This window comes from Curtobacterium sp. NPDC089689 (genome assembly GCF_044749145.1).
GTDB lineage: Bacteria > Actinomycetota > Actinomycetes > Actinomycetales > Microbacteriaceae > Curtobacterium.
Map to the genome: position 1 here is coordinate 1,386,688 of NZ_JBIVHJ010000001.1, position 229,180 is coordinate 1,615,867.

General features: G+C 71.4%; 220 protein-coding genes and 1 riboswitch (2 of these 221 running past the window's edge). Of the genes, 146 read left to right on the forward strand and 74 right to left on the reverse strand.

Translation table 11 applies throughout. From position 1 onward, the window contains the following. From folP to ACIPYW_RS06805, 4 genes are all read left to right on the forward strand, one after another. Positions 1–52, forward strand: partial view of a dihydropteroate synthase gene (gene folP, locus ACIPYW_RS06790; RefSeq protein ID WP_400412034.1) — the 3' end only. 887 nt of this gene lie to the left of the window's left edge; 52 of the gene's 939 nt are visible here — the last part of the coding sequence; its start codon lies off the left edge, out of view; the stop codon is at positions 50–52. Beyond that, positions 49–801: a pyrimidine reductase family protein gene (locus ACIPYW_RS06795; protein WP_400412036.1), complete on the forward strand. Its 753-nt coding sequence runs from the start codon at positions 49–51 to the stop codon at positions 799–801. The genes folP and ACIPYW_RS06795 overlap by 4 nt, the downstream gene beginning before the upstream one ends. 71 nt (positions 802–872) lie before the next feature. Further along, the gene (locus ACIPYW_RS06800) at positions 873–1,526 is read left to right on the forward strand and encodes an HAD-IA family hydrolase (RefSeq protein WP_400412039.1); all 654 of its coding nucleotides are present in this window, start codon (positions 873–875) and stop codon (positions 1,524–1,526) included. 90 nt (positions 1,527–1,616) lie between these two features. Then, positions 1,617–2,162, forward strand: coding sequence for a type 1 glutamine amidotransferase domain-containing protein (locus tag ACIPYW_RS06805; RefSeq protein ID WP_400412041.1), 546 nt, complete (start codon positions 1,617–1,619; stop codon positions 2,160–2,162). 26 nt (positions 2,163–2,188) lie between these two features. On the opposite strand, the gene ACIPYW_RS06810 is transcribed toward ACIPYW_RS06805, so the two are convergent. Continuing rightward, positions 2,189–2,770: a molybdenum cofactor biosysynthesis protein gene (locus tag ACIPYW_RS06810; protein WP_400412043.1), complete on the reverse strand. Its 582-nt coding sequence runs from the start codon at positions 2,768–2,770 to the stop codon at positions 2,189–2,191. A gap of 88 nt (positions 2,771–2,858) precedes the next feature. On the opposite strand from ACIPYW_RS06810, the gene ACIPYW_RS06815 reads away from it, so the two are divergent. The 5 genes from ACIPYW_RS06815 to ACIPYW_RS06835 all read left to right on the forward strand — a co-directional run bounded on the left by ACIPYW_RS06815 (position 2,859) and on the right by ACIPYW_RS06835 (position 8,544). Next, complete coding sequence (locus tag ACIPYW_RS06815) at positions 2,859–4,412, forward strand: AlkA N-terminal domain-containing protein (protein WP_400412046.1); 1,554 nt, start codon at positions 2,859–2,861, stop codon at positions 4,410–4,412. After that, complete coding sequence (locus ACIPYW_RS06820) at positions 4,409–4,921, forward strand: methylated-DNA--[protein]-cysteine S-methyltransferase (protein ID WP_400412048.1); 513 nt, start codon at positions 4,409–4,411, stop codon at positions 4,919–4,921. Before ACIPYW_RS06815 ends, ACIPYW_RS06820 begins: the two co-directional genes overlap by 4 nt. Before the next feature lie 61 nt (positions 4,922–4,982). Beyond that, entirely contained in the window at positions 4,983–5,951 is a 969-nt protein-coding gene (locus tag ACIPYW_RS06825) for an alpha/beta fold hydrolase (protein WP_400412051.1), read from the forward strand. Next, entirely contained in the window at positions 5,948–6,820 is an 873-nt protein-coding gene (locus ACIPYW_RS06830) for a hypothetical protein (protein WP_400412053.1), read from the forward strand. The genes ACIPYW_RS06825 and ACIPYW_RS06830 overlap by 4 nt, the downstream gene beginning before the upstream one ends. A 248-nt stretch (positions 6,821–7,068) precedes the next feature. Next, positions 7,069–8,544, forward strand: a complete 1,476-nt coding sequence (locus ACIPYW_RS06835) for an APC family permease (protein ID WP_400412055.1) — start codon at positions 7,069–7,071, stop codon at positions 8,542–8,544. Positions 8,545–8,647: 103 nt separating this feature from the next. Here ACIPYW_RS06835 and ACIPYW_RS06840 read toward each other — a convergent pair whose 3' ends face one another. Then, entirely contained in the window at positions 8,648–9,448 is an 801-nt protein-coding gene (locus ACIPYW_RS06840) for a LysE/ArgO family amino acid transporter (protein ID WP_400412057.1), read from the reverse strand. 70 nt (positions 9,449–9,518) lie between these two features. On the opposite strand from ACIPYW_RS06840, the gene ACIPYW_RS06845 reads away from it, so the two are divergent. Both ACIPYW_RS06845 and ACIPYW_RS06850 read left to right on the forward strand, forming a co-directional pair. Then, positions 9,519–10,439: a LysR family transcriptional regulator ArgP gene (locus ACIPYW_RS06845; protein WP_400412059.1), complete on the forward strand. Its 921-nt coding sequence runs from the start codon at positions 9,519–9,521 to the stop codon at positions 10,437–10,439. Between the two features lie 530 nt (positions 10,440–10,969). Then, positions 10,970–11,464, forward strand: coding sequence for a hypothetical protein (locus tag ACIPYW_RS06850; RefSeq protein ID WP_400412061.1), 495 nt, complete (start codon positions 10,970–10,972; stop codon positions 11,462–11,464). A 12-nt stretch (positions 11,465–11,476) separates the two neighbouring features. On the opposite strand, the gene ACIPYW_RS06855 is transcribed toward ACIPYW_RS06850, so the two are convergent. Both ACIPYW_RS06855 and ACIPYW_RS06860 read right to left on the reverse strand, forming a co-directional pair. After that, positions 11,477–12,256 carry a DNA-formamidopyrimidine glycosylase family protein gene (locus tag ACIPYW_RS06855; RefSeq protein ID WP_400412063.1) on the reverse strand — a complete coding sequence of 260 codons (780 nt, stop codon included), beginning with the start codon at positions 12,254–12,256 and terminating at the stop codon, positions 11,477–11,479. Continuing rightward, positions 12,249–17,051 (reverse strand): DNA glycosylase AlkZ-like family protein, encoded by a 4,803-nt coding sequence (locus ACIPYW_RS06860; RefSeq protein WP_400412065.1) that lies wholly within the window; start codon positions 17,049–17,051, stop codon positions 12,249–12,251. Before ACIPYW_RS06860 ends, ACIPYW_RS06855 begins: the two co-directional genes overlap by 8 nt. Positions 17,052–17,212: 161 nt before the next feature. On the opposite strand from ACIPYW_RS06860, the gene ACIPYW_RS06865 reads away from it, so the two are divergent. Continuing rightward, a complete protein-coding gene (locus tag ACIPYW_RS06865) occupies positions 17,213–17,857 on the forward strand; it encodes a PadR family transcriptional regulator (protein WP_400412066.1) in 645 nt (214 codons plus the stop codon). Positions 17,858–18,034: 177 nt separating this feature from the next. Here ACIPYW_RS06865 and ACIPYW_RS06870 read toward each other — a convergent pair whose 3' ends face one another. Then, entirely contained in the window at positions 18,035–18,658 is a 624-nt protein-coding gene (locus ACIPYW_RS06870; RefSeq protein ID WP_400412069.1) for an alpha/beta hydrolase, read from the reverse strand. Positions 18,659–18,718: 60 nt separating this feature from the next. Between ACIPYW_RS06870 and ACIPYW_RS06875 the strand changes: the two genes are divergently transcribed. Then, positions 18,719–19,261, forward strand: a complete 543-nt coding sequence (locus ACIPYW_RS06875; protein WP_290133519.1) for an NUDIX hydrolase family protein — start codon at positions 18,719–18,721, stop codon at positions 19,259–19,261. A 230-nt stretch (positions 19,262–19,491) separates the two neighbouring features. On the opposite strand, the gene ACIPYW_RS06880 is transcribed toward ACIPYW_RS06875, so the two are convergent. Then, positions 19,492–19,692, reverse strand: a complete 201-nt coding sequence (locus tag ACIPYW_RS06880; protein ID WP_400412071.1) for a CsbD family protein — start codon at positions 19,690–19,692, stop codon at positions 19,492–19,494. 124 nt (positions 19,693–19,816) lie between these two features. Next, on the reverse strand, positions 19,817–21,454 hold the full coding sequence (locus ACIPYW_RS06885) for a DEAD/DEAH box helicase (protein ID WP_400412073.1): 1,638 nt from the start codon (positions 21,452–21,454) through the stop codon (positions 19,817–19,819). A 275-nt stretch (positions 21,455–21,729) separates the two neighbouring features. Here ACIPYW_RS06885 and ACIPYW_RS06890 point away from each other — a divergent pair, with 275 nt between their 5' ends. Continuing rightward, positions 21,730–22,554, forward strand: coding sequence for an endo alpha-1,4 polygalactosaminidase (locus ACIPYW_RS06890; RefSeq protein ID WP_400412075.1), 825 nt, complete (start codon positions 21,730–21,732; stop codon positions 22,552–22,554). 68 nt (positions 22,555–22,622) lie between these two features. On the opposite strand, the gene ACIPYW_RS06895 is transcribed toward ACIPYW_RS06890, so the two are convergent. The 4 genes from ACIPYW_RS06895 to ACIPYW_RS06910 all read right to left on the reverse strand — a co-directional run bounded on the left by ACIPYW_RS06895 (position 22,623) and on the right by ACIPYW_RS06910 (position 24,904). Then, complete coding sequence (locus tag ACIPYW_RS06895) at positions 22,623–22,982, reverse strand: GntR family transcriptional regulator (protein ID WP_290133523.1); 360 nt, start codon at positions 22,980–22,982, stop codon at positions 22,623–22,625. A 10-nt stretch (positions 22,983–22,992) separates the two neighbouring features. Next, positions 22,993–23,562 (reverse strand): DUF1684 domain-containing protein, encoded by a 570-nt coding sequence (locus tag ACIPYW_RS06900; protein ID WP_400412531.1) that lies wholly within the window; start codon positions 23,560–23,562, stop codon positions 22,993–22,995. 169 nt (positions 23,563–23,731) lie between these two features. Beyond that, complete coding sequence (locus ACIPYW_RS06905) at positions 23,732–24,211, reverse strand: hypothetical protein (protein ID WP_400412078.1); 480 nt, start codon at positions 24,209–24,211, stop codon at positions 23,732–23,734. 60 nt (positions 24,212–24,271) lie between these two features. Next, positions 24,272–24,904 carry a GNAT family N-acetyltransferase gene (locus ACIPYW_RS06910; protein ID WP_290133525.1) on the reverse strand — a complete coding sequence of 211 codons (633 nt, stop codon included), beginning with the start codon at positions 24,902–24,904 and terminating at the stop codon, positions 24,272–24,274. Between the two features lie 96 nt (positions 24,905–25,000). On the opposite strand from ACIPYW_RS06910, the gene ACIPYW_RS06915 reads away from it, so the two are divergent. Next, on the forward strand, positions 25,001–25,579 hold the full coding sequence (locus ACIPYW_RS06915) for a 2-phosphosulfolactate phosphatase (RefSeq protein ID WP_400412081.1): 579 nt from the start codon (positions 25,001–25,003) through the stop codon (positions 25,577–25,579). A gap of 37 nt (positions 25,580–25,616) precedes the next feature. After that, positions 25,617–25,919, forward strand: a complete 303-nt coding sequence (locus ACIPYW_RS06920; protein WP_400412084.1) for a DUF427 domain-containing protein — start codon at positions 25,617–25,619, stop codon at positions 25,917–25,919. 74 nt (positions 25,920–25,993) lie between these two features. Here the strand turns inward: ACIPYW_RS06920 and ACIPYW_RS06925 are convergent, their stop codons facing one another. The 14 genes from ACIPYW_RS06925 to ACIPYW_RS06990 all read right to left on the reverse strand — a co-directional run bounded on the left by ACIPYW_RS06925 (position 25,994) and on the right by ACIPYW_RS06990 (position 42,613). After that, entirely contained in the window at positions 25,994–27,244 is a 1,251-nt protein-coding gene (locus ACIPYW_RS06925; protein WP_400412086.1) for an Nramp family divalent metal transporter, read from the reverse strand. Positions 27,245–27,355: 111 nt separating this feature from the next. Beyond that, entirely contained in the window at positions 27,356–28,294 is a 939-nt protein-coding gene (locus ACIPYW_RS06930) for a hypothetical protein (protein WP_400412089.1), read from the reverse strand. Between the two features lie 61 nt (positions 28,295–28,355). Continuing rightward, positions 28,356–29,321 carry a hypothetical protein gene (locus ACIPYW_RS06935; protein WP_400412092.1) on the reverse strand — a complete coding sequence of 322 codons (966 nt, stop codon included), beginning with the start codon at positions 29,319–29,321 and terminating at the stop codon, positions 28,356–28,358. Further along, positions 29,318–32,707 carry a hypothetical protein gene (locus tag ACIPYW_RS06940; protein WP_400412095.1) on the reverse strand — a complete coding sequence of 1,130 codons (3,390 nt, stop codon included), beginning with the start codon at positions 32,705–32,707 and terminating at the stop codon, positions 29,318–29,320. Before ACIPYW_RS06940 ends, ACIPYW_RS06935 begins: the two co-directional genes overlap by 4 nt. After that, positions 32,704–33,015, reverse strand: a complete 312-nt coding sequence (locus ACIPYW_RS06945; RefSeq protein ID WP_400412097.1) for a hypothetical protein — start codon at positions 33,013–33,015, stop codon at positions 32,704–32,706. The genes ACIPYW_RS06940 and ACIPYW_RS06945 overlap by 4 nt, the downstream gene beginning before the upstream one ends. Next, positions 33,012–33,422, reverse strand: coding sequence for a WXG100 family type VII secretion target (locus ACIPYW_RS06950; protein WP_400412099.1), 411 nt, complete (start codon positions 33,420–33,422; stop codon positions 33,012–33,014). Before ACIPYW_RS06950 ends, ACIPYW_RS06945 begins: the two co-directional genes overlap by 4 nt. A gap of 65 nt (positions 33,423–33,487) precedes the next feature. Continuing rightward, the gene (locus ACIPYW_RS06955; protein WP_400412102.1) at positions 33,488–33,778 is read right to left on the reverse strand and encodes a WXG100 family type VII secretion target; all 291 of its coding nucleotides are present in this window, start codon (positions 33,776–33,778) and stop codon (positions 33,488–33,490) included. A gap of 225 nt (positions 33,779–34,003) precedes the next feature. Beyond that, positions 34,004–34,798, reverse strand: coding sequence for a hypothetical protein (locus ACIPYW_RS06960; RefSeq protein WP_400412105.1), 795 nt, complete (start codon positions 34,796–34,798; stop codon positions 34,004–34,006). A gap of 10 nt (positions 34,799–34,808) precedes the next feature. After that, complete coding sequence (locus tag ACIPYW_RS06965) at positions 34,809–35,135, reverse strand: hypothetical protein (protein ID WP_400412107.1); 327 nt, start codon at positions 35,133–35,135, stop codon at positions 34,809–34,811. 301 nt (positions 35,136–35,436) lie between these two features. After that, the gene (locus ACIPYW_RS06970; RefSeq protein ID WP_400412109.1) at positions 35,437–36,198 is read right to left on the reverse strand and encodes a hypothetical protein; all 762 of its coding nucleotides are present in this window, start codon (positions 36,196–36,198) and stop codon (positions 35,437–35,439) included. A gap of 39 nt (positions 36,199–36,237) precedes the next feature. Next, positions 36,238–36,363, reverse strand: coding sequence for a hypothetical protein (locus tag ACIPYW_RS06975; protein WP_400412112.1), 126 nt, complete (start codon positions 36,361–36,363; stop codon positions 36,238–36,240). After that, positions 36,360–36,920 carry an FHA domain-containing protein gene (locus ACIPYW_RS06980; RefSeq protein ID WP_400412114.1) on the reverse strand — a complete coding sequence of 187 codons (561 nt, stop codon included), beginning with the start codon at positions 36,918–36,920 and terminating at the stop codon, positions 36,360–36,362. Before ACIPYW_RS06980 ends, ACIPYW_RS06975 begins: the two co-directional genes overlap by 4 nt. Before the next feature lie 60 nt (positions 36,921–36,980). Next, positions 36,981–41,381: an FtsK/SpoIIIE domain-containing protein gene (locus ACIPYW_RS06985; RefSeq protein ID WP_400412117.1), complete on the reverse strand. Its 4,401-nt coding sequence runs from the start codon at positions 41,379–41,381 to the stop codon at positions 36,981–36,983. After that, positions 41,378–42,613 carry an Ig-like domain-containing protein gene (locus ACIPYW_RS06990; protein WP_400412119.1) on the reverse strand — a complete coding sequence of 412 codons (1,236 nt, stop codon included), beginning with the start codon at positions 42,611–42,613 and terminating at the stop codon, positions 41,378–41,380. The genes ACIPYW_RS06985 and ACIPYW_RS06990 overlap by 4 nt, the downstream gene beginning before the upstream one ends. Positions 42,614–42,657: 44 nt before the next feature. On the opposite strand from ACIPYW_RS06990, the gene ACIPYW_RS06995 reads away from it, so the two are divergent. Together ACIPYW_RS06995 and ACIPYW_RS07000 are read left to right on the forward strand one after the other, a co-directional pair. Next, a complete protein-coding gene (locus ACIPYW_RS06995) occupies positions 42,658–43,296 on the forward strand; it encodes a hypothetical protein (RefSeq protein WP_290133543.1) in 639 nt (212 codons plus the stop codon). Further along, positions 43,286–44,107, forward strand: coding sequence for a hypothetical protein (locus ACIPYW_RS07000; RefSeq protein WP_400412122.1), 822 nt, complete (start codon positions 43,286–43,288; stop codon positions 44,105–44,107). The genes ACIPYW_RS06995 and ACIPYW_RS07000 overlap by 11 nt, the downstream gene beginning before the upstream one ends. Before the next feature lie 109 nt (positions 44,108–44,216). Here ACIPYW_RS07000 and ACIPYW_RS07005 read toward each other — a convergent pair whose 3' ends face one another. From ACIPYW_RS07005 to ACIPYW_RS07025, 5 genes are all read right to left on the reverse strand, one after another. After that, positions 44,217–44,912, reverse strand: coding sequence for a CGNR zinc finger domain-containing protein (locus ACIPYW_RS07005; RefSeq protein WP_290133545.1), 696 nt, complete (start codon positions 44,910–44,912; stop codon positions 44,217–44,219). Positions 44,913–44,921: 9 nt separating this feature from the next. Then, positions 44,922–45,407 (reverse strand): SprT-like domain-containing protein, encoded by a 486-nt coding sequence (locus ACIPYW_RS07010; protein ID WP_400412126.1) that lies wholly within the window; start codon positions 45,405–45,407, stop codon positions 44,922–44,924. Then, the gene (locus tag ACIPYW_RS07015) at positions 45,404–46,249 is read right to left on the reverse strand and encodes a hypothetical protein (RefSeq protein ID WP_290133547.1); all 846 of its coding nucleotides are present in this window, start codon (positions 46,247–46,249) and stop codon (positions 45,404–45,406) included. The genes ACIPYW_RS07010 and ACIPYW_RS07015 overlap by 4 nt, the downstream gene beginning before the upstream one ends. Before the next feature lie 117 nt (positions 46,250–46,366). Further along, a complete protein-coding gene (locus ACIPYW_RS07020) occupies positions 46,367–47,167 on the reverse strand; it encodes a hypothetical protein (protein ID WP_400412129.1) in 801 nt (266 codons plus the stop codon). 110 nt (positions 47,168–47,277) lie between these two features. Beyond that, positions 47,278–48,120 carry a spermidine synthase gene (locus ACIPYW_RS07025; protein ID WP_400412131.1) on the reverse strand — a complete coding sequence of 281 codons (843 nt, stop codon included), beginning with the start codon at positions 48,118–48,120 and terminating at the stop codon, positions 47,278–47,280. 161 nt (positions 48,121–48,281) lie between these two features. On the opposite strand from ACIPYW_RS07025, the gene ACIPYW_RS07030 reads away from it, so the two are divergent. From ACIPYW_RS07030 to ACIPYW_RS07060, 7 genes are all read left to right on the forward strand, one after another. Next, entirely contained in the window at positions 48,282–48,794 is a 513-nt protein-coding gene (locus ACIPYW_RS07030) for a hypothetical protein (RefSeq protein ID WP_400412133.1), read from the forward strand. Positions 48,795–48,796: 2 nt separating this feature from the next. Next, positions 48,797–49,969: a sensor histidine kinase gene (locus tag ACIPYW_RS07035; protein ID WP_400412532.1), complete on the forward strand. Its 1,173-nt coding sequence runs from the start codon at positions 48,797–48,799 to the stop codon at positions 49,967–49,969. Then, positions 49,966–50,616, forward strand: a complete 651-nt coding sequence (locus ACIPYW_RS07040) for a response regulator (protein ID WP_400412135.1) — start codon at positions 49,966–49,968, stop codon at positions 50,614–50,616. The genes ACIPYW_RS07035 and ACIPYW_RS07040 overlap by 4 nt, the downstream gene beginning before the upstream one ends. A 284-nt stretch (positions 50,617–50,900) precedes the next feature. After that, complete coding sequence (locus ACIPYW_RS07045) at positions 50,901–51,428, forward strand: hypothetical protein (protein WP_400412138.1); 528 nt, start codon at positions 50,901–50,903, stop codon at positions 51,426–51,428. A 351-nt stretch (positions 51,429–51,779) separates the two neighbouring features. Continuing rightward, positions 51,780–55,268, forward strand: a complete 3,489-nt coding sequence (rpoB, locus tag ACIPYW_RS07050) for a DNA-directed RNA polymerase subunit beta (RefSeq protein WP_290133553.1) — start codon at positions 51,780–51,782, stop codon at positions 55,266–55,268. 42 nt (positions 55,269–55,310) lie between these two features. Beyond that, positions 55,311–59,192 (forward strand): DNA-directed RNA polymerase subunit beta', encoded by a 3,882-nt coding sequence (gene rpoC / locus ACIPYW_RS07055; RefSeq protein ID WP_290133554.1) that lies wholly within the window; start codon positions 55,311–55,313, stop codon positions 59,190–59,192. 158 nt (positions 59,193–59,350) lie between these two features. Then, positions 59,351–59,614: a hypothetical protein gene (locus ACIPYW_RS07060; RefSeq protein WP_400412140.1), complete on the forward strand. Its 264-nt coding sequence runs from the start codon at positions 59,351–59,353 to the stop codon at positions 59,612–59,614. A 3-nt stretch (positions 59,615–59,617) separates the two neighbouring features. On the opposite strand, the gene ACIPYW_RS07065 is transcribed toward ACIPYW_RS07060, so the two are convergent. After that, positions 59,618–59,983 carry a VOC family protein gene (locus ACIPYW_RS07065; protein ID WP_022904460.1) on the reverse strand — a complete coding sequence of 122 codons (366 nt, stop codon included), beginning with the start codon at positions 59,981–59,983 and terminating at the stop codon, positions 59,618–59,620. 66 nt (positions 59,984–60,049) lie between these two features. Between ACIPYW_RS07065 and ACIPYW_RS07070 the strand changes: the two genes are divergently transcribed. The 46 genes from ACIPYW_RS07070 (at position 60,050) to map (ending at position 105,481) form a co-directional block, all read left to right on the forward strand. After that, positions 60,050–61,072, forward strand: coding sequence for a GNAT family N-acetyltransferase (locus ACIPYW_RS07070; RefSeq protein ID WP_400412142.1), 1,023 nt, complete (start codon positions 60,050–60,052; stop codon positions 61,070–61,072). Between the two features lie 181 nt (positions 61,073–61,253). Further along, positions 61,254–62,924 carry a GspE/PulE family protein gene (locus tag ACIPYW_RS07075; RefSeq protein ID WP_400412144.1) on the forward strand — a complete coding sequence of 557 codons (1,671 nt, stop codon included), beginning with the start codon at positions 61,254–61,256 and terminating at the stop codon, positions 62,922–62,924. Between the two features lie 16 nt (positions 62,925–62,940). After that, positions 62,941–64,689 carry a type IV pilus twitching motility protein PilT gene (locus ACIPYW_RS07080; protein ID WP_400412147.1) on the forward strand — a complete coding sequence of 583 codons (1,749 nt, stop codon included), beginning with the start codon at positions 62,941–62,943 and terminating at the stop codon, positions 64,687–64,689. Then, on the forward strand, positions 64,689–65,921 hold the full coding sequence (locus tag ACIPYW_RS07085; protein ID WP_400412149.1) for a type II secretion system F family protein: 1,233 nt from the start codon (positions 64,689–64,691) through the stop codon (positions 65,919–65,921). The genes ACIPYW_RS07080 and ACIPYW_RS07085 overlap by 1 nt, the downstream gene beginning before the upstream one ends. Positions 65,922–66,106: 185 nt before the next feature. Then, positions 66,107–66,538: a type IV pilin protein gene (locus tag ACIPYW_RS07090; RefSeq protein WP_400412152.1), complete on the forward strand. Its 432-nt coding sequence runs from the start codon at positions 66,107–66,109 to the stop codon at positions 66,536–66,538. Positions 66,539–66,621: 83 nt separating this feature from the next. Continuing rightward, complete coding sequence (locus tag ACIPYW_RS07095; protein ID WP_400412155.1) at positions 66,622–67,968, forward strand: carboxypeptidase-like regulatory domain-containing protein; 1,347 nt, start codon at positions 66,622–66,624, stop codon at positions 67,966–67,968. Continuing rightward, positions 67,968–68,621 carry a type II secretion system protein J gene (locus tag ACIPYW_RS07100; RefSeq protein ID WP_400412157.1) on the forward strand — a complete coding sequence of 218 codons (654 nt, stop codon included), beginning with the start codon at positions 67,968–67,970 and terminating at the stop codon, positions 68,619–68,621. Before ACIPYW_RS07095 ends, ACIPYW_RS07100 begins: the two co-directional genes overlap by 1 nt. Then, the gene (locus ACIPYW_RS07105) at positions 68,618–70,483 is read left to right on the forward strand and encodes a hypothetical protein (RefSeq protein WP_400412160.1); all 1,866 of its coding nucleotides are present in this window, start codon (positions 68,618–68,620) and stop codon (positions 70,481–70,483) included. Before ACIPYW_RS07100 ends, ACIPYW_RS07105 begins: the two co-directional genes overlap by 4 nt. A 1-nt stretch (position 70,484) precedes the next feature. Then, complete coding sequence (locus tag ACIPYW_RS07110; protein WP_400412163.1) at positions 70,485–71,336, forward strand: prepilin peptidase; 852 nt, start codon at positions 70,485–70,487, stop codon at positions 71,334–71,336. 46 nt (positions 71,337–71,382) lie between these two features. Continuing rightward, the gene (gene pilM, locus ACIPYW_RS07115) at positions 71,383–72,435 is read left to right on the forward strand and encodes a type IV pilus assembly protein PilM (protein ID WP_400412165.1); all 1,053 of its coding nucleotides are present in this window, start codon (positions 71,383–71,385) and stop codon (positions 72,433–72,435) included. Further along, a complete protein-coding gene (locus tag ACIPYW_RS07120; protein WP_400412167.1) occupies positions 72,432–73,199 on the forward strand; it encodes a hypothetical protein in 768 nt (255 codons plus the stop codon). Before pilM ends, ACIPYW_RS07120 begins: the two co-directional genes overlap by 4 nt. 1 nt (position 73,200) lies before the next feature. Then, positions 73,201–73,938 carry a hypothetical protein gene (locus tag ACIPYW_RS07125; protein ID WP_400412169.1) on the forward strand — a complete coding sequence of 246 codons (738 nt, stop codon included), beginning with the start codon at positions 73,201–73,203 and terminating at the stop codon, positions 73,936–73,938. Positions 73,939–74,110: 172 nt separating this feature from the next. Further along, a complete protein-coding gene (locus tag ACIPYW_RS07130; RefSeq protein ID WP_400412172.1) occupies positions 74,111–74,731 on the forward strand; it encodes a hypothetical protein in 621 nt (206 codons plus the stop codon). A gap of 73 nt (positions 74,732–74,804) precedes the next feature. Further along, a complete protein-coding gene (locus ACIPYW_RS07135) occupies positions 74,805–75,332 on the forward strand; it encodes a DUF6121 family protein (protein ID WP_400412174.1) in 528 nt (175 codons plus the stop codon). A 69-nt stretch (positions 75,333–75,401) separates the two neighbouring features. Continuing rightward, complete coding sequence (locus ACIPYW_RS07140; RefSeq protein WP_400412177.1) at positions 75,402–76,511, forward strand: hypothetical protein; 1,110 nt, start codon at positions 75,402–75,404, stop codon at positions 76,509–76,511. Positions 76,512–76,853: 342 nt separating this feature from the next. Next, positions 76,854–77,222, forward strand: coding sequence for a 30S ribosomal protein S12 (gene rpsL, locus ACIPYW_RS07145; RefSeq protein WP_017885540.1), 369 nt, complete (start codon positions 76,854–76,856; stop codon positions 77,220–77,222). Positions 77,223–77,226: 4 nt separating this feature from the next. Beyond that, a complete protein-coding gene (gene rpsG / locus ACIPYW_RS07150) occupies positions 77,227–77,697 on the forward strand; it encodes a 30S ribosomal protein S7 (RefSeq protein WP_022903294.1) in 471 nt (156 codons plus the stop codon). Between the two features lie 91 nt (positions 77,698–77,788). Continuing rightward, complete coding sequence (gene fusA / locus ACIPYW_RS07155) at positions 77,789–79,903, forward strand: elongation factor G (RefSeq protein ID WP_400412180.1); 2,115 nt, start codon at positions 77,789–77,791, stop codon at positions 79,901–79,903. A 135-nt stretch (positions 79,904–80,038) separates the two neighbouring features. Further along, complete coding sequence (tuf, locus tag ACIPYW_RS07160; RefSeq protein WP_290133571.1) at positions 80,039–81,226, forward strand: elongation factor Tu; 1,188 nt, start codon at positions 80,039–80,041, stop codon at positions 81,224–81,226. A 193-nt stretch (positions 81,227–81,419) separates the two neighbouring features. Further along, on the forward strand, positions 81,420–81,698 hold the full coding sequence (locus ACIPYW_RS07165; protein ID WP_400412183.1) for a hypothetical protein: 279 nt from the start codon (positions 81,420–81,422) through the stop codon (positions 81,696–81,698). Positions 81,699–81,994: 296 nt separating this feature from the next. Beyond that, positions 81,995–90,562, forward strand: a complete 8,568-nt coding sequence (locus tag ACIPYW_RS07170) for a hypothetical protein (protein ID WP_400412185.1) — start codon at positions 81,995–81,997, stop codon at positions 90,560–90,562. An 85-nt stretch (positions 90,563–90,647) separates the two neighbouring features. Continuing rightward, positions 90,648–91,625, forward strand: coding sequence for a DNA topoisomerase IB (locus ACIPYW_RS07175; RefSeq protein ID WP_400412188.1), 978 nt, complete (start codon positions 90,648–90,650; stop codon positions 91,623–91,625). Between the two features lie 80 nt (positions 91,626–91,705). Continuing rightward, positions 91,706–92,518: a DarT ssDNA thymidine ADP-ribosyltransferase family protein gene (locus ACIPYW_RS07180; protein ID WP_400412190.1), complete on the forward strand. Its 813-nt coding sequence runs from the start codon at positions 91,706–91,708 to the stop codon at positions 92,516–92,518. A 548-nt stretch (positions 92,519–93,066) separates the two neighbouring features. Next, a complete protein-coding gene (gene rpsJ / locus ACIPYW_RS07185) occupies positions 93,067–93,375 on the forward strand; it encodes a 30S ribosomal protein S10 (RefSeq protein ID WP_022903286.1) in 309 nt (102 codons plus the stop codon). 12 nt (positions 93,376–93,387) lie between these two features. After that, positions 93,388–94,041: a 50S ribosomal protein L3 gene (rplC, locus tag ACIPYW_RS07190; protein ID WP_058725377.1), complete on the forward strand. Its 654-nt coding sequence runs from the start codon at positions 93,388–93,390 to the stop codon at positions 94,039–94,041. 2 nt (positions 94,042–94,043) lie between these two features. After that, entirely contained in the window at positions 94,044–94,703 is a 660-nt protein-coding gene (gene rplD, locus ACIPYW_RS07195) for a 50S ribosomal protein L4 (protein ID WP_290133576.1), read from the forward strand. After that, entirely contained in the window at positions 94,700–94,999 is a 300-nt protein-coding gene (gene rplW / locus ACIPYW_RS07200) for a 50S ribosomal protein L23 (protein ID WP_022903283.1), read from the forward strand. Before rplD ends, rplW begins: the two co-directional genes overlap by 4 nt. An 18-nt stretch (positions 95,000–95,017) precedes the next feature. Beyond that, on the forward strand, positions 95,018–95,857 hold the full coding sequence (gene rplB, locus ACIPYW_RS07205; protein ID WP_022903282.1) for a 50S ribosomal protein L2: 840 nt from the start codon (positions 95,018–95,020) through the stop codon (positions 95,855–95,857). A gap of 11 nt (positions 95,858–95,868) precedes the next feature. Continuing rightward, the gene (rpsS, locus tag ACIPYW_RS07210; protein ID WP_017885529.1) at positions 95,869–96,150 is read left to right on the forward strand and encodes a 30S ribosomal protein S19; all 282 of its coding nucleotides are present in this window, start codon (positions 95,869–95,871) and stop codon (positions 96,148–96,150) included. Positions 96,151–96,175: 25 nt separating this feature from the next. After that, on the forward strand, positions 96,176–96,568 hold the full coding sequence (gene rplV, locus ACIPYW_RS07215) for a 50S ribosomal protein L22 (protein ID WP_058725380.1): 393 nt from the start codon (positions 96,176–96,178) through the stop codon (positions 96,566–96,568). After that, positions 96,568–97,365, forward strand: a complete 798-nt coding sequence (gene rpsC, locus ACIPYW_RS07220; protein WP_022903280.1) for a 30S ribosomal protein S3 — start codon at positions 96,568–96,570, stop codon at positions 97,363–97,365. Before rplV ends, rpsC begins: the two co-directional genes overlap by 1 nt. Before the next feature lie 2 nt (positions 97,366–97,367). Beyond that, a complete protein-coding gene (rplP, locus tag ACIPYW_RS07225; protein ID WP_022903279.1) occupies positions 97,368–97,787 on the forward strand; it encodes a 50S ribosomal protein L16 in 420 nt (139 codons plus the stop codon). Further along, on the forward strand, positions 97,787–98,107 hold the full coding sequence (gene rpmC / locus ACIPYW_RS07230) for a 50S ribosomal protein L29 (protein ID WP_290133577.1): 321 nt from the start codon (positions 97,787–97,789) through the stop codon (positions 98,105–98,107). Before rplP ends, rpmC begins: the two co-directional genes overlap by 1 nt. Beyond that, entirely contained in the window at positions 98,107–98,391 is a 285-nt protein-coding gene (rpsQ, locus tag ACIPYW_RS07235; protein WP_022903277.1) for a 30S ribosomal protein S17, read from the forward strand. Before rpmC ends, rpsQ begins: the two co-directional genes overlap by 1 nt. Before the next feature lie 31 nt (positions 98,392–98,422). Further along, complete coding sequence (gene rplN / locus ACIPYW_RS07240; protein WP_017885523.1) at positions 98,423–98,791, forward strand: 50S ribosomal protein L14; 369 nt, start codon at positions 98,423–98,425, stop codon at positions 98,789–98,791. Between the two features lie 3 nt (positions 98,792–98,794). Then, complete coding sequence (gene rplX / locus ACIPYW_RS07245) at positions 98,795–99,154, forward strand: 50S ribosomal protein L24 (RefSeq protein WP_058725382.1); 360 nt, start codon at positions 98,795–98,797, stop codon at positions 99,152–99,154. Then, positions 99,154–99,744 carry a 50S ribosomal protein L5 gene (gene rplE / locus ACIPYW_RS07250; protein WP_058725383.1) on the forward strand — a complete coding sequence of 197 codons (591 nt, stop codon included), beginning with the start codon at positions 99,154–99,156 and terminating at the stop codon, positions 99,742–99,744. The genes rplX and rplE overlap by 1 nt, the downstream gene beginning before the upstream one ends. Before the next feature lie 150 nt (positions 99,745–99,894). Further along, the gene (gene rpsH, locus ACIPYW_RS07255; protein WP_058725384.1) at positions 99,895–100,293 is read left to right on the forward strand and encodes a 30S ribosomal protein S8; all 399 of its coding nucleotides are present in this window, start codon (positions 99,895–99,897) and stop codon (positions 100,291–100,293) included. Between the two features lie 6 nt (positions 100,294–100,299). Next, positions 100,300–100,836, forward strand: a complete 537-nt coding sequence (rplF, locus tag ACIPYW_RS07260; protein WP_058725385.1) for a 50S ribosomal protein L6 — start codon at positions 100,300–100,302, stop codon at positions 100,834–100,836. Between the two features lie 2 nt (positions 100,837–100,838). Next, positions 100,839–101,210 carry a 50S ribosomal protein L18 gene (gene rplR, locus ACIPYW_RS07265; RefSeq protein WP_058725386.1) on the forward strand — a complete coding sequence of 124 codons (372 nt, stop codon included), beginning with the start codon at positions 100,839–100,841 and terminating at the stop codon, positions 101,208–101,210. Then, the gene (gene rpsE / locus ACIPYW_RS07270; RefSeq protein ID WP_058725387.1) at positions 101,207–101,938 is read left to right on the forward strand and encodes a 30S ribosomal protein S5; all 732 of its coding nucleotides are present in this window, start codon (positions 101,207–101,209) and stop codon (positions 101,936–101,938) included. The genes rplR and rpsE overlap by 4 nt, the downstream gene beginning before the upstream one ends. Next, on the forward strand, positions 101,938–102,123 hold the full coding sequence (gene rpmD, locus ACIPYW_RS07275; RefSeq protein ID WP_083513518.1) for a 50S ribosomal protein L30: 186 nt from the start codon (positions 101,938–101,940) through the stop codon (positions 102,121–102,123). Before rpsE ends, rpmD begins: the two co-directional genes overlap by 1 nt. Then, on the forward strand, positions 102,120–102,584 hold the full coding sequence (gene rplO, locus ACIPYW_RS07280) for a 50S ribosomal protein L15 (protein WP_031273239.1): 465 nt from the start codon (positions 102,120–102,122) through the stop codon (positions 102,582–102,584). Before rpmD ends, rplO begins: the two co-directional genes overlap by 4 nt. 147 nt (positions 102,585–102,731) lie before the next feature. After that, positions 102,732–104,054: a preprotein translocase subunit SecY gene (gene secY / locus ACIPYW_RS07285; RefSeq protein WP_290133578.1), complete on the forward strand. Its 1,323-nt coding sequence runs from the start codon at positions 102,732–102,734 to the stop codon at positions 104,052–104,054. Beyond that, on the forward strand, positions 104,051–104,641 hold the full coding sequence (locus ACIPYW_RS07290; protein ID WP_400412200.1) for an adenylate kinase: 591 nt from the start codon (positions 104,051–104,053) through the stop codon (positions 104,639–104,641). Before secY ends, ACIPYW_RS07290 begins: the two co-directional genes overlap by 4 nt. 6 nt (positions 104,642–104,647) lie before the next feature. Beyond that, the gene (map, locus tag ACIPYW_RS07295; RefSeq protein ID WP_400412203.1) at positions 104,648–105,481 is read left to right on the forward strand and encodes a type I methionyl aminopeptidase; all 834 of its coding nucleotides are present in this window, start codon (positions 104,648–104,650) and stop codon (positions 105,479–105,481) included. Positions 105,482–105,589: 108 nt separating this feature from the next. Here map and ACIPYW_RS07300 read toward each other — a convergent pair whose 3' ends face one another. Next, entirely contained in the window at positions 105,590–106,897 is a 1,308-nt protein-coding gene (locus ACIPYW_RS07300) for an LCP family protein (protein WP_400412206.1), read from the reverse strand. 264 nt (positions 106,898–107,161) lie between these two features. Here ACIPYW_RS07300 and infA point away from each other — a divergent pair, with 264 nt between their 5' ends. The 8 genes from infA to ACIPYW_RS07340 all read left to right on the forward strand — a co-directional run bounded on the left by infA (position 107,162) and on the right by ACIPYW_RS07340 (position 114,949). Further along, the gene (infA, locus tag ACIPYW_RS07305) at positions 107,162–107,383 is read left to right on the forward strand and encodes a translation initiation factor IF-1 (protein ID WP_017885509.1); all 222 of its coding nucleotides are present in this window, start codon (positions 107,162–107,164) and stop codon (positions 107,381–107,383) included. A gap of 70 nt (positions 107,384–107,453) precedes the next feature. Then, complete coding sequence (rpmJ, locus tag ACIPYW_RS07310; RefSeq protein ID WP_022903266.1) at positions 107,454–107,570, forward strand: 50S ribosomal protein L36; 117 nt, start codon at positions 107,454–107,456, stop codon at positions 107,568–107,570. A gap of 139 nt (positions 107,571–107,709) precedes the next feature. After that, entirely contained in the window at positions 107,710–108,084 is a 375-nt protein-coding gene (gene rpsM, locus ACIPYW_RS07315) for a 30S ribosomal protein S13 (protein WP_058725393.1), read from the forward strand. A 9-nt stretch (positions 108,085–108,093) separates the two neighbouring features. Further along, on the forward strand, positions 108,094–108,492 hold the full coding sequence (gene rpsK / locus ACIPYW_RS07320; protein WP_017885507.1) for a 30S ribosomal protein S11: 399 nt from the start codon (positions 108,094–108,096) through the stop codon (positions 108,490–108,492). A gap of 205 nt (positions 108,493–108,697) precedes the next feature. Next, positions 108,698–109,693, forward strand: a complete 996-nt coding sequence (locus ACIPYW_RS07325) for a DNA-directed RNA polymerase subunit alpha (protein ID WP_400412208.1) — start codon at positions 108,698–108,700, stop codon at positions 109,691–109,693. Between the two features lie 63 nt (positions 109,694–109,756). Then, complete coding sequence (rplQ, locus tag ACIPYW_RS07330; RefSeq protein ID WP_400412211.1) at positions 109,757–110,347, forward strand: 50S ribosomal protein L17; 591 nt, start codon at positions 109,757–109,759, stop codon at positions 110,345–110,347. A gap of 233 nt (positions 110,348–110,580) precedes the next feature. Beyond that, positions 110,581–111,702 carry an aromatic acid exporter family protein gene (locus ACIPYW_RS07335; RefSeq protein WP_400412213.1) on the forward strand — a complete coding sequence of 374 codons (1,122 nt, stop codon included), beginning with the start codon at positions 110,581–110,583 and terminating at the stop codon, positions 111,700–111,702. Between the two features lie 25 nt (positions 111,703–111,727). Beyond that, entirely contained in the window at positions 111,728–114,949 is a 3,222-nt protein-coding gene (locus ACIPYW_RS07340) for a BTAD domain-containing putative transcriptional regulator (protein WP_400412216.1), read from the forward strand. Here the strand turns inward: ACIPYW_RS07340 and ACIPYW_RS07345 are convergent. After that, positions 114,931–115,761 carry an ABC transporter permease gene (locus ACIPYW_RS07345; RefSeq protein ID WP_400412218.1) on the reverse strand — a complete coding sequence of 277 codons (831 nt, stop codon included), beginning with the start codon at positions 115,759–115,761 and terminating at the stop codon, positions 114,931–114,933. The genes ACIPYW_RS07340 and ACIPYW_RS07345 overlap by 19 nt on opposite strands. Next, positions 115,758–116,753, reverse strand: a complete 996-nt coding sequence (locus ACIPYW_RS07350) for an ATP-binding cassette domain-containing protein (protein WP_400412221.1) — start codon at positions 116,751–116,753, stop codon at positions 115,758–115,760. Before ACIPYW_RS07350 ends, ACIPYW_RS07345 begins: the two co-directional genes overlap by 4 nt. A gap of 90 nt (positions 116,754–116,843) precedes the next feature. Between ACIPYW_RS07350 and ACIPYW_RS07355 the strand changes: the two genes are divergently transcribed. The 7 genes from ACIPYW_RS07355 to glmM all read left to right on the forward strand — a co-directional run bounded on the left by ACIPYW_RS07355 (position 116,844) and on the right by glmM (position 123,935). Beyond that, on the forward strand, positions 116,844–117,749 hold the full coding sequence (locus ACIPYW_RS07355) for a tRNA pseudouridine synthase A (RefSeq protein WP_400412224.1): 906 nt from the start codon (positions 116,844–116,846) through the stop codon (positions 117,747–117,749). Then, positions 117,746–118,297 carry an MBL fold metallo-hydrolase gene (locus tag ACIPYW_RS07360; RefSeq protein ID WP_400412226.1) on the forward strand — a complete coding sequence of 184 codons (552 nt, stop codon included), beginning with the start codon at positions 117,746–117,748 and terminating at the stop codon, positions 118,295–118,297. Before ACIPYW_RS07355 ends, ACIPYW_RS07360 begins: the two co-directional genes overlap by 4 nt. A gap of 55 nt (positions 118,298–118,352) precedes the next feature. After that, complete coding sequence (locus tag ACIPYW_RS07365) at positions 118,353–118,493, forward strand: hypothetical protein (protein ID WP_400412229.1); 141 nt, start codon at positions 118,353–118,355, stop codon at positions 118,491–118,493. Positions 118,494–118,626: 133 nt separating this feature from the next. Continuing rightward, positions 118,627–121,326 (forward strand): ExeM/NucH family extracellular endonuclease, encoded by a 2,700-nt coding sequence (locus tag ACIPYW_RS07370; RefSeq protein WP_400412231.1) that lies wholly within the window; start codon positions 118,627–118,629, stop codon positions 121,324–121,326. 241 nt (positions 121,327–121,567) lie between these two features. Continuing rightward, positions 121,568–122,014: a 50S ribosomal protein L13 gene (gene rplM, locus ACIPYW_RS07375; RefSeq protein WP_022904636.1), complete on the forward strand. Its 447-nt coding sequence runs from the start codon at positions 121,568–121,570 to the stop codon at positions 122,012–122,014. 36 nt (positions 122,015–122,050) lie between these two features. Next, the gene (gene rpsI / locus ACIPYW_RS07380; RefSeq protein WP_175328271.1) at positions 122,051–122,536 is read left to right on the forward strand and encodes a 30S ribosomal protein S9; all 486 of its coding nucleotides are present in this window, start codon (positions 122,051–122,053) and stop codon (positions 122,534–122,536) included. Positions 122,537–122,558: 22 nt separating this feature from the next. After that, positions 122,559–123,935 (forward strand): phosphoglucosamine mutase, encoded by a 1,377-nt coding sequence (gene glmM, locus ACIPYW_RS07385; RefSeq protein ID WP_290133592.1) that lies wholly within the window; start codon positions 122,559–122,561, stop codon positions 123,933–123,935. 178 nt (positions 123,936–124,113) lie between these two features. Here the strand turns inward: glmM and coaA are convergent, their stop codons facing one another. The 3 genes from coaA to ACIPYW_RS07400 form a co-directional block, all read right to left on the reverse strand. Next, on the reverse strand, positions 124,114–125,058 hold the full coding sequence (gene coaA, locus ACIPYW_RS07390) for a type I pantothenate kinase (protein WP_400412234.1): 945 nt from the start codon (positions 125,056–125,058) through the stop codon (positions 124,114–124,116). 170 nt (positions 125,059–125,228) lie between these two features. Then, positions 125,229–125,714 carry a glutathione peroxidase gene (locus ACIPYW_RS07395; protein ID WP_400412237.1) on the reverse strand — a complete coding sequence of 162 codons (486 nt, stop codon included), beginning with the start codon at positions 125,712–125,714 and terminating at the stop codon, positions 125,229–125,231. A 10-nt stretch (positions 125,715–125,724) separates the two neighbouring features. After that, entirely contained in the window at positions 125,725–126,912 is a 1,188-nt protein-coding gene (locus ACIPYW_RS07400; protein WP_400412239.1) for an ATP-binding protein, read from the reverse strand. A 124-nt stretch (positions 126,913–127,036) separates the two neighbouring features. Between ACIPYW_RS07400 and glmS the strand changes: the two genes are divergently transcribed. The 5 genes from glmS (at position 127,037) to tsaE (ending at position 132,108) form a co-directional block, all read left to right on the forward strand. Continuing rightward, positions 127,037–128,884, forward strand: a complete 1,848-nt coding sequence (glmS, locus tag ACIPYW_RS07405) for a glutamine--fructose-6-phosphate transaminase (isomerizing) (RefSeq protein ID WP_400412240.1) — start codon at positions 127,037–127,039, stop codon at positions 128,882–128,884. A gap of 6 nt (positions 128,885–128,890) precedes the next feature. Continuing rightward, positions 128,891–129,265 (forward strand): holo-ACP synthase, encoded by a 375-nt coding sequence (locus tag ACIPYW_RS07410; RefSeq protein WP_400412241.1) that lies wholly within the window; start codon positions 128,891–128,893, stop codon positions 129,263–129,265. 73 nt (positions 129,266–129,338) lie between these two features. Then, positions 129,339–130,442 (forward strand): alanine racemase, encoded by a 1,104-nt coding sequence (gene alr / locus ACIPYW_RS07415; RefSeq protein ID WP_400412242.1) that lies wholly within the window; start codon positions 129,339–129,341, stop codon positions 130,440–130,442. Beyond that, positions 130,439–131,599 (forward strand): alanine racemase, encoded by a 1,161-nt coding sequence (alr, locus tag ACIPYW_RS07420; protein WP_400412244.1) that lies wholly within the window; start codon positions 130,439–130,441, stop codon positions 131,597–131,599. Before alr (ACIPYW_RS07415) ends, alr (ACIPYW_RS07420) begins: the two co-directional genes overlap by 4 nt. Next, positions 131,596–132,108 carry a tRNA (adenosine(37)-N6)-threonylcarbamoyltransferase complex ATPase subunit type 1 TsaE gene (tsaE, locus tag ACIPYW_RS07425; protein ID WP_290133600.1) on the forward strand — a complete coding sequence of 171 codons (513 nt, stop codon included), beginning with the start codon at positions 131,596–131,598 and terminating at the stop codon, positions 132,106–132,108. Before alr (ACIPYW_RS07420) ends, tsaE begins: the two co-directional genes overlap by 4 nt. Before the next feature lie 5 nt (positions 132,109–132,113). Here the strand turns inward: tsaE and ACIPYW_RS07430 are convergent, their stop codons facing one another. After that, positions 132,114–132,818, reverse strand: a complete 705-nt coding sequence (locus tag ACIPYW_RS07430) for an alpha/beta hydrolase (protein WP_400412245.1) — start codon at positions 132,816–132,818, stop codon at positions 132,114–132,116. Positions 132,819–132,907: 89 nt separating this feature from the next. Between ACIPYW_RS07430 and tsaB the strand changes: the two genes are divergently transcribed. The 4 genes from tsaB to ACIPYW_RS07450 all read left to right on the forward strand — a co-directional run bounded on the left by tsaB (position 132,908) and on the right by ACIPYW_RS07450 (position 136,015). Next, complete coding sequence (tsaB, locus tag ACIPYW_RS07435; RefSeq protein WP_400412247.1) at positions 132,908–133,549, forward strand: tRNA (adenosine(37)-N6)-threonylcarbamoyltransferase complex dimerization subunit type 1 TsaB; 642 nt, start codon at positions 132,908–132,910, stop codon at positions 133,547–133,549. After that, positions 133,546–134,088 carry a ribosomal protein S18-alanine N-acetyltransferase gene (gene rimI, locus ACIPYW_RS07440; RefSeq protein WP_400412248.1) on the forward strand — a complete coding sequence of 181 codons (543 nt, stop codon included), beginning with the start codon at positions 133,546–133,548 and terminating at the stop codon, positions 134,086–134,088. The genes tsaB and rimI overlap by 4 nt, the downstream gene beginning before the upstream one ends. Further along, complete coding sequence (gene tsaD, locus ACIPYW_RS07445; protein ID WP_400412250.1) at positions 134,075–135,130, forward strand: tRNA (adenosine(37)-N6)-threonylcarbamoyltransferase complex transferase subunit TsaD; 1,056 nt, start codon at positions 134,075–134,077, stop codon at positions 135,128–135,130. The genes rimI and tsaD overlap by 14 nt, the downstream gene beginning before the upstream one ends. A 63-nt stretch (positions 135,131–135,193) precedes the next feature. Next, positions 135,194–136,015 (forward strand): DUF4190 domain-containing protein, encoded by an 822-nt coding sequence (locus tag ACIPYW_RS07450; protein WP_400412252.1) that lies wholly within the window; start codon positions 135,194–135,196, stop codon positions 136,013–136,015. 79 nt (positions 136,016–136,094) lie between these two features. Here ACIPYW_RS07450 and ACIPYW_RS07455 read toward each other — a convergent pair whose 3' ends face one another. After that, positions 136,095–137,297 (reverse strand): SAM-dependent methyltransferase, encoded by a 1,203-nt coding sequence (locus ACIPYW_RS07455; RefSeq protein ID WP_400412253.1) that lies wholly within the window; start codon positions 137,295–137,297, stop codon positions 136,095–136,097. Positions 137,298–137,455: 158 nt separating this feature from the next. Here ACIPYW_RS07455 and groES point away from each other — a divergent pair, with 158 nt between their 5' ends. Together groES and rarD are read left to right on the forward strand one after the other, a co-directional pair. After that, the gene (groES, locus tag ACIPYW_RS07460; RefSeq protein ID WP_022904625.1) at positions 137,456–137,752 is read left to right on the forward strand and encodes a co-chaperone GroES; all 297 of its coding nucleotides are present in this window, start codon (positions 137,456–137,458) and stop codon (positions 137,750–137,752) included. A gap of 210 nt (positions 137,753–137,962) precedes the next feature. Further along, complete coding sequence (rarD, locus tag ACIPYW_RS07465) at positions 137,963–138,925, forward strand: EamA family transporter RarD (RefSeq protein ID WP_400412254.1); 963 nt, start codon at positions 137,963–137,965, stop codon at positions 138,923–138,925. A gap of 146 nt (positions 138,926–139,071) precedes the next feature. On the opposite strand, the gene ACIPYW_RS07470 is transcribed toward rarD, so the two are convergent. After that, positions 139,072–140,406, reverse strand: coding sequence for an ABC transporter substrate-binding protein (locus ACIPYW_RS07470; RefSeq protein ID WP_400412255.1), 1,335 nt, complete (start codon positions 140,404–140,406; stop codon positions 139,072–139,074). Positions 140,407–140,651: 245 nt separating this feature from the next. Next, complete coding sequence (guaB, locus tag ACIPYW_RS07475; RefSeq protein ID WP_400412256.1) at positions 140,652–142,154, reverse strand: IMP dehydrogenase; 1,503 nt, start codon at positions 142,152–142,154, stop codon at positions 140,652–140,654. A gap of 448 nt (positions 142,155–142,602) precedes the next feature. Between guaB and ACIPYW_RS07480 the strand changes: the two genes are divergently transcribed. The 10 genes from ACIPYW_RS07480 (at position 142,603) to ACIPYW_RS07525 (ending at position 152,900) form a co-directional block, all read left to right on the forward strand. Continuing rightward, on the forward strand, positions 142,603–143,814 hold the full coding sequence (locus ACIPYW_RS07480) for a branched-chain amino acid ABC transporter permease (protein WP_290133609.1): 1,212 nt from the start codon (positions 142,603–142,605) through the stop codon (positions 143,812–143,814). A gap of 11 nt (positions 143,815–143,825) precedes the next feature. Then, positions 143,826–144,812: a branched-chain amino acid ABC transporter permease gene (locus ACIPYW_RS07485; protein WP_290133610.1), complete on the forward strand. Its 987-nt coding sequence runs from the start codon at positions 143,826–143,828 to the stop codon at positions 144,810–144,812. After that, positions 144,805–145,689, forward strand: a complete 885-nt coding sequence (locus ACIPYW_RS07490) for an ABC transporter ATP-binding protein (RefSeq protein ID WP_058725420.1) — start codon at positions 144,805–144,807, stop codon at positions 145,687–145,689. Before ACIPYW_RS07485 ends, ACIPYW_RS07490 begins: the two co-directional genes overlap by 8 nt. Beyond that, a complete protein-coding gene (locus tag ACIPYW_RS07495) occupies positions 145,686–146,522 on the forward strand; it encodes an ABC transporter ATP-binding protein (protein WP_400412258.1) in 837 nt (278 codons plus the stop codon). Before ACIPYW_RS07490 ends, ACIPYW_RS07495 begins: the two co-directional genes overlap by 4 nt. Before the next feature lie 196 nt (positions 146,523–146,718). Then, positions 146,719–146,898, forward strand: coding sequence for a hypothetical protein (locus ACIPYW_RS07500; protein ID WP_400412260.1), 180 nt, complete (start codon positions 146,719–146,721; stop codon positions 146,896–146,898). A gap of 79 nt (positions 146,899–146,977) precedes the next feature. Beyond that, positions 146,978–147,658, forward strand: a complete 681-nt coding sequence (locus ACIPYW_RS07505; protein WP_400412262.1) for a M15 family metallopeptidase — start codon at positions 146,978–146,980, stop codon at positions 147,656–147,658. Beyond that, on the forward strand, positions 147,655–148,815 hold the full coding sequence (gene alr / locus ACIPYW_RS07510) for an alanine racemase (RefSeq protein ID WP_400412264.1): 1,161 nt from the start codon (positions 147,655–147,657) through the stop codon (positions 148,813–148,815). Before ACIPYW_RS07505 ends, alr (ACIPYW_RS07510) begins: the two co-directional genes overlap by 4 nt. After that, positions 148,812–149,864, forward strand: coding sequence for a D-alanine--D-alanine ligase (locus tag ACIPYW_RS07515; RefSeq protein WP_400412267.1), 1,053 nt, complete (start codon positions 148,812–148,814; stop codon positions 149,862–149,864). The genes alr (ACIPYW_RS07510) and ACIPYW_RS07515 overlap by 4 nt, the downstream gene beginning before the upstream one ends. 9 nt (positions 149,865–149,873) lie before the next feature. After that, a complete protein-coding gene (locus tag ACIPYW_RS07520; protein WP_400412269.1) occupies positions 149,874–150,995 on the forward strand; it encodes a GuaB3 family IMP dehydrogenase-related protein in 1,122 nt (373 codons plus the stop codon). 33 nt (positions 150,996–151,028) lie between these two features. Next, positions 151,029–152,900 carry a glycerol-3-phosphate dehydrogenase/oxidase gene (locus ACIPYW_RS07525; RefSeq protein ID WP_400412271.1) on the forward strand — a complete coding sequence of 624 codons (1,872 nt, stop codon included), beginning with the start codon at positions 151,029–151,031 and terminating at the stop codon, positions 152,898–152,900. A 63-nt stretch (positions 152,901–152,963) separates the two neighbouring features. On the opposite strand, the gene ACIPYW_RS07530 is transcribed toward ACIPYW_RS07525, so the two are convergent. Beyond that, positions 152,964–153,461 carry a hypothetical protein gene (locus ACIPYW_RS07530; RefSeq protein WP_400412274.1) on the reverse strand — a complete coding sequence of 166 codons (498 nt, stop codon included), beginning with the start codon at positions 153,459–153,461 and terminating at the stop codon, positions 152,964–152,966. Between the two features lie 121 nt (positions 153,462–153,582). Here ACIPYW_RS07530 and ACIPYW_RS07535 point away from each other — a divergent pair, with 121 nt between their 5' ends. Genes ACIPYW_RS07535 through guaA form a run of 5 tightly spaced genes read left to right on the forward strand, consistent with a single transcriptional unit; the run spans position 153,583 to position 158,426 of the window. Then, positions 153,583–154,113: a cation:proton antiporter regulatory subunit gene (locus tag ACIPYW_RS07535; RefSeq protein ID WP_400412277.1), complete on the forward strand. Its 531-nt coding sequence runs from the start codon at positions 153,583–153,585 to the stop codon at positions 154,111–154,113. 3 nt (positions 154,114–154,116) lie between these two features. Then, positions 154,117–155,607, forward strand: coding sequence for a cation:proton antiporter (locus ACIPYW_RS07540; RefSeq protein WP_290133620.1), 1,491 nt, complete (start codon positions 154,117–154,119; stop codon positions 155,605–155,607). Positions 155,608–155,612: 5 nt separating this feature from the next. Beyond that, the gene (locus tag ACIPYW_RS07545; protein WP_400412278.1) at positions 155,613–156,392 is read left to right on the forward strand and encodes an SURF1 family cytochrome oxidase biogenesis protein; all 780 of its coding nucleotides are present in this window, start codon (positions 155,613–155,615) and stop codon (positions 156,390–156,392) included. A gap of 10 nt (positions 156,393–156,402) precedes the next feature. Further along, positions 156,403–156,849, forward strand: coding sequence for a DUF3817 domain-containing protein (locus ACIPYW_RS07550; protein ID WP_400412281.1), 447 nt, complete (start codon positions 156,403–156,405; stop codon positions 156,847–156,849). Continuing rightward, complete coding sequence (guaA, locus tag ACIPYW_RS07555) at positions 156,846–158,426, forward strand: glutamine-hydrolyzing GMP synthase (protein ID WP_400412283.1); 1,581 nt, start codon at positions 156,846–156,848, stop codon at positions 158,424–158,426. The genes ACIPYW_RS07550 and guaA overlap by 4 nt, the downstream gene beginning before the upstream one ends. Before the next feature lie 366 nt (positions 158,427–158,792). Here guaA and ACIPYW_RS07560 read toward each other — a convergent pair whose 3' ends face one another. Then, positions 158,793–159,650 (reverse strand): Bax inhibitor-1/YccA family protein, encoded by an 858-nt coding sequence (locus tag ACIPYW_RS07560; protein WP_400412286.1) that lies wholly within the window; start codon positions 159,648–159,650, stop codon positions 158,793–158,795. A 215-nt stretch (positions 159,651–159,865) separates the two neighbouring features. Between ACIPYW_RS07560 and ACIPYW_RS07565 the strand changes: the two genes are divergently transcribed. Both ACIPYW_RS07565 and ACIPYW_RS07570 read left to right on the forward strand, forming a co-directional pair. Then, positions 159,866–160,894: a glycerophosphodiester phosphodiesterase family protein gene (locus tag ACIPYW_RS07565; protein WP_400412288.1), complete on the forward strand. Its 1,029-nt coding sequence runs from the start codon at positions 159,866–159,868 to the stop codon at positions 160,892–160,894. A 12-nt stretch (positions 160,895–160,906) separates the two neighbouring features. Beyond that, a complete protein-coding gene (locus ACIPYW_RS07570; protein WP_400412290.1) occupies positions 160,907–163,363 on the forward strand; it encodes an ATP-dependent helicase in 2,457 nt (818 codons plus the stop codon). Positions 163,364–163,717: 354 nt separating this feature from the next. Here the strand turns inward: ACIPYW_RS07570 and ACIPYW_RS07575 are convergent, their stop codons facing one another. The 7 genes from ACIPYW_RS07575 to ACIPYW_RS07605 form a co-directional block, all read right to left on the reverse strand. Continuing rightward, a complete protein-coding gene (locus tag ACIPYW_RS07575; protein ID WP_400412293.1) occupies positions 163,718–164,353 on the reverse strand; it encodes a pyridoxal 5'-phosphate synthase in 636 nt (211 codons plus the stop codon). Positions 164,354–164,371: 18 nt separating this feature from the next. Beyond that, entirely contained in the window at positions 164,372–165,025 is a 654-nt protein-coding gene (locus tag ACIPYW_RS07580; RefSeq protein WP_400412295.1) for an NUDIX domain-containing protein, read from the reverse strand. Further along, positions 165,022–166,593, reverse strand: a complete 1,572-nt coding sequence (locus ACIPYW_RS07585) for a nicotinate phosphoribosyltransferase (RefSeq protein ID WP_400412298.1) — start codon at positions 166,591–166,593, stop codon at positions 165,022–165,024. The genes ACIPYW_RS07580 and ACIPYW_RS07585 overlap by 4 nt, the downstream gene beginning before the upstream one ends. Continuing rightward, entirely contained in the window at positions 166,590–167,420 is an 831-nt protein-coding gene (locus tag ACIPYW_RS07590; protein ID WP_400412301.1) for a ribose-phosphate pyrophosphokinase, read from the reverse strand. Before ACIPYW_RS07590 ends, ACIPYW_RS07585 begins: the two co-directional genes overlap by 4 nt. Before the next feature lie 47 nt (positions 167,421–167,467). After that, positions 167,468–171,841, reverse strand: a complete 4,374-nt coding sequence (locus ACIPYW_RS07595; protein WP_400412304.1) for an FtsK/SpoIIIE domain-containing protein — start codon at positions 171,839–171,841, stop codon at positions 167,468–167,470. Positions 171,842–172,068: 227 nt separating this feature from the next. Continuing rightward, the gene (locus ACIPYW_RS07600) at positions 172,069–172,416 is read right to left on the reverse strand and encodes a hypothetical protein (RefSeq protein ID WP_400412307.1); all 348 of its coding nucleotides are present in this window, start codon (positions 172,414–172,416) and stop codon (positions 172,069–172,071) included. Positions 172,417–172,521: 105 nt separating this feature from the next. Beyond that, the gene (locus tag ACIPYW_RS07605) at positions 172,522–172,815 is read right to left on the reverse strand and encodes a WXG100 family type VII secretion target (protein WP_290133637.1); all 294 of its coding nucleotides are present in this window, start codon (positions 172,813–172,815) and stop codon (positions 172,522–172,524) included. Positions 172,816–172,933: 118 nt separating this feature from the next. Between ACIPYW_RS07605 and ACIPYW_RS07610 the strand changes: the two genes are divergently transcribed. Further along, on the forward strand, positions 172,934–173,443 hold the full coding sequence (locus ACIPYW_RS07610) for an FHA domain-containing protein (RefSeq protein WP_400412310.1): 510 nt from the start codon (positions 172,934–172,936) through the stop codon (positions 173,441–173,443). Here ACIPYW_RS07610 and ACIPYW_RS07615 read toward each other — a convergent pair. The 5 genes from ACIPYW_RS07615 to ACIPYW_RS07635 all read right to left on the reverse strand — a co-directional run bounded on the left by ACIPYW_RS07615 (position 173,416) and on the right by ACIPYW_RS07635 (position 177,388). Then, entirely contained in the window at positions 173,416–174,279 is an 864-nt protein-coding gene (locus tag ACIPYW_RS07615) for an oxygenase MpaB family protein (RefSeq protein WP_400412312.1), read from the reverse strand. The two genes, ACIPYW_RS07610 and ACIPYW_RS07615, sit on opposite strands and share 28 nt — an antisense overlap. Next, positions 174,269–174,676, reverse strand: a complete 408-nt coding sequence (locus ACIPYW_RS07620) for a hypothetical protein (protein WP_400412314.1) — start codon at positions 174,674–174,676, stop codon at positions 174,269–174,271. Before ACIPYW_RS07620 ends, ACIPYW_RS07615 begins: the two co-directional genes overlap by 11 nt. 25 nt (positions 174,677–174,701) lie before the next feature. Beyond that, complete coding sequence (locus ACIPYW_RS07625) at positions 174,702–174,995, reverse strand: hypothetical protein (protein WP_400412317.1); 294 nt, start codon at positions 174,993–174,995, stop codon at positions 174,702–174,704. Positions 174,996–175,037: 42 nt separating this feature from the next. Next, on the reverse strand, positions 175,038–175,487 hold the full coding sequence (locus ACIPYW_RS07630) for an ester cyclase (protein ID WP_400412319.1): 450 nt from the start codon (positions 175,485–175,487) through the stop codon (positions 175,038–175,040). A 275-nt stretch (positions 175,488–175,762) separates the two neighbouring features. Then, entirely contained in the window at positions 175,763–177,388 is a 1,626-nt protein-coding gene (locus ACIPYW_RS07635) for a RecQ family ATP-dependent DNA helicase (RefSeq protein ID WP_400412322.1), read from the reverse strand. Positions 177,389–177,649: 261 nt separating this feature from the next. Here ACIPYW_RS07635 and sucC point away from each other — a divergent pair, with 261 nt between their 5' ends. Together sucC and sucD are read left to right on the forward strand one after the other, a co-directional pair. Beyond that, a complete protein-coding gene (sucC, locus tag ACIPYW_RS07640; RefSeq protein ID WP_400412325.1) occupies positions 177,650–178,819 on the forward strand; it encodes an ADP-forming succinate--CoA ligase subunit beta in 1,170 nt (389 codons plus the stop codon). Positions 178,820–178,834: 15 nt separating this feature from the next. Continuing rightward, positions 178,835–179,728 (forward strand): succinate--CoA ligase subunit alpha, encoded by an 894-nt coding sequence (gene sucD / locus ACIPYW_RS07645; protein WP_400412328.1) that lies wholly within the window; start codon positions 178,835–178,837, stop codon positions 179,726–179,728. A 71-nt stretch (positions 179,729–179,799) separates the two neighbouring features. Here sucD and ACIPYW_RS07650 read toward each other — a convergent pair whose 3' ends face one another. Continuing rightward, a complete protein-coding gene (locus ACIPYW_RS07650; RefSeq protein ID WP_400412330.1) occupies positions 179,800–180,639 on the reverse strand; it encodes a hypothetical protein in 840 nt (279 codons plus the stop codon). Positions 180,640–180,741: 102 nt separating this feature from the next. On the opposite strand from ACIPYW_RS07650, the gene ACIPYW_RS07655 reads away from it, so the two are divergent. From ACIPYW_RS07655 to ACIPYW_RS07695, 9 genes are all read left to right on the forward strand, one after another. Continuing rightward, positions 180,742–182,727, forward strand: a complete 1,986-nt coding sequence (locus ACIPYW_RS07655; RefSeq protein WP_400412332.1) for a DUF6350 family protein — start codon at positions 180,742–180,744, stop codon at positions 182,725–182,727. 31 nt (positions 182,728–182,758) lie between these two features. Then, positions 182,759–183,352: a phosphoribosylglycinamide formyltransferase gene (gene purN, locus ACIPYW_RS07660; RefSeq protein ID WP_400412334.1), complete on the forward strand. Its 594-nt coding sequence runs from the start codon at positions 182,759–182,761 to the stop codon at positions 183,350–183,352. Next, positions 183,349–184,977: a bifunctional phosphoribosylaminoimidazolecarboxamide formyltransferase/IMP cyclohydrolase gene (gene purH / locus ACIPYW_RS07665; protein ID WP_400412337.1), complete on the forward strand. Its 1,629-nt coding sequence runs from the start codon at positions 183,349–183,351 to the stop codon at positions 184,975–184,977. Before purN ends, purH begins: the two co-directional genes overlap by 4 nt. Positions 184,978–185,149: 172 nt before the next feature. Continuing rightward, on the forward strand, positions 185,150–185,308 hold the full coding sequence (locus ACIPYW_RS07670; protein ID WP_400412339.1) for a hypothetical protein: 159 nt from the start codon (positions 185,150–185,152) through the stop codon (positions 185,306–185,308). A gap of 356 nt (positions 185,309–185,664) precedes the next feature. Then, positions 185,665–187,488, forward strand: coding sequence for an ABC transporter ATP-binding protein (locus tag ACIPYW_RS07675; RefSeq protein WP_400412341.1), 1,824 nt, complete (start codon positions 185,665–185,667; stop codon positions 187,486–187,488). A gap of 92 nt (positions 187,489–187,580) precedes the next feature. Beyond that, positions 187,581–189,389, forward strand: coding sequence for an ABC transporter ATP-binding protein (locus ACIPYW_RS07680; protein WP_400412533.1), 1,809 nt, complete (start codon positions 187,581–187,583; stop codon positions 189,387–189,389). Between the two features lie 125 nt (positions 189,390–189,514). Beyond that, the gene (locus ACIPYW_RS07685; protein ID WP_400412343.1) at positions 189,515–191,605 is read left to right on the forward strand and encodes an acyltransferase family protein; all 2,091 of its coding nucleotides are present in this window, start codon (positions 189,515–189,517) and stop codon (positions 191,603–191,605) included. 37 nt (positions 191,606–191,642) lie between these two features. After that, complete coding sequence (locus ACIPYW_RS07690) at positions 191,643–192,068, forward strand: DUF805 domain-containing protein (RefSeq protein ID WP_400412346.1); 426 nt, start codon at positions 191,643–191,645, stop codon at positions 192,066–192,068. A gap of 76 nt (positions 192,069–192,144) precedes the next feature. Continuing rightward, positions 192,145–192,840, forward strand: coding sequence for an acyltransferase (locus ACIPYW_RS07695; RefSeq protein ID WP_400412348.1), 696 nt, complete (start codon positions 192,145–192,147; stop codon positions 192,838–192,840). Here the strand turns inward: ACIPYW_RS07695 and ACIPYW_RS07700 are convergent. Together ACIPYW_RS07700 and ACIPYW_RS07705 are read right to left on the reverse strand one after the other, a co-directional pair. Then, positions 192,798–193,247, reverse strand: coding sequence for an MGMT family protein (locus tag ACIPYW_RS07700; RefSeq protein ID WP_400412351.1), 450 nt, complete (start codon positions 193,245–193,247; stop codon positions 192,798–192,800). The two genes, ACIPYW_RS07695 and ACIPYW_RS07700, sit on opposite strands and share 43 nt — an antisense overlap. A gap of 32 nt (positions 193,248–193,279) precedes the next feature. Beyond that, positions 193,280–193,738 carry a GNAT family N-acetyltransferase gene (locus ACIPYW_RS07705; RefSeq protein WP_290133656.1) on the reverse strand — a complete coding sequence of 153 codons (459 nt, stop codon included), beginning with the start codon at positions 193,736–193,738 and terminating at the stop codon, positions 193,280–193,282. Between the two features lie 109 nt (positions 193,739–193,847). Between ACIPYW_RS07705 and ACIPYW_RS07710 the strand changes: the two genes are divergently transcribed. From ACIPYW_RS07710 to ACIPYW_RS07735, 6 genes are all read left to right on the forward strand, one after another. Then, complete coding sequence (locus ACIPYW_RS07710) at positions 193,848–195,089, forward strand: ROK family protein (protein ID WP_400412354.1); 1,242 nt, start codon at positions 193,848–193,850, stop codon at positions 195,087–195,089. Between the two features lie 37 nt (positions 195,090–195,126). Beyond that, positions 195,127–195,966 carry a PhzF family phenazine biosynthesis protein gene (locus ACIPYW_RS07715; protein WP_400412357.1) on the forward strand — a complete coding sequence of 280 codons (840 nt, stop codon included), beginning with the start codon at positions 195,127–195,129 and terminating at the stop codon, positions 195,964–195,966. Positions 195,967–196,078: 112 nt separating this feature from the next. After that, positions 196,079–197,440, forward strand: a complete 1,362-nt coding sequence (locus ACIPYW_RS07720; RefSeq protein ID WP_290133659.1) for an extracellular solute-binding protein — start codon at positions 196,079–196,081, stop codon at positions 197,438–197,440. 144 nt (positions 197,441–197,584) lie between these two features. After that, complete coding sequence (locus ACIPYW_RS07725; RefSeq protein ID WP_400412360.1) at positions 197,585–198,535, forward strand: carbohydrate ABC transporter permease; 951 nt, start codon at positions 197,585–197,587, stop codon at positions 198,533–198,535. A gap of 2 nt (positions 198,536–198,537) precedes the next feature. Then, positions 198,538–199,437 (forward strand): carbohydrate ABC transporter permease, encoded by a 900-nt coding sequence (locus ACIPYW_RS07730; protein WP_290133660.1) that lies wholly within the window; start codon positions 198,538–198,540, stop codon positions 199,435–199,437. 19 nt (positions 199,438–199,456) lie between these two features. Next, the gene (locus ACIPYW_RS07735; protein ID WP_400412362.1) at positions 199,457–202,582 is read left to right on the forward strand and encodes an alpha-mannosidase; all 3,126 of its coding nucleotides are present in this window, start codon (positions 199,457–199,459) and stop codon (positions 202,580–202,582) included. Here the strand turns inward: ACIPYW_RS07735 and ACIPYW_RS07740 are convergent. Further along, complete coding sequence (locus ACIPYW_RS07740; RefSeq protein ID WP_400412364.1) at positions 202,557–203,105, reverse strand: FAD-dependent oxidoreductase; 549 nt, start codon at positions 203,103–203,105, stop codon at positions 202,557–202,559. The genes ACIPYW_RS07735 and ACIPYW_RS07740 overlap by 26 nt on opposite strands. 132 nt (positions 203,106–203,237) lie before the next feature. Here ACIPYW_RS07740 and ACIPYW_RS07745 point away from each other — a divergent pair, with 132 nt between their 5' ends. Beyond that, positions 203,238–203,978: a histidine phosphatase family protein gene (locus tag ACIPYW_RS07745; RefSeq protein ID WP_400412366.1), complete on the forward strand. Its 741-nt coding sequence runs from the start codon at positions 203,238–203,240 to the stop codon at positions 203,976–203,978. After that, positions 203,968–204,831: an NAD(P)H-hydrate dehydratase gene (locus ACIPYW_RS07750; protein WP_400412369.1), complete on the forward strand. Its 864-nt coding sequence runs from the start codon at positions 203,968–203,970 to the stop codon at positions 204,829–204,831. Before ACIPYW_RS07745 ends, ACIPYW_RS07750 begins: the two co-directional genes overlap by 11 nt. Positions 204,832–204,975: 144 nt before the next feature. On the opposite strand, the gene ACIPYW_RS07755 is transcribed toward ACIPYW_RS07750, so the two are convergent. Then, positions 204,976–205,413, reverse strand: a complete 438-nt coding sequence (locus tag ACIPYW_RS07755; RefSeq protein ID WP_400412372.1) for a YdeI/OmpD-associated family protein — start codon at positions 205,411–205,413, stop codon at positions 204,976–204,978. A gap of 172 nt (positions 205,414–205,585) precedes the next feature. Here ACIPYW_RS07755 and ACIPYW_RS07760 point away from each other — a divergent pair, with 172 nt between their 5' ends. From ACIPYW_RS07760 to ACIPYW_RS07775, 4 genes are all read left to right on the forward strand, one after another. Beyond that, the gene (locus tag ACIPYW_RS07760) at positions 205,586–206,725 is read left to right on the forward strand and encodes an ABC transporter substrate-binding protein (RefSeq protein WP_400412374.1); all 1,140 of its coding nucleotides are present in this window, start codon (positions 205,586–205,588) and stop codon (positions 206,723–206,725) included. Between the two features lie 5 nt (positions 206,726–206,730). Continuing rightward, positions 206,731–207,744 (forward strand): ABC transporter permease, encoded by a 1,014-nt coding sequence (locus ACIPYW_RS07765; protein ID WP_400412376.1) that lies wholly within the window; start codon positions 206,731–206,733, stop codon positions 207,742–207,744. Between the two features lie 158 nt (positions 207,745–207,902). Next, a complete protein-coding gene (locus ACIPYW_RS07770) occupies positions 207,903–208,661 on the forward strand; it encodes an ABC transporter permease (RefSeq protein ID WP_400412378.1) in 759 nt (252 codons plus the stop codon). Further along, on the forward strand, positions 208,658–209,749 hold the full coding sequence (locus tag ACIPYW_RS07775) for an ABC transporter ATP-binding protein (RefSeq protein ID WP_400412380.1): 1,092 nt from the start codon (positions 208,658–208,660) through the stop codon (positions 209,747–209,749). The genes ACIPYW_RS07770 and ACIPYW_RS07775 overlap by 4 nt, the downstream gene beginning before the upstream one ends. Before the next feature lie 52 nt (positions 209,750–209,801). On the opposite strand, the gene ACIPYW_RS07780 is transcribed toward ACIPYW_RS07775, so the two are convergent. After that, positions 209,802–210,281, reverse strand: a complete 480-nt coding sequence (locus tag ACIPYW_RS07780) for an NUDIX hydrolase (protein ID WP_400412382.1) — start codon at positions 210,279–210,281, stop codon at positions 209,802–209,804. A gap of 57 nt (positions 210,282–210,338) precedes the next feature. On the opposite strand from ACIPYW_RS07780, the gene nagB reads away from it, so the two are divergent. Further along, positions 210,339–211,124, forward strand: coding sequence for a glucosamine-6-phosphate deaminase (nagB, locus tag ACIPYW_RS07785; protein WP_058726124.1), 786 nt, complete (start codon positions 210,339–210,341; stop codon positions 211,122–211,124). 9 nt (positions 211,125–211,133) lie between these two features. Here the strand turns inward: nagB and ACIPYW_RS07790 are convergent, their stop codons facing one another. Continuing rightward, positions 211,134–212,309 carry a MalY/PatB family protein gene (locus ACIPYW_RS07790; RefSeq protein WP_400412384.1) on the reverse strand — a complete coding sequence of 392 codons (1,176 nt, stop codon included), beginning with the start codon at positions 212,307–212,309 and terminating at the stop codon, positions 211,134–211,136. Positions 212,310–212,402: 93 nt separating this feature from the next. Between ACIPYW_RS07790 and ACIPYW_RS07795 the strand changes: the two genes are divergently transcribed. Beyond that, positions 212,403–214,013, forward strand: a complete 1,611-nt coding sequence (locus ACIPYW_RS07795; protein ID WP_400412386.1) for an MFS transporter — start codon at positions 212,403–212,405, stop codon at positions 214,011–214,013. A gap of 3 nt (positions 214,014–214,016) precedes the next feature. Here ACIPYW_RS07795 and ACIPYW_RS07800 read toward each other — a convergent pair whose 3' ends face one another. The 8 genes from ACIPYW_RS07800 to ACIPYW_RS07835 all read right to left on the reverse strand — a co-directional run bounded on the left by ACIPYW_RS07800 (position 214,017) and on the right by ACIPYW_RS07835 (position 220,494). Continuing rightward, on the reverse strand, positions 214,017–214,688 hold the full coding sequence (locus tag ACIPYW_RS07800) for a DUF4166 domain-containing protein (RefSeq protein ID WP_400412387.1): 672 nt from the start codon (positions 214,686–214,688) through the stop codon (positions 214,017–214,019). After that, positions 214,685–215,314 (reverse strand): SRPBCC family protein, encoded by a 630-nt coding sequence (locus ACIPYW_RS07805; protein ID WP_400412389.1) that lies wholly within the window; start codon positions 215,312–215,314, stop codon positions 214,685–214,687. The genes ACIPYW_RS07800 and ACIPYW_RS07805 overlap by 4 nt, the downstream gene beginning before the upstream one ends. Positions 215,315–215,352: 38 nt before the next feature. Then, complete coding sequence (nagA, locus tag ACIPYW_RS07810) at positions 215,353–216,492, reverse strand: N-acetylglucosamine-6-phosphate deacetylase (RefSeq protein WP_400412535.1); 1,140 nt, start codon at positions 216,490–216,492, stop codon at positions 215,353–215,355. 68 nt (positions 216,493–216,560) lie between these two features. Next, positions 216,561–216,959, reverse strand: coding sequence for a YrdB family protein (locus ACIPYW_RS07815; RefSeq protein ID WP_400412391.1), 399 nt, complete (start codon positions 216,957–216,959; stop codon positions 216,561–216,563). 5 nt (positions 216,960–216,964) lie between these two features. After that, a complete protein-coding gene (gene purU, locus ACIPYW_RS07820; RefSeq protein WP_400412393.1) occupies positions 216,965–217,846 on the reverse strand; it encodes a formyltetrahydrofolate deformylase in 882 nt (293 codons plus the stop codon). A gap of 311 nt (positions 217,847–218,157) precedes the next feature. After that, positions 218,158–219,570: an MFS transporter gene (locus tag ACIPYW_RS07825; protein ID WP_400412394.1), complete on the reverse strand. Its 1,413-nt coding sequence runs from the start codon at positions 219,568–219,570 to the stop codon at positions 218,158–218,160. Beyond that, a complete protein-coding gene (locus tag ACIPYW_RS07830) occupies positions 219,567–219,992 on the reverse strand; it encodes a MarR family winged helix-turn-helix transcriptional regulator (protein WP_400412397.1) in 426 nt (141 codons plus the stop codon). Before ACIPYW_RS07830 ends, ACIPYW_RS07825 begins: the two co-directional genes overlap by 4 nt. 49 nt (positions 219,993–220,041) lie before the next feature. Then, positions 220,042–220,494: a MarR family winged helix-turn-helix transcriptional regulator gene (locus tag ACIPYW_RS07835; RefSeq protein WP_400412399.1), complete on the reverse strand. Its 453-nt coding sequence runs from the start codon at positions 220,492–220,494 to the stop codon at positions 220,042–220,044. A gap of 56 nt (positions 220,495–220,550) precedes the next feature. Here ACIPYW_RS07835 and ACIPYW_RS07840 point away from each other — a divergent pair, with 56 nt between their 5' ends. Beyond that, positions 220,551–221,450, forward strand: a complete 900-nt coding sequence (locus ACIPYW_RS07840; RefSeq protein ID WP_400412400.1) for an NmrA family NAD(P)-binding protein — start codon at positions 220,551–220,553, stop codon at positions 221,448–221,450. Between the two features lie 3 nt (positions 221,451–221,453). Here the strand turns inward: ACIPYW_RS07840 and ACIPYW_RS07845 are convergent, their stop codons facing one another. Then, positions 221,454–221,927, reverse strand: a complete 474-nt coding sequence (locus ACIPYW_RS07845; protein WP_400412403.1) for a DUF2017 family protein — start codon at positions 221,925–221,927, stop codon at positions 221,454–221,456. Beyond that, a complete protein-coding gene (gene clpS, locus ACIPYW_RS07850; protein WP_290133689.1) occupies positions 221,924–222,211 on the reverse strand; it encodes an ATP-dependent Clp protease adapter ClpS in 288 nt (95 codons plus the stop codon). Before clpS ends, ACIPYW_RS07845 begins: the two co-directional genes overlap by 4 nt. 37 nt (positions 222,212–222,248) lie before the next feature. Next, a riboswitch (ZMP/ZTP riboswitch) is annotated at positions 222,249–222,334 on the forward strand. 53 nt (positions 222,335–222,387) lie between these two features. Here clpS and glyA point away from each other — a divergent pair. The 3 genes from glyA to ACIPYW_RS07865 all read left to right on the forward strand — a co-directional run bounded on the left by glyA (position 222,388) and on the right by ACIPYW_RS07865 (position 225,228). Continuing rightward, the gene (glyA, locus tag ACIPYW_RS07855; protein WP_400412405.1) at positions 222,388–223,677 is read left to right on the forward strand and encodes a serine hydroxymethyltransferase; all 1,290 of its coding nucleotides are present in this window, start codon (positions 222,388–222,390) and stop codon (positions 223,675–223,677) included. After that, positions 223,674–224,606 (forward strand): tetrahydrofolate dehydrogenase/cyclohydrolase catalytic domain-containing protein, encoded by a 933-nt coding sequence (locus ACIPYW_RS07860; RefSeq protein ID WP_400412407.1) that lies wholly within the window; start codon positions 223,674–223,676, stop codon positions 224,604–224,606. Before glyA ends, ACIPYW_RS07860 begins: the two co-directional genes overlap by 4 nt. Before the next feature lie 172 nt (positions 224,607–224,778). Next, complete coding sequence (locus tag ACIPYW_RS07865) at positions 224,779–225,228, forward strand: hypothetical protein (RefSeq protein ID WP_400412408.1); 450 nt, start codon at positions 224,779–224,781, stop codon at positions 225,226–225,228. 110 nt (positions 225,229–225,338) lie between these two features. On the opposite strand, the gene galK is transcribed toward ACIPYW_RS07865, so the two are convergent. Continuing rightward, positions 225,339–226,475 carry a galactokinase gene (gene galK, locus ACIPYW_RS07870; RefSeq protein ID WP_400412409.1) on the reverse strand — a complete coding sequence of 379 codons (1,137 nt, stop codon included), beginning with the start codon at positions 226,473–226,475 and terminating at the stop codon, positions 225,339–225,341. Beyond that, positions 226,472–227,581, reverse strand: coding sequence for a galactose-1-phosphate uridylyltransferase (galT, locus tag ACIPYW_RS07875; protein WP_400412410.1), 1,110 nt, complete (start codon positions 227,579–227,581; stop codon positions 226,472–226,474). Before galT ends, galK begins: the two co-directional genes overlap by 4 nt. Before the next feature lie 63 nt (positions 227,582–227,644). Here galT and ACIPYW_RS07880 point away from each other — a divergent pair, with 63 nt between their 5' ends. After that, the gene (locus ACIPYW_RS07880) at positions 227,645–228,460 is read left to right on the forward strand and encodes a DeoR/GlpR family DNA-binding transcription regulator (protein ID WP_400412411.1); all 816 of its coding nucleotides are present in this window, start codon (positions 227,645–227,647) and stop codon (positions 228,458–228,460) included. 50 nt (positions 228,461–228,510) lie between these two features. Further along, positions 228,511–229,180 carry the 5' portion of an aldose 1-epimerase family protein gene (locus tag ACIPYW_RS07885; protein WP_400412412.1) on the forward strand. It continues 266 nt past the right edge of the window, so the window shows 670 of its 936 coding nt (coding positions 1–670); it begins with the start codon at positions 228,511–228,513; its stop codon lies beyond the right edge, outside the window.

The window sequence follows — 229,180 nt, forward strand, 5'->3', positions numbered from 1 at the left end:
CGAGGCGGTCCTCGGCTGGCGCGAACCCGTGGAAGCGAGGCACAACACGTGACCGTCCTGCCCCCGTCCATCGCCGACCACTCCGACGAGGACCTGCTCGCGCTCTACGCCGACGGTGTCCCCGACGGCACCTGGCTCCGCGTGAACTTCGTCACGACGCTCGACGGGTCGGCCTCGGCCGGCGGTCGGACGGCCGACCTCGGCGGCCACGACGACCTCCGCGTGTTCGACCTCCTGCGCCGCACGGCCGACGTGGTCCTCGTCGCCGCCGGCACCGTCCGCGACGAGGAGTACGGCCCGATGGTCCTGCACGACGCCGACGTCGACTGGCGTCGTGCGCACGGGATGCCGGACCACCCGGTGTTCGCGATCGTCACGGGCTCGGCGGGCCTCGACCCGACGTCGCGGGTGTTCACCGAGGCGCCGGTGCGCCCGATCGTGCTGACCTCGGCGTCCGGCGCGGCGTCGGAGCGGGGTCGGGCGCTCGCGGAGGTCGCGGACGTCGTGGCGTGCGGGAACGACTCCGTGGACGTCGCCGCCGTCGTGCGGGCGCTGGGCGACCGTGGACTCGAACGCATCCACTGCGAGGGCGGGCCGTCGTTCTTCGGGGCGCTCATCGCGGCGGACCTCGTGGACGAGCTGACCCTGACGGTGGACCCGACGCTCGAGGGCGGGGAGGGGCAGCGGATCGCCACGGCGCCGTCCGGGTCGTCGGCCGCGGCGGGGCTGCGGCGCATGCGTCCCGCGCACGTCCTCCTCGGCGCCGACGGGGTGCTCCTGACGCGGTACGTGCGCGCCTGACGCCGCGCCGCGTGTTGCCGAGTCTCGTGCGGCCTGCCGCGTCCCGGGGCTGCGCCGGTAGGGTCGGACGTGTGATCGACGTCGTGGTGTCCGGGGTCCTGTTCGACATGGACGGGACGCTCGTCGACTCGACCGCGGTCGTCGAGGCAGCGTGGACCCGGTTCGGCGAGGAGCACGGGCTCGACCCGGTCGAGATCCTCGGCTTCTCGCACGGCCGCCAGACGATCGACACGATCCAGCGCTTCCTGCCCGACCTGCCCCGGGACGAACAGCAGGTGATCGTCGACACGATGATCGCCGCGGAGATCGACTACGTCCACGGGATCATCGAGGTCCCCGGCGCCGGCGCGTTCGTCCGGCGCCTCCAGGACCTCGGCGTGCCGGTCGCCCTCGTGACGAGCGCCCCGCGCGAGCTCGCGGTCAAGCGCATGATCGCAGCCGACGTCCCCGTCCCCGACGCCCTCGTGCCGTCGGAGGACGCCGAGCGCAGCAAGCCGCACCCCGAGGGCTACCTCCGCGGCGCCGAGCTGCTGGGGGTGCCGGCCGAGGAGTGCCTCGCGTTCGAGGACGCCCCCGCCGGAGTCGAGGCCGCGCTCGCCTCCGGGGCGACGACGGTCGTCGTGGGCACCCTCGAGGCCGCCGTCACCGCAGGCCTGCCGCGCATCGCCGGGTACGACGGACTGACCGTCGAGCCCGAGGGGTCCGGTTTCCGCATCCGCGGCTGAGCGGAGCCTGCCGACTGCGAGCACGTCCAGCGCCGTCCGACGACCGTGGACCCCGGCGGCCGGAACCACCGGGCCGCGGAAGGAGTGACCATGGCAGCCCTCGACGGCAAGAAGATCCTCGTCATCGCGACGAACTACGGCGTGGAGCAGGACGAGATCGTCGTCCCCACCGAGCAGCTCCGGGAACGCGGCGCGGACGTGACCGTGGCGGCGCAGGAGTCCGGCTCGATCGAGACCCTCGTCGGCGACAAGGACCCGGGGAAGTCGGTGTCCTCCGACACCACCATCGGCAGTGTCAGCGGAGCCGGGGACTACGACGCACTGGTCGTCCCGGGCGGCACGATCAACGCGGACACCATCCGCCAGGACGCCGACGCGGTCGCGCTGGTGCAGGCGTTCGCCGAAGCAGGCAAGCCCGTCGCGGCGATCTGCCACGGCCCGTGGACCCTCATCGAGGCCGGCGTCGTCTCGGGGAAGACCATCACGTCGTTCCCGTCGCTGCAGACCGACGTCCGGAACGCCGGCGGCGATTGGGTCGACCAGGAGGTCCAGGTCGACGGTGGCCTCATCACGTCCCGCAACCCGGACGACCTGCCGGCGTTCGTCGACGCCATCGAGCACGCCCTCACGGCGTAGGCCGGCTGCGGTCCGCCCCCGTCGCCTCACAGCAGGGGCGCGACCCCCAGCGGGACGGGCGCGGCGGTCCACAGCGTCGCGAGTCCGACGGAGAGCACCCCGTCGGACTCCGGGTCGCACCGGACCCCCGCCCGACCCCGCATCGCCCGGAACGCCCCCGGCGCCACCTCGTGGTCCATCCACGCGCACGGGTTCGCCGGCCGGTACCCGCGGAACCGCACGACCCCCTGGCCGGAGTCGAGCGCGAACGGCCGTCCGCGGAGCGCCTCGACGTCGGCACCGCGGAGGAACACGTTCCGCCGGGTCGCCACCGGGTCGACGTCGGCGCCGAGGGAACGCGCCACGTCCTCCAGGCCCTCGAGCCCCACCACGGTGACGCTCGCGTGCACGTGGGCCCGCGCGGCGAAGTAGCGGTCGCCGACGATGCCGAGCCCCGCCCGCAGCTCGACGCGGTCCCGCAGCTCGGGCGTCGACGGGTCGGCCGGCAGCGCGCCGTCGGCCGGACGCCCCTCGTACCGGTGCCGGGGTGACGCGAGCAGCAGCGCGACCACGACGTCGGTCCGGCAGGGCAGCCCGTCGGGCGCGACCAGGTCGTCGGCGGATGTCATGCGGCCGACGCTAGCCGTGCCTCCTGGCCGTCACTGCTGTGTCCGATTCCCGCCAGTCGATGTCGGTGAGCCGTGCGACGCTGGACCCATGTCCACCACCGCAGCCGACACGCTGCACGCCGAGCGGTACCGCGCCGTCGCCTCGCGCGACGCGCGGTTCGACGGCCAGTTCGTCACCGCCGTGCACTCCACCGGCATCTACTGCCGCCCGTCGTGCCCCGCGCGCACCCCACGCGAGACCGGCGTCACGTTCTTCCGGACCAGCGCCGCCGCACACCTCGCGGGCTTCCGCGCCTGCAAGCGCTGCCTACCCGAGGCGACCCCCGGCAGCCCAGAGTGGAACCTCCGCGAGGACGTCGCCGGCCGAGCCATGCGCCTCGTCCTCGACGGCGTCGTCGAGCGCGAGGGCGTGCCCGGCCTCGCGGCCCGCGTCGGCTACTCGGAGCGGCAGCTCGGCCGCATCATGACCGCCGAGCTCGGCGCCGGGCCGAAGGCGCTCAGCCGCGCGCACCGGGCGCAGACCGCCCGGACGCTCCTCACCTCGTCGGACCTCCCGATCGCCGACGTCGCGTTCGCAGCAGGCTTCGCGAGCGTCCGCCAGTTCAACGACACCGTGCGCGAGGTCTTCGCCGTCACACCGTCCGAGCTCCGCGCCCGGCGCACCCTCCGACCGGTCGCCGACGGCACGCTGCACGTCCACCTGCCGGCCCGCGCGCCGTTCGACGTGCAGGGACTCCTCGAGTGGCACGCGCTGCACGCGCTGCCCGGCACCGAGCAGGTGGACGTCGACCCCGACGGTCGGGTCACCGCGTACGGGCGGCTGGTCACACTGCCGGGAGGCACGGGCTGGTTCCGCGCGACGGCCGCCGCCGGGCGGGCGGTCGGCATCGACCTGCAGGTGCGGGTCGAGGACCTGTCGGACCTCCCCACGCTGGTCGCGCGCGTGCGCGCACTGTTCGACCTCGACGCCGACCCCACCGCGGTCGACTCGGTCCTCGCCACCCTCCCCGAGCTCGCGCCGGCGGTGGAACGGGTACCCGGCATCCGACTCCCCGGCACCGTGGACGCGCACGAGGTCCTGATCCGCACGCTCATCGGGCAGCAGGTCTCGGTCGCGGCGGCACGCACGGCGCAGACCCGGCTGGTCGCTGCCCTCGGAGAACCGGCGCCGGAGTCGGTGCTCCCCGGCGGGCGGCTCTTCCCCACGGCGGACGTGGTCGCCGAGCGGGGCGGGACGGTGCTCCGCGGCCCCGGTGCTCGCGTGCAGACGATCCTCCGCGTCGCCGCCGCGCTCGCCGACGGGTCGCTCGTGGTCGACGCCGGGCAGTCGGTGCACGAACTGCGCGCCGGACTCCTCGCCGTGAAGGGCATCGGGCCGTGGACGGCGGACTACGTGGCACTCCGCGTGCGCCACCACCCCGACGTGTTCCTGCACAGCGACCTCGCGGTGCGGAACGGTGCACAGGAACTCGGGTTGCCCGGTGCCGTGCGCGAGCTCTCCCTACGGTCGGAGCAGGTGGCGCCGTGGCGGAGCTACCTGACGATGCACTGCTGGCGACCGATCGTCGACCGCGCGATGGCGACGGCCGGCGTCAGCCACATGACGACTGCGGCTGCTGCCGCCCGGAAGGACGAACGATGAGCGACGCGACCATCCAGACGCTGGACACCCCAGACGGCCCCTTCACCGTGCTCGAGGACCCCGAGGGGCGGGTCCTCGCCTCGGGCTGGACCGACTCCGTCGAGCGGATCCTCGGCCGACTCGCCGAGCGGAACCGGCCCGAGCGGGTGGTCGACGGGCGGGTCGCCTCCGCGGAGGCCGTCGACGCGTTCTACGCGGGCGAGGTCGAGCACGCGATGCAGGTGCCGGTCCGGCAGTCCGGTACCGAGCTCTTCACCGAGGGGTGGCGGCAGCTCCGGCACATCCCGGCCGGCGTCGTCCTGACCTACCGGGAGTTCGCCGCGGCGATGGGGCGGCCCGATGCCGTGCGCGCCGCCGCGAGCGTCTGCGCGCGGAACGCCCCGGCGCTCTTCGTGCCGTGCCACCGGGTGCTCCGGAGCGACGGGACCCTCGGCGGGTTCGCGTGGGGGCTCGACGTCAAGCGGTCCCTGCTCGAGCGCGAGTCCGTCGGGACGACGGCGCTCGTCTGAGGGCTGCACCGCGCCGTCCTCCCCCTGGTTGCGGGTGTTGGCGCGCGCTCGCGGCCCTGCCATGCTCGACAGGACCTCACGCACGGTCCGTCCCGAGGACCCGGCGAACCGCCGTCGCACGACCCTCGAGGACCGCATGCACCCACACGCTCCCCCGCCCGCCGTCGACCGCACGGTCCGCTCCGCCGACGGCACCGAGCTCGCCGTGACCGAGACCGGCACCGGGCCCGCGCTCGTGGTGGTCGGCGGTGCGTTCGACCACCGGGGCACGCCCTACCTCGAACGACTCGTCGCGGCGCTCGCCGACCGGTACCGCGTCGTCACCTACGACCGCCGCGGCCGGGGCGCTTCGGGGGACACCGAGCCGTGGGCGATCGAACGCGAAGTCGATGACCTGTCCGCCGTCGTGGAGTCGGTGTCCGGTCCCGTCGCGGCCTTCGGCGCCTGCGTGGGCGCGGGGGTGCTGCTGCACGGGCTCGCGGCCGGTGTCCCGATCACCCGCGCGGTCCTCTTCGAACCGCCGTTCCGGGCGAGCATCGAGCACCACGTGGACGACGTCGTGTTCGCGGACCTGCTCGACGAGCACGTCGCGGTGGGTCGGCGGTCCCAGACGGTCCGGGCGTTCCTCGCACACGTCCTCGGCGTCCCCATGGGGCAGGTCGCACTGCTCCGGCTCCGACCGGCGGTGTGGTCGGCGCTGCTCGGCGACGCCCACGTGCTGCCGCGCGACGTCCGGGTGCTCAACGGCCTCGTCATCCCCGAGCGCGTCGCCGCGGCGGTCGGGGTGCCGGTGCTCGTCGCGTCCGGGGACGCCGGGCCGGAGTTCATGGGGCAGGCAGCCCGAGCGCTCGCCGAGGCGATCCCGGGGGCGGTGCACGTCCAGCTCGCCGGGCAGTGGCACCGGCCGGAGCCCGCGGTGGTCCGGCGGACGGTCGACCGGTTCGTGGGGAGTGCGCAGGCTGCGAAGATGGACGGGCGACCGCACCCCGTCCTCCGGGGGTCCAGTACTCCTGCGAAGATGGACGGGTGACCGCACCCCGTCTCGGACTCCTGCTCGACGTCGACGGCCCCGTCGCCAGCCCGGTGACCCGGACCATCGCGATCCCGAGCATCGTCGAGGACCTCGTCGCCCTCGCCGCCGAGGGCATCCCGATCGTCTTCAACACCGGCCGGAGCGACGCCTTCATCCGCGCCGAGGTCGTGGCGCCGCTGCTCGCCGGCGGCCTGACCGAGGACACCCGCGTGCACGCCGTCTGCGAGAAGGGCGCCGTCTGGTGCTCGATCGGCCCGCAGTACGAGGGCGGGATGGGCGAGCTCACGGTGGCCGACGACCTCGCGCTGCCGAGCGACTACGCGGACGAGATGCGCGAGCTGGTCCGGACCGAGTACGCCGACCTGGTCTTCTTCGACGAGACGAAGCGCGCGATGGTGTCGATCGAGCAGCGCGTCGAGGTGCCGAACGCCACGTACCTCGCGCGCCAGGCCGAGTTCGACGCGAAGGCGATGGCCGCGCTCGTGCGCCGCGGGCTCGGCGTCCGTCGGCTCGGCGACGTCCGACCGGCGGCGGACGGCAGCGTCGCGTGGCGGGTCGACCCGACGATCATCTCGACCGACGTCGAGTCGGACCGGAGCGGCAAGGACCTCGGTGCCGAGCGCTCCCTGGAGCTCCTCGCGGCCGACGGCGAGCTGCCGATCGCGTGGCGGACGATGGGCGACTCCCGGAGTGACTACGCGATGGCGGACTGGCTGCACGCGAACGGCCACGACGTCGCGCACGTGGACGTCCGTCCGGCCGACGGGGTGCCGGCGACGCCGTACCCGGTGCTCACCGCTCCCGACGGCGTCATCCACGACGAGGCCGGCGCCCGCTTCCTGCGCGACTGGACCCGCGCGGCCTGACCGGACCCGCGCCGCCTGACCAGACCCGCGCCGCCTGAACGGACCGCCGCCGGCCGGTGGCTGCGTGCCGGAGCCGACCCGTGCCTCCCGGCTGTCATCGCGACCGCCGCGACGCGAGCCGCCGCGAGCCCGCCGGCCCGAACCCGTTCCGCCACGGAAGGACCGTCCGGACAGACGCTTTGCGTGCCGGGGTGGTACACCAGTACCCTCACGGGGTCCGCCGCCCAGCCGATGACGGGAACCACCCCATGGCAACACCGCTCCGTGTCAAGTCGATCGAGGCCTCCCTCGCCGACTCCGAAGAGCAGGGACGCTCGCTGAAGCGGTCCCTCAAGACGTTCGACATCGCCGCGATGGGCATCGCGGTCGCGGTCGGCGCCGGCATCTTCTCGGTGGGCGCGAACGCCGCCGCGAACTTCGCCGGGCCGAGCGTCATCGTGTCGTTCATCCTCGCCGCCGTCACGTGTGGTCTGGCGATCATGTGCTACGCCGAGTTCGCCTCGACGATCCCCGTCGCCGGCTCCGCGTACACGTTCACCTACGCCACGATGGGCGAGCTGCTCGCCTGGATCGTCGGGTGGGACCTCATCCTCGAGACCCTGACGGCCAGCGCGGTGATCGCGAAGTACTGGGGCATCTACCTCAGCACCGCGTTCGAGGTCTTCGGGGTGCAGCTGCCCGACTCGATCGCCATCGGTCCGATCGGCTTCGCGTGGGGGCCGGTCCTCATCGTCGCGGTGTTCACCGTGCTGCTTGCCTTCGGCACGCGGCTGTCGTCGCGCGTCTCCGCTGTCATCACGATCGTCAAGGTCGCCATCGTGGTGTTCGTCATCGTCGCGGGCGCCTTCTTCGTCAAGGCCGCCAACTTCACGCCGTTCGTCCCGCCGGCCGCGCCGTCGAAGGGTGCCGACGGCAGCTTCTGGACGCAGTCCCTCGTGTCCTGGGCGACCGGCTCGGCCCCGGCGCAGTACGGCGTCTTCGGCCTGCTCGCCGCGGCGTCCCTCGTGTTCTTCGCGTTCATCGGCTTCGACGTCGTCGCCACGAGCGCCGAGGAGACCGAGAACCCGCAGAAGACCCTGCCCCGCGGCATCTTCCTCGGGCTCGGCATCGTGACCGTGCTGTACGTCGCCGTGTCCGTCGTCATCACCGGCATGGTGTCCTACCAGCGGCTCGCGCAGGAGGACTCGCCGTCGCTCGCCTCGGCGTTCTCGATCGTCGGGCTGCCCTGGGCCGCGGGGATCATCGCGATCGGCTCGCTCGTCGGCCTGACAACGGTCGTGATGGTGCTGCTCCTCGGCCTGTCCCGCATCGTGTTCTCGATGAGCCGCGACGGCCTGCTCCCGCGCTGGTTCTCGCAGACGAACCCGAAGACGCAGACCCCGGTCCGCGTCCAGGTGGTCGCCGGTGTCGTCGTCGCGGTGCTCGCCGGCTTCTTCCCGGTCGAGAAGCTCGAGGGCATGATCAACATCGGCACGCTGTCGGCGTTCGTCCTCGTGTCGATCGGCATCGTCGTGCTGCGTCGGTCGCGGCCGGACGCACCCCGTGCCTTCCGGGTGCCGTGGTCGCCGGTGCTGCCGATCCTGTCCGCGGTGCTGTGCTTCTGGCTGATGCTCAACCTCGAGGTCGAGACCTGGCTGCGCTTCGTGATCTGGCTGGCGATCGGCTTCGCGATCTACTTCGGGTACAGCCGCCGCCACAGCCGGGTCGGACAGCGTCTGCAGTAACGCGCTCCCTCCCGAACCACGGAAGCGACATCGAACCACTCCGCCGGAGTGGTTCGATGTCGCTTCCTCGGTTCCGAGCGGCTCGCGGCAGGGTCGCGCCGGGCTACGCGCCGACGACGAGCGCGATGCCGAAGCCGAGCATCACGACGGCGACCAGGCCGTCGAACACCCGCCACGTGAGCGGCTTCGCGAACAACGGTCGGAGCAGCCGTCCGCCGAACCCCACCGCGGCGAACCACACGCAGCTCGCGAGGACCGCCCCCAGCGTCCACGGCCACCGCTCGACGGCGCCCTGCTGGTTCGCCACGGACCCGAGGAACACCAGCGTGTCCAGGTACACGTGCGGGTTCGCCCACGTGAAGACGAGCATGGTCGCCACCGCCCCGCGCACGGTCGGGACCCGGCCTGGAGGCACGGTGCGCGTCGTCCGCGCCGCCAGCGCGGGTGCGCCGGTCGCCTCCACGGCCACCGCGCCGTCGCGCCCGTCCGTGGACTCGGCGCTCCGGCGTGGCGCGGCGCGGAGTCTCCGGGACGGCGCGACCTCGGCGACGTCCGGTGCGGGCACCGCGACGCCGTCGTCCGCTGCCGCGTCGTCGAGCCGCAGGGCGTCGCCCGAGGGGCGGAGGGCGCGACGCGCCGCGAGCACGCCGTAGGTCACGAGGAACGCCGCCCCGACGAAGCGTACGACGACGAGCGCGACCGGGAACCGCTCCACGACCGCGCCGACCCCGAGCACCCCCGCCACGATGAGGACGGCATCGGACAGGGCGCAGACGACCACGGCGGCGGTCACCACCCGGAGGCCCGCGGACACCGCGAGGCGCAGCAGGTACGTGTTCTGCACGCCGATCGCCACGATCAGCGCGAGTCCGGTGCCGAGGCCGGCGAACAGGGGGAGGAGCACGTCTCCGACCGTAGGACAGACGGCGGATGAAGCCCAGTTCACGTTCCTGCTGCACCGTAAGCTCTGCTGCATGGCACGGTTCCAGCGCGAGCACCTCGAGACCCTGCTGGCCGTCGTCGACCACGGCACCCTCGACGCCGCCGCCCGCGCGCTGTCGATCACGCCGTCGGCGGTGTCGCAGCGTCTCAGGGCGATGGAGCAGCAGGCGGGCCGGGTCCTCGTGCGCCGGACCGTCCCGGTGGTGCCGACCGCCGCCGGCGAGGTCGTCCTCCGGCACGCTCGCCAGGCCAGACTGCTCGACGAGGAGACCGCGCGCGCCCTCGACGGGGACACCGGCTCCGTGCCGTCGATCCCGCTCGCCGTCAACGCCGACTCCCTCGGCACCTGGTTCCTCGACGCGCTCGCACGGGTCCGTGCTGACACCGAGGTGGTGTTCGACCTGCACCGCGAGGACCAGGACCGGACGGCGGAACTGCTGCGTGCGGGCACCGTCATGGCCGCGGTGACCGCCGAGGCCGATCCCGTACAGGGGTGCTCGTCGGTCGCCCTGGGCATCGACCGGTACCGCGCCGTCGCCGCGCCCGCGTTCGTCGAGCGGTACCTCGCCGACCTCGACCTGCGGGCCGCGAGCGAGCGGCGGGTGCTCGACCGCCTCGACGGGGTGCCGCTCGTCGACTACGACCGCGACGACGACCTGCAGCAGGGCTACCTCCGCACGGTGCTCGGGCACGCGCCGCACGGCCCACGGCACTTCGTCCCGACGTCGGCCGACTTCGCCCGGGCGGTCGGCCTCGGCTTCGGGTGGGGGCTCCTCCCCGAGGCGCAGTGCACGGCGCTCATGGCCCGCGGCGAGCTCGTCGAACTCGTCCCAGGGCGGCACGCGGACGTCGCGCTCTGGTGGCAGCGGTGGAACCTGGCGTCGCCGCTGCTCGAACGCGTGACGGCAGCGGTCCGGGCGACCGCGGCCGAACGGCTGCACCCGCCCCGCTGACGGCCGCTGCGGGGGAGTGCCCGACCGCGCGTCGTGCCTACTCCGTGATCCGTTCCGCGCGGCGGCGGCCACTGCGCGAACGCGCAACCATCCCGCGCACCGGCGGAACGGACGAGCGGCAAGCCGCAATCCCGCCCTGAATCGACGCAAGTTCACCTTCTGGACACCTGGTGCGCGGCGCGCCTCCGTAGGCTCGACCCACCTCGACGGTCACCCGCTGCCGAGGTGCTCGCCCCGCCGGCCACCCACCGGCCGGAGTGCTCCGCCGGGCTGCCACGTGCCTCCCGGACGAGCGCCGACGGACGCTGTCCGGCGGCCGAGCGCACCATCACCACGAGAACACCGAACACCCGCGGCCCACCCAGCCGCACGCACCACCCGGGTCGCCGACGTCGTCGACACCACCCCACGCGTCGGCGCCCGAAGCCGACGCGCGGGGTGACCGGGCCCGCGGCTGCCGCAGGAGGGCGGCCGCGCTCTCCGGACGGTCCTGGCGCTGCCCGGAGGCGCCCCGGCGCACCGTCGAGGGCATGTCGAGCAGATCCAGGACCGCCGCCGCGACGATCGTGGCCGCCACCCTCGCCGTGCTCCTCGCCGGGTGCACCGGCGCCGGTGCCCAGAACGGCAACCCGGTCGGCAAGGGACCGGCGAGCGACGACCCGGCGCGGACGACCTGCCCGGTCGCGGCGAAGGAAGCCGTCGACGTGATCGACGAAGCCGTCGGAGCCCACGACGACACCGACTTCGCGAGCGTCCGGGAGGGTGACGGCGGCTGGTACCTCGGGGCGTCGATCGCTCCGGCGGAGACGGACGACCCGAACGACGACGACGTGACCGTCTGGGCGACCTCGTCCGACCCGACGTCGGAGGACTTCGACGGACCCCTGTGGCCGGTCAACCGTGCCGCGAAGGACGCCGCGGGTGACCACGACGGTGCTGCGTCGGCGGCGCCCTCGGCGTTCACCGACGACTCAGACGCTGCGCGCTCGGTCCAGCAGTGCGTGGTGAACGCCGCGAACCGCTGATCCGTCGGCCGGTCAGGTCTGGCAGCGCGGGCACCAGTAGGTGTCCCGCAGTGTGAGCTCGGACTCACCGAGCTCCCCGCGCCGCACCGGGGTCCCGCAGCGCAGGCACGGCTTGCCCGCACGCCCGTAGACCCACAGTCGGCGGCCGGGCCGGTCGACCCCGGTCGTGATCCGGGCGTTGCGGTCCCGGTTCGCGGTGATGAGCCGCGACGCCAGCGCGATGACCCGCGCCGGGTCCGGCACCTGCCCGACCGGACGTGTCGGGAGCACGCCCCGGAGGAAGCAGAGCTCGGCGCGGTAGACGTTGCCGAGGCCCGCGAGGACGCGCTGGTCGAGCAGGGCGAGCCCGATCGGACGCTCCGGGTCGCGCGTGAGGTTCGCGAGCGCCAGGTCGGCGTCCCAGTCCTCGCCGAGGAGGTCCGGCCCGAGGTACCCGACGATCTCGGGCTCCTGCTCGCGCGGCACCACCTCGAGGATGCCGAGCGTGAACCCCACCGTCGAGACGTCGGCCGCGTCGAGCACGACACGCGCCTGGTGTGTCGGACGGCGCCACCGCTCACCGGGGGCGTACACGTCCCACCTGCCCTCCATCTTGAGATGCGAGTGGACGGTGAGGTCCCCGATGCGGTGCAGCAGGTGCTTCCCGCGTGGGACGACCTCGTCCACGGTGCGGCCCACGAGGTCGAGCGTCGCGAAGGCGGGCACGCGGAAGTCGCTTCGGGTGAGTTCCTTGCCGGCGAGGGCGGCGTGCAGCCGGTGTGCGGCTCGGTAGACGGTGTCGCCCTCAGGCACGGAGGCGCACCCCCTGCGGCGTCGCGGTGAAGCCTGCGTCGCGCAGCGCCTGCCCGAGCGGGGACTCGAGCACGAACGCACCGTCGACCCGCTCCACCGAGAGCTTCCCGAGCCCGCGTCGGACGGTGGCGGCGATGGACACCGCGGCGGCCGCGAGGTCCCCGGCGTCGTCGGTGAAGGTCAGGACCGACTTGCCGCCGCGCTCGACGTAGACCGTCAGCGCGCCGTCGACGAGCACCACGAGCGCGCCGGCCTTCCGCCCGGGACGGTGTCCGCGGGCAGACTGCTTGCCTCCCGTTGCCCCGCCCACGGTCGAGCCGCCCGCTGTCGCGTTCCTGCTCGTCGCGTTCTCGGCCGCTGCGGGCTCGCCGGGGCCACCGCCCCCGTCCGCGTCGTCGCCCGTGACAGCGCCGTCGTTCGGCCACGCCAGCGCCGCCCCGTACGGGTTCGCCGGGTCGGTCGCCGCGAGGGTGATCGCCTGGCGGGTCCGCTCCGGGTCGCTCCGTTCGTCGTCGTCGAGGTCCCGCGCGAACGTCCGCAGCCGGTCCACCGTCGGGCCGGTGGCGAACTGCGCTGCGCCGAGCCCCTCGACGAAGTACCCGCGCCGGGCCCGGCCGGTCTCCTCGAACCGCGCGAGCACCCGGTACACGCCCGCGAACCCGCCGCGGACCCCCTCGACCTGGACGGCCCCGCGGGTGACGACGCCGTAGCGCTCGAGCAGCTGCTCCGCCGTCGCTGCGGCCCGCACCGTGGCGTCCGACTGCGCGAGCGGCAGGATCGACCAGCGCCCGCCGACCGTCGGCGGCCCGGACTGCGTCGGCAGCGTCGGGCGACGACGTCCGCGGTACGCCCGGGCCCGCGGGGTGCTGGCGCTCTTCGCTCTGCCGCCGAGCATCGCCCGCAGCGGCGCGAGGGTGTCGTTGGTGATCTGCCCTGCCCACACGAGGTCCCACAGCGCCGTGGTGAGTGCGGCGTCGTCCGTGCTGCCGACGGCCTGGGCGAGCTGGCGGAAGAAGTACGCGCCGCCACCGGCGAGGGCACCGAGGACGTCCCGTTGCAGCTCGGTCGTCTCACCGCCGTCCGGCTCCACCAGGGTCGTGTCCGCGGTCTCGGCGAGGTGGAACCGCACCCACCCGTCGTTGCCCGGCAAGGTGCCACCACCGGACCACAGCACCTCGCCCGTGGCCGTCAGCTCGTCGAGCATGCTCGGCTGGTAGTCGGTGACGCGGGACGGCAGCACGAGGGACTCCCAGGCGCTCGCGGGCAGGGCCACGCCGGCCAACTGGTCGAGCACCTGCAGCACGCCGTCGATGCCGCGCAGACCACCGCGTGTACCCGGGGTGTGGACGTGCTGCCACGCCGGGAGGAACCGCGCGAGGGTGTCCGGCGACACCGGCTCGACCTCGTGCCGGAGCGCCGCGAGCGACTTCGTGCGGATGCGGCGCAGCACCTCGGCGTCGCACCACTCGGCACCCTGGCGGTCGGGTCGGAACTCGCCCTCGACCACCCGACGGTCGGCGGCGAGGCGTCGCAGCGTGTCCTGCACCACCGCGATGCCGAGGCCGAGTCGGGCAGCCGCCTCCTGCGCGGAGAAGGGGCCGTGCGACCGGGCGTACCGGCCGACCAGGTCACCGAGCGGATCCGCGACCGGCTCGACGAACGCCGTCGGCACGCCGATCGGCAGCGGGACGCCGAGGGCGTCACGGAGCCGCGAGGCGTCCTCGATCACGGCGTACCGGGTCTGCCCGGCGTGCGAGAACGACAGGACACGGCGGTCGCGCTCGAGCGCCTGCAGCGCGGTGGCGACCGGCGCGGTGTCGCCCTCGGCGGTGGCCCAGCTCCGCGCGGTGAGTTCGGCGAGGTCGAGCGCCCCCACGAGTCGCAGGACGTCCACGAGCCCCTCTCCGTCGCGCGCCCGGCGGTCGGGGGAGAGCCGCTGGAGGTCCTGCTCGACCGAGGCGATCACGGCCGGGTCGAGCAACTCCCGGAGCTCCGCGCGGCCGAGGAGCTCGCCGAGCAGGGTCGAGTCGAGTGACAGCGCCGCCGCCCGCCGCTCGGCGAGGGGCGAGTCGCCCTCGTACATGAACGCGGCGACGTACCCGAACAGCAGCGTCCGTGCGAACGGCGACGGCTGCTCGGTCTCCGTCTCGACGAGCTTGATCCGCCGCCCGGCGATGTCGTCGGCGATGGACAGCAGCGACGGCACGTCGTAGACGTCCTGCAGGACCTCGCGCACGGTCTCGAGGACGATCGGGAACGTCGGGTACTTCTGCGCGACCTCGAGCAGCTGGGACGCCCGCTGCCGCTGCTGCCAGAGCGGCGACCGCTGCCCGGGGTTCCGGCGGGGCAGGAGCAGGGCTCGGGCCGCACACTCCCGGAACCGGGCCGCGAACAGCGCGGAGCCGCCGACCTCGTCGGTCACGAGGACCTCGAGCTCGTCGCGGTCGAACACGAAGAGGTCGGCGCCGGGTGGTTCCGCGTCGGTCTCGGGGATGCGCACCACGATGCCGTCGTCGGCCGCCATCGCGTCGCCGTCGATGCCGTGTCGCTCCCGCAGCCGCGCACCGACCGCGAGGGCCCACGGCGCGTGCACCTGCATGCCGTACGGCGAGTGCATGATCATGCGCCAGTCGCCGAGCTCGTCGCGGAAGCGCTCGACCACGAGGGTCGTGTCGTTGGGCACGTACCCGGTCGCGGCGCGTTGGTCGCGGAGGAACGTCAGCAGGTTGGTGACGGCGCGTTCGTCGAGACCGCCGGAGGACACCCGGGCGCGGGCGTCGTCGTCGGAGGCCGACTCGACCTCGCGCACGAACGCGCCGGTGGCCCGGCCGAGCTCCGCGGGACGACCGAGTCCGTCGCCCTTCCAGAACGGCACCCGCCCGGGCTGCCCGAACGCCGGGCTCACGAGCACCCGGTCGTGGGTGATCTCCTCGATCCGCCAGCTCGTCGCACCGAGCGCGAACACGTCGCCGACGCGGGACTCGTAGACCATCTCCTCGTCGAGCTCACCGACGCGCGACGCCCGCTCACCGACCATGAAGACGCCGAACATCCCGCGGTCGGGGATCGTGCCACCGCTGGTCACCGCGAGCCGCTGCGCGCCCGGACGGCCCGTCAGGGTGCCGTGCACGCGGTCCCAGACCAGCCGGGGCCGCAGCTCGGCGAACTCGTCGCTCGGGTATCGCCCGGTCACGAGGTCGAGCGTCGCCTCGAACGCCGACCGCGGCAGGCTGCTGAACGGTGCGCTCCGGCGGACGAGCTCGAACCAGTGCTCGACGTCGACGGTGTCCACCGCTCCGGCGGCGACGGTGTGCTGGGCGAGCACGTCGAGCGGGTTCGCCGGGACGCCGATCGACTCGATCTCGCCCGCGACCATGCGCTCGACCGTCACCGCGCTGTTCACGAGGTCCGCGCGGTGCTTCGGGAACAGCACGCCGCGCGAGATCTCGCCCACCTGGTGCCCGGCGCGGCCGACGCGCTGCAGACCGCTCGCGACCGACGGCGGCGCCTCGACCTGCACGACGAGGTCGACCTCGCCCATGTCGATGCCGAGTTCGAGGGAGCTCGTCGCGACCACGCACCGGAGTCGTCCGGACTTGAGGTCGTCCTCGATGATGGCGCGCTGGTCCTTCGACACCGAGCCGTGGTGGGCACGGGCGAGCACCGGCACGCTGGCGTCGGACCCCCCGCCGCCGGTCTGTCCGGACGCACCGACGACGTCGGCCGGCGGTCGCTTCGGCTGCGCGACGGGCGCATGGGCCGAGGCGCGCGCGGGGGACTGCCCGCGCGGCCGGGTCGGCGCGACCGGCAGTCCGTCGTCGGCCGGGGAGGTACCGGCGGGGACGAGCACGCCGTCACCAGCGGCGGCGAGCACCCGCTCCTCGTGGATCTCGTTCAACCGCGCGGTCAACCGCTCCGCCAGCCGTCGGGAGTTCGCGAACACGATCGTCGAGCGGTGCTCTTCGATCAGGTCGACGACACGCTCCTCGACGTGCGGCCAGATCGACCCGTTCGTCGGTGACTCGGTCGCGTCCGCACCGACCGGCGGAGCGCCGAGCTCGGTCATGTCGTCCACGGGGACGACCACCCGCAGGTCGAACGTCTTCTGCGCCGGCGGCGCGACGATCGTCACCGGGGCCCGGCCGCCGAGGAAGCGCGCGACCTCTTCCGGGGGCCGCACGGTCGCCGAGAGCCCGATGCGCTGGACGGGCTTCTCGAGCAGGTCGTCGAGGCGTTCGAGCGACACCGCGAGGTGCGCACCGCGCTTGGTCGACGCGACCGCGTGCACCTCGTCGACGATCACGGTGTCGACGTTGACCAGGGTCTCTCGAGCGCTCGACGTGAGCATGAGGTACAGCGACTCGGGCGTCGTGATGAGGATGTCCGGTGGCTGGCGCAGGAGTCGCTGTCGATCGGACGACGGGGTGTCACCGCTCCGCACGCCGACCGTGACGTCGGGTGGCTCGAGACCGAGCCGCCTGGCGGTCTGGGTGATGCCGACGAGCGGGCTGCGGAGGTTCCGCTCCACGTCGACACCGAGCGCCTTGAGCGGCGAGACGTAGAGGACCCGCGTCCGTTGCTTGGCGGGCGGCTGGTCGGTCGCGCTGATGAGCCGGTCGATCGACCAGAGGAACGACGCGAGGGTCTTGCCGGACCCGGTCGGAGCGATCACGAGTGCGTGCTGGCCGGTCGAGACGGCGTCCCACGCGCCGGCCTGCGCAGCGGTCGGGGCCGGGAACGCGCCGCGGAACCACTCCGCTGTGGCGGGGGAGAAGCGCTCGAAGACGTCCGTCATGGTCCGTCCCATCCTGCCCGCGGCCACCGACAACGGGCCGAGGGAAGAACGTGCTTGACACAGCGATAGTTACCGATCTATCGTTACTACATCACGATACGACGAAGGCCGATCGGTCAGACCGGATCGCGAGCCGACTCAGCACGACGAAAGGACACCTCATGCGCTTCGACGACATGAACCCCCAGCAGCACCAGCACCCGCGTGGCCCCCGCTTCGGCGGCCCGCGACACCACCACGGCGCCGGCTTCCCCGGCCGTGACCGCGGTGACCACCAGCGCGGCGGCTTCGGCCCCGGGCGTGGCTTCGGTCCCGGCTTCGGCCCGGGCTTCGGCCCCGGGTTCGGCGGTCCGGGCTTCGGCGGCCGCGAACGCCGTCGCCGCGGCGACGTCCGTCTCGCGATCCTCGGCCTCCTCGCCGAGGGGCCGCAGAACGGCTACGCCGTGATCAAGACCATCGCCGAGCGCACCGGCGGCGCCTGGAAGCCGAGCCCCGGCTCGGTGTACCCGACGCTCCAGCAGCTCGTCGACGAGGACCTCGTCGTCTCGACGGGCGACGGCCGCAAGACGCTCTTCGAGCTCACCGACGCCGGCAAGGCCGAGGCCGAGTCCAAGGCGGACGAGATCGCGGCGGCGTTCGAGGCGCCCGGCATGCCGGACGCGCAGCGCGCCTTCGTCGAGTCGCTCCGGAAGACCATGGGCGTCCTGCACATGTACCGGACGACCGCGACGGACGAGCAGATCGCGGCGGCGACCGACAAGGTCGACCAGCTCCGCAAGGACCTCCTGCAGATCCTCGCGGACTGACCGCGCGACCCCACGACGGACGGGAGGCCCGGTGCCAGCTGGCACCGGGCCTCCCGTCCGTCTGTCGGCCGCCATCACCCCGAGACTCGGCCTGAGCGACCGATCTCGCGTCTCCGAGCGCGAGATCGGTCGCTCACCACGAGTCTCGGCGGCGCGGCGCGGCGCGGCGCGACCGCGCTACGCGCCGTCGCCGACGAACGCCGCCACGTCCGCCAGCTCCGCTGCGGACACCGCGTGCGGCAGCCCCGAGTACTCCCGGTCGGTCACGTCCGTGTTCGCGGCGGCCCACGCCTGCGTCCGCGCGGTGGCCTCGGCCGGGATCACCGGGTCGAGGTCGCCGTGCCCGAGGAACACCCGCGGCCGGACCGCCGCGACGGCCTCGTCCCGCGAGTCCGTGACCCCCGGCACGACGAACCCGGACAGCGACACCGCGAACGCGAAGCCCGCCGGCCGGGCGCGGAGGAGCTGCAGCGCCATCGAGCCGCCCTGGGAGAAGCCGAGCAACCCGATGCGCGGGTGGTCGGCGGCGACCGAGTCCACCCATTCGAGGACCTCGGCCACGGCGACGTCGACGAGCTCCGGCGACGGCGACCCCGGCGTGCCGAGCGGGTACCAGGAGAAGCCCGGGCCCCACTCCATCGGCGCCCGCAGCGAGGCGACCGTCCAGGCGGGTGGCAGCGCGGGCGCGAGGCCGAGCAGGTCGCGCTCGTTCGACCCCACCCCGTGCATCGCGACCACGAGCGGGGTGCCCGGACGCTCGGACGGGTCGCGGGTCCACTGCACCAGGTCGCTGTCGATCATGCGGCCAACGCTAGCCGTGGCGTCCGCCGAACTCGCTGCCGTGCCTGGTAGACACGGTGCATGGCCTCGCTGCGCACCCCCGACCCCGACTCCGGCTGGCTGTCCGACGAGGAACTCGCGAACATCCGCCGTCGCCTGCCGATCTGCTACGTCGAGGCGATCCCGGTCCGCACGGACGGCCTCGGCGTCGTCACGGAGGTCGGCGTGCTGCTCCGCGTGGCACCGAGCGGCTCGATCGCCCGCACGCTCGTCTCCGGCCGGGTGATGTACGGCGAGTCGATCCGCACGGCGCTGTTCCGGCACCTCGAGAAGGACCTCGGGCCGATGGCGTTCCCGCAGCTGCCCGCGAGCCCGACGCCCTTCACGGTCGCCGAGTACTTCCCGCTGCCCGGCGCCTCGGTCTACACCGACGAGCGGCAGCACGCGATCTCCCTCGCGTACGTCGTCCCGGTGACGGGGACGTGCGAGCCGCGCCAGGACGCCCTCGAGCTCACGTGGATGAGCCCGATCGAGGCCGCGTCCGACGCCGTCGCCGACGAGATGGAGGGCGGCCGCGGCGCGCTGCTCCGCGCCGGCCTCGCCTCCGTCGGCGCCCTGCACTAGCCGGGACGCTCGGCCGCACGCCCGCCTGCAGGCGACCACGGCGGTCCCGATCGCCTGCGCACAACCAAAGTCGCTCCGCACCGCGCGAAACCGTGGTGCGGAGCGACTTTGGTTGTGCGGCCCTCAGACCGAGGCCCGGACGCCCCCGACGCGCGAACCACCACGCACACGACGAAGCCCCCGGGACCACGTGGTCCCGGGGGCTTCGCAGCTCGGTCGTGCGACCGGCTTCAGTGCTTCTCGTTGCGGAGGCTGTCCGCGACGCCGTGCGCCGCGTCCTTGACGTCATCGAGGCCCTGCTTGGCCGACGCCTTGGCCTGGTCGGTCTGACCCTCGGCCTTGAGCTTGTCGTTGCCGGTGAGGTTGCCGATGCCCTCCTTGACCTTGCCGACGAGCTTCTCGCCGGTGTGGTTCTCTTCGCTGCCAGCCATACGGTCTCCTTCCAACGACGGACGTTTCCCCGTCAGCCGCTCGCGCGGCATCCGGTGCAGGAGAACCTACGCCCGACGCCCGGTCACGTTCGGAGGAGACGTCGAGGTTCGGGGACGACGAGCCTCAGTGGCGGTCGGCAGCACCCGCCGGACGGGAGGCACGGCGCGAGCCACGACGACGTCCAGCGCCCGACTCGGAGCCGGCTCCACGACCCGCCGCGTAGCCGCCCTCCGACGACCACACCGGCGCGGACCCGCCCCGGACGACGTCGCTCGACGCACGACGGCTCCCGCCACGGCGCTGGCCGCCGGAGGCCGCCGCGTCCGAGCCGCGGCCGCCGCGACGACCGCCGGTCGCCTGGCCGCCACGACCGCCCTCGGCGTCCGCCGGACGCCCACCACGGCGGTTGCCGGAGCCGGCCGACCCGCCAGCCGGGGCTGCCTGTGCGGCCTGACCCGTGCCTCCCGAGCGTCCACCGCGACCACGACGACGACCGCCGCCCGCGCTGTCGGACTCGGCCGTGCGCTGCTTCGGCGCGCGCTGCTGCTGCACCGGCTGCTCCGGTGCCACGTGGCGGATCGGAGCGACCTCGCCGACGAGCTCGGTGACGGCGGGCGAGGTCGACGTGACCTGCTGCGGGGTGACCTTGATCGCGGCAGCGCGCATCATCTGCGCGACGTCGCGACGCTCGGCCGGCATCGTGACGGTGACGACGTCACCGGACGAACCGGCGCGGGCGGTGCGGCCCGAGCGGTGCAGGTACGCCTTGTGCTCGGTCGGCGGGTCGACGTGCACGACGAGCTCGACGTGGTCGACGTGCACCCCGCGCGCGGCGACGTCGGTGGCGACGAGGACGAGGGCCTCGCCGGAGGAGAACTTGGCGAGGTTGCGCTCGCGGGCGCCCTGCGACAGGTTGCCCTGCAGGTCGACGGCCGGGATGCCCTGGCTCGTGAGCTGCTTGGCGAGACGCTTCGCGTGGTGCTTCGTGCGCATGAAGAGGATGCGGCGACCGGCGCCCGAGGCGAGCGTCCGGACGAGGGCCTTCTTCGCGTCGGCGTCCGGAACCTCGAACAGGTGGTGGGTCATCGCCTCGACGGGGCTGGTCTCGTCGTCGACCGAGTGCAGGACCGGGTCGTGGAGGAACCGCTTGACGAGCTTGTCCACGCCGTTGTCGAGCGTGGCCGAGAACAGCAGTCGCTGCCCCTGCTCGGGCGTCGCCTGCATGATCTTGGTCACGCCGGGGAGGAAGCCCATGTCGGCCATGTGGTCGGCCTCGTCGAGGACGGTGACCTCGATGTCACCGAGGGACACGTGGCCCTGCTGCATGAGGTCCGCGAGACGACCGGGGCAGGCGACGACGACGTCGACGCCACCGCGGAGCGCGTCGACCTGCCGGCCCTGCGACACCCCGCCGAACACGGTCGTGGTCTTCAGGCCCATGGCCTCGGCGAGCGGGGCGAGGGTCGCGTCGATCTGCGTCGCGAGCTCGCGGGTCGGGGCGAGCACGAGCGCGCGGGGACGGCCGGCGCGGCGCTTCCGCGGGTTCGCTGCGAGGCGCGCCGCCAGCGGGATCGCGAACGCGATGGTCTTGCCGGAGCCCGTGCGGCCGCGGCCGAGGACGTCCTTGCCGCGGAGGGAGTCGGGGAGCGTGTCCGCCTGGATCGGGAAGGCGGTCTCCTTGCCCTGGCGGGCGAGGACGTCGGCCATCGGCGCGGGGACGCCGAGGTCGGCGAAGCGGATGTCGGTGGTGGTGGCGGTCATCGTGACCTTTCCAGCCGGTTCGACCGGCTGTGGGCGCGCTCGTGTGCAGCGCGCGGGCGGGATGCGCACCAGCACGGGTGGCTGGCGCAGTCGCCGCAGCAGAGAGCCTGGGCACCTTCGGGAGGTGCTCGATCATCGACCAACGGGTGGTCGGGAGTCGGGGGCGTCCGTACGACGCACGAGGCGATCGGCGCCTCGAGTACCCCCAGCATAGCGGGTGCACCCCCGCGGACCGGGGGTGGGGCCGTTCGCCCTGCGCGTGCGAGGATGCCCGGGTGCGCGCCAGGACCCTGACCATGACCGTCGCGACGACCCTGGTGGCCGTGCTCGGCACCGCCGCCTGCGCCACCGCGACCCCGGCGTCCTCGTACCGGAACCTGCCGACCTCCGGCGTCCCCGACTACCAGCTCGGAGGCTCGTACACGCCTCCGGCAGGCGTCACGATCGTCGAACGGGACAGTACCGAGCGACCCGCGAAGGGCAAGTACTCGATCTGCTACGTCAACGGTTTCCAGACGCAGCCCGAGGACGCCACGACGTGGAAGCGGGACCACCCGACCGCGATCCTCCGCGATGCGAAGGGCAAGCCCGTGTCCGATCCGGGCTGGCCGGACGAGATGCTCCTCGACACCACGACCGCGGCCAAGCGCGCCACGATCGTCCGGGTGCTGACGAAGTCCGTCGCCCGGTGCGCCGACCGGGGCTTCGCCGCCGTCGAGTTCGACAACCTCGACTCGTGGACGCGCTCGAAGGGGAAGCTCACACGCTCCGGGAACCTCGCGCTCGCCGCGGCGCTCGTCCGGGTCGGTCACGGCAAGGGCCTCGCCGTCGGGCAGAAGAACACCCCGCAGCTCGGGGCGTCGGGACGGAAGCAGACCGGGTTCGACTTCGTGGTCGCCGAGGAGTGCTTCGTCTACCAGGAGTGCGGCGCGTACACGAAGGCGTACGGCAAGCGCGTCATCGACATCGAGTACACCGACAACAGCAAGCGCCCGTGGTCGTCCGTGTGCGCGTCGACGAAGCGGCCGGCGATGACGATCCTCAGGGACCGCGACCTGGTGCCGGCGGGCGACGACGCCTACGTGTTCGAGCACTGCTGACACGGACCGCGTCGCGTGCGCGACCATCCTGCCTGGAGGCGCGGGTCCTGCCCGCCGCGCCCGTCGCGTCAGGCGGGCCAGGCCTCGTGCAGTGCCGTGGCGGCCTGGTCGGCGGACAGTCCGGCACTCCGCGCGGCGACGGCCAGCGCGTGCGCTGCCTCGGCGACCTCCGGCGGGACGTCGGCAGGACGGACCACCCGGGTGCCGGCACCGCGTGCGGTGTGCACGAGCCCGGACTCCTCGAGCAGCTGGTACGCCTTCGCGACCGTGCCCGCGGCCAGCCCGAGCTCGTCCGCCAGCCCCCGGACGCTCGGCAGCCGTGCACCGTCGACGAGGTAGCCCGCCTGGATCTGTGCGGCGATCTGCGCGCGGACCTGCTCGAACGGCGGGACGCTGCCGCCGCGGTCGAGTGCCACCAGACCGTTCATCTGCACCTCGCTAGAAGTCGTACTGCTCGCCGACGGGGATCGGGACGGGGACGGTGTTGCCGGGCGGTGCGAGCGGGCACGCCCACGCGGGGTCGTACGCGCACGAGGGGTTGTACGCGAAGTTGAAGTCGAGCACGAGCTCGTCGTCCTCACCGCCGAGGTCCGCGCCCTTGATCGTGTCCAGCAGGTAGCGGCCGCCGCCGTAGGTACCGCGGGCCTTGCCGGCGCTCGCGTCCTTCACCGGCACGAAGACCCCGCCCGCGTAGCCACCGTGCGACCACACGTCGAGCGTTCCGATGCCGGGTAGCCGCACCACGCCGAGCCGGTCGAAGTGCACGATGCCGTCGGTCCCGGTCTCGACGTCCATCGCCTGGGGCTCCGCGGGCTCGATCCGGGCGTGGAACCGCCAGTCCGGGTCGTAGGTCGGGACGGGCAGCGACTCGAAGTCGGCCGCGTCCTCGGCCAGCAGTGGCGACGCGGGGTGGTCGGCGAACATCGCGTCCCGGGTCTCCCGCCAGAACGCGTGCGCGGTCTCCGGGTCGGGGGTCGCACGCACCCGGCGGTACAGGTCGAACGTCATCCGCCGCCAGTCGACGGTCGCGAGCGTGCTCGCGACGGTCGCGTCGGTGCTCGGCACGGTGGCCGCGTCGTCGGTCCGGGGCTCGTCTCCTGCTCGCAGGTCGCTCACCCGTACAGGCTACGCCCGGGCCGCTCGCGGGAGCGAGCACGGGACCGCGGGTCGGCCGGCGTCACGCGGGGCGGCGCCACGTGGGTGCGAGCTGCCGCATCCGCAGCCCGCGCCACTGCCAGATGACCCACATCCCCGGCCAGAGCAGCACCCCGAGGACCGGTGGCCGCATCCGGTAGGTCAGCCGGTCGAGCAGCAGTGTCGTGCCGTCGCCGAGGTCGACCGTGGCCATCCGGTGCGCCATCGTCATCCGGCCGAAGAGCCCCGACACCCCGCCACCGTTGTCGCGTTGCACCGGGACGCCCTCGACCTCGTACCGGTCGATGTCCACGTGGGTGTCGCCGCTCGGGAACACCCCGAACGCATCGGCGGCGATCGGGTGCGGCTGGCCGAGCGTCCACCGCTCCGGGAACCCCTCGGGGGAGCGCGACCGGTACCGGAGGAACGGCTTCGTGACCGCCACCATCACCGACGGTGACAGGAGCGCGTCGCGGACCGTGTCGACCGGAGCGTCGAGGACGGTGCGGAGACCCACGTGCATGCGCCCGACGCTACGCGGACCGACTGTGACGGGGTGCGTTCCCCGGAGGCACCGGTGTGTTCAGGCGTGCCGGGCGGACCTGCGGCGCGAACCCTCGGCGCGGTCGTGCCGACGGAGCCGCTCGGCCAGGGACATCCGCACGGTCGGCCACTCGGACGCGGTGATCGAGAAGACGACGGTGTCGCGGAGCGTGCCGTCACGACCGATCTGGTGGTTCCGGAGCACGCCGTCCTGCTTCGCTCCGAGCGCCGCGATCGCCGCGCGGGACTGCATGTTGTGGAAGTGCGTCCGGAACTCGACCGCGATGCACTGCCACGACTCGAACGCGTGCGAGAGCTGCAGGAGCTTCGCCTCGGTGTTGATGCCCGTGCGCTGCGCCGACCGGGCGAGGAACGTCGACCCGACCTCGACCCGGCGGTTCGCCTGGTCGACGTTCATGAACGTGGTCGAGCCCACCACGCGGCCCGTCGGGCGGTCGCGCACCGCGAACGGCACCATCCGACCCGCCTCGTGCTCGGCGAGTCGCCGCTCGATCTCGGCGTCGACCTGCGCCGGAGCCGGGATCGACGTGTACCAGGTGCGCCACAGATCGCCGTCCGTGACCGCCGCCCGCAGGTCGTCCGCGTGCTCCGCCCCGAGGGGTTCGAGCGTCACGCGGTCGCCGGTCAGGGTGGGAACGGGGGCGATCTCCATGACACGGAATCCTACGGTCACCGACCGTCACCGGACCTCCGGACGAGACCGACCTGTGGAGACGGACAGGGGCCGGCGGGCGACTACCCTGTGCTCGTGGCAGCACGCACGCAGCAGCAGTACCAGGTCCGTTTCGCGTGGGGCGTCGCCGGCGCCGGACGGATCGCGCACGACACCCACCTGCTCGTCTGGGTCGACGTCCTCCCTGCCCCGCGGGACCACGACGACGCACTCCGCCGCACCGTCGCGGCCCTGCCGGACGGCCCGGAGGTCGTGCTCGGCCACCTCGGCAACGCGAGCACGGTCGCGGAACGCGTGACGCGCCTCCAGGCCGAACGCGGTGACCGGTGCGTCGTCGCGATCGTCGCCGCCGGAGCCGACCACGCTGCCCGCTCGGACGCGGCGGACGCCGCCGGTGAGGCGTGGGACGTCCCCGGATCGCCGGACTTCGCGGTCGAGGACCTCCTCGCCGCGGGGGCCGTCCTCGACGCGCTCGCCGTGGTCGGGATCGACCACACGTCGCCGGAGGCCGCTGCCGCCTGCGCGGCGTACACGGGCCTCCGACGGGCCACGAAGCACCTCGTCTCGGCGTCCGAGGGGGCGCGGGAGCTCGACCGGGCCGACGTGCAGGCGGCGCTGGCCCGCGGTGGGGAACTCGTCACCCTGCGGGCGTAGCGTCCGGAGGGTCAACGGACCCGAGAAGGAGCACGTCATGAAGGCAGTCGTCGGCGACACCGTGATCGCGGAGAGCGACAAGGGCGACCTCATCCAGATCGAGGGCAACTGGTACTTCCCGCCGTCGAGCGTGAAGACCGAGCTGCTGACCGAGAGCCCGACGCAGTACCACTGCCCGTGGAAGGGCGACACGCAGTACTACACCGTGCACGTCGACGGGCAGGAGCTGCCGGACCGCGCGTGGTCGTACCCGACGCCGATCCCGTCGTCGTTCGACCGAGTGGGCAAGGACTACTCGGGCTACGTCGCGTTCTGGAAGGACGTCGAGGTCGTCGAGTAGACCCGGCTGGGCACCAGTGGGCGGGGCGCCGGCGCGTGGGCGCGGCCGTGCCCGCGAGCCCGCGGCGCCGCGCGTCAGCCCGCCAGCGTCAGCCAGACCAGCGCGACGTTGAGCGCCACGATCACCAGCGCGATGACCCCCGCGACCACGCGGGTGGTCATCGCGTTGACGTCGTCCGCCATCACGCTCCGCCGCGAGGTGTAGACCACCAGCGGCACGATCGCGAACGCGATCCCGAAGCTCAGCACGACCTGGCTGACCACGAGCAGCATCGTCGCGTCCACGTTCACCGCGAGCAGCACGATCGCCGGCACGAGGGTCACGAGCCGCCGCACGACCACCGGGATCCGCACGTGCAGGAGCCCCTTCATGATCTCGGCACCGGCCATGCAGCCCACCGAGGTCGACGCCAACCCCGACGCCAGCAGCCCCACCGCGAACAGCACGCCCACGACCGGGCCGACGTTCGCCGCGATGGCCGCCTGCGCCCCCGGGATGGTGTCGGTCCCCTCCACCCCCGGCAGCGTCGCCGCGGCGAGGACGAGCATGCAGATGTTCACGCCGCCCGCGACGACGAGTGCGAGGGCCACGTCCCACCGCGTCGCGACGAGGACCCGTCGGCGCTCCGGCCCCGCGGGGACGTCACCGTGGCGGTCCCGCGCGAGGGCCGAGTGCAGGTACACGGCGTGCGGCATCACCGTCGCGCCGAGCATCGACGCCGCGAGCAGCACCGAGCCGGAGCCCTCGAAGCGCGGGACCAGACCGGCGACGAGTTCCCCCGGAGACACCTGCGCGAAGAGCAGCCCCGCGCAGAAGCCGACCGTCAGGATCGCGAGCATCGCCGTGACGACCGCCTCGAACGCCCGGGTGCCCCGTCGGTTCTGCAGCAGCAGGATCGCCATCGACACCACGCCCGTGATCACCCCGCCGGCGACCAGCGGCAGCCCGAAGAGCAGGTGCAGCGCCAGTGCCCCACCGATGACCTCGGCGATGTCGGTGGCGGCCGCGACGACCTCGGCCTGCGCCCAGAAGAGCAGCCGGGGTGTGCGCCGCATCCGGAGGCCGAGGTGCTCCGGGAGGGACTTGCCCGTGACGACCCCGAGCTTCGCCGAGAGGTACTGCACCACGACGGCACTCGCGTTGGCGGCGACGAGGACCCAGAGCAGCAGGTAGCCGTACTTCGCACCCGCCGTGAGGTTGGCGGCGACGTTGCCGGGGTCGACGTAGGCGATGGCGGCGACGAAGGCGGGGCCGAGGAGCGTCAGACCGGCGGCGCGCTTCCGAGGGGTGGTCGCCTCGGCGGGGCGGGTCGCGGTGTCGGTCATGGGGACCAGTGTGCCAGAGGATTCGGCATGCCGAATCCTTGTTTTCGAGATGTGCGCAACGGTGCGGCGGCCGCGGACGCACGTCGGACGAAGAGTGAGGAGGGGCGGCGCTCAGGCCGCGCCGGGCCAGCCGGGGACCCGCGTCTGCCGCACCTCGGCGTGCTCCACGGCATCGAGCGGCAGAGCTGCCTCGTACCAGTCCGCATCGAGCTTCGTGAGTCGGAGACCTTCGTTGAGCCGGTGATCGTGCTGCAAGGAGATCGCCACGGTCGCACCCGCACCCGACTCCGTTCGGACCTGGTCGGCGAGCCGGAGCTCGAGACCGTTCCACCGGACCCGGCAGTCCAGCTCGTAGTAGTCCTCCACCTCGGCGGTGGGCACGACCGTGCTCCACACACCGGGGCTCGACTGCGTGAACCCAGCCGCCTCCGCACCGGGGTCCTGGCGGATGAGTGCGGTGTGCGAGCCGTCGTCGAGACGGTCCGCGACGTACTGCACTCCCCGGTGCACGGCGACACCGCCCGAGAAGACCGAGACCTGCCGAGGCCGCACACTGCGGTGTTGCTCGAGCTCCTCGCGGTACACCCAGCCGACGTGCGCGCCCGCGTAGCGAGCCATGAAGACCACCTGGCCCGTCGGCTCGTACCGCCACATCTCCGTGCCGTACGGCGGCCGGTGCGAGGGCATCCACGAGAGCGGCACGACGGCGTCGGTCGTCGTCGCGACGAATCCGTTGCCCGTGAACGGCGGGTGGTCCACCCACCACCGGCCGAGCGCGGCCGCGGTCCGTTCGTCGTTGCCGCCCCGAGCGGTCTCCACGAAGAGTTCCGGCGTGACGGGGAAGCGCACGACGTCGATCGCGGCATCAGGGTCGAACGGGGAACCCGGGTAGGCCAGACCGTGCACGTCGATCAGGTCCCGGGGTCCCTGTGCGCCGTCGACCGCAGCCACCGGTACGACGTACCCGGCGATCCGGTCGGCACGGCCGCTCGCGAACGCCGCGCTGAGTTGCGGCGTCAGTGCCTTCTGCGCGATCACCCTGTCGGCCATGGCAGCCCTCCTGTCGTGGACTCCCAGCGTAGTGAGACGCGCGGGGTCGGCATCATCGTGGTCACGCCGGTCCCGTCGAGAGGTCCGCGAGGTCGGTCACGGCGACGGCGACGGCCCATCGGTCCCCGACCGGCGGCAGCACCTGCAACGGTGCGGTCCCGAGGCCACGGCTGTCGGGCCGCTGTCCCGTCCCGAGCGCGACCGCGCGGCCGCGGTCGCGCCACACCAGGTAGGGCTGTGCCAGCTCGACCGGCAGGCCGTTCCACGTCGCGGTCGTCTTGACGTCGACGAACGGACCGCACTCGTCGGAGGGCACCTCGATGACCGTCGTGGTGAGCTGGCGAGCCCCCGCAGCGAACGCAGCAGCGAGATCGGCAGGGCTGCGCAGGAGCAGGCCGGTGGCTCCCGGTGTCACGACGAACGGCGGCGGCATCGACCCGACCGAACGGTTCTCGAAGCCTGGTGCGAGCCCGTAGTCCCGACCACGCCACGTGGTCGACGACCCCGCGGGCAGCACCGTCGGGCCGTCACCACTCCACTCGGACCACATCGTCCCGACGGTCTGCAGGTCAGCGCGTGGACGGACCCGTACCCCGCCGCGTGGCGATCCGATGAGCACGTCATCGATGGCGTCGAGCCCGTTCGGCGTCGCGAGGGAGTCGTCGCCGCGCTTGCCCAGGACCTCCCAAGCCGCGCCGGCCGCGTCCACCGCGCGCAGCGTCCGGAACGTCACCGATCCGGTTCGGCTCTCCGTCACGGACGGTTCCTCGGCGGTCCCCGGGCTGGCGGGTGCGAGCGTGCTCGTGCGCGTCGTCCGCGACCGCACCAGGCCGGGATCGTCGAGCTCGAGCCGGAACGCTCCCGCCTGGTCGGTGACGGAGATCCCGAACGGTCTGAGGGTCGACGCATCCGCGTTGCCCCGGACGACGGTCGCGCCGCCTTCCTCGGTGACCCGGACCGGCACGGTTCCCAGGAACGCGCGGACGTCGACCTCGCGCTCCGCTGCGCCGGCGCTGCCGTCGGTCACTTGGTGTCGAGGACGACCCAGTGGCCGTTGTCCATGACTGCGACGACGTCCTGCGTGCCGTCGGCGTTGTATCGCCACATCTCCGCGCCGTCCGGCAGCTGCCACAGCCGCAGCGTCGATTCCGGCACCGCGAGGGTGCCTTCGCCCGCCCAGCCGTTGCCGCGGTAGGGATTGCTCGGGTCGGCGGCTGCGAGGTAGCGGTCTCCGTCGTTGATCTGCAGGCCGCGATCGATCATCCAATCGCGACGCTCCGCCGGGGTCGCCGCGTCCCAGGCGGCGCCGCCGTCGGCGCTGCCGACCCCGAAGCGGTTCGACAGGTCCGTCGCGATGTCGTTCTCGACGTGCAGACCGGAGACGCCGGCCTGGTCGAGCTGGGCGCGCACGGCGAAGACCGGCTCCGACCCGCTCCGCGAGAACATGGTGCCGTCGTAGCCGAGACCGAGGTTGCCGTACAGGTCGTCGTGGCCGAGGTGGGCCACGTCGTCGAACCGGGCGACGAACCCGCCCATGACCTGGACGGGGCCGTACCGGTTGAAGTCCGGGTCGTTCGGCTGGACACCGTCGAACACGTCGCCGAGGTCGTCGCCGGCGAGGTGCCGGAACTCAGCGGGGAACGTGCCCATCACGTCGCCGGGGTTGATGACCTTCTGGAACGCCTCGCCCGGCTGGAACGCCGGGGCGGCGTCGCGGATGGAGACCGCGGTGTGGAGTTCCGATGCACTGAGCTCGTCGAGCGGGCGCGAGACGAGGTGGTCGTAGTCGGCCCGGGTGATGCCGTGCTGGGCGAGCACCTGGTCGGTCGACGGGCTGAGCGGGACGGTCTGGCTCGGACGCGCGGAGCCGGGCGGGTACTGCGGTTCCCACGGACGACCGTTCGTCGCTTCCCAGTCCGTTCGGAACTGGGAGCCCGGCGTGGTGGGAGCCACGGGAGTGTGTGCGACCGCGGCGGCTCCGGCACCCGCGGCCGCGGTGCTCGCGTCGGCGGGCACGTGCGTGGTGCTCGCGTCGGCGGTCACGTGCGCGGTGCCGGTGGCAACCGGGTTGTCAGTGCCGGTCTGCACGGTCTCGACCGGGGCGGCGTCTGCGCGCGCGGGGTCGGCGACGGTGTGCCCTGTGCCCGCGTCCGCGGCGCCGACGTGCGCCGAGTCGGCGGCGGCGTGAGCACCCTGACCGGTGCCGGGATCGGTCGGGGACGGTCGATCGGCCTGGATGTGCGTCTCGGTCGCCGCGATGTCAGCCGCGGACGGCGGGGTCCCGTCGGCGGCGCCGTGCTGCGTCGTCGACGGGTCGAGCGCGGTGGCACCGGTTGGCTGCGCGGCTTCCGCGGCCGGGGTGTGTCCGGTGGTCGTCGCAGACTCGTGGGACGACCCCGCGTCGGCGGTCGCCTCGGGCGAGGCGGGGGACGTGGCCGGGTCGGGGAGCGATGTCGTGTCCACCGGAGTGCTCGACCCGTGATCGGCCGGGGCAGCGTCGTTCACGACGGGGGTCTGGGAGGGGTCGATGTGCGGGCGGTCGCCGCCGGCGTGCTGCGTGGGTGCGGCCTGTGCGGCGTCGTTCACGACGGGGGTCTGGGAGGCGTCGATGTGCGGGCGGTCGCCGCCGGCGTGCTGCGTGGGTGCGGCCTGTGCGGTGTCGTTCACGACGGGCGTCTGGGCGTTCGACACGTCGACGTGGCCACCCGTCGACGCCGGCGCCGGTGCGCCGGCGTCCGCCATCGTCGGGGCGTGCGCGGAGGCGCCGGAGTTCCCGTGGTCGATCGTCGGCACTTGCGCCGAGGTGCTGGTGTTCCCGTGGTCGATGGTCGGGGCGTGCGCCGAGGTGCTGGTGTTCCCGTGGTCGATGGTCGGGGCGTGCCCCGATGCGTCACCACCCACACCGGTCGACTCCGCGCTGACGCCGCCGTCCGGCAGCGTGACGGGGGAGCCGGTCGAGGACGAGGTCGAGGTCGTCGCCCCGTCGCCGCCGGCACCGGGAACGTGCGTCCGGCCGGAACTCGTCACGGCATTCCACCCGGACGACAGTGCATGGCCCCCGGCGCCGGTGACCCCACCGCCCGCCGTGCCGAAGACGGTGCCGTTCGCGAGGGACTGCAGGACGTTGAAGTGGTGGTGCTCCGGATCGAGCGCTGCAGCCGTGGCGTCCGTCGCGACGTTGCCGGCGGCACCGCCTGCTGCGCCGCTGGCCGCACCCTTCGCGCCCTCGACCGCGGTTGCCCGCCAGAACGTGGGAGCCACACCACCGGCCGCGTCCGCTGCAGCGTTCCGCCCGACCCGGCTCATCGCAGCGCCGCTGCCGAAGCCGAACGCGCCACCGACGACCGACCCGACAGCGTTCGAGATGATGTCGTCCATGGACGTGCCCTTGCCGTGCACGGCGTTCACGATGATGGGCGCTGCCGTACCGGTGATCGTGCCCTTGACCGTCTCGTACGTGAAACGCGTCACGAACGAACCGTGCTCGAGCTTCCGCAGCATGTTGGCAGCCTTGAGGAACTGCTCCGCGTGGATCTTGTTGAGGAACGCGAGTTTCCGGATGACGCCCGCGATGCGGGTGGCCCAGGTGACGACGATACGAGCACCGTTCGCTGCACCGGCCAGCGCGCCCAGCCCGAAGGTGACGAAGGACAACGCGATGCTGATGCCCACGTCGAGCGCGAGCTCCGCGAGCAGCTGCTCGATCATGCTGCGGATCTCCTCCGCGGCCTGGTCGTAGTTCGCCTTGATCTGCTTCAGGGAACCCGCCGCCCCGGTCGCCGCATCGGCAGCGGTCGAGATGTGGCCGGACATCGTGCTCTTCGCCGCGAGGATCGTCGCCTTCTGCGGGATGTCGGCGGCGTCGACCTGGGTCAGGCCGCCGCTGAGCTTGCTCGACGCTGCACGGAGCGACGCCTCGTAGGATTCCCACGACGACGCGGCGGAGGACAGCTTGTCCGGGTCGCCCTGCGGGAGCTGCACGCCGATGGCACGGAGTGCGTCCTGGAGGACGTCCTCCACCTTGCCCCACCCACCGGGCCAGCCGGCGCCGAGCGAGGACGGCAGATCGGTCGCGACGGCGTAGTCCGACGCGGGCACCGCGATGCCGGAGCCGTCCTGCTGGCCGGCACTGGCGAGCTCGGCGTCCTTGTACGCCGAGCCCGTCCCGGCGAGGAGGGTCTCGAACGCGGCGAGCATGCCGACGAGGTTCTTCGCGCTCGTGGCAGCGCTGCGCGCCTGGTCGTCGTACACGCCCGCGAACTGCTCGGCGCTCTCGTCGTCGCCGGCCATGCCCGCGGTCCCGCTGAGCGCGGAGTGCAGGCTCGACCACGCGGTCGAGATGTCGTGTGCGACGCTCGCGACGTCGTCGCCGTCGGTCGCGATGCCGAAGGCGTTGAGCCGGACCATGGTCATCCGCTGATCTCCCCCTGGAACTTCGACCACGACGTGTCCAGTGCGTCGATCGTCGCCTGGTAGGTCGCCTCGATGGCGGTCGCACGCTCGTGCAGGTCGGCGGCGGTGGTCGTCAGCGCACCTCCGCCGGCGTTCCACTGCTCGAAGGACGTCACGAACGCGCTCATCGCCGGTCCCTGCCACTCGTTCGGCAGGATGTACGCGAACGTCGTCGCTCCTTGCTGCAACAGGGCGCAGTAGTCGTGGAGACGCTGCATGCTGTCCACCAGGTGGTGGAGGCTCTCCATGTCCGCCTGCTGGTCACTCATGCTCGGTCCTCCTCGAGGTCCGTCCAGACCTCGCCGGCCTGCTGCTCGGCTGCGGTCTCGCGGCCGGAGAGCCCCGGGCGGTCGGTCGACCCTGCCGGACCGAGCTGGCTCCGGGTGTCGGCGAACGCTCCCCCGAGCGCGGTCTCGTTGCCGTGGTACGCGGACTCAGCAGCCACGAGCCGGACGGCGAGGCTCTCCAGGACTCCGCGCAGCAGCACGGCGTCGGCCTGGAAGTCGGTCCAGGTGGTGTCGAACGCGGTGGCGTCCTCGCCCTTCCACGCCGTGTCGATCACCGCTCGGACGGCGGCGTCGGTGTCGGCGAGGTGCCCGTCGAACGTCGCGACGACGGTCCGGAGCATCTGGGCGACCTCGCCCAGGCTCTCCGGACGGACCCGGTACTGCACCATGTCGTTCCCCCTGGTGGAGCGGTGGGGCACCCGCAACCGGGTGCCCCACCGTCAGTGGTCGTCGATCAGCGGAAGGTGCCGGAGATCGAGTTCTCGGACTCCTCGTACGACAGGGCCGCGCGCGAGAGCAGCTGGCTGATGCCGGCAAGGGACTCCTTCAGCTGGATGGCCGACTGGTCCCACTGCTGGTAGAGGTCCTGGAACGACGACGACGCTGCGCCGGACCAGTCACCCCCGACGAGACCGTCGACGAGCGACTTCAGGTTCTGCAGCTGCGACTCGATCGACTGCGAGCCGGACTGGAGCTGGTTCGAGACGCCGGAGAGCGACTCCGAAGTGACGCGGATGTCCGCCATGGTTCCTCCAAGAAACACACGTGTGTCCTGGGGCGATCGGTTGACCCACCCCCCGATTGGTCCCACCCCTTTTCGAGGGGCAGTGGAAGCAACATGGTCGATGCTGCGTTCCGCAACGGATCGTACGCGATCCTCACGTCCGAGGTCGAGTTCCCATGCGCACGTATGCACGGCGCCCGCACCGACGACGCGCGAGACGGCGCCTGCGAGGACGCGACGTGCCGATCAGGGCACGAAGGGGTTGCCCGTGACGCCGGTGGGCTTCGGTGGCACGACGCCGTCGACGGTGACACCGCTGAGCATGCTCGCGTACTCGGCGAAGTCGGAGGCTCCCGAGGACTCGACCGCGTGGATGCCACGTGCCTGCGCCTGGACCAGGACCGCCGCCGTGATCCGGTCCGTGTCCTGTGGTGAGAGGACCGTGTCGAGGTCGAGGATGTACTGGGCGAACTGCGGGCCGTTCGCGTTCGGCAACGTGTCGAAGCCCTTTGCCCAGCGCTGGTCGACGACGCGGGACCGCAGGGCGGGAGCGTCCTCGAGCAGGAACCACAGGTGCCGTGCGGCCTTCCCGTTGCCGGCAGCCCACTGCTCGGACGCACCCGCGATGGTCCGCTGGGCCCGACGCTGGGCCATCCGCGCTGACTCGTCCACCGCGAACACCGCTCGCACGTCGGACCAGTCGATGAGCGGCACCAGCGGCGTGTGGAGTCCGAGGTTGGACACGCCGAGCAGCAGACCGGGCTGCCCCCCGGCGGGACGGAGCAGGGCGAGGCGACGGCGCAGGAGCACGGCCCCGAGGATCCCACCCACGAGGAACAACAGGGAGGCGAGGATGATCGGTCCGACCCGTCCCCAGGCGACGGCGCCCGCGAGGACGGCCGTGACGGCGACGAGCAGCAGCACGCCCTCGCGGAGGTTCTTCGCGGCGATGCGACGGAATCGTCCCTCGTCGTAGTGGACGTCGAACCGTCCGTCCTGCGCGAAGAAGGTCTGCCAGCTCTGCCGGGTGGCGTCGTCCACGGTCATCTCCTCACCAACCTGGGTGTCCTGCACACGCGTTCGCGAGCACGCTGAGTCCGGCACGGGGGTCCGAGAAGGCGGCCCAGACCCGGTCACGATCGCCCTGTTCGGCGCCGAGGACGATCTCGCCGAGGACGGCCGGAGCTGAGCCCGCCCAGGCATCGAACGCCTCGTCGCCCGTCGGCCCGGAACCCTCGACCACCCGCAGGATCTCGTTGGCGCGTTCTGCGACCTCGGCGAACCGGATCGCACTCACCTGGCTCCCCATGACCGCCTGCATCAGTGCGATCACCGGACCTGCGAGCACCCCGCACCGCTCTCCGAGTGCATCACCCACGATCGTCCCCCGTCCCAGTTCGGCGCCAGCCTACTTGTCCGGCGAACACCCGTCGAAGACCGCGATCCATGAGTCTGTCTGGAGCAGTTCGCCACCGTGACCGTTTCCGCCACCGGACCCGTCGCCGGACCAGGATCGACCGAGGAGTGGCTGGCCCGTGGTGAAGATCACCTACGGGAGGGCGCCGACCGGCGCGGCGGATGCGCGCCGTGCCTCCTTGCCGGGGTTGCGATCGGCCCGGTGCTGGCAGGCGGCGGGACGGCCGCGGCGGCAGAGGTCGGAGACGTCGACGTCGGTCACCTCAGAGCCCCGTCTTGCCGTCGAACACCGCGATACCGGAGTTCGTCCGGAAGAACTCGCCCTGGTCGAGCATGGTCGCCGAGCGGGAGTTCGGCAGCCCTCGCCGCGTGGCCTGCGCCCGGAGCGCCCGGTCCAGCCGGTCGGCGTCGGCGTCCGAGTAGTAGACGTCCCCGATGATCTGGATCGCTCCGAAGTCCGGCGCACCGCTGCGTGCCCAGAGCTTCACCCAGCGACGGAACTGCCGCGGTCGTGCCCGCTGCCGCATCGCCGGGCCGTCCTGGAGCGCGATCGTGAGGTAGTGGTTCGCCGACCCGACCGCCTGTGTCCACCGCTCGGCGAAGCCCTTGACACCACCGGACTGCGCGTACCGGTCGGCACGTGCCTGGTCGTACACGGTGTAGACCGCGGGGATGTCGTCCCAGCTGATCAGCCCGAGCAGCGGGACCTCGATGCCCGCGTCGGAGACCGTGATCCCGCGGTCCGGGTCGCCCAGGGTCTGCGCCAGGCGGTTGCGCCGGAACCGCAGGACGGCGAAGAAGTAGAACGCCGCGACGAGCGTGATGCCGTGCGCGACGACGATCGGCCCGAGCCGGCCGAGCAGGCTCGTGATGACCTCGAGCGCGACGACGACCACCACGGTGCCGACGAGGGTCAGCCGTTCGTGTTGCACGACGGACGCCCAGCGCGCCGGGTCTGGCTTCACGGTCAAGGGGTCGAGCCCCGTCGCTGGCCCGTGCGGGTCCATCGGCTGGTTCGAGTTCATCGGATCGCTGCCCCTCGTCGTCGGAATCCGCGCAGCAGGCTACATCCGGGCATGCGCGGAGCCGGCCACGCTGCTGAACATGCTCGCGTGCTCTGCGAAGTCGGCAGCGCCGGACGACTCGACGGCGTGGATGCCGCGGGCCTGGACCAGGACTGCTGCTGTCACCGGACCCGCGCTCCCACCGACCCGAACCACAGCTCGTCACCCGGCACGAGCTCGACGGCGAGCCCCTCCGGGCACCGGTCCTCCCGGTCGCCACGGCGCAGCACGGTGCCGTTCCCGGACCCCCGGTCAACGATGCGCAGCCCTCCCGTGCCGAACTGCACGGTCGCGTGCACGCGCGACATCGAACGGTCCGGGTCGTCGACGGTGAAGGCACGGGCTCCCTCACGCGCGGCGATCTCGTCGGGCCGTCGCCCGACCAGGATCGTGCCCTCCTCGACGAGGAGCGTCTGGCCCGTGGTGAACACCAACTGCGGGAGGGCGCCGGAGGGCTGCGGCGTGGCGGGCGCGCGCTGCGCCTCCAGGCCGGTGGTCGGGACCGGCCCCGGACGGGCCGGCGGCGGCGGGACGGACGCGGAGGGTCGCGACGGGACGTCCGCGGTGTCGCCGAGGGCGACCGGCGTGGATCGTCGACCACCCGTCGCGAGCTGTCCGCACGCCAGGCAGAACATGCTGTTGGGGCGCAGCTCGGCCCCGCAGTACGAGCAGCGTGCAGCCATGCGGACCACCCTACGTGGCCCGGGAGGCAAGGATCACCGCGCGCTCCCGGCGACCGTCCGTCACGCGGCCGGGTCGGGGACCTGCACCTGCGTCCACTCGCCGCGACGGTGCAGCGCGCCGCCGCCGGCGGGCTGGCGCCCGACCATCCACTTCGGCACCTTCTGTCCGAACAGCTGCGTCCCCATCAGGGCGCTCGTCGGGGAGAGCAGCATGCCCTCCTGGGTGCGTCGGACCTCGCCGTACGGGCCGGAGAAGGTCTTCGCGGCGGCGTCCGGGTTCGTCGCGACGACGAACACGAACCGCGCCTTCTCGCCCATGAGCGAGTTCTCGAGCGGGGTGTTCGACACGAGTTCGGCGTCGTCGACGAGCACGGTGACGGGCACGGACGGGTCGTCGTACCGGCCGAGCGCCGGGGCGAGGTCCATGAACCCCGTCGGGTCGGTGAGGAGCGGCACGCCGACCTCGCGCGCCCAGGTCGTGAAGACGGAGTCCTTCGTGGCGACGGCGATCACCGGCCTGCCGGTCCACACGAGCTGGTGCGCGATCGCGGTGAGCGTCGTCGACCGGCCCGTGCCGCGTTCACCGACGACCTGGAACCCGCCCGCGGCCGGCCAGTCCAGGGTGATGCGCGCGAGCTCGTCGCCGCCGACGCCGATCGTCGGACCGTCGGGGGTCGAGCGTGCCGCGACGGGGAGGTCTTGCGAGTCGGCGAGCGAGATGCGGGACGGCAGGGCGTCGACGCGGAACGGGCGAGGGCCGGCGACGCCACGGGCGTCCGTGGTGCCCGAAGCGTCGGTCTGCTCCGTCCAGCGCAGCCGCGCGGTCTCGACCGCCCCGCGCAGCGCGGCTGCCTGGGTCTCGGCGGAGGCGTCCTGGCCGAGCACGGCGAGCTGCGCCTCGCGCACGGTCGGGCCGAAGAAGACCCGGCCGGGCGGCACGCTCTCGGGCAGCTCACGGACCATGACACCCGCGCCGCGGTAGTCGTTGGTGTCGCGCATCGGCAGGACGTACTGCTCGCTGATGAAGCCCGCGATCTTGTCGGCGGACACGGTCCGGTCGCCGGTGACGGCCACGCGGATGCCGGCTGCCGGCCCCTCACGGAGGACCCGGGTCATCTGGTCGCGGATCGGCAGGAGGTCCTCGGGCTGCATCGAGCTCGTGGCACGGTCCCAGCCGTCCACCCCGACGACGATGTAGGGCAGCCGCTCGGCGTCGGACGCGGCCGCGCGACGCTGCTCGACGATGGTGCCGACAGCAGCCTGGGACAGCACCGACTGGCGGCGTGCGAGTTCGGCGACGAGGCGGTCCATGAGCCGGGGCAGGCGGGACGGCTCGAGCGGGGTCACGACGGCGCCGGTGTGGGGCGCCTGCGCGAGCGGGAGCAGCCCGCCGTTGCCGTGGTCGATGACGTAGAGGTGCAGGTCGGCCGGGCTCATCCGCTCGACGGCCTGCGCGAGCACGGTCCGGAGCGCGGTGGTGCGGCCGGAGAGCGCCGCTCCGAGGAAGAGCAGGTGCGTGCCGGCCTCGAGGTCCCAGACGAGGGGGCGCTGCGTCTGCTGGCCGGGGACGTCCTCGATGCCGAGCGTGATCGTGGTCGGCGCCCCGGTGCCGCCGGCGACCTGTGCCAGGGGGAGCAGCGCGGGCAGCGGCATGAGCCACGGCGAGGCGTTCTTCGGGATGCTCATCGCCTCGGTGGCGCGGGTGACGACGTCCACCAGTGCACGGAGGTCGGTGTCGTCGTGGTCGACCGGTGCCGCCGCGTGCCGCTTCACGGGGAACCGCGGGGGGTAGGCGAGCCCCTCCCAGTCGACGGAGGCGACCTTCGGCAGCTGGCGCTGGACCCGCTGGACGCCCTGCCGGATGCCGGCGACGCGTGCGGTCTGGAAGCCGCTCGGGAGCGCACCGAGCCCGGCGCGGACGAACCCGCGGCCGGGCGTCGACTGGCTGATGAGCGCGGCCTCGGGGGAGCCGAGCACGTCGGTGGAGTCGGCGCGGTCGGTGACGCGCAGCGCGACGCGGAGGTTGATGTTCGACTGCATCTCGGGCGTGATGACACCGCTCGGACGCTGGGTGGCGAGGACGAGGTGCACGCCCAGCGACCGGCCGACGCGCGCGATGCGGACGAGGCCGTCGATGAAGTCGGGGTGCTCGGTCTTCAGCTCGGCGAACTCGTCGATCACGATCATGAGCCGTGCGAGACCGTTCCGCGCCGCGGCGTCGGGGTCCTTCGCCCACGCGGCGTCGACGTCCTTCACGTTCAGCTCGGGGATCCGCAGCGCGGTCTCCCGGCGCTTCAGTTCGGCGTCGAGCGACGTCAGGGCGCGCTCGGTCTCGCGGGCGTCGAGGTTCGTCACCATGCCGACGGTGTGCGGCAGGCGGGAGCAGTCCGCGAAGGCCGACGCGCCCTTGTAGTCGACGAGCACGAAGTTCAGCGCATCCGGTCGGTTCGCCATCGCGAGCGACACGACGAGCGCCTGCAGGAACTCCGACTTGCCGGACCCCGTGGTCCCCGCGACGAGGGCGTGCGGGCCGTCCGCGGCGATGTCGATCGCGAACTCGCCGTCTGCGCTCGCGCCCACGACGACGTGCGTCCGGCGGGGCGACCGCTCCCACCGGGCGACGATCGGCGCGGGGTCCTCGAGGTCCACGCCGAGCAGGTCGACGTAGCGGACGCTCGTCGGGAGCATGCCCTCGTCGCCGACGCCCGAGACGTGGCGGATGGAGCACAGGCTGCGCGCGATGCGCTCGGCGGTCGGGACCGACAGGCCGTCGAGCAGGACGGAGGAGTGGTACGCCGCGTCGGACTCCAGCCGGGCGAGCGACCGGTCGTCGGGGTCGACGGCGAGCACCGTCCGGGACTCCTCGGGCAGTCGGGCGCGGTCGGTGTCGAGCGCGATGACGTGCACGCCGACGCGGGCGCCCTGCTCGAGGACCTGCACCATGCCCGGCAGGGTCCGGTACTCGCGCGCCCCGTCGACCACGACGACGACGTCGGTGTCGAAGTCGCCGGCGCTCACGGACGACCCGGCGCGGGTGCGGACCTGCACGAGTGCGGCGAGGTCGCGCAGTCGCTCCCGCCGAGAGTCGTCCGTGTTGCCGATGAGCGTGAGCGCACCGTCCTCGGCCTGCTGCGTGTGCGGGAGCCACTGCGTCCACGCCCACTCCGGGGCCGCGTCGTCACCGCAGACCACGACGACGGCGGTGTCGCGCGGGGACCGCAGCGTGGCGACGGCGGCGAGCGCCGACCGGACGACCGCGCGCGTCACGTCCGTGGGTCCGGCGATCCCGACGACCCCGGCGCCGAGGTCGATCGACACCGGCGCCGGAGCGACGCCGACGTGGTGCGCACCGGTGTGCTTCGACACTCCGCCCTGGAAGTTCGCGGCGAGCGGCACCTCGGCGACGCCGACGCGCACGTGGAGGGCGTCGGCGTCGCGCTTCCGTCGCTCCCACAGCCGCGCGAGCGGCCGCGTGGCGATGTCACGCACCACCACCGGGTCGACGCTGCGGTACCAGGAGTCGAGGCGCTGCTCCTTCACGAGCCCGGCGATCCGCACCCGGGTGTCGGCGATGTCCTGCCGCCACTCCTCGAACGTCTTGATCCCCTTCTTCTTCGCCCGCGACCGCTGCGTGAGGAAGGTCCCGACGACCATCACGGGCGACGCGGCCGCCATCATGAGCATGATCGGGCGGGCGAAGACGATCGCCATCGTGACACCGAGGACGACCGGGATCACCGCGGACAGCCACGGCATCGGGGTCTTGTCGACGTCGTCCGGCTGGTCGCCCGGGAGCACCACGGTCGGCGGCACGGCGGGCGGCATGATCCGTGACGTCCTGTTGAAACCGCGCATCCCGACCTCGTCCGGCGCGAGGTCCGCGTCCGCGAACGGCTCGATCCCGATGCGGAACACCGAGCTGCCGATCTGGACGACGTCGGCGGGCACGATGTCCGTGCTGCCGGTGACGTCGCGGCCGTTCACGGCGACCCCGGGCGCGTCGTCGATGACGGTGAGGACGGCGCGGAGGGGCCCCGCGCCGACCGGCGCGATCCCGGTGGGCGTCGAGGCCGGTGCTCCCTGGTCGACCGAGACCGTGGCGTGGTGCGGTCGGAGGTACGGGTCGGCGACGCACAGCTCCGTGTCGCCCGAGCTGCCGATGCGCAGCGGGCCGTCGAGCGGCAGCGGCACGGTCTCGCCCGCGAACGGGCCGCCGACGACCTCGAGCCGCGGGCGCCCGGGGGGCAGGTCGCTCGGTGTCCGCGCGGGCAGGGTCGAGCCGTTGAGGATGCCCGCCTCGGCCAGCGACGCCGACGGTCCCGCACCGGGTGCGACCGCGGCGGGGTCGACGCCGAGCCCGGCCGCCACCTCGCCGACGCTCGTCACGTCGGTCGCGTCCACGACGAAGGTCGTGTCGGCGCCGCGGCGCGTCGGGTCCTGCAGGCTGAGGCGGAGCGTCATCGGCTGCCTTCCGTGATGCGGTCGAGGTCGGTCAGGAGCGGGGTGAGGAGGCCGGTCTGCCCGCGGTCGGCGGCGTCGTCCTCGGACGGCAGGGTCGCCACGACGCTCCGGGTGCTCCGGGTGCCGAGGCCGGTCTGGAGGCCCGTGGCCGGGTACCGCGCGCCGGTCGCGGTCGTCTCGCCCTCCGCCGGCGCGAGGGTGCCGGTCGCGGTTGCCGCCGTGCGGCTCCCGGAGCGTGGCAGCACCGTGACGCTGCCGGTCGCCTGGTCGCCCGAGGCGGTGCGGACGTGGAACGAGAACTGGTCGGCGCGGGTCATGGTGCCCGAGGGGCGGTAGGTCGCGACGCCCCGGTCGGAGCAGACGACCGTGCCCGTGACCGCGGAACCGCAGTCCGAGAACAGCACCCGTCCCTTCCGGGCCGAGGCGAGGGAGGACAGGTCGATGCGGAGCGTGCCGTCCGCACCGAGGCGCCGCACGGTGTCCTGCGCGGCGAGGTCGCTGCGGCCGGCCTCGACGAACACGAGCCGGACGGTCGCGGAGCCGCTGCCGCCCTGGTCGTCGGTCGCGCGCAGCCGGACGGACGCCGTGCCGGTCCACTCAGCCGGCGGACGGACCACGAGGCCGGTGCTCGTCACGGTGGCGACGACCCCGGCGGGCTCCGCGGAGACGACCTGCATCGCCGGACCGGCTGCACAGCCGTCGCACCGGATCCCGAGGTCGCTGTACGGCACGGTCGCCGTCGTGCCCTGCTCGAACGGGTGGTCGTACGTCTGCTTCGCCAGGGTCGGCGCCGTCGGGGGCTCCAGCGACACCAGGTACGTGACGTCGAGGTCGATCGCTCCGTTGCGTTCGGGCACGGTCATCGTCACCGTTCCGAAGTCTGCCCGGAACCCCTTCGAGGTCAGGCTGAGGGAGTCCGACGAGCACGCCGCGGTGAGGCCCGTCGGCACGTTCACGCGGCCGCAGTCCGACACCGACCAGCCGTCACCGAGGGACACCTCGGCCTTCCCGACGTACGGGACCGCGATCCGGACCGGGTCGTCGGCGCCCTGGCCCGACCCGGAGTCCTGGTCCGGACCGGCCGCCTGCCGGGCGGAGGCGGCGACGGCGGGGGAGGACGTGCCTCCCGGCAGGGTCTGCGGCAGCACCAGTGCCAGCGCGACCAGCACGACCGAGCCGGCCACGACGCGGCGCCGCACCCGACCGCCTGCTTCCTGCTGCCCCCGGAACACGCCCTTATGATAGGCGGCGCACCGTCCACGGGGAGGATCGCCGCATGAGCACGACGTCGTCGCGTCCCGGCGTGCCGGACGTCCCCGTCATCCCGCCCGTGCCGTCGGCTCCGTCGCCCGAGCACCGTCGGGAGCGTTCCTCGGGTGCCCGGCTCGGCTGGGACCCCGGCCAGCCCACCCTCTACGAGCAGTGGGGTGTCCCCGCTCCGGCGCCGAAGCGCTCGATGGGATCGGACATCGGGGTGCTCCCCGAACTCGAGCAGACCGAGACGACCCGGCGGCCGCTGTGGAAGCACCCCGCGTTCATCGTCTCGGCCGTGCTGGCCCTCGTCGCCGTCGCGATGGCGGTCGTGATGATCGTCCACGCCGTGACCGCGGAGGGGCCTCCGAAGGTGCGGGACCTCGCGATCGAGTCCGGTTCCGGCAACGTCCACGTCTCGTGGAGCGGGCCGGACGTGGCGTGGTCGGTCTACGTCGTCGAACCGGGCACGAAGCCGGTGGACGTGACCGCGCAGGCACGGGGCACCGAGCTGTGGTTGCCGACCTCGGGCGGGCTGTACGACGCCGACTCCTGCTTCGTCGTCCGTGCCACCGCCGCGAACCAGGGGAAGGCCGTCCCGACCGACGCCGGGACCCGGTCGTCGCAGGGAGCGGACCAGGTCTGCCTGGGCGATGCGGGCTGACCGCGGACGGTCCATCGGCGTGCGGCCGCGCGGTGGGACCGTCGCGCTCGTCGGGACGGCGCTCGCCGCGGTCCTCGCCTTGACCGCCTGCTCGGGTGCGGATCCCGCGAACGTCGCGGTCACCCCGACCGCGACCGGCTTCGGCGGCCAGGCGCCGGTCGACGGCAGCCGCAACGGCATCGAGACCGTCGACGGCCCGACCGCGCTGCGGGAGGTCCTGCGGGCCGCCCGGTCGTCGTCCGTCGTCGCGACCGGCACCGTCACGGAACTCGTCCCGGACCCCGACGCACGGGAGGGCTCCGGTGACACCGTCCCCGGACGCACGGTGCGCTTCACCTACCGTGGTGTGCCCGACGACTCCTCGCTGCAGCTCAGCGTCGGCGGGGTCACCCTCGATGCCCGACGCCGTGGGGACGATGTGTACGTGCGCGGCAACGCGGCGTTCGCCGAACGGACCGGACTCGACGAGGCGACCGCCGGCAGGGTGTGCGTCCCGGCGGGGTCGGCGACCCTCCGGACCTTCGCGCCCTTCACCGAACCCGACGACCTGCTCCGCACCGTCCTCGGGGCGGACGGTGACGTGACGCTGCACCCCGGCGCGGTGAGCGGCACCGGGGAGGACGCCCGGGCACAGGTCGTCGTCGCGAGCGGATCGTCACCGGTCGGCGCACTCGAGGTGTCGGCGGTGGGGGAGCCGGTCCCCTACACGCTCAGTGCCGCGGACGGGACGGGCTCGGTGTCGATGTCCTTCCGATCATGGGGAGCCGACCTCGAGCTGCCGGACCCGGACGACGTCGTCCGAGCCTGCTGACCTGAGTCGGCTGACCGGGCGCGGCGCGGCGCGGCGTGGCAGCGACAGCTCAGTGCGCCCCTGCGCGGTGCTGCGGATGCGGCGGCCGTCGCCTCTCCGCCGCCGCGCGTCAGCCCGCCGCGCGTCGCGCCCGGTGCGCCCGGACCTTCGCCCGGTTGCCGCACCGCTGCATCGAGCACCACCGACGGGTGCCCCCGCGGGACGAGTCGTAGAACACGAGCCCGCAGTCCTCGGCCGAGCACCGGCTCAGCCGTGTCGGTCGTCCGTCGGCCTCGGCGTCGTCGAACCCGACCTCGGTGAGGAGCGCGACGGCGTCCCGCGCGACGCTCGACAGCGCCTGCGCCAAGCGGACCCGGTTCGCCCCGGCGCGACGGCGACCACCCGGGAGGCTCGGCGGCACGTCCGGCAGCGCCGCGAACAGGTTCACCGTGTCGATGTCGTCGGGAGCCGGCCGGGTCCGCCCGGTCCCGGCGCGGAGTCCCGCTGCCACCGCGGTCCGCTCGGCGGCCGTCGAGGCAGGAGCCGGGGCAGCGGCCACCGCGAGCCGGGCGATCGCCGCCCGCAGTGCTCGGGCGTCCTGCAGCTCGCGTGCCGTCGCGCCGACGTCGATCGGCTCGGTGTGGTCACCGAGCCACTCGTCGAGGTCGGCCGGCGTCGCGAGGAGCTCACCGAGCTGCGAGCGCGGTCGGCGTCCGTCCGGGTCGTCCGCGAAGCCCCCGGTGTGCGCGAAGTCGAGGGCGATCCGTCCGGCGTCGAAGAACCAGGACGATCCGGCGTCCGTGCGGATGTGCTGCCCCGTGTGCATCCGCCCAGGCTAACGGGTTACCGCCTCCGCACCAGCGGGAGCCGTCGACCGCCGTTGCCAGGTGATGACGTTCCGGGCGTCGAACCGCCGGGAGCACTTCGCGCACGCCAACGGCCGGGTGGGCGTCCGGTACCGGACGTGTTCGTGCCCGGCCGGGCACGCACCGACCCACGGCGCGAGCTCGGTCGCCACGGGGCCGTCGTAGAGCCGCGAACCCGTGTACCCGATCGCCGCGGCAGTCCGCCGCCACACCGGACCGTGGGCGGCCCGTGCCCCGGCGAGCGCGTGGGCGATCTCGTGCAGCAGCACCTGGTCGGCGTCCTCGTCCGAGAACCGCGCGGCCAGGTGCCGGCTCACCGTGATGCGCCGTTTCGTGAAGTCGCACTGCCCGGCCCGCGTCTTCGCGTGGTCGAACGCGAACGTCCAGGTCGGGTCGAGGTGCTCCGCCATGAGCCCGGCGGCGCGTTGACGGACGGCGTCGAGCCGCTCCGTCATCGTTCCGGGCGCGGGTCCGCCTGGCCCTTCCGCGCGGCACGCGCCGCGATGCGTCCCCAGATGTCGTCCGCCTCGGTGCGGGCCGCGTCCGGCGCACCCAGCACCCGACGTCGGACCCGCGGCTCCTGCTCCGCGACCTGCGGTTCCGGACGGGAGGCCCGTGGCGCCGCCTCGACGTCGTCCTCCGCCCGACGGGCGGCCACGTCGCGGGCCGTGCGCGGCTTCTCCGGCTGGTCATCGGTGGTCGAGATGGCGGCGCGCATCGCTGCCTCGACCGCGGTGCGCAGGGCATCGGTGCGCTCCGACGGCGCCCCGGCCTGGCGGAACGCCTGGTAGGCGCGGGACAGGGCCGAGCGGGCCTCCTCGAAGCGGCCGCTCTCGAAGAGCGACCAGCCCTCGAGCTCGGCGGCGGCGCCCTCGAGCTCCGGCCACTCCTCGGTGCGTGCGGTGTCCCGCGCGAGGGCGGCCTCGGTGGCGGCGCGCTCGTGACGACCGAGGTCGTGCAGCACGTGCGCGCGACGGATCCGGGCGGCGACCTTGTCCTGGCGCTCCCCGGTGAACATCGTCAGGCGGAAGACCTCTTCCGCGACGACGAGCGACTCGTCCAACCGACCGAGCAGGCGCAGGAGTTCGGCCCGTTCCGCGAGGGCCTCGGTGCTGCGGCTCTGCCCGAGGTCACGGAGGCGCTGCTGCACGGCCTCGGCGTCGACCGCGGGGCGCAGGCTGATCGGCGCGAACGTCGAACCCGGGCTCACCCCGGCGGTGACGGGCGCCGCGTGGCGGCCGTCACGGGCGCGGTCGGTCCGGTCGTGCGGCTGCGGGTTCTCGGGCGGGAGGGACATCGGTTCGAGGGTAACCGCGCTCCGCCGAGAGCGAGCGGTGCCACGCGCACGGGGGTCACCCGGACGCGGAACGGCCCGCCGTGCCGGAGCACGACGGGCCGTCGACGATGTCGACCGTCAGGGGGCGAAGCCGGAGTTCGCGGCGGCGGCTCCCGCGACCACGGCGTAGACGACGATGAGGACGATCGGTCCGAGCACCGCCAGGATCAGGCCGAACACGCCGAACCCGCGCCCGCGCTTCGTGACGATGGCGATGATGCCCTGCACGATCGCCCAGACGCCGAGCACCGTGCCGAGGAGCGAGAGCACGCCGGAGACGACGATGGCCGGCGAGCTCGCCAGGTCGCTGTACTGCGAGGGATCGGGCGTCGACGAACCGCCGTTCCGCAGGATCTCGTCGAAGGCGCTGCTGGAGACGATCGCGGTGCCGAAGAAGTACCCGGCGATGCCACCGATGACGAGCGCGATGAGCCCGAGGAAGAACGCGACCACGCCGACGGTCTTCTTCTTCGCGGGCTTCGGCTCGTCGTACTGCTGCCACGAGGGTCCGCCGTGGTTCGTCGCTGCCGCGGCGGCGTAGGGCTGCTGCTGGTGGTCGTGGTTCCACGCGGGTGCGCCCGACCGGTCGTCGTGCTGGCCCTGCCCGTACTGCGACTGGCCGTACTGCCCCTGCTGCTCGCGGTACTGCTCGCTGCCGTACTGCGGCGCGGCCGTCTGCTCGCCGTACCGCGGCGCGTCGCCCTGCTCCCCGTACTGCGGCGCGGACGCGGGTTCGGCGCGCTCGCCGTACCGCGGGGTGGTGTCGCCCTGTTCGCCGTACCGCGGGGCGTCAGCGGAGGAGGCGTCCGGCGCGGACCCCCAGCTCGGCGCCTGGCCGTCGGCCGGCCGGTCCTCGTTGCTCCGGTCGTCGTTCGTCATGGCGTGCGGTCCCTTCGCTCGGTCGTGCCCTGCACGGTCGTTCAGCCCATCCTGCCCGTCCTGTCCGCTGACCGCCCGACAACGCCACCGGGGGGTGCACCGTCCCGGCGTCAGCCGCCGAACACGCTCCGGTTCGGCTCGGGCGACGCCACCGCCGTCTGGTCGGTGACGATCGGCGCCCCGGCCACGAACGCCCGCAGCTCCGCGCCGTGCACGACCTTCGCCGGCATCGGGTCCGAGGAGTACCGCCGCGGCATGTCCGCCACGGGCAGGTCCGTCGGGGAGCCGAGCAGCACGATGTTCCCGAACCGACGGCCCTTGAGCATCCCGGTGTCCGCGACGGCCGCGACCGACGGCAGCACGGACTGCAGCGTCGACGCCTGCCCCCGCGCGAAGGCGAGACCCGCGCCGTCCGCGACGTTCACGGCGACGATCCCCGTCGGCGAGAGGAACGCCGCCACCTCGCGGTAGAACTCGACGCTCGTCACGTGCGCGGGGATCTGCGAGCCGCCGAACACGTCCACCACGACGAGGTCGACCGAACCCCGCAGACCAGCGGGCAGCTTCGAGAGGACCTCGCGCGCATCGCCGTACCGCACCCGGATGGAGGCGCCGCGGGGGAACGGCAGCACGGCCCGGACCTGGTCGACGAGGTCCCGCTCCAGCTCGATCACCTGCTGCCGCGAGCCCGGCCGGGTCACCGCGACGTACCGGGGGAGCGTCAACGCCCCCGCCCCGAGGTGCAGCGCCGTGATCGGGCCGGCCGGCAGCAGGTCGATCGCGTGCCCGATCCGCCGGATGTACTCGAACGCCAGGTGCGTGGGGTCCTCGAGGTCGACGTGCGACTGCGGCGTCCCGTCGACCACGAGCGTGTAGGACCCGGGCCGGTGCTTGTCCGGCTCCACGACCGCGTACCCCGCACCGATCCGGAACCCGTCGAACGCATCAGCCATGCCCCAATCGAACACCACCGCGGATCCCCACCCGCACCCCCACCCCTGGTTGGTGTGCCCGCGGACGCCCGCGAACGAGGCTGGGGACACCCCGACGGGAACCCCGCCGGACGCCGACGGAACCCCCCCCCCGCCGGACCCCGAACGGAAAGGTCCACCCGATGTCCGCCCAGCTCGTCGTCAACGTCCTCCTCGGTCTCGCCCTCGTCGGCTTCCTCGCCTACCGGCAGGCCACCTGGCAGTACCTCGACCCGACCCGCATCTGGCGCACGCCGCTCGTCATGGGCGTCGTCGGCGTGGTGGTCCTCGCGAACTCCGGCGTCACCGTCACCACGACCGACGTGGTCTTCCTCGCGATCGAGGCCCTCGTCACGATCGGCGTCGGCCTGACCACGGGGAGCATCACCCGGTTCCGTACCGTGTCCACCCCGGACAGCAAGGGCCGCACGCTCCAGTCCCGCACCGGGTGGACCGGCGCCGCGCTCTGGGTCGTCCTCATCGTCGTGCGCATCGGCCTCGACGTCCTCGGCGGCCACCTCGGCGCCCACCTGCTCACCTCGACCGGCACGATCCTGCTCGTCCTCGCCCTGAACCGTGCCGCCCGGGCCGTCGTCGTCGACCAGCGGATCCCCGGCGGCAGCGCCCGTCGCACGAGCGGCATGATGGTCCGGTGACCATGCTGGCCGAGCCCGAGCGGGCCGACCTCCCCCGCGGTGCCGGGGGCGGCCGGCCCCGTTCCGGTGTCGCGTGGGGGCTCAACGCGCTCGGGGTCGTCGTCGTCGGCTTCTGGTTCGTGAAGAACGGCACCGGCCTCCACCACCCCGCGTGGGTGTGGGTCGTCGGGGGCGTGGCGCTCGCCGCCTGGGTCCTCCGCGAGTTCGGCCGCTCCACCCGCACGGTCCTCGCTGCCGGCGCGCTCATGGTCCTCGCGGGGTCCGTCGTGGTCGTGCCGACCGACTCGCTCCTCATCGTGCCGGTCATCGTCGGCATCGTCCTGCTCGGCGCCACCCTCACCGTCCCGGTCTGGGTCGGTGCCGTCGCGGCCGTGGTGTCCCTCGCCGTGATCGCCGTGTCCGCCACGGTGCTGCACGCGTCCGTCCAGTTCGTCCTCGGCACGAGCGCCGGCCTCCTCCTCGGCGTCCTCATCGGATTCAGCCGCCGGCAGTTCCGGGTGGCCGAGCAGCGCTCCCGCGAGGCCGTCGCCGAGCAGCAGCGCGCCGCCCTCCTCGCCGACCGCTCCCGAGCCGCGCGGGACATCCACGACGTCCTCGCGCACTCCCTCGGCGGGCTCGTGCTCCAACTCGACGCGGTCGAGGCCCTCCTCGAGGCCGGCCGGGTCGACGAGGCCGCCCGCCGCGCGGGCGAGGCGCGGACACTCGCCGCGGACGGCCTCGCCGAGGCCCGCCGGGCCGTGCACGCCCTCCGCGACGACGCGGACACCGAGCCGCACGCCGACGTCGAGACGCCGAGCCGCGCCTCCCGGCTGGGGACGCTGCTCGAGGACCACCGGTCGTTCGGCGGCACGGTCCACGCGCAGGGGGACGAGACGCTCGCCGACCTCGACGCGGCGCACCGCGCCGCCGTGGTCCAGGTCTGCCGGGAGGCCCTCAGCAACGCCCGCAGGCACGCCCCGGGCCGCCCCGTCGCCCTGTCGGTGGTCCGGGACGGCTCCGCCGTGTCCGTCACGGTCACGAACCCGCTCGGCTCCGACGGCCACGGGATCACGGGCATGCGGGAGCGCCTCGCGGAGCTGGGCGACGACTCGACGGTCGACGCCGGGATCCGCGACGGGGCGTTCGTCGTCGCGGTGCGCGTGCCCGTCGAGGACCGGGCGGGGGAGTCGTCGTGACGATCCGGGTGCTCGTCGTGGACGACCAGGCGATCGTCCGCGACGGGCTGGTGACGGTGCTGTCGCTCGTGCCCGACCTCGAGGTCGTGGGCGAGGCCGCCGACGGTGCCGAGGCCGTGGAGGCCGTCGGACGCGACCGCCCGGACGTCGTGCTGATGGACCTCCGCATGCCCGGGGTCGACGGCCCGACCGCGACCGCACGCATCACGGCGGCGCACCCGGAGGTCGGCGTGCTCGTGCTCACCACCTTCGCCGACGACGACTCGATCGTGACGGCGCTCCGGGCCGGAGCCCGCGGGTACCTGACGAAGGACGCGGGTCGGACCGAGATCGCCACCGCCATCCGGGCGGTCGCGTCCGGCCAGGCCACGTTCGACGCCTCGGTCGGGGCGCGGCTCGTCGCGCAGCTGGGAGGCCCTCCGTCAGCATCGGCGGCGCCGTCGTCGGGCGTGCGCGACCGCTTCCCGGACCTGACCCCGCGTGAGGCGGACGTCCTCGAGCGGATCGCCGCGGGCCGGTCGAACCCGGAGATCGCCGCAGAGCTGTTCCTGACGGTCCCGACCGTGAAGTCCTACGTGAACCAGGTGTTCGCGAAGCTCGGGGTCCGCAGTCGTGCGGAGGCCGTCGCCCTCGTGCTGCGCTCCTGAGGCTGCACCGCGCTCCCCGGCCACCGTCGCCGTCCGCCCAGCCCGCGCCAAGGGACGTCACGTACCGTCCACCCGGTCGTCACCCGGACCGTGTCGATGCCAGCGGCCCCACACCGCCCGCGTCCACCCTCCGCCGTGACCGCGACGAGCCCGCCCGGCCGACCCACCGACCGGTGCCCGCACGTCGTCGGCGCGTCGCTGCGCCGCCGTCCGGTGCGCCCTGCGTGCCGGGCCGCCCGCCGCGTGCGCAGAGCACGCCGTCCCGTGCCAGCAGGAGCCCCCGCATGACCGACACCCTGAGCGTCCCGACCCTGGGACTGACCACCGCGACCCGACCCCGTTCGGCGACCCGTGCCTCCCGGCCGGTCCACGGTGACCACGACGTCGCACCCGCCTGGATGCGCGCGACCGGTGCGGTCCTGCTGCTCGGCGGTCTCGCGCTGTCGAGCGCGGTGCTGGCCTGGCCCGGTGACGCACCCGAGGCCGCGCTCCTCGTCCCGGGGGTCGTGGCGGTCGTCACCGGCTTCCTGCTCGTGCTCGCCCGGACCGGCGTCACCGTGACCGACGACCGCGTGGTGCTGCGCTTCCGTCCGTTGCCCGCACGGCGGATCGACCGCTCCCGGATCGTGGACGTGCGTCTCGTCGAGGCGGACGCGTCGACGTTCGGCGGCATCGGGCTGCGCCGCGCGCACGGCGTGCGCGCCCTGCTCCTGACGCCGGGGCTGGGCGTCGAGATCACCGACGACCGCGGCCGCGTGACGTACGTCCGGACCGCGCGCCCCGAGGCGACGTACCGCGCGCTCGCGGCCTGACCACGGCGGAATGAACGACCGGTCCACCGGCTTATACACGTCATCGACGAAGAAGGTCAAGCCAGGACTGGACACCGGGGGACAAGCCGACCTATGATGACAGTTCGCGCTCCCTGGCTCGTCGTGTCGTCATATTGCGGTCGACCGTCGGTTCACATCGAACCCGCCTGGTGACGCCGGACCCGTATATGGCGGCGGGTCCCGCTCACTTCGATCATCGCACAGGTCGCATCCCACGGATGCGCACCGTTCCCCGTGTGTTGGTCACCAGGTCGCGCTGAAGCGTCAATCCACCCACCAACGTGCTGCTCGTCAGTACCGGCCCGACGGGGCCTACCGGAGGTCACACCCTTGGCTGCTGCGCCCAACGCATCCACCAACCCCAAGAACGGTCGCAACCACTCGCGACTCTCGTTCGCCAAGATCACGGACACCCTCACGGTTCCTGATCTGCTCGCCCTCCAGACGGAGAGCTTCGACTGGCTCGTCGGCAACGACGTGTGGAAGGCCCGACTCGCAGAGGGGCAGGAGCAGGGTCGCACCGACCTCGCGCTGCACTCCGGGCTCGAGGAGATCTTCGAGGAGATCTCCCCGATCGAGGACCTCGGCGAGACCATGCAGCTCGGCTTCACGTCGCCCGAGCTCGAGGACCCGAAGTACTCGATCGACGAGTGCAAGGAGCGTGGCAAGACCTACGCTGCGCCGCTCTACGTCAACGCCGAGTTCATGAACCACATGACCGGTGAGATCAAGACGCAGACCGTCTTCATGGGCGACTTCCCGCTCATGACCGAGCGCGGCACGTTCATCATCAACGGCACCGAGCGCGTCGTCGTCTCGCAGCTCGTCCGTTCCCCGGGCGTGTACTTCGAGCGCGCGCAGGAGAAGACCTCCGACAAGGACATCTACTCCGCCCGCGTCATCCCGTCGCGCGGTGCCTGGCTCGAGTTCGAGATCGACAAGCGCGACCAGGTGGGCGTGCGCATCGACCGCAAGCGCAAGCAGTCCGTCACGGTCTTCCTCAAGGCCCTCGGCCTGACGAGCGAGGAGATCCTCGACGAGTTCCAGGGCTTCGCCTCGATCGAGTCGACCCTCGAGAAGGACGCCATCCTCACCAAGGAAGAGGCGCTCAAGGACATCTACCGCAAGCTCCGTCCGGGCGAGCAGGTGGCGGCCGAGGCGGCGCGTGCGCTCCTCGACAACTTCTACTTCAACCCGAAGCGCTACGACCTGGCGAAGGTGGGTCGGTACAAGCTCAACCGCAAGCTCGGCATCGACGCGCCGCTGAGCGACTCGGTGCTGACCGTCAAGGACATCGTCGCGACGATCAAGTACCTCGTCTCGCTGCACGCCGAGCGCACCACCATCGACGGTGTCCGCGACGGCGAGCCGGTGCAGCTCCGCCTCGACGTGGACGACATCGACCACTTCGGCAACCGTCGCATCCGTGCCGTCGGTGAGCTCATCCAGAACCAGGTCCGCACCGGTCTGTCCCGCATGGAGCGCGTCGTCCGCGAGCGCATGACCACGCAGGACATCGAGGCGATCACGCCGCAGACCCTGATCAACGTGCGCCCCGTCGTCGCCGCGATCAAGGAGTTCTTCGGGACGTCCCAGCTGTCGCAGTTCATGGACCAGAACAACCCGCTGGCGGGCCTGACGCACAAGCGTCGTCTCTCCGCCCTCGGCCCGGGTGGTCTGTCCCGTGAGCGTGCCGGCGTCGAGGTCCGCGACGTCCACCCGTCGCACTACGGCCGCATGTGCCCGATCGAGACCCCGGAAGGACCGAACATCGGTCTGATCGGCTCGCTCGCGTCGTTCGGTCGGATCAACTCCTTCGGCTTCATCGAGACCCCGTACCGTCGCGTCGTCGACGGCCAGGTCACGACGCAGATCGACTACCTGACCGCGTCCGAGGAAGACGACTTCGTCGTCGCCCAGGCCAACGCGCCGCTCACCGACTCCTTCCACTTCCAGGACGACAAGGTGCTCGTCCGGAAGAAGGGCGGCGAGGTCGAGCTCGTCGGCAAGGACGAGGTCGACTACATGGACGTCTCCCCGCGCCAGATGGTGTCGGTCGCGACGTCGCTCATCCCGTTCCTCGAGCACGACGACGCGAACCGCGCCCTCATGGGTGCGAACATGCAGCGCCAGGCCGTGCCGCTGCTCCGTTCCGAGTCGCCGCTCGTCGGCACCGGCATGGAGGGCTACACCGCGATCGACGCCGGTGACGTCGTCACCGCGGACAAGGCCGGTGTGGTCTCCGAGGTCTCGGCCGACGCCGTGACCCTGCAGCTCGACGAGGGCGGCACGCAGACCTACTACCTGCGCAAGTTCGACCGCTCGAACCAGGGCACGAGCTACAACCACCGCGTCATCGTCTCCGCAGGCGAGCGCGTGGAGCAGGGCGAGGTCATCGCCGACGGCCCCGCGACGGAGAACGGCGAGCTCGCGCTCGGCAAGAACCTCCTCGTCGCGTTCATGCCGTGGGAGGGCTACAACTACGAGGACGCGATGATCCTGTCGCAGAACCTCGTGAAGGACGACACGCTCTCCTCGATCCACATCGAGGAGTACGAGGTCGACGCCCGCGACACCAAGCTCGGCAAGGAAGAGATCACCCGCGACCTCCCGAACGTCAGCCCGGACCTCCTGGCCGACCTCGACGAGCGCGGCATCATCCGCATCGGTGCCGAGGTCCGCCCCGGCGACATCCTGGTCGGCAAGGTCACGCCGAAGGGCGAGACCGAGCTCTCCGCCGAGGAGCGCCTGCTCCGCGCGATCTTCAACGAGAAGTCGCGCGAGGTGCGCGACACCTCGCTGAAGGTGCCCCACGGTGAAGAGGGAACGATCATCGGCGTCAAGGTGTTCGACGCGCAGGACGGCGACGACGAGCTCGGCTCCGGCGTCAACCAGCGCGTGGTCGTCTACATCGCCCAGAAGCGCAAGATCACCGCGGGTGACAAGCTCGCCGGTCGTCACGGCAACAAGGGCGTCATCTCGACGATCCTGCCGGTCGAGGACATGCCGTTCCTCGCGGACGGCACCCCGGTCGACATCGTCCTGAACCCGCTCGGCGTCCCCGGCCGCATGAACTTCGGCCAGGTCCTCGAGATCCACCTCGGGTGGCTCGCGAAGCAGGGCTGGAACGTCGAGGGCATCCAGGAGTGGGCCGAGGCCCTCCCCGAGGCCGCCCGCCACGCGGAGCCCGGCACGAAGGTCGCCACCCCGGTGTTCGACGGTGCGTACGAGCGTGAGATCGAGGGCCTCCTCGACAGCACCCTCCCGAACCGCGACGGTGAGCGCCTGATCGGTTCGTCCGGCAAGGCGCAGCTCTTCGACGGCCGCTCCGGCGAGCCGTTCCCGGAGCCCGTCTCGGTCGGCTACATGTACATCCTCAAGCTGCACCACCTGGTCGACGACAAGATCCACGCGCGTTCGACCGGTCCGTACTCGATGATCACGCAGCAGCCGCTGGGTGGTAAGGCGCAGTTCGGTGGACAGCGCTTCGGTGAGATGGAGGTGTGGGCGCTCGAGGCGTACGGCGCCGCCTACGCCCTCCAGGAGCTCCTGACGATCAAGTCCGACGACATCCTCGGCCGCGTGAAGGTCTACGAGGCGATCGTCAAGGGCGAGAACATCCAGGAGCCCGGCATCCCGGAGTCGTTCAAGGTCCTCATGAAGGAGATGCAGTCGCTCTGCCTGAACGTCGAGGTCCTCTCGGCCGACGGCCAGGCGGTCAGCCTCCGGGACACGGACGACGAGGTCTTCCGTGCCGCCGAAGAGCTCGGCATCAACATCTCCTCGCGGTTCGAGTCGTCGTCCGTCGACGACATCTGATCCCGCCCGTACTCGTAACGAATCCAGCTAGAGAGAAGAACATTGCTCGAAGCAACTTCATTTGACGCACTGCGGATCGGTCTCGCCACGGCCGAGGACATCCGCCAGTGGTCGTACGGCGAGGTCAAGAAGCCGGAGACCATCAACTACCGCACTCTCAAGCCCGAGAAGGACGGTCTGTTCGGCGAGCAGATCTTCGGTCCGTCCCGCGACTGGGAGTGCGCCTGCGGCAAGTACAAGCGCGTCCGGTTCAAGGGCATCGTCTGCGAGCGCTGCGGCGTCGAGGTCACCAAGTCCTCGGTCCGCCGCGAGCGCATGGGCCACATCGAGCTCGCCGCTCCCGTCACGCACATCTGGTACTTCAAGGGCGTCCCGTCGCGCCTCGGGTACCTCCTCGACATGGCGCCGAAGGACCTCGAGAAGGTCATCTACTTCGCCGCGTACATGATCATCGACATCGATGAAGAGGGCCGTCACGCCGACCTCCCGGGGCTCGAGAACGAGATGCGTCTCGAGATCAAGACCCTCGAGGGCCAGCGCGACTCGATCATCGCCGACCGCCTCAAGAAGCTCGAGGACGACCTCGCAGCGCTCGAGGAGGAGGGCGCCAAGGCCGACGTCAAGCGCCGTACCAAGGACACCGCCGAGAAGGAGATGTCCCAGGTCCGCAAGTCGTTCGACGAGGACATCACCCGCCTCGAGCGCGTGTGGGAGGACTTCCGCAACCTCAAGGTGGGCGACCTCAAGCCCGAGGACGCCGTCTTCCACGAGCTGCAGGACCGCTTCGGCATCTACTTCGACGCCTACATGGGCGCCGAGGCGATCAAGCTCCGTCTCGAGGCCTTCGACCTGGCCGCCGAGGCCGAGTCGCTGCGCCTGCAGATCGCCGAGGGCAAGGGCCAGAAGAAGATCCGCGCGATCAAGCGTCTGCGCGTGGTCTCCTCCTTCCTCGCCACCGGCAACTCGCCGGCCGCGATGGTGCTCGACGTCGTCCCGGTCATCCCGCCGGAGCTCCGCCCGATGGTGCAGCTCGACGGTGGCCGCTTCGCCACGTCGGACCTCAACGACCTCTACCGTCGTGTGATCAACCGCAACAACCGTCTCCGCCGCCTGCTCGACCTCGGTGCCCCCGAGATCATCGTGAACAACGAGAAGCGCATGCTGCAGGAGGCCGTCGACGCGCTGTTCGACAACGGTCGTCGTGGTCGTCCGGTCACGGGTACCGGCAACCGCGCCCTCAAGTCCCTGAGCGACATGCTCAAGGGCAAGCAGGGTCGCTTCCGCCAGAACCTGCTCGGCAAGCGTGTCGACTACTCGGGCCGTTCGGTCATCATCGTCGGCCCGCAGCTCAAGCTCCACCAGTGCGGTCTGCCGAAGCAGATGGCCCTCGAGCTGTTCAAGCCGTTCGTCATCAAGCGCCTCATCGACCTGTCGCACGCGCAGAACATCAAGTCGGCCAAGCGCATGGTCGAGCGTTCGCGCCCGCAGGTGTGGGACGTCCTCGAGGAGATCATCCGCGAGCGCCCCGTGCTGCTGAACCGTGCGCCGACGCTGCACCGTCTGGGCATCCAGGCGTTCGAGCCGCAGCTCGTCGAGGGCAAGGCCATCCAGCTCCACCCGCTCGTGTGTGCTGCGTTCAACGCGGACTTCGACGGTGACCAGATGGCCGTGCACCTGCCGCTCTCGGTGGAGGCCCAGGCCGAGGCCCGCATCCTCATGCTCGCCTCGAACAACATCCTCAAGCCGTCCGACGGCCGCCCGGTGACCCTGCCCGCACAGGACATGATCATCGGTCTGCACCACCTCACGACCGTCCGCGAGGGTGCCGTGGGTGAGGGCCGTGCGTTCTCGTCCGTCGCCGAGGCGATCCTCGCGAAGGACCAGGGCACGCTGCACCTCAACGCGCTCGTCAAGATCCGCATGTCCGACGTGTACTTCGCCGAGGGCGAGGCGCCGGAGGGCTACGTGCAGGGCGAGCCGGTGCTGCTCGAGACCACCCTCGGCCGTGCGCTCTTCAACGAGACCCTCCCGGCGAACTACCCGTTCGTCCAGAAGGTCACCGACAAGGGCGTGCTCTCCGCGATCGTCAACGACCTCGCCGAGCGCTACTCCAAGACCGAGACGGCCGCCGCGCTCGACCGGATCAAGGACGCCGGCTTCTACTGGGGCACCCGCTCCGGTGTGACCGTCGCGCTCTCGGACGTCGTGACGCCTCCTCGCAAGAAGGAGATCATCGCGGGCTACGAGGTCCAGGCCGCCAAGGTCCAGGGTGAGTTCGACAAGGGTCTGATCACCGACGCGGAGCGCCGCGCCGACCTGATCAAGATCTGGACCGAGGCCACGAACGAGATCGCGCAGGAGATGCGCGACAACTTCCCGGTCGACAACACCATCAACCGCATGGTCTCGTCGGGTGCTCGTGGTAACTGGCTGCAGGTGCGCAACATCGCCGGTATGCGTGGTCTGGTGAACAACCCGAAGGGTGAGATCATCGCCCGCCCGATCATCAACTCGTACCGCGAGGGCCTGACCGTGGCGGAGTACTTCATCGCCACGCACGGTGCCCGCAAGGGTCTGGCGGACACGGCTCTCCGTACCGCCGACTCGGGCTACCTGACCCGTCGTCTCGTGGACGTCTCGCAGGACGTCATCATCCGCGAGGACGACTGCGGCACGACCCGTGGTCTCGAGCTGCCGATCGCGACGAAGGGTGCCGACGGCGCCCTCGTCCGCGACCCGCGCGTCGAGAACACCGTGTACTCGCGCACCCTGGCCACCCCGGCCGTGGACGCGCAGGGCACGGTCGTCGCCGAGGCCGGTGAGGACGTCGGTGACGTCCTGATCGACAAGCTCATCGCGGCCGGTGTCGAGAGCATCAAGGTGCGCTCGGTCCTGACCTGTGAGTCGGCCATCGGTGTCTGCGCGAAGTGCTACGGCCGTTCGCTCGCCACGGGCAACCTCGTCGACATCGGCGAGGCGGTCGGCATCATCGCCGCCCAGTCCATCGGTGAGCCCGGTACCCAGCTGACGATGCGTACCTTCCACACGGGTGGTTCGGCGTCGGCCGACGACATCACGCAGGGTCTGCCCCGCGTGACCGAGCTCTTCGAGGCCCGCACCCCGAAGGGCGCGTCCCCGATCGCCGAGGCCCCCGGCCGCGTCGTGATCGAGGACACGGACAAGGGTCGTCGGATCATCCTCACGCCGGACAACGGCGACGAGCCGTTCATCTACCCGGTGCTCAAGCGTGCGACGCTCCTCATCGAGGACAACCAGCACGTCGAGCTCGGCGAGCAGTTCATCGCCGGCACCGTCGACCCGAAGGAAGTTCTTCGCGTCAAGGGTGTCCGTGAGGTCCAGAAGCACCTCGTCAACGGTGTGCAGGACGTGTACGGCTCGCAGGGCGTGCCGATCCACGACAAGCACATCGAGGTCATCGTGCGCCAGATGCTCCGCAAGGTCACCGTCGTCGACCACGGCGACACCGACCTGCTCCCGGGCGAGCTCGTGGACCGTTCGCGGTACAACGAGCTCAACCGTGCGGCGCTGCAGGAGGGTCGCAAGACCGCTTCCGCTCGCCAGGAGGTCATGGGCATCACCAAGGCGTCCCTCGCGACCGAGTCGTGGCTGTCCGCCGCGTCCTTCCAGGAGACCACCCGCGTCCTCACGCAGGCGGCCATGGAGGGCAAGCAGGACCACCTCGTCGGCCTCAAGGAGAACGTCATCATCGGTAAGCTCATCCCCGCCGGGACGGGCCTCAGCCGGTACCGCGACGTGGATGTGAACGCGACCGAGGAAGCGAAGGCCGAGCGGTACCCCAACCGCATCTTCGCGGACGACTCGTCGTTCTCGGACGCCGACCTGAGCTTCGTCGACTTCGACAGCTTCTCGTCGGACGACTTCACCCCGGGTACCTACAACTGAGTCTGAAGTGATTCACGAAGGGCCCCGCATCCGTCAGGATGCGGGGCCCTTCGCCGTTGCGGGTCGCGTTCGCGATCACGGGTCGGCCTGGAGGCGCGGGGCGGGCCCGCCACTGGCCTCCAGTCCGTCTCGTCACTGGTACGCGATATGTTGGTCGGGTGGGATCCGGAACAGAGCAGTTGAGTCGGCGGCGGCGTCGCGCCGCCCTGGCGGTCGGGGTCGCGTCGGTGGGACTGGCGGTGACGTCGCTGATCCTGGTGCTGGCCGGCGGACCGCTCGCAGTGGCAGCTGGTGGCGGTGCGGTCCTCCTGTCCGGGACGATCGACCGGATCGACCGGGACGGTGGCCGAGCGCCGAACACGTTCCTGATCGTGGTCGGTGTGCTGGCCGTCGCCGTGGTCGCGTGGGTCGTCCGCTCCTGAGCGTCAGGCGGTGCGGCCCTTCTCGTCGACGAGTGAGTACAAGCTGAGCACGTTGCCGTCGGGGTCGCGGACGTCGAACCAGTTCGTGGCGCCGTCGATGCACTCGACGGGGCCGATGTCGATGCCGAGGGCACCGATGCGGCTGTGCTGGGCGGTGACGTCGTCGACGCCGAACCGGACGGTGACGGGGTTCTCCTCGGCGTGCTCGTCCTCGTAGAGCTGGATCCAGATGCCGCCGACCTCGTACTCGGCGACGCCGTCCTCGGGTTCGAGGTCCGGCTCGGTGCGCTCGAAGACCGCGCCGTACCAGAGGCAGGACGCCTCGATGTCGGTGACGGGCAGCCCCACGGTCACGCTCGTGATGTCCATGACTCATCATGGCCCGACGGGGTCGGGCGCGTCGAGCGTTTCCTGGTGTGCTGGCAGGCTGGGGACATGGCGACACTGCGCGAACGGATCACGGCACCGGCCCACCTCGAGCCGCCGGTCCCGACCGCGGGGCTGACCTTCCGGCCGGCGACCACGGACGACACCGCCGGGATCCTCGCCGTGGCGGTCGCCGCTGCGGCGGTGGACGACCCGCGCAGCCGTCCCTCCACAGCGGACGTCGAGCGGACTCTGTCCACGGAGCGGCTCGACGTCGCTCGGGACACCCTCGTGGGCGTCGATGCTGAGGGACATGTGCAGGCCTACGGCATCGTCATCGACATCCCGTCCCGGGTCACCGCGGCCCGGGCGGTGCTCGAGAGTGCGGTCCACCCCGAGTTCCGCGGGCGCGGCATCGGTCGGAAGCTCCTTGCGTGGCAGGTCGGTCGGGCACGGCAGCGGCTGGCGCAGCTCGACGTCGACCTCCCGGGGACCCTCGACGTCGGCGGACCGGAGGGCTCCTCGGTCCTGCGGCTGGCGGCGCACTCCGGGTTCGAGCCCGTGCGGACCTGGCTCGACATGGAGCTGGTGTTCGACGACGATCCCGGCGAGGCCGCCCCGGTGCTGCCGGAGGGGTTCGTGGTCCGACCCGCGACCGACGACGACATCGAGCCGCTGCGTGCGGCCAAGAACGACGCCTTCCGCGACCACTGGGGCTCGCAGCCGATGGTGGCGTCCGACTGGCGCGGCTTCCTCACCTCGGCCAAGAGCCGGCTCGACCTGTCCCGCGTGGTCGTCGACGACTCCGGCGCCGTGCTCGCCTTCGCGATCGTCGAGGTGGAGCCGTCGGCGTTCGAGGCACGCGGCCACCCCTTCGGGTACGTGCACTGGGTCGGCGTCGTCCGTGCTGCGCGGGGCCGGGGCCTGGCGCCGCTCGTGCTGGGCGCCGCCCTCGACGCGATGCGGACCGACGGTCTCGCGGCCGCGGTGCTCGACGTCGACGCGGAGAACCCCAGCGGTGCCGGCCGCATCTACGAGCGCCTCGGCTTCGTCGCGGGTGCCGTGCACGTCACGGCGTCTGTGTCCCTCTGACGCGGGCCATCCGGGCGGCACGCACGGGTCGACACCCTCGCACTGGGGACACCCGATGCCCGTCCGCCCCCTCCTTCTGGGACTGCGGCGGCCCTCCTGCGCGACCGTAGCGTGGTCGAGCGTCGTTCCCCGCACGGCGCCACTCCCGATCCGCGCGCGAACCGAAGGAGGCTCGGAGCCCATGGCCACGCTGTCCGAGATCCTCATCCTCAACGGCGCCCTGCCGATCGAGCACCTCGACTCGATGACCGGCGACGAAGACGTCGACGACCGGTCCATCCGAGCGCTCGTCGACCAGGGCATCGTGAGCGAGGCACAGTACATCACCGCTCGTGCCGCCTCGAGCAACTCCCGCACGGTGCCGCTGACCGACTACCCGGTCGACGGCACGGCGGTGTCGATGCTGCCGGCTGCGCTCTGCCGACGCCACGGCGTGCTCGGCATCGGGTTCGAGGGCGACGTGCTCGTCCTCGCGATGGTGAACCCGACGAACGTCCTCGCGATCGACGACGCACGCACCGCGTCCGGCCGGAGCGTCAAGCCGCTCCAGGTCGAGGAACGCGACCTCGCCGCGGCGCTCGACCGCTACCTGCGCGCCGACGACGAGCTCAACGACCTCACGTCGTCCCTCGAGGAAGAAGCCTCGCAGCACACCCAGCAGCAGGCCGACCTGACCGACGGCTCGCTCGACGACGTGCCGATCGTCCGGTTCGTGAACCTCCTCGTCTCGCAGGCGATCCAGGACCACGCGTCCGACATCCACATCGAGCCCGGCGAGCACGAGGTCCGTGTCCGCTACCGCATCGACGGGGTCCTGCACGAGATGGCCCCGGCGCCGAAGAACATCCAGAACGGCGTCGTCAGCCGTCTCAAGATCATGAGCGACATCGACATCGCCGAGCGTCGGAAGCCGCAGGACGGCCGCATGTCGGTCCGGCACGGTGGACGGCAGATCGACCTCCGCGTCGCGACGCTGCCGACCGTGTGGGGTGAGAAGGTCGTCATGCGGATCCTCGACAACACGAACACGTCGATGTCCCTCAAGGACCTCAACCTCCTCGAGCACAACTTCCGGGCGTACCAGCGCTCCTACTCGAAGCCCTACGGCATGATCCTCGTCACCGGACCCACCGGCTCCGGCAAGTCGACCACGCTGTACACGACGCTCAACGCGGTCGCGAAGCCCGAGATCAACGTCATCACCGTCGAAGACCCGGTCGAGTACCGGATGGCCGGCATCAACCAGGTGCAGGTCAACCCCAAGGCCGGGCTGACGTTCGCGTCCGCGCTCCGGTCGATCCTCCGCTCCGACCCGGACGTCGTCCTGCTCGGCGAGATCCGTGACCACGAGACCGCGCAGATCGCCATCGAGGCCTCCCTCACCGGCCACCTGGTGCTCTCGACGCTGCACACCAACGACGCCCCCTCCGCGGTGACCCGGCTCACCGAGATGGACATCGAGCCGTTCCTCGTCGGGTCCGCGCTCGACTCCGTGGTCGCGCAGCGTCTCGCCCGGCGCCTCTGCGACCGCTGCAAGGCCCCGGCCGTCTACGAGGCCGAGCAGCTCCACGCCCTCGGGTTCCTGCCCAGCCCGGACGCACCCGTACCCGAGTTCTCCGCCCCGATCGGCTGCTCGGTGTGCTCGAACACCGGCTACCGCGGCCGGATCGCGCTGCACGAGGTCATGACCGTGACCGAGGAGATCGAGCGGCTCGCCGTCGCCCGTGCATCGAGCGCGGAGATCAGCCGCGTCGCCCAGGAGCAGGGCATGCTCACCCTCCGGCAGGACGGGTGGGAGAAGGTCAAGCTCGGCATGACGAGCGTCGACGAGATCCTGCGCGTGGTCGCGTAGGCCCGGGAGCACAACGATGACCGATTCCGTCTACGACATCACGCCCGCGGACGACCCCGTCCACGGCTGGCACCCCGGAGCGCCCGGCAACGAGGTCGGCGGAGGACGCCGAGCAGCGCGCCTGGCAGCTGCCGCGGCGGCCGCCGCGTCCCACCCGACGTCCCCGGACGTCGCGGGCGCCGTCGTGCCGCCGCCCGCCGCGTCACCGGTCTACGACCTCACCGACGAGGCCGCCTGGGCCGCACCCGTTGCGCCGGCTCCGACGCCCACGTGGGACGCGCCCCTCGCTGCCGCCGCCCCGGCACCGGCCTGGGACGCACCCGTCGCCGCCGCCGCTCCTGTTCCCGCCTGGGAGGTGCCCGCCGACGCCGCCCCCGGGGCGACCCCCGCGTGGCCCGCCCCGTCGGGCGACCCCGTCGCCGTGCCGGTCGCACAGCCGCAGGCTGCGCCCGCGACGCCACCCGCAGCCGTGCCGTCGTCGACCGCGTCCTACGGGTACGCCGACGAGGCGACCCGACAGCTGCCGGTCGTGTCCGGCGGGGTCCCCACGGGCCTCCCGGCCGGCCCGTCTGCCGACGGGAGCGAGGTGATCAACTTCACGCGTCACGCGCGCGAGGTCGCCGATCCCGACCTCATCACCGCGCTCGCGCAGGTCGTCTACCAGGGCGCGTCCGACCTGCACGTCACCGCCGACGCACCACCGACCGTGCGCGTCGACGGATCGCTGCGACCCGCCGTGCCGGGAGGCCCGTGGTCGCGTGCCAAGGTCATCGCGGCACTCAAGACGATGCTGTCCGTCGAACAGGCAGGACAATTCGACCACGAGCAGGAACTCGACTTCGCCTACTCGCTCTCGCCCGACTTCCGGTTCCGCGTGAACTACTACCAGCAACGTGGCAACTGGGGCGCCGCGTTCCGCATCATCCCGACGAAGATCAAGACGCTCAAGCAGCTCGGCATCCCCGAGCACGTCGGCGAGTTCGCCAAGCTCCCGCGCGGGCTCGTCCTCGTCACCGGTCCCACCGGCTCCGGCAAGTCGACCACCCTCGCCGCCCTCATCGACCTCGTCAACGAGACCCGGGCCGACCACATCGTCACGGTCGAGGACCCGATCGAGTTCATGCACGAGCACAAGAAGGCGATCATCAACCAGCGCGAGGTCGGTGCCGACACGCACTCCTTCGCCGCCGCGCTCAAGCACGTGCTGCGGCAGGACCCCGACGTCATCCTCATCGGCGAGCTCCGCGACCTCGAGACCATCTCCGTCGCGCTCACCGCCGCCGAGACCGGCCACCTCGTCTTCGCGACCCTCCACACCCAGAGCGCACCCGGCACCATCGACCGTGTCATCGACGTGTTCCCGCCGCACCAGCAGGGCCAGATCCGAACCCAGCTCGCGTCGACCCTCGAAGGGGTCGTCTGCCAGACCCTCGTGCCGAAGGCCAACGGCGCCGGCCGTGTCGTCGCCACCGAGATCATGAAGACCACCCCCGCGATCGGGAACCTCATCCGCGAAGGCAAGACCTACCAGATCACCTCGGCGATGCAGGCCGGCCGCGATGCCGGCATGCACACCATGGACCAGGACCTCGCCGAGCTCGTCAACGTCGGCACCATCACCCGCCGTGCCGCGATGGAGAAGGTCCACGACCACGACGGCTTCGACCGGCTCGTGCAGCGCGTCGAGTCGCCCTCCGACTCCTCCGCTGCCGCCATCGCCGCGTCCGAGATCGACTTCGGCGACAAGTACTCGGGAGGCCACTGATGTCGCTCGCCTTCGACTACCGCGGCCGCGACGGCAGCGGCAAGCTCGTGAAGGGGCGGCTCGACGCCGCGTCCGAAGGGGCCGTCGTCCAGCGCCTCCGCGGCATGGGCGTCTCGCCGATCGCCATCACGGAGGCGAAGCCCGGCACCGGTCTGCAGACCGAGATCAAGATCCCCGGGTTCGAGAAGGGCGTCGGGCTGAAGGACCTCGCGATCATGTCGCGGCAGGCCTCCACCATGCTCACGTCCGGGCTCTCCCTGCTCCGCGCGCTCACGATCCTCGCGGACCAGACGGAGAACAAGAAGCTCAAGGACATCCTCGGCAAGGTCCGGGACGACGTCGAGCGGGGCGTCTCGTTCTCGGACGCGGTCGCGAAGTACCCGGTGGACTTCCCGCCGATCATGATCAACATGATCCGGGCGGGGGAGACGGGCGGCTTCCTCGACCAGGCCATGGACTCGGTGGCGACGAACTTCGAGAAGGAGCACAAGCTCCGTTCGACGATCAAGTCGGCGATGACGTACCCGGTGGTGGTGCTCGTCATGTCGCTCCTGGCCGTCGCGATCATGCTGATCTTCATCGTGCCGATCTTCCAGGACATGTTCTCGTCGCTCGGCGGCAAGCTCCCGCTCCCGACGATGATGCTCGTGTACCTCTCCCACGCGATGCGGTACATCGCGATCCCGTTGGCGATCGCGATCCTGGTGTTCTGGCTCTGGTGGCGAGTGAACAAGAACACCGAGCGAGTGCGAGCGGTCGTCGATCCACTGGTGCTGCGTCTCCCGGTGTTCGGACCCTTGCAGAAGAAGATCGTCATCGCGCGGTTCTCCCGCAACTTCTCGAACATGATCGGCGCGGGCGTCCCGATTCTCCAGGCATTGCGGATCGTCGGGGAAGTGTCGAACAACATCGTCGTGAAACGTGCTCTCGACAATGTCGCGGAATCGGTGCGGAAAGGCGAGTCGATCGCTGACCCACTGCAACGCGAGAATGTCTTCCCGGCAATGGTGACGCAGATGGTCGCGGTGGGTGAAGATGCCGGATCCCTTGAGACGATGCTCGAGAAGATCGCGGTGTTCTACGACGCCGAGGTCGAAGCGACCACGGATGCCCTCACTTCCCTGATCGAGCCGCTCCTCATCGCGTTCCTGGGGGTGGTGGTCGGCGGGATGATCATCGCGCTCTACATGCCGATCTTCCAGATCACGAACGTCGTCCAGAACGCCTCCTGACCATCCACCCCCAGAGCGAGGGTGTTCCGCAATTGCTGCGCCCCTCGCACTGGGGGTGAGTTGTACCCGGATTGCCCCCCGTTCTCGGGATTACTCCTCGGAAACGCCGCGAATACGCTGATCAGCGGCGGCCGAGCAAGCCCCGAAATTCAATCCCACGCATTCTTTCGAAGAACGGAAACAATATGTACTTCGCTCTCATGGGCAAGCTCGACGCTCGCCGCAAGGGTCTCCTCGCCGACAAGGAGAAGGGCTTCACGCTCATCGAGCTCCTCGTCGTCGTGATCATCATCGGCATCCTCGCGGCGATCGCGATCCCCGTGTACATCGGGGTGCAGAACAACGCGAAGGACTCGTCCGCCAAGTCCGACCTCGCGAACGTCAAGACCGCGATCGTGAGCGTCGCGTCGCAGACCGATGGCTCTTTCCCCGCCACCCTCACGCAGGCGCAGCTGACGAGCGGTGATTACGCGAGTGCGGGCTCGACCAAGGGCGCCAGCACGACTGCGCTTTCCTACACCAAGACGGACACTGGATTCTGCATCCAGGCGACCAGCTCGACGACGAAGACGTTCAAGGCGACCCAGACTGACGGTGTCACGACAGGTACCTGCTGATAGGAGCCGCTGTTCGTGGGCACCGCCTTGGTGAGGCGGTGCCCACGTCTGCACGATCACCAGGACGTCGGAGGAGGGACGCCATGATCTCGCGCATCGCCGAGCGACTGCGTTCCGCCCGTGATTCCGACGAGGGGTTCACGATCATCGAGGTGATGGTCGCGATGACGATCTTCGCCCTGATCGCGGCCGGGATCGCCGCCGGCATCACGTCCTCCCTCGTCCTCGCCAAGGACACCCGCGCCCGCGAGGTCGCCGCCACCGTCGCCATGGAGGACATCGACACCCTGCGCGACACCTCGAGCATCTTCGACGTGAAGTCCGGGACCGCCCAGCGGCAGGTCGGCGGGCGCACCTACGACCTCAAGCGCACCGTGACGTGGACGAAGTCCTCCGGTGCCTCGAACGCCTGCGGAACCGGCGACGGCACGCTGTCGTACAAAGCGGTGACGGTCACGGTGAGCTGGGCGACCACCGCCTCCTCGTCCGGCTCGCAGCGCTTCACGATGTCGAGCGCGATCGCACCCCTCACCAACATCAACTCCGACTCCACCGGCTCGATCCTCGTCGGGGTCACGAACGCGAACGGCGTCGGCGTCGCCGGCATCGTCCCGACCGTGAGCGGCGGCCCGGCGGGTGTCACCTTCCCGGCGACCGACTCCGAGGGCTGCACCTACGTCTCAGGCGTCGCGCCGGGTACGTACACGGTGTCCGTGGCCCGTTCCGGCTACGTGGACTCCACCCAACAGGTCAGTCCCTCGCAGCAGTCCGTCAAGGTGTCGGCCGGCTCGTCCGGGGCCGCTGCTTTCGCGTTCGACCAGGCCGCCACCTACAGCTACCAGTACGCGACCACCCCCGACTCCGGCGCGGTCCTCCCCACGAACCTCCAGCTGTCCGTCACGAACGCCGTGTCCGGGACGAAGGTCTACGACCGATCGCCCACCTCCGTCTCCCTGTTCCCGTTCCCGAGTGGCTACCAGGCCGTCGCCGGCAGCTACGCGGCGGACGACTCCGCCGACGCGGCCTCGACCTGTCTGAGCCCTGAGCCGGGGACCTGGACGATCCCGAACGCGAACGGCAAGAAGGGGACGGCGACGGAGTCCCGGGACAACTCGCAGCAGCCGCGACGTGTCGAGATGGGCGCGGTCACGCTCTCGGGTCTCGACACCTCGAAGTTCGTGACGGCGAAGACCACGACGCCGGGCAACGGCGATCCGGGGTGTGCGAAGGGCATGACGTTGACCTTCCCGAAGCCGACGTCCGGCAAGATGACCATCGCCCTGCCGTGGGGGACGTGGAAGATCTACAGCGGCACCACGTCGGGCGCGATCTCGACCGTGCTCGGTCTCACGAGCTCGACCGTCGCGATGGTCACGAACGGCAGGGTCTCGGACGGAGCCGTCGTCGTCGACCCGAGGCCGGCGAGCTGATGCGCGCGCTCCTGCGCCGGCTGCACGCCGAGGAACGCGGCATCACGCTCGTCGAACTCATCGTGGCGATGCTCGTCACCTCGCTCCTGCTCACGCTCGTCGGGAGCTTCTTCGTCTCCATGACGAAAGCGCAGCAGACCGTCTCCGGTCTGGACGCCAGCACGCGGCAGGGCACGACGTCGATGACACAGCTGAGCCGGTACCTCCGTGAGGCGAGCCGCCTACCGGTGTCCCGGACCGTCACGCAGCCGGCGTTCTCCACCGCGACGGCGGGTGCGCTCGCGTTCACCTCGAGCGTCGACACGAGCACCTCGGCGGCGGGCATGACGAAGGTCACGGTCGACGTCGTGGCGGGCAAGCTCCTCATGCAGTTGCAGCGAGGCGACTGCTCGACGGGCTACTGCTCCTTCCCGAGCTCGAACCCGGTCCGGAGCACCGTGCTCGCGGACGTCGTGCGCGGCCGGGCACTCTTCACCTACTCCAACGCGAACGGCACCGTGTTCACGCCGACCTCCTCGACCGTCGACACCATCAGGTCCGTCCGGATCACGCTGACCACCGGCTCGACGGGGAGCACCGCGGCGAACGACACGACCTTCGCGGCCACCATCAACCTGCGCAACCTCGACTACGGCGCAGCGACGGAGTCATGATGCTCACCCGGATGATCCGCGCCCTCCGCGCCCGCGACGACGAGCGCGGCGTGGCCCTCGCTGCCGTGATCGGCATCGGCGCAGTGCTCCTCATCGTGCTGTCGCTCGTCGTGGCGACCGCCACCAGTGGTGCCGCGAAGGCGACGAACGACACGAACTACACCAAGGCGATGGCGGCCGCGTACGCCGGGCTCTCCGAGTACCAAGGACGCCTCGCCGCGGACAACGCGTACGTGAAGTACGGCGTACGCACGGCGTTCTCCGCCACCAGCACGTACACGGCGGACCCGTCGAACAAGGCGTTCGGTGTGTCGAAGGACGGCACCTGGGCGACCGTGGTCGGCAGCAGCGACCAGTTCTACCGGTACGAGGTCGACAACTCGGCGTACCCGACGACCGGCAAGGTGCGTCTCCGGGTCACCGGGAAGGCCGGTTCGACCACCCGGACGATCGTCGTCGACCTCCGCGGGGACGGCTTCGTCAACTACCTGTACTTCACCAACTACGAGTCGCAGGACCCGTCGCTCACCGGGGTCGGATGCACGTCCAAGCACCGCAACGAGGCCGACTGGAGCGCCTCGAGCTGCGAGCCGGTCGTCTTCGCGAGTGGTGACACCCTCGACGGGCCCGTCCGCACGAACGACGTCGTCACCGCCTGCGGTGCGTGGTTCAAGTCGACCGTGCAGGACACCGGCGCTGCCGGCTTCTTCTACACGAGCAAGAGCACCCAGATCGACTCGGCGTGCAAGTCCTCCACCACGTTCGACGGTGGTGACATCAAGACGGTCGGCACCCTGCCGATGCCGAGCACGAACGCGAACATGAAGCAGGAGGCGCGGACGGACATCCCGGACAAGGTCGCCAAGCCCGGCTGCCTGTACACCGGCCCGACCTCGATCACCTTCCTCTCCGGGGGCAAGATGCGGGTCGTCTCGCCCTGGACGAGAGCCACGCAGGTCCAGGGGGACGCGAGCGGCAACGCGATCGCGGCGGGCCCCGGCAACGACGCGCTCTGTGGGTCGACAGCAGCCCTCAGCGGCTCGGGCGCGACGATCCCGGTGCTGCCGGCCAACCTGGTCTACGTGCAGAGCGTGCCGTCGACCTCGACGGACCCGAACTACTGGGGGCCGAGCGCGACGCCCACCGGGACGGTGAACGGCACGGTCACCGCGGGGTCCCGTGTGTTCTGTCAGCAGAACGTGAAGTCGGGCAACACGGTCACCTCCGACTACGGCAACGGACTCGGCTACCCGCTCGCGGGCGAGTTCACCGGCACCAGGGGGGATGCCGGGTTCTACGGATGCCGGAACGGTGACGCCTTCGTCTCCGGTTCCTTCGGCGGTCAGATGACCGTCGCGGCGGAGAACTTCCTCTACGTCACGGGGAACATCGTCTACCAGAACGGACGGACCTCGGACGACATGCTCGGCCTGGTCGGGCAGAAGGCCGTGTCGATCTACAACCCCGTCTCGTGCGAGAGCTACTCCAACCTCCAGCGGACGGCGTGCAACACGGGCAGGACGAGCTACTCGACGAACCTCGCCGCGACGACCAACATCGAGGTCGACGCCGCCATCGCGAGCAACCTCGGCACCTTCAACGTGCAGAACTACCAGTACGGCGCGGGTCTCGGGAAGCTGACCATCTACGGCTCGATCGCCCAGCAGTTCCGCGGCGCCGTCCGCTCGCAGTACTCGACCGGACTGCTGACCGCGTACGCGAAGGCGTACGGCTACGACGCCCGCCTCCGGACGTCGGCGCCGCCGAAGTTCCTGCAGCCCGTGTCCACCACCTACGGCGTGACGACCGAGACGGAGTCCGCCACGGCGTTCCGGGCCGACGGAAGCCCCACCGGGAAGTGACGTGACCGTCGTGCTGCCCTTCGTCCTCACGCTCGTCGCGGTCCTCGGCCTCGCCGTGGGCTCGTTCCTCAACGTCGTCGTGCACCGGGTCCCCGCCGGGCTCTCGGTGTCGCACCCGGCGAGCGCCTGCCCGCGGTGCGACCACCCGATCCGGGCGGTCGACAACGTCCCGGTGGTGTCCTGGCTCGTCCTGCGCGGCCGCTGCCGCGACTGCTCGGCCCCCATCTCGGTCCGCTACCCGACCGTGGAGGCCGCGACGTGCCTCCTGGCCGTCCTGGTGACCGCGTTCCTCGCCACCGCGCCGTGGAGCCCGCTGGCCGGGGCGGGGTCGAGCGTCGCGACGACCGCGCGCGGCGTCATCGTGCTCGTGGCGTTGCTGTACCTCATGGCGATCAGCGTCGCGCTCACCCTGATCGACCTGGAGACCCACACCCTCCCGAACCGCATCGTGCTCCCGGCCGCTGTCGTCCTTCCCGTCCTGCTCGGCGTCGCCGCGGTCACGGTCGGCGACTGGGGGGCGATCCTCCGTGGTCTGACCGGCTGCGTGGGCCTCGGCGCCGTGTACCTGTGCCTGGCGCTCGCCGTCCCCGGAGGGATGGGCTTCGGGGACGTCAAGCTCGCTGGTGTGCTCGGCTTCGTGCTCGCGTACCTCGGATGGGGACCCCTCGCAGTGGGTTCTTTCGGCGCGTTCCTGCTCGGGGGTAGCTTCGCGATCGTCCTGGTGCTCGTGCGTCGGGCCAGCCGAGGCAGCGGGATTCCGTTCGGTCCCTGGATGCTCGGCGGCGCCTGGGTCGGGATCGTGTTCGGCGAGCCGGTCTGGCGCGGCTACCTCGGCCTCCTCGGCCTCGCCTGACCCCGCGACCCGACGGCACACACATCTCTCTCCGGAAGGACCCGCAATGGCCAAGAGCATCGTCGGCGTCGACATCGGCTCCGCCGCCATCCGAGCGGTCGAGGTGCAGGACGCGAACCGTCCGAAGCCCACCATCGTCCGCTTCGCCGAGGTCCCGGTCCCGGAGGGAGCGACCCGGCAGGGCGAGGTCGTCGAACCCAACACCGTCGCGGGAGCGCTCCGGCAGCTCTGGTCGATCGGACGGTTCCGATCGAAGGACGTGGTGCTCGGGATCGGCAACCAGCGTGTGCTCTCACGCGACCTGACCGTGCCGCGGGCGTCGCTCGCACAGATCCGGGAATCGCTCCCGTTCCAGGTCCAGGACATGCTGCCGGTACCCGTGGGTGACGCCATCCTCGACTTCTACCCGACCTCCGAGGGGGTGGGTGAGAGCGGACCCACCGTGAGCGGCCTGCTGATCGCTGCGGTCAAGGACGCGGTGCTCGCCAACGTCCGAGCCGTGCAGGCAGCCGGACTCAACCCGGTCGGCGTCGACCTCATCCCGTTCGCGCTCGCCCGCGTCCTCGCCCCGGCGGACCAGCGCGGTACCGTCGTGATTGTCGAGTACGGCGGCAACACGACGACCGTCGTCGTGGTCACCGACGGCGTCCCGAAGTTCGTCCGCATCATCCCGACCGGCGGCGACGACGTCACCCGTCTCCTCGCCGGACGCCTCGGCGTCGCGGAGAGCGCGGCGGAAGCGGTCAAGCGTCACCTCGGCATGGACCTGGGTGCAGCCCGCACGAGCGACGATGCGGCAGCCGTGTCCCTCGTACGCGAAACGGTGGGCGAGCTCCTCGCGAGCCTCCGGAACACGATCAGCTACTTCGTGAACACCCACCCGGAGGAACCGGTCGACGCCGTCCTGCTCGGCGGTGCCGGTGCCGCTCTGCCCGGGCTGGCCGAAGCGCTCCGCGAGTCGACCCGTCTCCCGGTACGGTACGGGGCGCCGTTCGCCAACGTGGCCCTGGCCAAGACCGTCCGGGTCGAGGACCTGCACGCGCACGGTCCCTCGATCGCGGTCGCTTGGAGCCTCGCAGCCGGAGGGAAGGCAGCATGAGCCAGACGACCAGGGCGGGGGCCACACGACCCGGCCGCCGCCGCAGCCAAGGAGCAACGGAGACCGCTGGTCGTGGCTCCACCGAGCAGCGCCAGGGCGCGAACCGGCGTTCCTCCGGCGACCTCGTCATCGGAGGACGCCCGCGCGTCGACCTCCTCCCCACCGAGGTGCTCACAGCACGCCGCAGTCAGCGGACGGTCCGCCGGGTGTGGGCCGGCGTGGTCCTCGTCGCCGCTGTCGTGGGCATCGGTGTCGGCGCCGCCTCGATGGTGGCCGCCGAGGCACACGACGATCTCACGGCTGCCCAGGATCAGACGTTGTCCCTCCTGCAACAGCAGGCCCAGTACAAGGACGTCCGTGCGGCAGAGTCCGGCACGACGCTCCGCGAGGCCGCTCGAGCCGTCGGGGGGTCCACCGAGATCGCCTGGAAGTCGTACCTCGGCTCCGTCCAGTCGTCGCTCCCGAGCGGTACGCGGATCACCGGCGTCACCGTCGACTCGGCGTCGCCGTTCGAGAGCTACGTGCAGTCCGATGCACCGCTGCAAGGCCAGCGCATCGCCACGCTCACCATCGCCGCCGAGAGCCCGACCCTGCCGTCCGTCCCGCAGTGGCTCGACTCGCTCAAGGGTCTCAAGGGCTTCGTCGATGCGACCGCGAACTCGGTGACCCTCGACGAGACGACCGGCGCGTACACGGTCAACATGACGATCCACGTCGACGACGAGGCTTTCGACCGGAAGTACGACCTGGAAGAGGAGAAGTGAGATGACCCGCAACCGCCTCAGCATGCTCCTCGCCGTCGCCTCCATGGTGATCGTCGCGCTCGCCGGCTTCTTCTTCGGCGTCCAGCCGCAGCTCGCGCAGGCCGCCGCCGACCGGGAGCAGCAGGTCGGCGTGGACGCGACGAACCGCACGACGGCCTCGGAGCTCGCTCGACTCAAGGAGCGGGCGAAGAGCCTCCCGAAGCTCGAAGCCGAACTCGCCACCCTCACCGACTCCGTCCCGGCCAGCGCCTCGATGTCGAAGTTCTACGCATCGGTGGACGCCGTCGCAGCGCGCAGCGGCGTGAAGGTGTCCGCCATCACGACGGCCGACGCCCTGGCGTACACCCAGCCGACATCCACCACCGCCACGGCACCGGGAACCGACTCGACGGCTTCTCCGGAGGCGTCCGCGACGGCGACCCCCGATGCGGAGGCGACCGGGGGTGCGTCGCCGAGCCCGACGGCGTCGACGGTCACGGACCCGCGGATCACACCCGCCAACTTCTCCGCGATCCCGGTGACCGTGTCCGTCGACGGCTCGTTCGACCAAGCCCTGGCATTCGTCGGAGGCATGCAGGACGGACCCCGGCTGTTCCTCGTGAACGCCGTCTCGTCGACGGCCGCGCAGTCCACCACCGGTGGCTCCGACAGTGGCTCGAGCGACGCGACGACGTGGACCTTCGGTGGGTACGTGTACGTGCTCTCCGACGAGGACTCGACCGCCGCCGACAAGGGCTGACCGCCCCTCCGCAGGACCCCCGCAGACTGGGGCGTGACGCGCCACGCCACACCCTCTTCCGTCGGGGGTCCTCGTCTGCGTACGATGCTCCCGACGCCGCGCTCGTGGCTGCTCATCCCCCTCTCGAACGGCCCCGCTCGTGGGCTGTTCCTCGTCGTGCCCGGAGTCGCGCGTGTTGAACGGAATCGTGGAGTTCCTCGGCTGGTTCGGAGCCGTAACCGTCCTGGCTGGTTACATCCTGTTCTCGACCGGCAAGCTACCGAACGGGCCGGTCTACCAGCTGCTCAACCTCGTCGGCGGCCTCGCGATCGCCGTCAACGTCGGAGCACACCACGCGATCCCGTCGCTCATCGTCAACGGCATCTGGGCGATCGTCGCCGTGGTGGTCCTGACGAAGATGCTGCGCACGCGACGGGCGGCCAGGCGCGGCGAGCCGGTGGCGGCGACGACGGGTCCGATCCTCGTCGAGCCCCCGACCACGACAGTGGTCCTGCCGGTCGTCGGCCCGGCCCTCCGCGACCACGACGACACGACCGACCACGACGACACGACCGAGCCGGACACCGGAGCGCACGTCCGCACCGAGGCGTACGAGGAGGCCCGCGTCCACACCGCGGGCGAGGCACCCACGGCCCCGGCCCCCATGACCGAGACCGTCCCGGTGATCACCGCGACGATCGCCCTCGCCCTGGTCGCGGCAGCACAGCGGGAGCAGCAGGACCACGAGCGCCAGCAGCAGGACCACGAGTGCCAGCAGCAGGACCGCGTGCCCGAGCAGCCCGAACTGGCCTGACGGCTGACACCCGAGCCGAGCCGAACCCCGCGGGACCCGCCCGTGCCGCCGACCCCGGCGATACGATCGCTCCATGTCCCGGTGGCTGATCGCGACGATGACGTCCGTGCTCTTCATCGCGCTCGTCGTCGCGGTGTCCGGCTTCGAGGCGCTCCTCGCCGACGTCGAACCGATCACCCAGCCCGACGCGACCCCGTACCTCGGCCCCGCGATGGTGGTCTCGGTCGCGATCGTGGTGTTCCTCGCGACCGCCGCCGGAGCCCGTGAGGGCAACCCCGGCGTCACGGGCCTGGTCGCCGCAGCAACCTCGTACCTGGTGATGCTCGGTGTCGGAGCCGTCGGGTACGCACTGCTCCGGGGTGACGCCACGGAGCTCCTCGTCTTCCCGGCGGGCTCCGCGCTCGGGCCCTTCGTGGTCGGGACCGTCGTGGTCGCCCTGGTCTGCGTCGTCGGGGGGATCGCCGTCGTCCGACACCAGGCGCGAGCGACGGGGGCGGCCTCGGAAGGCTCCGGCAGCGGCCCCGGCCCGGTCTCGGGAGGCCCTGGCCGCACGTCCGCACCGGCCCCGGACGCCCGGGGGAGTGACGGCGGTCCGCGGTAGGATCGCCCCGCACGACGCGACACCGCGAGCCGCGCCGTGCGACGACCACGCACGGCGACCGGGGGCACGATGACCGACCACGACCACGGCTGGGGAGCGGTCCCGCCCGTCGACTCCATCCGCGGCACCCGGGTCCCGGATCCCGCACGTCCCCGTCGGCGTCTGCGGCGCGGCGCGCTCATCGGGATCCTCGCGGGCGCGGCTGCGCTCGTCCTCCTCGTGGTGGGCGGCGGCATCGGATACGCGAACGGCATGAGCACGCACACGGCCGACCGGCCGGTCCGTGCCTTCCTCGACGACCTCGTGGCCGGCAAGGCCGAGGCAGCGCTCGACTCCGCCGGCATCGAGCGCGAGGAGGGGGACGCCCTGCTGACCGACGCCGCCTACGCGAAGGCGGAGCGGACGATCAGCGGCTACCGCGTCACCGCGGTCCGGACGAGCGGTGACAGCGCCGCCGTCACGACCGCACTCCGCCAGGGCGGCCAGGACGTCCCGGCGACGTTCGAGCTGAGCCGGACCGGCACCGACTGGGGTGTGTTCCCGGTCTGGCAGCTGCAGCCGCCCCGGCTCGGCGCCGTCGACGTGTCGGTCCGCGGCCCGGCCCGCACCCCGCTCGAGGTCGCGGGTAGGTCCGTCACGACCTCGAAGGACGGCACGGCGACGCTCACCGCCCTCCCCGGCAGCTACGACGTCGCGATCAGGGGCGGCAAGTGGGTCGAGTCCGGCAGCGAGACCGCCACGGTCAGCGGGTTCGGCGGCACCGCGTCGAGCCCCGTCGCGATGACGGCCACCCTCACGTCGGCGGGCAGGAGCGCGGCGACGAAGGCAGTGGACGCCTGGGTCGACGGGTGCATCGCGTCGCACGACCCGGCGCCGTCCGGGTGCAGCTTCTACGCCTACGGCGAGGACCCGTCCTACACGTACACCAACGAGCGCTGGACGCTCGGCACCCGCCCGGTCGTCTCGGTCGGCGAGTGGTCGTCCGGCGGATGGCTCGTCACGACGACAACCTACGGTCGCGCGACCTTCACCGCGGACATCTCCGGTCCGGGTGGCGTCGGCACGGCCTCCGCCGGCCCCATGAACGTCAATGCGAGCGGGTACATCACGGGGTTCGACGGTGACGGGGCGACCTTCCGTTCCGCGGTCGCCCCGTCGTCGTCCGAGTCGGGTTCCTGACGCGCGGCGTCCGGCCTGGAGGCACGGGTCGCCCCGACCGGGCTGCCCACGTCGGACGCGGCCCCGCCGGCCGCGGGAGGACCCACCGGACCGGCGTTCGCCCAGGGCGGTTCCCACGGGCCTCCAGGGCGACGCGCCCGGATTGATTTCGCGTGGTGCCGCGGGTAGGCTCTACCGGGTGTGCGCCCTCGGGCGCGCCCGAAAGTCCGGACGGCCGACGGCCGCATCCGGGCCACTCCGTCCCCCACCGAACCATCCGCCGACAGGCGGTCCTCGGTGTGGGACGAGGAAGCCGGCGGTCCGCGCCGGCCGGAGAGCACGAGCGAAGAACCAGGAGAACAGTTGCCTACTATCCAGCAGCTGGTTCGCAAGGGTCGTACGCCGAAGGTCACCAAGACCAAGGCGCCCGCCCTGAAGGCGAACCCCCAGCAGCGTGGTGTGTGCACCCGCGTCTACACCACCACCCCCAAGAAGCCGAACTCGGCACTGCGCAAGGTCGCTCGTGTCAAGCTCTCGAACGGCACCGAGGTCACGGCCTACATCCCCGGTGAGGGCCACAACCTCCAGGAGCACTCGATGGTGCTCGTCCGTGGCGGTCGTGTGAAGGACCTGCCCGGTGTCCGCTACAAGATCATCCGCGGTGCGCTCGACACGCAGGCCGTGAAGAACCGTAAGCAGGCGCGTAGCCGCTACGGCGCGAAGAAGGGTTGAGTCAATGCCTCGTAAGGGTCCCGCTCCCAAGCGTCCCGTCGTCGCAGACCCGGTCTACGGCGCGCCGATCGTCTCGCAGCTCGTGAACAAGATCCTGCTGGACGGCAAGAAGGGCCTCGCCGAGCGCATCGTCTACGGTGCACTCGAGGGCGTTTCCGCCAAGAACCAGCAGGACGCCGTCGCGACGCTCAAGAAGGCGCTCGACAACGTTCGTCCGACCCTCGAGGTCCGCAGCCGCCGCGTCGGTGGCTCGACCTACCAGGTCCCGGTCGAGGTCAAGCCGCACCGCGCGAACACCCTCGCGCTCCGCTGGCTGACCTCGTACGCCAAGGCCCGTCGCGAGAAGACGATGACCGAGCGTCTCATGAACGAGATCCTCGACGCGTCGAACGGTCTCGGTGCCGCGGTCAAGCGCCGTGAGGACACGCACAAGATGGCCGAGTCGAACAAGGCCTTCGCCCACTACCGCTGGTAGTCCCGGCACCGTTCCGGGGCGTCGGCGGTCAAGAACCCCGGCGCCCCGGAACGGACGCCCATCTCTCCTACAACTCTTCCGGAGGAACCCTGTGGCACAGGACGTGCTCACCGACCTGAACAAGGTCCGCAACATCGGCATCATGGCGCACATCGATGCCGGCAAGACCACGACGACCGAGCGCATCCTGTTCTACACGGGCATCACGCACAAGATCGGTGAGGTCCACGACGGCGCTGCGACGATGGACTGGATGGCGCAGGAGCAGGAGCGCGGCATCACGATCACGTCGGCCGCGACGACCTGCTTCTGGGACAACAACCAGATCAACATCATCGACACCCCCGGTCACGTGGACTTCACGGTCGAGGTGGAGCGCTCGCTCCGCGTCCTCGACGGCGCGGTCGCCGTCTTCGACGGCAAGGAGGGCGTCGAGCCCCAGTCCGAGACCGTGTGGCGTCAGGCCGACAAGTACGACGTCCCGCGCATCTGCTTCGTCAACAAGATGGACAAGCTCGGCGCTGACTTCTACTTCACCGTCGACACGATCGTGAACCGCCTCGGTGCGGAGCCGCTCGTGCTCCAGCTCCCGATCGGTGCCGAGAACGACTTCGTCGGTGTCGTCGACCTCATCGAGATGCACGCCAAGGTCTGGCCGGGCGACGCCAAGGGTGATGTCACCATGGGTGCCCAGTACGAGGTCCAGGAGATCCCCGCGGACCTCCAGGCCCGTGCCGAGGAGTACCGCGCGAAGCTGATCGAGCGCGTCGCCGAGTCCGACGACGCCCTGCTCGAGAAGTTCTTCGACGGCCAGGAGCTCACCAAGGACGAGATCCGCGCTGGCATCCGCAAGCTCACGATCGCGTCCGAGGTCTACCCGGTCCTCTGCGGCTCGGCGTTCAAGAACCGCGGTGTCCAGCCGATGCTCGACGCCGTCATCTCGTACCTCCCGTCGCCGCTCGACGTCCCGCCGATGATCGGCCACGACGTCAAGGACGAGGAGAAGGAGATCATCCGCAAGCCCGACGCCTCCGAGCCGTTCTCGGCCCTGGCGTTCAAGGTCGCGGTGCACCCCTTCTTCGGTCGCCTGACCTACGTCCGCGTCTACTCGGGCTCGATCGAGTCGGGTGCCCAGGTCATCAACTCGACCAAGGGCAAGAAGGAGCGCATCGGGAAGATCTTCCAGATGCACTCCAACAAGGAGAACCCGGTCGACAACGTCACCGCCGGTCACATCTACGCGGTCATCGGCCTGAAGGACACCACCACCGGTGACACCCTCTGTGACCCGAGCAACCAGGTCGTCCTCGAGTCGATGACGTTCCCGGAGCCGGTCATCGAGGTCGCCATCGAGCCGAACACGAAGGCCGACCAGGAGAAGCTCTCCACGGCCATCCAGAAGCTCGCGGAAGAGGACCCGACGTTCCGCGTCGAGCTCAACGCCGAGACCGGTCAGACCACGATCAAGGGCATGGGCGAGCTCCACCTCGACATCCTGGTCGACCGCATGAAGCGTGAGTTCAAGGTCGAGGCGTCCGTCGGCAAGCCGCAGGTGGCCTACCGCGAGACCCTGACCAAGCCGGTCGAGCGCTACGACTACACCCACAAGAAGCAGACCGGTGGTTCCGGTCAGTTCGCGAAGGTGCAGATCGCGCTCGAGCCCATGGAGGTCACGGCGGAGAAGGTCTACGAGTTCGAGAACGCCGTCACCGGTGGCCGCGTCCCGCGTGAGTACATCCCGTCGGTCGACGCCGGTATCCAGGACGCCATGCAGGTCGGCATCCTCGCCGGGTACCCGACGGTCGGCGTGAAGGCCATCCTCAAGGACGGTCAGTCGCACGACGTCGACTCCTCCGAGATGGCGTTCAAGATCGCCGGTTCGATGGCCTACAAGGAAGCCGCCCGCAAGGCCGGCCCGGTCATCCTCGAGCCGATCATGGCCGTCGAGGTCCGTACGCCCGAGGAGTACATGGGCGACGTGATCGGTGACCTGAACTCCCGTCGTGGCCAGATCGCCTCGATGGAGGACGCTTCGGGCGTCAAGGTGGTCCGCGCGAGCGTGCCGCTGTCCGAGATGTTCGGCTACGTCGGCGACCTCCGGTCGAAGACCTCTGGTCGCGCCGTCTACTCGATGACCTTCGAGACCTACGCACAGGTCCCGGCCAAGGTCGCCGAGGAGATCGTCGCGAAGAGCAAGGGGGAGTAGCGCTCCAGCGCTGCTCCACAGGCGAGGGTGCCCGGCGACGGGCCCCTCGTCACCAAGTACAGTAAAGACACACACCCTGCAGGCCAACGGTCCACGACCGGGGGCATGCGATCCGAGTCCTGAGGAGGACCCACAGTGGCCAAGGCCAAGTTCGAGCGCACCAAGCCGCACGTCAACATCGGAACCATCGGTCACGTCGACCACGGCAAGACCACGCTCACGGCGGCGATCACCAAGGTTCTGCACGACCAGTACCCGGACCTCAACGAGGCTCGCGACTTCGCGCAGATCGACAACGCTCCCGAGGAGCGCCAGCGCGGCATCACGATCAACATCTCGCACGTCGAGTACCAGACCGAGAAGCGTCACTACGCGCACGTCGACGCCCCCGGTCACGCCGACTACGTGAAGAACATGATCACGGGTGCGGCGCAGATGGACGGCGCGATCCTCGTGGTCGCCGCCACCGACGGCCCGATGCCCCAGACGCGTGAGCACGTCCTGCTCGCCCGCCAGGTCGGCGTCCCCTACATCGTCGTCGCGCTGAACAAGTCCGACATGGTGGACGACGAGGAGATCCTGGAGCTCGTCGAGCTCGAGGTCCGCGAGCTCCTCGGCTCGCAGGAGTTCGACGAGGACGCCCCGGTCGTGCAGGTCTCGGCCGTCGGCGCGCTCGAGGGCAACGAGAAGTGGGTCAAGTCCGTCCAGGACCTGATGGCCGCTGTCGACGAGAACGTCCCGGACCCGGTGCGCGCCACCGACCAGCCGTTCCTCATGCCGATCGAGGACGTCTTCACGATCACCGGTCGTGGCACCGTCATCACCGGCCGTGTCGAGCGCGGTCAGCTCAACGTCAACGCTGAGGTCGAGATCGTCGGCATCCGCCCGACGCAGAAGACCACCGTCACGGGCATCGAGATGTTCCGCAAGCTGCTCGACTCGGCTGAGGCCGGCGACAACGCGGGTCTGCTCCTCCGTGGCCTCAAGCGTGAGGACGTGGAGCGCGGCCAGGTCGTCGTCAAGCCGGGTACGGTCACGCCGCACACGAACTTCGAGGCGAACGCGTACATCCTGACCAAGGACGAGGGTGGGCGTCACAACCCGTTCTACGCGAACTACCGCCCGCAGTTCTACTTCCGCACCACCGACGTCACGGGTGTCATCACCCTGGACGAGGGCACCGAGATGGTCATGCCCGGTGACACCGTGCACATGTCGGTCGAGCTGATCCAGCCGATCGCCATGGAGGAGGGCCTCCGCTTCGCCATCCGTGAGGGTGGTCGTACGGTCGGCGCCGGTACGGTCGAGAAGATCATCAAGTAACTCCGGTTACCTGCTGCAGCGGGGTCGGGCCTTCGGGCCCGGCCCCGCTGTCGTCGTTCGGACGTGGTGTTCAACCGCCGTTCTCCCGCGCAGACGGGACAGGACGTGAGGTTTCGTGCACCATGTACGGCAAGCGGCCGGAGGGACCGGCCACCGAGCGGTCGGCCTGTGCCGGCCGGACAGGGAGGGCACCATGGCCGGCTTCGACGACGTCCAGAAGAACGTCTCCGCCAAGGCGGAGGAGGTCACCGACAAGGCGAAGGCCTTCGTGGACGAGAACCGCGACAAGATCGAGGAAGCGCTGAAGAGCGACAAGGCCGAGGAGGTCTCGGACAAGATCATCCACGGTCTCGCGCACGGCCTGAAGAAGGTGACCGGCGGTCGCTTCGACGAGCAGATCGACAAGACCGCCGAGAACCTCGACGACAAGATCGGGAACAACGGGAACAACGGGGACAACGCGGGCGCGTAGCGCCCCACCCACGCGACCACCCACCGGACGGGAGGCACGGCTCACCAGGTGAGCGGTGCCTCCCGTCCGTCGTGTGGCCGGCCTGGGACTTGACTTGTCCCCACAAGGTGGGACCTCGTGTACCCCGCACGGGGTGTTGTTGCGGTTTGCCGCAACTCGATACCGTCGAGTCGCGGGGCCGATCCGGCTCCGTGTGGTGACCCGAACACCCGCCTTCCCCGGTGCAGGACCCTGCCTGCCCGGCGCTGTCGTGCGCTGCCTTCGTGTTGCTGGACGCCGACCCGAAGGCACCCTCGATGCGCCCCACCCTGCTCTCCGTCCGTCCCCGCGCGCTCGCGATGCTGGTGGTGACGGCACTCTTCGCGGGGCTGCTCGCGGTCGTTGCGTTCGCGCAGCCCGTCGCGGCTGCCGCATCGGCGATGACGGTCGCGGTCAAGGCCGACGGGTCGGTGCTCAACGGCGAGCAGGCGTCAGTGACGATCACGGCGAAGAACCCGGCAGATGCGCAGTCGCTGTACAACCTCGGGTACACCTACACGCTTCCGGTCGGGGTCTCCTACGTCGGGGCGAGCGCCGGCACCGCGGTCGGTGAACCCGTGATCAGTGACGTGACGGACGTCAACGGAGCGGTCGTCGGGACCCTGCTCACCTGGGCGAACGTTTCGGACCTGGTCTCCGGCGATGCCAAGGCGATCACGTTCAAGGTGCAGTCGTCGGACGCGGAGTTCCCGGTGGGGAGCGCGTTCACCGGCACGGCGCAGGTCGCCGCCAACTCGAACGCCCGCACGGTGCCGACGTTCGGCGCGGACGGGGCACCGGCCGACGGGTTCACGGACAGCGCGAAGAGCGAGCTCGCCTCGACCGACGTCTCCGCGCTGAAGATCGTGAAGTCGGAGCCCAGCTCGGAGCACGAGCTCGTGCGCGGCGTGCACGCGCAGCCGACGACCTACACGCTCACGGTCACGAACACGAAGCAGGCGGCGACGACCGGCGTCACGGTGACGGACTACCTGCCCGCCGGACTCGAGTTCCTGCAGTGTGGCGACGTCGAGCACACGACCTCGGGCGTGGAGTACGACGGCGCGCAGCCGCTCGGTACGGCGACGAGACTCGCCAGCTGCACGGACCCGGTCAGCGTCGACACCGTCCTCGGTGCGCCCGGGGAGGACGACACGAAGGTCTTCACGAAGGTCGTGTGGAACCTGGGCGACTTCGCTGCCGGTGCCACCCAGACCATCGCGTACCGCGCCGCCGTCCCGCTCCACGAGAACACCATGGACTTCTCCGGGCAGCCGGGCAAGGACGCCACCGCGACCGAGCCGACGGCGGAGTCGCTCGGACAGGGCGCGAACCTCGACAACAACAACGGTGCGTCCACGCGTCAGGACACCGCTGACGAGGAGTCGAACGGCAAGGCGCAGAAGAACGTCGCCATCGCATCCGGCTCCTACCAGGGGCGCGACGCGGCCGGGCAGACCGGGAGCGTCCAGACCGCGCAGGACTCCCTGACCGTCGAGGCGATGGACCTCGCCGTGGCCAAGGCGGTCGAACCGACGACCTTCACGGCCGGCGACCTCGCCGCCTACACGCTCACCATCCGTACCGGTGAGTACGAGCGCGCCGAGGGCATCTCGTTCACCGACGAGATCCCGAACGGCATCTGCCCCGCGGTGCCAGCGGACACGGTCCTCAAGGTCGACGGCAACGGGTCCTACCCCGCCGACTGCGACCCGCGGACGAACTCCACCCTGAACAAGGCAGTCAACGGAGCCACGGTCGACTCGGTCACCTACAACCCGGGAACGGGCGGCTTCACGATGGCGATGACGCTCGCCGCCACCGACGCGTCCGACTCGTCCGCGACACCGCACGCCGCCGCGATGCCGACGAACGCCACCGAGACGATCACCTACGCGGGTCTGATGCGTTCGAGCTACTCGGCGTCGAACCAGCAGGGTCCCACCGCCGTCGGTGACGACTACACGAACACCGTGCAGATGACCGGCACGTCCGACGGGGTCGCGGGCGACACCGGCGAGCAGCGGGTCGTCGACGACTCACGGGCGACCATCACGTCGAGCGGTCCGAGCATCTCGAAGCAGGTCCTCTCCCGTGACGCGATGACGGGTGTGACGACGGCCGCCCAGTGTGCCGCGCAGACCGCCGGGTACTCGGTGAAGGACGCCGGCGGGTTCACCCTGGGCGACACCGTGTGCTTCCGGCTTGAGGTGGACTTCGGCGCCGGTGCCCAGACCCGCAACGCCACGGTGACCGACCTCCTGCCGAACGGCACTGCGACGGGAGCCGATTGGACGGAGGGCACCGACTGGGCGCTCGGCGGTTCCTCGTCGGGCAACACCGTCGCGGCGGAGGACGTCGAGAAGTCGGGCGAGACGACGGCGACCACCGCGACGTTCGCGATCGGACACTCCGTGGACGGGGCCTCAGGCACCTACCTGCCGCAGACCGGCGACACGACCACGCTCGTGCTCTTCGTCGCGGCGAAGATCGGCGCTCCCGGGTCGAGCACGACGAAGGCCGACCTGACGCAGAACCTGATGAAGTACGCCCAACAGGACACCAAGGGCGGCGTCACGTCCCTCCGGACGATGGCGAACTACACGGTGACCGGTGCCCCGACCGCGACGCTCGAGAAGCACATCGTTCGGACCGGTCCGAGCCCTTCGGAGCTCACCGCGGACGTCGACCCGAAGACGACGACCGAAGGCCGTTCGCTGCAGTACCAGCTGACGGTCGGCAACGATCCGGCTGACGGCTCGGACCTGTCGATCGCGGGAGTCACCGTGTGGGACGCGCTCCCCGCCGGCATCACCTGCGACGACGTCGAGCAGGGGTCGATCACCGACACTGTCGGCGGCCAGACGGTCTCGGTCTCCTGCTTGGACGCGCCCACCGGCGCAGCAGCGACGTACCAGGACCGCCAGTTCATCATCTGGTCAGGCCTCCCGGCCATCGCCCCCAACGGTACGGTCGACCTGACGTACGTGATCAACGTGCCGGACCAGGCGTACGTCGGGACGACCTACCGGAACGACGCCTCCGTGACCCGGTTCACCACCCGGACGAACACCGGCGACGAGAGCGTCACCTGGATCCCGGCCACCGGCGACGACAGCGTCTTCAGCGGATCAGCCGGGGACGGTGAAGGCACCGCCGCGAACGCGGACGCCCACACGGCCGTCGCGGTCCCGTCCGCCGCCGTCCAGAAGACCGTCGACAAGGCCGACGCCGTCCCGGGAGAGGCGGTCTCCTACACCTACGACGTGACGATCCCGGCCGGGACGACCGTCGGCAAGGGCACGCTCGTCGACCCGCTCAGCGAAGTCAGTGGTCTCCGGACCTCGGACGCCACGACGTGGACGCTGACGCTGCCCGGCGGCGCGAGTGTCAGTGCGCGTCGGGGCGACGCGCAGGCCGGCACGGTCACGTACTCGCCCACCGGACAGGACTTCACGCTCACGACGGACGGCACGGTGGAGTTCCCGGACCCGTTCGACAACGACGGCACCGACCCGCTGACGTTCTCGGTGACCGTGACCGGCCTCACGGTCTCCCGCGACACCGGTGTGCACACCTCGACCGTTCCTCCCAGCACCGTCCGCAACGTCGCGACGTTCACTTCGGAGGATCCCGCGGGGCACGCGACGATGGCGACCGACGACGCGACCACGGCCATCACGGCGCCGAACGTCACGATCAGGAAGACCGATGACCTCGGCGGTCGCCCGGTCGCGGGCAACGAGACCATCACGTACACCCTCACGGCGACGAACGACTCGTCGACGACCGAGGCACGCTCTTTGATCGTCGCGGACTGCTTCCCGAGCTCGCTCGAGTTCGGGACGACCACCGGCGGGACCATCGACGATGCCAGCAGCGCCGACTTCGCCGACCGCGCCGACTGCGCCGACGGCACCACCCTGCACGCCTGGTCCGTCGGCACCGACGGTGTCCTCGCACCCGGGGCCAGCGCGGTCGTGACGGTGACGGGCAAGCTCACGACGGACGCGCCCGCAGGCCGCCGGTACGTGAACACCGCCCGCGCGATCTCGTCCAGCCTCGACACCGACTACAGCGACACGACGGCATCGTTCGTCCAGGTGGCGTCCGACGACGACACCGTCTCGGTCGCCTCGCCCACGATCACGAAGTCGCTGACCGCCAACGCCTGGAACGCGGACGGCACCGCGAACGGGACCACCTCGACCGATCCGTCGAACACGAAGTCCGTCACGGTGCGCCCGGGCGACTCGGCGACCTACACGATCGTCGTCACCGTGCCGGCGAAGGTCGCGATGTACGCGCCCCGGGTGCAGGACTCGCTGCCCGTCGGGATGACGACGAACCCCGGCGCGGTGACGGCGACCTGGGCGGACGGGTCGAACGCCACGGTCGCCAGCGATGCGGACACCGAACAGGCCATCGACCTGACCTTCCAGGACATCACGAGCTCGGACGACGTGCGGACCCTGACGATCACGGTGCCGGTCACACTCACCAAGGCCCCGGCGTCCACGACACTGTCGAACACCGCGACCCTGACGTGGGACCGGAACACTCCCGGGTCCGATGGCTCGGACGTGACCTCGACGAAGCCTGCGAACCCGGCGAACGCCGTCGTCGTGCAGCCGAAGCTCGCCATCACGAAGGACGCACGGGTCGGGAGCACCACTGTCACGACGGTCGAGCCCGGGACGTCCTTCGGGTACCGCGTCGCCGTGAAGAACTCCGGCACCGCCCCGGCCTACGGCGTCGCTGTCACTGACTGCGTCCCCCTGGGCGTCGAGGTGATCTCGACGGACCAGACGTCGACCATCACGCCCCAGGGCGGCTCCTGCGCCGGCACCCAGGTCGTCTGGGCGGCGCGGACCATCCCCGCAGGGGCGACCTCCACGCTCACGTACTCGGCGCGGTTCGCGTCCGATGAGCAGCTCACCGGCGCCGCGCTCCGGAACACGGTCACCACGAGCAGCTACTCGTCGCTCCCCGTCGGTTCCGACGGAGCCGTCTACGACGCGGTCTCGACATCGGCGAGCGTCACCCCGTCCTTCCCGAAGGTCGACGTGAACAAGGGGGCGTCGTCCGATCTCGCCTACGTCGGACAGGACACCACCTTCACCGTCACCTTCAAGAACACCGGTGGCAGCGCGAAGACCGTCGCAGCCGTCGACACCCTCCCCGCCAACTGGACGTACACGTCGGCCAGCGCAGTGGTCTCGATCAACGGCACCGCGAAGCAGGTGGAACCCGCGGTGGACGGGGCGACGCTGACCTGGGCGAACCTCGGCGCGATGCCGGCGAAGGGCACGATCGTGCTCACGTACCGCGCCGCGCCGTCCGCCGCCGCCACGGACGACCCGGGCAACGGGTTCACCGTCAAGCACACGAACAGCGTGACGAGCACGGTGACCGACAAAGCCGGAGGCACCTCGTACAACGGTGGCGCAGGCCGGTTCGTCACCTACGAGGGCTCGACCACGAAGACGGCCGCGACCGCCGCGACCGCGATCGGCGCCGCAGACCTCGCCGTGACCAAGAAGGCGACCGACGCCCGAGTCGTCGCCGGGGCCACCACGCCGAAGGCCTGGACGATCACTGTCACGAACACCGGTCCGGACGCCGCGCACGGCACCACCGTGATCGACACCCCGAAGGACCTGCCGGAGGGCGCGGCGCTCGCGTTCAGCACCGCTGACACGAAGGCGACGCAGTGGCAGTGCACGCCGGAGGACAGCACCTGGGCCTGCGTGAACGGCGCCGTCGTGGCGAAGGGGGACGCCTTCCCCGAGCTCGACGTGGCCCTCACGCTGCCGGCCGACGCCGATCTCGGCACGATCACGAACACCGCGGAGATCGCCCAGGGGCCGGGACAGACGTTCGACCCGAACAGCGCGAACGACTCCGACTCGGCCAGCCTGACGCCGATCGCACAGGCCGACCTCGCCATCACGAAGACGAGCAACACGGACCAGGCCAAGGCGGGTCAGCAGATCTCGTGGACGCTGACCGTGCAGAACGTCCGCGACACCGCCGCGGGCAACGTCTCCGACGCCCGTGGCCCGATCACCGTGCACGACGACCTACCCGACACCGTGACCACCACCTCGGCGTCCGGCGTCGGCTGGACCTGCTCGGTGCAGGACGACGCGGTCGACTGCACGCGGACCGGGTTGGCCAACGGTGCCTCCTCGGTGATTACCGTCGTCGCGACCGTCCACTCCGACGTCACGGCCGACCGGACGATCGAGAACACCGCCTCGGTGTCGGTCGAGCCGGACCGGACGACCGACCCGACGCCCGGGAACGACACCAGCAACGAGGTGTCGACGCCCGTCGACGACTCGACCACACTGACGGTCGCGAAGGCCTTCGACGGAGTCCTCGTCGCGGGTGAGGACGCGACGTGGAAGATCACTGTCGAGAACGTCGGGACGGCGGACGCCCGGGGTGTCCGGGTCACCGACCAGCTGACGGACGGAACCCGGCTGGCCGGCGACGGACCCCAGACCGACGGCGCGTGGACGTGCGACGCCCAGGACGACCGGACCGCCGTGACGTGCACGCTCGACGGCACCCTCGCCGCGGGCGAGGAGACGACGGTCACGTTCCGCGTCTCGACGCCGTCCTCCTTGAGCGGGGCGCTCGTCAACGAGGCAGCGGTCCGGGCGACGAACGCTCCGCCGGCTTCGGCCGTTGGGCGCAGTGACGCGACGCAGACGGCTGGACTCGTGGTCGAGAAGACCGCCGACGTCGCCTCGGTCGACGCTGGCCGTGAGGTCACGTACACGATCACCGTCTCCAACCCGGACGGTCCGAGCGACCTGCCTGCTGGCGCCCCGGAGCGGCCGAGCATCCGCGTCCAGGACCGCCTGCCGGAAGGCGTCGCGTTCCTCGGGCTCTCCCAGGAGACGAAGGACCACTGGACGCTCGAGTCGAACGACGGCGGGCTCCTCACGCTCACGAGCGCAGCGGGCATCGCGGTCGGTGCGGTCGACCCCGACACGATCGTCCTGACGGTACGGGTGCCCGCCTCGACGACCGTGCCGTCGATCAGCAACCGGGTGACCGCGCAACCGGTGACCGCGAAGGGCGAGACCGCGTTCGACGAGGTCTCGGTCGACGTCACCACCCACGCCGACCTCTCCGTCGTCAAGGAGCGGACGAGCGCCCCCACCGCCGATGCCGGCACCGACGTGACCTACGACGTCACGGTCCACAACGACGGCCCGTCGGACGCGCAGCACGCCGTGTGGAGCGACACCACTCCGTCCGGCATGACCGTGACGAAGGTGACCTCCGACGACGACTCGTGGGAGCAGGGCGCGGACGTCACGACCTGGTCGACGGACACGTTCGCGGCCGGAGACACCGCGGTGTTCCACGTGACCGCGGCGATCGCGTCCGGGACCCCGGCCGGAACGCTCCGCAACGTGGCCGCGGTGTCGAGCGCCACGAGCGACCCGGGCACTGACGACGACCGGTCCGGTGCCGACGTCGAGGTCACGACGCACGCGTCGCTCGGCCTGACGAAGACGCCGGTCGCAGCGGTGGGGAAGCGCACCGCGGTGAAGACCGTCACCGCCGGCACCGACCAGGTCTGGCTGCTGCAGGTGCACAACGCCGGTCCGTCCAACGCGCAGCCGACGACCGTCGTCACCGACGACCTGCCGGCCGGCCTGACGTTCCGCAGTGCGACGGGCACGGCGTGGTCGTGCGACGCGACGACGACACCGGGAGCGGTCGTCTGCGACCTGTCGTCGACGGTCGTCGCCGGTGCGGACGCCCCGGCACTCTGGCTGACCACCGCGGTGGCGTCCGGGTACACGTCGGACGCGCTCGTCAACACGGCACGCGTCACGGGGTCCGGCACGCCGTCCACCTCGGGGTCGAACGGCAGCGCCGAGAGCCCCATCACCGTCGGTCGGACGGCCAACGTCGCCGTCGCGATCGGCCACGCCGGGACGGCCGTCATCGGGAAGGACCTCCCCGAGACCATCCAGGTCCGGAACGACGGCTCGTCCGACGCCGCCGCGGTCACCGCCACCTACACGCTCCCGAAGGGCCTGACGTACGTGTCCACGGAGGCGGACCCGCGGTGGACGGTCGCGTCGGTCGAGGAGCACGCGGACGGCACCACGACGGTGACGTTCATGCTCGACGGCCCCCTCGTCGCAGGCACGCTCGCCCCCGCGATCACGGTGCACCAGACCGTGACGGTGGACGCCTACCCCGGCGTCGAGCCGACGGCGACCGTGGCCACCACGACGCCGGAGACCTCGACCGAGGACAACGCCGACGCGGACGAGACCGCCGTGGCACCGGCCTCGGCACTGTCGGTGACGAAGACCCACACGGGAGCGGTCGTGCGCGGGAAGACCGTCGGCTACACGGTGACGGTCCGCAACGACGGTCTCACCGAGGACCCGGGTCCCGTCGTCGTGGCGGACCGCCTGCCGGCCGGCCTGAGCCTGGTCAGCGTCGACGACGGTGGCGCGGCGACGTGCACGGACGGTCGGACGGTGTCGTGCACGCTGACGGAGGCGCTGCCGGTCGACTCCGCCGTCGCGTTCCAGATCACGGTGCGGGTCGCGGACGACGCACCGGACCGGATCACGAACACCGCGAGCGTCTCGACACCGACGCTGCAGTCCGAGTCCTCCGCGCAGGTGGTCCGTCCGGGCGACCCGAAGCGGGTGAGCGACCCGGCGACGGTCAGCGGGCAGCCACGAGGTGACCTGGCCTTCACGGGCGCGGCCGGTCTCGGGATCGGTGCGCTGCTCGCGCTGCTCGCGATGGCCACCGGCGGGGTCCTGCTGGTCCTGCGACGACGCCGCCGCGCGTAGCCGGCGCCAGGACGGACGGGAGGCACGGATCACCGCGATCCGTGCCTCCCGTCCGTCACAGGGTCGGGTGGGCATGCTCGGAGGGGTGACCCGTCTCCGACGCTCCGCGACCGGCGGTCGCGGCTACCACCGCGTCCGCTCCGGTCGCGGCTTCTCGTACCGCGACCCCGACGGGAAGACCGTCACCGACCCGGCGGTCCGCCAGCGCTTCGAGGACCTCGTCATCCCGCCGGCGTGGGACGACGTCTGGATCTCGCCGTACGACAACGGACACATCCTCGCCACCGGCATCGACGGGGCCGGACGACGGCAGTACATGTACCACCCCGGCTGGCGCGAACGCATGGACCGGATCAAGTACGACCGTGCGCTCGCCCTCGCCGAGTCCCTGCCGTCAGCACGACGGATGGTGACGCAGGACCTGCGTCGCCCGGAGCCGGACCGACAGCGCGCGCTCGCCGCGGCGTTCCGGATGCTCGACCAGGGATCGCTCCGCGTCGGGTCCGAGCGGTACGCGACCGAGCACGGCAGCCGCGGGCTCTCGACGCTGCTCTGCGCGCACGCCCACGTCTCCGGCGACGACATCGAGCTCGACTTCCCGGGCAAGAGCGGACAGGAGTGGTCGTCGTCGATCCACGACCCCGACCTCGCGACGGTGATCGCCGGCATGAAGCGTCGCGGACCGAACGCCCGACTGCTCTCGTTCCGCGAGCGCCGCGGGGCAGAGTGGGAGCCGCTCTCCGCCGAGGACATCAACGCCTACGTCAAGGAGCGCGCCGGGGACGAGTTCACCGCGAAGGACTTCCGGACGCTGCACGGCACCGTCGCCGCCGCCGTGGACCTCGCGAGGACCGGACCCCAGTCGAGCCAGGCGAAGCGCAAGAAGGCGGTCTCGCACGCGGTGAAGGCCGCGAGCGACGAGCTCGGGAACACCCCGACCGTGTGTCGGCAGAGCTACATCGACCCCCGGCTCCTGGACGCGTACGACCACGGCGAGACGATCGACCCCGGGCGCCTGCACGCCGCCGAGTCCGAGGTCCGTGCACTGCTCTACCGGCAGTGACCGCGGAGCGCGTCGGATGACGTACCGTTGACCACCGTGCCGCCCACCCCACACCCGGCACGGAAGGACCCCCGACAGTCGTGACCGACGAGTGCATCCACGGTTTCCCCACCGAGCTCTGCGACATCTGTTCCCCCCGCCAGCGGGAGACCCCCGCTGGACCCACCGCCCCGGCACCACGCCGGACCCGCATCACCACCGACCTCCGCTCCACGCCCGCTCCCGCGCGCGTTCCCGGCGGGCCGCTCCGCTCGGCCGTCCCGGACCTGCCCGAACCCCGCGTCTTCGCCTCGCTGCGGGCGCATCACGCGACCCACATCGACAACCTGCCGGGCATCGTGTCGGACGGCGCGATCGTCGCCGCGACCGACGCGACGCCCGCCGTCGACGTCAGCTCGACGGACACCCGTGCCGCGCGCTCCGAGGCCGCGGCGCCGGACGGGTCGCCCGTCGCCGCCCACGTCACGTTCTCGCTGTCGCCCGACGCCACGCGCTGGGACGAGCTCCGCCGCGGTGCCGAGGGGGAGCGGTGGTCCGACGCCGCCCGCCGGACCCGCGCGACCGACTACGTCGTGCTCGTCGTACCGGTGTCCGCGTTCGGCGCCTCGGTGATCGTGGCCGACCAGGACGCCGAGGCCGAGGACGTCCGGTTCGCCGTGGGCCCGGAGGCGGCGACGAACCTCATCCGCCGCACCGACTTCACCGACCCGGAGATGCACGGCCTCGAGCTGCTCGCCGGGCCGAGCGTGCCGTTTTCGTCCGTCGCGGTGATCGGCGTCCCGAACGACCGCGCGCGGCAGCAGGTGAAGGCGATCCTCGCCGAGCACGGCGGCCACGCGCCCCGGGTCGCCGTCTTCCCGCCGTGGTTCGTGCCCCCGGTGACCGCCGAGTAGGACTCGCGTCGCGAGTCGGCCGGGCGTTCTCCAGGCCGCGTTCGTCGTGCCCTCCCGACCACGTCGGGAGGGCACGCTGCGTGGCGGGGGCGGGTCGTGCCTCCAGGCCGGCCGATCCCCGCCGTTCCGGGGAAGTGCGCCGATCCCGACACGCCCGCGATCCGCGACACGCCCGGGTTGCACGGATGCCGTGCCTATGGGAGACTTGTCCGGTTCCGAATTCCGCAGGGCGTCCGCGCCCGCAGGATCACTGCTCTGGCAGTGCACAACCCCCTTGTTCAGCAGGGCTGGGTTGGGCCGCAGGCAGCAGAACACGATCGAATCCCCCGCGAAGCACGACGAGCACTGCTGTGCCCGGAGTGTGGGGGAAGCGACATGCCCACGCTGGACGGCCCAGGTCGCCCGCGCGGTTGACAGGAGAACAGCGGTCATCCCCAGTGGATGCGGCCGGTTGGTTCAGGTAAACGGCCTGGCCCGCAGGAATGCGGAGTGCAGGCGGCGTCAGGCGGCCCGAGAGGGTGCGCGGCGCAGAGAGGACAAAGAGACACATGGCGGGACAGAAGATCCGCATCCGGCTCAAGTCGTACGACCACGAGGTCATCGACACGTCGGCCCGGAAGATCGTCGACACGGTGACCCGTGCCGGTGCGACCGTGGTCGGCCCGGTGCCGCTCCCCACCGAGAAGAACGTGGTCACCGTGATCCGTTCTCCCCACAAGTACAAGGACTCGCGCGAGCACTTCGAGAAGCGCACGCACAAGCGGGTCATCGACATCGTCGACCCGACGCCGAAGGCCGTCGACTCGCTCATGCGACTCGACCTCCCGGCCGACGTCAACATCGAGATCAAGCTGTAAGGGGGCTGACCAATGGCGAACTCCACCAAGACCGTCAAGGGCCTCCTCGGCAAGAAGCTCGGGATGACCCAGGTGTGGGATGAGAACAACAAGTTCATCCCCGTGACCGTGATCGAGGTCGGCCCGAACGTGGTCACCCAGATCCGCAACGTCGAGCGCGACGGCTACGAGGCGATCCAGATCGCCGCCGGCGCCATCGACCCGCGCAAGGTCAACAAGCCGACCGCCGGCCACTTCGAGGCCGCAGGCGTGACCCCGCGTCGCACCCTCACCGAGATCCGTACCAACGACTCCGCTGAGTACACGCTCGGCCAGGAGCTCACCGTCGACACGTTCGAGGCGGGCCAGAAGGTCGACGTCGTCGGTACCTCCAAGGGCAAGGGCTTCGCCGGTGTCATGAAGCGCCACGGCTTCGCCGGCGTCTCCGCATCGCACGGTGCGCACCGCAACCACCGCAAGCCCGGTTCGATCGGCGCCTCGTCGACCCCGTCGCGTGTCTTCAAGGGCATGCGCATGGCCGGTCGCATGGGTGGCGAGCGCGTGACCGTCCTCAACCTCACGGTGCACGCCGTCGACGCCGAGAAGGGTCTGCTGCTCGTCAAGGGCGCCGTCCCCGGTGCTCGTGGCCGCTCCGTCTTCGTCCGCACCGCCGTGAAGGGTAAGTGATCATGGCCACCGAGACCGCAACCACGATCGACGTCCTCGACGCGACCGGGGCCGTCGCCGGCAGCATCGAGCTGCCCGCCGCGCTCTTCGACGTCGAGACCAACGTCCCGCTGATCCACCAGGTCGTCACCGCGCAGCTCGCCGCCGCGCGTCAGGGCACCCACAAGACCAAGAACCGCGGCGAGGTCCGCGGTGCCGGTCGCAAGCCGTTCAAGCAGAAGGGCACCGGCCGCTCCCGTCAGGGTTCGGTCCGCGCTCCGGAGCACACCGGCGGTGGCGTCGTCCACGGACCGACCCCGCGCGACTACTCGCAGCGCACCCCGAAGAAGATGATCGCCGCTGCTCTGCTCGGCTCGCTCTCGGACCGCGCCCGCGGTGGCCGCATCTCCGCGGTGGAGTCCTTCGTCCCGGCCGAGGTGCCGTCGACCAAGACCGCCCGCACGCTCCTCGAGAAGGTCGCGCCCGTCAAGAACGTGCTCGTCGTGCTCGAGCAGGACGACGAGCTCACGCTCAAGTCGATCCGCAACCTGCCGGGTGTCCACGCACTCTCGTACGGCCAGCTCAACGCCTACGACGTGCTCAAGTCCGACGCCCTCGTCTTCAGCAAGAGCGCACTCGACGCCTTCATCGCGTCGAAGTCCGCGAAGGAGGTCTCCGCATGAGCGGCTTCAACAAGGACCCGCGCGACATCATCATCTCGCCGGTCGTCTCGGAGAAGAGCTACGGCCTGATCGACCAGGGCAAGTACACGTTCATCGTGGACCCCCGTTCGAACAAGACCGAGATCAAGCTCGCCATCGAGAAGATCTTCGACGTCAAGGTCGCGAGCATCAACACGCTGAACCGTCCGGGCAAGACCCGTCGCACGCGTTTCGGCATGGGCAAGCGCAAGGACACCAAGCGCGCCATCGTGACGCTCAAGTCCGGTTCGATCGACATCTTCACGGCTGTCGGCTGAGGACCAGAGGGATAAATCATGGCTATTCGTAACTACAAGCCGACGACCCCCGGTCGTCGCGGCTCGTCGGTCGCCGACTTCGCCGAGATCACCCGTTCGACGCCGGAGAAGTCGCTGCTTCGTCCGCTGCCGAAGACCGGTGGGCGCAACAGCTCCGGCCGCATCACGACCCGTCACATCGGTGGTGGCCACAAGCGCCAGTACCGCGTGATCGACTTCCGTCGTCACGACAAGGACGGCGTCGACGCCAAGGTCGCACACATCGAGTACGACCCGAACCGCACCGCGCGCATCGCGCTCCTGCACTACGTGGACGGCACGAAGCGGTACATCATCGCGCCGAACAAGCTCAAGCAGGGCGACGTCGTCGAGCAGGGCCCGGGCGCCGACATCAAGCCCGGCAACAACCTGCCGCTGCGCAACATCCCCGTCGGTACCGTGATCCACGCGATCGAGCTCCGCCCCGGTGGCGGCGCGAAGATGGCCCGTTCCGCCGGTGCCTCGGTGCGTCTCGTCGCCAAGGACGGCCCCTACGCGCAGCTCCGCCTGCCGTCGGGCGAGGTCCGCAACGTCGACGCCCGCTGCCGCGCCACCATCGGCGAGGTCGGCAACGCCGAGCAGTCCAACATCAACTGGGGCAAGGCCGGCCGCATGCGCTGGAAGGGCGTCCGCCCGACCGTGCGTGGTGTCGCCATGAACCCGGTCGACCACCCGCACGGTGGTGGTGAGGGCAAGACCTCCGGTGGTCGTCACCCGGTCAGCCCGTGGGGTCAGGCCGAGGGCCGGACGCGCAAGCCGAACAAGCCGAGCGACAAGCTCATCGTCCGTCGCCGTAACGCCGGCAAGAAGCGCAAGTAGGAGTTCAGAAGATGCCACGCAGTCTGAAGAAGGGCCCCTTCGTCGACGAGCACCTGCTCCGCAAGGTCGTCACGCAGAACGAGGCCAACACCAAGAACGTGATCCGCACCTGGTCGCGTCGCTCGATGATCGTCCCGAACATGCTCGGGCACACGATCGCCGTGCACGACGGCCGCAAGCACATCCCGGTGTTCGTCACCGAGTCGATGGTCGGTCACAAGCTCGGCGAGTTCGCGCCGACCCGCACCTTCCGTGGTCACGTGAAGGACGACAAGAAGGGCCGTCGCCGCTAACGCGGGGACGCAGAGGAGGAACGAAATGGTGGAGTCGATCGCACGCGTGCGACACATCCGCGTCACGCCTCAGAAGGCCCGTCGCGTCATCGAGCTGATCCGCGGCAAGCAGGCCCACGAGGCGCTCGCCATCCTGAAGTTCGCGCCGCAGGCCGCTTCGGAGCCCGTGTACAAGCTGGTCGCCTCGGCGATCGCGAACGCCCGGGTGAAGGCGGACTCGACGAACAGCTTCCTCGACGAGCGCGACCTCTACGTGAGCCGCGTCTTCGTCGACGAGGGCACGACCCTGAAGCGGTTCCAGCCGCGTGCCCAGGGCCGCGCCTTCCGCATCAACAAGCGCACCAGCCACATCACGGTCGTCCTCGCGACGCCGGAAGAGGCTGAGGCCGCCGCGACGAGCAAGAAGGCGAGCAAGTAATGGGCCAGAAGGTCAACCCGTACGGCTTCCGTCTCGGGATCACGACGGACCACGTCTCGCACTGGTTCACCGACAGCACCAAGGCCGGTCAGCGCTACGCCGACTACGTGGCCGAGGACATCAAGGTGCGCGAGTACCTGAAGAAGACCCTCGACCGTGCCGGCGTCGCCCGCATCGAGCTCGAGCGCACCCGTGACCGTGTCCGCGTGGACATCCACACGGCGCGTCCGGGCATCGTCATCGGTCGTCGCGGCGCCGAGGCCGAGCGCGTCCGCGGTGAGCTCGAGAAGCTCACCAAGAAGCAGATCCAGCTCAACATCCTCGAGGTCAAGAACCCCGAGACCGAGGCCCAGCTCGTCGCGCAGGGCATCGCCGAGCAGCTCTCCGCCCGTGTCGCGTTCCGCCGCGCCATGCGCAAGGGCCTGCAGGGTGCACAGCGCGCCGGCGCCAAGGGTGTCCGCATCCAGGTGTCGGGTCGTCTCGGCGGCGCCGAGATGTCGCGCTCGGAGTTCTACCGCGAGGGCCGCGTGCCCCTGCACACGCTCCGCGCGAACATCGACTACGGCTTCTACGAGGCCCGGACCACGTTCGGCCGCATCGGCGTGAAGGTCTGGATCTACAAGGGCGACATCACGAACAAGGAGCTCGCTCGCGAGCAGGCGAACCAGCGTTCGTCGCGCCCGGAGCGTCGTGGCGGCCCCCGTGGCGAGCGCGGCGACCGTCGTGGCGGCGACCGTGGCGGCCGTCAGCAGCAGGCCCCGCAGGACGCGCCGGCCGGCGCAGGAGTTGAGGCGTAACCATGCTTATCCCCCGTCGAGTCAAGCACCGCAAGCAGCACCACCCGAAGCGTTCGGGTCAGGCGACCGGTGGCACCAAGGTCAGCTTCGGCGACTTCGGTATCCAGGCGCTCACCCCGGCGTACGTGACCAACCGGCAGATCGAGTCCGCTCGTATCGCCATGACCCGTCACATCAAGCGTGGCGGCAAGGTCTGGATCAACATCTACCCGGACCGTCCGCTCACGAAGAAGCCGGCCGAGACCCGCATGGGTTCCGGTAAGGGTTCCCCCGAGTGGTGGGTCGCCAACGTCAAGCCGGGTCGTGTGCTCTTCGAGCTCTCCGGCGTCAACGAGGACATCGCCCGCGAGGCGTTGACCCGTGCAATCCACAAGCTGCCCCTCAAGGCACGCATCATCAAGCGCGAGGAGGGCGACGCATAATGGCGATCGGTTCCAAGGAGCTCCGTCCGACTGAGCTCGACACGTTCGAGAACGAGCGGCTCGCCGACGAGCTGAAGAAGGCCAAGGAGGAGCTGTTCAACCTCCGCTTCCAGTCGGCCACCGGCCAGCTGGAGAGCCACGGCCGTCTTCGTGCCGTCAAGCGCGACATCGCCCGCATCTACACCGTCCTCCGCGAGCGCGAGCTCGGCATCCGTGCCACCCCCGCGCCCGTCGAGACCGCCCCGAAGGCCAAGAAGTCGACGAAGAAGGCTGACAAGCCCGCCGAGTCGACCGAGGCCGAGACCGCCGAGGAGAACTGATGGCGAACGAAGAGAACACCTCCGCCGCCTCGACCCGCGGCTACCGCAAGACGCGCCGCGGCTACGTGACGAGCGACAAGATGGACAAGACCATCGTGGTCGAGGTCGAGGACCGCGTGAAGCACGCGCTCTACGGCAAGATCATCCGCCGCACGTCCAAGGTGAAGGCCCACGACGAGCTCGGCACCGCTGGTGTCGGCGACCTCGTCGTGATCAGCGAGACCCGTCCCCTCAGCGCCTCCAAGCGCTGGCGCCTGGTCGAGATCCTCGAGAAGGCCAAGTAGGCCCCCGCCTGCTTCGGAACAGGAGACAACAGTGATTCAGCAGGAATCCCGCCTGAAGGTCGCCGACAACACGGGTGCCAAGGAGATCTTGACCATCCGCGTGCTCGGCGGCTCGGGCCGTCGCTACGCCGGTCTCGGTGACGTCATCGTCGCCACGGTGAAGGACGCCATCCCCGGCGGCAACGTGAAGAAGGGTGACGTCGTCAAGGCGGTCATCGTTCGCACCAAGAAGGAGACCCGTCGTCAGGACGGCTCCTACATCAAGTTCGACGAGAACGCGGCAGTGATCCTCAAGGCTGACGGCGACCCGCGCGGCACGCGCATCTTCGGTCCGGTCGGTCGTGAGCTCCGTGACAAGAAGTTCATGAAGATCATCTCGCTCGCGCCGGAGGTGCTGTAAGCCATGGCGAACATCAAGAAGGGTGACCTCGTCGAGGTCATCACGGGCGCCACGCAGGAGCGTGGCGGCGACCGCGGCAAGCAGGGCAAGGTCATCGAGGTGCTCGTTGACTCGGAGCGCGTCGTCGTCGAGGGCGTGAACTTCGTCACGAAGCACGTCCGCGTCGGCCAGACCCAGCGCGGTTCGAAGACCGGTGGCATCGAGCAGCACGAGGCTCCGATCCACGTCTCGAACGTCGCCATCGTCGACCCGAAGACCAAGAAGCCGACCCGCGTCGGCTTCCGTACCGAAGAGGTGGAGAAGGACGGCGTCAAGAAGACCGTCCGCGTCCGCTACGCCAAGAAGTCGGGTGAGAAGCTCTGATGACCGACACGACTGCCGCGCCGGCGACCAAGGTCGAGCCGCGCCTCAAGCAGAAGTACAAGAACGAGATCAAGGCTGCCCTCACCGAGCAGTTCGGGTACGCGAACGTCAACCAGGTCCCCGGCCTGGTCAAGGTCGTCGTGAACACCGGCGTCGGCGAGGCTGCTCGTGACTCGAAGATCATCGAGGGGGCCATCAAGGACCTCACGGCGATCACGGGTCAGAAGCCCCAGGTCAACATCGCTCGCAAGTCCATCGCGCAGTTCAAGCTGCGCGAGGGTCAGGCGATCGGTGCGCACGTCACCCTCCGCGGTGACCGCGCCTGGGAGTTCCTCGACCGCCTGATCTCCCTCGCCCTGCCCCGCATCCGCGACTTCCGCGGCCTCAGCGACAAGCAGTTCGACGGGAACGGCAACTACACGTTCGGTCTCACGGAGCAGTCCGTGTTCCACGAGATCGACCAGGACCGCATCGACCGCGTGCGTGGCTTCGACATCACCGTCGTGACCACCGCGAAGTCGGACGACGAGGGCCGCGCGCTGCTCAAGCAGCTCGGGTTCCCGTTCCGTTCTGCCGAGCAGACGGTCTAAGATACTTCGGGCGGTGCGGGCCGGAGGATTCACGTCCTCCGGCCCGCACGCACGAACACACAGGTCTCCGGGAGCCGCCCGGGGACCCCGATCGCTCAGGTCGGCATTCGTGGAACGGGTGTCGAAACCAGGCGAGAATGGATACGCATCATGACGATGACCGATCCGGTCGCAGACATGCTGACCAGATTGCGGAACGCGAACTCGGCGCACCACGACGCCGTCTCGCTTCCCAGCTCCAAGCTGAAGAAGAACATCGCTGAGATCCTCAAGCGCGAGGGTTACATCAGCGAGTGGAAGATCGAGGACGCCCGCGTCGGGCAGACCCTCACGATCGACCTGAAGTACGGCCCCGAGCGCGAGCGCTCGATCGCCGGCATCAAGCGCGTCTCGAAGCCGGGCCTCCGGGTCTACGCGAAGTCGACGGAGATCCCCCAGGTCCTCGGTGGCCTCGGCGTGGCGATCCTCTCGACGTCGTCCGGCCTCCTGACCGACCGCGAAGCCGAGCAGAAGGGCGTGGGTGGGGAAGTCCTCGCCTACGTGTGGTGATCGACAATGTCTCGAATCGGACGTCTTCCCATCGACATCCCCGCCGGCGTGACCGTCTCCATCGACGGCCAGAACGTGGCGGTCAAGGGCCCGAAGGGCGAGCTCGCGCTCGTCGTCGCTGAGCCCATCCAGGCCAAGGTCGAGGAGAACCAGGTCCTCGTCACCCGTCCGGACGACGAGCGCTCCTCGCGTTCGCTCCACGGCCTGACCCGCACCCTGATCGCGAACAACATCGTCGGTGTCACCCAGGGCTACTCCAAGGGCCTCGAGGTCGTCGGCACCGGTTACCGCGTGCAGGCGAAGGGCACCAGCGTCGAGTTCGCGCTGGGCTACTCCCACCCGATCACGGTCGAGGCGCCCGCGGGCATCTCGTTCGCCGTCGAGGGCAACAACAAGCTCACCGTGACCGGCATCGACAAGCAGGCCGTCGGCGAGGTGGCCGCCAACATCCGCAAGCTGCGCAAGCCCGAGCCCTACAAGGGCAAGGGTGTCCGCTACGCCGGCGAGATCGTGCGCCGCAAGGCCGGAAAGTCAGGTAAGTGATCATGGCTCTCGGTATCCGAGGAAAGAGCAAGTCGGCCGCCAAGGCGCGCCGTCACAACCGACTCCGCAAGAAGATCACCGGCACCGAGGCGCGCCCGCGTCTGGCCGTCACGCGTTCGTCGCGTCACGTGTTCGTGCAGGTCATCGACGACGCGAAGGGTCACACCCTCGCCAGCGCATCGACGATGGAGGCCGACCTCCGCTCGTTCGACGGCGACAAGACCGCCAAGGCCCGTCGCGTCGGTGAGCTCCTCGCCGAGCGCGCGAAGGCCGCCGGCGTCGAGGCCGTGGTCTTCGACCGTGGTGGCAGCAAGTACGCCGGTCGCGTCGCCGCGATCGCCGATGGCGCCCGTGAAGGAGGGCTGAACCTGTGAGCGACACCGCGAACACCACCAGCAACACCGCCAAGGAGACGACGACCGAGGCCGCGGCCACGGCCGAGCGTCCGGTCGAGACCGCCGCTGGCTCCGCGTCGAACAACCGCGACTCCGCCGACCAGCGCGGCCGTCGTGGCGGCGGGCGTGACCGTCAGCAGGGCCGCGACCGCAACAACCGCGGTGGCGACAGCCAGTTCCTCGAGCGCGTGGTGACCATCAACCGCGTCTCGAAGGTCGTCAAGGGTGGTCGTCGCTTCAGCTTCACGGCGCTCGTCGTCGTGGGTGACGGCAACGGCCTCGTGGGCGTCGGCTACGGCAAGGCCAAGGAGGTCCCGACGGCGATCTCCAAGGGCGTCGAAGAGGCGAAGAAGAACTTCTTCCGCGTCCCGCGCGTCGGCAACACCATCCCGCACCCGGTGCAGGGTGAGGCCGCTGCCGGTGTCGTGCTCCTGCGTCCGGCCGCTGCCGGTACCGGTGTCATCGCCGGTGGTCCGGTCCGCGCCGTGCTCGAGTGCGCCGGCATCCACGACGTCCTGAGCAAGTCGCTCGGCTCGTCGAACACCATCAACATCGTGCACGCGACCGTCGAGGCGCTGCAGCAGCTCGAGGAGCCCCGCGCGGTCGCAGTCCGCCGTGGCCTCGACGTCGACGCGGTCGTCCCGGCCCGTCTGCTGCGTGCCGAGGCCGCCGCAGCGCGTGCCGCGTCCGAGAAGGCAGGTGCGTGATGGCGACGCTGAAGATCACGCAGACGAAGTCCGTTATCAGCGAGAAGCAGTACCAGCGCGACACGCTCCGCAGCCTGGGTCTCAAGCGCATCGGCCAGACGGTCGAGCGTGAGGACAACTCCCAGAACCGCGGGTACGTCGCGACGGTCGCGCACCTCGTGAAGGTCGAGGAGGTCGACGCATGAGCGACGAGAAGAACGAGCGCGTGCAGGTCCTGAAGCTGCACCACCTCCGCCCGGCCACCGGTGCGAAGAAGGACCGCACCCGTGTGGGTCGCGGTGAGGGCTCGAAGGGCAAGACCGCCGGCCGCGGTACCAAGGGTCAGAAGGCTCGGTACCAGGTCAAGGTCGGCTTCGAGGGTGGGCAGATGCCGCTGCACATGCGCACCCCGAAGCTCCGCGGGTTCAAGAACCCGTTCCGTGTCGAGTACCAGGTCGTGAACCTGGACAAGATCGCGGAGCTCTACCCGAACGGTGGCGACGTCACCGTCGCGGACCTGGTCGCCAAGGGCGCCGTCCGCAAGAACGAGAAGGTCAAGGTTCTCGGTCAGGGCGACATCAACGTGAAGCTCACGGTCTCGGTCGACAAGGTCTCGGCGTCCGCCGCCGAGAAGATCGCGGCTGCTGGCGGCACCGTCTCCCAGTAACCTCCGTCGGCGGCCCGTGCGTTTGCGCACGGGCCGCCGTTACGGTTTCCTTGACAGTGGCCGACGTCCGTCGGCCTGGTCGGCCCTGCCGACCGACACCGGAACGGTCGCGTTCGACGGCCCCGGTCCCAGAAGTTCGGAGTCCTCGTGTTCAGAGCGGTCGCGCGCATCATGCGCACCCCAGACCTTCGCAAGAAGATCGGCTTCACCCTCGCGATCATCGCGCTCTTCCGCCTGGGGTCGTACATCCCCGCCCCGTTCGTCGACTACGCGTCCGTGCAGAGCTGCCTCGCCAGCGCGTCCTCGCAGCAGGGTCTCTACGACCTGATCAACCTCTTCTCCGGCGGCGCGCTGCTGAAGCTCTCCGTCTTCGCGCTCGGCATCATGCCGTACATCACGTCGTCGATCATCGTGCAGCTCCTGCGCGTGGTCATCCCGCACTTCGACGCCCTCTACAAGGAGGGCCAGTCCGGTCAGGCCAAGCTGACGCAGTACACGCGCTACCTCACCATCGCGCTCGGTGTCCTGCAGTCCACCACCCTGATCACCGTCGCCCGCTCGGGTGCCCTGTTCGGCACGAACGCGTCGGCCTCCTGCTCGTCGATCATCTCGAACGACAGCTGGTACGCGATCATGCTGATGGTCATCACCCTGACCGCCGGCACCGGCCTCATCATGTGGATGGGCGAGCTCGTCACCGAGCGCGGCATCGGCAACGGCATGTCGCTGCTCATCTTCACGTCGATCGCAGCGCAGTTCCCGTCGGCGCTCTGGGCGATCGAGCAGTCGAACGGCTTCGAGCTGTTCCTGTTCGTGATCCTCGTCGGCCTGGTCATCATGATGGCCGTCGTCTTCGTGGAGCAGTCGCAGCGGCGCATCCCGGTCCAGTACGCCAAGCGCATGGTCGGGCGTCGGACGTTCGGCGGCAACAACACCTACATCCCGATCAAGGTGAACATGGCCGGCGTCGTGCCCGTCATCTTCGCCTCGTCCCTGCTGTACCTGCCGGCCCTCGTCGCGCAGTTCAACCAGCCCTCGGACGGCTCCGCGCCGGCCGCGTGGGTGACCTGGATCCAGAGCAACCTGACCTCGGGTGACAACTGGTTCTACATGGTCCTGTACTTCCTGCTCATCGTCGGGTTCACCTACTTCTACGTCGCGATCACCTTCAACCCCGAAGAGGTCGCCGACAACATGAAGAAGTACGGCGGCTTCATCCCGGGCATCCGTGCCGGACGCCCCACCGCCGAGTACCTCGACTACGTCCTGACCCGGGTGACGTTGCCCGGTTCGCTCTACCTCGGTCTGATCGCACTCATCCCGCTGGGCGCCCTCGCGTTCTTCGGTGCGAACCAGAACTTCCCGTTCGGTGGCGCCAGCATCCTCATCATCGTGGGTGTCGGCCTCGAGACCGTGAAGCAGATCGACTCCCAGCTCCAGCAACGTCACTACGAAGGGCTTCTCCGTTGAGCGCACGTCTCATCATCGTCGGACCTCCCGGAGCCGGGAAGGGCACGCAGGCCGGCCGCATCGCCGAGGCCTTCGGTGTCCCGGCGATCTCGACAGGCGACATCTTCCGCAAGAACGTCGCCGAGGGCACTCCGCTCGGCATCGAGGCGAAGAAGCTGATGGACGCCGGCGAGTACGTGCCGGACGAGCTGACGAACGAACTCGTGAAGTCGCGGCTGGCCGAGTCGGACGCCGAGCACGGTTTCCTGCTCGACGGCTACCCCCGCACGCTGAACCAGGTCGCGTACCTCGACGCGCTGCTGACCGAGCAGGGCACCCAGCTCGACGCCGTCGTGCAGCTCGTCGCGGACCAGGACGAACTTGTCGGTCGGCTCCTCAAGCGCGCGGAGGACCAGGGCCGCAGCGACGACAACGAGGAGACGATCCGTCGTCGGCAGGAGGTCTACGTCGAGCAGACCGCCCCGATCGTCGGCGCCTACGCCGAGCGTGGGCTCGTGCTCGACGTCGACGGCCTCGGTGGCATCGACGAGGTCGGCGACCGCATCCAGTCGGCGCTCGCGTCGCGCGGGCTGACCGCGGGCGTCTGACCCGAAGTGGTCCGCTTCCGCAAGCCCTCCGTCTACAAGACGCCGGAGGAGCTCCGCGCGATGGTGCGTCCGGGGCTGCTCACGGCCCAGGCGCTCGACGCGGTACGCGCCGCGATCCGCCCCGGCATCACGACCGGTGAACTCGACGCGATCGCCGAGCGGACCATCCGCGACGGTGGTGGCGTGCCGAACTTCCAGCTCGTCCCTGGCTACCGGCACACCCTGTGCGTCTCCGTGAACGACGAGGTCGTCCACGGCATCCCGGGTGACCGGTTGGTGCAGCCCGGCGACATCGTGTCGGTGGACGCGGGTGCCGAGGTCGACGGGTGGAACGGCGACAGCGCCTTCACGATCGTCGTCCCCGGCGGCGACGCTGCGCTGTCCGAGGCGCGGCAGAAGCTCTGCGACACGACCGAACGGTCGTTGTGGCACGGGATCGCCGCCCTCGCCTCGGCGAAGCACCTCAACGAGGTCGGCGCCGCAGTCGAGGACGCGATCGAGGACACCGGCGCCTGGGGCATCGTCGAGGACTACACGGGGCACGGCATCGGACGGTCCATGCACGAGGACCCACCGGTCTTCAACTACCGGGTACGCGGCGCTGGTCCGGCGGTGAAGCCCGGCCTGGTCGTCGCGATCGAGCCGATGGTGACCGCGGGGACGATCGACAGCTCGACCGACGACGACGACTGGACGGTTCGGACGCTGGACGGTTCGGACGCCGCGCACTGGGAGCACAGCGTCGCGGTGCACGCCGACGGCATCTGGGTCACCACCGCCGCCGACGGCGGCGCTGCGGGCCTGGCCCCGCTGGGCGTGACGCCGGTCCCGATCCCGTAGGACGGGCCTCCAGGCGGTACCGCCTGTCAGCGGGTCGCGACGGTGCCGCCCGTCAGCGGGTCGCGACGAGACCGGTCTGGAGGCGCGGCTCGTCCCCGCCCCGTCGGTTCAGTTGCCGACGGAGCAGGTCTGTTCGTCGGCGTTCTGTCCGGTGATCGAGGACGGCAGCGGCGTCGCGGTGGCCGTCGGCGTCGCCGACGACGTGGCCGCCGCGGACGGCGTTCCGCCGGAGGAGGACGTCCCGCCGGAGGACGACGCTCCGCTCGAGGACGACGACGTCCCCGGCGACGCGCTGCCCGTCGATCCCGAGGAGCCGCCCGACGACTTCCCCGCACTCGACGACTCCTCGGACGCGCGTCCGGTGGTCGAGTCGGAGAGCGACGTCCGCTGATCGGTCTGCAGCGCGACGTTGAGGACGTGTGCTGCTTCCTGCGACACGATCACCCGAGCGGTGTCCGCGGGGTCGTCCACGACCGGGTACTGCACGAAGAGCATGTTCGACGTGCTCATGCCTCGGAGGGTGGTGGCGAGACCGACGAGGCTCCGGGCCTTCGCGAGGCCGTCGGAGAGCGTCATGTTCTGCAGGGCCGCCGTCGCGAGGCGGTAGAGCGTGACCGGGTCGGACAGGGTGTCGCCCGAGGTGATCTTCCGGAGCAGCGCCGAGAGGAACACCTGCTGCGAGCTGATGCGGGCGAGGTCGCTGCCGTCACCGACGCCGTGGCGGGTGCGGAGGAACGCGAGCGCGTCGGAGCCCTGGAGCGTGTGCTCGCCGGCCGTGAGGTGCAGCCCGGTGTAGGTGTCGTTGATCGGCTGGGCCACGCAGACGTCGACGCCGCCGAGCGCGTTGGACATCGAGATGACGCCGTCGAAGGTGATGAGTCCGGCGTAGGGGATGCGGAGTCCGGTGAGGTTCTCCACGGTGTCGACGACGCAGGAGACCCCGCCGTTGCCGAGTGCGGTGTTGAACTGCGCCGAGGTCGATGCCGGGTACGTCGTCCCGGTGGCGGGGTTGCTGCACGCCGGGATCGGCACCATGAGGTCGCGCGGGAAGCTCACGGCGGTCAACTGCTGGTGGTCCTGCGAGATGTGCACGAGGATCGTGACGTCGTTCCGGGCGCCCTGCACGTCCTCGTCCGAGTCGAACTGGCCGACGCGGGTGTCGCTGCCGATGAGCAGGATGTTCGCGCCACCGGGCATCGCGGTGATGTCGGCGGTGTCCGCGACCTGCTGGTCGTCCTTGCTGAGCGCGACGGTCTTCGGCTTCGTGGCGAGTGTCCCACCGGCGATCGCGGCGACGCTGGTGCCGCTGACGAGGGCGACCGCCAGGACGGAGGCGACGATGCCGAGGGCCGACGCCCAGGCGCGACGACGGGGCAGGCGTCCGTGGCGGGCCAGGGGGCCGCGGGTCTTCGGCACGGTTCTCTCCGTTCGGTGGGCTGCCGTGACACGGTACGGCCGGTGCACTCGAGACGGCCCAGAACGGGCCAGGCAACCACTGTGGAACGTTCAGGCTCGGTCCGGGAAGCCCCAGGTCGAGGGGCCGGGGCCGCGCGCACTTGGCAATCCGGCGTCGAACACGTAGGATCGATCTTTGGTGTGTCATGCCCTCCGGGCGTGGCGCCCGACCCGCAGACCGGCTCGGGGATCACACCGGTAATCCAACCAAGCGACAGTGAGGCTATGGCCAAGAAAGACGGCGTCATCGAGATCGAGGGCTCGGTGCTCGAAGCTCTGCCCAACGCGATGTTCCGCGTTGAGCTGACCAACGGACACAAGGTCCTCGCGCACATCTCCGGGAAGATGCGCCAGCACTACATCCGCATCCTCCCCGAGGACCGCGTGATCGTGGAGCTGAGCCCGTACGACCTGACCCGCGGCCGGATCGTCTACCGCTACAAGTGATCCGCGAGCTGGAAAGGAACGGCCCGGCGAACCCGCCGAGCACGAAGCCAGCGAGCACGAGGAACCAACCATGAAGGTCAACCCCAGCGTCAAGCCCATCTGCGAGCACTGCCGAGTGATCCGCCGGAAGGGTCGCGTCATGGTGATCTGCAAGAGCAACCCGCGCCACAAGCAGCGCCAGGGCTGAGCTCCCAGCAGGACCCACAACTCAACACCGAACACGCAGTACCAGAACCCGCGGCTCCGGCAGCGGGGGACACCTCGGGGCGGAGGCCCGGGCACCGGTACTGCGCCACACCTCCACCAACCACAGGAGCAGCCAGCACATGGCACGTCTAGCAGGCGTCGACATCCCGCGCGAGAAGCGCGTGGAGATCGCACTCACGTACATCTACGGCGTCGGCCGTACCCGGTCCGTCCAGGCCCTGGCCGAGACCGGCATCTCCGGCGACATCCGCGTCAAGGACCTCACCGACGACCAGCTCGTCGCCCTCCGCGACTACATCGAGGGCAACTTCAAGGTGGAGGGTGACCTCCGCCGCGAGGTCGCCGCCGACATCCGCCGCAAGGTCGAGATCGGTAGCTACGAGGGTCTCCGCCACCGTCGTGGTCTCCCGGTGCGCGGTCAGCGCACCAAGACCAACGCGCGTACCCGCAAGGGACCGAAGCGCACCGTGGCAGGCAAGAAGAAGGCCCGATAGGAGATCATCATGGCTACCCCCAAGACTGCCGCGCGCAAGCCGCGTCGCAAGGAGAAGAAGAACGTCGCCGTGGGCCAGGCCCACATCAAGAGCACGTTCAACAACACGATCGTCAGCATCACCGACCCGTCGGGTGCCGTCCTCAGCTGGGCGTCCTCGGGTGCCGTCGGCTTCAAGGGTTCGCGCAAGTCGACGCCGTTCGCGGCGCAGCTCGCCGCCGAGTCCGCCGCGCGTCAGGCGCAGGAGCACGGCGTCAAGAAGGTCGACGTCTTCGTGAAGGGTCCGGGTTCGGGCCGCGAGACCGCGATCCGTTCCCTCCAGGCCGCCGGCCTCGAGGTCGGTTCGATCAACGACGTCACGCCGCAGGCGCACAACGGGTGCCGCCCGCCGAAGCGTCGCCGCGTCTGACGCGAGGAGCAACCGGCCGTTCCCCGCTCGTTCCCTGACCGGGGCGAGCGGGGCCGGCCATTCCTGGTCGTTCGATCGCGCACGACGAGCCGTTCGCGGCCGTCGGTGCGCGTGATCACAACTCAACAGACCCGTCGGGGCCCGGTCGGCCCCGTCGTACCGCCGAGTGTCATATAGCGGACACTCCGCCGAAAGGAATCCCACAGTGCTCATTGCACAGCGCCCCACCCTGACCGAGGAGTCGATCTCCGAGCACCGCTCGCGCTTCGTCATCGAGCCGCTCGAGCCGGGCTTCGGTTACACCCTCGGCAACTCGCTGCGCCGCACGCTCCTCTCCTCGATCCCCGGCGCGGCCGTCACCAGCATCCGCATCGACGGCGTCCTCCACGAGTTCAGCACCGTGCCCGGTGTCAAGGAAGACGTCACCGAGATCATCCTCAACATCAAGAGCCTCGTCGTCTCCAGCGAGCACGACGAGCCGATCACCGCGTACCTGCGCAAGCAGGGTGCCGGTCAGGTCACCGCGGCGGACATCTCCGCCCCGGCCGGCGTCGAGATCCACAACCCGGACCTCGTCATCGCGACCCTGAACGACACCGCGCGGTTCGAGCTCGAGCTCACGATCGAGCGTGGCCGCGGCTACGTGTCGGCGACGCAGAACCGCTCGGAGTTCTCCGAGGCCGGTCAGATCCCGATCGACTCGATCTACTCGCCGGTCCTCAAGGTCACCTACCGCGTCGAGGCGACGCGTGCCGGTGAGCGCACGGACTTCGACCGCCTGGTCGTCGACGTCGAGACGAAGCCGGCGATCTCGCCGCGCGACGCCATCGCCTCGGCCGGCCGCACCCTGGTCGAGCTGTTCGGTCTCGCCCGCGAGCTGAACACGGCGGCCGAGGGCATCGAGATCGGCCCCGCGCCGGTCGACGCGGTGCTCTCGAACGAGCTGCAGACCCCCATCGAGGACCTCGACCTGTCGGTCCGCAGCTACAACTGCCTCAAGCGGGAGGGCATCAACACGGTGTCCGAGCTCGTCGCCCTCTCGGAGACGCAGCTCATGAACATCCGCAACTTCGGTCAGAAGTCGGTGGACGAGGTCAAGGACAAGCTCACCGAGCTCGGCCTGTCCCTCAAGGACACCGTCCCCGGATTCGACGGCGCCCACTTCTACAGCGGGTACGACGAGGACGAGTCCAGCAACTGACCTCGCGCGCGAGCGCACGCGTGCTGAGTCAGCACGCACCACCATCACCACTGGAGAACTGACATGCCGAAGCCCACCAAGGGCCCCCGCCTCGGTGGCGGTCCCGCCCACGAGCGCCTGCTCCTGAGCAACCTCGCCAACGCCCTCTTCACGCACGGCCGCATCACCACGACCGAGACGAAGGCCAAGCGCCTCCGCCCGGTCGCCGAGCGGCTCATCACGTTCGCGAAGCGCGGCGACCTGCACGCCCGTCGTCGCGTTATCAGCATCCTGCGCGACAAGTCCGTCGTGCACACGCTGTTCACCGAGATCGCCCCGCAGGTCGAGGACCGTCAGGGCGGCTACACCCGCATCACGAAGCTCGGTTTCCGCAAGGGCGACAACGCTCCCCTCGCGTCGATCGAGCTCGTCCTCGAGCCGGTGTCGGGCAAGCCCGCCCCGGTGAAGCGCGACGCGGCTCCGGCCGCCGCCGCCCCGGTCGAGGAGCCGGCCGCTGACGAGACCACCGAAGAGGGCCCGGTCGAGGCGACCGAGACCACCGAGGAGTCCGCGCCGGTCGAGGCCGAGGCCGAGACCGAGACCGAAGCCGCCGCCGAGGTCGAGGACGACGCTGCCGCCAAGGCGGACGACACGAAGGCCGACGACGCCAAGTAGTCACCAGCACCACACGAGGAAGCCCCCGCGACGCACGTCGCGGGGGCTTCCTCGTGTCCGGCCTCCTCGCGCCCGGTCCCCTCGTGTCCGGTGCCGGGCAGCGGGTCGGGACGCGACCGCGCGACGGACGGGAGGCGCGGTGCCGGCCCGCCACGGGCCTCCCGGCCGTCGCCGCGCACGACGGACCGGACGGCCACGGCTCACAGGCGCACCCACGTAACCTCACCGACGCCATGGCACGAGCAGAACGCATCACCGGCGCCGGACGGCGCATCTGGCGCTGGAGCCGCGACTCCGGCACCCAGCCGCGCCTGCTGCTCGCCGCGAAGGCGGCCCTGGCCGCGACCATCGCGTGGGTCCTCGCCAAGTACGCCCCGGGCGTCGCCGCCGAGTACCCCTACTACGCGCCGCTCGGCGCGATCGTCGCCATGCGGACGACCGTGTTCGCCGGCATCCGTTCGGGCGTGCAGACGCTCGTGGGCATCACGCTCGGGATCGTCATCGCCTGGGTGACCATGCTCGTCGGCGACCCCGGCGTGATCGCGGTCGCCCTCGTGGTCGGCATCGGTGTCCTCGTGAGCGGGTTCCGGATCCTCGGCGAGGGGTACTCCTGGGTGCCGATGGCCGCGCTCTTCGTGCTGCTCGTGGGCGGCGGCAACGCGGAGGGCTACTCGTTCGCGTACATCGTGCAGATGGCCATCGGGATCACGATCGGCCTCGCCGTGAACTTCGCGGTGTTCCCGCCGCTGCACTTCTGGGACGCGGAGCGCCGCATCGACCAGGTGAACGCGGTGCTCGCGCAGCAGCTCGACGACCTGGCGGACGTGCTCGTGGACGGTGAGCCCGACACCGCCGCGTGGGACCGGCAGCAGGAGCGGCTCGACAAGGCCATCGCGGACGTGCGGGACCGGGTCGCCACCGCACAGGAGAGCCGGCGGATGAACCCGCGTGGTGCGCTCCGTGGTTCCCGGGCGCGCCTGCAGTCGGACGGTGCCCGGTTCCGTGCGGTCGAACGTGCTGCCTGGTACACGACGGACCTCACCGAGCTCGTCGCGCGCTCGGGTCCGGTCGCCGACAACATCGGACGCCCCGACCCCGCGTTCGCCGAGCCGTTCGCTGCCGCGTTGCGCCAGGTGGCGTGCGTGGTCCGCGGCGACTGCCCGGCCGAGGAGGGGGACGAGGCCGTGGTGACCCTCGAGGCGGCGCTCGACGCGAGCCGCTCGAACCCGTCGCAGGTGACGGTCACGGCGAGTGCCATCGTGGCGCTGCGCGGGGTGATCGAGTCGGAGAAGCGGGCCACGGAGGACGTCGACACCCAGACCGGACCGTTCGGGAAGAAGCAGACCGGGCGGTGAGCGGGTCGCTCCGTAGACTCGCGGGGTGACCGTGCGTCCCCGACTCGCCGTCCTCGGACCCGTGCAGGTCGAGGGGCCGTCCGGCGAGCCGACCGCGGTCACGGGAGCACTCGCCCGGTCGTTCCTGACCGCCCTGGTCCTCGCGCCGGGGCTGTCCCTGTCGACCGGCTCGCTGATCGACGACCTGTGGCCGGACGACCGTCCGCGCGACGCGCGCGCCGCCCTCCAGACGATGGTGTCCCGCCTGCGCCGCAGCGCCGCCGAGGGATTCGTCCGGTCCACCGCCACCGGGTACGCACTCGGGTGCGAGCCGGACGACGTCGACCTGCTCCGAGCGGAGCGGGCTGCTGCCGCGTCGGACGTCGACGTCCTGCGGTCCGCGCTCGCGCTCTGGCGCGGGACGCCGGGCGAGGACGTCGACGGCGACCTCGGCGACGCGCTGGGTGAGCGTGCGGCCGCTGCCCACCGCGCGCTCCAGCGGTCCCTCGGCAGCGCCCTGCTCGACGCCGAGCGGGCCGACGAAGCCGCCGAGGTGTGGTCCGCCGAGGCCGACGCCAACCCGTTCGACGAGGTCGCCGTCGCCGGGGCCATGCGGGCCCTCGACGCAGCCGGACGCACGGCCGAGGCCGTGGCCGTCTTCGCGTCCCACCGGGACCGGCTCGCCGAGGGACTCGGCGCCGACCCCTCCGGCGACCTCGTCCGCCTGAACGCGGACCTGCTGCGCCGGTCCGCGGCACGCACCGGGCAGGCTCGACGCGTCGGACTGCGCGCCGCGCCCAACACGCTGGTCGGACGGGAGGCCGACCTCGCCGCCGTCACGGACCTCCTGTCCCGCAACCGGCTGGTCACGGTCCTCGGCGCGGGCGGGCTCGGCAAGACCCGGCTCGCGCAGGCGGTCGCGGCCGACCTGCCGACGGACACCGCGGTCGTGATCGTGGAACTCGCGCCGCTCGCGGTGGCCGAGGACCTCGTGCCTGCCCTCGGAGCGGTGCTCGGGATCGCCGAGGTGCGGTCGGCGAGGTCCCTGCGCGACACCGTGGTGACGGACCTCTGGGCACGCGTCGTCCGGTCGCTCACCGACGGTCCCACCGTCCTCGTGCTGGACAACTGCGAACACCTCATCGGACCGGTCGCCGCGCTCACCGCCGAGCTGCTCGCCGCGGCTCCGGAACTCCGGGTGCTCGCCACGTCGCGTGCGCCCCTCGCGATCGCGAGCGAGGCCGTGGCACCGCTCGCGCCCCTGCCGGTCGAGGCCGACGGCGCCGCGGTCCGGCTGTTCACCGAGCGCGCCCGTGCAGCACGGCCCGGCGCGGTGCTCCCCGTCGACGCCGTCCGGCGCATCTGCACGCGGCTGGACGGTTCGCCGCTCGCCATCGAGCTCGCCGCTGCCCGGATCCGTGGCATGGCCGTCGAGGAGATCGAGCGCCGGCTCGACGACCGGTTCGCCCTGCTGCGCGGCGGGGACCGGAGCGCCCCCGAGCGGCACCGCACCCTGCTCGCGGTCATCGAGTGGAGCTGGCGGCTGCTCGGGTCCGGGGCACGCGACCTCCTCCCGCGACTGGCACTGTTCCCGGACGGTCTCACGGTCGACGCGGTGGAGGCGGTCGCCGCCGGTACCGGTCCCGCCGAGCAGCCGCGCGAGGTCCTCGACGTCCTCGACGACCTCGCCGAACTCGTCGAGCAGTCGCTCGTGCAGCTCGTCGAGCACGAGGACGGCCCCGTCCGGTACCGCCTGCTCGAGACCGTCCGGGAGTTCGGTGCCGCTCGCCTCGCCGAACGCGGCAGCACCGCGGCGGTCCGGCGGGCGATGGTCGACTGGGGGCGGGCGTTCAGCGCCGACCGCAACCTGTTCACGATCACCGGGGCGGACCAGCTCGAACGGTTCCACGAGGTGCGTCGTGAGGCCGACAACCTCGTCCTGCTGCTGCGCTGGGCACTCCGCGACGAGGACGCACCGTCGGCCGCGCAGCTCTTCGCCGCGCTCGGTGCCCACTGGACGCTGCGTGGGACCCAGGGCGAGATCACCTCGGTCGCACCGGACCTCGTCGCGGTCCTGCGCTCCCGACCGCCCGGACCGACGGACCGCGCCGCCGCGCACGTCTCCCTCGTCGTCGCGGGCGCTGCGTCGGCCTTCGACGACCGCCGGACCACCGCGTGGGCGATGTCCGCGCTCCGGCGGTGGCGGCGGACGGCGACGACCGGACAGCCCGTGGTGGACGCGGTCGCCGCGCTGTTCCTGACCCTGGGCCGTCCGGACGAGGGCACGGCGCTCCTCGACCGGCTCCGCGACGACGCGGACGACGGCGTCGCGTGCATCGCGAACCTGCTGAGCGCGCCGCTCGCGGAGAACGGCGGGGAGCCGGCGGCGGCACTCCGGTACGCCGAGCAGGCACGGGTGCTCGCCGACCGGACCGAGGACGCCTGGACGACCGGGACGTCCGCGGTCACGATGACCCAGCTCCTGGCGCAGACCGGCCGCTACGAGGAGGCCCTCGCGACGGCCGAGCGCGCGCGCGAGCGTCTGGAGCGCTTCGCCGCCGACGACGACCTGTACGAGATCGGCTGGTCCGTCGGCCTGTGCTCCGCAGCGACCGGCGACGTGGACCGGGCACGGGCGGTGGCCCGGGAGCTCCAGCACCGACCCGCCGGCGGCCGCGGGCCCGAGGCGGACGGCTCACAGGTCGCGGTGATCGCCCTCGCCATCGAGGCCGAGTGCCGACGGGCGGAGGGCGACCTCGTCGCGGCGGCCGAGCAGTACACCGCGGCGTGGGAGGTCGCCTCCGAGCGTCGTGGGCCCGCGCCGAACTGGCGGCTCATGGCCGGAGCCGCCCGCATCGCCGCGGTCGACGAGAGCGCGGGCGGTCTCGACGGGCTCCGGCCGGCCGAGCGGGCGGTCGCGCGACGGATGCGGAACGCGACACTCGCCCTGCTCCGGGTCCGGCCGTGGTGGACCGACCTGCCCGTGGTCGGGACGACCCTCGCCGGACTGGCGCTCGCCGCCGCCCGCGAGGGATCCCTCGACGCGGCTGCGCGGTGCTGGGCACTCGCCGTGCGCTTCGGCACGCGGCAGGACTTCGCGGTGCTCTCGCACGAGCGGCTCCGGCCCGTGATCGCCGCGGCGGTCGGCGCCGACGTGCTCCGCGACGCCGAGACGGCCTCGACCCGGTGGGACCGGGACGAGGCCGTGGCGGCGACGCGCGCGGTGCTCGAGGACCTGCGGGCGGGGGCTCAGGCCTTCCGCATGTAGGTCCGCACGGTGAGTGGGGCGAAGACCGCGACGACGACCGCCGCGCCGAGCAGGCTGATCCAGAGGTCACCCGTCACCGCGCCGTGGTTCACGAGTTCACGGACCGCCGTGATGAGGTGCGAGATCGGGTTGACCTCGGTGAACCAGCGCAGCCAGCTCGGCAGGGTGTCGACGGGGACGAACGCGTTGGACAGGAACGTCAGCGGGAACAGCACGAGGTTCGCGATGCCGGAGACACTCGACGCCGTGCGCGCGACCACGCCGAAGTACGCGAAGATCCAGCTGATCGCCCACGCGACGACGATCACGAGGAGCCCGGCGAGCACGACGGCCGCAGGACCGCCCTCGGGCCGCAGCCCCATGATGATCCCGACCGTGAAGGTGATCGTGGTCGCGATGGCGTACCGGACGGTGTCGGCGAGCAGGGCTCCCGCGAGGGGTGCGATGCGCGCGATCGGGAGCGACTTGAAGCGGTCGAACACCCCCTTGTCCATGTCCTCGCGGAGCTGGACGCCGGTGACGATCGACGACGTGATGTTGGTCTGCACGAGGATGCCGGGGATGATCACGGGCAGGTAGCTGCCGATGTCGCCGGAGATCGCGCCGCCGAAGATGTACGTGAACATCACGGTGAAGACGATCGGCATGAGCGTGACGTCGAAGAGCTGCTCGGGCGTCCGGCGGATCTTCACGAGTCCGCGGTAGGCCATCGTGAACGACTGTCGGACGGTCGCGGCGAGTCCGGTGCTGCCGACGCCGGCGCGCGGCGTGACGCGGGGCGTCGAGGTCGGGGTGGGGGCGATGGTGGTCATGCGATGCTCCCTTCGAGCTCGCGGTCGGCACCGTCGGTCGCGTCGGCGTCCGTCGGTCTGCCGGTGATGGTCAGGAAGACCTCGTCGAGGGTCGGCTTCTGCACGCTCATCTCGGCGAGGGAGATGCCCGACTCGCGGAACGACACGAGCAGGTCGGTCACCCGGTCAGGGTCGGTCATCGGTGCGGTCAGTCGGGAGCCCTCGGGGCTCGCGACCGCGTCGACGCCGAGCGTGGTGCGCACGATCGTCCGCGCCGCGTCCAGCCGGAGCCCGTCGGTCAGCCGGAGCTGCAGCGACGAGGTGCCGATCGAGGCCTTGAGCTCGTCACCCGTGCCCTCGGCGACGACGCGGCCGTGGTCGATGACGGCGATGCGGTCGGCGAGCTGGTCGGCCTCGTCGAGGTACTGCGTGGTGAGGAGCACCGTCGACCCGGTCGCGACGAGCTCCCGGATGGTGTCCCACATCTGCGCCCGGGTCCGCGGGTCCAGCCCGGTGGTGGGTTCGTCGAGGAAGATGAGCGGCGGCTGCGCGATCAGGCTCGCCGCGAGGTCGAGCCGACGACGCATGCCGCCCGAGAACGCCTTGAGCGGTCGGGACGCCGCCTCGGTCAGGCCGAAGCGGTCGAGCAGCTCGGACGACTTCGCCTTCGCGTCGCGACGGGAGAGCCCGAGCAGCCGCGAGAAGATGACGAGGTTCTCGGTCGCGCTGAGCGTCTCGTCGACGCTCGCGTACTGTCCGGTCACGCCGATGAGCGAGCGGACCGTCTGGGCCTCACGCCGGACGTCGTGCCCGAACACGCGGGCCTCGCCGGCGTCCGCCGCGAGCAGGGTCGCCAGCATCGAGATCGTGGTCGTCTTGCCGGCGCCGTTCGGGCCGAGCACGCCGTACACCGTGCCGGCCTCCACGCGGAGGTCGACACCGTCCACGGCGCGGTTCGTCCCGAAGGTCTTCACGAGGCCGGATGCCTCCACCGCGAGGGGTGTCGTGGTCATCGCAGGTTCCTTTCGTCGATGTCGGGGTCGATCGTGCAGCCGCCCGCTCACACGCCACTGACGCGCCACTGACACCGCTACCGTGGGGGCGTGAGCGACACCGAGACCCCCGACGGCGTGCGGCTCCGGCTCGACATCGCGTACGACGGAGCAGCCTTCTCCGGCTGGGCCCGCCAGCCGGGCCTCCGCACCGTGCAGGGCGCGCTCGAGTCGGCGCTCGCCACGGTCTTCACCCGGTGGGGCGAGCCGCCCGTCCTCACCGTCGCGGGCCGCACGGACGCCGGCGTGCACGCCACCGGACAGGTCGCCCACCTCGACCTCTCGCCCGAACAGTGGGGGGCGTTGCGGGCCAAGCGCGGCACCACCGGGCGCTCGCCGCTGGACGGTCTCGTGAAGCGGGTGAACGGCATCGCGGCGCCCGAGGGCGACGTCGTGGTCACGCGCGCCTCGATCGCCCCGGACGGGTTCGACGCCCGGTTCTCCCCCCTCTGGCGTCGCTACCAGTACCGGGTCGCGGACGCCGACACACCCCGCGACCCACGTCGTCGCGGACACACCACCTGGCACCCGACGCGTCTCGACCCCGCGGCGATGGAGCGCGGTGCGCTGGTGCTGCTCGGGCTGCACGACTTCGCGACCTTCTGCAAGCCGCGCGAGGGGGCGACCACGATCCGGACGCTCCAGGAGTTCCGCTGGGACCGCGAGCCGGACGGCACACTGGTGGCGAGCCTCCAGGCCGACGCGTTCTGCCACTCCATGGTGCGCGCGATGGTCGGGGCGACCATCGCCGTCGGCGAGGGCCGCTTCGGCCCGGAGCGCCTCGAGGCGCTGCGGCGCGCGCAGCAGCGCACCAGCGAGTTCAAGGTGGCGCCGGCCCGCGGGCTCACCCTGACCGAGGTCGGCTACCCGGCCGACGACGCGCTCGCGGCGCGGGCCGACCAGACCCGTGCGCGCCGGACGGTGGACGGACCCGCCACCGGTACGGTCGGGGGATGAGCTCCCGCACCGCCCGGTCCGTCGTCTCCGTCGCGCCCGGTGTGGTGTTCGTCGAGGGACCGGTGTCGAACTGGGTCGTCCTCGCCGAGGAGGACGGGGTCGCGCTGATCGACGCCGGGTACCCCGCGGACACGGACCTCGTGCTCGACACCGTGCGCTGGGCGGGCCACGACCTCGACGACCTCCGCCGCGTGTACGTCACCCACGGGCACGTCGACCACGTCGGCGGCATCCCCGGGATCCTCGAACGATTCCCGCGCGTCGAGGTGCTCGCCCACGCGGACGAGGTCGACAACGTCCGCGGTCCCGGGCGGCAGCAGGTCACCCCCGCGGAGATCGGCGGGCGGCTCGCGGCACCACGGGTGCTCCGGTGGCTCGCCCGGGCGATCGCGTCCGACGCGCTCCGACCGACGACCGTCCCGACCGTCCGCGCCTTCACCGCCGCGGACTTCGACGGCCGCGCGATCACCCCCCTTCCCGGCCGACGGCCACACCGCCGGGTCGACGGCGTACCTCCTCCCGGCCGCGGACGCGATCGTCACGGGTGACGCGGTGGTGTCGCGGCACGACACGCAGCCGGCGTCCTGGTCGCCGCGCCCCCGGATGATCACGCCGTTCTTCACGGCCGACCCGGAACGGGCACTCGAGTCGGCGCGAGCGCTGCCGATGCCGGGCATCCTGCTCCCCGGTCACGGCCCGGCGGTGCACCGCGTCGGGTCGGAGTGGCTGCCCGTCCCGCACTGAGTGGTCCCGGGACGTTCGTACCGGGAAGCAATCATTTACCTGTCCGCAACCTGAGCGACCGTCCAGACAGGTAGGTTCCGAGGGTCGTTGCCCCCCGACCGGGGGGAGCCAACCCACGAACGCGAAGGTCCTCATGCTCCGAACCGAACGCTCGGCGGGGGTGACGAGCCGCACGCTGGTGTGCGCCGTCACCGCCGCAGCACTCGTCGCCGCCCCGCTCGTCGCCGCCGCCCCGGCGTCGGCGAACCCGGACGGCACCGGCCTCGTCATCGAGGAGGCCTACCTCAAGGGCGGCAGCGCGAACCAGCCGTTCACGAACAAGTTCGTCGAGCTCGGCAACCCGACCGACGCCCCGATCAGCGTGGACGGGTGGTCGCTCCAGTACCGCGCCGCGACCAGCACGGGTGCGCCGTCGGTCGGCAGGCTCGCCGGCTCGGTGCCCGCGCACGGCACGTACCTCGTGCAGATGGGGTCCAACGGGTCGACCGGTCAGGCGCTGCCCGAGGCCGACGCCGTCACGGGGCTCAACCCGTCGGGGTCGACGGGCACGCTCGTCCTCGCCGACCGGGCGAGTGCGCTGACCCTCCCCGCCGGTGCCGTCACGACCGGGACGCCCGGCGTCGTCGACCTGCTCGGTTACGGCACGTCGAACACCTTCGAGACCGCGGTGGCGAAGGCCGGCACGGCCAACTCGGTGCCCGACGCGCTGACCCGGACGGGCACGACCGACACGGACTCGAACGCGGCGGACTTCTCGCTGACGAGCACGGTCACCCCGGAGAACGCGGCCGGCGAGACCACCCAGCCGACGGACCCGACCGACCCCACCGACCCGACCGACCCGGGCACGCCCGCGACACCGGCCGAGCAGGTCACCATCGCGCAGCTGCAGGGGTCGACGGACACCTCGCCGTACGTCGGCAAGACCGTGCGCACCGACGGCGTCGTCACCGCCGTGTACGCCACGGGCGGGTTCAACGGCTACACGATCCAGACCGCCGGAACCGGTGGAGCGCTCGACCTGGCGACGCACACGGCCTCCGACGCGGTCTTCGTGTACTCGTCGGCCACCGCGACGAAGGTCGCGATCGGCGACGTCGTGCGCCTCACGGGCACGGTCTCCGAGTTCAACGGCCTGACCGAGCTCACCGTCCCGACCGCCGCGGGGCTCGAGCAGCTGCCGAAGGACGGCGTGGCGAAGCCTGTCCCCGCGACGCTCACCCTCCCGCGCACCGATGCACAGCGCGAGTCGCTCGAGAGCATGCTCGTCGCGCCGCAGGGGGACTACACGGTCGCCGACAACTACACGACGAACCAGTACGGCGAGGTCGTGCTCGCGAGCGGGAAGCAGCGGTTGCTCCAGCCGACCGAGGTCGCCCGTCCGGGCAGCGCCGCAGCCGCCGCCGTCGTCGCCGACAACGCGGCGCGCAAGGTCGTGCTCGACGACGGCGCGAGCACGAACTTCCTCAGTGCCGCGAACCAGTCGATCCCGGTCTCCTGGCTCACCCAGGGCCCGGTCACGGTCGGCGCCGCCGCGACCTTCGACGAGCCCGTCGTCCTCGACTTCCGGAACGACGCGTGGAAGTTCCAGCCGACCTCGCCGATCACCGGGGCCACCCCGGCAGCGGACCTGCCGGTGTCGTTCTCGAACGTCCGCACCGCAGCGCCGGAGAACGTCGGCGGGGACGTCACGCTCGCCGGGTTCAACGTCCTGAACTACTTCCCGACGACCGGCGACCAGCTCACCGGGTGCACGTACTACACGGACCGTGACGGCGACCCCGTGACCGTCAAGGGCGGCTGCGACGCCCGTGGTGCGGCGAACGCGGACGACCTCGCGCGCCAGCAGGTGAAGATCGTCAAGGCGATCAACGGTCTCGGTGCCGACGTCGTCTCGCTCGAGGAGATCGAGAACTCGGCCCGGTTCGGTCAGGACCGCGACGCGGCCGTGGCCACCCTCGTCGCAGCCCTGAACGCGGCGACCGGCAAGGACACCTGGGCCTACGCGAAGTCGCCGGCGAAGGTCCCTGCCAGCGAGGACGTCATCCGCCTCGCGCTGATCTACAAGCAGGACCGCGTGCAGCCGGTCGGCGGGTCGACGATCCTCGACGACGCCGCCTTCGCGAACGCACGACAGCCGCTCGCGCAGGCCTTCGCCCCGGTCGTGAGCAAGCCCGGCAAGGGCAAGGGCGTCGAGAAGCCGAAGCAGGCGGACACGTTCCTCGTCATCGCGAACCACTTCAAGTCGAAGGGCTCCGGGACGGGCGCGGACGCCGACCAGGGCGACGGACAGGGTGCCTCCAACGCCTCCCGTGTCGCGCAGTCGAAGGCGCTCGTGGCGTTCTCGACGACGATGCAGAAGACCGCCGGCACCGACAAGGTGTTCATGCTCGGCGACTTCAACGCCTACAGCCAGGAGGACCCGGTCACGGTGCTCGACGACGCCGGCTACACGGATCTCGGCCCGTCCGAGGACCCGACCGAGTGGTCGTACGTCTTCAGCGGGCTGAGCGGGTCGCTCGACCACGTGTTCGCGTCGAAGGCCGCGCTGAAGACCGTGACGGGCGTGGACATCTGGAACATCAACTCGGTCGAGTCGGTCGGTCTCGAGTACTCGCGCCACGACTACAACGTCACGGACCTGTACCGCGACGACGTCTACCGCGCGAGCGACCACGACCCGATCGTGGTCGGCATCGACCTGCCCGGCGTGGGCCAGCCCGGCAAGCCCGGCGACGGACCCGGCAAGCCCGGCCACGGCCACGCGGGCAGCGGCCCCGTCGCCGCTGCGATCGCAGCGCTGATCGCATGGTTGCGCGGCCTCTTCGGCTGACGGCCGGAACCACCTGACGGACTGGAGGCGCGGTGCCAGCGGGCACCGTGCCTCCAGTCCGTTGCTGGGTGCGTTCGACAACGCGAGTCGCGTCGGGTAGGCTCTCTCCTTGGTCTGTGCGCCCCGTGCGCCGGACAGTCAGATGAGCCCTCCACCGGGCAGTTCCACGTGCATCGCGCGGGGAACACCCACCGGAGCGGGATTCACGGACTCCTCACCTCGACACGAAAGCAGCACACCTGTGACTCGTACGTTCTCCCCGAAGCCGGCAGACGTCCAGCACGACTGGATCGTCATCGATGCGACCGACGTCGTCCTCGGCCGCCTCGCCACCCACGCGGCTGCGCTCCTGCGCGGCAAGCACAAGGCCACCTTCGCCCAGCACATGGACATGGGTGACTACGTCATCATCATCAACGCGGACAAGGTCGCCCTCACCGGCTCCAAGCTCGCCAAGAAGGTCTACTACCGTCACTCGGGCTACCCGGGCGGCCTCACGGCGACCTCCTACCCGGAGATGCTCGAGAAGCACCCCACCCGCGCCGTCGAGAAGGCGATCCGCGGCATGCTGCCGAAGAACACCCTCGGCCGTGAGCAGCTCAAGAAGCTGAAGGTCTACGCCGGCGCGGAGCACCCGCACGCCGCGCAGCAGCCCAAGGCGTACACCTTCGACCAGGTCGCGCAGTAACGACGGCCACGACGACTTCAAGGACTGATACAACTCATGGCACAGATCGCTGACTCCCTCGACCAGACCCCGGAGAGCTTCACCACGGAGAGCGCACCCGCCGCTGCCGAGGCTGCTCCCCGCCAGATCCTCAACGTCTCGGGCGGTGCCGTCGGGCGCCGCAAGGAGGCCATCGCCCGCGTCCGCCTCGTCCCCGGTGGCGGCGCGTTCACGGTCAACGGCCGCACGCTCGAGGACTACTTCCCGAACAAGCTGCACCAGCAGCTGATCAACGACCCGTTCAAGGTGCTCGAACTCCTCGGCGCCTACGACGTCACCGCCCGCATCACCGGTGGTGGCCCCTCGGGTCAGGCCGGTGCGCTCCGCCTCGCCATCGCGCGTGCGCTGAACGAGATCGACCGCGAGAACAACCGCCCGGCGCTCAAGAAGGCCGGCTTCCTCACCCGTGACGCCCGCGTCATCGAGCGCAAGAAGGCCGGTCTCAAGAAGGCCCGCAAGGCGTCGCAGTTCTCGAAGCGCTAGTCGCTCACCGAACCCGATCGCAATGCCGCGTCTGTTCGGTACCGACGGTGTTCGTGGTCTCGCCAACGGCGAGCTAACGGCCGCGCTGGCTCTGGGTCTCGCCCAGGCCAGCGCGGCCGTGCTCACACACGGACACCATGCGGACGCCCGTCGGGCGTCCGGTCGACCGCGCCCCCGCGCGGTCCTGGCGCGCGACCCGCGCGTCTCCGGTGAGTTCCTCGGCGCGGCCGTCGCCGCCGGGCTCGCCTCCGCCGGCGTCGACGTGCTCGACGCCGGGGTCATCCCCACCCCCGCTGCCGCGTTCCTCGTCGCGGACATCGACGCCGACTTCGGCGTGATGATCTCCGCGTCGCACAACCCGGCCCCCGACAACGGGATCAAGTTCTTCGCCGCCGGCGGCCGCAAGCTGCCGGACGAGGTCGAGGACCGCATCGAGGCGGCCATGCACGACCACTCGGCGCCCACCCCGACCGGCGGCGACGTCGGACGGATCACGCGGTTCGCCGACGCCGAGGACCGCTACGTCGTGCACCTGCTCGGCACGCTCCCGGCGCGGCTCGACGGTATCCACGTGGTGCTCGACTGCGCCAACGGTGCGGCCTCGGCCGTCTCGCCCGAGGTCTTCGTCAACGCCGGTGCCCGCGTCACCCTGATCGGCGCCGACCCCGACGGCGTGAACATCAACGACGGTGTCGGCTCGACCCACATCGACAACCTGGCGCGGGCCGTGCTCGAGGCGGGGGCCGACGTCGGCATCGCGCACGACGGCGACGCCGACCGCTGCCTCGCGGTGGACGCCGCGGGCAACGCCGTCGACGGTGACCAGATCATGGCGATCCTCGCGCTGTCGCTGAAGGAGCGCGGGCAGCTGGCGTCGGACACCCTCGTGGCGACCGTCATGTCGAACCTCGGGCTCTTCCGGGCCATGTCGGACGCCGGCATCTCGGTCGAGCAGACCGCCGTGGGGGACCGCTACGTGCTCGAGCGCATGAACGAGGGCGGGTTCTCCCTCGGCGGCGAGCAGTCCGGCCACGTCATCTTCCACGAGTACGCCACCACGGGCGACGGCATCCTCACGGGGCTGCACCTCGTCGCGGAGATGGCGCGAACGGGCAAGTCGCTCGCGCAGCTCGCGGAGTGCATGACGGTGTTCCCGCAGGTCCTGCTCAACGTCCGGGGCGTCGACCGCACCGGCCTCGACGACCAGGGCGTGCAGGAGGCCGTCGCGGCGCACACCGCTGCGCTCGGGGACTCCGGGCGCGTGCTGTTGCGGCCGTCCGGGACCGAGCCCGTCGTGCGGGTCATGGTCGAGGCGGCGTCGCAGGCCGATGCCGAGCGCATCGCCGAGGACCTCGCGGACGTCGTGCGCGCGCGGCTCGCGATCGAGGACGCTGCGTAGGGTCCGCTCGCCGAACCCTGCTGCTGCGGCTGGCGCGAAATGCCGCCGCACAACCAAAGGCCCTCGGAACCACGTCATCGCGTGGTTCCGAGGGCCTTTGGTTGTGCGAGCGCGATCCGCTGGTCGTGCGAGCGCGATCCGCGCCGCGGACGCGTGCTCCCCGTGACGCCCGCCCGCGTCAGATCTTGCGGAGCAGCACCGAGTTGACCTTGTGGTTCGCGCCCTTCTTGAGCACGAGGGTCGCCCGGGAGCGCGTCGGAAGCACGTTCTCGACGAGGTTCGGCTCGTTGATCGCCCGCCACACCTCCGTCGCCGTGCGCACCGCGTCCTCGCGCGAGAGCGAGGCGAAGCGGTGGAAGAAGGAGTCCGGGCTGGAGAACGCCTCTTCCTGCAGGGCGAGGAACCGGTCGACGTACCAGGACTCGATGTCCTTCGTCTTCGCATCGACGTAGATCGTGAAGTCGAAGAGGTCGGACAGTGCCAGGCGCCCGTTGGTCGGCGCCGCGAGCACGTTCAGTCCCTCGACGATGAGGATGTCCGGCTGCCGGACGACCACCTCGGCGTCGGGGACGATGTCGTAGACGAGGTGCGAGTAGAACGGTGCACGGACCTCCGCCGCGCCGCTCTTCACCTGGCTGACGAACCGCAGCAGGGACCGACGGTCGTACGACTCCGGGAAGCCCTTGCGGTCCATGATCCCGCGGCGCTCGAGTTCGGCGTTCGGGTACAGGAACCCGTCGGTCGTCACGAGTTCGACGCGGGGTGTGTCCGGCCACCGTTTCGTCAGTTCGCGCAGCAGTCGCGCGACGGTGGACTTGCCGACCGCGACGGAGCCTGCGACGCCGATGACGAACGGCGTCCGGCTCGCGCGCTCCCCGAGGAAGGCGGAGGTCGACGCGTGCAGGTTGCGGGCGCCGGCCGCGTACAGCGTCAGGAGGCGTGACAGCGGCAGGTAGACCTCCTGGACCTCCTGCATGTCCAACCGGTCGCCGAGCCCGCGCAGCTGCACGATCTCGGTCTCGGTGAGGGACAGGTGCTCCCTCGGCGCGAGCTGCGCCCACTCGTCGCGGGGGATCTCCACGAAGGGGGTCGGGTGCGCGACGGTGGTGTCCGTGATCGGCATGGGGACGAGCGTACCGACGGGAGGCCCGGATCACGTGAGCAGGCGCGCTCACGTGATCCTCCCCATCGGGCACGGCCGGCCCGCCGCTGGCGCGTCGGTCCGGAACCGGCCGACGTGGCCCCGCCTCCCGTCCGGTGCGCCGGAGCGCGTCTGCCGGATGCGGCTGCCCGTCAGGCGGGCAGGGCCGCCTCGATGGCGGCGACGACCTCGGGGGCGTCCGGCTTGGTGGTCGGACGGAACCGCGTCACGGTGCCGTCCGGCGCGACGAGGAACTTCTCGAAGTTCCAGCTCACCCGGCCGGCCTTGCCCGCGCTGTCCGGCGTCTCCTTGAGTGCCTGGTAGAGCGGGTGAGCGCCCTTGCCGTTGACCTTGACCTTCTCGGACATCGGGAACGTGACGCCCCAGGTCGTCGAGCAGTACTCCTCGATCGCCTCGGACGAGCCGAGTTCCTGCAGGAACTGGTTGCTCGGGAACCCGAGGACCGTGAAGCCGCGCGGGCCGTACGCCTTCTGGAGTTCCTCGAGCTGCTCGTACTGCGGCGCCAGGCCGCACCGCGAGGCAACGTTCACCACGAGCACGGCCTTGTCGGAGAACTGCCCGAACGTGGTGTGCTCACCGTGCAGCGTCGTGATCTCGATGTGGTCGAACCGTCCCATGTGACGGACGTTAGTCCACCAGGTCGAGATCAGCCTGTCGCCGGACGAACGCCCGCATGTGCGGCACCGTGTAAGCGATCCGCCCTCGCTGCGGCGCGAACACGATGCCCTTGCCGATGAGTGCCTGACGCGCCTGGCTGGTGGCCTTCGCGGGGACGCCCAGGCGGCTCGCGACCTCGCCGGTCGAGGACTCACCCTCAGGGTCGTCGGACATCGCGACGAGGTACTGGCGCTCAGCGGGCGTCGCACTCGCCCAGCGCCCGGGGAAGAACCCGCTGTCCAACTCGGCGTTCCCGCGTTCGATGGCTCCGTCGGCGTCCGCTCGGGTGATCCGCTTGTCCGCCGCCAGGTCCCACGCGGCAGATCCGTACGTCTGCAGGAAGTACGGGTAGCCGCCCGCCGCGTCGACGATGGTGTCGAGCGCGTCCGGATCGAACGTGACCCCGGACCGCTGCGCCGGCAGGACGAGCGCGTCCGCAGCGGCCCCGGAGGGGAGCGAGCCGATCTCGCGGTAGTCGAACAGGCGCTCCGCGTACGACTTCGCCGTGGTGAGCGCCCCGGGCACACTCGGCAGCCCGGCTCCGACCACGACGAACGGCCACTCGCGCTGGCCCGCCCGGTGCTGCACGGAGATCAACGCGGCGAGCAGCGCGGGTTCGAGGTCCTGGAGTTCGTCGACGAACAGCGCGAGCACCCGCTGCTGTTCGCGGAGTGCGGGCGCGAGGTCCTCGACGAGCTCTTCGAGGTCGATCTCGATCACGCCGGTGTCTGCGCGCCCGACCGAGGCCTCGACGTCGACGGAGAACCCCATGCCCCCGAACTGCACGCTGAACGCCTTCACCGTGGCCAGCGCGTCCCGCACTGCGGAGGTCAGCGCCCTTCCTCGGTGCAGACGGCGTGCTGCGAGGGCGATCTCACGGGCGAGTCGCCGACGGGTGGTCTGCTGCCCCGAGTCCGACGTCTGCCCTTCCACGTCGACCACGAGCCAGCCGGCCGAGTCGGCCTGCGCCCGGAACTGGTTCAGCAGGACGGTCTTGCCGACTCCCCGGAGCCCGTGCAGGACGAGGCTGCGCGAGGTCTGGCCGCGACGGGACCGCGCGACCAGGAGGTCGAACGCGTCGACCTCGGGCTGGCGTCCGACGAGTTCCGGCGGCCGCAAGCCGGCACCGGGGGCGTACGGGTTCAGTTCGGCGCGCATCTCTCACAATCTGATCCGGTCTGTGGTGAACATCAGACTACGGCAGAAACCGTCAGATGACGAGACGGCATCGATCCGGCCGCTTGGCAGGGTCACCGCCCAGGCAGACCGTAGGATCGACGCCATGTGTGGAATCGTCGGCTACGTCGGCAGCAACAGCAGTCAGGACGTGCTCCTGGGAGGACTCCGTCGGCTCGAGTACCGCGGCTACGACTCGGCGGGCATCGCCGTCGTCGACCGTCCGGGCGACCTCGTCTCGGCCAAGAAGGCCGGCAAGCTCCAGGCGCTCGTCGACGAACTCGAGTCGCACCCCATCGCGGACGGCGGCACCGGCATCGGTCACACCCGCTGGGCCACGCACGGCGGGCCGACCGACGGCAACGCCCACCCGCACCTCGCGGACGGCGGCAAGCTCGCCCTCATCCACAACGGCATCATCGAGAACTTCGCCGAGCTCCGCGCCGAGCTGCAGGCCGAGGGCGTCGAGTTCACCAGCGAGACCGACTCCGAGGTCGCGGCGCACCTCGTCGCGCGGTCGTTCCGCGAGACCGGGGACCTGACGGACGCCATGCAGCAGGCCGTGCAGCGGCTCGAGGGCGCGTTCACGCTCCTCGTCGTGCACGCCGACCAGCCCGGCGTCGTCGTCGGTGCCCGGCGGAACTCCCCGCTCGTGGTCGGCCTCGGCGACGGCGAGAACTTCATGGGCTCCGACGTCGCCGCGTTCGTGGCGTACACGCAGCGGGCCCTCGCGATCGGACAGGACGAGATCGCCACGATCCGCCCCGACGGCGTCGACGTGATCCACTTCGACGGCACCCCGGCGTCGCCGAGCGAGTTCGAGGTCAACTGGGACGCCTCGGCCGCCGACAAGGGCGGTTGGTCGTCCTTCATGGCGAAGGAGATCAGCGAGGAGCCCGAGGCCGTCGCGAAGACGATCCTCGGCCGCGTCCACGACGGCGCCGTCACCCTGACGGACCTCGACCCGATCGCCGAGCGCCTCGCGACCGTCGAGCGTGTCATCGTCATCGCGTGCGGGACCGCCGCCTACGCCGGCATCCTCGGCAAGTACGCGATCGAGCAGTGGGCCCGTGTCCCCGTCGAGGTCGAGCTCGCGCACGAGTTCCGGTACCGCGACCCCGTGCTCGACGAGCGCACGCTCGTCGTCTCGATCAGCCAGTCCGGCGAGACCATGGACACGCTCATGGCCGTCAAGTACGCCCGTGAGCAGGGGGCGCAGGTCCTCTCCGTCTGCAACACCCAGGGCGCGACGATCCCGCGCGAGTCCGACGCGGTCATCTACACGCACGCCGGACCCGAGGTCGCCGTGGCCTCGACGAAGGCGTTCATCGCGCAGGGCGTCGCGCTGTACCTGCTCGGGCTGCACCTCGCGACCCTGCGCGGGACGTTGACGGCCGAGCAGATCGCCGAGCAGGTCGCCGAGCTCGAGGGCCTCGCTCCGAAGCTGCAGCAGACCATCGACGACGCGTCCGGCATCAAGGACCTCGCCCGCTGGATGGCGGACACCCGGAGCGTCCTGTTCCTCGGCCGCCACGTCGGGTACCCCATCGCGCTCGAGGGGGCGCTCAAGCTCAAGGAGCTCGCGTACATCCACGCCGAGGGCTTCGCCGCCGGTGAGCTGAAGCACGGTCCGATCGCCCTGATCGAGCCCGGGCAGATCGTCTTCGTCATCGTGCCGTCGCCGCGCGACAGCCGCTCGCTGCACCCGAAGGTGGTGTCGAACATCCAGGAGATCCGCGCCCGCGGCGCCCGGGTGATCGCCATCGCGGAAGAGGGCGACGCCGCCGTGCTGCCCTTCGCCGACGAGGTCCTGCGCATCCCGCTCGCGACGCCGCTGTTCGAGCCGCTGCTCGCGGTCGCGCCGCTGCACATGTTCGGCATGGAGCTCGCCGCGGCCAAGGGCCTCGACGTCGACCAGCCGCGCAACCTCGCGAAGTCGGTCACCGTCGAGTAGTCGCTCGTGATCATCGGCATCGGGGTGGACGTCGTCGACCTGGAACGCTTCCGGGGTGTGCTCGAGCGCACCCCGGCGCTCCGGACGCGCCTGTTCACGCCGGCCGAGCTCGTCCGCGACGGGGAGCCCCGGCCCGCCGCGTCGCTCGCCGCCCGGTTCGCCGCGAAGGAGGCGCTCATCAAGGCCTTCGGCACGAGCGCGGGCCTGAGCTGGCAGGAGCTCGAGGTCGTCGCGGACGACCAGCGGAACCCGTCGCTGACCCTCCACGAGGGTGCTCGGCAGGTGGCGGAGCAGCGTGGCGTGACGAGCGTGCACCTGTCGCTGTCGCACGATGGAGGGATCGCGACGGCGTTCGTGATCATCGAAGGGAAGTCGGATTGACCAGCCACTCTCGGTTGCCGCGCCGGTCGGCGCGGCTGCACCCGCGCCTCCAGGCCGGAGGGGGTGACGCGCGGTGAGCGCGTTCACCGGGATCACCGTCGACCGGGAGGCGTTGATCGCCAACTACGCGACCGTCGCCGAACAGGTGGCACCGTCCGGCGTCATCGCGGTCGTCAAGGCGAACGCGTACGGGCACGGCGCGGCCGACGCCGCGCGGGCCTTCGTGGACGCCGGGGCGGAGTGGCTCGGCGTCGCGGACATCGACGAGGGGATCGCCCTGCGCGAGGTCGGCATCGACGAGGGGATCCGCATCCTCGCGTGGCTGCACGCCCCCGACGAGGACTTCCGTCGCGCCGCGCAGTACGGCATCACACCGGCGGTCTCCAGTGTCTCGCAGCTGTCGGCAGCGGCCGACTCCGAGGTGCCCGCCGTGCACGTGTGCGTCGACACCGGGCTGAGCCGCAACGGCGCCGTCGAGTCCGAGTGGGCCGAGCTCTTCGAGACCGCCGGTCGACTCGTCCGCAGCGGCTCCCGCACCCGTGTCGAGGGGCTCATGTCGCACCTGGCGAACGCCTCGCGGTCGGACGACCTCGACCAGGACGCCGCGCTCCAGCGTGCCCTCGACGGCCTCGCGGCGAACGGCATCGTGCCGGACATGGTGCACCTCGCGGCCAGCGCCGCGAGCATCGCCGTGCCGGAGACCCGCCGGGACATCGCGCGCGTCGGTGTCGCGCTCTACGGGCTGAGCCCCTTCGCGGACCGCACCTCGGCCGACCTCGGCCTCCGTCCCGCGATGCGCGTCACCGCGGCGGTGCTCCGGACCGTCCCGGTCCGCGCGGGCGAGGGCGCCAGCTACGGGTTCACCTGGCGTGCCGAGCACGACACCCGCCTCGCGGTCATCGGCCTCGGGTACGCGGACGGCTTCGACCGAGCACTCGGCAACCACGTCTCGGTCCGCATCGGCGACCGTCGCTTCCCCGTGGTGGGGCGCGTCGCCATGAACGCCATGCACATCGACGTCGGCGACGCCGCGGTGCAGGTCGGCGACGAGGTCGTCCTCTGGGGCGACCCTGCCGACGGCGACCCCGCGGTCGAGGAGTGGGCAGACGCGATCGGCACCATCAACTACGAGGTCGTCGCCCGCATCGGCCGCAGCGTCGAGCGGAGGACCACGTGAGCGCACCACTGCGACAGGCATCGGTCGACCTCGACGCCTACCGGGCGAACCTCGACCTGGTGCGCGAGTGGATGGAACCCGTCGAGCTCATGGCGATCATGAAGGCCGACGCGTACGGCCACGGGCTGGAGCCGATCGCGCTCGCCGCGGTGGACGCCGGGGTGCGGTGGATCGGCGTGCTGACCGTCCCGGCAGCCCTCCGGCTCCGGGCCATCGGCGTCGACGAGGACGTCCGCGTGTTCACGTGGCAGCACGCCCCGGACCTCGACTTCCGCGACGCGATCGACTCCGCGGTCGACCTCGGGGTCTCGAACGTGCCCGAGCTGCAGCGGATCGTCGACGCCGTCGACCACCGACCCGCGCGCGTGCACCTCGGCTTCGACTCCGGCCTCCACCGTGACGGCGCGACGCCGGAGGACTGGCCGGCCCTCGTCGCCGCAGCACTCGACGCCCAGCGCGCCGGTCGGATCGAGGTCGTCGCCGCGTACACGCACCTCGCGGAGTCGTCGGACGACGAGGACACCGCCGCGGTCGCCGCGTTCGACGAGGCCGTCGAGCAGGCCGAGGACGCCGGGCTCGACCTCCCGGTGCGGCACGTCGCCGCATCGCTGGCGGGGCTCGAACGCAAGGAGTTCCGGAAGGACATGGTCCGGATGGGGGCGAACCTGTTCGGCATCCCGGGCGCGGACGGCGTCTCCGCAGCCGACCTCGGTCTGGAGGCCGTGATGACGCTGCGTGCCTCCGTCGCGAAGACGAAGCGCGTGCCCGTCGACACGGGGGTCTCGTACGACTACACGTACCGCACGACCGCGGAGACGACCCTCGCGCTCGTCCCGGTCGGGTACGCGGACGGTGTGCCGCGACTCGCGCAGGGACGGGTGCAGGTCGCGATCAACGGGAAGCGGTACCCGATCGCGGGCCGGGTCGCGATGGACCAGTTCCTCGTGGACGTCGGCGACGACGAGGTCCGGATCGGGGACACCGTGACGCTGTTCGGCACGGGGGAGCACGGGGAGATGACGGTCCTCGAGTGGGGCGAGGCGCTCGACACCATCGGCGAGGAGATCGTCTGCCGCATCGGTGAGCGCGTGCCCCGCGTGTACGAGGGGCACGAGGCCGAGGGGCACGTGGCCGAGTACCTCCGGGGCGAGCGATGACCGAACCGCGCGTCCTCCTCGACACCACCGTCGCCACGACGGAGGAGATGGGCGACCTCGGTGCACGGCTCGCGGGCGTCCTGCGCGCCGGCGACCTCGTCGTGCTCACCGGTCCCCTCGGCGCCGGCAAGACGACGCTCACGCGGGGCCTCGGTGCCGCACTCGGTGCCCGGGGGCAGGTCTCCAGCCCGACGTTCGTGCTCGCCCGGACCCACCCGACGACGAGCGGGCCGGACCTCGTGCACGTCGATGCCTACCGCCTGTCGGACCCGCTGGAGCTCGACGACCTGGACCTCGACTGGGACGGCTCGATCGTGGTGGTCGAGTGGGGTCGCGGCTTCGTCGACGGCATCACCGACGACGTGCTCGACGTCGAGATCGTCCGGGCGACGGGCAGCGCCGGTGACCGGGCAGCCGACGAGGACCTCGACCCGGACGACGTGCCCGACGAACCCCGGCGGGTCATCGTGACCGGTACCGGTGGCCGCTGGGCCGGCGTCCGGCTCTAGGCCCGTCACCGCAGCGCGAGCACCTGCTCCGCCACGAGGTCCGGTCGGGTGACGAACGGGTGGTGTCCCGTGGGGACGTCCACCGACCGCGTCGCCCGCGCTGCGTGGGAGCGCTGGAGGCCGACGGTGGTGCTCCGGTCCTCCGTGCACACCACGTAGGTCGAGTCGACGCCCTGCCATCCCGCACCGGTCGTCGGCGTGACGAAGGCGGTGGCGTCCTGCGCCGTCACCCGCTCCCAGCCCGCCCGCTGCGTGTCCGGGTCGGCGTCCTGCAGGAACCGCGCCCCGAACGACGCGGCGTCGTACCCGCTGACCGCGAGCCGCCCCTCGCCCCCGTCACCGATCGACACCGGGTCCGGTTCGTCGGCCATGATCGTGCCCTGGGCGGTGCCGACGTCCGGGAGGTACGAGGAGACGAACAGCAGCCGAGCGACCGCCCGGTGGCGGCCCGCCTCGGCGATCACGGTCCCGCCGTAGGAGTGTCCGACGACGACCGCGCCGTCGGGGTCGTCGACGTCGTCGAGCGCTGCACGGAGCGCGGCCGCATCGGCCACGAGGCCGGACGTCCCGTCCGCCGCCGGTGCTTCGCCGCAGCTCGGGAGGGCGACCGAACGGCTCCGGACGCCAGCGCGGTCGAGCAGTGCTGCCGTGGGCGACCACCACCAGTCGCCGTCGCGGACGAGGGCGCCGTGCACGAAGAGCAGTTCCATGTCGGTGACGCTACGTCGTGGGGAGGTCACCGTTCCGGCGTTCCGCTCACAGCGATGGAGCAACCGTCGGGGACGCCTACGATGGACGGGTGCTGCTCGCGATCGACACCTCCGCCGGGACGTCCGTCGCCGTCGTCGACCCGTCGACCGGCCAGCAGCTCGCCAGCCGCAGCACCGAGGACTCCCGCCGTCACGCCGAGGTCGTCGGACCCTTCCTCGCCGAGGTCCTGGCGGAGGCCGGGGTCACCCCGGCGGAGATCACCGGCGTCGTCGCCGGCATGGGCCCCGGCCCCTTCACCGGCCTCCGCGTCGGCATCGCCGCCGCCCGCACCTTCGCCGCGGCGCGCGGCGTCCCCTTCCTCCCACTAGTGAGTCACGACGCCGTCGCGGCCGACCAGCCCCAGACCGATCAGCCGCGGCCCGGTCCGTTCGTCGTCCTGACGGACGCCCGGCGCCGCGAGGTCTACTGGTCCGCGTACGACGCCCACGGCGTCCGCGTCGCCGGCCCGGGACTCGCCAAGCCGGCGGACCTCGACGAGGCGATCCGCGCCTCCCGTCCGGAAGCGGTCACCTGGGAGCGCATCACCGCCGTCGCGATCCCGGCCTGGAGGCTCGGCGCGCTCGCCGCGGATCGTCTCGCCTCCGGCGCTCCCTTCGCCGACGACACCCCGCTCTACCTGCGCGACCCCGACGTGACGATGCCGGGAGCCCCGAAGCGGGTCGTCCGGTGACGGGCCTCCCCGACGGGCTGCGGCTCCGACCGGCCCACCCGCAGGACCTCGACGACATCATGTGGCTCGAGCACGTGTCGTTCCCCACGGACGCCTGGTCGGCGTCGCAGATGTCCGGCGAGCTGTACTCGCCGCACGGGTACTACGTCGTGGTCGAGACCGTGGCCGAGGGCACGGCGCCGACGGTCGTGGGGTACGCCGGACTGTCCTCGCTCGCGGGCAACCCGGTCGCCGACGTGCAGACCATCGCGGTCGCCGCCGAGCAGCGCGGGCGCGGCATCGGCAGGGTGCTCTTCACGGAGCTCCTCGACGAAGCGCGTCGTCGCGGCGTGCACGAGGTCTTCCTCGAGGTGCGGGCGGACAACCCGGTGGCGCAGGCGATGTACACCGCGTTCGGCTTCGAGCACATCGCCACGCGGCCCCGCTACTACCAGCCGGACGGCGTCGACGCGTGGGTGATGCGCGCGGAGCTGCCCGCGGCACCCGGCACCGGTTCCGTCGGGCCGATCGGACAGGAGGCGCTCGATGAGCACCGCTGAACCACTCGTGCTCGGCATCGAGACGAGTTGCGACGAGACGGGCGTGGGCATCGTCCGGGGGAACACCCTGCTCGCGAACGTCATCGCGTCGAGCATGGACGAGCACGCCCGGTACGGCGGCGTCGTGCCCGAGGTCGCCGCACGGGCGCACCTCGAGGCCATGACGCCGACGCTGCACGAAGCGCTCGACCGCGCCGGTGTCACCCTCGACGAGCTCGACGCCGTCGCGGTCACCGCCGGACCCGGGCTCGCCGGTGCGCTCATGGTCGGGGTCGGGGCTGCGAAGGCGCTCGCGGTCGCGACGGGCAAGCCGCTGTACGGGGTGAACCACCTCGTCGGGCACGTCGGCGCCGACGTGCTGCGCTCGGACGGCTCCGAGATCGAACTGCCCACGGTCGCGCTGCTCGTCTCCGGCGGGCACACCTCGCTCCTGCTCGTGCGGGACCTCGTGGGTGACGTCGAGCTCCTCGGCGAGACGATCGACGACGCCGCGGGCGAGGCGTTCGACAAGGTCGCGCGGCTGCTCGGCCTGCCGTACCCGGGCGGCCCGCAGATCGACCGGGCTGCCGCGGACGGCGACCCGACCGCGATCCGGTTCCCCCGCGGCCTGACGCTGCCGAAGGACATGGCGGCGCACCGGTACGACTTCTCGTTCTCCGGGCTGAAGACCGCCGTCGCCCGCTGGGTCGAGAAGTGCCGCGACGAGGGCCGCGAGGTCCCCGTCGCCGACGTCGCGGCGTCCTTCCGCGAGGCCGTGGTCGACGTGCTCCTCACGAAGGCCCTGAACGCGTGCCGCGACACCGGGGTCGACCGGCTCCTGCTCGGCGGCGGGGTGGTGGCGAACGCCCGCCTGCGTGCCGTCGCGACCGAACGCTGCGCAGCCGCCGGTGTCGCGCTCCGCATCCCGCCGTTCGACCTCTGCACCGACAACGGCGCGATGATCGCCGCAGTCGGTGCACGGCTCGTCGCCGAGGGGCACGCGCCGAGCGACCTCGGGATCGCCGCCGACTCGACGCTGCCGGTCACGACCGTCCAGGTCTGAGGCCCGGCGGCACCGCTCGGCGTCCTGCACGGGCTCGGGCTCCGTGTGGAACGATGGGGGCCGGTGTCCGACGAGTGGGTGCCGGGAGGGGTGGACGCGGTGTCCGATCAGAACCAGTGGCCGAGACCCGGCCAGTCCGACGAGCAGGCGAGCAGCGGGTACTCCGGCGCCCCGCAGCCCGACGGCAGCCGTGCGTCCGACCCGACGTCGACCCCGGCACCCGGTGAAGCACCGAGCGCGCCGCAACCGCCGAGCGCCCCGCAGCCGCCCGAGAACCCGTACGGCCAGAACCCGTACGGCGCGCAGCAGACCGGCTCGCAGCAGAACCCGTACGCGACGCCCGGGCAGGAGAACCCGTACGCCGCGCCGGGCCAGCAGCCGGGGTACGGGGCGCCGCAGCACCCGTACGCCGCGCCGAGCAACCCGTACGCCGCGCCGAGCAACCCGTACGCTGCGCCGAACCAGCAGCAGTACGGGCAGCCGCAGTACGGAGGCCAGCAGCAGTACGGCAGCCAGCAGCAGTACGGCCAGCAGCAGTACGGCGGCCAGTACGCCGCGGCGGGCTACCAGCCCTACGCGCAGCGCCCGAAGACGAACACCCTCTCGATCCTCTCGATCGTGTTCGCCTTCGCCGGCATCCTGATCTGGCCGATCATCATCCTCACGAGCCCGGCCGGCGCGATCATGGGCCACGTCGCCCTCGGCAAGATCAAGCAGAACGGGGAGAGCGGCCGCGGACTCGCGCTCGCCGGCATCATCGGTGGCTGGGCGCTGACGGGTCTCTGGATCCTCATCATCGGACTCCTGATCGCGCTCTCCATCGCTGCCCGCAGCGGGTCGGGCTACTCCGACGACCTCGGCTCGACGGGCGCGTTCATCCTCTGAACCCGACGCACGACCCGCACACGACGCACCCACGACGACGGCCCCCGCACCCGCGGGGGCCGTCGCGGCGTCCGGGGGACTAGCCGGCCACCTCGCCCAGCCGCTCGCACAGGATCGCGGTGTGCCGTCCCTCCAGGCGGGTGAGCACGAGCGTCACTGCGCGCCGCCCCCGGAGCCGCAACCGCTTCCGGAACTGCGCGGGGTCGACGTCGACTCCGCGCTTCTTGATCTCGACCGTCCCGACGTCGTCCGCGGCCAACCGTGCCGCGAGCTGCTTCACGTCGAGCGGCAGGGTGTCGACGACCCGGAACCCCTGCGCGAACGGCGTCGTGACGGCCTGGTCCGACGTGACGTAGGCGATGCCGTCGGAGAGCATGCGACCGTCGATCGAGCGGGCGAGGTCCCCGATGAGCCGTGCGCGGATCACGGCTCCGTCGGGCTCGTAGAGGTAGGTACCCAGGGCACCGACGGAGACGTCCGGGGCATCGGCGGCCCCGGTCAGCTCGGCGACCCCGTGCGCCCCGATCACGGTCGCGGCGCGCCGGACCCCGTCACGGGCCAGCGGGCCGAACCAGAGGGCCAGCTCGACGACCTCGCGGTCGACGGACACCCACTGCGCCTCGGCGGTGTCTGGGATGAGGTCGCGGTCGATGCCCGGGCCGAGCTTCACGCCGGTCGGGGTGGTCGTCGCGGCGGCGAACACGGTGTCGAGCGACGGCGACCAGTCGTCCGGGTCGGCCAGGCGCCGGGTGTTCCCGTGTCCGGCGGTGCGGCGGGCGGGATCCATCCACACGCCGTCGACGCGGGAGAGGTCGAACGCTGCGGCGTCGCCGAGCTCCACGCGGGCGCCCGGCCACGGCGCGAGGTTGTGCGTCGCGACCGCCGCGGTGACCTCGTCGCGGTCCACCGCGGTGACGTCGAGGTCGAGCGCGGCCATCGCCATCGCGTCGCCGCCGATCCCGCACCCGAGGTCGGCGACCCGCGAGAGTCCGGCGGCGGCGAACCGGCCGGCGTGCTGCGCGGCGACCTGCAGCCGGGTGGCCTGCTCGAGTCCGGCTTCGGTGAAGAGCATGCGCGAGGCGAACGGACCGAACTTCGCGCCCGCCCTCTGTCGGAGCTTCGCCTGGGTCAGGACGGCGGCGACGAGTCCGGGGTCGTGCCCCTCGCCGCGGAGGCGCGAGACGAGCCGGACGATCTCGCCGCCGTCGGAGACGCTCGGAGTACGGTCGAGCAGGGCCATCCCCTCGGGGGTGAGCAGCTGGGCGAGATCGGCGGCGTCCATCCTCCGATCCTCCCAGGTGCACACCGAGTCCACCGTGTTGGCACTCGGATTGACCGAGTGCCAACGACCCCCTAGAGTTGGCGTTGGCACTCTCCTGTGCGTAGTGCCAACCCGGTTTTCATCTGTACCGAGTCTGTACCGAGAAAGAAGAGGTCACCGTGGCCGTCAGCATCAAGCCGCTCGAGGATCGCATCGTCATCCGCCAGGTCGAGGCGGAGCAGACCACCGCTTCCGGTCTGGTCATCCCGGACACCGCCAAGGAGAAGCCCCAGGAGGGCGAGGTCGTGGCCGTGGGCCCGGGCCGTGTCGACGACAACGGCAACCGCATCCCGCTGGACATCGCCGTCGGCGACAAGGTCATCTACTCCAAGTACGGCGGCACCGAGGTCAAGTACTCGGGCGAGGACCTGCTGGTCCTCTCGGCCCGCGACGTCCTCGCGGTCGTCGTGCGCTGAGTCCAGCCCACTCCTCGAACGCCCCGTCGGCCACCTGATCGGCGGGGCGTTCGTGCGTCCGCGCTCGGTCCGGCGGGTGGTCACTGCGCGTTCCGGCACGGGCCCACGTCGCCGGTTCCGATGCGACGCGCCAGCGGCGGGGCGGCCGTGCCGATGGGGAGAGGCACGGTGCCGGTCCGCACCGTCGGTGCCGCTTCCTAGGATGGTTCCGTGAGTGAACCGACGACCGTGCGCCCGGCCCGCAGCGAGGCATCCGTCGGCGTCGCCCAGGCGATCGTGGCGTACGGGCTGTGGGGACTCATGCCGCTGCTCTTCGCGGCGATGTCCCCGGCCGGCGCGTTCGAGATCGTGGCGTGGCGGATCGTCTTCGGCCTGGTGTTCTGCGTCGTCGCGATCGCCGTCACCCGCTCGTGGCTCCGGACCCGCTCACTGATCGCCCAGCGCCGGGTGATGCTCGTGATGGGCCTCGCCGCGGTGCTCATCCTCGTGAACTGGACCGTGTACGTCGCCGCGACGACCACCGGCCACACCGTCGAGGCTGCGCTCGGGTACTTCATCAACCCGCTCGTCACGATCGCGCTCGGCGTCGTCGTGCTGCGCGAACGCCTCCGTCCGGCGCAGTGGACGGCCGTGGGCATCAGCGTCGTCGCGGTCGTCGTCATCGCGGTCGGGTACGGGCAGGTGCCGGGGATCTCCCTCGCGCTCGCGTTCTCGTTCGGGTTGTACGGACTCGTGAAGAAGCGGGTCGGCGGGACGGTCGACGCGCTGAGCGGCCTGACGATCGAGACCGTGTGGCTGCTGCCGATCGCGGTCGTGGCCCTCGTTGTCATGGGCGTGACGGGCCTCGGCGGCGGTGTGACGTTCACGAGCGAGGGGTGGGTGCACGTCCTCGTCACGGTGCTGACCGGCCCGGCGACCGCGGTCCCGCTGCTGCTCTTCGCGTCCTCGGCGCGGAGGGTGAGCCTGTCGACCCTCGGGCTGACGCAGTACCTCGCGCCGGTGATGCAGCTGCTCGTCGGTGTGGTCGTGCAGCACGAGCCGATGCCGCCCGAGCGGTGGATCGGCTTCGCGATCGTGTGGCTGGCGCTCGTCGTGCTCACGGTGGACAGCTTCGCCGCGGCACGGTCCTCGCGGCGTCGTGCCCAGGCCGCGCCGGTGGCGGACCCGGCCTGACCTGCCGGACGCGCGCCGTGCCTCCCGGCCGGTCCTGCGGACGGTCATGCCGAGATCGCGACGCGATCCTCCCTCTCCACCGCGAAAGCGACAGTCCCCCGCGGTCACACCGCGGGGGACTGTCGCTTTCGTGTACTTGGTCGTGCCTACTTCGAGACCGAGCCCTGGATGGCGCTCTGGTAGACGGGCTTGTTGTCGCCGTCGAACTTGTAGATGCCGATGTAGGCGCTCGACGGGTCGTTGTTGTCGTCGAACGGCCCGATGCCGGACGGACCCGTGTAGTGGATGTCCTTCCCGTCACCGAGGAGCGTCGAGCACTCCTTGAACGTCGAGCACTCGGTGCCACCGTCCGCCCCGGAGACCGCGGCCATGTTCTCCTGGATCGTGCCGGAGTCGGTGCCCTTGCCCTTCACCGCGGCGAGGGCGGCGAGCATCGTGGCGTCGTAGGACTCGGCCGCGTACGAGTAGTCGGCGAGGTCCTTGCCCGAGGACTCCTTGTAGAACGCGGCGAGCTTCTTCTTCAGGTCGTCCTTCGGCGAGGCGCCCGGGATGGTGCCCTGCGCGCCCTCGAGCGTGCCCTTGTCGAAGTCCTTCGAGTAGTCCGCGGTGTTGCCGTCGGACATGTAGATGCTCGACATGTTCGCGTTCTGCGCCTTGAGCTCCGGGATGATCGACTTCGTCTCGTCGAAGGCCAGGACGACGATCGCGTCCGGCTTCGAGTCGAGCGCCGCCGTCACCTCGGACGAGAACGTGGTCTGTCCGGGCGGGAACTCCTGGCCCTTGCCCTTGCCGCCGTAGACGACCTGGCCACCGGACGCCTCGACCGCGGCCTGCACCGAGTTGCGGAGACCCGTGCCGTAGGTGTCGTTGAACACGAGGAACGCGACCTTGGCGTTGCCGTCACCCGTGATGAGCTGGCCGAGGGCCGAACCCTGCACCGAGTCCGGCGGAGCGGTCCGGAAGTAGTACGAGGAGTAGCCCGAGAGGTCGGTCGCGGTGTTCGCGGGGGAGATCTCCACGATGCAGTTGCTCGTGAGCTGGTCGATCACGTTGAGCGTGACGGACGAGGACTCGGCACCGATCGCGACCGGGACCTTCGCGTTGACCAGCTTGGTCGCCGCGGCGCTCGACACGGTCATGTCGTTGCTGTCGCCGGAGTCCGTCGCCGGGCTGATCGAGACGTCCTTGCCGAGCACGCCGCCGGCCGCGTTGATGTCCTCGACCGCGAGGCCCACACCGGACTCGGCGGGCGGGTTGAGGTACGCGAGCGAACCGGTGAGCGGCAGGATCGTGCCGATCTTCAGCGCGTCGGTGCTGGGGGAGTCCGGAGCCTTGCAGCTCGCGGCCGGGTCCTTCTTCGCGCCGCCGGAGGCGGACTCCGAAGGCGAGCTGCCGCCCGAGGTGGTGGAACACGCGGCGAGCAGGAGCGCTGCCGCCCCCGCCACTGCCAGTGCCGAGGTGGCACGGGTGGTTCTGATCATCCGTGGAGCCCTTTCTCTGCGCGGGGGCCGGACCGCATCGGGTCGAGCGCGGTGTCCTCCGCGTGGGATGTCGAGAAAGCTAGAGCGGATCTGTTTCGCCCGTGTGACGATCATCCACCCCTGGATGTTTCGTTACAGACCCGTGATGAAAGCTGAGCAGCCGCACAACCGTGCCGTACCCCGGATGCACGAACGCCCCGCTCCTCACTGAGGAACGGGGCGTCCGGGGCGGTCGCGCGGACCGATCAACGGCTGTAGTTCGGGGCCTCGACGACCATCTGCACATCGTGCGGGTGCGACTCCTTGAGCCCTGCCGGGGTGATCCGGACGAACTTGCCGCGGGCCTTGAGCTCCGGGATGGTCCGGCCGCCGACGTAGAACATCGACTGCCGCAGGCCGCCGACGAGCTGGTAGACGGCGTTCGCGACGGAGCCGCGGTACGGCACCTGGCCCTCGATGCCCTCCGGGATCAGCTTGTCGTCCGAGGGGACGTCGGCCTGGAAGTAACGGTCCTTCGAGTACGAGGTCTTCTTGCCACGGGTCTGGAGCGCGCCGAGGGAGCCCATCCCGCGGTACGCCTTGAACTGCTTGCCGTTGACGAAGACGAGGTCACCGGGGGACTCGTCGGTGCCCGCGAGGAGTGAGCCGAGCATCACGGTGTCGGCGCCGGCGACGAGGGCCTTCGCGATGTCGCCGGAGTACTGCAGGCCGCCGTCGGCGATGACCGGGACGCCGGCTTCACGCGCCGCGAGGGAGGCCTCGTACACGGCGGTGACCTGCGGGACGCCGACGCCCGCGACGACGCGGGTGGTGCAGATCGACCCGGGACCGACACCGACCTTGACCGCGTCGACGCCGGCGTCGATGAGGGCCTGCGCACCCGCACGGGTCGCGACGTTGCCGCCGATCACGTCGACACCGGCGAACGCCGGGTCGGCCTTGATCCGGCGGACCATGTCGAGCACGCCCTCGCTCTCGCCGTTGGCGGTGTCGACGACGAGCACGTCCACACCGGCCTCGAGCAGGGCGGTCGCGCGCTGCCACGCGTCGCCGAAGAAGCCGATCGCGGCGCCGACGCGCAGGCGTCCGGCGTCGTCCTTTGTGGCGTCCGGGTACTTCTCGCTCTTGTCGAAGTCCTTGACGGTGATGAGGCCCTTGAGGCGACCGGCCTCGTCCACGAGGGGGAGCTTCTCGATCTTGTGCTCGGCGAAGATCGCGACGGCGTCGTCGGGGTCGATCCCGACCGGCGCCGTGATGAGCGGCGCCTTCGTCATGACGTCGCGCACGAGCGTGGTCTGGTGCTCGAAGGGGGCGACGAAGCGCATGTCGCGGTTCGTGATGATGCCGACGAGCTTGCCGTCGCCCTCGACCACGGGCAGGCCGGAGACGCGGAACTGTCCGCAGATCGCGTCGACCTCGGCCACGGTGGCGTCGGGGGTGGTCGTCACCGGGTTCGTGATCATGCCCGACTCGGAGCGCTTGACCTTGTCGACCGCTGCCGCCTGGTCGGCGATGGACATGTTGCGGTGCAGGATGCCGATGCCGCCCTGGCGTGCCATGGCGATCGCCATGCGGGCCTCGGTGACGGTGTCCATCGCCGCGGAGAGCAGCGGGACGTGCACCTGGATGCGCTTGGTGAGCCGGGACGTCGTGGACGCCTCGCTCGGGATGACGTCGGTGTGCCCGGGCAGGAGCATGACGTCGTCGTACGTGAGTCCGATGAATCCGAACGGATCCGGCTGGTCCATGAGTCCCCTTCGTGGGCTGGGTGTCGTGGGGCGGCACCTGAAGTGGTCGAGACACCGGGAACGCAGCGACGGGTTCCGGATGAGCAATGGTAACGCGCGCGGGTGTGCGCGCATTCCGGACCGTGGCACACCGCAGAACCTGTGCAGGATCACGGTCAGGGCACGATTTCTCCAGGGAACGTGGTGGAAACACGGGGGACACAAAAACTCCCTAGGGTCCTCGACTATCCGAACGAGAGGCTCATCCGTGGGTTCCATCACTCCGCCGGGACCAGCGCTGCGGCGCCGGTTCCGCCGAGGGGCGCCAGGCCGCAGCCGCCTGGTCCTCGCCGCAGTACTCTTCCTCGCTTTCCTCGCCACCTTCGCGGTCGACTGGGCAGTGTCGCCCGCGGCCCAGGCGGCGACGAGCAGTCCCAGCGCCAGCGCGTCTGCCTCGACCGGGCCGTGCGTGGTCAGCCCGACGAACGGGTGCATCCGCGGAACGATCCTCGACTCCGAGCGGGACCCCGCTGCGGGCGTCGCGGTGGACGTCGCGGGCGCCGGCGGTTTCGCCCAGACCGCGACGACCGACGACTCCGGTCGCTGGTCCGTGACGATCACGACGCCGGGACAGTACACGGTCAGTGTCGATCAGGACTCCCTGCCGAAGGGCCAGTACCTGACGAACGCCGCGGACGCCGAGCGCAAGGTGACCGCGACGCTCAACGCCAACGTCGGGCAGATCTTCCAGCTCTCCGACCAGCAGGGCGCCACCACGCAGGCCGACACGAGCAGCTTCAGCTTCACGCGCGCCTGGCAGCAGTTCGCCTCCGGCATCCGACTCGGGCTCCTCATCGCGCTCGCCTCGATCGGCCTCTCGCTGATCTACGGCACCACCGGGCTCTCCAGCTTCTCGCACGGTGAGCAGGTGACCCTCGGCGGGCTCCTCGCCTACGTCTTCGCGAACCAGCTCGGGTGGAACATCTGGGTGACGGGCATCGTCGTCACGCTGCTCTGCGCCGCGACCGGGTACCTCCAGGACGCAGCGATCTGGCGGCCGCTCCGGCGGAAGCGGATCAGCCTGACGCAGCTCATGATCGTCACGATCGGCCTCTCGATCGCCGCGCAGTACGCCTTCCAGTACTTCTTCGGCGCCGCGACCGTCCGGATCCAGCAGGGCAACCCGGAGACGATCACGTTCGCCGGCATCACCCTCACGGTGCAGTCCTACGTCGCGATGGCGATCGCACTCGTCGTGCTCGTCGCCACCGGGCTCTTCCTCGCCAAGACCCGCTTCGGTCGAGCGACCCGCGCGGTGTCGGACAATCCGGCGCTCGCCGCGGCGTCCGGCATCGACGTCGACCGGGTGATCCGGTTCGTGTGGACGCTCGCCGCCGGCCTCGCGGGGCTGTCCGGCGTGATGCTCGGCCTCGTGCTGAACGGTGTCAACTGGCAGACCGGCCTCCAGCTGCTGCTCCTCATGTTCGCGTCGGTGACCCTCGGCGGTCTCGGCACCGCGTACGGGGCGCTCGTCGGCTCGATGATCATCGGCATCGTCGTGGAGCTCACGAACCTCGTGCTGCCGGGTGACTTCAAGTACGCCACGGCCCTCGTGATCCTCATCCTCATCCTGCTGTTCCGGCCGCAGGGCATCTTCGGTCGCGCCGAGCGGATCGGCTAAGGGAGCGCGTCATGGACTACTTCGTCAACCTGCTCAGCAGTCTCAGCCAGGAGGCCCTGGCACCCACCACGGCCGCGTTCGCCCTCGCCGCGATCGGTCTGAACGTGCACTTCGGCCTCACCGGGCTCGTGAACATGGGCCAGGCGGCGTTCCTGCTGCTCGGCGCGTACGGCTTCGCGATCTCGATCACGAACGGACTGCCCTTCGTGGTGGCGGTGCTCATCGCCCTCGCGATCGCGATCGTCTTCGCGGTCATCCTCGGCATCCCGACGCTGCGGCTCCGCGGCGACTACCTGGCGATCGTGACGATCTCCGGCGCCGAGATCATCCGCATGGTCGGCCGGTCGAGCCTCCTCACGGACACCACCGGCGGCTCGAACGGCATCGCCGGCTCGACCTACCGCGACCCGTTCAACGCGATCAGCCCGCTGCCGGACGGCACGACCACCATCCTGTGGTTCACGTACTCGAACAACGGCGTGAACGGCTGGTGGATCCGACTCGCGGCGTGGGGCCTCGTCGCCCTCTTCACCCTCGTGCTCTTCCTCCTCATGCGCAGCCCGTGGGGCCGTGTCGTGAAGGCGATCCGCGAGGACGAGGACGCCGTGCGCTCCCTCGGCAAGAACGTCTACTCGTACAAGATGCAGGCGCTCGTGTTCGGCGGCGCGCTCGGGGCCCTGGCCGGCGTGATCTACGTCCTGCCGAGTTCCGTGCAGCCCGACGCCATGGGCCGATCGATGACGTTCTTCATCTGGACGGCGCTCATCCTCGGCGGCGCGGCGACGGTGTTCGGGCCGGTGCTCGGCGCGGTGCTGTTCTTCGTCGTCCGACTCTTCATCCGCACGGTCGCGAGCGACTTCATCCCCGACTCGATCATGAACCAGCAGCAGGCGGAGCAGTTCTCCTACGTGCTCGTCGGCGTCGCGCTCATGCTCCTCATCGTGTTCCGTCCACAGGGACTCCTCGGCAACAAGAAGGAGCTGACGTTCAGTGTCTGAGTACAGCCACCCCAAGGCCGACCCGATCCTCACGGTCGACACCGTCACCCGTCGCTTCGGCGGCATGACCGCGGTCGACGTCGACCACCTCGAGGTCCAGCGGGGCTCGATCACCGCCCTGATCGGCCCGAACGGCGCCGGCAAGACGACGTTCTTCAACCTGCTCACGGGGTTCGACAAGCCGAGCCCCGGCGCGACGACCCGCTTCAACGGTGACACGCTGCAGAAGACGAGCGCGACGCACATCGCGAACAAGGGCATGGTCCGCACGTTCCAGCTCACCAAGGCGCTCTCGCGGCTCACGGTGATGCAGAACATGCTGCTCGGAGCGCGCGACCAGCCGGGCGAGAACTTCTTCGCCGCGCTCGTCCCTGCCCTCTGGCGACCCCGCGAGCGGGCCATCACCGCGAAGGCCGAGGAGATCCTCGCCCGCTTCAAGCTCGACACGAAGGCAGACGACTACGCCGGCTCGCTGTCGGGCGGCCAGCGGAAGCTGCTCGAGATGGCCCGCGCGCTCATGTCCGACCCGACGATGATCATGCTCGACGAGCCGATGGCCGGCGTGAACCCGGCGCTCACGCAGTCGCTCCTCGGGCACATCCAGTCCCTCCGCGACGACGGCATGACCGTGCTGTTCGTCGAGCACGACATGCACATGGTCCGGCACATCTCGGACTGGGTGGTCGTGATGGCCGAGGGCAAGGTCGTGGCCGAGGGACCGGCGGACACCGTGATGGACGACCAGGCCGTCATCGACGCGTACCTCGGCGCCCACCACGACACCGACCTGGGCGACGACTCACTCCTCACCGAGGAGACCTACGAAGAGCTCGCCGAGGAAGTCAAGGAAGAAGACGAGCAGGAGGCGACCCGATGACCGACGCACCGAACGCTGCGGACTCGAGCCGCGCCTCCAGTCCGGAAACGCCGGAAGCGCCGGAAGCGCCGCAGGCGGCGACCGCCACCCTGGACCGCGAGCCGGTCCTGAGCGCGAAGAACCTCGTCGCCGGCTACCTGCCCGGGGTGAACATCCTCAACGGCTGCGACCTCGACTGCTACCCCGGCGAGCTCATCGGCATCATCGGCCCGAACGGCGCCGGCAAGTCGACGCTCCTCAAGGCGCTCTTCGGCCTCGTCTCCGTCCGCGAGGGGTCCGTGAGCCTGCAGGGTGAGGACATCACGAACCTCAAGGCGAACAAGCTCGTCCAGGCGGGCGTCGGCTTCGTCCCGCAGACGAACAACGTGTTCCCGTCGCTCTCCATCGAGGAGAACCTGCAGATGGGGCTGTACCTCCGGCCCAGGAAGTTCGCCGAGCGCCTCGAGGTCATCTACGACCTCTTCCCGGTGCTCGCGCAGCGCCGCAACCAGCGGGCGGGGTCGCTCTCCGGCGGTGAGCGGCAGTCGGTCGCGATGGCCAGGGCGCTCATGATGGACCCGAAGGTGCTGCTCCTCGACGAGCCGAGCGCCGGCCTCTCACCCGTGCGGCAGGACGAGACGTTCATCCGCACACGCCGGATCAACAAGGCCGGTGTGTCGATCATCATGGTGGAGCAGAACGCGCGACGCTGTCTGCAGATCTGCGATCGTGGGTACGTGCTCGACCAGGGGAGGAACGCGTACTCGGGCACCGGGCGTGAGCTCGCCGACGACCCGAAGGTCATCGAGCTGTACCTGGGGACGCTCGCCAAGGACGTCGACTCGGCGCGGTAGCGCCGGTCGGCCGCGGGTCCCGCTGTGGGGGTGGGATCCGCACCGGGTGGGGCCGTGCGTGGACGCTCCGCGCCGCACGGCCCCATTCCCGTGTCGGTGGCCGCCCGTGGGGGCCGCTCCGCCGGTCGGGTCGGCACGCCCCCGGCAACGGACTGGAGGCACGGGTCGGCTCCGACGGTCGGCTACCGTGGTGCAGGTGCGCACTCCAGGTCCCCGCGCGCTCGACGCCGTCGTCTGGCTGCTCTTCGTCGCCCTGTTCGTCGGCGCCGCGCTGCTCGTGAAGGTCGCCGCGGTGCTGCTCGTCGTCCTCGTGGTGCTCGCGGTCCTGCTCGGCCTCACGTTGCGGGTCCTGCGGAAGCGTCGGTCGCGCGGCTGATCGCAGTTCATCCTCCGGGACGACAGCGCTCACCCGCGACCCCGATCCGCCGCGGGCACCCTGCCGCCACGCTGAGTGCGTGCCCACGCTCATCAACGACCCTCGCGTCCTCGCGGTCCCCGTCCGACCACGGCGCGAGCCGCTGGTGCCCGTGGCCGACCTCGGTGTCCGCACGACCTCGACCGGTGTCGGCGGACTCGTCCGCCGCGGGGTGGCGGAGCGCCTCGCCCGTGCCGACCGCGCCCTGCCCGCCGGCGTGCACCTGCTCGTCGTCGAGGGGTACCGGACGCTCGCGGCCCAGTGCGCGATCATCGCCGACTACCGTGCGACCCTCGCCGCCCTCCACCCCGGCGTCACCCCGGGCGAGCTCGACGACCTCGTCTCCCGCTTCGTCGCACCCGCGCAGGCGGCGCCGCACGTCGCCGGTGCGGCGGTCGACTGCACCCTCGTGGACGACGACGGCGACCAGCTCTGGATGGGCACGGCGATCGATGACACGCCCGAGCAGAGCGGCGGCCGGTGCTCCACGGGCTCGCCGGACATCGACGACGAAGCCCGGGCGAACCGAGCGCTCATGGCCTCGGTCCTCGAACCGGTCGGCATGGTGAACTACGAGACCGAGTGGTGGCACTGGAGCCACGGCGACCGGTACTGGGCGCACCGGACGGGAGCCGCCGCCGCGCGGTACGCGGCGGTCCCGGAGGCGTCCCGCGCCGCGGCGCGCAGCGCCGGCGCGGTGGACCCTCGGGTCGTCGCGTGACCGTCCTCGCGGCACCGGTGCCGACCACACCGGCGGTCGGGCCGCTCCGCACCGTGCACCCCGCCGCGATCGCCGCGAACGTCCGCCGGATCACCGCCCGCGGGCACGACCTCGTCGCCGTGGTGAAGGCCGACGGCTACGGCCACGGCGCCGAGGTCGTCGGTCGCACGGCGCTCGCCGCGGGGGCGTCCGCACTCGGCACCGCGACCCTCGCCGAGGCGCTCGTGCTCCGGGCCGCGGGCATCGACGCCCGCCTGCTCTGCTGGCTGCACCTCCCCGGGGCCGACTTCGCCGCCGCCGCGCGGGAGCGGATCGAGGTCGCGGTCGGCGACGAGGCGACGCTGGCCGCCGTGACGGACGCCGGACGGCTGACCCGCACCCCCGTCGTCGTGCACCTCCACGTCGACACCGGGATGGCGCGCGAGGGCGCCGAACCCCACCGCTGGCAGGGCCTCCTCGACGCCGCAGCCGCCGCCGAACGCGCCGGTCACGTGGTCGTGCGGGCGGTGATGGGGCACGTGCCGAACGCCGACCGTGCCTCGGCGTCGCGCGCGGCGACCCTCCTGCGGCTCGCCGGACTCGCGGCCGACCTGACGCTCGGGCACCCGGTCGACCTGCACCTCGGCGGGACCCCGGCCGCGTTCGCCGGGGCCGACCTGGCCGGCATCGCCGTGCGGGTCGGGGCGGCGCTCGTCGGCATCGGCCCCGCCGGTGCCGGACTCGTCCCCGCGATGACGGTCACCGCGCCGGTCGTCGCGGTGCGCTCGGTCCGTGCGGGCACCCCGGTCGGGTACGACGGCACGTGGACCGCGCCACGGGACGCCGTGCTCGCCGTGCTGCCGGTCGGGTACGCCGACGGTGTGCCCCGCGCCGCGTCGGGCTCCGCGCGGGTGGGCCTCCGCGGGCAGCTCGTGCCCGTGGTCGGGCGGATCAACATGGACCAGGTCGTGCTCGACGTGACCGGGCTGCCCGGGTCGCCCGTGGTGCCCGGAGAGGTCGCCACGCTGATCGGACCCGCGGGCGTGCCCGCCGGCGCCGGACCGACCGCCACCGACTGGGCCGACTGGGCCGACACGAACCCCCACGAGATCGTCACCGGACTCGGCGGCCGCATCGCGCGCACCGTCGCCACCACGAACAGCAGGAGCACCGCATGAGCACCACCGAGCCCGTCCGCGTCGTCGTCATCGGCGGCGGCGCCAACAGCGAGCACGAGGTGGGCCTCGCGAGCGCCGCCTCGGTCGCAGCCGCCCTCGACCCCACCCGGTACGCGGTCGCGCGCCTGACGATCGACCGCGACGGCGGCTGGCGCTCGGCCGACCTGCCGTGCTCGTTCCCCGAGGCCGCGGCGGTGCTCGCCGCGGCCGACGTGGTGTTCCCCGCCGTGCACGGCCCGGGTGGGGAGGACGGGTCGCTCGCGGCACTCGCCGCCCTCGCCGGGGTGCCCGTCGTCGGATCGCCCGTCGGGGCGGGGGCGGTCGCGATGGACAAGTGGGCGACGAAGCTCGTCGCCCAGGCCTCCGGGGTCGCCGTCGCACCGGGCACACTGCTGACGCGCGACGAGCGTCAGGACGCGGGTGCGGACGCGACGTCGCTCGGAGCAGCGGTCGGTCCGATGCCGTGGATCGTCAAGCCCGTGGCGGGCGGGTCGAGCTTCGGTGTGAGCCGCGTCGACGCCCCCGACCAGCTCGACGCCGCGCTCGCCGAGGCGTTCGCCCACGACGACCGCGTGCTCGTCGAGCGCATGGTGACCGGGCGCGAGGTCGACGTCGCCGTGCTCGAACGCCCGGACGGCGAGCTCGTCGTGGGGCCGCCGCTCGAGGTGCTGAACGACGCGGCCGGGTTCTTCGACGCGGACACGAAGTACGACGGCTCCGCACGGTTCGTGCTGCCCGCACCGCTCGACCCCGCCGTCGCGGAGCGCGTCGACGTGGTGGCCCGGACGCTCTTCGCCCGCCTCGGCTGCGCCGGTCTCGCGCGCGTCGACTGCTTCGTCACCCCTGACGGCGAGGTGGTCCTCAACGAGGTGAACACGATGCCCGGGCTGACCGCGCAGTCGCAGCTCCCGAAGATGTTCGCGTCGGTCGGGGTCGACTACCCCGATCTGCTGTCCGACCTGGTCGAGACCGCACTGCGCGGGGCGGGACGCACGACCGGTCCGGCACCGTCCACCCGGTCGGGGACCGCCGTGGAGGCCGCCCGGTAGGCTGTGCGCGTGAGTGAAGTCGAGATCGGTGCAGGCAAGCGCGGACGACGGGCGTACGCGTTCGACGACATCGCGGTGGTCCCCTCGCGACGCACGCGAGACCCGCGCGACGTCAGCGTGCAGTGGACGATCGACGCGTTCACCTTCGAGTCGCCGATCCTCTCCGCCCCGATGGACTCCGTCGCCTCCCCGGCCACGGTCATCCAGATGGGCAAGCTCGGCATCCTCGGCGTGCTCGACCTCGAGGGCCTGTGGACCCGCTACGAGGACCCGGCGCCGTACTACGAGGAGATCAAGGCCCTCGCCGACGGCAACGTCACCAAGCGCATGCAGGAGATCTACTCGGAGCCGATCAAGGCCGAGCTGATCACCGCACGCCTGGCCGAGATCCGCGCCGCTGGTGTCCCCGTCGCCGGCTCGCTCAGCCCGCAGCGCACGCAGGAGTTCTCGCAGACCGTCGTCGACGCCGGGGTCGACCTGTTCGTCATCCGCGGCACGACCGTGTCGGCCGAGCACGTCTCGCAGGACGAAGAACCGCTCAACCTCAAGAAGTTCATCTACGAGCTCGACGTCCCCGTCATCGTCGGCGGTGCCTCGACCTACACGTCGGCGCTCCACCTCATGCGCACCGGTGCCGCGGGCGTCCTGGTCGGCTTCGGCGGCGGCGCTGCGTCGACCACCCGGGCCGCGCTCGGCATCCACGCGCCGATGGCGACCGCGGTGGCGGACGTCGCCGGTGCACGCCGTGACTACATGGACGAGTCCGGCGGACGGTACGTCCACGTCATCGCCGACGGCGGGCTCGACACCGCGGGCGACGTCGTCAAGGCGATCGCCACGGGCGCCGACGCCGTCATGCTCGGCACCGCGCTGGCCCGGGCGACCGAGGCCCCCGGCGGTGGCTTCCACTGGGGTGCCGAGGCGCACCACCCGGAGCTGCCCCGCGGCCGTCGGGTCGAGGTCGGCACGATCGCCCCGCTCGAGAACGTCCTGCACGGCCCGACCCCCACGTGGGACGGCCGCGCGAACATCGTCGGCGCCCTGCGTCGGTCGATGGCGACGACCGGATACTCCGACGTCAAGGAGTTCCAGCGAGTAGAAGTGGTCGTGGCGCCGTACCACCAGCAGTGACGCTCCGGCGCCGACCGTGAACCGGAGGCGACCATGGCGAAGGCAACGACCACCAGCACCACGACCGACGGCCTGCCCGGCGGTGTCGGGTTCGACCCGACCGTGAAGCTCGGACCCGACGAACGCGCGGCCGCGATCGCGGCCCTCAAGGAGCACGAGGTCGACGTCCTCGTCGTCGGTGGTGGCATCGTCGGGGCCGGCAGTGCACTCGACGCAGCCACCCGTGGTCTGAGCGTCGGCATCGTCGAGGCCCGCGACTGGGGCTCCGGGACGTCGAGCCGCTCGTCGAAGCTCGTGCACGGCGGCATCCGCTACCTCGAGCAGCTCAACTTCGCCCTCGTCCGCGAGGCACTGATCGAACGCGGCCTGCTCCTCCAGCGCATCGCCCCGCACCTCGTGAAGCCCGTCCGCTTCCTCTACCCGCTCAACCACCGCGTGTGGGAGCGCTTCTACATCGGCATCGGCATGGCGATGTACGACGTGTTCAGCTGGTCCGGCGGCCGTCCGCCGGGAGTCCCGCACCACCGGCACCTCAGCCGCAAGCAGGTGCTCAAGAACATGCCGGGCCTGAAGAAGGACGCCTTCGTCGGCGGCATGACCTACTACGACGCCCAGGTCGACGACGCGCGCTACGTCGCCTCACTCGTCCGCACCGCGGCGTCGTACGGTGCCCACGCCGCGAGCCGGGTCCGCATCGAGGGCTTCATCAAGGTCGGGGAACGTGTCGTCGGTGCCCACGCGCACGACATCCAGACCGGCGAGGAGTTCGACATCCGGGCGAAGCAGGTCGTCAACGCTACGGGCGTCTGGACGGACGACACCCAGGCGATGGTCGGCACGCGCGGGCAGTTCAAGGTCCGTGCGTCGAAGGGCGTGCACCTCGTCATCCCGCGCGACCGCTTCCAGTCGAACACGGGCATGATCCTCCGCACCGAGAAGAGCGTCCTCTTCGTGATCCCGTGGGGTCGGCACTGGCTCGTCGGCACCACCGACACCGACTGGAACCTCGACAAGGCACACCCGGCGGCGACCGCGGCGGACATCGACTACATCCTCGAGCACGTCAACAAGGTGCTCGCGGTCCCGCTCACCCGCGAGGACGTCGAGGGTGTCTACGCCGGCCTCCGCCCACTGCTCGCCGGGGAGTCCGACCAGACCTCGCAGCTCAGCCGTGAGCACGTCGTCGCGCACACCGCCCCCGGACTCGTCGTCGTCGCCGGTGGCAAGTGGACCACGTACCGGGTGATGGGCAAGGACGCCATCGACGAGGCCGTCGCCGCGATGGACGGCAGGATCCCGGAGTCGACGACCGAGGACATCCCGCTGCTCGGCGCCGAGGGCTACCCCGCCGCGTGGAACCGGCGCGGCCGTACGGCCCGGCAGGTCGGCGTCCACAAGGTCCGGATCGAGCACCTGCTCAACCGCTACGGCACCCTGGCGACCGAGGTGCTCGCGCTCGTCGAGCAGGACCCCTCGCTCGCCGAACCCCTGCCGCAGGCCGACGACTACATCGGGGCCGAGGTCGTGTACGCGGCCTCGCACGAGGGCGCGCTGCACCTCGAGGACGTCCTCGCCCGCCGCACCCGCATCTCGATCGAGGCGTGGGACCGCGGGGAGTCGGCGGCCCCGGTCGCGGCGAAGCTCATGGCCGACGTCCTCGGCTGGGACCAGGAGACCACCGAGAACGAGGTCTCGAACTACCTCAAGCGCGTCGCTGCCGAGCGCGAGTCGCAGCTCCAGCCCGACGACGAGTCCGCGGACCGCGTGCGCCTCGAGGCGCCGGACATCGCGTTCGGCTTCGACGAGGACGACGTCGTCGTCGGTGGTGGCCGGTCGAGCGGCGCGGACGGCGCGAAGGCGTCCGACGAGCAGGTGGTGGGGGAGAAGACGAGCGAACCCCGGTAGGCGACGGACGTCGCCGACCCGCACCGTGCCTCCAGACCGACCTGGAGGCGCGGTGCGCGCCCGTCAGGCGGCCCGCGTCCGGCGTGCGGTGCGCCGGACGTGCCGGGCCTGGCCGACGACGAGCACGAACGGCAGGGCGACGAGCGCAGCGCCGCTCGTGCAGCCGAGCACCGTCGGCCAGACGGTGTGCGGGCCGCCGGAGCCCGGGTACGAGTCCGCGAGGTCCATGCCGAGGAACCACGACGACTGGAAGACCGCGGCCGCGCCGAGGACCACGAGGCCGAGGTGCAGCGCCACGACGACGAACGCGGGCAGGTGCTGCCGGGTGCCGAGCACGGCGACGCCGACGCCGAGGAGCGCGCCGATCCCCGCGACGACCAGCACACCGACGACGTCCTGCGCGGACGAGTTCCCCATCGCGTCGACGTGCGCGTAGACCGCCGCGAGCGAGCGGCCCGGTGCGACCGAGAGCGGTTCGGACACGAGCGCGTTCACCGCGAGCAGCGCCGCGTAGGCGACGACGACGGCGGTACCAGCGACCGCGACGGACTTGGAGGTCATGCGGCGACCGTAGTGCCGCCGCACGGCCACCGACATCGGCCCGGAGGACGATCCCGGGCACCGGAATGCCCCGACCCTGCCGGTGGTTATCATCGTGGTACTCGGAAAGGGAGGCCATCTCATGGTCGACGTCCATCGCGTCAAGCTCCCCGGAGTCGGCGTGCTGCACAGCTTCTACACCGACGACGGTGGCAAGTGCGGTGTCATCACGCACCGGTCGGGACACTCCGACCTCATCTCCTTCGCGGACGTCTCGGACGGCGCGGACAAGTCGGAAAAGGTGTCGCTGCGCCTCAGCGAGGACGAAGCGCACACCCTCGCGGAGCTGCTCGGCGGCACCCGCATCACCGAGGGCCTCGACAAGCTCGACGAGATCCCCGGCCTCAGCATCGACTGGTTCTCCGTCGACTACGAGGACACCATCGCGGGCAAGCCCCTCGGCGACCTCCACGACTCGGGGTTCATCGGCCTGACGGTCGTCGCGGTGGTCCGTGGCGACAGCGCCAACCCCGCGCCCTCGCCGGACTTCGTCGTGTTCCCCGGCGACACCATCGTCGTCGCGGGCGCGCCCGAGAAGGTCGCCAAGGCCTTCTCGTTCTACCGCAGCGGAGAGCTCGCGGCCGCACCGGCCGAGGCCCCGCGCCGGAGCTGACGCGTGCACCTGGGTGGTGAGCTGCTCACCATCGGTGTGCTCTTCGTCATCGCCTACGTCCTCGGACGCCTCGGCAAGACCATCGGGCTCCCGGCGATCCCGATCTACATGGTGGTCGGGCTCATCGCGAGCCCGCACACCCCGTGGATCGGCCTCAACGTCGAGTCGCACACGATCGAGCTCATCGCGACGTTCGGGCTCGTGCTCCTCCTGTTCAACCTCGGACTCGAGTTCGACCAGGAGGAGTTCTACGGCAACGCCGGCAAGCTCCTCGTCTCCGGTGGCACCTACGTCGCCATCAACATGGGGATCGGCTTCGCGTTCGGGTTCTCGCTCGGCTGGGGCACCCGCGAAGCCCTGATCATCGCGGGCATGACCGCGACGTCGTCCAGTGCGATCGTCACGAAGCTCCTCATCGAACTCCGGCGGCTCGCGAACGACGAGACGCCGATGATCCTCGGCGTCACCGTCATCGAGGACGTCTTCATCGCCATCTACCTGGCGATCGTGTCGGTCGTGCTCTCCGGCGACACGAACATCTGGGGCGTCGTGGGCAAGCTCGCGCTGGCGTTCGGCTTCCTCATCGTGATGTTCACGCTCGCCCGGTTCGCCGGCAAGTGGGTGTCGAAGATCTTCGCCACCCGCGACGACGAGCTCTTCACGGTGCTGTTCTTCGGCCTCGCGGTGATGTTCGGCGGGATCGGCGAGATCCTCGGCGTCACCGACGCGATCGGCGCGTTCGTGATCGGCCTGCTCTGCGGTGCCACGCGCTACCGCGACCGCATCGAGCAGCTCGCCCTGCCGATGCGCGACGTGTTCGCGGCGTTCTTCTTCGTGAACTTCGGTCTCGGACTCGACCTGTCGACCTTCGGCGAGGTGCTCTGGCCGGTCCTCGGCGCGATCGGCATGACCGTCGTGCTCAACGCCGTCGCCGGTCAGATCGTCGCCCGCATGAACGGGTTCAACGTCCAGCAGGGGATCAACACCGCCGTCATCCTGGTGAACCGTGGCGAGTTCGCACTGATCCTCGCGACGCTCTCGGCTGCCGCCGGCCTGGAGGCGCGGATCACCGCGTTCGCGGGCCTCTACGTCCTCGTCATGGCCGTCCTGGGTCCGCTGCTCGCCGTGAACTCGGACCGGATCGGCCGCCTCGTTGTGCGTCCGGCGCGCGTCGCGCGGCTGCGCCAGCGCCTCCGCGCGCGGCTCGGCGGCCGCGGGGGCGCCGTGCCCGTCGGCGCGTCCGGACCCGCCCTCGACGAGGCGATCGACTCGGCCGCGGAGGCCGGGGTCGCTGACGAGGACGCCTCCAGGGCTGCCCGTCGCGCCGAACGCGACCGCCAGTTCGCGGAGGAGTTCGCGCTCGTGGAGGCCGCTGGGAGGGAAGAGCGCGAGAATGGTGCACCGGAGCCCCGTGACGAACCCGTGACGTCGTCGGTGGAGATCCCCGCCGAGCGTCCCGAACGCCCGGTGCGACAGCGCGATCCGGAGTACTGATACAGATGTGGGCCGTTGCCCGACGACCGAAGTGGATCGCGCTGCTGCTGCTCGCGCTCGTGCTCGCGGCGGTGTTCGCGTTCCTGGGCAAGTGGCAGCTCGAGCGGAGCATCCAGAACGGCAAGCCCCTGCCCGCGACCACCGAGACGCAGCGGACGCTCGACGACGCCCTCGCTCCGATGAAGCCCGTCACCGAGGCGCTCGCCGGGCAGAAGGTCACCGTCACCGGCACCTTCGTCGCGGGTGACACCACCGTCCTGACAGGGCGGAGCGGCGGCGGGACGTACCAGACCGTCGGACACCTCGTCGACTCCGGGACGGGCGCGAGCCTCCCGGTCGTGATCGGCTGGTCCGACCGGCGGGCCGCAGCCGTCGCAGGCGGGGACCGGGTCGCCGACGGGCAGACGATGACGATCGAGGGTCGGCTCTACCCGGAGGAGTCGCCCGACCAGGACACCTACACCGAGGGCGAGTACTCGGCCGTGGCGCCGGCACGGTTCGTCAACACGTGGAAGCAGTTCGACGACCGCATGTACCTCGGGTACGTGGTCGCCGACGGGTCCACCGCGAAGGCGGCCGACCTCGGCACCATCGCCGACCGTGCACCGACGCGCGAGGTCCAGTTCGACTGGCTCAACCTCTTCTACGCGGTCGAGTGGGCCGTGTTCGCGGGGTTCGCCGTGTTCCTCTGGTACCGCTTCGTGAAGGACGCCTGGGAGCGCGAGGAAGAGGACCGCCGTGAGCGCCTCCACAGCGCCGACGGGGCGCTCGTCGACCGACGGTAGGATGGCCGATATGGCTCTGACCGTCCGACCCCGCGACGTCCCGAAGATCCCGGGAGCGGTGAAGTGGTACCGCGTCTCCGCGTACATCACCGGTGTGCTGCTCCTGGCCCTCGTGGTCGAGGTCATCATCAAGTACACGCCGCTGCAGCTCGAGATGCAGCTCGGCAACGGCCCGTTCTTCGTCCCGAACGGCACGGCCGGCGAAGCTCCCGGCACGTTCAACCTGTCGATCGCGATCCTCATCGCGCACGGCTGGCTGTACGTCCTCTACCTCTTCACGGACTTCCGTCTGTGGAGCGTCATGCGCTGGAGGCCCTCGCGCTTCCTGCTCATCGCCCTCGGCGGCATCATCCCGTTCATGTCCTTCGTGGTCGAGCACCGCATGCAGCAGAAGGCCATGGACACCTACCACGAGCTGACCGCTGCCCAGCAGCGTGAGAAGGAGGCCGCTCGGTGAGCGAGACCGACCAGCGTCCCGTCCTCGTCGTCGACTTCGGAGCCCAGTACGCGCAGCTCATCGCTCGCCGCGTCCGCGAGGCCAACGTCTACAGCGAGATCGTCCCCCACTCGATCACCGCGGACGAGGTGAAGGCGAAGGACCCCTCGGCCATCGTGCTGTCCGGTGGTCCGTCGTCCGTCTACGAACCGGGTGCGCCCTCGCTCGACGGCGACATCCTCGACCTCGGCGTCCCGGTGCTCGGCATCTGCTACGGCTTCCAGGCCATGGCGACCGCGCTCGGCGGCGAGGTCGCCCAGACCGGGCAGCGCGAGTACGGCGCGACCGACGTCACCGTCACGGGCACCGACAGCGTGCTGCTCGGCGACCAGCCGGCGTCGCAGGTCACGTGGATGTCGCACGGCGACTCCGTGGCGAAGGCCCCCGAGGGCTTCGAGGTGCTCGCGTCGAGCGCGTCGACCCCCGTCGCGGCGTTCGCGTCCGACGAGCGCAAGCTGTACGGCGTGCAGTGGCACCCCGAGGTCAAGCACTCGGCGTTCGGCCAGGCCGTGCTCGAGAACTTCCTCCACCGCGCCGCCGGGCTGCCCGGTGACTGGAACTCCGCCAACGTCATCGACGAGCAGGTCGCGCGCATCAAGGAGCAGGTCGGTTCCGCGCGCGTCATCGCCGGGCTCTCCGGCGGCGTCGACTCCGCCGTGGCCGCAGCCCTCGTGCACAAGGCCGTCGGTGACCAGCTCACGTGCGTGTTCGTCGACCACGGACTCCTGCGCGCCGACGAGCGCAAGCAGGTGGAAGAGGACTACGTCGCCTCCACCGGTGTCCGGCTCGTCACGGTCGACGCGGAGCAGCAGTTCCTCGACGCCCTCGCGGGGGTGAGCGACCCGGAGCAGAAGCGCAAGATCATCGGCCGTGAGTTCATCCGTACCTTCGAGGCCGCCGCCGAGGCGCTCGTGCTCGAAGCTCGCGGAGACGACGAGGCGGGCGAGGTCAAGTTCCTCGTGCAGGGCACCCTCTACCCCGACGTGGTCGAGTCCGGCGGTGGCTCCGGCACGGCGAACATCAAGTCGCACCACAACGTCGGCGGTCTGCCCGAGGACATGACCTTCGAGCTCGTCGAGCCGCTGCGCACCCTGTTCAAGGACGAGGTGCGCGCCGTCGGCCGCGAGCTCGGGCTGCCCGAGGTCATCGTCGGACGTCAGCCGTTCCCCGGTCCGGGGCTCGGCATCCGCATCGTGGGCGAGGTCACGAAGGACCGCCTCGAGCTGCTCCGTGCCGCCGACAAGATCGCCCGCGAGGAACTCACCGCGGCCGGCCTCGACGAGGAGATCTGGCAGTGCCCGGTCGTCCTGCTCGCCGATGTCCGCTCCGTGGGTGTCCAGGGCGACGGCCGCACGTACGGCCACCCGATCGTGCTCCGTCCTGTGTCCTCCGAGGACGCCATGACCGCCGACTGGACGCGCCTGCCGTACGACACCCTCGCGAAGATCTCGAACCGCATCACGAACGAGGTCCCGGACGTGAACCGCGTCGTGCTCGACGTCACGTCGAAGCCGCCGGGGACGATCGAGTGGGAGTAGTCACTCCCTGACGCCCGAGGGCCCGGCGCGCGTTCTGCGTGCCGGGCCCTCGTGCGTCCGGGGCGCGGGCGCACTGTTCCCGTTCGTGCCGTTGCGCGCACGCCGCTGCACGCTTGCCGTTGTCTCGGGTGGGCACGACGCCCCGTCTGCTCGGCCTCGACCGGTCACGAAACGTCGCTCGGCGTCGAGGATGCCGACACCCCGTGACCGCTGGGCATCCGCACGCGGGGATGTGCGACCACGCGGCGGCCGGGTCCACCGGTGTCGGGGATGCTCGGTGTCGACCCGCGCGCGCTCAGGGCCCTGGCACGACGAAGGGCCCCGGCGTGTTCGCCGGGGCCCTCCTGGTCCTGCTGCGCGCGAGTGCTAGTTGCGCGAGCTGCTCGCGATGATGGCGAGGATGCGGAGGATCTCCAGGTACAGCCACACGATCGTCACGACGAGACCGAACGCCGCCGTCCACGCGTAGATCCGGGGAGCGCCGCGCTCGACGCCCGTCTTGATCTGGTCGAAGTCGAGCACGAGCGAGTACGCCGCCATGATCACGACGAAGATGCCGATGATCACACCCCACGGGATGCCGAACAGGAAGCTCGGCTGGCTCATGACGCCGAACGTGCCCTGGGTGACGCCCGTCCAGATGAGGACGAGGTTGATCAGCTGGAAGACCAGGTACCCGACCATCGCGACGAGGAAGAACCGCGTGGCCTTCGGCGTCGCGCGGATCTTGCCCGAGCGGAAGAGCAGGAGCGTGATCGCGAACACGCCGAGCGTGCCGAAGACGGCCTGCGGCACGATACCGCCGAAGGCTCCCTGGTAAGCGGCGGAGATGCCACCGACGAACAGGCCCTGGACGCCGGAGTACGCCAGGACGAGTCCGGGTGAGGGCTTCTTCTTGAAGGTGTTCACCAGGGCGAGGACGAAGCCGACCACCATGGCGACGATCCAGACGACCGGCGGGAGGTTCCAACCGGCCACCGCGCCGACGACGAGCACACCGAAGGCGAGGAGCGTCTTGACGATGGTGTCCTCGTACGACATGCGGTCGGTGTCGACCGGGGAGGCCGACGGACGGTCGTACATGTACTGCAGCTGGTCAGGGGTCATCCCTTGCTGCGGCGTCTGACCCCAGCCAGCCTGCTGCTGTCCGGCGCCCGCGCCCCAGGCGTTCCGGCCCGCGTCGTTGAAGGCGGGGGACTGGTCGAAACCGGGCTTGAAGGCCATGGTGTCCTCTCATGGATGATTCGAGTCCTCTCAGCCTACGGACCAGGTGGCCTGGAAGGCTGTGGATTCGCGGCGAGCGGAACGGCCGTCCCGTGGTCGCCTGCGGCGATCGTCGCAGGCCCGGCTCGGAGTTCGCCGTGCCGGGCCTGAGCACCTGACGGAGGTGGGCTGAACGACGGCGGCGAGCCGTGCCTCCAGGCCGGTACCGTGCACGCATGACCCTCGTCATCGCCCACCGCGGCGCGTCCGGACACCGTCCCGAGCACTCGCGCAGCGCCTACGACCTCGCGATCGCGATGGGGTGCGACGCGATCGAGCCCGACCTCGTCCCGACGCGCGACGGCGTCCTCGTGCTGCGGCACGAGAACGAGATCTCCGGCACGACCGACGTCGCCGACCACCGCGAGTTCGCCGACAGGCGGACCACGAAGACGGTCGACGGGCAGACCCTGACCGGGTGGTTCACCGAGGACTTCACGTGGGCGGAGCTGCAGACGCTGCGGACCCGCGAGCGGCTGCCCGCCCTGCGACCCGCCTCCGCAGCGCACGACGGCGAGGACCCGATCCTGCGGCTCGAGGACCTCCTCGCGATCCTCGACGACGCCCCTCGGCCGGTGGGGCTGGTCGCCGAGGTCAAGCACGCCACGTACTTCGAGCGGGCCGGGTTCCCGATGGGCGCGATGCTCGACGAGGTGCTCGCGGGCGCTGGGTGGCGGCAGGACGAGCGGCTCACGGTCGAGAGCTTCGAGAAGGGCGTGCTCCGCGACCTCCGCACGCGTCGGACCGGTGGCCGGCTCGTGTACCTCCAGGAGGCGCGGGGCAGCGCCGCCGACGAGGTCGCGTCCCACGGGTCGCTGGCCCCCTCCTACGCGTCCGAGCGGTCCGACGAGGCGCTCGCGGAGCTCGCCACCGAGTTCCACGGGATCAGCCTCGACCTGGGGACCCTGATGGCGGGCGTCGACACCCGCGCGGTGGACGACCGCGGGCCGGTGCGCAGCGCGATCGTCGGCCGGGCGCACGACGCCGGGCTCGACGTGTTCACGTGGACCCTGCGGCCGGAGAACCGCTTCCTGCCGGCACCGCTCCGGCGAGGCGGCGACGTGGCGGCGCACGGTGACTGGGAGCGGTGGTTCACGTCGATCGTCCGGACCGGTGTGGACGGGGTGTTCGCGGACCACACGGACCTCGCCGTCCGCGCCCGTTCGAGCGTCGGGCCCGCTTCGGCTGTCGGGGGCCCCGCCTAGACTGTTGCGGACATGACGATCGTGCTGGACCCATTCGACTCGTCGCCCGAGCAGGGTGGCGGGGCCGCTGCCTACGAAGACCCGTTCACCGCGGGTCTGAACCCCCAGCAGAAGGAAGCCGTCGAGTACCGCGGCGAGTCCCTGCTCATCGTCGCGGGTGCCGGATCGGGCAAGACCAGCGTGCTGACACGGCGGATCGCGCTGTTGCTCGCCAACCGCGAGGCCTGGCCGTCGCAGATCCTGGCGATCACGTTCACGAACAAGGCCGCCGCCGAGATGCGCGAGCGGGTGCGCGCCCTCGTCGGCAACGAGGCCGAGGGCATGTGGATCTCGACGTTCCACTCCGCGTGCGTGCGCATCCTGCGGCGCGAGGCCGAGCGGTTCGGGTTCTCGCAGTCGTTCACGATCTACGACTCGGCCGACTCCCGTGCGCTCCTCAAGCGGATCATCAAGGAGTACGAGGCGGACCAGCTCGGCCTGACGGTCGGTGCGGCGGCGTCGAAGATCTCCAAGCTCAAGAACGAGCTGCAGGACGTCGACACCTACGTCCGGAACATCAACGCGAACGATCCGCAAGAGGTCATGTTCGCCCAGGTGTTCCGCCGCTACACCGACGAGCTCCGTCGCGCGAACGCGTTCGACTTCGACGACCTCATCGGGCAGACGGTGTTCCTCTTCCGGGCCTTCCCCGACGTCGCGGCGCTGTACCAGCGGCGGTTCCGGTTCATCCTCGTCGACGAGTACCAGGACACGAACCACGCGCAGTACGCCCTCATCCGTGAGCTCACCCGTCCGGTGCCCGTCGAGCAGGTCGACGCGCTCGAGGACGCCGGCCAGCACGTCGAACGCATGCGGGAGCGCGACGGGTCGATCGCGCCGGCGTCACTGACCGTCGTCGGTGACTCGGACCAGTCGATCTACGCCTTCCGCGGGGCGGACATCCGCAACATCGTCGAGTTCGAGCGGGACTTCCCGAACTCGAAGGTCATCCTGCTCGAGCAGAACTACCGGTCGACGCAGAACATCCTCGACGCCGCGAACGCCGTCATCGCGAACAACTTCGACCGGCAGGCGAAGAACCTGTTCACCGACGTCGGCGCCGGCGACAAGATCGTCGGCTTCACCGGGTACACCGGCCACGACGAGGCCCAGTTCGTCGCGGACGAGGTCCAGCGGCTGCACGAGGGCGGCACGGCCTACCGGGACATGGCGGTCTTCTACCGGACGAACTCGCAGACGCGTGCGCTGGAGGAGATCTTCATCCGGGCGGCGATCCCGTACCGGGTGCTCGGCGGCACGAAGTTCTACGAGCGCGCCGAGATCAAGGACGCGATGGCGTACCTGATCACGATCGCCAACCCGGCCGACCCGATGGCGCTCCGCCGCATCCTGAACGTCCCGAAGCGCGGCATCGGGGCGGTCACCGAGACGACGCTGCAACGGTACGCGGACGAACACGAGACGACGATGCGCGAGGCCCTGCGGCACGCGGACGAGCTCGGCTTCGGTCCGAAGGTCCGGAACGCGATCACCGCGTTCGCGGCGCTCCTCGACGACGTCTCCGCCAAGGCCCAGGACCAGCCGGTCGTCGACACCCTGACGCAGTTGCTCGACGGCTCCGGGCTGCTCGAGAACCTCCGGAAGTCGCCCGACGCGCAAGACGCTGCGCGGGCGGACAACATCGACGAGCTCGTCGCGGTCACGCGCGAGTTCCAGAAGAACAACCCGGACGGCACGCTCTCGGACTTCCTCACCGAGGTCTCCCTCGTCGCGGCGGCGGACGAGCTCGACGACTCCTCCGGAACGGTGTCCCTGATGACGCTGCACACGGCGAAGGGCCTCGAGTACGACGCGGTGTTCCTCACCGGCGTCGAGGAAGACCTGCTGCCGCACCGGATGTCCGCGAACGAACCGGGCGGGCCTGCCGAGGAACGCCGGCTCTTCTACGTCGGGATCACCCGCGCGAAGAAGTCGCTCTTCCTGTCGCTCGCGATGACCCGCGCGCAGTTCGGTGACGTCAACGTGGCGATGCCGTCCCGCTTCCTGCAGGAGATCCCCGAGGGGCTCATCGAGTGGAAGCAGTCGCCGGGCATGGCGAACAGCCGCGGTGGCACCGAGCCGCGGGCACTGAACGCACGGCGCGGTGGCCTCGGTGGCGCGGGCGGTGCTGGCGGCGCAGGTGGCGGCTACCGCGGTGGTGGTGGCTGGGGCGGCGGGTCGTACGACCGGGCTGCCGCGGCGCAGAAGACCCGCCCGAAGACCGAGTGGGCGAACCGGGTGTCCGGGCAGGTCCGCGACAACGGCGACCTCGAGCTCGTGGCCGGCGATCGCATCAAGCACCTCGACTTCGGTGAGGGCACGGTCTCGGCGGTGACAGGGCAGGGCGCCAAGCGGATCGCCGAGATCGCGTTCGACTCGGCGGGCCGCAAGAAGCTCCTCATCAAGATCGCCCCCATCGAGAAGCTCTAGCGACGCGACGCGACGCGACGCGGCGCCAGCGGGCGCGGCGCCAGCAAACGCGGCGGCGGCGCGACGGCGCGCGACGGCGCGCGCGGGACGTCGGCGCACAACCGAAGGCACGTCGAACCGCTCGTTTCCGCGGTTCGAGCCGACTTTGCTTGTGCGAACGCTGCGCACCCCGCGGACGCCACGGCGCGCGCCAGCGGGCATGCCGGACTTCGGCGCCCAACCGGAGGCACGTCGAACCGCGCGTTTCCGCGATGCGAACCGCCTCCGGTTGTGCGAACGGGCGCACGCCGACGGACGCGACGGCGCACGCCCGCGGGCACAGCGCCGGCGGGCGCAACGGCTCGCGTCGGACCGCTACGGCTGGAGCCGCGCGGCGTCCCACCCGTCCGACGTGCGGACGTACTGCAGTCGCCGGTGCATCCGGTCGCGGCTGCCGTGCCAGAACTCCACGATCTCGGGCTCGAGCCGCCAGGCCACCCAGCCCTCCGGACGGGGCACGTCGTCGTCGGTCTCGGACAGCAGGACGTTCGCGTCGTCGATGAGGTCCTGCAGGGTCCGCGGTTCGAGCACGTCCGACTGGTCGGCGATCGCGGTCGCGGCGCGGGACTTCGGCGACCGGTCGGCGAACAGGGCGTCGGATGCCTCGTCGGAGAGTTGCACGGCCCGGCCCTCGAACCGGAGCTGCTGCATGGTCTCGCGCCAGTACACCTGCAGCGCCGCGTGCGGGTTCTCGGCGAGCTGCCGACCCTTGGGGCTCAGCGTGGAGGTGCCGAACACGAGCCCGTCGTCCTCGAGGCGCTTCACGTCGACCGTGCGCGCGGACACCCGGCCGTCGGCGCCCGCGGTGGCGAGGGTCATCGACAGCGGCTCCGACACCTCGCGCTCGTCGGCGTCGTGGAGCCACTGCCGGGCGAGGTCGATCGGCGACGCGGGCGGGGCGTCGAACTCGGGGAGGTGCAGGGAGTCGTCACCGGACAGCGAAGCGGACATGGCCCCAGCCAACCGCGCTCAGTCCACCCACGTCCAGGTCGCCGGGGGACGCCCGCCCCGCGTGGTCGCCGCCGAGGACGCCGCGGCCCGCACGAGCGCCGGGTTCGTGCGCAGGGAGCGGTTGAGGTTGCCGGCATCGGGCGCGCTGCCGTGGAGCGCCGTGCGCAGCTGCGCCGCCGCGGAGGTCGGGAACACCTCGCCGAGCAGCGCGCGGGTCAACGGAACGTCGCGCCAGAGCCGCGTGCGCACCTGGTCGACGGCCGTCCGGACGATCGTGTCGTGGTCGAACGGGAGGCCCGGCTCGGCCCCGTCGACGGGCCGCCACACCGTGGGCGGTGCGTCCACCCCGGGGGTCACCACCGCGATGAACGCGATGCTGATCGCGGCGTCCCGCGGGTCACGCGACGGTCCGTCGAACGCGCCGACCTGCGCGAGGTGCCGGACCGCAGCCGCCTCGATCCCGGTCTTGGTCCGCAGTGCGCGCCCTGCGCCGTCGACGAGGCGTTCCGCAGCGTCCAGGAGCACGCCGGGGAGTGCCTCCCGGCCGGCGAAGGGGGCGTACGGCCGACGCGCGGTCGCGACCCGCAGACCGTCCGCCGTCGTGAACGACACCGGGACGACGTCGATCGCGATGAGCGGCTGGTCGCGGGCCGCGGAGGTGGCGTTGGTCACGCCCGCGCCCGGCGCGCTGCGCGCGCGGCCCGTTCCGCGCGGAGGGTTGCCCGGACGTCGGCGAAGGACTGCAGGACCGTGAACCGGCCGTCCACCCACACCGTCTGGAGGAGGCTCGTGGCCTCGTCCTCGGCGCTCGCCTCGTCGGTCTGCCGGATCTCGCCGTCCGCGTCACGGTGCAGGGCGATCCGACCCTTGGCACTCTTCTTGCCGCTGCCGGTCTTCGGGTCCTTCTGGATGTCGACCGGCTTCCCGTCGACGAGGGCCCAGGTCGCCTTCACCGCGCTGCCGAGGTTGTCGCGGGTCATGTACTGGTACGTGTACGACCCGATCCCGAGGACGATGGTGTCGCTCGCGTAGCCCTTCGCGGCGAGACGCTCGTAGATGCGCCGGGCGCGGTCGAGGGTGATGCTGTCGCCGTAGATCACGCCGATGTGCTGGTCGAGGACCTTGAAGCCCTGCTCGTTCACGGTGTGGCCGAACAGCTCGTCCAGGAGCTCGACGACGCCCTTCTCCTCGTTGCTGCGCCCGGGCCGGAAGAGCTCGTCTTCCGGGACACCGTGCACGGTGCCCGTGACGATGTCGACCGGGTCGCCGGAGTCTGGGCGGATGACGAGCTTGCCGTCGCGGGCCGTGATGCGGTCCTTGAGCTGCGGGAGCGTCTCGGTGATCACCTTGAACAGGTCGAAGCCGTCGCTCACCGCCGAGACGATGCCGGTCGGGTAGACGTCGAGGATCTGCTCGAAGGTCTCGAGCTCGCCGTCGGCGCCGCGCACGCACATGACGCTGTGCTCGGTCGCGGGGACGCTGGCGCCCACCCAGCCGTTGTCGCCGGGGTAGTAGCGGTCGATGAAGTCGAGCGACGGCATCGAGTCGGTGCCGAGGAACGACAGCAGGTGACCGGCGCCGGCAGCGGCGGCCGACTCGATGCTCGACTGCCCTCGGAAGGAGAAGTCGTGGGCGGCGAAGTCGATGCTCGCCGGGTCCGCACCGGTGCGCGCTGCCCAGTCCTCCATGAGGTCGCGGTACTCGAGCGCCTTCGTCGCGACGGTTGACGGGTGCCAGATCGACGCCGACAGGGCGGTCTCGATGTAGTTCGGGAGCCAGAAGAACTCGTCGATCGTGTTCTCGATGGTGAGGGTCGCGACGCCGATCGGGGCGAGGGTTCCCTCGGGCAGCGCCTTGACGTCGAGCGGCAGGTAACCGAGCCGGTGCAGTGCACGGACGTGGTCGGTGCCGATGTGGTTCGGGCCGAAGTAGCCCTGGAGTGCCTGCTCGAACAGGTCGGCGACCTCGTCCTCGTCGGCGGCGAAGAACGGCGCCCAGGCCTCGACGAGGTGGCGCTGGATGAACGCCTGCAGGCCGAAGACCACGGCGTGCGTCGAGTTCGGCATGTGCCCGTTCGACCGGTTCGTCCAGTTGATGAGGATGCGGGTCGTGCCGGCCGGGTAGACCTGCCGGTGCGAGTGCTTGTAGCCGTCGACGGCGAGCAGCGGCGCGATCGGGCTCGGGGTGGTGATGCGGGGCTCGAGGCCCGTCGTCGTGACGGTGCTGGCGGTGGTCGTCATCGGATCTCCTTCGTGAGGTACGGGCTGAGCGGGACGGTGCGGAGGCCGGGGACGTCCTGCTGTGCGGGGTAGCTGTCGGTCGTGACGATCTCGCCGAAGTGGTCGGCGAGCTGCGGGGCGCGGCCCGAGAAGACGCCGTGCGACACCCAGAGGCCCAGGCGCTCCTTCGGCAGGCCGGTGGCGCCGGCCAGGCCCATGAAGGTGCCGCCGCCGTCGCAGATGTCGTCGACGACGAGCAGGCGACCGGTCTCAGGGAGTGCTTCGCAGGAGAAGCCGTCGAGCTTCCCGGTGTCGGGGTTCCGGTGCTTCTCGGCACGGAAGAGCGGCAGGTCCGCGGCGACGGCGACTGCGGAGGCCCGAGCGACCGCGCCCTTGTCGGGGGCGATGACCCCGCTGTAGTCGGAGCCGGCGAGCACGGTGTCGCAGACGACGTGCTCGCTCGTGACGACCGTGAGCCGCTCGACCAGTCGGACGATGACCGGCGAGTGCGGATCGAAGGCGATCACCTGGTCGATGCGGAACCCGTTGAGGACGTCCGCGTAGACCTTCGCGCCGAAGGGGAGGCCGCGGTCCTGCCGCGCGCCGGGCAGGTACGGGACGAGCGCGACGGACCGTGCGCCCCGCTGCCGGACCGCGTCCGCCCACATGCCGAGCATGAGGAGGTCGTCGCCGCTCGTGCCGCGCAGGGTCGCGATCTCGGTGGTCGCCCCCGCGTCGGCGTCGTCCACGACCTTGACGTGGGCTTCACCGGCGGGGAACCGCATGGTGGAGAACGTCAGTGTCGTCGGTGTGCCCTGGGTGTCCCAGGTGCTGAGTTCGACTGCCATGGTCCGACCGTAGCACGGTATTTGTCAGTGTGACAAGTACCTGTTGGTCACGGAACGGGAACCTGCACCGAGACCAGTTCTCCGTCTCCGAGGTGCACGATCGCCGACCCCGGCTGGACCCGCTCGACCACGGAGCTCCGGGGCAGGCGCATGCCGAGCAGGTCGCCCTCGGTGATCGCCTGCGGGCTGAGGAGCGCGCCCGAACGAGCTCGCTTCATGTCGACCTGCCAGCCGGTGAATCCGACCCCGAACTCGGCGGTCAGTCCGGCTGCGACGATCGCCTGGCCGCCGTCCGCCGCGCGCTTCACGAACCCCTGCAGCCACGTCTTCGCCGGCGCGTCCTTCACGAGTTCGGCGTCGTCGATGACGAGCACGCGTCGGCCGGGCTGGTCGTCGAACCACGGCGCGAAGAGGTCGTCCGTGATGTCGGTGCCCTCGTGCGCGGCGAGCACCCCCGGTTCCGATGCGAGCGCTCGCAACGGCGACTGCCGCGGGGTGACGAGGACGACCTGGCCGCCGGCCCGCAGGACCGACCGAGTGATCGAGAGGAGCACCGAGCTGCGGCCGGACTTCGCCGGACCGCCGATCGCGAACGAACCGGCCTGCGCGAGGTCCGGGCCGATCGCGGCGAGGTCGTCGCCACCGATGCCCACGAGCCCGAAGAGGTCGGCGTCGTCGGTCCGCATCTCCCACGCCCGGTCGAACGGCACGGGGCCGCTGAGCTGGTCGACCCGGAACGGCCGACGCGAGCGCTCGACTCCTGCGTCCCGCCCGGTCGCGAACGTCGCCAAGGCCGTGATGGCGGCGGCCTGCGCCTGACCCGTCCCGGCGGCGGCGAGCAGGGCGATCTGCGTCTCGACGGCGGTCTCCGAGGTGAAGGCCCGACCGTCGGGGATCTGCTCCGGCAGCTTCCGTGGGTTCAGTGCCGCGAGGCCGTAGTCACCCCGGTCGGACAGGCGCAGCACGAGCTTGTCCTCCACCAGGGTGGCCATCCGGCTCGAGAGCAGCTGCCGGTCGCCGGTCACGACCAAGTGGATCCCGACACTGGCGCCCTCGCGGAGCATGGTCATGACCTGATCCGTCGGGGCACCGTGGTCGAGTTCGCCGAGGGATCCGACGAAGCCCTCCCACCGGTCGAGCATGAACACGATGTGCGGCAGCCGGTCGGCCGGTGAGACCGCCGCGGCGCGCTGCTCGACGATGCTCGCGAACCCGCCGTCGGCGAGGACCTGCTGGCGACGGGCGAGCTCCTGCGTCAGCTTGGCGAGGAGCCGCTGCGCCCGCTCGGTCTGCACACGCTGGACGACCGCGCCGGCGTGCGGCAACGCCTGGATCGGCAGGAGCGCACCGTTGCCGCAGTCGAGGGCGTACACGTGCACGTCTGCCGACGAGGTGTTGCGGGCGACGGCCGCCGCGATCGTCCGGAGCACCTGGGACCGTCCGCTGCGCGGTGCACCGACGACGTAGAGGTGGCCGTCGGTGTCGAGGTCGAGGCTGCGGACGCGCTGTGCCTGTTCGCCCGGGAAGTCCTGCAGGGCGAACGGCAGCGGGTTCACGCGCGACGAGGTCGTCGAGGGGACGTCGAGCTCCCACGCGGAGTCGTTCACGTCGGTGAAGATCAAGGACTCCGGCAGCGCGTCGAGCCACGGACGGTACGGCTCCGGCCCGCCGAGGGTCTCGGCAGCACCCGCCACCGCGGCGACGAGCTCCTGGAGGTCCGTCCGGTCGTCGTCGGAACGGTCCTCGGACTTCGGCGGGGCAGGGGGCGGTGTGCCGAGCGAGGACCAGGACACCGAGCCCGCCCACACCGCACGTCGCCGGTTCGACGTCGTGCCCGGACGGCGGCCCCCGACCCGGCCGGACTGGAACGGCAGCAGGGCTCCGGCACCGAGACGGATGTACCCCCGACCGGGCGTGCTCTTCTGGATCTGCGCGGCGTCCCCGGCGTCGATGACGTCGGTGCTCTCGCTCGAGTCGGTCACCCGGAGCGCGATCCGCAGGTTCGTGTTCGCCCGGATGTCGTTCGACACCACACCCGTCGGTCGCTGCGTGGCGAGGATGAGGTGGATGCCGAGCGATCGCCCGCGCTGGGCGATGTTCACGAGGCCGGTGACGAAGTCGGGAAGCTCCCGTACCAGGCTGGCGAACTCGTCGATGACGATGAGCAGCCGCGGCATCGGGGGCAGCGGCTCGCCCCGGCCGAGGCGCTCGACGTAGTCCTCGATGTCCTTCGCGGCGGCCTCGGCGAGCAGGTGCTCGCGGCGGCGCAGCTCGGCTCCGAGCGACTCGAGCGCCCGCTCGACGAGGTGGGTGTCGAGGTCGGTCACCATGCCGACCGTGTGCGGCAGCGGCGCGAAGTCCCGGAAGGCGGCGCCGCCCTTGTAGTCGATGAGGACGAAGTTCATCCCCTCCGGCGTGTTCGTGGCCGCGAGCGAGGCGACGATCGTCTGCAGGAGTTCGGACTTCCCCGAGCCCGTCGTGCCCGCGACGAGTCCGTGCGGACCGTCACGCCGGAGGTCGAACGCGAAGGGGCCGTCGAGGCTCTCGCCGACCACGACCTCGGTCGTCCGGGGACGGACGCCCCACTTTCCCGTGATCGCCCTCGCCGTCGGCGGTTCGAGCAGCATGACGTCGAGCAGCCGCGAGGACGTCGGGAGCCCACCAGCATCGCTCTCGTCGTCGGCGTCGACCATCGGCGCGATCGCCCGGGCGACCGACTCGAACCAGCCGTCCGGCACCCGATCAGGGCGGACGTCGGTGATCGTCGCCTGTCGCTGGGCGGCCACCCGGATGCGCTCGGGACCCACCGTCACGACGACCGAGCACTCCTCCGGCAGCAGCCGGGCCTCTTCCTCGATGCAGATCGCCCGCACACCGACCGCGGGGCCCTCCTTGAGGATCCGGATGAGTCCGGGCAGGGCTCGGAGCCGCCGGGCGCCGTCCAGCACCACGACGACGTCGGGCCCCGCAACGACCCGCGCGCCGGACTCCCGCAGCGCCCGCTGTCGGGAGTCGATCACCTGCCCCAGTTCCGCCACGCGGGCGCCGAGCGTCTCGGCATCGTTGCCGATCGCGATCACCGCGTCCTGCCCGAAGCCCGGGCGCGCCTGCGGCACCCAGCGGAGCCATGCCCACTCCGCGGACGACTGCGCGTCGGTCAACACGACGAACTGCGTGTCCCGGGGACTCTGCAGCACGGCGAGCTGCGCGACGAGCCACGACGTGAGGTGCTTCGTGTGCTCCTCGCGCCCGGCGATCCCAACGACACCATGCTCGACGAGGTCGACGACCACGGGGACGTCCTCCGCCAGCTTGTCGACCGCACGACGGTGCTCCAGCGCAGCCGGGTCCTCCAGCACCACGCCGGACGGCACGTCCGCCGTCCCGACGCGCAGCGTCAGGTAGTCGGGGTCGGTCCGGCGACGCTCCCACAGGCGGGCGCGACGCCGCAGGGCGATGTCGAGCACCGTCGCCGGGTCGGGTGCGCTGGTGCGGGACTCGCGTTGGTACCGGGCCACGGCCTCCAGGGCGTCCGCCTCGACCGCTCGCTTCGTCTCCTCGTACTCGGCCACGCGCTGCCGGTGCGTTTTCTTGCCGTTCCGGCGGTCCCACCAGGCGTTGCCGAACATGATGATCGGCGACATGAGGCCGAAGGCCAGGTAGGCGACGTTGTGGAAGATCGAGATCATCACGGCCGCCATGCCGAGCGGCGCCAGCGCCGCGATGATCGGGATCGACCGTCGCGACTGCTGCCCCGGCGCGGCCGGCAGCTTGAAGACCGTCGGGGTCTCCTCCGGCAGCAGCCGCGGCGGCCGCGTGTAGTCGAGGGTTCCGCCACCCGGCGTCAGCGTGATCGCAGCGCGGTCGGCGTCCGGCACCGCGACGGACAGGAGCGTGTCGCCGATCGCGACGACGACCCCCGGCTCGACCGGGGTCTCGACGTCGACCTCCGATCCGTCGACGAGGACGCGCGAGCCCCGCGTCGGGATGATCGTGAAGCGACGGTTGAGGTCGAGCCGCAGCACCGCCGCGTACTCGGGAGCCGTGCGGTCCGGCAGGTGCACCGTCGCGTCCGGCGCGGACCCGACGTGCGCGACCCCCGCGTCGAGCACCACGACCGTGCCCGCACCCGGGCCGCCGACGATGCGGACGCTGGGCAGATCGGCAGGGAGCGGGAGGACCGGTGCGGGTGCGCCGAACGTCAGTCGGGCCCCCTCGAGCAGGACGCCGTCACCGAGGCGGGCGTGCGGGGTCGTCGGTACCGCGTCGACGGCGACCTCGACGATGGACTCGGCGCTCAGGCCGAACCGGCGGGCGACGATCTCGACGACCTCGCCGAGGACGGTGTCCTCGTCGCACTCCACCACGAAGTCGGCAGTCGCGTCGGTCGGCAGGTGGGTGGCGGTGAACGTCAGGCGCACGCGACACCTGCCACGCGGTGGGTCCTGGTCGTCGCGGAACACCCCGTCGAGGCCCCCCGCAGCGTCGTGCTGCCGCTCATGGGTCGATTCTCGCAGGTTCCTGCGTCGTGCAGGCCGGGTTGCGTCCGGCTTGTGGACGGGTTGTCGGACTGGAGGCGCGGTGTGGGGGAACGGGGTTTGCTCACGTCGCGCTGCGGATGCGTCCGACGAACGCTTCCAGCGACGTTTCAGCGGCAGCGAACGCCGAAGGGTGATCGCCGATCCCGGTGACGGTGATGGTCGAGGAGCCCGAGCGGAACTGCCAGCGACGGGCGACCACGGCACCTGTCGCGTCCAGGAACGGCCAGGTCTCGCGCACTCTCGGCCATCTCGGCGACTGCCTTGATGGACTCCTGGAGGCGTCCGCGCCGGATGTCCCAGTTGCCGGCGAATACGTCGATGGCGCTGGTGATCGTCATCGAACCGACGCCGGTCTTGTAGTCGGCCGCACTCGAGGCGACGTGTTCGAAGTCGCCGTGCAGCCGGGATGCGAGATTGCCGATCAGGTCGAGATCGAGCTTGATCGTGCCGGCCACGGTTCCCCCGGCGGATTCCTGGTCTTCCTGTTCCTGGTCGCCGCCCCTGCGGCGAGTGCGGTGGCCGGCACCCCCAGGTGCCGGCCACCGTCGTGCAGAGCCTGACTAGCCGATGCTCGACGCGAGCTGCTCGTCCGTGGACTCGAGCGTGTTCGCGGCGCTCTCGAGGAAGCCGGCCATGCCGTCGATCGCCTGGATCGTCTGCGTCGCGCCGGAGTTGAACTCCGAGTACGTCCCGTCGAACGCCTTCGACGACTTGTCGGTGACGTAGCCCGACGACACGAGGTTGTCGATCTGGCTCTTGAGCTGGCTCAGCTGGTCCTCGATGGCCTTCTGGCCGTTGCGGAGCTGCGAAGCCTGGTTGCGGAGATCGTCGTAGGTGACGTTGACGTTTGCCATGTGCATACCCTCCCGATGCGGTATTTGATGTACCGGGAGCCCCCGGCCGGCTCGACGATACTGGATTCCGTTGCATCTCGCACCAGGTGGGGACAAGGACCAGAACGAGGGGTACACCGTGGCACGACGTCGCAAGGACGAGGGGACACCGGAACGGCCGGTCGTCACGCACGCCGAGGTCGAGCGCGACCGGCAGGCCGGTCACCTCTCCCGCGCGTGGGTCCTCCCGAGCGCCCCGGTGTCGGACCGTGAGCCGGACGTCGTGGTGCACACCGAGCCGCCGCTGCCGACGATCGGTGTGGTGCCGCGGCTCGTCCTCGAGGTCGCGCCGGGCAACGTCGTGCCGCTGGACCAGCCGGTGGTCCTGGGCCGCAAGGTGGCGATCGCCCCCGGTCGGCGGGAGGTGCTGCTCGACGACCCCGGGCGCTCGGTCTCGCGCGAGCACGCGGCGGTCCGTCCGACGGGGGACGGCGGCCTCGTCGTCGAGGACCTCGGTTCGGCGAACGGCACCGTGGTGGTGCGTGCCTCCGGTGCGCAGGAGCCGAGCGTCGGCGGCGCGCAGGTCGTGGCCAGACCCGGCGACGTGGTGATGGTCGGGGACTACGCGGTCCGGGTCCTGGCCGGCTGACGCCGACGTCCGGCCCGCCGCATCGCCCGGACCAGCAACGGCCCCGGCAGCCGCAGGAGCCACCCCGGCACGAGCGCGCGCACGACGCGGAGCACCCGCACGGCCCGCTCGTACCGCTGCCGCTCCCGAGGACCCCACGCGAAGCCGTACCCGGCCCGGATCCGCTCCGGCAGCATCCCGACGGTCACGACCCGCACGAGCGGCATCGCTGCCCGTACCCACCAGGGCGCGAACCGCGGGTGCAACAGGTCGCGGACGACACCGCGCGCGTCGTCGGTGACGGTCAGCCCGTCGAGCGTCTCCGCCCAGTACCGGTCGAACGCGGCCACCGATCCAGGCCAGCGTGACGGCGGCACCCGGAGCGCGGTTCCGATCGGCGCGTAGGCCTGCAGGACCTCCTCGGCCCGGACGGCGAAGACGTCGGACCCGAAGGCAGCGTGCGCCTGCCGCGCCGAGTCGAAGAGCGTCGCGGCGACCCAGAGCTGCCGGTCCACGTCGTCGGCCCCCGTGACGGGCACGTGCGCGCGGTTCACGAAGGAGGCCGCGATCGCCGCGTCGGCGGGCGTGCCCGAGGTCACTGCGAAGACGAACGACAGGGTGTGCGCGAGCCGCTGCTGCGGCCGCCGCGCGAAGTCGGAGTGCCGTCGGACCCCGGCCGCGACCACTGGGTCCGCGATCTGCAGCAGGATGGCGCGGCCGCCCGCCGCGACGGGCGTGCTGTCCGCCAGCAGGTGACGGAGTGCACGATCGCGACCGGACGACGGACGGGAGGCACGGCGCGGGTCGTGCGACGCGCCTCCCGTCCGGTCGGTGCCCGTCGACCGCTCAGTCGTCACGTCGTGCCCGCCGCTGTCGTGCGCGGGGCGAGACGTCCACCCAGATCGCCGCGACGAGCGCGGCGAGGCCGAAGGCGATCGCGACGACGAGGAAGGTCGTGCTCCCGACGTCCTCGCGTGCCGCCGAGAGGAGCGCCGCGACCGTCCAGATGGCGGGGATCGGCCACAGGACGCCGGTCCCCGCGACGACCGCGGCGAGGACACCGACCGCGAGCAACGCGAGCCAGCCGAGGTTCCCGGCCGTGCAGGCGGGACCGAACGTCTGCGGCCCGCACGCCGTCACACCGGAGCGGACGCCGAGGGTGGCGGCAGCCGCGATCAGCAGCAGGCCCGACACCGACACCAGCCGCGCCGCGACGGGGTGGCGGCGCAGACGCTGCTGGAGTCGGGAGAACACGCCCCGATGCTAGTCAGCGCCGGTGTCAGAGCGGCTTGGTGCCGAGGTCGTTCCCGAGGTCGGGGTGGTCCTCGTCGCCGTCGTGCTCCCACAGGTCCGGAGCCTCTTCGCGCTCGGCTCCGCCGGTCGGGCCGGACGCGGTGCCGTCGCCGGGCTGCGGCTCGACGGTCTCGCCACCGACCGCGTCGTTCGTCACGGTATCGAGGGCTTCCTCGCGGTCGTCGACCTCGTACGGGCCGGTGTGCTCGGTGTCCACGTCGTCGTCGCGGAAGCCCTCCGTGTCGAAGCCGTCGTTCGGGGTGGTTCCCGGGTCACTCATGGGGTTCCTCTCGTTCGTGGGTGTCCTGTCTACGCGCCGCGCCTAGGCGGACACGAAGCGGACGTCGCCCTGCTCGCCCGCGTCGTCGTCGAGCCCGAGCTGCTGCGCCAGACCCTGCTCGTCGGTGGCGCCCCAGCGCTCGACGATCTTGCCGTCGCGGAACTTCGAGACCTGGATGCCGCGGACCTCGAACGACCGGCCCGTCGGCTCGTGCCCCTGGAACGGCCCGGTGTGGGTGCCGCGGATCGTGAACACCGCGGTGACGAAGTCGTCGGTGACGACCAGCGGGTCCGGGGTGAGCTCGAGGTCCGGGAACGCCGTCGTGAAGTCCTGCCAGAAGTCGACGATGCCGGCGAGCCCGGGCGCCTGGCCCGGCGCCGGGTCGTGGTCGACGACGTCCTCGGCCCAGACCTCGCCGAAGCGGTCGAAGGCGCGGTCCTGGATGATGCCGCCGAGGCGCTCCTGGGCGGCCTGGTTGACGTCGGTGCTCATGTGGTGTTCCTCTCGTCGTGGTCCTCCTGCGTACGCGGCGGGGGTCGGAGGGACAGGACGGTCCGGGGGACAGGTGTCCGGTGCACGCACCGGACCGACCTGGAGGCGCGGGGAGCGGACCAGGTTCGGGTCGCGTTCACCCGGTGGTCACCTCCGCGACACGACACCGGTGCATGCTCTGGCGTGCTCGGGGGAGTGGAGCGCGGTCGCCGACGGGTGGTCGAGCGACCGCGCCTTCCCCTGTGAGCCCGCGTCTCCTCGCCCCGGCGTCTCGATCAGACGCGCTCGAGCAGGTGCCGTTCCTCGACGTCGGCCAGCGCGAGCGTGCGGTAGCCCGCCGACTCGAAGAACACGGTCAGCCGGTCGTCCTCGGTGCTCATGACCGTCCCGCGGCCCCACTCCGCGTGTTCGACGGGAGCGTCCGGTGGCCACGAGACGTCGTTCGACCCGTCGGCGGCGTGCGCGGCCGCGGCGGTCCCGGCGCTGCAGGTGTCGCAGTTGCCGCACGGCTCCGCGAGCTCGTCGCCGAAGTACCCGAGGAGGAACTGGCGACGGCACTCGTCGGTCTCCGCGAACCGGCGGATCATCGCGATGCGCGACTCCTCGATCTGCTCCCGCTCGGCCGCGCGGTCCTTCGCGCGCCCAGCCGCTGCCTCGGCGGTGGTCGGAGCGCCGTCCGCGCGGCGGACTCCGTCCGAGCCGTCGACCAGGACTCCGGCCTCGACGAGGGCGTTCGCGGCGCGCCCTGCGGTCCGGGTGGCGAGACCGGACCGCTCGGCGAGCTCGGACCGTGCGACGACCCCCTCGGCGGGGACGGCGTCGAACACGGCGCGCAGGGTCGCCGGCCGCGGGCTCCCGGAGGCGAAGAAGCGCCGCAGGCCGAGGTCCTCCGCCCGGTAGTGCATCGTCGCGACCCCGGGCTGGCCGTCGCGTCCTGCGCGCCCGACCTCCTGGTAGTAGGCGTCCACCGACTCCGGCACGTCGACGTGCACCACGAAACGGACGTCGGGCTTGTCGATCCCCATGCCGAACGCGCTCGTCGCGATGACCACGTCGATCTCGCCGTCCAGGAACGCGTGGTGGACGGCCTCGCGGTCACGGACGCGGAGGCCCGCGTGGTACGGCTTCGCGCGCCGCCCTGCCTCGACGAGGACGTCGGCGTACTCGAGCGTCTCCGCGCGGGTGGCGACGTAGACGATGCCGGCGCCCTCGAGTCCGGCGACCTGCTCGGCGACCGCTTCGCGCTTGTCCTCGGCGTCGGCGTGCCGCACGACCTCGAAGCGCAGCTCCGGCCGGTCGAACCCGGTGGCGAGCACGAGCGGGTCGCGCATCCCCAGGCGTTCGATGATCTCGGCACGCACCGGGGACGACCCCGTCGCCGTCATCGCGAGCACCGGCGGCCGGCCGAGCCGTTCGACGACCTCGCCGAGGACGAGGTAGTCCGGACGGAAGTCGTGGCCCCACGAGGACACGCAGTGCGCCTCGTCGACGGTCACGAGGGCGACCCCGGCAGCACGGAGCCGGTCGACGACCTCGTCCTTCGCGAGCTGCTCCGGAGCGAGGAAGACGTAGCGGACCTCGCCGGACTCGACCTGCACCCAGGCGTCGTCGAGGTCACGGCGCGAGTGGGTCGCGTTCACCGTCACGGCCCGCGGGGCGTCGGGGTGGTCCTCCAGCCCGACGACCTGGTCCTCCTGCAGGGCGACGAGGGGCGAGACGACGATCACCAGTCCGTCGAGCGCGAGTCCGGCGACCTGGTAGATCGCGGACTTGCCGGAGCCGGTCGGCATCACGGCGACGGCGTCACGGCCGTCGAGGACCGCGTCGATGACGGTCTCCTGCGCGGGTCGGAGGTCCCAGCCGAAGACGTCGGCGGCGCGGGTACGGAGTTCGTCGAGCACGCGGTCACCCTCGTCCGGTGCCGCTGGGCGCCCGCCCGGCCATGCGCCCTGCGGATGCTGCCCTGCGGAGACGACCCGTGCCTCCCGGCCGCCAGCGCACCGCGCGTCCCGCGCGACCGCCCCTGCCGCGCACCCTGCGTCCACCTGCCGGCGCTAGGCTGACCCGCGGCCGTTGTCTCGACATCGAGCGACCCTCGATGTGGAGTGTGGCGACCGGGTAACCGATGCCGATCGCACGGAACGTGCGGGAAGAAGAACAGCGTGGATCTTTTCGAGTACCAGGCCAGGGACCTCTTCGAGTCCTACGGCGTCCCCGTCCTCCAGGGGATCATCGCCGACACCCCCGAGGAGGCGAGGGCAGCGGCCGAGAAGATCGGCGGCGTGGTCGTCGTCAAGGCGCAGGTGAAGGTCGGCGGTCGCGGCAAGGCCGGCGGCGTCAAGGTCGCGAAGACCCCCGACGAGGCGTACGAGCACGCGCAGGCGATCCTCGGCCTCGACATCAAGGGCCACACCGTGCAGCGCGTGATGGTCGCCCAGGGCGCGGACATCGCCGAGGAGTTCTACTTCTCGGTGCTGCTCGACCGGGCGAACCGCTCGTACCTCTCGCTCACGAGCGTCGAGGGCGGCATGGAGATCGAGCAGCTCGCGGTCGAGAAGCCCGAGGCCCTCGCCCGCGTCGAGGTGGACCCGCTGACCGGCATCGACGCCGCAGCCGGTCGGGCGATCGCCGAGCAGGCCGGGTTCCCGGCGGAGCTCGTCGACGAGGTCGCCGACGTCTTCGTCAAGCTCTACGACGTGTACCAGGGCGAGGACGCCACCCTCGTCGAGGTGAACCCGCTCGTGCGCACGGGCGACGGACAGATCCTCGCGCTCGACGGCAAGGTCTCGCTCGACGACAACGCCGACTTCCGGCACGAGGGCCACAAGGCGCTCGAGGACACCGCGAGCGAGGACCCGCTCGAGGCCAAGGCGAAGCAGCACGGCCTGAACTACGTGAAGCTCGACGGCGAGGTCGGCGTCATCGGCAACGGCGCCGGACTCGTCATGTCGACGCTCGACGTCGTCGCCTACGCCGGTGAGCGCCACGGCGGGGTGAAGCCCGCGAACTTCCTCGACATCGGCGGCGGCGCCTCGGCCGAGGTCATGGCGAACGGCCTCGACGTCATCCTCGGGGACGAGCAGGTGAAGAGCGTCTTCGTGAACGTCTTCGGCGGCATCACCGCGTGCGACGCCGTCGCGAACGGCATCGTCGCCGCGCTCGGCATCCTCGGCGACTCGGCCACCAAGCCGCTCGTCGTGCGCCTCGACGGCAACAACGTGGAAGAGGGTCGTCGGATCCTGGCGGAGGCGGCGCACCCGCTCGTCACCGTCGCCGCGACCATGGACGATGCGGCCGAGAAGGCCGCCGAGCTCGCCGCGGCCGCGGCGTAAGGAGCCTGCAGAACAATGTCGATCTTCCTCAACAAGGACTCCAAGGTCATCGTCCAGGGCATCACGGGCGGTGAAGGCACCAAGCACACCGCGCTCATGCTCAAGGCCGGTACCCGGGTCGTCGGCGGCGTGAACGCCCGCAAGGCCGGCACGACCGTCACGCACGGCGACGTCGAACTCCCGGTGTTCGGCTCCGTCCGCGAGGCCGTGGACACCACCGGCGCCGACGTCTCCATCGTGTTCGTCCCGCCGGCGTTCGCGAAGGACGCCGTCATGGAGGCCATCGACGCCGAGGTCCCGCTCGTCGTCGTCATCACCGAGGGCATCCCGGTGCAGGACTCCGCGGAGTTCTGGGCGCACGCGAAGGCGAAGGGCGGCACGACCCGCATCATCGGCCCGAACTGCCCCGGCATCATCACACCCGGTGAGTCCCTCGTCGGCATCACGCCGGCCACGATCACCGGGAAGGGGCCGATCGGGCTCGTCTCGAAGTCCGGCACCCTGACCTACCAGATGATGTACGAGCTCCGTGACCTCGGCTTCTCGACCGCCATCGGCATCGGCGGCGACCCGGTCATCGGCACGACGCACATCGACGCGCTCGCCGCGTTCGAGGCCGACCCCGAGACCGAGGCGATCGTCATGATCGGCGAGATCGGCGGTGACGCCGAGGAACGCGCGGCCGACTACATCAAGGCGCACGTCACGAAGCCGGTCGTCGGCTACGTCGCGGGCTTCACCGCGCCCGAGGGCAAGACCATGGGTCACGCCGGCGCGATCGTGTCCGGCTCCGCGGGCACGGCCGAGGCGAAGAAGCAGGCACTCGAGGCGGCCGGCGTGAAGGTCGGCAAGACGCCGTCCGAGACCGCCGCGCTGCTGCGCGAGGTGGTCGCCGCCGCGACGGCTTAGCAGCTTCGTCGGACCGTCGGTCCGGAACAGCCTGGAGGCACGGTGCGGGTTCGCGCCGTGCCTCCCGCTGTTCAGGCTGCCGCTGCGATGCGCGCGACGACGTCGGGCGTCCACGCCGCGGCGACCTGTCGGTCGTTCCCGCCGTCGTCGACGTTCGTCTCCGCGAGCGTCGGGCCCGAGCCGATGGGGACGTGGAGGATGTGCCGGTGGTCGTAGCGTCCGACTGACTTCGGCGCGGTGCCGGACTCAACGGCGACCCGGTGCAACCAGATGTCGTCGGCCCGCGGTGCGGTCGCCCGGAACTCGTGGTGACGGTCGCGGAGCCCATCGAGCATGCGTGGCGTCATCACGTGGCCCCAACCGCCGGTCGCGAGGTTCCTCGGTGAGGCGCCCCGCATGCCGATCCGGTCCCACTGAGCGTACGGGGCGATGCCGCCGTCGAGGAGCGGGATGCGACGCGCGCGGTGCGTCGTGTTCGTCGACGGGTCCACGGCGTGCGCCCGCATCAGGGTCTCGAGCCACCGGTGGGGGAAGAGCCAGTCGTCGTCCGCCGTGACCAGTGGTACCCGGTGGATCCGCTCGGACTGCACGTACGGGTAGTACTTCTTGTGCGGACCGTCGTCCTCGGCGAGGCGGACTTCGAGACCTCGTCTGATCAGTCGCCGCAGGCCGGGTGTCGGTGCGCGCACGGCGTGCTCGTCGTCGAGCCACAGGATCAGCCGGCCGGGCCGCAGCGATCCCGCCGCGATGCTCTCCAGCGCGAGGTGCGCCGAAGCGATGCGCTCGCCGTAGCTCGTCATGCTGACCACCGGCCCCTCGTCAGCGACGCACGCGTGCCCCGCGGTGGCGTTGCGGAGCCTGAGCGTGGTGAGGCGAGCGGCTTTCCGGGCAGCGAGCGCAAGAGTGTGCATACAAACATTATGAATACGAAATACAAACTGAGCAAGGAGTTGGTCGAGTGGTCACCGCGCGGCTTCCTCTTCGAAGCCCGGCCAGCACGTACCCTGGCCCGGATGAACCGCCTGGGAACCGCCGTGCTCGCCGCGATCGAGGGGATCGTGACGGTCGGTGTCGGCGTCGGGATCGCCCTCGTACCGCTCACCCTGCTCTGGGGCTTCGAGTACGGGCTGCAGGTCGACTGGGACGTGTTCTGGAAGGCCAGCGGCAGCGTGTGGCTCGTCGGACACGGGGTCGACGTCACCTTCCTGCTCGGGGCGGCGGCCGCGAAGGCGTCCGGGGTGAGCGGCGCGTCGGCGCCGATCCACGTCACCCTCGCCGCGCTCGGGTTCGCGATCGTCACGGCCTGGCTCGGGGCCCGTGCCGGACGTCGGTTCGCCGAGACCGCCCACCGGACCACCGGCGTGCTCGTGGGGACCGCGGTCGTCGCCGTCCTCGGCCTCGCGGTCGCCCTGTCGTCGACCTCCGCCGCCACACAGCCGAGCACCTGGCAGGCGGTCGTCTTCCCCGCACTCTGGTTCGGGATCCCCGCCTTCGTCGCCTCCGAGGTGTGCCGCGTGCGCAGGACGCTCCCGGCGGACGCGGTGTCGCAGCGGGCGATCGACCTCGTCGAGCGGGTCCCCGCGGTCTGGCGTGCCGTCGCCGGCTTCGGTCTCCGTGCCGGTACCGCCGCGACGGCCGCGGTCGTCGCCGTCGCCGGACTCGTGGTGGCGGTCCTGCTCTTCGCCTCCTTCGCCGAGGTGATCACGCTGTACGAGCGGTCGCACGCGGGGGTGGTCGGCGGGATCGCGCTGACGGTCGGACAGCTCGCGTTCCTGCCCGACCTCGTCGGTTGGGCCACCGCGTGGCTCGTCGGGCCGGGGTTCGCGATCGGCACCGGTTCGAGCGTCTCCCCGGTCGGCACGGTCCTCGGTCCCATCCCCGGCATCCCCGTCTTCGGCGCGCTGCCGGCGTCCGGGCACACCTTCGGGCTCGTCTGGGTCCTCGTGCCGGTCGTCGCCGGGTTCGCGGTCGCCGGACTCCTGCGACCCCGGCTCGTCCGGGCACTCGGTGACGCCGACTCCGCGCTGCACCGAGCCCTCGGCGGCGTCGCGGCCGGGCTCGTCGCCGGCGTGCTCACGGGCGCGGTGGCGTGGGTGTCCTCGGGGTCGCTCGGGCCGGGGCGGCTCGCCGACGTCGGCCCGCACGCACTCGTCGTGGGGGTGTTCGCAGCCCTCGAGGTCGGGGTGCCGGCGGTCGTCGCGCTCGCCGTCGGCAGCGACCTCGTCCGGCTGCCGGAGCGGCGGGAGCGCTGGACCGAGGCGGCGGAGGACGACGCGGACGCGGACGCCGACGCCGACGCCGGATCGCTGATCGACGCGCTCGACCGCGCCGGGGCCGGGCGCACCACGGACGTGCACCGCTTCGTCGTCGAGGAGGTCCACGACCCCCGCTCCACACGCACCACCGGCGCAGCGGCAGCGGACCTCTCCGCCACCGGAGCCGTCACCGAGCCGGTCACCGGGCTCGACGACGAGCGAGCAGGCCCCGTCCCGACGCCGACGGCCGGTCGGGACCGACCCGACCACGCGGACGACGAGGACGTCGAGCTGCCCGAGTGGGCGCGCACCGACGTCGTCGCCTCCGACCGGGTCGACCGCACGGCCGCCACCGACGGCCAGCCGGCTCGCGCCTCCCTCGGGAGCGTACGGGACCGCCTGCGCAGTGCGGCCGACGGGGTGCGCGGTGGCGTCCGTGACCGCGCGGCCGCGGTCCGCGACCGGATCGGCGGCGACCACGGCGGCGACCGCGTCGGCGACCAGCCCGTGCCGCTGCCGACCGCGCCGGGCACCGAGCAGCAGCCGGCGTTCCCGTGGAGCACGGAGGAGTTCGTCGCCGGACACCACGACGACACGGACGCGGTCGACCGTGCCGAACCCGTGCGCCCGCCGCACGACCCCCGGCGCGCCGACGTCGCCCCCTCGCGCCCGAAGTGGGACCGCACCGACCAGATCCCCGAGGACGAGCTGCCCTGGTGGCGCAAGCCGAAGTCGACGGAGTAGCACGCCCGAGCGCCCCGGTAGGCTGGACACCGTGCTCGAACTGGTCGTCCTGATCTCCGGTACCGGGTCGAACCTGCGGGCGCTGCTCGAGGCGACCACGGTCGCCGAGTACCCCGCCCGCGTCGTCGCGATCGGGGCCGATCGCGACGCCGAGGGCCTCGGACTCGGCGAGGAGTTCTCGATCCCGACCTTCACGGTCCCCTACTCCCGGTACGCGAGCCGTGCCGAGTGGGGCGCCGCGCTCGCCGAGCAGATCCGCCCGTGGACGCCCGACCTCCTCGTGCTCTCCGGGCTCATGCGCCTGCTGCCGCCGGCCGTCGTCGCGGAGTTCTCCCCGGGGATCATCAACACCCACCCCGCGTACCTGCCCGAGTTCCCCGGCGCCCACGGCGTGCGGGACGCCCTCGCCGCCGGCGTCACGGAGACCGGCGCGAGCGTCATCGCGGTCGACGACGGCGTCGACTCCGGGCCGATCCTCGCGCAGGAGCGCGTCCCGGTGCTGCCGGGCGACTCCGAGTCGACGCTGCACGACCGCATCAAGCCGGTCGAGCGTCGCCTGCTCATCCAGACCGTCCTCGACATCGCCAACGGCAAGACCGACCTGAAGGGCCCCTCGAACGCATGAGCGTGCACGCCGCCGACCCCAGCCTGTACCGCGACCGTGACGTGGTGCCCGTGCGCCGCGCGCTCATCTCGGTCTCCGACAAGTCCGGCCTGCTCGAGCTGGCCGGTGCGCTCGCCGAGTCCGGCGTCGAGATCGTCTCGACGGGGTCGACCGCGCAGACCATCCGCGACGCGGGCTTCGCCGTCACCGACGTCTCGAGCGTCACGGGCTTCCCGGAGTCGCTCGACGGCCGCGTGAAGACCCTGCACCCGTCCGTGCACGCCGGGCTCCTCGCCGACCTCCGCCTGGAGTCCCACGAGCAGCAACTCGCCGAGCTCGGCATCGAGGCCTTCGAACTCGTGGTCGTGAACCTCTACCCGTTCGTCGAGACGGTGGCGTCCGGTGCGGACACCGCCACCGTGGTCGAGAACGTCGACATCGGCGGTCCGGCGATGGTCCGCGCGTCGGCGAAGAACCATCCGAACGTCGCGATCGTCGTCTCGCCGAGCTCCTACGCCGAGGTCGTCGAGGCCGTCCGCGCCGGCGGGACGACGCTCGACCTCCGGAAGCGCCTGGCGGCGCAGGCGTTCGCGCACACGGCGGCCTACGACACGGCGGTGGCCTCGTACTTCGCGACGGACGTGGTCGCGTCCGACGCGAGCGACGGTGACGACCGGGAGGCCCGTGCGGACTTCCCGGAGCACCTCACGGTCGACGCGGGGCTGGCGGCCACCCTCCGGTACGGCGAGAACGCGCACCAGCGTGCGGCGCTCTACCGCTCCGAGCACGGCACCGGCATCGCGCAGGCGACGCAGCTGCACGGCAAGGAGATGTCGTACAACAACTACGTCGACGCCGACGCGGCCGTCCGCGCCGCCTACGACTTCGCCGAGCCGGCCGTCGCGATCATCAAGCACGCGAACCCCTGCGGCATCGCGGTCGCCCCGACGGACGCGTCCGACCCGATCGCGTCCGCCCACGCCGCGGCACACGCCTGCGACCCGCTGTCGGCGTTCGGCGGCGTCATCGCGGCGAACCGTCCGGTGACGCTCGGGATGGCGGAGACCGTCGCGGACATCTTCACCGAGGTCGTCGTGGCCCCGGCGTTCGACCCCGAGGCCCTCGAGGTCCTCTCCCGCAAGAAGAACATCCGTCTCGTGCAGCTCCCGGCCGACTTCGCGCTCGTCCCGCAGGAGGTCAAGCAGGTCTCCGGCGGCTTCCTCGTCCAGGACGCCGACCGCTTCGACGGGTTCGACCAGTCCACGTGGACCCTCGTGTCGGGCGAGCCCGCGGACGAGCAGACCCTCGCCGACCTCGCGTTCGCGTGGAAGGCGTGCCGTGCGGTGAAGTCGAACGCGATCCTGCTGGCGAACGCCGGCGCGAGCGTCGGTGTCGGCATGGGCCAGGTCAACCGGGTCGACTCGTGCCACCTCGCGGTCAGCCGCGCCGGTGACCGTGCCGCCGGATCGGTCGCGGCGTCCGATGCGTTCTTCCCGTTCGCCGACGGCCTGCAGGTGCTCCTCGACGCGGGTGTCCGCGCGGTCGCCCAGCCCGGCGGCAGCGTCCGCGACGACGAGGTGATCGCCGCCGCGAAGGCAGCCGGCGTCACGATGTACCTCACGGGTGAGCGGCACTTCTTCCACTGAGTCCATCTACCCGGAGCGACCGGCAACTGCGGAAAACGCTTGCGCACCACGTTCGACTGTGAATAGTCTGTAAGGCTCCGCGACAGGCACGCCGACGACCCAGCAGGACACTGCAGAGCGGTCGGCGGCACCGCGGGACACAACGGTGACGAAGACGACGACTGGAGTGACGATGCACACGACGACCGGAACCACGGCCATGGCAGCCCGTGCGGACATCGTGCGCCTCGTGGGGACCGCTCCCGACGCACGACCGCGGATCGCACCCGCGGCCGTCGCGCCGTACCCGTTCCCGGGTACGCCCGCCGTCGCGGCACCGCTGTCCGCGTAGGGCTGCTTCCCACAGCCAGCGACGAGCCGTCGGTCTCCTCCGACGACGACGAGCACGCGACGAGTCGCCGGACGACCACCGGCGACGACGAGCACGGGCCTGCGCGAGCCCACGCCTGAACCCGGGGACCACCACGTCCCCGGTGCACTCCGACCGAACCGACACCGCACGACCAGCGGTGGCGGACGGCCGCGACGCGACACCGCACCCGCCCGACCGGGCGGGGACGGCCCACGACGCGACCACCCGCTCGGCCGACGACCACCACGCAACGGACACCGTGCCTCCAGGCCGGCTGCTGCGACAGCAGCGACCGGTCCCGGGGGACCGGCACGACGCACGAGGACGCAGACCCCATGTCCAAGACGCCAGACCAGGCGCGCCCGTCCACCGACCGCCCCTCGACCCTCCGTGCCATCGCACGGATCTACCCCTACGTGAAGCCGCACCAGCGGCGCCTCATCGGCGGCGTGCTCGTCGCCATGGGCGCCTCGCTGGTCGCGCTCGCGATCCCGTACGTCCTGCAGTGGCTCGTCGACGGGCCGCTGTCCTCGAAGGACGCCGCACAGATCTGGCCCGCCGGTCTCGGTGTGCTCGCGCTCGGCGTGCTCGAGGCGTTCTTCATCGCCTCGCGCCGTCGGCTCGTCATGCGCCCGTCCACCCGGATCGAGACGAGCATGCGGAACGCGCTCTACGCGAAGCTGCAGGACCTGCCGGTGGCCTTCCACGACCGCTGGGAGTCCGGCCAGCTGCTCTCCCGGTCGGTGTCCGACCTGTCGCTCATCCGCCGCTGGCTGGCGTTCGGCGTGGTCCTGCTCGTCGTCAACATCGTGACGATCGTGGTGGGCTTCGCCGTGCTGTTCTCCTTCGGGTGGCTGCTCGGCCTGGTGTTCCTCGTCGCGTCGATCCCGCTCTGGGTGAACGGCCTCCTGTTCGAGCGCAAGTACTCGGTGGTGGCGCGCCGCAGCCAGGACCAGGTGGGTGACCTCGCCACGAGCGTCGAGCAGTCGGTGCACGGCATCCGCGTCCTCAAGGCGTTCGGCCGTGGTCGGCACAAGCTCGACGAGTTCAGCGAGCAGGCCGAGGCGCTCCGCGGCACCGAGATCGAGAAGGCCAAGGCCATCGCGGGCATCTGGCTCTGGCTGTTGCTCGTGCCGGACGTGGCGTTCGCGCTGTGCCTCCTCGCCGGGATCTACCTGGCGTCGCAGGGGCAGCTCTCCGTCGGCCAGTTCTTCGGCTTCTTCGCGACGGCGACGGTGTTGCGGTTCCCGATCGAGTCGATCGGCTTCCTGCTCTCGATGACCTTCGACACCCGCACGGCGGTCGACCGCTTCTTCGAGGTCATGGACTCCGAGAACACGATCACCGACCCGCAGGAGCCGAAGACGATCGCGGAGCCGCACGGCGCGCTGTCCTTCAACGCGGTGCACTTCCGCTACCAGGACTCCGCCCCGCAGTACCCGGACCTCATCAACGGCGTCGAACTGCAGCTCCGTCCGGGCGAGACCATGGCGCTCGTCGGACTCACCGGCTGCGGCAAGACCACGCTGCTCTCGCTCGTGCCCCGGCTGTACGACGTCACCGGCGGTTCGGTCACGATCGACGGCGTCGACATCCGCGACCTCACGCGCGAGGAGCTCCGGCGGCACGTCGGCGTCGCGTTCGAGGACGCCACGCTGTTCTCCACCTCGGTGCGGGACAACGTGCTGCTCGGACGGCCGGACCTGTCCGGCGACGAGGCCGAGGCCGTCATGCGCGAGGCACTCGACATCGCACAGGCGTCCTTCGTGGACGACCTGCCCGAGGGCGTCGACACCCGGGTCGGGGAAGAGGGGCTGTCGCTCTCCGGTGGTCAGCGGCAGCGTCTGGCGCTCGCCCGTGCGATCGCCGCCCGCCCGTCGGTCCTCGTCCTCGACGACCCGCTGTCGGCGCTCGACGTCGACACCGAGGCCCGGGTCGAGGCGGGCCTCCGCCGCGTCCTCGCCGAGACCACGTCGCTCATCGTGGCGCACCGTCCGTCGACGGTGACGCTCGCGGACCGCGTCGCCCTCATGGAGAACGGCGTCGTCACCGCCGTCGGCACCCACTCGGAGCTGATGGCCACCAACGACCACTACCGCTACGTCATCTCCTCGCTCGACGAGGACGACGCCACCGCACGAGAGGAGGCGATGGCATGAGCCAGCAGGAACAGCAACTGCCAGCCCAGACGGCGGCGCAGTCGACCGACGCGCCCGACGTCGACGACGTCCAGCAGCCGGTCACCGCGTCGATCACCACGCTCGGCGTCCGCGGCGAGGAGCGCGACGACTTCACCAAGGCGGAGAGCAAGCGCCTGCGGCGTCGCTCCCTCGCCCTGCTCGGGTCGCTCGCGGCTCCGCTCAAGGCCCGACTCGTGCTGCTCGGCATCGTCGTCGTGGTCTCCACCGCGGGGACCGTCGCCGGTCCGGCGCTGATCGCGTGGGGCATCGACAACGCCCTGCCGGCGGTGCTCGACCGGAACGACTGGGTGCCGGCGTTCGGTGTCGTCGCGACGTACATCGTCGTGGCGATCGCCGGCGCGGTCCTGACCGCCTGGTACACCGTGCTGGCGGCCCGGATCAGCCAGGCGATCCTGTTCGACCTCCGCAAGCGGGTGTTCCTGCACACGCAGCGGCTGTCGCTCGAGTTCCACGAGACGTACACGTCGGGTCGGATCATCTCCCGCCAGACGAGCGACCTCGACTCCATCCGCGAGCTGCTCGACTCGGGGCTGAACCAGCTCATCCAGGGCGTGCTCTACATGGTGTTCACGGCGATCGCCCTCGTGGCGCTCGACCCGACGTCCGGGCTCGTGCTCGCGGTGTCGCTCGTGCCCCTGTGGTTCCTGATCCGCTGGTTCCAGTCGAACTCGCAGACGCTCTTCCGGGCCACCCGCGTCACCTCGGCCCGGGTGATCGTGCACTTCGTCGAGACGATGACGGGCATCCGTGCGGTGCAGGCCTTCCGCAAGGAGTCCCGGAACCGTGACGAGTACGGCCGCTACGTCGAGGACTACCGACTGGCGAACACGAAGGTGTTCAACCTGTTCGGGACCTTCGACCCGGTGCTCGTGCTCATCGGCAACGTCACGCTGGCCGCGGTGGTCGTCGTCGGCGGCTTCCGGATCGTCGGCGGGTCGCTCGAGGTCGGCGCGCTGCTCGCGGTCGCGCTGTACGCCAAGCGGTTCTTCGACCCGGCGCAGGAGCTCGCGATGTTCTACAACGGGTACCAGTCGGCCTCGGCCGCGATGGAGAAGATCTCCGGGGTGCTCGAGGAGCGGCCGAGCGTGCCGGACCCGGTGAAGCCCACCCGCCTCGCCGACGCCAGCGGGAAGATGGACTTCGACGACGTCGTGTTCGCGTACAACGCGGACAAGGTCGTGCTGCCGGAGTTCGACCTGCACATCCCGGCCGGCCAGACGATCGCCCTCGTCGGGTCCACCGGTGCGGGGAAGTCGACGCTCGCCAAGCTCATGGCGCGCTTCTACGACCCGTCGCAGGGGTCCGTGCAGCTCGACGGGGTGGACCTGCGGGAACTCGACACGAAGGACATGCGCCGCGCGATCGTCATGGTCACGCAGGAGGCGTACCTGTTCTCCGGTTCGGTCGCGGACAACATCGCGCTCGGGAAGCCCGGGGCCTCCCGGGAGGAGATCGAGCGGGCCGCCAAGGCGGTCGGCGCGCACGAGTTCATCATGGCGCTGCCGGACGGGTACGACACCGACGTGAACAAGCGTGGTGGCCGGGTGAGCGCGGGGCAGCGTCAGCTGCTCTCGTTCGCGCGGGCGTTCCTCGCCGACCCGAAGGTGCTCATCCTCGACGAGGCGACGGCGTCGCTGGACATCCCGTCCGAGCGGCTCGTGCAGGAGGGCCTCGAGACCCTCCTCGCCGACCGCACGGCCGTGATCATCGCGCACCGCCTGTCGACCGTCGCGATCGCGCACCGCGTGCTCGTGATGGAGCACGGACGCATCGTCGAGGACGGCACGCCGGAGGACCTCATCGCCGGCACCGGACGGTTCGCCCAGCTCCACGCGGCCTGGCGCGACTCGCTCGTGTGATCCGAGCCGGACACGACGACGCGCCCCGGTCCGCCGGGGCGCGTCGTTCGTCCGGCCCGGTCGGCGAGCGCGACGGAGGAGCGCTGCTCTGGGTGGATGTCATGTACCAACACTAGTATTCCGGTGTGAGCAGCACCTCTCGCTTCCGGGCCGACATCAACGCGCTCCGCGCCCTCGCCGTCCTGTCGGTCGTGTCGGTGCACGCCACGGGGCGCCCGCCCTCGGGCTGGATCGGCGTCGACGCCTTCTTCGTCGTCTCGGGGTACCTCATCGCCCGGTCGATGGTCCGGGAGAAGTCGGCGAGCGACCGCTTCGCAGTGCTCGCCTTCGCTGCCCGACGCTTCTGGCGCCTGGCGCCGGCCGCCACGGCGACGATCGTGATGGTCTCGTTCGCGTCGCTCGTCATGCTCCGGAGCGGCACATCCGCTCCGGTCCTCGGCGACGGCGCCGCGGCGGCGCTGGGCGTGGTCAACTGGGTCTTCCTGGCGCGTGACACCGACTACTGGGCGGTGTCCTCGGCGGCGTCCCCGTTCCAGCACTTCTGGTCACTGAGCGTCGAGCTGCAGTTCTACCTGGTGTTCCCGGCGCTGGCGCTCGCCGCGTGGAGGGTCACGCGAGCGAGGAGTCCACGCCGATACCGAACCGTGGCGGTCCAGGTGGCCGTCGCGCTGCTGACCGCATCGGCGATCTGGGCAGCGATCGCCGGGGTGGTCGACCCGAGCGCTGCGTACTTCGACACCGGTGTGCGCTCGTGGGAGTTCGGCGTGGGAGCCCTGCTCGGTGCCGCTTCTGTCCCCGTCGCCTCCCCACCAGGCCGTGCTCGCTCCGAGCGGCTCCGGGACCGACACCGCGTCCGCGCAGGGTTCGTGGTCGCCGGGTTCGTGGCGATCGCGGCGGCGACGGTCGTCGGCCCGCCCTCCGGCGGAGTGCCGATCCCGGACGCGCTCCTCGCGGTCGCGGGTACGGCCCTCGTGCTCGCCGCCGGTCGCGGGCTCGCGCCGCTCCCGCTGCTCCGGTCCCGACCGGTGCAGGCGATCGGCGATGCTTCGTACTCGATCTACCTCTGGCACTACCCGGTGGTCATCGGCGTCGGTGTCCTCCTCCCCGGGCAGCGGGTCGCCGGCGCGGGGATCTCGATCGTCGTCGGCGTGCTGCTCGGCCTGCTCTCCCGGCGCTTCGTCGAGGTGCCTGCCCTCCGGCTCGGTCGGAGCACGAGGCGTCGGCTCCCGACGGCGGTCCTCGCCACGGTGTCCGTGGCCACGGTGCTGGCGATCGTGGCTCCTGTGACCAGTGCGCCGTCGACGGACGGCAACGATGGTGGAGGCCACGAGCACACGGTGGGTCCGCCGTGGAACGCGGCAGCGCTCTCCGCGGCGGTCGACGACGGCGTCCGGGCGCGGTCCTGGCCGGCCGATCTGGTCCCCGGCCTCGACTCGGACCTGTCCGGCCCACCCGGAGGCTTCGAGTCGTGTGCCTGGACGGACGTCTCCGACCCGGGATCCTGTCGCTTCGGCGACCCCCGCGCGGAACGATCCGTGACCGTCGTCGGCAGCTCGGTCGGAGCCTCCCTGATGCCTGCGGTCGAGCTCGCGTTCGGAACGGATGCGCTCGTCCGGGGACTCACGGCGAACGGGTGCCCGATGATCGGCATCGCCGTCGAGGGGAAGACCCCAGCTGCACGCGCACGGTGTGACGCGCAGCGAGCGGCGGCGATCCGCGAGGTCAACCGTTCGGCGCCGGACGTCGTCATCGTCACGCACGCCTACGACGGTCTGGCGCAGCAGGTCGGGCGGCCGGACGGTCAACGCGCTGCGGCGGACTGGTACCGCGCCGCGGCTGACCTCGCCGACGCGGTGCAGCCGTCCGGCGCCGCCGTCGTGTTCCTCGCGGCCGTGCCACAGGGACCCGACCGTGCACGGTGCGCGGCGCTCCGGTGGACCGGTCCGGACGCCTGTGCGACCAGGCTCTCCGAGTCGTACGCCCTGGCCGCCGCGGCTGAACGCCGCGTCACCGACGAACGACCGAACGCGCGTTTCGTCGACACGACCGGCTGGTACTGCGACGATGCGGGTGTCTGTCCCGCGACGGTGGGGAACGTCCTCGTCCGCGAGGACGGACAGCACATCACCAGCGCTTTCGCGGAGCGGATCTCGGGCGTCCTGCGCACCGCGGTCGACACCGCGGCACCCTCGGCATCGTCTCCTCGCGACGAGTGACCCATCCGATCCCGGCACGGGATGGCAGGCTTGCAGGATGAGCAACGACAGCGTGCAGCCCGGCGGCGTCGCCCTGCGCGACCCCTTCTACGGCGCACCCTTCGCCGAGGCCGTCCGACGGTTCTGGCGGAAGTACACCGTGTTCACGGGTCGGGCGTCCCGTGCCGAGTTCTGGTGGTGGTGGATCACGTCGCTCGCGATCGGCCTGGCGCTGCAGCTCGTGCCGCAGGCGTTCACCCCGGACTCGCCGCTGTTCGAGAACCCCGTCGGCTCGTACCTCTTCGTGCTCTGGGGCCTGGTCACCTTGATCGGCTCGCTCGCACTCGGCGCCCGACGGCTGCACGACGCGAACCTGTCCGGGTTCTGGCTGTTCGTGAACGTCGTGCCCGGTGTCGGCACGCTCGTGTTCCTCGTCCTGTGCCTGCTCCCGGCGAACCCGAAGGGCGCACGCTTCGACCTCTGACAGGTTCGGCAGCGGGAACCCGCAAGAGTCGCCGGAGCAGGGGACGGACACGGCAGGACCGACCTACTGTTCGCGTGTGACCCACACCCCGAGCGGCCCGGCGGCCCGCCTGCGCGAAGACCTCACGTACGGTACCGAGCACGTCCTCTTCAGCACCCTGCTCGGCTCGGCGCTCGTCCCGCGGGTGGTCCGTCGTGGGCTCCTGAACCTCGCCGGAGCGCACGTCGGGTCCGGCCCTGGCGTCGGGTTCGCCCTCACCGGTTCGGCCCGGAACCTGACCATCGGCACCGGCGTCTTCTGCAACAAGCACGTCTCGGTCGAGGCCGTCGCCCCCGTGACGATCGGCGACGACACCGCGATCGGCATGCAGGTGCTCATCGTCACGAGCCACCACGGCATCGACGCCGCCGGCGACTGGGACCGGACGGCCTCGGGCCGTGCGGTGGCGATCGGTCAGCGGGTCTGGATCGGCGCCCGGACCATGGTGCTCCCCGGCGCCGTCGTCGAGGACGACGTCGTGGTCGCCGCGGGTGCGGTCGTCGCGGGACACCTCCGCGCCGGCGGGCTCTACGCCGGCGTCCCCGCCCGACGCATCCGCGACCTGCGGCCGTCGGAGTCCGCCGGCGTGCCGGACGTCGCCGTGACGGCAGCGGTCGCGAGCGGTTCGGGTGGACCCGTGCCGGGTCCGAGCGCGGCGGCCCGCGACGAGACGGGACGCGACACCGCGGTTCAGAACGGGTCGGTCGGGAACCCGGGATCCGTCGGGTCGTAGCCCTGGTCCGGTCCGGCGGTGGCGTGACCCGGCCGGGAGGCGCGGTGCGCGCCCGCCTCGCCCGTCACGTCGTCCGACCGGTCACCCGGGTCGGGTGACCAGCGCGCCCGACGCATGTCGAGCCTCCAGGCCGTGGCGCCGTGCACGAGCGGCGTGCCCTCCGCGCGGTAGTGCTCGAGCGCGCGCGCCTCGTGGTGGACGGGCGGGTGCCCGCCGGACCGCACCACCCGCCACCAGGGCAGGTCGGCGCCCTCGTGGGCCATCACCTTGCCGACCGCGCGCGAGGCACGTGACCCGAGGACCGCGGCGACGTCGCCGTAGGTCATGACGCGGCCGGACGGGATGCTCCGGACCACTTCGGCGACGGCGGCACCGAAGTCGAACGCCGGTGACGCCTCGGCGCTCACGGGTGGGTCAGGGATCACCCGAGGGTCAGGGATCACCCGAGGGTCAGGACCGCGAAGTGGTCGCCGTACTGCGTCTCGCGCACGAAGTCGAAGCCGAGCGCACGGAAGAAGGCCTCGGGGCTGCCGCTGCCGCCGGGTTCGTACACGACGGTCAGACGCTCGAACCCCCGGCTGCGTGCCTCGTCCGCGAGGCCGTGCACCGCGAAGCGTCCGACGCCCCGGCCCTGTGCGGTCGCCGCGACGTTGACCCGCCAGATCGCGCTGCGCAGCTCTTCTTCCGGGTTGTCGGCGTCGAACGTACCGATGATCATGCCGACGACCTCGTCACCGTCGAGCACGACGCGGGTCCACGCGGAGCTGGGCTTCACGTCCGACTCCGCCTGCCCGTAGGTGGTCGGCTGCACGAACTGTTCCTGCCCCGGCTTGAGCGTCAGGGAGTTGGCCGCGGCGGCGGTCGCTGCGGAGAGCTGTTCGAGACGGAGATCGGCCATGCGGTCAGCGTATCCGTGCCGCCAGTCCGGGGGCCAGCGAGCCGCGTGGACCGATACCGCAACGTTGTCACCGTGCGGGGCCCGGACGGCGGGGCGGTATGGTCGCGACATGGCAGAGCACCGGCGAGGAGCGAACCTCCCGTCGATCGGGGGGTTCAACCGGACCGTCGTGCTCGACGCCGTCCGACGCTCGCCCGAGGGACTCAGCCGCGTGGAGCTCGCCGGGCGCACGGGGCTCAGCGCGCAGACCGTCTCGAACGTGACCCGCTTCCTCATCGAGGCCGGCATGATCGTCGAGTCCGGCACCGTCGTCTCCGGCCGGGGCAAGCCACGAACGATCCTCCGGCTCGAGGCCGGCAGCCGCTACGCGGTCGGCGTGCACGTCGACCCGGCGATCGTCACCTACGTCCTGCTCGACCTCGCCGGCACGGTCGTCGCGCAGAGCACCACCTCGACGCCCACCGCGGACGACCCCGCCGAGGTGGTCCGCACCATCGCCGACGCCGTGGACGCGCTCGTCGTGGGGGCGGAGGTCGACGTCGACACCGTCCTCGGCGTGGGCATCGCGAGTCCCGGACCGATCGACGCGGAGGCCGGCGTCGTCCTCGACCCGCCGTTCCTGCCACGGTGGCGCGACGTGCCGCTCCGTGACGCGCTCGCCGAGGCGACCGGCTACCCGGTGCTGCTCGAGAAGGACGTCACGGCCGCCGCGGTCGGCGAGATGTTCCTGGCGGGGGAGTCCGCCGCCCGCAACTTCGCCTTCGTGTACTTCGGCACCGGCTTCGGCGTCGGGCTCGTCCTCGACCACGAACCCGTGCGGGGCGTGGGCGCGAACGCGGGCGACGCCGGACACATCATGGTCGACCAGGGCCCCCTCGCCGGGACCCCGGACGGCTCCGGTACCCGCGGGGAGGTCGGCGCCGCGGTGGCCCCCGACCGTCTCGTGCAGATCGCAGCGGCCCGCGGGCTGGCGCTCGGCGAGGTCACGGACGCGGCCTCGGTCGACCGGGCGTGGGACGCGCTCGCCGCGGCGATCGTGAACGGTGACCCGGACGCGCACGCGCTCGCGGCGGACGCCGGCCGGGTCATGGGGAACGCGGCCGTGCTCATCGTGAACCTGCTCGACCTCGACCGCGTGGTCTTCGGCGGTCCGTTCTGGTCGCGGATCGCTCCGGCTGCGCTCCCGGCCGCGCGTGCGGCGATCGTGGCGTCGCCGCTCCTCGTCCCGAAGCACCCGATCGTGGTGGACGAGAGCGACCGCGGCGCCGACGTCGCGGCGGTCGGGGCGGCGTGCCTCGTGCTCGACGCCGCACTGTCGCCACGGGCGAGCACCCTGCTGATCCGGCGCTGACCCCGGTCCGCGCCGCACCGGGCGGTACCGTCGGGGGATGACCCCCGAGATACTCCGGTACACCGCCTTCGCCGCCGAGCCGGGCGGGGGCAACCCGGCGGGCATCGTGCTGGACGCGGCCGGCATGTCCGACGCCGAGATGCTGGCGACGGCCCGCGAGGTCGGGCACTCCGAGACGGCCTTCGTCGTCGGGGGAACCCTGGACCGCCCGGTCGTCCGGTACTTCTCGCCCGCGGCCGAGGTGCCGTTCTGTGGGCACGCCACCGTCGCCACCGGGGTCGCGCTCGCCGAGCGGCACGGCACCGGGGACCGCGTGTTCGTCACCCCGGCGGGGGAGATCGCGGTGCGCACGACGACGGGTGCGGACGGCGCGGTGCTCCTGGCGATGACGAGCGTCGAGCCGTGGACGCGCGAGGTCGACCCCGGTCACCTCGCCCGGCTGTTCGACGTGACCGGGATCGGACCGGACGACATCGCGGACGGGTTCCCGGTGCTCGAGTCCTTCGCGGGCAACCGCCACCCCGTGCTCGTCCTCGCCGACGCCGAGCTCTTCCACCAGTTCCGGTTCGACCCGCGCGTGCTCGCCGAGCTGAAGGACGAAGCCGGGTGGGCCGGCACGGTGACGGTGCTGCACCGCACGGGGCCGCTCGAGTACGAGGCCCGGAACCTGTTCCCCGCCGGCCGCATCACCGAGGACCCGGCGACGGGCTCGGCTGCGGCGTCGACCGGGGCGTACCTCCGCGCGGTCGGGGCCGCGCAGCCGGGAGACCGCGTGGTGATCCGGCAGGGGCGGCACGTCGGACGCCCGAGCGTGCTGCTCGTCGACGTGCCCGAGGCCGGGGGCACCACGGTGACCGGCGGCGCCACCACGGTGTGAGGTCGTTCCGGAACGGTACCGGACTCCCTCTTGACACGGATAAGTCAATACGCTGGACTAATCCTGCGCGCGGGTGACGGCACCCGCGGACATCCCGTGCAAAGGAGCACCGATGAAACGCCGCACCCGAATCATCGCCGGTCTCGCAGCCGTGGCAGTCGCCGCGGTCGGACTGGCGGGTTGTTCCAGCTCAGGGTCCGCCTCGAGCGACACCATCAAGATCGCGTACCAGAAGTTCGGCGCCTTCCAGCAGCTCGACGCCCAGATGAAGGAAGTCAAGAAGGAGTACGAGAAGGAGTACCCGGGCAAGAAGGTCACCCTCGTGCCGATCCAGGCGCAGGGCAACGACTACTACACGAAGCTCGCGCTCATGAACAAGGCGCCGGCCACCGCGCCGGACGTCATGTACGAGGACACCTTCCTCATCAAGGCGGACGCGCAGGCCGGCTACCTGTTGCCCTTGGACAAGTACACGGCGAAGTGGAAGGACTGGGACCAGTTCTACGACAACGCCAAGCAGGCCGGTGAAGGCGTCGACGGCAAGACCTACGGCGTCTCGATGGGCACCGACACCCGGGCCCTCTGGTACAACAAGGACATCTTCAAGAAGGTCGGCCTCCCCGTCCCGTGGGAGCCCAAGACCTGGGACGACGTCCTCGCCGCGGCGAAGACGATCAAGGAGAAGGACTCCGGCGTCATCCCGTTCAACATCTACTCGGGCAAGGCGCAGGGCGAGGCCTCGACCATGCAGGGCTTCGAGATGCTCCTGTACGGCGCCGACGGCGACGGCAACACGCTCTACAAGGACAAGAAGTGGGTCACGGGCTCGAAGCAGTTCGAGGACTCGCTGCAGTTCGTGAAGGACGTCTACCAGGGTGGCCTCGGCCCGACCCCGCAGCAGGCACTCGACACCAACGTCGGCACGACCATCGCCCAGACGTGGCTGCCGCAGGGCAAGCTCGCGATCGACCTCGACGGCTCGTGGCAGTCCGGTACCTGGTTGAAGACCGGCACCGCGCCGTGGTCCGAGTGGAACGACGTGATGGGGACCGCAGCGTTCCCGACGCAGAACGGTCAGGAGCCCGGCTACAACTCGATGTCGGGTGGCTGGACGCTCGCGGTCGGCAAGAACTCGAAGAACCCGCAGGCGGCGTTCGACTTCATCACGAAGTTCCTCGACAAGGACGGCTCGCTCAAGTACGACACCGAGAACAGCCAGATCGCCGTCCGCAAGGACGTCGCCGAGGACAGCGCCTACACCGACGCGAACCCCACGTTCAAGTTCTTCTCCGGGCTGGTGGAGCACACCAACTTCCGCCCGGCGACGAGCGACTACTCGCAGGTCTCGAACGCCATCCAGGTCGCGATGGAGTCGGTCATGACCGGGCAGCAGAGCCCGAAGCAGGCCGCCGCCGCGTACGACCAAGCGGTCGAGCAGGTCGTCGGCAAGGACAACACCGTCTCCGCCGGCTGACGGACGGCACGTCCTGACGGACGGCACGTCCTGACGGACGTCACCACCTGACGGACGGGAGGCACGGCTCGCGTCGTGCGCCGCGCCTCCCGTCCGTCCCTCTCCACCTTCGGAACCCTCTCCGCACCCGGAAGGCAACCCACCGTGTCCAGCACCCCCCTCGCGCCGACCCTGTCGGCGCCCGGTGCGCCGCAGCGCACCGACCCGCCGGCGCCGCGCAAGCGGAAGCCGCTGCGGAACGTCGGACGGGCCGTCCCCCTCCTGCCCGCCGTCGTCCTCCTCGTCATCTTCCTGCTCGGCCCCGTCATCTCGTCGTTCTACGGGTCGTTCACCAACTCGGCGCTCACCGGCGTCGGTGCCTCCGACCAGCAGTTCGTCGGGCTGAAGAACTACGTCGAGTTGTTCCAGGACCCGGACTTCCCGAAGTCCGTCATCCTCACCGTCGTCTTCCTCCTCGCCTCCGCCGTCGTCGGGCAGAACGTGCTCGGTCTCGGGCTCGCGCTCCTCATGCGCAGCGCGAACAAGATCGTCCGATCGATCGTCGGCACGTTCGTCGTCGCCGCGTGGGTGCTGCCCGAGATCGTCGCCTCCTTCGCCGCGTACGCGTTCTTCAACGACCAGGGCACGCTCAACGAGTTCCTCAAGATCTTCGGCATCACCGGGCCGAACTGGCTCTACACGCTGCCGATGCTGTCCGTGATCCTCGCGAACATCTGGCGCGGCACGGCGTTCTCGATGCTCGTCTACTCCGCCGCCGTGCAGGAGGTCCCCGAGGAGATCACCGAGTCGGCCGAGGTCGACGGTGCCGCCGGCTGGCAGCGCCTCGTGTACATCACGATCCCCGTGATCCGCCGCTCGATCTCGACGAACCTCATGCTCACGACGCTGCAGACGCTGTCGGTGTTCACGCTCATCTTCGTGATGACGGGTGGCGGACCGGGCACGAACTCGTCGACGCTGCCGATCCTGGCGTACCAGGAGGCGTTCAAGTTCTCGCAGCTCGGCTTCGGGACGGCGATCGCGACGATCCTGCTCATCGTCGGCGCGGTCTTCTCGATCATCTACATCAAGGCGCTGAAGCCGGAGGTGGACTGACCATGGCCCTCACCGCTGACCGCCCGGTCGCCAACGCCACCCGCGCGGTGACCGCCCCCGGCGCCCTCCACATGACCTCCCCGCGCGGCCGCACGATGCGCTGGGTGTCGAACGTCGTGCTGCTCGTCATCGCCGTCTGCTTCGCCGTGCCGCTGCTGTGGCTCGTGCTCGCGTCGCTCGACACGCAGGCGTCCCTGTCCGTGAAGATGCCGACGCAGTTCACGCTCGACAACTTCGCGAAGGTGCTCACCCCGGACCTGTCGTTCATCCCGCTCGGCAACAGCCTGCTGCTCTCCGGCGGCACCGCGGTCGTCACGGTCGTCGTCGCGATCCTCGCCGCGTACCCGCTGTCCCGGTACAAGATGCGCGTCAACAAGCCGTTCCTCTACAGCATCCTGTTCGGCACCGGCCTGCCGATCACCGCGATGATGGTCCCCGTCTACGCGCTGTTCGTGTCGCTCAACCTCATCGACAACGTGTGGGGCTGCATCTTCTTCCTCGCCGCCACCAGCCTGCCGATGGCGATCTGGATGGCGAAGAACTTCATGGACTCGGTGCCGGTGTCGCTCGAGGAAGCGGCCTGGACCGACGGCGCCTCGATGCTCACCACGCTCTGGCGCATCGTGATCCCGCTCATGCGCCCGGGCATCGCCGTGGTGTTCATCTTCGTGTTCATCCAGGCGTGGGGGAACTTCTTCGTCCCCTTCGTGCTGCTCCTCTCGCCCGACAAGGTGCCCGCCGCGGTGAGCATCTTCAACTTCTTCGGCCAGAACGGCGCCGTCGCCTACGGGCAGCTCGCCGCGTTCTCGATCGTGTACTCCGTGCCGGTCATCGCCCTCTACGTGCTCGTGTCCCGGGGCCTCGGCGGCGGCAACGCCCTCGCCGGCGGCATCAAGGGCTGAGCCGGAAGGAACCTCCTCCATGCACTCCGACGAACCGCTCGTCCACGCCCGGATCGCCCGCCTGGTGCGCGACCGCATCGACCCCGCCGTGCACCGCCGCTCGGCCCCCGTCACGATCGACGCCTGGCAGGTACCAGACGAACCGGTGCCGTTCGCCACCGCCGTCGCCGCCGAGTACACCCCGTTCGACGGCGGCGCCTGGGGTGGGAAGCCCTGGGGCACGACGTGGTTCCGGATCCGCGGCACCGTCCCGGCAGACTTCGGCACCGCACCCGGCACCACCGCCGAACTCCTCGTCGACCTCGGCTTCACGAAGCGGAACCCCGGTTTCCAGGCCGAGGGGCTCGCGTGGCGTCCGGACGGCACGACGATCAAGGGCATCGAGCCGCACAACGACACCGTCCCGCTCGAGGTCGGCCCCGGCGAGACCTTCGAGGTCTACGTCGAGGCCGCCGCCAACCCGGACATCGGCGGCGACTCCTTCCAGGGCGCGACGCCGCTCGGCTCGAAGTCCACCGCCGGCTCCGACCCGATCTACCGCGTCCGCCGCATCGAACTCGTCGAGCGCGACGACACCGTCTGGGAGCTCCAGCAGGACTTCTGGGTGCTCCGCGGACTCATGGGGGAGCTGCCCACCGACGGCACCCGCGGCGCGGACCTCCTCCGCGGCCTCGAACGCGCCGCCGACGCACTCGACCCCGACGACGTCGCCGGCACCGCTGCCGACGCCCGTGCGGTCCTCGCGCCCCTGCTCGCCGTGGGCGCCTCCGGGTCCGCGCAGCGCGCGATCGCTGTCGGCCACGCGCACATCGACTCCGCGTGGCTCTGGCCCGTCCGCGAGACGATCCGGAAGTGCGCTCGGACGTTCTCGAACGTGCTCGACCTCATGGACCGCGACCCGGACTTCACCTTCGCGTGCTCGTCGGCGCAGCAGTACGCCTGGATCCGGGACGGCTACCCGTCGATCTGGGAGCGCATCAAGCAGCGGGTCGCCGAGGGACGCTGGATCCCGGTCGGCGGCATGTGGGTCGAGTCCGACACCAACCTGCCCGGCGGTGAGGCGCTCGCGCGGCAGTTCGTCGCGGGCAAGCGGCTGTTCCTCGAGGAGTTCGGCATCGACACCCCCGAGGCCTGGCTGCCGGACTCGTTCGGCTACTCGGGTGCGCTGCCGCAGATCGTCCGCGCCGCCGGCTCGAAGTGGTTCGTCACGCAGAAGCCGTCGTGGAACGAGACGAACGTCATCCCGCACACGTCCTTCCACTGGGAGGGCATCGACGGCTCCCGCGTCCTCACCCACCTGCCCCCGGCCGACACGTACAACTCGGACGTCTCGCCCGCCGACCTGCACCGTGGCGAGCGGCAGAACAAGGAGCGGGGCGTCGCCAACACCTCGATGCTGCTCTACGGCTTCGGCGACGGCGGTGGTGGACCCACCCGCGAGATGGTCGCCGCGGCCCGCCGCCAGCACGACCTCGACGGCTCGCCGCGGGTGACGCTCGGCACCCCCGCCGACGTCTTCGAGGAGCTCGAGCGCGTCCTGCCCGAGCCCGCCGTGTGGTCGGGGGAGATGTACCTCGAGTTCCACCGCGGCACCTACACGTCGCAGATCCGGACGAAGCAGGGCAACCGCCGCTCGGAGCACCTGCTCCGCGAGGCCGAGCTCTGGGCCGCCACGGCCGCCGTCCGCCACGGCCTCGACTACCCGTACGAGGAACTCGAGGAGGCCTGGCACACCGTCCTGCTCCAGCAGTTCCACGACATCCTGCCGGGCTCGTCGATCGCCTGGGTCTACGAGGTCGCCGAGGAGAACTACGCCCGGGTCGCCGAGGTCCTCGAGGGCCTCATCGGCACGGCGACCACCGCGCTCGCGAACGGCGGGGCCGAGGCGCTCGCCGGGGTCGGTGCCGCCTCGGCCGCGGTCGGCGGCCACGGCGCCGGACTTGTCGACGCTCCGAGCCCGTCCGCCGCCGGCGAGGGCGCTGCCGACACCGCGGCTGCCGGCGGGCACCTCGTCCGGTTCAACGCCTCGCCCGTGGCCGCGGGCGGGGTGACCGCCCTGGGAGGTTCGCCGACCGACGGGCAGCGAGCCGTGCCTCCCGTCCGACACGGCGACCACCTCGTGTTCGACACCGGCGTCGTCACCGCGACCGTCGATGCGGCCGGCCACGTCGTGTCGCTCGTGGCGAACGCGACCGGCCGCGACGCGATCGCACCGGGTTCCGCCGGCGCGGAGTACACCGTGTTCCGCGACACGCCGAACCAGTGGGAGGCGTGGGACATCGACCGCGCCTACCAGCGCAACGGCACCGTGCTCGACGCCTCGGACGTCACCGTCGACGGTGACACCGTGGTCGTGCAGCGGTCCTTCGGGTCGTCGACGATCACGACGCGCTACTCCGCCGTCGAGGGTGCCCCTGAACTGCGGATCGAGACCGAGGTCGAGTGGCACGAGCACCAGAAGCTCCTCAAGCTGGCGTTCCCGCTCGACGTCCGGGCGTCCGTCGCCTCGAGCGAGATCCAGTTCGGGCACATCGATCGGCCGACCCACCAGAACACCTCCTGGGACTCGGCCCGCTTCGAGACGAGCGCCCACCGGTGGGTGCACGTCGCCGAGGCCGGGTTCGGGGTCGCGGTCGCGAACGACTCGACCTACGGGCACGACATCACCCGGTCGACCCGCGCCGACGGCGGCACCACGACCCTCGTCCGTGAGTCGCTGCTGCGCGCACCCACGTTCCCGGACCCGGACGCCGACCAGGGGCACCACGTGTTCCGCACGGTGCTGCGGGTCGGGGCGACCGCGCTCGACGCGGCGGACTCCGGCTACCGACTGAACCTGCCGGTGCGGTCGGTGCCGGGGTCGGCCGTGGTCGACCCGCTCGTGACGGTGTCGTCCCCGCAGGTGTTCGTCGAGGCCGTCAAGCTCGCCGAGGACCGCTCGGGCGACGTCGTCGTCCGGCTCTACGAGGCCTCGGGCGGTCGGGCGTCCGACGTCGGGGTGTCGTTCGGGTTCGACGTGGCGTCCGTCTCCGCGGTCGACCTGCTCGAGCGGCCGGTGGAGTCGTCGTCCTGGGGTGCCGGGGAGCCGGTCGTGCTCACCCTGCGCCCGTTCGAGATCGTCACGCTGCGGGTCCGACGGGCCTAGCGGAGGACGAGCCGGACCCGAGGCAGCGGGTCCGACGGAGAGGCTGCGGCGTCGGGGGAGCTCGGGTGCGCTCCCCCGGCGCCGCGCTGCGGGCGCGGCGACGGCCGGGAGGCACGTCCTGCGCCGTAGGGGGTCGGCCGCCGTGCTCGGCCCAGAGTGCGGCGTACCGCGCCTCGAGCGCCCGGTGCGTCGACCGGATCTCCGCCGGGGAGAACAGCGAGTCGCGGGCGACGAAGTACCGCGCGTGCCGGATCCACGCCGGCGCGCCCGGCCGGTCGGCGAGCGTGCAGCCGGGGATGCGGGTGACGAAGTCGATCGTGTGCTCGAGCAGCAGGAGGGCGGTGGCGCGGTCGGCGTGGTGGAACCCGAGGCCGAGCCGCGCGGGCGTCCCGTTGCTCTTGCCCTCGAGGAGGCCCCGACGATCGACGAGGGTGACGTCGTGGCCGGCGTGCGCGAGGGCGAGGGCGGTGGCGGTGCCGGCGGCCCCGGCTCCGAGGACGGCGATGGGGAGGTGTTCGGTCATGTGCACTGATCGGCCCGGGCGGAGCACCGGGGCGGTCGGTTCGGCGACCACTGCTCGGGCTCCCCGCGTATGCCCAGGGACGACCGGCCCCGCGGTGAGGCGACCCAGGCAGGCGTCGCTACCGTGGCGCGCATGGCCGTCACGGAGATCTGGCTCGTCCGCCACGGAGAATCGGAGGCGAACGTCGCTGCCGCCCGCGCCGAGGCCGACGGAGCCGACGTCATCGACGCCGGACACCGCGACGCGGACGTCCCGCTGAGCCCGCTGGGGGAGCGACAGTCCCGAGCGCTCGGCACCGAGCTCGCCGAGCGTGGCCTCGACGACGTGCCCGTCGCCCTCTGGGTGTCGCCCTACCGCCGCGCGCAGCAGACGATCGGGATCGCGCTCGAGCACGGCGGCCTCGAGGAACCGCCCCGGCGCACCGACGAACGCCTCCGGGACCGTGAGCTCGGCGTCCTCGACCTCCTCACCCGGCAGGGCGTGCGCCACCGGTACCCCGACGAGGAGCGCCGCCGCGAGTGGCTGGGCAAGTACTACCACCGGCCCGCGGGCGGGGAGTCCTGGGTGGACGTGGTGCTGCGGCTCCGCTCGGTCCTCGCCGACGTCGACCGGCTGCACGACACCGAGCGGCTGGTCGTCGCCGCGCACGACGCCGTGGTCATGCTGACGGTCGCCGTCTGCCTCGACCTCGACGAACCCGCCCTCATGGAGTTCGCCCGGACGCACACCGTCGCGAACGCCTCCCTCACCCGGCTGCGGCGTGACGACGCGCGCAGCCCGTGGTCACTCGAGGAGTTCTCCTCGGTCGGCCACCTCGACGACGACGAGGTCACCGAGCACGGTGGCCGGAAGGACGACGCCCGTGTCCGCTGACCCGATCACCCCCAACTTCCTCCGCGACTGGGCGTTGCCCGAGCCCGGCGCCGGGAAGTACGGACGGGGGCAGGTCCTCGTGGTCGGTGGTGCCGCACGGACGCCGGGGGCCGCGGTCCTGTCGGCGCTCGCCGCGCTCCGGGTCGGGGCCGGACGCCTCACCCTCGCGGTGGCGCGGAGCGTCGCGCCCACGGTGGCGGTCACGGTGCCCGAGTCCGGGGTCGAGCCCCTCGACGAGGACGCCGACGGGCACGTCGCGGTCGGTGCCGGGGACGGCATCGCCCAGGCCGCTGCGAGCGCCGACGCCGTGCTGATCGGCCCCGGACTCGACGAACCGGACGGCACGAGGGACCTGGTCGCCAGCCTCGCCCGGACGGTCGGACCGGACACGTTCGTGGTGCTCGACGCCTTCGCGCTCGGCGTCGCGGCCGACCTCCGCCAGGAGCTCGAGCCGCTGTGGGGGCGGCTCGTGATGACGCCGAACTCCGGGGAGGCCGAGCGCCTCCTCGGTCGGGCGTGCGGCGAGGACACCGTGGCGGACGCCGTCGCGATCGCCGAACGGTACGGCGCGGTCGTCGCACTGGGTGACGCCATCGCCTCACCGCGGGGTCGGACGTGGCTCAAGGGGACGGGGTCGGGTGGCCTCGGCACGAGCGGCAGCGGCGACGTGCTCTCGGGCGCGATCGTCGGGCTGCTCGCACGGGGAGCGGACCCGGCGCAGGCGGTCGCGTGGTCGTCGTACGTCCACGCGGCGGCGGGGGACCGACTGGCCGTGCAGGTCGGGCCGCTCGGCTACGTCGCGAGCGAGCTCGTCCAGGAGATCCCGCGGGTCCTGGTCGAACTCGGCGCCTGACGAACCGACGACCGGCCGCGCGCCGACGTCCGGCCACGCGCCGACGACCGGCCGCGCGCCGACGTCCGGCCACGCGCCGACGACCGGCCGCGCGCCGACCGGCTGCGCACCGCACTGCCGCGGGTCACCCGGCAGCGCCCCGGCTCAGGCGTGCAGGGACGCCACGGCCTTCTCCACCCGCCGCGCCCGCGTCTCGGGTGCCTTCGCCTGGAGCACCGGGTCGACGAGGGCGCGCTGCCGTGAGTTCGAGAGCGTCTCGAAGGCCGCGCGCACCCCGGCCGCGTCGAGTGCCGCACCGAGGTCGTCCGGCACGTCGACGGTCCGGGGCAGGGTGTCGACGTCGATCGTGACCTCGACCGTGTCGCCCGCGGCGACCCCGGCGGCCTCGCGGTGCTCCGCCGACAGCGGGACGAGCGACTGCGCACCCATGACCCCGACCGTGGACCGGTACGTGTAGCCGCCGTTGATGGTGACCACCACCGGCGGGCGCTTCCCGGCGCCGAGCGCGTCGATGACCTCGGGCGGGACCGGGAGTCCGGTGGCCGTCTTCCGGGCCAGCAGGACCGTCGTCGTGAACTGCACGCGGACAGCGAACCACCGGCACGTCATCACCGCAAGGGCACCGTCGCGGGAGCAACTGTTCGATCCCCGTTCACCGTGCCGATCCGGGCCGGAAACCGGCCCCGGCCATCCTCGTCACCGACCGAGTCGCACAGTCGTGCGGAACGGATCTCCGACCCGGAAGGCACACCCCGTGCAGCACAAGCGCACCCTCGCCGGCATCGCCCTCGCGGCAGCCGCCATCGTCACCCTCGCCGGTTGCTCGGCGACGAGCAGCGCGTCCACGAAGGACGACTCCGACTGGAAGACCGCGACGAGCGCCGAGTCCGCCGGCGGCATGGACGCCCTCGTGAAGGCCGCCAAGGCCGAGGGCCAGCTCAACGTCATCGCGCTGCCGCCGTCGTGGGCGAACTACGGCAAGATCATCGACGGCTTCACGAAGCAGTACGGCATCAAGGTCAACTCCGCGAACCCGAACGGCTCGAGCGCCGACGAGGTCGCCGCGGTGAAGTCGCAGAAGGGCCAGTCCACCGCACCGGACGTGCTCGACCTCGGCAACGCCGTCATGCAGCAGAACCTCGGCCTGCTCACCGACTACAAGGTCGCGAACTGGTCGGACATCCCGGACACGCTCAAGGACGCGGACGGCAAGTGGACGCGCGACTACACCGGCCTGATGTCGATCGGCTACGACTCGTCGAAGGTGAAGACCGCCCCGAAGGACCTGGACGACCTGCTCGGCTCCGAGTACAAGGGCAAGGTCTCGATCGCGGGTGACCCGACGCAGGCGAACCAGGCCGCGAGCGCGGTGTACCTCGCGGCCCTCGAGAACGGCGGGTCGGCGGACGACATCACGAAGGGCGTCGAGTACTTCGGCAAGCTCAAGCAGGCCGGCAACTTCCAGAACGTCCTGCCCTCGCAGGCGACGGTCGCCTCGGGCGAGACCCCCGTCGTCATCCAGTGGTCCTACAACAACCTCGCCTGGGGCCCGGCCGCCGGGTCGTCGGGCAACAAGAACTGGAAGACCGTCGTCCCCGAGGGGCAGGCGCTCGGCTCGTACTACTCGCAGGCGATCAACAAGGACGCCCCGCACCCCGCGGCCGCGCGCCTCTGGCAGGAGTACATCGCGAGCCCCGACGTGCAGAACCTCTACCTGCAGGCCGGTGCGTTCCCGTCCACCCTCGCCGCGCTCGAGAAGTCGGGCAAGGTCGACCAGGACGCCCTCGAGGCCGCAGGCGGCATGCCGAAGGACTACGTCGAGCTGACGGACGACCAGGTCACGGCCGCCGCGAAGGTCCTGTCGGCGAAGTGGTCCGCCACGATGGGTTCCTGACCGACATGACCACCGCATCGGCCCCCGGGGGGCCCGCCGCCCCCGGCACCGCGGCACCGTCCGCCCCCGTCACCGCCGGGCCGGCCGCCACCAGCGCGGCGGCTGCGGTGACCGGCGCGACCACCGCAGCCGCCGATGCCACCGCCCGCCGCGGCGCCGGACCCCGTGTCCGGCGCCGCGGCGGCGTCGCGTGGCTCGGCCTCACCCCGTTCGCCGCGTACGTCCTCCTGTTCCTCGCCGTCCCCGCCGTCATCGCGGTGGGCAGCGGTTTCTCCACCGGCGACGGCGCGTTCACGTTCGCGAACCTCGCCGCGTTCGCCGACCCCACCGTGCTCCGCGCCTTCGGAGCGTCCTTCGGCCTCTCCGCCGTCTCCGCCGTGGTCGGCGCGGTGATCGGCGCGGTCGTGTGCTGGGCGCTGTCCGCGCTCCGGCCCGACGGCATGGTCCGCTCCGTGATCGACGCCGCGGCGAGCGTGCTCGCCCAGTTCGGCGGCGTCATGCTCGCCTTCGCGTTCATCGCCACGATCGGGGTGCAGGGACTCGTGACGACCTGGCTGGTGTCGACCTTCGGCGTCGACCTCAACGCGGGCGGTGCCTTCCTCTACACGGTCCCCGGGCTCGTCCTGCCCTACGTCTACTTCCAGGTGCCGCTCATGGTCCTCACGTTCATGCCCGCCCTCGAGGGCGTGAAAGCCCAGTGGGGCGAGGCCGCCGCCACCCTCGGCGCCTCCCGCGCGACGTACTGGCGGCGCATCGCCCTGCCCGTCCTCGCGCCGGCGTTCTGGGGGTCGCTGCTGCTCCTCTTCGCGAACGCGTTCTCCTCGTTCGCGACCGCCGCGGCGCTCATCTCGCAGGGTGGCATCGTCCCGCTGACGATCCGCGCGCAGCTCACCAGCGAGACGATCATCGGCCTCCAGAACGTCGCCGGGGTGCTCGCCCTCGGCATGGTGATCGTGATGGCGGTCGTGATGGGCGTTTACTCGCTCCTGCAGCGACGGGCCGCGAGGTGGCAGCGGTGACCGCGGGCACCGCTCCGCGGACCCGATCGGGGCCCACGCCGCCGGTCCCGGGGCGACGCGCCAGCGGCGGACCGGCCGAGCCGGTGGGGAGAGGCACGGGTCGCCCCCGCCGGTTCGGCCCGGCCCCGTCCCGGGTCACCGCCGCGATCGTGCTGGTCGTGGTCGGCCTCGTCTTCGCCCTCCCCCTCGTCGCGCTCCTGCAGTTCACGTTCCGCCAGGGCACCGACGGCGGCCTGACCCTCGACCACTACACGGCGCTCACCGACCCGGTGAACGCCGCGACCTACCAGCCGGTGTTCGACGGCCTCGGCGCCTCGCTGCTCATCGCCGTCATCACGGTGGCGATCGTGCTCCTGGTGCTCCTGCCCGCGCAGATCATCACCGCACTGCGCTACCCGAGGCTCCGTCGGGTGCTCGAGTTCGTGTGCATCGTGCCGATCACGGTCCCCGTGGTGGTGCTCGTCGTCGGGTTCATCCCCGTGTACCAGGTGGTGTCGCAGGTGTTCGGGTCCGGCGCCTGGACGCTCGCGTTCGCGATCGGCATCGTGTCGCTGCCGTTCGCGTTCCGCCCCATCGCGGCCGCGCTGACGGCGATGGACGTCGCCGTCCTGTCCGAGGCCGCCCGGTCGCTCGGCGCCTCGTGGTGGACCGTGACGTGGCGCGTCCTCCTGCCGAACCTCCGACGCGGGATCACCGCCGCGTGCTTCCTCACGATCACGGTCGTCCTCGGCGAGTACACCCTCGCCTCGTTCCTCTCCCGCACGACGTTCCAGACGGCACTGCTGCTCGTGCAGTCGACCGACCCGTACGTCGCCGCGATCTTCTCGCTCGCAGCGCTGCTCTTCGGGTTCGTGCTGCTCGTCGTCATCGGCCGGGTCGGCGCACGCCGCCGGCACGCCCCGAAGGAGTCCGCATGACCACCACCGCACCCGCCGCACCCGCCACGCTCGCGAGCACCGGCGCAACGGTCGAGCTCGTCGGCGTCGAGAAGCACTACGGTGCCCACCGGGCCCTCGCCGGACTGTCGCTCCGGATCGAGCCAGGCGAGTTCGTCTCGCTCCTCGGGCCGTCCGGCTGCGGCAAGACCACCGCCCTCCGAGCACTCGCGGGCCTCGAGGCCGTCGACGCCGGCACCATCCGCATCGACGGCTCGGACGTCGGCAGTGTGCCGGTCAACCGCCGCGACATCGGCATGGTGTTCCAGCAGTACTCGCTGTTCCCGCACATGACGGTCCGGCAGAACGTCGCGTTCGGCCTGGAGATGCGGAAGGTCCCGGCAGCCGCGCGTCGCGAGCGCGTCATCGAGGCGCTCGACATGGTCCACCTCGCCGAGTTCGCCGACCGGTACCCGCACCAGCTCTCGGGCGGGCAGCAGCAGCGGGTCGCCCTCGCCCGGGCCCTCGTCACCCGCCCCCGAGTGCTCCTGCTCGACGAACCGCTCTCCGCGCTCGACGCCAAGGTCCGGGTCTCGCTCCGCGACGAGATCCGCCGCATCCAGAGCGACCTCGGCATCACGACCGTCTTCGTCACCCACGACCAGGAGGAGGCGCTCGCCGTCTCCGACCGGATCGCGGTCATGCGGGCCGGGGACATCGAGCAGGTCGGCACCCCCGAGGAGCTCTACCGCGCTCCGGCCTCGGCGTTCACGGCGGACTTCGTCGGGCAGTCGAACCGGATGCACGGCGACCTCCGCGGCGGCGACGTGTTCGTGTACGGCTTCACGGTGCCGGCGATCGACCGCACGGCGGCGGACGGCCCGGTGGTCGCCTACGTCCGCCCCGAGGACGTGGCCTTCGCCGCGGAGGGCATCACCGGCTCCGTCGTCTCAACGAGCTTCCTCGGGTCGATCCGCCGCACGACCGTCCGCCTCGACGACGACACGATCGTCACCGTCCAGCACGAGGTCGGTGACCGGCGCGCGGCCGGCGACCCGGTGGCCGTGCGCCTGACCGGCGCACCGGTCGCGGTCGCGCCCGTGGGGGAGCGCACCGCGCCCACGCACTGAGCACCGGACGGGAGGCGCGGTGCGACCCCGCAGCGCGCCTCCCGTCCGCCCGTCAGCGCTGGAAGCGCGTCGCCACCTCGTCCGCCAGCGCGGCGTCGACGCGGGCGCGCATGTCCTCGGACATGGGCGGCAGGGCGTCGAGCCGCGCCCAGAACGCCTCGGTGTTCTCGCCGTCGGCAGGGAACGGCGTCCCCGAGACGTAGCGGAACGCGAACACGAGGTCGAGGTACTGCGCCCGGTCGCCGTTCGGGTAGGTCATCTCCGGAAGCACCTGCACCCACGCGAGCCGCACGGCCTCCGCGACGACGTCGGCTTCCTCGAGGACCTCGCGGGCGGCGGCGACGGCGGGTTCCTCGCCGGGGTCGACGATGCCGGTGACGGGCGTGTACGCGCCGGTGTCGGCACGTCGGACGACCAGGAGCTCGCGGTCGTCGCCGGAGCCGCGCGTGACCACGGAGGTGACGCCGGTGAGCCACAGCGGGTGGTTCCCGATGCGCTCGCGGAGGGACAGGACGAAGTCGGGGGTCGGCACGCACCCACGCTACGGCACACCCTGTCGCGGACTGGTCATGACCAGTAGGGTGGGACCGTGGAGATCATCATCCTGCCCACGCCGGCGGAGGTCGGTCGCGTCGCCGCGGCCAAGATCGCCTCCGTCGTCGCGAAGAAGCCGTCCGCCGTCATCGGTCTCGCCACCGGGTCCAGCCCGCAGGGCATCTACGCCGACCTCCAGCGTCGTGTCGACGCCGGCGAGATCTCGTTCGCCGAGGCGCGGGGGTTCGCCCTCGACGAGTACGTCGGGATCCCGCTCGAGCACCCGGAGTCCTACGCGTCCGTCATCGCCCGTGACGTCGTCGGCCCGCTCGGCTTCGACCCGTCGCGCGTCCGCGTGCCGGACGGCCGCGCCGCCGACCTCGAGTTCGCCGCGAAGGAGTACGACGCCGCGATCCGTGCCGCGGGCGGGGTCGACGTGCAGATCCTCGGCATCGGGGCCAACGGCCACATCGGCTTCAACGAACCGACGTCGTCGTTCGCGTCCCGCACGCGCATCAAGACCCTCGCGCCGTCCACGCGCGAGGCGAACGCCCGGTTCTTCGACTCCCCGGACCAGGTGCCGACGCACTGCATGACGCAGGGGCTCGGCACCATCCTCGAGGCCGGCGAGCTCGTGCTCGTCGCGCAGGGCTCGGCGAAGGCGGACGCCGTCGCCGCCGCGGTCGAGGGGCCGCTGTCGTCGTTCGTGCCCGGGTCGGCGCTGCAGCTGCACCAGCACGCGACCGTCGTCGTCGACGAGGAGGCCGCCGCCGGACTCCGGCTCGCGGACTACTACCGGTACACGTACGACAACAAGCCGGAGTGGCAGCGGTTCGAGTGACTCGGGGGCTCAGAGCGCCGTCGCGAGCCTGCTGAGCGCTTCGTCGAGGGTCTCGGCGGAGCAGCCGAAGTTCAGGCGCACGTGTCCTGCTCCCTGCCGGCCGAAGTCGAGCCCGCGTGACAGGGCGACCTCCGCCCGGTCCAGCAGGACCGCAGCGGGGTCGTCGCCGAACGGCAGTGCGCCGAGGTCGATCCAGGCGAGGTAGGACGCCTGCGGCTGCCGGTACCGTGCGCCGGGCAGCACCTCGTCGAGCCGTTCGGCCAGTGTCCGCCGGTTCACGGTCAGCTCGGTGAGCAGCGACGCGAGCCACGGCCCGCCCGCGCGGAACGCCGCCACGCTCGCGGTGTAGCCGAGGATCCCGGTGCGTTCGACGACCTCGGTCGGCATGCCGTCGAACCACGCCCGTGCTCGCTCCGACGCCCCGACCATGAGCGCGCACTTCGTCCCGGCGAGGTTCCACGCCTTGCTCGCGCTGGTCAGGGCGACGCCGAGGTCGGCGGCTTCCGGGCACGAGTCGAGGAACGGCGTGAAGACCGCGTCGGCGTGGGTCAGCGGCGCGTGGATCTCGTCGGACACCACCACGGCGTCGTACTCCGCGGCGAGGCGGCCCAGGGCGGCGAGCTCGTCCCGGGGGTGCACGAGGCCGAGGGGGTTGTGCGGGTTGCAGAGCAGGATCGTCCGGACGCCGTCCGCGAGGGCCGCGCGGACGCCGTCGAGGTCCATCCGCCAGTCGGCCGTGGTCGCGCCGGTGGTGTCAGCCGCTTCCTCCGCCGGCGGCAGCAGGGGAACCTCGGCCACGGTTCCGCCGGCCTCGGTCACGTAGTCCCAGAACGGCGGGTACACGGGCGGCATGATGACGACACGCTCGCCCGGTTCGATGATCCGTCGGAGCGTCTCCACCGCAGCGACCGACACGTCCGTGGTCGTCCGGACGAGGTCGGGGTCGACGCGCCACGACCACCGGTCGGCTGCGAAGTCGGCGAACGCCTCGGGCAGCGCTCGGCCGTGCCCCACGTAGCCGGTGTCGCCGTTCGTGACCGCCGCGACGAGCGCGTCCCGGACCGGTTCGGCGAGCACCGAGTCCATCTCGGCGACGAACATCGGCAGGACCTCCGGCGGGAAGGCCGTGTACTTCTCGCTCGTGCGGGTGCGGTGCGCGTCGAACGCGGAGACCATGACGCTCATGCAGTCATCCTCGCAGGGTGGGTGCCGCCGGGGTACGCGCAGGCGCCGGACGCTGCGAGCCGCCGCGCCCGACGCGCCTACCGTGGCGGTGTCATGGCTGCCGAACACCGCAAACCCGTCGAGCCCGATGCGGCTCCCACCGTCGCACACCACGCCGCCCACCACGCGGCGGCCGTCGAGACGCCCGCTGCGCCGTCGACCCCCACGTCCGCGCCTCCGGCCCGGTCGGCCGCGCCCGCGTCGCCCGCTGGTCGGGACGCCGGCGGCGACGACGACGGTGACCAGCCGGACCCGAACCGCTGGAAGGCCCTCGTCATCTGCTTGCTCGGCGGTGGCATCGTGCTCCTCGACGTGTCGATCGTCAACGTCGCGCTGCAGTCGATCTCGTCCGGCCTGCCCGGTGCCACCCCCGAGGCCGTGCAGTGGATCCTCTCCGGCTACGCCCTCGCGTTCGGTCTCCTGCTCGTGCCCGGCGGCCGACTCGGTGACGCCTCCGGCCGCCGACGCATGTTCGTCATCGGCGTCGGGCTGTTCACGCTCGCGAGCGCCCTCTGCGGCTTCGCACCGAACGGACTCGTGCTCGTGATCGCGCGGCTCGTGCAGGGCTTCGCGGGCGGCCTGCTCACCCCGCAGGTCACCGCCCTCATCCAGCAGCTGTTCCGCGGCAAGGAGCGGGGCACGGCCTTCGGGCTCTTCGGCGCCACCGTGGGCATCGCCACCGCGATCGGCCCCCTCGTCGGCGGTCTGCTCATCACGGCGTTCGGCACCGAGAACGGGTGGCGGTTCGTGTTCTTCGTGAACCTGCCAGTCGGGCTCGTCACGATCCTCCTGGCCTTCCGGTACCTCCCCGCGGCGGCGAAGGCCGAGCGTGGCCGGAAGCACGACTTCGACCCGGTCGGGATCGTGCTGCTCGGAGCCGCCGTGGTCGCGCTCCTGCTGCCGTTCGTGCAGTCCGAGGTGTGGAAGGGCAACGCGAAGTACTGGCTCGTGGTCGTCGCGGTCGTGTTCGCCGTGCTCTTCGTGCTGTGGGAGCGGCACTACGGCAAGAGCAAGGAGCCGGTCATCGACCTCGCCCTGTTCCGCCGCCGGTCGTTCTCGCTCGGCGTCGGTCTCGCGACGCTGTACTTCGCCGGGTTCACCCCGCTGTTCTTCGTCCTGACGCTGGCCCTCCAGTCCGGCCTCGGGTACTCCGCCCTGCTCGCCGGCCTGTCATCGGTGCCGTTCGCGATCGGGTCCGGCATCGCGTCGACGATCGGTGGCCGGATCGTGCACCGCTTCGGGCGGCAGCTCATCGTCGTCGGCACCGTCCTCGTGCTGCTCGGGCTCGGCGGTGTGATCTGGGTCGTCGCGAACCACTACCGCTCCGACCTCGGCTGGTGGCTCGTCGTGCCGCTGCTCGTCGCGGGTGTCGGGTCCGGCCTCACGATCTCCCCGAACCAGACCCTCACACTGTCCGAGGTGCCGGTCCAGCAGGGCGGCTCCGCCGGTGGTCTCATCCAGGTCGGCGCCCGCGTCGGCTCGGCCATCGGCATCGCGGCGGTCGGCAGTGTCTTCTACTCGGCACTCGCCAGTTCGAAGGGCGACTACGGGCAGGGGCTGCCGCTCGGCCTCGGGGTCGCGCTCGTGTTCGTCGCTGCCGCGCTCGTGGCGGGCATCGTGGACGTCGTCGTGGGGAAGGTGCGCGGGACCGCGGCGTCCGTCTGACGGTCAGGTCCGGAGCTCGGTCCGCACCGGCTTCAACCGCTCCGGGGCGTCCGTCGCCGGCGTCCACTCGCACGTGAACGTCCCGCGGTACCCGAAGAGGAACCCGAACACGCGGTTGTGCACCTCGAGGTCGACGTGGAACGCCGCGTCCTCGTCCGACCACCACTCGTGCAGGGTCGCCCGCCCGCTGAAGAGCATCGGGAAACGGAAGGCGATCGGCCCCTCGTAGAAGCGCTGCGCGTCGGACCGCAGGACGAGACCGCCGCGCTCGTCGACCGAGAGGTCGAGGTCCACCGCCAGGTGCTGGTGCGATCCGAGGTAGTCGAGCACCCGTCCGTCCACGAGCACCATCGTCGCGTCGAAGCGAGCGGTCCGTCCGGGCTTCGTCGTGTAGGTCCGCACGAACGTGACCGTCTCGCGGCCGTAGCGGTCACGGTACGGGTAGTTCTCGATCGTGAACGGCACGTCCGTCCCGACGTCGGGCACGAGGATGTTCCGCAGCCGCCCGATCTGCAGGAACGGCACGGTCCACCACGGTCCGCGACGGATCGACGCCATCACGCCGCGCCCCGTGCACGCCTCGGCCGCGTCGAGCCCGACGCCGAACCGGCGCTGCATCATGGGGTGGAGCCGCTGAAAGTCGGCACCGAGCGCCGCTTCGAACACGGAGGTCACGGGTCGCCTCCCGGGTCGGGGAGCGCTGCCAACGTGGCAGGCGCGTCGTGCAGGTGGTCGGCTCGTCGGGACCCGCCAGCGGGTGCACGGAGCGTCCTGGAGGCACGGGGCCGGCCCCGACGCCAGGGCTGCAGGACCGAGGTGAGCGGCCAAGCCTCCGGCTCGCCACCGCCCTCCAGCCAGAGGCGGAGCCGGTCGAAGCTCCAGGCGGTCGCCCACCCGAGGAACGGGCGGACGACGAGGTCGAGTGGACCCCAGCCGCTGTCGTAGTCGTAGCCGGTGATGAACCGCGTGCGGCCGTCGTCGGTGGGGACGTACCGCCAGTAGCCACGGCCGGAGCGGATCGGCGACAGCGGGTCCGGGGTCGAGAACCGGAGCGCGGAGGTCCTGGTGCCGTCGGGACGTCGGCGCTCGCCGATGCTCACACCGGTGCCGTGGACGTCGTGCACGGGGGACCGCCGGACGTAGGAGAACCGCACGGCGTCCTCGTCGGCGTCACGCTCGGGCAGGATCTCCGAGAACCGGACGTCCCACCGCACGTGCTGGGTCGGGTCCTGCGTCGCCGCCCACACCCGCTCGAGGTCGGCCGCGATCACGGTCTCGACGTAGATGCCCCGGTTCCCCACGGTGCGAGCATAACGACGCGCTGGTGCCCTCCGACTCCTCAGACGATCGCGCGCCCGGCTCCCCACACCCGTGTCACCTCGAGCGACGGCGTCAGCGCGACGAGGTCGGCGGCGTACCCGGGCGCGATCCGGCCGAGGTGGTCCCCGTGGCCGAGGGCACGCGCCGGCACCGTGGTGAGCGCCGCGACGGCCTCCGGCAGGGTCCGACCCGCGAGGCCGACAGCGTTCCGGAGCGCCTGGTCCTGCGTGAGCGTCGACCCGGCGATCGTGTCCGTCCCGGCGACGAGGGCGACCCCGTCCGCGACCGTCACACCGAGCGACCCGAGCGTGTACGAGCCGTCGGCAGCTCCGGCGGCACCCATCGCGTCGGTGATGAGCGCGACGCGATCCGGCGCCGACGACAGCAGCAAGGACGCCGAGGACGGGTGGACGTGGACCCCGTCGAGGATGAGTTCGAGCGTGACCCGGTCGTCGGCCACCGCGGCGGGGATCGGGCCCGGCGCACGGTGGTGGATGCCCGGCATCGCGTTGAACGCGTGCGTGAGCAGGGTCGCGCCCGCGTCGAACGCGGCGCTGGCCTGGTCGTACGAGCAGACCGTGTGGCCGACGGCGACGATGACACCCGCCGCGACGAACCGCTCGATCGCCGGCAGGGCTCCCGGGAGCTCGGGGGCGATCGTGACCTGCCGGACCACGCCCGATCCGGCCTCGAGCAGGGTGTCGACCGCTGCCGGCGTCGGGTCGATCAGGAAGTCGGGGTTGTGCGCGCCCTTGTTCTGCGGCGACAGGAACGGCCCCTCGAGGTGCACGCCGAGCACCAGGGGGTCGTCGGCCATCACCGAACGGACGTGGGCGAGCGAGGCCACGAGCGACGGCAGCGGGTTCGCGACGAGGGACAGGACCGACCGGGTCGTGCCGTGCGCCCGGTGCACCGCGAGTGCGGCTGCGAACGAGTCGTCCTCGTAGGCCGCGCCGCCACCGCCGTGCCCGTGCAGGTCCACGAACCCGGGCACCAGGACGGCGTCGCCGAGGTCGACGACCTCGTCCGCCGTCGGGGCCTCGGGGCCGGAGCCGACCGCGCGGATCACGGCTCCGTCGAGGAGGACCCAGCCGTCCGCCGTGGGGCCGGCTGCGTCGACGACGCGGGCCGACCGGACCAGTGTGCGCCGCGCCTCCAGGCCGGAACCGCCGACGGCGGGACCGCCGACGGCGGGACCGCCGACGGCGGGACCTGGGCCGCCGCCGCTCACCGCGCCTCCCGGCGGAACTGCACCACGCCCGAGACCGCAGCGACCACGACGAAGACGAGCCCCACGACCGGGTGCCCGATCGACACCCAGGCGGCGCCGGCGGCGACGACGAGCGCGACCTCGACGATCGTCTTGCCGACGATGTCCGTCTCGATCGGCGAGCGCGGCGAGCGGAAGAAGAACCAGACGACCGCGGCGAAGAGCGGTGCGCCGACGATGAAGAACACCGCCGGCAGCGGGTACGGCCAGGCGAGGTAGCCCCAGTACCCGAGCGAGAACAGCCCGAACCCGCACACGACCGCCCTGAGCACGTCCCAGGCTCCGGGCCTGCGCGGCTGGACGGCGTGCGGGTCGGGGGTCTCGGACCAGTCGACGGGGCTCTGCGGTACGGACACGGTTCCTACTTGAAGATGATGGTGCGGGCGCCGTCGAGGAGCACGCGGTCCTCGGCGATCCACCGGACGGCCTGGGTGAGCGTGCGGGACTCCTCGTCCTGCCCGATCGACACCAGCTCGGCGGGGTCCTTCGTGTGGTCGACCCGGACGACGTTCTGCTCGATGATCGGCCCCTCGTCGAGGTCGCTCGTGACGAAGTGCGCCGTCGCCCCGATGAGCTTCACGCCGCGTGCGTGCGCCTGCCGGTACGGGTTCGCGCCCTTGAAGCCGGGCAGGAACGAGTGGTGGATGTTCACCGCGCGGCCCTCGAGCGCGGCGCAGAGGCCGGGCGACAGGATCTGCATGTAGCGGGCGAGGACGACGAGCTCGATGTCGTGCTCGTCCACGGCCTCGAGGATCCGCTGCTCCATGTCGTGCTTGCTCTCCGCGTCGGTCACCGGGCGGTGCTCGAACGGCACGGAGTAGAACGACGCCAGCTCCTGCAGGTCGGCGTGGTTCGACAGCACGAGCGGCACCTCGATCGGGAGCTGTCCGCCACGCTGCCGGTAGAGCAGGTCGTTGAGGCAGTGCCCGGCCTTCGACACGAGGACGAGCGTGCGCAGCGGCCGGCCGACGACGTCGAGCTGGACGCGGGCGTCGTAGCGCTGGACGACGGGTGCGAGGGCTTCCTCGAAGGCCTCGCGGTCGACCGGCGCCATGACCTGGAGGCGCATGAAGAACGTGTTCGTGTCCGCGCTCGAGAACTGCTGCGACTCGGTGATGTTGCCCTGCGCGGCAACGACGGCTCCGGACACGGCGTGCACGATCCCGGGACGGTCGTCGCAGACGAGCGTGAGGGTCCAGTGCGTGGGCGTCGTCGCGGTGGTCGCGGGCGTCGGGTCGGTCACCGGATCAGGGTACCGGGCGCGCTGCCGCGCGCTGGTCGTGGTCGTGGACGTGGGCCGTTCCGGCGGGTCGCCCTGTGTCCCAGCGGTCGGCCTGGAGGCGCCGGTCGCCTCCGTCCGTCGGCCTGCGCTCGCGAGGCGGTTGCATCAGCGCCGGGGGCGCCGCCCGGGCTCAGTGTCGACGACGGGGCCGCCCCGGCGCACGACCGAAGACACGTCGAACCGCGAATCGACGCGGTTCGCTGCGTCTTTGGTCGTGCGGCGCCGGCGGCGCCCGCGTGCGCGCTGCGGCGTCGGCCGCGCCACCGGCTCGATCAGTGGGCCTGCGGACGGGCGAGCGCGCGGTCGGCGATCGTCAGGACGCTCGCGGCGACCGCGACGCCGACGATCACCCACGCGAGCACGTGCAGGTCGGGCGTCGTGGGAGCCGTCCCGAACACGCCGCCGATGAGCGAGGACGCGCCGATCGCGCCGATGTACACGCTCGTCCGCGAGAGCCCGGCCGCGGTGCCGATGTACTCCGCGGGGACGACCCGGTAGAGCGCCGCCTGGTTCGACACCGACGCGAAGGCCTGCGGGACGCCGAACAGCGCCGGCGTGAGCACGAGCAGGGCCACGGGCGAGCCGGCGTGGAGCAGGAGCAGGAGGAGGCCGCCGACGATCGGCACCACGGCAGCGGCGATGAGCGGACCACGGACGGCGGTCTTCCGCGCGACGAGGAAGGACGCGACCCCGGCGACGATCGCGGCCGGCAGCTGGATGTACCCGGCGGCGTCGCTCGAGTACCCGGCGACGTCCTGCACCCACTGCGAGAAGCCGTAGGTCATCGTGTACGCGAGCAGGTACACCAGGAACAGCCGCACGTACGTCCGTGACAGTGCGCCGTTCCGGGCGAGCAGCCGCACGTCGACGAACGGCTTCACGGCGCGCAGTTCCCACAGCACGAGCGCGACGAGCAGCACGACCGCGGTGCCGAGCAGCCACCAGAGCCCGGCGGAGACGTCCAGCAGGAAGACCAGGAGTGCCGACACCGTCCCGGTCATGAGGAGCAAGCCGACCGGGTCGAGTGCCTGCAGCACCGGCAGGTCGTCGTCGTTCTGCGGGCGGAGTCGGTCGGACGGCAGCCACAGCGCGGACACGACGATGCCGAACACGGCGAGCGGCACGTTGACGAGGAAGATCGCGTGCCAGCCGAAGGCCGCGATGAGCGCTCCGCCGAGCGGTGGCCCGGCGGCGGCGGACACGAGCGACGTGATCGAGAGTGCGCCGAGGACCAGCGGCGGCGTGGGCTTGCCGATCCGCGCCGAGTGCTGCCGGAGCGTCGTGAGCGCCGCCGGGTAGGCCGACGACGTGCCGATGCCGATGAGCACACGGGCCGTCACCGCGCCGCCGAAGCCGGTGAGGACCTCGGGCACGACCCCGGCGACGCCGACGATGACGAGGCCGGTGAGGAAGACCTTCTTCGGTCCGAACCGGTCGGCGAGCTTGCCCATGGTCGGCTGTGCGACGGCGCTCGCCAGGTAGAGCGCCGCGACGAGCCAGATCGCCTGCGCGGCACCGATCCCGAGGTCCCGGGAGATCGGCGCGAGCGCGACCGACACCATCGTGGTGTTGATCGGGTTGAGGAGCGGCCCGACGAGCACCGGGACGAGGAGCTTCGGGCCGAAGCCGCTGCCGCCGTGCTCCCCGGTCGGAGCGGGCGTGGGAATGGGTGCGGTCGCGGTCACGGCTCGACCAGCGGTTCGAGGATGCGGAGGGAGCGGGCGACCGTCTCGCGGTCCTCGGCGGACAGGGTCGCGAGGCGCTCGGCGAGCACGCGGCTCCGTGCCGACCAGGCGTCCTCGCGCGCGGCGGCACCGGCCGGGGTCGCGCGGACGAGTGTCCGACGCCCGTCCGTGGGGTCCTGGCGGCGCTCGACCAGCCCGAGGTCCACGAGTGCCTGGACGGTCGCTCCCATCGACTGCGGACGGACCCCCTCGGCCCGGGCCAGGTCGGCGACGGTGCTCTCGCCGTACCGGAGGAGTCGTCCGAGCGCCGCGGTCTGGGAGGCGGTCACCTCGTCGGACTTGCCCGTGAGCAGGGTCCGGCGGATGCGGCCGTGGATCGTCAGGAGCGCGCTGGCGAGGTCGGGTGCACCGTCGGCAGTCATACCGCAACGGTACTACTTCGACAGGAAAACTGGCAAGTCTTCCTGTCGATCAGGGCACGGCGTCCGTCGGGCTCGTGGCGTCCCCGACGAACGGCGAGAGGATCGCGGAGAGGGGTATCCCGTCGTCAGCGAACCACGAGTTGCTCGCGAGCACGACCGGGAACGCCTCGGCGAGCAGTGCCCGGCCGGTGCTCGTCAGGGTGATCCGCGACGGCCGTCCGCGTCCGCGCTCGGAGCCCCGGTCGAGCAGCCCGCGGTCCGCGAGTGCCCCGACGAGGGTGGTGGCGCTCTGTGGGCGGATGCCCACCGCGCGGGCCAGTTCCGCCTGGGTGAGCTGCTCACCGGCCGCCAGCTGCACGAGCGCCCCGAACTCGACGGGGCTGAGCCCCAGTGGCGCGAGCACGTCACCGAGGCGCCTGGCGAGCGTACGGGCAGCGCGGATCACCGTCCACGCGGCGATCGCGTCGACGTCGTCGCGCGTTGCTGAGAACTCCCGGGACACGACTCCAGGCTACCGGCGTACCGTTCAGTATCAGGAAACTGATACCACGGAGGACCATGATGCAGCACAACGACCGCGTCATCGCCGTGACCGGGGCCACGGGGGACGTCGGCGGTCAGACCGTCGAGCGGCTCCTCGGCGCGGGAGCCCGCGTCCGGGCGATCGTGCGCCGCCCGGAACAGATGGACACGTTCACCTCACAGGGCGCCGACGCGCGCCTCGCCGACCTCGGTGACCGCGCGGCCGTTACCGCGGCGCTCGACGGGGTCGACCAGCTCTTCCTCGTCACGGCCGCGACGCCACGGCAGGCCGAGCACGGGCGGACCGCCGTCGACGCAGCCCGCGCGGCCGGTGTCCGCGCGGTCGTCCACCTGTCCGGCGGTGACGCGGCCGAGCACTCGCCGATGCCGTGGGCCGCCGCCATCTGGCAGGTGGACGAGGCCGTCCGGGCGAGTGGGCTCGAGCGGACGATCCTCCATCCGTCCGGGTTCATGACGAACCTCGTGGCGTCCGGGCCGGTGATCCGGCGGGGGATCTTCCCGCAGACGATGGGCCGCGGCGTCATCGGGTGGATCGACACGGCCGACATCGCCGCCGTCGCCGCGACCGTCCTGCTCCGTGGGGAGCACAGCGGTGCCGAGCCCGTGCTCACCGGCCCCGAACTCCTCGACGGCCGTGGTGTCGCACGCGGGCTCGCAGCCGGGCTCGGGCGCCCGGTCCGCTACCTCCACCTGCCGAGCCGGGTGTTCCGGACCGTGCTCCGCGCGAGCGGGGTCGACGCCTGGCAGGCCGAGGGCCTCCGCCAGCAGTTCGGTCGGGTCGCGCGACGGGGCCTCGACGGCGTGGACGCGTTCACCGACGAAGTCGAGCGCATCACCGGGGAGCCTCCCCACTCGCTCGCGGACTGGGCTCGCCGGCACCGCGACGAACTGCTCGGTCCCCGTGCCGCTGCCTGAGGCTCACGGAGCGGTGATCGTGCCGACCAGGTGCTCCTGCACGTACCCGACCCAGTCGTAGACGTCCCGCAGGCCGACCCCTGCCTCCGCGCGGTACGACGCCTCCTCGCTCGCGGCGTCCGTGATGCCGAGGCGCTCCGCGATCGTCAGCCGCAGGTCCGTGAGGCACCGCAACCACGCCTGCTCGTCCTCGGCGGAGAACCCGCCGTCACGCACCCCGGTCAGCCACTCGTGCACGACCGCCGCGTTCGACGTCTTCTGCGTCAGCAGGTCGGACTGCGTCCACCGGCGGAACTCGGCGCTCGCCGCGTCGTCGTCCGGGTACGCGTCGGGGAACATGCGCGTGGCCACGGGATCCGTGGACAGGTCGCCCGCGAGCACCTGCTGGAGCTGCTCGGTCAGCGACGTCAGGACGTCGCGCTCGCCGGAGGACAGGCCGAGGTGCACGCCGTCGGCACGGCGGACGAAGGGGATCACGGGGTCGGCGCCCGGTCGACCGTCGCCTGCAGGCCGTACCCGTGCATCGCCTCGACGTGGGCCTCCATCGCCTCACGCGCCCCGGTCGCCACGATCGCCCGCCCGTCGTCGTTCACCTGGTGCATGAGCCGCTCCGCCTTCGCCCGCCCGAAGCCGAAGTAGGACTGGAAGACGTAGGTGACGTACGACATCAGGTTGACCGGGTCGTCCCAGACCACGGTCACCCAGGGCGTGTCGGAGCGGGTCGTCGTCCGCTCGTCGACGTCGGGGCTGAGCAGGGTCATGCCACCAGGGTGACACGAACCGGTGCGCTCGGTACGATCGGGGGGTCGCGACTGGCGTTGGATGGGTCACCATCGGGGAGCGACACCTGACACGGTGCGCGGCCGTACGCCTGGGCCGCGCCCACCGGTCCACCTCGTCGTGCGTGTGCGCGACGGAACAGACAACGAGGAGTCCCGTGTCCATCACCGATCTGACGCCTGCCGCCGTGCAGTCGACCTTCAACGCCCCGCTCGCCGAGGTCGACCCCGAGATCGCAGCCGTCCTGCAGAACGAGCTCGGCCGTCAGCGCGACACCCTCGAGATGATCGCGTCCGAGAACTTCGTGCCGCGCGCCGTCCTCGAGTCGCAGGGCTCCGTCCTCACGAACAAGTACGCCGAGGGCTACCCGGGCAAGCGCTACTACGGCGGCTGCGAGTTCGTCGACGTCGCCGAGCAGCTCGCCATCGACCGGGCGAAGGCCCTCTTCGGCGCCGCCTACGCGAACGTCCAGCCGCACTCCGGCGCGAGCGCGAACGCCGCGGTCCTGCACGCCATCGCGTCCGCCGGCGACACCATCCTGGGCCTCGAGCTCGCCCACGGCGGCCACCTGACCCACGGCATGAAGCTCAACTTCTCCGGCCGCATCTACAACGCCGTGTCCTACGGCGTCGACCCGGAGACCTTCGAGGTCGACTACGACGACATCCGCGCGAAGGCGATCGAGCACCAGCCCAAGGTCCTCATCGCCGGCTGGTCGGCGTACCCGCGCCAGCTCGACTTCGCGAAGTTCCGCGAGATCGCGGACGAGGTCGGCGCGACGCTCTGGGTGGACATGGCGCACTTCGCCGGGCTCGTCGCCGCGGGCCTGCACCCGTCGCCGCTGCCGCACGCCCACGTCGTGTCCTCGACCGTGCACAAGACCCTCGCCGGTCCGCGCTCGGGCATCATCCTGTCCAACGAGGAGTCGCTCTTCAAGAAGCTGAACTCCGCGGTCTTCCCGGGGCAGCAGGGCGGCCCGCTCATGCACGTGATCGCCGCCAAGGCCACCGCGTTCCTCCTCGCCGGCCAGCCGGAGTTCAAGGACCGCCAGGAGCGCACGCTCCGCGGTGCTCGTCTGCTGGCGGACCGCCTCACGCAGGCCGATGCGAAGGCCGCCGGCATCGACGTCCTCACGGGCGGCACCGACGTGCACCTGGTGCTCGTCGACCTCCGCGAGTCCGAGGTCGACGGCAAGCAGGCCGAGGACCTCCTGCACCAGGTCGGCATCACCGTGAACCGCAACTCCGTGCCGTTCGACCCGCGCCCGCCGATGGTCACCTCCGGTGTCCGAATCGGCACCCCGGCGCTGGCGACCCGTGGCTTCGGCGACGCCGAGTTCACCGAGGTCGCCGACATCATCGCGCTGACGCTCATGCCGAACCCGGACATCGAGGCGCTCTCGGCCCGGGTGAAGGCGCTGGCCGACGCGTTCCCGCTCTACGCGTGAGCGCCGCCGTGGCCGATCTGCCGCGGGCGCTCTGGGACGGTGAGGGCTCTGCCGTCCGCATCGACGGCACCGCCCTCGCCGCCCGCACCCTCGACGACCTGAAGCTCCGCATCGACCGTCTGCACGACCACGGGTTCCGGCCCGGCCTCGGCACGATCATGGTCGGGCAGAACCCGGGCTCGGTGTCCTACGTCGCCGGCAAGCACAAGGACTCGGCGCAGATCGGGCTCGACTCGGTCCGCATCGACCTGCCCGAGACGGCGAGTGCCGCCGACATCCGCGCGGCGATCCTGCAGATGAACGACGACCCCCGGGTCACGGCGTTCATCGTGCAGCTCCCGCTGCCGCAGGGCATCGACCCGATCCCGATGCTCGAGCTGATGAACCCGGCCAAGGACGCCGACGGCCTGCACCCGACCAACCTCGGCGAGCTCGTCCTCGCCGTCCCCGGTGGTGCGGGCACGATCGACGCCCCGCTGCCGTGCACCCCGCGCGGGATCGTCGCGATGCTCGAGGCGTACGAGGTCCCGATCCGGGGCCAGCACGTCACGATCATCGGGCAGGGGCTCACGGTCGGTCGGCCGCTCGGTCTGCTCCTCACGCGGCTCGAGGCCACCGCCACCCTGACGCACTCGCTCACCGAGGACGTCGCAGCCGAGTGCCGCCGTGCCGACATCATCGTCGCCGCGGCCGGTGTGGCGGGGCTCGTCCAGCCGGGCTGGGTCAAGCCCGGTGCGGCGGTCATCGACGTCGGCATCAGCCGCATCGTCGACGAGGAGACCGGCAAGGCGAAGCTCCGCGGTGACGTCGACCCTGCGGTCGCGTCGGTCGCGGGGTTCCTGTCGCCGACGCCGGGCGGCGTCGGGCCGATGACCCGCGCGATGCTCATGAAGAACGTCGTCGAGGCAGCCGAGCGTCACCTGCGCTGAGCGCGCCGGCCGGTTCGGCCGGTCGGTGCTGCCGGTCGCCTCCGCGAAAGCAGCAGATCACCGTGGCCCGGCCACGGCGATCTGTCGCTTCCGCGTTCCGATCGCGCTCGGCCCCGGGCTGGAGGCACGGATCACCTCCGCCGAGTCACCTGCGCGGTGCTACGGTCACCCCATGGGGGATCAAGCGACGCTGACCGAGCCGGTGCTGCGAGCGCGCCCCGAGCCGTCGCAGCTCACGAAGGACGCCCGGTGGATGGTGCTGATCGTGCTGCTCGCGCTCGTCGTGCAGCACTTCGGTGCGACCTGGTCGACCGGGTTCTCGCACGCCGGCACGCAGACGACGATCACGAGCAGCCCGTGGGTCGGGTGGACGCTCACCACGATCGGGTTCGCGGTCGTCGGCTTCGTCGTGGCGATCGCGCGCCGCGGAGCCGTCCGCTTCGACGAGCACACCGTCATGGGACTCGCGCTGGCCGTTGTCGTCGGCACTACCGTGCTCGTGTGGCTGCTGATCCCGGTCGAGATGACCTGGGTGCAGTGGGCCGTCGCGCACGGCAACCCGCACCCGTTCGTGATCGGGAACGTGCAGGTCGTGTCCCGCTACGCCGACTACGCGCGCTGACGCGGCTGCCGCCGCACAGCCAAAGGCACTTCGAACCACGGATCCCCGTGGTTCGAAGCGCCTTTGGTTGTGCGAACGCGAAACGCGCCGCGCGCGGCGGCCGGCGCGCGTCAGTCGCGCCGGGCGCCCTGCGCCGCGTGCACGGTGAACACGGTCGGCTCGCGGTACCCGGCCGCCGCGAAGGCGGACGTGACCGCGTCCGCGATCGCGCCACGGGCCTCCCGGTCGACCAGCGCGATCGCCGCACCGCCGAAGCCGCCACCGGTCATGCGGGCGCCCACGGCGCCGTGCTCCATCGCGGTCGCCACGGCGAGGTCGAGCTCGGGAACCGAGATCTCGAAGTCGTCGCGCATGGACTCGTGCGACGCCACGAGCAGCGCACCGATCGCCCGCGGGCCGTCCTCGCGGAGGGTACGCACCGTGTCGAGGACCCGCTGGTCCTCGGTCACGACGTGCCGGACGCGGCGGAAGGTCTCGTCGTCCAGCAGGTCCTGGGCACGGGGTAGGTCGTCCACCGACAGGTCGCGGAGCGCCTCGACGCCCATCACCGCCGCGCCGTGCTCGCACGAGTCGCGACGGGCCTTGTAGCCACCGGTCGCGTGGGCGTGCTCGACGCGGGTGTCGACGACGAGGACCTCGAGCCCGTTCGCCTCGAGCGCCAGGTCGACCACCGCGGTGTCGAGCGTCCGGCAGTCGAGGAAGACCACGGCGTCCTGCTCGCCGAGGAGCGACGCGGACTGGTCCATGATCCCGGTGGGGGCGCCCACGGCGTGGTTCTCGGAGTACTGGCCGACGCGGGCGAGCGTTTTGCGGTCGAGTCCGAGCTCCCAGAGGTCGTTGAAGGCGAGCGCGACGCCGCACTCGATGGCCGCACTCGACGACAGGCCTGCGCCGACCGGGACGTCCGACTCGATGAAGACGTCGAACCCGCGCTTGTTCGACAGGTCCGCGCCGGCCTGCTCCCGGAGCGCCCAGGCGATGCCGAACACGTAGGCCGACCAGCCGTCCATGCGGTCGGGTGCGAGCTCGTCGAGGGCCAGTTCGACCACCGACGAGGGGTCGAACGCTGATGCGACCCGGAGCGCGCGGTCGTCCCGCTGCCCGATCGAGGCGACGGTGCGCCGGTCGATGGCGAAGGGCAGCACGTACCCGTCGTTGTAGTCGGTGTGCTCGCCGATGAGGTTGACCCGGCCGGGCGCGGAGTACCGCACGGTCGGCTCGTACCCGTAGACCTGCTGGAACGTCATGCGCGTTCGATCCCTCCTCGGATGAACTCGGCCGCCTTCTCGGGCACGAGGTCCCCGATCCAGGCGCCCATGGCGGCCTCACTGCCGGCCAGGAACTTGAGCTTGTCCGCCGCGCGGCGCGGGGACGTGATCTGCAGCATGAGCCGCACGGTGTCGCGACCGGTGTGCACCGGGGCCTGGTGCCAGGCGGCGATGTACGGCGACGGGTCACCGTAGAGCTCGTCGATCCCCCGCGTCAGCCGGAGGTGCATGTGCGCCAGCTCGTCCTTCTCGGCGTCGGTGAGCCCGGCGAAGTCGGGCACGTGGCGGTGCGGCAGCATGTGGATCTCGATCGGCCAGCGCGCGGCGAACGGCACGAAGGCGGTGAAGTGCTCGCCGGCGAGGACGACCCGGTCGGACGCCCGCTCGTTCGCGAGGTGCTGCTCGAACAGGTCCGGCCCGAAGCGCTCGATCGAGGCCAGGAGTCGCTGGGTGCGCGGCGCGACGTACGGGTACGCGTAGATCTGCCCGTGCGGGTGGTGCAGCGTGACGCCGATGGCCTCGCCCCGGTTCTCGAACGGGAACACCTGCTGGATGCCGGGCAGCTCGGACAGTGCTGCGGTGCGGTCCGCCCACGCCTCGACCACGGTGCGGGCACGCGACTCGGAGATCGACGCGAAGGAACCCTCGGTGGCGGGGGAGAAGCACACGACCTCGCAGCGTCCGACGCTGCGGAACTGGCGGTTGAGTCCGACCTCGGTCAGGGCGTCGAGCGACGGCGGGGCGTCCTCGGCGCCGTCCGGTCCGGCGAGCATCGGCCCGAACGACGGCGAACGGTTCTCGAACACCGCGACGTCGTACACGCTCGGGATCTCGGACGGGTTCGCCGGGCTCTGCGGCGCCAGCGGGTCCTGGTCGGCCGGCGGCAGGAACACCCGGTTCTGCCGGCTCGCCGCGATCGACACCCACTCGCCCGTGAGGACGTCCTGACGCATCCGGGCCGTGTCCGGCCGGGGGTCGAGGACGCGCTGGTCGATGCTCCGCTCGGCGGGCAGGGTCGAGTCGGCGTCGTCGAAGTAGAAGAGGTCGCGGCCGTCCGCGAGCTTCGTCGCGCGCTTGGTGATCACCGGAGCAGCCTAGCGTGATCCGAAGTGTTGCGAAAGCAGACGGAAGCGGACGAAACTGAGCACGTGACCGACGACGACCTCTTCCTCGACGGCGCGCTCCCGGCGCCCCTCCGACAGGACCGCATCGTCGCCATCGTCGAGGGGGCACCCGGGCTCGTCCGGACGGCCGCCCTGGCAGCGGCCCTCGGCACGAGCGAGGTGACGGTCCGACAGGACCTCGCCACCCTCGACCTGGAGGCACGGATCCGGCGGGTGCACGGCGGTGCGGTCCGCCTCGTGGCCGGTTCGGGCGAGCGCCCGCTCGAGGAGACCGCGGTCGAGCACCAGGTCGCGAAGGCAGCGATCGGCCGTGCCGCGGCCGCGCTCGTGCGCTCCGGCGAGTGCGTCGTGCTCGACGTCGGCACCACACCCGCAGCGGTGGCGTCCGCCCTGGTGGCGCGGACGGACCTGGTCGACGTGACCGTGGTGACGAACTCCCTCACCACGGCACTCGCCCTCGAACCCGCCGTCCCGCGCTTCACCGTCATCGTCACCGGCGGGACGCTCCGACCACTGCAGCACTCGCTCGTCGCACCGTTCAACAACACCGTGGTCCCGATGATCGCCGCCGACGTCGCGTTCCTCGGCGGCACGGGCGTCGACGTCGCGCACGGCCTGACGAACGTCAACCTCCCCGAGACCGAGACCAAGCGGATGCTCGCCGCGACGGCACGGCGTACGGTCGTGGTCGCGGACGGGTCGAAGTTCGGCCGGGCCCACATCGGGGTCGTCCGTGCGCTCGAGGACGTCGACGTCGTCGTGACCGCCGAGGCCCCGGCGGACCTGGTCGACGCCGTGCGCGCGGCCGGGGTCGAGGTCGTCGTCGCCGACGAGCGCTGAAGCACCGCAGTACGGGTTCCACCCGCGTTCCCAGGAAGGACCAGCCCGCCATGACCGCAGCAGCCCCCACCGGAGGCCAGTACCACCTCCGCCACGCCGGACCGGACGGCGTCGTCGAGGCCGTCGTGACCGAGGTCGCCGCGGGCATCCGCGAGCTCCGCGTCGCCGGGTTCGACCTCACCGAACCGTTCGGTGTGGACCAGGCCCCGCCGGGAGCCGACGGCATCGTGCTCGTGCCGTGGCCGAACCGGGTCGCCGGCGGTCGGTGGGAACTCGACGGCGCCGTCCAGCAGCTCGACGTCTCCGAGCCGAAGTACGGCAACGCCTCGCACGGGCTGCTCCGCTTCGCGCCGTACCGGACCGTGACGCAGACGGAGTCGTCGATCGAGCAGGAGGCCACGATCCACCCGCAGCACGGCTGGCCGTTCACCCTCGAGACCCGCGTGCACCACGAGCTCGTCGACGACGGCATCCGCGTCACCCACACGATCACGAACCGCTCCGTCGTCCAGGCGCCCTTCGCCGTCGGCGCGCACCCGTACCTCCGCGCCGGCGACACCCCCGCCGAGGACCTCGTCGTGACGCTCGACGCCGCCACGGCCTTCTCGACGAACGAGCAGAAGGTGCCCGACGGGTCGTTCGACGTCACCGGCACCGACTCCGACCTCCGCGCCGGGCGTCGTGCGGGCGACTCGGACCTCGACACCGCCTACACGGACA

Coding starts and splice junctions, on each gene's coding strand:
- ACIPYW_RS06805 (WP_400412041.1), top strand. CDS start 1,617: ATGGCAGCCCTCGACGGCAAGAAGATCCTCGTCATCGCGACGAACTAC.
- ACIPYW_RS06810 (WP_400412043.1), bottom strand. CDS start 2,770: ATGACATCCGCCGACGACCTGGTCGCGCCCGACGGGCTGCCCTGCCGG.
- ACIPYW_RS06815 (WP_400412046.1), top strand. CDS start 2,859: ATGTCCACCACCGCAGCCGACACGCTGCACGCCGAGCGGTACCGCGCC.
- ACIPYW_RS06820 (WP_400412048.1), top strand. CDS start 4,409: ATGAGCGACGCGACCATCCAGACGCTGGACACCCCAGACGGCCCCTTC.
- ACIPYW_RS06825 (WP_400412051.1), top strand. CDS start 4,983: ATGCTCGACAGGACCTCACGCACGGTCCGTCCCGAGGACCCGGCGAAC.
- ACIPYW_RS06835 (WP_400412055.1), top strand. CDS start 7,069: ATGGCAACACCGCTCCGTGTCAAGTCGATCGAGGCCTCCCTCGCCGAC.
- ACIPYW_RS06845 (WP_400412059.1), top strand. CDS start 9,519: ATGGCACGGTTCCAGCGCGAGCACCTCGAGACCCTGCTGGCCGTCGTC.
- ACIPYW_RS06850 (WP_400412061.1), top strand. CDS start 10,970: ATGTCGAGCAGATCCAGGACCGCCGCCGCGACGATCGTGGCCGCCACC.
- ACIPYW_RS06860 (WP_400412065.1), bottom strand. CDS start 17,051: ATGACGGACGTCTTCGAGCGCTTCTCCCCCGCCACAGCGGAGTGGTTC.
- ACIPYW_RS06865 (WP_400412066.1), top strand. CDS start 17,213: ATGCGCTTCGACGACATGAACCCCCAGCAGCACCAGCACCCGCGTGGC.
- ACIPYW_RS06870 (WP_400412069.1), bottom strand. CDS start 18,658: ATGATCGACAGCGACCTGGTGCAGTGGACCCGCGACCCGTCCGAGCGT.
- ACIPYW_RS06875 (WP_290133519.1), top strand. CDS start 18,719: ATGGCCTCGCTGCGCACCCCCGACCCCGACTCCGGCTGGCTGTCCGAC.
- ACIPYW_RS06880 (WP_400412071.1), bottom strand. CDS start 19,692: ATGGCTGGCAGCGAAGAGAACCACACCGGCGAGAAGCTCGTCGGCAAG.
- ACIPYW_RS06885 (WP_400412073.1), bottom strand. CDS start 21,454: ATGACCGCCACCACCACCGACATCCGCTTCGCCGACCTCGGCGTCCCC.
- ACIPYW_RS06895 (WP_290133523.1), bottom strand. CDS start 22,982: ATGAACGGTCTGGTGGCACTCGACCGCGGCGGCAGCGTCCCGCCGTTC.
- ACIPYW_RS06900 (WP_400412531.1), bottom strand. CDS start 23,562: ATGACGTTCGACCTGTACCGCCGGGTGCGTGCGACCCCCGACCCGGAG.
- ACIPYW_RS06905 (WP_400412078.1), bottom strand. CDS start 24,211: ATGCACGTGGGTCTCCGCACCGTCCTCGACGCTCCGGTCGACACGGTC.
- ACIPYW_RS06910 (WP_290133525.1), bottom strand. CDS start 24,904: ATGGAGATCGCCCCCGTTCCCACCCTGACCGGCGACCGCGTGACGCTC.
- ACIPYW_RS06920 (WP_400412084.1), top strand. CDS start 25,617: ATGAAGGCAGTCGTCGGCGACACCGTGATCGCGGAGAGCGACAAGGGC.
- ACIPYW_RS06925 (WP_400412086.1), bottom strand. CDS start 27,244: ATGACCGACACCGCGACCCGCCCCGCCGAGGCGACCACCCCTCGGAAG.
- ACIPYW_RS06930 (WP_400412089.1), bottom strand. CDS start 28,294: ATGGCCGACAGGGTGATCGCGCAGAAGGCACTGACGCCGCAACTCAGC.
- ACIPYW_RS06940 (WP_400412095.1), bottom strand. CDS start 32,707: ATGACCATGGTCCGGCTCAACGCCTTCGGCATCGCGACCGACGGCGAC.
- ACIPYW_RS06945 (WP_400412097.1), bottom strand. CDS start 33,015: ATGAGTGACCAGCAGGCGGACATGGAGAGCCTCCACCACCTGGTGGAC.
- ACIPYW_RS06950 (WP_400412099.1), bottom strand. CDS start 33,422: ATGGTGCAGTACCGGGTCCGTCCGGAGAGCCTGGGCGAGGTCGCCCAG.
- ACIPYW_RS06955 (WP_400412102.1), bottom strand. CDS start 33,778: ATGGCGGACATCCGCGTCACTTCGGAGTCGCTCTCCGGCGTCTCGAAC.
- ACIPYW_RS06970 (WP_400412109.1), bottom strand. CDS start 36,198: ATGAACTCGAACCAGCCGATGGACCCGCACGGGCCAGCGACGGGGCTC.
- ACIPYW_RS06980 (WP_400412114.1), bottom strand. CDS start 36,920: ATGGCTGCACGCTGCTCGTACTGCGGGGCCGAGCTGCGCCCCAACAGC.
- ACIPYW_RS06985 (WP_400412117.1), bottom strand. CDS start 41,381: ATGACGCTCCGCCTCAGCCTGCAGGACCCGACGCGCCGCGGCGCCGAC.
- ACIPYW_RS06995 (WP_290133543.1), top strand. CDS start 42,658: ATGAGCACGACGTCGTCGCGTCCCGGCGTGCCGGACGTCCCCGTCATC.
- ACIPYW_RS07000 (WP_400412122.1), top strand. CDS start 43,286: ATGCGGGCTGACCGCGGACGGTCCATCGGCGTGCGGCCGCGCGGTGGG.
- ACIPYW_RS07005 (WP_290133545.1), bottom strand. CDS start 44,912: ATGCACACGGGGCAGCACATCCGCACGGACGCCGGATCGTCCTGGTTC.
- ACIPYW_RS07010 (WP_400412126.1), bottom strand. CDS start 45,407: ATGACGGAGCGGCTCGACGCCGTCCGTCAACGCGCCGCCGGGCTCATG.
- ACIPYW_RS07015 (WP_290133547.1), bottom strand. CDS start 46,249: ATGTCCCTCCCGCCCGAGAACCCGCAGCCGCACGACCGGACCGACCGC.
- ACIPYW_RS07020 (WP_400412129.1), bottom strand. CDS start 47,167: ATGACGAACGACGACCGGAGCAACGAGGACCGGCCGGCCGACGGCCAG.
- ACIPYW_RS07025 (WP_400412131.1), bottom strand. CDS start 48,120: ATGGCTGATGCGTTCGACGGGTTCCGGATCGGTGCGGGGTACGCGGTC.
- ACIPYW_RS07030 (WP_400412133.1), top strand. CDS start 48,282: ATGTCCGCCCAGCTCGTCGTCAACGTCCTCCTCGGTCTCGCCCTCGTC.
- ACIPYW_RS07035 (WP_400412532.1), top strand. CDS start 48,797: ATGCTGGCCGAGCCCGAGCGGGCCGACCTCCCCCGCGGTGCCGGGGGC.
- ACIPYW_RS07045 (WP_400412138.1), top strand. CDS start 50,901: ATGACCGACACCCTGAGCGTCCCGACCCTGGGACTGACCACCGCGACC.
- ACIPYW_RS07065 (WP_022904460.1), bottom strand. CDS start 59,983: ATGGACATCACGAGCGTGACCGTGGGGCTGCCCGTCACCGACATCGAG.
- ACIPYW_RS07070 (WP_400412142.1), top strand. CDS start 60,050: ATGGCGACACTGCGCGAACGGATCACGGCACCGGCCCACCTCGAGCCG.
- ACIPYW_RS07075 (WP_400412144.1), top strand. CDS start 61,254: ATGGCCACGCTGTCCGAGATCCTCATCCTCAACGGCGCCCTGCCGATC.
- ACIPYW_RS07080 (WP_400412147.1), top strand. CDS start 62,941: ATGACCGATTCCGTCTACGACATCACGCCCGCGGACGACCCCGTCCAC.
- ACIPYW_RS07085 (WP_400412149.1), top strand. CDS start 64,689: ATGTCGCTCGCCTTCGACTACCGCGGCCGCGACGGCAGCGGCAAGCTC.
- ACIPYW_RS07090 (WP_400412152.1), top strand. CDS start 66,107: ATGTACTTCGCTCTCATGGGCAAGCTCGACGCTCGCCGCAAGGGTCTC.
- ACIPYW_RS07095 (WP_400412155.1), top strand. CDS start 66,622: ATGATCTCGCGCATCGCCGAGCGACTGCGTTCCGCCCGTGATTCCGAC.
- ACIPYW_RS07100 (WP_400412157.1), top strand. CDS start 67,968: ATGCGCGCGCTCCTGCGCCGGCTGCACGCCGAGGAACGCGGCATCACG.
- ACIPYW_RS07105 (WP_400412160.1), top strand. CDS start 68,618: ATGATGCTCACCCGGATGATCCGCGCCCTCCGCGCCCGCGACGACGAG.
- pilM (WP_400412165.1), top strand. CDS start 71,383: ATGGCCAAGAGCATCGTCGGCGTCGACATCGGCTCCGCCGCCATCCGA.
- ACIPYW_RS07120 (WP_400412167.1), top strand. CDS start 72,432: ATGAGCCAGACGACCAGGGCGGGGGCCACACGACCCGGCCGCCGCCGC.
- ACIPYW_RS07125 (WP_400412169.1), top strand. CDS start 73,201: ATGACCCGCAACCGCCTCAGCATGCTCCTCGCCGTCGCCTCCATGGTG.
- ACIPYW_RS07135 (WP_400412174.1), top strand. CDS start 74,805: ATGTCCCGGTGGCTGATCGCGACGATGACGTCCGTGCTCTTCATCGCG.
- ACIPYW_RS07140 (WP_400412177.1), top strand. CDS start 75,402: ATGACCGACCACGACCACGGCTGGGGAGCGGTCCCGCCCGTCGACTCC.
- rpsG (WP_022903294.1), top strand. CDS start 77,227: ATGCCTCGTAAGGGTCCCGCTCCCAAGCGTCCCGTCGTCGCAGACCCG.
- ACIPYW_RS07165 (WP_400412183.1), top strand. CDS start 81,420: ATGGCCGGCTTCGACGACGTCCAGAAGAACGTCTCCGCCAAGGCGGAG.
- ACIPYW_RS07170 (WP_400412185.1), top strand. CDS start 81,995: ATGCGCCCCACCCTGCTCTCCGTCCGTCCCCGCGCGCTCGCGATGCTG.
- rpsJ (WP_022903286.1), top strand. CDS start 93,067: ATGGCGGGACAGAAGATCCGCATCCGGCTCAAGTCGTACGACCACGAG.
- rplC (WP_058725377.1), top strand. CDS start 93,388: ATGGCGAACTCCACCAAGACCGTCAAGGGCCTCCTCGGCAAGAAGCTC.
- rplD (WP_290133576.1), top strand. CDS start 94,044: ATGGCCACCGAGACCGCAACCACGATCGACGTCCTCGACGCGACCGGG.
- rplW (WP_022903283.1), top strand. CDS start 94,700: ATGAGCGGCTTCAACAAGGACCCGCGCGACATCATCATCTCGCCGGTC.
- rplB (WP_022903282.1), top strand. CDS start 95,018: ATGGCTATTCGTAACTACAAGCCGACGACCCCCGGTCGTCGCGGCTCG.
- rpsS (WP_017885529.1), top strand. CDS start 95,869: ATGCCACGCAGTCTGAAGAAGGGCCCCTTCGTCGACGAGCACCTGCTC.
- rplV (WP_058725380.1), top strand. CDS start 96,176: ATGGTGGAGTCGATCGCACGCGTGCGACACATCCGCGTCACGCCTCAG.
- rpsC (WP_022903280.1), top strand. CDS start 96,568: ATGGGCCAGAAGGTCAACCCGTACGGCTTCCGTCTCGGGATCACGACG.
- rplP (WP_022903279.1), top strand. CDS start 97,368: ATGCTTATCCCCCGTCGAGTCAAGCACCGCAAGCAGCACCACCCGAAG.
- rpmC (WP_290133577.1), top strand. CDS start 97,787: ATGGCGATCGGTTCCAAGGAGCTCCGTCCGACTGAGCTCGACACGTTC.
- rpsQ (WP_022903277.1), top strand. CDS start 98,107: ATGGCGAACGAAGAGAACACCTCCGCCGCCTCGACCCGCGGCTACCGC.
- rplX (WP_058725382.1), top strand. CDS start 98,795: ATGGCGAACATCAAGAAGGGTGACCTCGTCGAGGTCATCACGGGCGCC.
- rplE (WP_058725383.1), top strand. CDS start 99,154: ATGACCGACACGACTGCCGCGCCGGCGACCAAGGTCGAGCCGCGCCTC.
- rpsH (WP_058725384.1), top strand. CDS start 99,895: ATGACGATGACCGATCCGGTCGCAGACATGCTGACCAGATTGCGGAAC.
- rplF (WP_058725385.1), top strand. CDS start 100,300: ATGTCTCGAATCGGACGTCTTCCCATCGACATCCCCGCCGGCGTGACC.
- rplR (WP_058725386.1), top strand. CDS start 100,839: ATGGCTCTCGGTATCCGAGGAAAGAGCAAGTCGGCCGCCAAGGCGCGC.
- rpmD (WP_083513518.1), top strand. CDS start 101,938: ATGGCGACGCTGAAGATCACGCAGACGAAGTCCGTTATCAGCGAGAAG.
- rplO (WP_031273239.1), top strand. CDS start 102,120: ATGAGCGACGAGAAGAACGAGCGCGTGCAGGTCCTGAAGCTGCACCAC.
- infA (WP_017885509.1), top strand. CDS start 107,162: ATGGCCAAGAAAGACGGCGTCATCGAGATCGAGGGCTCGGTGCTCGAA.
- rpmJ (WP_022903266.1), top strand. CDS start 107,454: ATGAAGGTCAACCCCAGCGTCAAGCCCATCTGCGAGCACTGCCGAGTG.
- rpsM (WP_058725393.1), top strand. CDS start 107,710: ATGGCACGTCTAGCAGGCGTCGACATCCCGCGCGAGAAGCGCGTGGAG.
- rpsK (WP_017885507.1), top strand. CDS start 108,094: ATGGCTACCCCCAAGACTGCCGCGCGCAAGCCGCGTCGCAAGGAGAAG.
- rplQ (WP_400412211.1), top strand. CDS start 109,757: ATGCCGAAGCCCACCAAGGGCCCCCGCCTCGGTGGCGGTCCCGCCCAC.
- ACIPYW_RS07335 (WP_400412213.1), top strand. CDS start 110,581: ATGGCACGAGCAGAACGCATCACCGGCGCCGGACGGCGCATCTGGCGC.
- ACIPYW_RS07345 (WP_400412218.1), bottom strand. CDS start 115,761: ATGACCACCATCGCCCCCACCCCGACCTCGACGCCCCGCGTCACGCCG.
- ACIPYW_RS07350 (WP_400412221.1), bottom strand. CDS start 116,753: ATGACCACGACACCCCTCGCGGTGGAGGCATCCGGCCTCGTGAAGACC.
- ACIPYW_RS07360 (WP_400412226.1), top strand. CDS start 117,746: ATGAGCTCCCGCACCGCCCGGTCCGTCGTCTCCGTCGCGCCCGGTGTG.
- ACIPYW_RS07365 (WP_400412229.1), top strand. CDS start 118,353: ATGATCACGCCGTTCTTCACGGCCGACCCGGAACGGGCACTCGAGTCG.
- ACIPYW_RS07370 (WP_400412231.1), top strand. CDS start 118,627: ATGCTCCGAACCGAACGCTCGGCGGGGGTGACGAGCCGCACGCTGGTG.
- rpsI (WP_175328271.1), top strand. CDS start 122,051: ATGGCACAGATCGCTGACTCCCTCGACCAGACCCCGGAGAGCTTCACC.
- glmM (WP_290133592.1), top strand. CDS start 122,559: ATGCCGCGTCTGTTCGGTACCGACGGTGTTCGTGGTCTCGCCAACGGC.
- coaA (WP_400412234.1), bottom strand. CDS start 125,058: ATGCCGATCACGGACACCACCGTCGCGCACCCGACCCCCTTCGTGGAG.
- ACIPYW_RS07395 (WP_400412237.1), bottom strand. CDS start 125,714: ATGGGACGGTTCGACCACATCGAGATCACGACGCTGCACGGTGAGCAC.
- ACIPYW_RS07400 (WP_400412239.1), bottom strand. CDS start 126,912: ATGCGCGCCGAACTGAACCCGTACGCCCCCGGTGCCGGCTTGCGGCCG.
- glmS (WP_400412240.1), top strand. CDS start 127,037: ATGTGTGGAATCGTCGGCTACGTCGGCAGCAACAGCAGTCAGGACGTG.
- tsaE (WP_290133600.1), top strand. CDS start 131,596: ATGACCGAACCGCGCGTCCTCCTCGACACCACCGTCGCCACGACGGAG.
- ACIPYW_RS07430 (WP_400412245.1), bottom strand. CDS start 132,818: ATGGAACTGCTCTTCGTGCACGGCGCCCTCGTCCGCGACGGCGACTGG.
- tsaD (WP_400412250.1), top strand. CDS start 134,075: ATGAGCACCGCTGAACCACTCGTGCTCGGCATCGAGACGAGTTGCGAC.
- ACIPYW_RS07455 (WP_400412253.1), bottom strand. CDS start 137,297: ATGGACGCCGCCGATCTCGCCCAGCTGCTCACCCCCGAGGGGATGGCC.
- ACIPYW_RS07470 (WP_400412255.1), bottom strand. CDS start 140,406: ATGATCAGAACCACCCGTGCCACCTCGGCACTGGCAGTGGCGGGGGCG.
- guaB (WP_400412256.1), bottom strand. CDS start 142,154: ATGGACCAGCCGGATCCGTTCGGATTCATCGGACTCACGTACGACGAC.
- ACIPYW_RS07485 (WP_290133610.1), top strand. CDS start 143,826: ATGGACTACTTCGTCAACCTGCTCAGCAGTCTCAGCCAGGAGGCCCTG.
- ACIPYW_RS07495 (WP_400412258.1), top strand. CDS start 145,686: ATGACCGACGCACCGAACGCTGCGGACTCGAGCCGCGCCTCCAGTCCG.
- ACIPYW_RS07515 (WP_400412267.1), top strand. CDS start 148,812: ATGAGCACCACCGAGCCCGTCCGCGTCGTCGTCATCGGCGGCGGCGCC.
- ACIPYW_RS07525 (WP_400412271.1), top strand. CDS start 151,029: ATGGCGAAGGCAACGACCACCAGCACCACGACCGACGGCCTGCCCGGC.
- ACIPYW_RS07530 (WP_400412274.1), bottom strand. CDS start 153,461: ATGACCTCCAAGTCCGTCGCGGTCGCTGGTACCGCCGTCGTCGTCGCC.
- ACIPYW_RS07535 (WP_400412277.1), top strand. CDS start 153,583: ATGGTCGACGTCCATCGCGTCAAGCTCCCCGGAGTCGGCGTGCTGCAC.
- ACIPYW_RS07545 (WP_400412278.1), top strand. CDS start 155,613: ATGTGGGCCGTTGCCCGACGACCGAAGTGGATCGCGCTGCTGCTGCTC.
- ACIPYW_RS07550 (WP_400412281.1), top strand. CDS start 156,403: ATGGCTCTGACCGTCCGACCCCGCGACGTCCCGAAGATCCCGGGAGCG.
- ACIPYW_RS07560 (WP_400412286.1), bottom strand. CDS start 159,650: ATGGCCTTCAAGCCCGGTTTCGACCAGTCCCCCGCCTTCAACGACGCG.
- ACIPYW_RS07565 (WP_400412288.1), top strand. CDS start 159,866: ATGACCCTCGTCATCGCCCACCGCGGCGCGTCCGGACACCGTCCCGAG.
- ACIPYW_RS07570 (WP_400412290.1), top strand. CDS start 160,907: ATGACGATCGTGCTGGACCCATTCGACTCGTCGCCCGAGCAGGGTGGC.
- ACIPYW_RS07575 (WP_400412293.1), bottom strand. CDS start 164,353: ATGTCCGCTTCGCTGTCCGGTGACGACTCCCTGCACCTCCCCGAGTTC.
- ACIPYW_RS07585 (WP_400412298.1), bottom strand. CDS start 166,593: ATGACGACCACCGCCAGCACCGTCACGACGACGGGCCTCGAGCCCCGC.
- ACIPYW_RS07590 (WP_400412301.1), bottom strand. CDS start 167,420: ATGGCAGTCGAACTCAGCACCTGGGACACCCAGGGCACACCGACGACA.
- ACIPYW_RS07605 (WP_290133637.1), bottom strand. CDS start 172,815: ATGGCAAACGTCAACGTCACCTACGACGATCTCCGCAACCAGGCTTCG.
- ACIPYW_RS07625 (WP_400412317.1), bottom strand. CDS start 174,995: ATGAGTGACCCGGGAACCACCCCGAACGACGGCTTCGACACGGAGGGC.
- ACIPYW_RS07630 (WP_400412319.1), bottom strand. CDS start 175,487: ATGAGCACCGACGTCAACCAGGCCGCCCAGGAGCGCCTCGGCGGCATC.
- sucD (WP_400412328.1), top strand. CDS start 178,835: ATGTCGATCTTCCTCAACAAGGACTCCAAGGTCATCGTCCAGGGCATC.
- ACIPYW_RS07650 (WP_400412330.1), bottom strand. CDS start 180,639: ATGCACACTCTTGCGCTCGCTGCCCGGAAAGCCGCTCGCCTCACCACG.
- ACIPYW_RS07655 (WP_400412332.1), top strand. CDS start 180,742: ATGAACCGCCTGGGAACCGCCGTGCTCGCCGCGATCGAGGGGATCGTG.
- purH (WP_400412337.1), top strand. CDS start 183,349: ATGAGCGTGCACGCCGCCGACCCCAGCCTGTACCGCGACCGTGACGTG.
- ACIPYW_RS07670 (WP_400412339.1), top strand. CDS start 185,150: ATGCACACGACGACCGGAACCACGGCCATGGCAGCCCGTGCGGACATC.
- ACIPYW_RS07675 (WP_400412341.1), top strand. CDS start 185,665: ATGTCCAAGACGCCAGACCAGGCGCGCCCGTCCACCGACCGCCCCTCG.
- ACIPYW_RS07690 (WP_400412346.1), top strand. CDS start 191,643: ATGAGCAACGACAGCGTGCAGCCCGGCGGCGTCGCCCTGCGCGACCCC.
- ACIPYW_RS07705 (WP_290133656.1), bottom strand. CDS start 193,738: ATGGCCGATCTCCGTCTCGAACAGCTCTCCGCAGCGACCGCCGCCGCG.
- ACIPYW_RS07710 (WP_400412354.1), top strand. CDS start 193,848: ATGGCAGAGCACCGGCGAGGAGCGAACCTCCCGTCGATCGGGGGGTTC.
- ACIPYW_RS07715 (WP_400412357.1), top strand. CDS start 195,127: ATGACCCCCGAGATACTCCGGTACACCGCCTTCGCCGCCGAGCCGGGC.
- ACIPYW_RS07720 (WP_290133659.1), top strand. CDS start 196,079: ATGAAACGCCGCACCCGAATCATCGCCGGTCTCGCAGCCGTGGCAGTC.
- ACIPYW_RS07730 (WP_290133660.1), top strand. CDS start 198,538: ATGGCCCTCACCGCTGACCGCCCGGTCGCCAACGCCACCCGCGCGGTG.
- ACIPYW_RS07735 (WP_400412362.1), top strand. CDS start 199,457: ATGCACTCCGACGAACCGCTCGTCCACGCCCGGATCGCCCGCCTGGTG.
- ACIPYW_RS07740 (WP_400412364.1), bottom strand. CDS start 203,105: ATGACCGAACACCTCCCCATCGCCGTCCTCGGAGCCGGGGCCGCCGGC.
- ACIPYW_RS07745 (WP_400412366.1), top strand. CDS start 203,238: ATGGCCGTCACGGAGATCTGGCTCGTCCGCCACGGAGAATCGGAGGCG.
- ACIPYW_RS07765 (WP_400412376.1), top strand. CDS start 206,731: ATGACCACCGCATCGGCCCCCGGGGGGCCCGCCGCCCCCGGCACCGCG.
- ACIPYW_RS07775 (WP_400412380.1), top strand. CDS start 208,658: ATGACCACCACCGCACCCGCCGCACCCGCCACGCTCGCGAGCACCGGC.
- ACIPYW_RS07790 (WP_400412384.1), bottom strand. CDS start 212,309: ATGAGCGTCATGGTCTCCGCGTTCGACGCGCACCGCACCCGCACGAGC.
- ACIPYW_RS07795 (WP_400412386.1), top strand. CDS start 212,403: ATGGCTGCCGAACACCGCAAACCCGTCGAGCCCGATGCGGCTCCCACC.
- ACIPYW_RS07830 (WP_400412397.1), bottom strand. CDS start 219,992: ATGACTGCCGACGGTGCACCCGACCTCGCCAGCGCGCTCCTGACGATC.
- ACIPYW_RS07840 (WP_400412400.1), top strand. CDS start 220,551: ATGATGCAGCACAACGACCGCGTCATCGCCGTGACCGGGGCCACGGGG.
- clpS (WP_290133689.1), bottom strand. CDS start 222,211: ATGACCCTGCTCAGCCCCGACGTCGACGAGCGGACGACGACCCGCTCC.
- ACIPYW_RS07865 (WP_400412408.1), top strand. CDS start 224,779: ATGGGGGATCAAGCGACGCTGACCGAGCCGGTGCTGCGAGCGCGCCCC.
- galK (WP_400412409.1), bottom strand. CDS start 226,475: ATGACGTTCCAGCAGGTCTACGGGTACGAGCCGACCGTGCGGTACTCC.